Annotated in this window: 278 protein-coding genes, 15 tRNA genes and 1 pseudogene (2 of these 294 only partly in view); 147 read left to right on the top strand and 147 right to left on the bottom strand. The window is 25.9% G+C overall.

What is annotated here, in order from left to right; genetic code table 4:
- Window positions 1-428: the 5' portion of an IS30 family transposase gene (locus ACFEL5_RS06225; RefSeq protein WP_338966716.1), read on the bottom strand. The gene continues 517 nt to the left of window position 1, outside the view; only the first 428 of its 945 coding nucleotides appear in the window; it begins with the start codon at window positions 426-428; its stop codon lies off the left edge, out of view.
- Between the two features lie 68 nt (window positions 429-496).
- Here ACFEL5_RS06225 and ACFEL5_RS06220 point away from each other — a divergent pair, with 68 nt between their 5' ends.
- Complete coding sequence (locus ACFEL5_RS06220) at window positions 497-688, top strand: hypothetical protein (protein WP_375315245.1); 192 nt, start codon at window positions 497-499, stop codon at window positions 686-688.
- 178 nt (window positions 689-866) lie between these two features.
- Here ACFEL5_RS06220 and ACFEL5_RS06215 read toward each other — a convergent pair whose 3' ends face one another.
- A complete protein-coding gene (locus tag ACFEL5_RS06215) occupies window positions 867-1,235 on the bottom strand; it encodes a hypothetical protein (RefSeq protein ID WP_375315244.1) in 369 nt (122 codons plus the stop codon).
- Window positions 1,236-1,273: 38 nt separating this feature from the next.
- A complete protein-coding gene (locus ACFEL5_RS06210) occupies window positions 1,274-1,639 on the bottom strand; it encodes a hypothetical protein (RefSeq protein ID WP_375315243.1) in 366 nt (121 codons plus the stop codon).
- 394 nt (window positions 1,640-2,033) lie between these two features.
- Between ACFEL5_RS06210 and ACFEL5_RS06205 the strand changes: the two genes are divergently transcribed.
- The 3 genes from ACFEL5_RS06205 to ACFEL5_RS06195 all read left to right on the top strand — a co-directional run bounded on the left by ACFEL5_RS06205 (window position 2,034) and on the right by ACFEL5_RS06195 (window position 4,218).
- Window positions 2,034-2,228: a hypothetical protein gene (locus ACFEL5_RS06205; RefSeq protein ID WP_375315242.1), complete on the top strand. Its 195-nt coding sequence runs from the start codon at window positions 2,034-2,036 to the stop codon at window positions 2,226-2,228.
- 494 nt (window positions 2,229-2,722) lie between these two features.
- A complete protein-coding gene (locus tag ACFEL5_RS06200) occupies window positions 2,723-3,061 on the top strand; it encodes a hypothetical protein (RefSeq protein ID WP_342277703.1) in 339 nt (112 codons plus the stop codon).
- Between the two features lie 212 nt (window positions 3,062-3,273).
- On the top strand, window positions 3,274-4,218 hold the full coding sequence (locus ACFEL5_RS06195) for an IS30 family transposase (protein WP_338966716.1): 945 nt from the start codon (window positions 3,274-3,276) through the stop codon (window positions 4,216-4,218).
- Here ACFEL5_RS06195 and ACFEL5_RS06190 read toward each other — a convergent pair.
- Window positions 4,215-4,538: a hypothetical protein gene (locus tag ACFEL5_RS06190; protein ID WP_375315241.1), complete on the bottom strand. Its 324-nt coding sequence runs from the start codon at window positions 4,536-4,538 to the stop codon at window positions 4,215-4,217. The two genes, ACFEL5_RS06195 and ACFEL5_RS06190, sit on opposite strands and share 4 nt — an antisense overlap.
- 150 nt (window positions 4,539-4,688) lie before the next feature.
- Window positions 4,689-5,627, bottom strand: coding sequence for a hypothetical protein (locus tag ACFEL5_RS06185; RefSeq protein ID WP_375315240.1), 939 nt, complete (start codon window positions 5,625-5,627; stop codon window positions 4,689-4,691).
- 287 nt (window positions 5,628-5,914) lie between these two features.
- Here ACFEL5_RS06185 and ACFEL5_RS06180 point away from each other — a divergent pair, with 287 nt between their 5' ends.
- Both ACFEL5_RS06180 and ACFEL5_RS06175 read left to right on the top strand, forming a co-directional pair.
- Window positions 5,915-6,136 (top strand): hypothetical protein, encoded by a 222-nt coding sequence (locus tag ACFEL5_RS06180; RefSeq protein ID WP_375315239.1) that lies wholly within the window; start codon window positions 5,915-5,917, stop codon window positions 6,134-6,136.
- A 76-nt stretch (window positions 6,137-6,212) separates the two neighbouring features.
- Window positions 6,213-7,157 carry an IS30 family transposase gene (locus ACFEL5_RS06175; protein WP_338966716.1) on the top strand — a complete coding sequence of 315 codons (945 nt, stop codon included), beginning with the start codon at window positions 6,213-6,215 and terminating at the stop codon, window positions 7,155-7,157.
- 47 nt (window positions 7,158-7,204) lie between these two features.
- Here the strand turns inward: ACFEL5_RS06175 and ACFEL5_RS06170 are convergent, their stop codons facing one another.
- Both ACFEL5_RS06170 and ACFEL5_RS06165 read right to left on the bottom strand, forming a co-directional pair.
- Complete coding sequence (locus ACFEL5_RS06170) at window positions 7,205-8,017, bottom strand: Cof-type HAD-IIB family hydrolase (protein ID WP_342189507.1); 813 nt, start codon at window positions 8,015-8,017, stop codon at window positions 7,205-7,207.
- Between the two features lie 97 nt (window positions 8,018-8,114).
- A tRNA-Leu gene (locus ACFEL5_RS06165) sits at window positions 8,115-8,199 on the bottom strand.
- A 383-nt stretch (window positions 8,200-8,582) separates the two neighbouring features.
- On the opposite strand from ACFEL5_RS06165, the gene ACFEL5_RS06160 reads away from it, so the two are divergent.
- From ACFEL5_RS06160 to ACFEL5_RS06130, 7 genes are all read left to right on the top strand, one after another.
- Window positions 8,583-8,882 carry a hypothetical protein gene (locus tag ACFEL5_RS06160; RefSeq protein ID WP_338966992.1) on the top strand — a complete coding sequence of 100 codons (300 nt, stop codon included), beginning with the start codon at window positions 8,583-8,585 and terminating at the stop codon, window positions 8,880-8,882.
- 132 nt (window positions 8,883-9,014) lie between these two features.
- The gene (locus tag ACFEL5_RS06155) at window positions 9,015-9,857 is read left to right on the top strand and encodes a rolling circle replication-associated protein (RefSeq protein ID WP_375315238.1); all 843 of its coding nucleotides are present in this window, start codon (window positions 9,015-9,017) and stop codon (window positions 9,855-9,857) included.
- A 73-nt stretch (window positions 9,858-9,930) separates the two neighbouring features.
- Window positions 9,931-10,143: a hypothetical protein gene (locus ACFEL5_RS06150; protein WP_215826178.1), complete on the top strand. Its 213-nt coding sequence runs from the start codon at window positions 9,931-9,933 to the stop codon at window positions 10,141-10,143.
- A gap of 164 nt (window positions 10,144-10,307) precedes the next feature.
- Entirely contained in the window at window positions 10,308-10,538 is a 231-nt protein-coding gene (locus ACFEL5_RS06145; protein WP_338967749.1) for a hypothetical protein, read from the top strand.
- Between the two features lie 15 nt (window positions 10,539-10,553).
- Entirely contained in the window at window positions 10,554-10,790 is a 237-nt protein-coding gene (locus tag ACFEL5_RS06140; protein ID WP_338967750.1) for a hypothetical protein, read from the top strand.
- A gap of 73 nt (window positions 10,791-10,863) precedes the next feature.
- Window positions 10,864-11,811, top strand: a complete 948-nt coding sequence (locus ACFEL5_RS06135; protein WP_375315237.1) for a hypothetical protein — start codon at window positions 10,864-10,866, stop codon at window positions 11,809-11,811.
- Window positions 11,812-11,824: 13 nt separating this feature from the next.
- Window positions 11,825-12,151 (top strand): hypothetical protein, encoded by a 327-nt coding sequence (locus ACFEL5_RS06130; RefSeq protein WP_375315113.1) that lies wholly within the window; start codon window positions 11,825-11,827, stop codon window positions 12,149-12,151.
- A gap of 157 nt (window positions 12,152-12,308) precedes the next feature.
- Here ACFEL5_RS06130 and ACFEL5_RS06125 read toward each other — a convergent pair whose 3' ends face one another.
- The gene (locus ACFEL5_RS06125) at window positions 12,309-12,488 is read right to left on the bottom strand and encodes a hypothetical protein (RefSeq protein WP_375315236.1); all 180 of its coding nucleotides are present in this window, start codon (window positions 12,486-12,488) and stop codon (window positions 12,309-12,311) included.
- A gap of 87 nt (window positions 12,489-12,575) precedes the next feature.
- Here ACFEL5_RS06125 and ACFEL5_RS06120 point away from each other — a divergent pair, with 87 nt between their 5' ends.
- The 3 genes from ACFEL5_RS06120 to ACFEL5_RS06110 all read left to right on the top strand — a co-directional run bounded on the left by ACFEL5_RS06120 (window position 12,576) and on the right by ACFEL5_RS06110 (window position 14,320).
- Window positions 12,576-12,926, top strand: coding sequence for a hypothetical protein (locus ACFEL5_RS06120; protein ID WP_375315235.1), 351 nt, complete (start codon window positions 12,576-12,578; stop codon window positions 12,924-12,926).
- Between the two features lie 76 nt (window positions 12,927-13,002).
- A complete protein-coding gene (locus tag ACFEL5_RS06115) occupies window positions 13,003-13,947 on the top strand; it encodes an IS30 family transposase (protein WP_375315065.1) in 945 nt (314 codons plus the stop codon).
- 145 nt (window positions 13,948-14,092) lie between these two features.
- Window positions 14,093-14,320, top strand: coding sequence for a hypothetical protein (locus tag ACFEL5_RS06110; RefSeq protein WP_375315234.1), 228 nt, complete (start codon window positions 14,093-14,095; stop codon window positions 14,318-14,320).
- Window positions 14,321-14,402: 82 nt separating this feature from the next.
- Here ACFEL5_RS06110 and ACFEL5_RS06105 read toward each other — a convergent pair whose 3' ends face one another.
- The 17 genes from ACFEL5_RS06105 to ACFEL5_RS06025 form a co-directional block, all read right to left on the bottom strand.
- A complete protein-coding gene (locus tag ACFEL5_RS06105) occupies window positions 14,403-14,537 on the bottom strand; it encodes a hypothetical protein (protein ID WP_375315233.1) in 135 nt (44 codons plus the stop codon).
- Complete coding sequence (locus tag ACFEL5_RS06100; RefSeq protein ID WP_375315232.1) at window positions 14,512-14,685, bottom strand: hypothetical protein; 174 nt, start codon at window positions 14,683-14,685, stop codon at window positions 14,512-14,514. Before ACFEL5_RS06100 ends, ACFEL5_RS06105 begins: the two co-directional genes overlap by 26 nt.
- A gap of 220 nt (window positions 14,686-14,905) precedes the next feature.
- On the bottom strand, window positions 14,906-15,682 hold the full coding sequence (locus ACFEL5_RS06095; RefSeq protein WP_375315231.1) for a hypothetical protein: 777 nt from the start codon (window positions 15,680-15,682) through the stop codon (window positions 14,906-14,908).
- A 24-nt stretch (window positions 15,683-15,706) separates the two neighbouring features.
- A complete protein-coding gene (locus tag ACFEL5_RS06090) occupies window positions 15,707-15,952 on the bottom strand; it encodes a hypothetical protein (protein WP_342189776.1) in 246 nt (81 codons plus the stop codon).
- A gap of 19 nt (window positions 15,953-15,971) precedes the next feature.
- Window positions 15,972-16,106 carry a hypothetical protein gene (locus tag ACFEL5_RS06085; protein ID WP_375315230.1) on the bottom strand — a complete coding sequence of 45 codons (135 nt, stop codon included), beginning with the start codon at window positions 16,104-16,106 and terminating at the stop codon, window positions 15,972-15,974.
- An 11-nt stretch (window positions 16,107-16,117) separates the two neighbouring features.
- Entirely contained in the window at window positions 16,118-16,348 is a 231-nt protein-coding gene (locus ACFEL5_RS06080; protein ID WP_339024264.1) for a hypothetical protein, read from the bottom strand.
- A 164-nt stretch (window positions 16,349-16,512) separates the two neighbouring features.
- Entirely contained in the window at window positions 16,513-16,734 is a 222-nt protein-coding gene (locus ACFEL5_RS06075) for a hypothetical protein (RefSeq protein WP_375315229.1), read from the bottom strand.
- 2 nt (window positions 16,735-16,736) lie between these two features.
- Window positions 16,737-17,063 (bottom strand): hypothetical protein, encoded by a 327-nt coding sequence (locus ACFEL5_RS06070; protein ID WP_215826003.1) that lies wholly within the window; start codon window positions 17,061-17,063, stop codon window positions 16,737-16,739.
- A gap of 688 nt (window positions 17,064-17,751) precedes the next feature.
- Window positions 17,752-18,318: a hypothetical protein gene (locus ACFEL5_RS06065; protein WP_375315228.1), complete on the bottom strand. Its 567-nt coding sequence runs from the start codon at window positions 18,316-18,318 to the stop codon at window positions 17,752-17,754.
- 134 nt (window positions 18,319-18,452) lie between these two features.
- Complete coding sequence (locus ACFEL5_RS06060) at window positions 18,453-20,441, bottom strand: PTS transporter subunit EIIC (RefSeq protein WP_375315227.1); 1,989 nt, start codon at window positions 20,439-20,441, stop codon at window positions 18,453-18,455.
- A 166-nt stretch (window positions 20,442-20,607) separates the two neighbouring features.
- Complete coding sequence (locus ACFEL5_RS06055) at window positions 20,608-21,312, bottom strand: NTP transferase domain-containing protein (RefSeq protein WP_338967483.1); 705 nt, start codon at window positions 21,310-21,312, stop codon at window positions 20,608-20,610.
- Window positions 21,305-23,752 (bottom strand): leucine--tRNA ligase, encoded by a 2,448-nt coding sequence (leuS, locus tag ACFEL5_RS06050; RefSeq protein WP_375315226.1) that lies wholly within the window; start codon window positions 23,750-23,752, stop codon window positions 21,305-21,307. Before leuS ends, ACFEL5_RS06055 begins: the two co-directional genes overlap by 8 nt.
- 281 nt (window positions 23,753-24,033) lie before the next feature.
- Entirely contained in the window at window positions 24,034-25,758 is a 1,725-nt protein-coding gene (gene ptsP, locus ACFEL5_RS06045) for a phosphoenolpyruvate--protein phosphotransferase (protein WP_338966736.1), read from the bottom strand.
- 130 nt (window positions 25,759-25,888) lie between these two features.
- The gene (locus ACFEL5_RS06040; RefSeq protein WP_338968560.1) at window positions 25,889-26,152 is read right to left on the bottom strand and encodes an HPr family phosphocarrier protein; all 264 of its coding nucleotides are present in this window, start codon (window positions 26,150-26,152) and stop codon (window positions 25,889-25,891) included.
- 91 nt (window positions 26,153-26,243) lie between these two features.
- Window positions 26,244-28,385 (bottom strand): ATP-dependent helicase, encoded by a 2,142-nt coding sequence (locus ACFEL5_RS06035; protein WP_342189971.1) that lies wholly within the window; start codon window positions 28,383-28,385, stop codon window positions 26,244-26,246.
- 12 nt (window positions 28,386-28,397) lie between these two features.
- Window positions 28,398-29,147 (bottom strand): RDD family protein, encoded by a 750-nt coding sequence (locus tag ACFEL5_RS06030; protein ID WP_375315225.1) that lies wholly within the window; start codon window positions 29,145-29,147, stop codon window positions 28,398-28,400.
- Complete coding sequence (locus ACFEL5_RS06025) at window positions 29,147-30,094, bottom strand: glycosyltransferase family 2 protein (protein WP_375315224.1); 948 nt, start codon at window positions 30,092-30,094, stop codon at window positions 29,147-29,149. The genes ACFEL5_RS06030 and ACFEL5_RS06025 overlap by 1 nt, the downstream gene beginning before the upstream one ends.
- Before the next feature lie 405 nt (window positions 30,095-30,499).
- On the opposite strand from ACFEL5_RS06025, the gene ACFEL5_RS06020 reads away from it, so the two are divergent.
- Entirely contained in the window at window positions 30,500-31,435 is a 936-nt protein-coding gene (locus ACFEL5_RS06020; protein ID WP_375315223.1) for an alpha/beta hydrolase, read from the top strand.
- A 32-nt stretch (window positions 31,436-31,467) separates the two neighbouring features.
- On the opposite strand, the gene asnS is transcribed toward ACFEL5_RS06020, so the two are convergent.
- The 7 genes from asnS to ACFEL5_RS05985 form a co-directional block, all read right to left on the bottom strand.
- The gene (gene asnS / locus ACFEL5_RS06015) at window positions 31,468-32,823 is read right to left on the bottom strand and encodes an asparagine--tRNA ligase (protein ID WP_375315222.1); all 1,356 of its coding nucleotides are present in this window, start codon (window positions 32,821-32,823) and stop codon (window positions 31,468-31,470) included.
- A gap of 384 nt (window positions 32,824-33,207) precedes the next feature.
- A complete protein-coding gene (locus ACFEL5_RS06010; RefSeq protein WP_375315118.1) occupies window positions 33,208-34,152 on the bottom strand; it encodes an IS30 family transposase in 945 nt (314 codons plus the stop codon).
- Between the two features lie 168 nt (window positions 34,153-34,320).
- A complete protein-coding gene (locus tag ACFEL5_RS06005) occupies window positions 34,321-34,791 on the bottom strand; it encodes a hypothetical protein (protein ID WP_375315221.1) in 471 nt (156 codons plus the stop codon).
- Window positions 34,792-34,924: 133 nt separating this feature from the next.
- On the bottom strand, window positions 34,925-35,290 hold the full coding sequence (locus ACFEL5_RS06000) for a transposase family protein (protein WP_342224590.1): 366 nt from the start codon (window positions 35,288-35,290) through the stop codon (window positions 34,925-34,927).
- 59 nt (window positions 35,291-35,349) lie between these two features.
- Entirely contained in the window at window positions 35,350-35,742 is a 393-nt protein-coding gene (locus ACFEL5_RS05995; protein WP_375315019.1) for a transposase family protein, read from the bottom strand.
- A gap of 262 nt (window positions 35,743-36,004) precedes the next feature.
- Window positions 36,005-36,886: a hypothetical protein gene (locus ACFEL5_RS05990; RefSeq protein ID WP_375315220.1), complete on the bottom strand. Its 882-nt coding sequence runs from the start codon at window positions 36,884-36,886 to the stop codon at window positions 36,005-36,007.
- A gap of 23 nt (window positions 36,887-36,909) precedes the next feature.
- Window positions 36,910-37,470, bottom strand: a complete 561-nt coding sequence (locus ACFEL5_RS05985) for a hypothetical protein (protein WP_375315219.1) — start codon at window positions 37,468-37,470, stop codon at window positions 36,910-36,912.
- A 122-nt stretch (window positions 37,471-37,592) separates the two neighbouring features.
- On the opposite strand from ACFEL5_RS05985, the gene ACFEL5_RS05980 reads away from it, so the two are divergent.
- Together ACFEL5_RS05980 and ACFEL5_RS05975 are read left to right on the top strand one after the other, a co-directional pair.
- A complete protein-coding gene (locus ACFEL5_RS05980; protein WP_375315218.1) occupies window positions 37,593-38,261 on the top strand; it encodes a UPF0236 family transposase-like protein in 669 nt (222 codons plus the stop codon).
- Window positions 38,262-38,311: 50 nt separating this feature from the next.
- A complete protein-coding gene (locus ACFEL5_RS05975; RefSeq protein WP_375315217.1) occupies window positions 38,312-38,455 on the top strand; it encodes a hypothetical protein in 144 nt (47 codons plus the stop codon).
- 95 nt (window positions 38,456-38,550) lie between these two features.
- Here the strand turns inward: ACFEL5_RS05975 and ACFEL5_RS05970 are convergent, their stop codons facing one another.
- The gene (locus ACFEL5_RS05970; RefSeq protein ID WP_375315216.1) at window positions 38,551-38,703 is read right to left on the bottom strand and encodes a hypothetical protein; all 153 of its coding nucleotides are present in this window, start codon (window positions 38,701-38,703) and stop codon (window positions 38,551-38,553) included.
- 481 nt (window positions 38,704-39,184) lie between these two features.
- Here ACFEL5_RS05970 and ACFEL5_RS05965 point away from each other — a divergent pair, with 481 nt between their 5' ends.
- From ACFEL5_RS05965 to ACFEL5_RS05900, 14 genes are all read left to right on the top strand, one after another.
- Window positions 39,185-40,405, top strand: a complete 1,221-nt coding sequence (locus ACFEL5_RS05965) for an aminotransferase class V-fold PLP-dependent enzyme (protein WP_342277846.1) — start codon at window positions 39,185-39,187, stop codon at window positions 40,403-40,405.
- Window positions 40,392-40,805 carry an iron-sulfur cluster assembly scaffold protein gene (locus ACFEL5_RS05960; RefSeq protein WP_338968971.1) on the top strand — a complete coding sequence of 138 codons (414 nt, stop codon included), beginning with the start codon at window positions 40,392-40,394 and terminating at the stop codon, window positions 40,803-40,805. Before ACFEL5_RS05965 ends, ACFEL5_RS05960 begins: the two co-directional genes overlap by 14 nt.
- A gap of 22 nt (window positions 40,806-40,827) precedes the next feature.
- On the top strand, window positions 40,828-41,154 hold the full coding sequence (locus tag ACFEL5_RS05955) for a 5-formyltetrahydrofolate cyclo-ligase (RefSeq protein ID WP_375315215.1): 327 nt from the start codon (window positions 40,828-40,830) through the stop codon (window positions 41,152-41,154).
- 148 nt (window positions 41,155-41,302) lie between these two features.
- Window positions 41,303-41,536 (top strand): 5-formyltetrahydrofolate cyclo-ligase, encoded by a 234-nt coding sequence (locus ACFEL5_RS05950; protein WP_375315214.1) that lies wholly within the window; start codon window positions 41,303-41,305, stop codon window positions 41,534-41,536.
- 135 nt (window positions 41,537-41,671) lie between these two features.
- Window positions 41,672-42,076: a S1 RNA-binding domain-containing protein gene (locus ACFEL5_RS05945; RefSeq protein WP_375315213.1), complete on the top strand. Its 405-nt coding sequence runs from the start codon at window positions 41,672-41,674 to the stop codon at window positions 42,074-42,076.
- 3 nt (window positions 42,077-42,079) lie between these two features.
- Window positions 42,080-43,360 (top strand): glucose-6-phosphate isomerase, encoded by a 1,281-nt coding sequence (locus tag ACFEL5_RS05940; RefSeq protein WP_338968864.1) that lies wholly within the window; start codon window positions 42,080-42,082, stop codon window positions 43,358-43,360.
- Window positions 43,361-43,802: 442 nt separating this feature from the next.
- Window positions 43,803-43,878 (top strand) — tRNA-Val (locus ACFEL5_RS05935).
- Between the two features lie 3 nt (window positions 43,879-43,881).
- Window positions 43,882-43,957: transfer RNA gene (locus ACFEL5_RS05930), tRNA-Thr, on the top strand.
- A 10-nt stretch (window positions 43,958-43,967) separates the two neighbouring features.
- Window positions 43,968-44,051 (top strand) — tRNA-Tyr (locus tag ACFEL5_RS05925).
- A 6-nt stretch (window positions 44,052-44,057) separates the two neighbouring features.
- Window positions 44,058-44,132 (top strand) — tRNA-Gln (locus ACFEL5_RS05920).
- A 10-nt stretch (window positions 44,133-44,142) separates the two neighbouring features.
- Window positions 44,143-44,218 (top strand) — tRNA-Lys (locus tag ACFEL5_RS05915).
- A 5-nt stretch (window positions 44,219-44,223) separates the two neighbouring features.
- Window positions 44,224-44,313 (top strand) — tRNA-Leu (locus ACFEL5_RS05910).
- 183 nt (window positions 44,314-44,496) lie between these two features.
- The gene (locus tag ACFEL5_RS05905; RefSeq protein ID WP_338966716.1) at window positions 44,497-45,441 is read left to right on the top strand and encodes an IS30 family transposase; all 945 of its coding nucleotides are present in this window, start codon (window positions 44,497-44,499) and stop codon (window positions 45,439-45,441) included.
- Between the two features lie 87 nt (window positions 45,442-45,528).
- Entirely contained in the window at window positions 45,529-46,467 is a 939-nt protein-coding gene (locus ACFEL5_RS05900) for a formate/nitrite transporter family protein (RefSeq protein WP_342189454.1), read from the top strand.
- A gap of 278 nt (window positions 46,468-46,745) precedes the next feature.
- On the opposite strand, the gene ACFEL5_RS05895 is transcribed toward ACFEL5_RS05900, so the two are convergent.
- From ACFEL5_RS05895 to ACFEL5_RS05870, 6 genes are all read right to left on the bottom strand, one after another.
- Window positions 46,746-47,111 carry a transposase family protein gene (locus ACFEL5_RS05895; protein WP_342224590.1) on the bottom strand — a complete coding sequence of 122 codons (366 nt, stop codon included), beginning with the start codon at window positions 47,109-47,111 and terminating at the stop codon, window positions 46,746-46,748.
- Between the two features lie 59 nt (window positions 47,112-47,170).
- On the bottom strand, window positions 47,171-47,563 hold the full coding sequence (locus ACFEL5_RS05890; RefSeq protein WP_375315019.1) for a transposase family protein: 393 nt from the start codon (window positions 47,561-47,563) through the stop codon (window positions 47,171-47,173).
- Between the two features lie 311 nt (window positions 47,564-47,874).
- Window positions 47,875-48,819, bottom strand: coding sequence for an IS30 family transposase (locus tag ACFEL5_RS05885; protein ID WP_375315211.1), 945 nt, complete (start codon window positions 48,817-48,819; stop codon window positions 47,875-47,877).
- Window positions 48,820-48,929: 110 nt separating this feature from the next.
- Complete coding sequence (locus tag ACFEL5_RS05880; protein WP_338966716.1) at window positions 48,930-49,874, bottom strand: IS30 family transposase; 945 nt, start codon at window positions 49,872-49,874, stop codon at window positions 48,930-48,932.
- 80 nt (window positions 49,875-49,954) lie between these two features.
- The gene (locus ACFEL5_RS05875; RefSeq protein WP_375315104.1) at window positions 49,955-50,197 is read right to left on the bottom strand and encodes a helix-turn-helix domain-containing protein; all 243 of its coding nucleotides are present in this window, start codon (window positions 50,195-50,197) and stop codon (window positions 49,955-49,957) included.
- A 76-nt stretch (window positions 50,198-50,273) separates the two neighbouring features.
- Entirely contained in the window at window positions 50,274-50,753 is a 480-nt protein-coding gene (locus ACFEL5_RS05870; protein ID WP_375315212.1) for an IS30 family transposase, read from the bottom strand.
- 350 nt (window positions 50,754-51,103) lie between these two features.
- On the opposite strand from ACFEL5_RS05870, the gene cysS reads away from it, so the two are divergent.
- Together cysS and rlmB are read left to right on the top strand one after the other, a co-directional pair.
- Window positions 51,104-52,420 carry a cysteine--tRNA ligase gene (gene cysS, locus ACFEL5_RS05865; protein ID WP_342189865.1) on the top strand — a complete coding sequence of 439 codons (1,317 nt, stop codon included), beginning with the start codon at window positions 51,104-51,106 and terminating at the stop codon, window positions 52,418-52,420.
- Window positions 52,421-52,462: 42 nt separating this feature from the next.
- Window positions 52,463-53,182, top strand: a complete 720-nt coding sequence (gene rlmB, locus ACFEL5_RS05860) for a 23S rRNA (guanosine(2251)-2'-O)-methyltransferase RlmB (protein WP_338968211.1) — start codon at window positions 52,463-52,465, stop codon at window positions 53,180-53,182.
- 123 nt (window positions 53,183-53,305) lie between these two features.
- On the opposite strand, the gene ACFEL5_RS05855 is transcribed toward rlmB, so the two are convergent.
- From ACFEL5_RS05855 to ACFEL5_RS05845, 3 genes are all read right to left on the bottom strand, one after another.
- Window positions 53,306-54,250 (bottom strand): IS30 family transposase, encoded by a 945-nt coding sequence (locus ACFEL5_RS05855; RefSeq protein WP_375315211.1) that lies wholly within the window; start codon window positions 54,248-54,250, stop codon window positions 53,306-53,308.
- Window positions 54,251-54,360: 110 nt separating this feature from the next.
- Complete coding sequence (locus ACFEL5_RS05850; RefSeq protein ID WP_338966716.1) at window positions 54,361-55,305, bottom strand: IS30 family transposase; 945 nt, start codon at window positions 55,303-55,305, stop codon at window positions 54,361-54,363.
- 80 nt (window positions 55,306-55,385) lie between these two features.
- Window positions 55,386-55,628 (bottom strand): helix-turn-helix domain-containing protein, encoded by a 243-nt coding sequence (locus tag ACFEL5_RS05845; protein ID WP_375315104.1) that lies wholly within the window; start codon window positions 55,626-55,628, stop codon window positions 55,386-55,388.
- 58 nt (window positions 55,629-55,686) lie between these two features.
- Here ACFEL5_RS05845 and ACFEL5_RS05840 point away from each other — a divergent pair, with 58 nt between their 5' ends.
- The 16 genes from ACFEL5_RS05840 (at window position 55,687) to ACFEL5_RS05765 (ending at window position 66,288) form a co-directional block, all read left to right on the top strand.
- Window positions 55,687-55,917, top strand: a complete 231-nt coding sequence (locus ACFEL5_RS05840; RefSeq protein ID WP_375315210.1) for a hypothetical protein — start codon at window positions 55,687-55,689, stop codon at window positions 55,915-55,917.
- Between the two features lie 178 nt (window positions 55,918-56,095).
- The gene (locus ACFEL5_RS05835; protein WP_375315209.1) at window positions 56,096-56,350 is read left to right on the top strand and encodes a sigma factor-like helix-turn-helix DNA-binding protein; all 255 of its coding nucleotides are present in this window, start codon (window positions 56,096-56,098) and stop codon (window positions 56,348-56,350) included.
- A gap of 15 nt (window positions 56,351-56,365) precedes the next feature.
- Window positions 56,366-56,818 (top strand): methylated-DNA--[protein]-cysteine S-methyltransferase, encoded by a 453-nt coding sequence (locus tag ACFEL5_RS05830; RefSeq protein ID WP_338968204.1) that lies wholly within the window; start codon window positions 56,366-56,368, stop codon window positions 56,816-56,818.
- A gap of 115 nt (window positions 56,819-56,933) precedes the next feature.
- Window positions 56,934-57,083, top strand: a complete 150-nt coding sequence (rpmG, locus tag ACFEL5_RS05825; protein WP_215826970.1) for a 50S ribosomal protein L33 — start codon at window positions 56,934-56,936, stop codon at window positions 57,081-57,083.
- Between the two features lie 21 nt (window positions 57,084-57,104).
- Window positions 57,105-57,473 carry a hypothetical protein gene (locus tag ACFEL5_RS05820; RefSeq protein ID WP_375315208.1) on the top strand — a complete coding sequence of 123 codons (369 nt, stop codon included), beginning with the start codon at window positions 57,105-57,107 and terminating at the stop codon, window positions 57,471-57,473.
- Between the two features lie 16 nt (window positions 57,474-57,489).
- Complete coding sequence (locus ACFEL5_RS05815) at window positions 57,490-58,089, top strand: transcription termination/antitermination protein NusG (RefSeq protein WP_342189869.1); 600 nt, start codon at window positions 57,490-57,492, stop codon at window positions 58,087-58,089.
- A gap of 318 nt (window positions 58,090-58,407) precedes the next feature.
- Entirely contained in the window at window positions 58,408-59,352 is a 945-nt protein-coding gene (locus tag ACFEL5_RS05810) for an IS30 family transposase (protein ID WP_338966716.1), read from the top strand.
- Window positions 59,353-59,514: 162 nt separating this feature from the next.
- Window positions 59,515-59,847: a hypothetical protein gene (locus ACFEL5_RS05805; RefSeq protein ID WP_375315207.1), complete on the top strand. Its 333-nt coding sequence runs from the start codon at window positions 59,515-59,517 to the stop codon at window positions 59,845-59,847.
- Window positions 59,789-61,411 (top strand): hypothetical protein, encoded by a 1,623-nt coding sequence (locus tag ACFEL5_RS05800; protein WP_375315206.1) that lies wholly within the window; start codon window positions 59,789-59,791, stop codon window positions 61,409-61,411. The genes ACFEL5_RS05805 and ACFEL5_RS05800 overlap by 59 nt, the downstream gene beginning before the upstream one ends.
- A gap of 618 nt (window positions 61,412-62,029) precedes the next feature.
- Entirely contained in the window at window positions 62,030-62,464 is a 435-nt protein-coding gene (gene rplK, locus ACFEL5_RS05795; protein WP_338968191.1) for a 50S ribosomal protein L11, read from the top strand.
- Window positions 62,465-62,466: 2 nt separating this feature from the next.
- Window positions 62,467-63,168, top strand: coding sequence for a 50S ribosomal protein L1 (rplA, locus tag ACFEL5_RS05790; RefSeq protein WP_342262715.1), 702 nt, complete (start codon window positions 62,467-62,469; stop codon window positions 63,166-63,168).
- Between the two features lie 172 nt (window positions 63,169-63,340).
- Entirely contained in the window at window positions 63,341-63,466 is a 126-nt protein-coding gene (locus tag ACFEL5_RS05785) for an FAD-binding protein (protein ID WP_375315205.1), read from the top strand.
- An 80-nt stretch (window positions 63,467-63,546) separates the two neighbouring features.
- Window positions 63,547-63,789, top strand: a complete 243-nt coding sequence (locus ACFEL5_RS05780; RefSeq protein WP_375315104.1) for a helix-turn-helix domain-containing protein — start codon at window positions 63,547-63,549, stop codon at window positions 63,787-63,789.
- Between the two features lie 80 nt (window positions 63,790-63,869).
- On the top strand, window positions 63,870-64,226 hold the full coding sequence (locus ACFEL5_RS05775; RefSeq protein ID WP_342277956.1) for a helix-turn-helix domain-containing protein: 357 nt from the start codon (window positions 63,870-63,872) through the stop codon (window positions 64,224-64,226).
- Between the two features lie 80 nt (window positions 64,227-64,306).
- Complete coding sequence (locus ACFEL5_RS05770) at window positions 64,307-65,251, top strand: IS30 family transposase (RefSeq protein WP_338966716.1); 945 nt, start codon at window positions 64,307-64,309, stop codon at window positions 65,249-65,251.
- Window positions 65,252-65,829: 578 nt separating this feature from the next.
- A complete protein-coding gene (locus ACFEL5_RS05765) occupies window positions 65,830-66,288 on the top strand; it encodes a MarR family winged helix-turn-helix transcriptional regulator (RefSeq protein ID WP_338968751.1) in 459 nt (152 codons plus the stop codon).
- A 46-nt stretch (window positions 66,289-66,334) separates the two neighbouring features.
- Here the strand turns inward: ACFEL5_RS05765 and ACFEL5_RS05760 are convergent, their stop codons facing one another.
- From ACFEL5_RS05760 to ACFEL5_RS05745, 4 genes are all read right to left on the bottom strand, one after another.
- Complete coding sequence (locus ACFEL5_RS05760) at window positions 66,335-67,168, bottom strand: aldo/keto reductase (protein WP_342190041.1); 834 nt, start codon at window positions 67,166-67,168, stop codon at window positions 66,335-66,337.
- A gap of 43 nt (window positions 67,169-67,211) precedes the next feature.
- Window positions 67,212-67,301: transfer RNA gene (locus ACFEL5_RS05755), tRNA-Ser, on the bottom strand.
- A 2-nt stretch (window positions 67,302-67,303) separates the two neighbouring features.
- A tRNA-Thr gene (locus ACFEL5_RS05750) sits at window positions 67,304-67,379 on the bottom strand.
- Between the two features lie 39 nt (window positions 67,380-67,418).
- Window positions 67,419-68,096: a hypothetical protein gene (locus tag ACFEL5_RS05745; RefSeq protein ID WP_375315204.1), complete on the bottom strand. Its 678-nt coding sequence runs from the start codon at window positions 68,094-68,096 to the stop codon at window positions 67,419-67,421.
- A gap of 469 nt (window positions 68,097-68,565) precedes the next feature.
- On the opposite strand from ACFEL5_RS05745, the gene ACFEL5_RS05740 reads away from it, so the two are divergent.
- The 3 genes from ACFEL5_RS05740 to ACFEL5_RS05730 all read left to right on the top strand — a co-directional run bounded on the left by ACFEL5_RS05740 (window position 68,566) and on the right by ACFEL5_RS05730 (window position 70,541).
- Window positions 68,566-68,958 (top strand): transposase family protein, encoded by a 393-nt coding sequence (locus ACFEL5_RS05740; protein ID WP_375315019.1) that lies wholly within the window; start codon window positions 68,566-68,568, stop codon window positions 68,956-68,958.
- Window positions 68,959-68,960: 2 nt separating this feature from the next.
- Window positions 68,961-69,383: a transposase family protein gene (locus ACFEL5_RS05735; RefSeq protein WP_342224593.1), complete on the top strand. Its 423-nt coding sequence runs from the start codon at window positions 68,961-68,963 to the stop codon at window positions 69,381-69,383.
- A 213-nt stretch (window positions 69,384-69,596) separates the two neighbouring features.
- Complete coding sequence (locus tag ACFEL5_RS05730; protein ID WP_375315203.1) at window positions 69,597-70,541, top strand: IS30 family transposase; 945 nt, start codon at window positions 69,597-69,599, stop codon at window positions 70,539-70,541.
- Between the two features lie 237 nt (window positions 70,542-70,778).
- On the opposite strand, the gene ylqF is transcribed toward ACFEL5_RS05730, so the two are convergent.
- Genes ylqF through rpsP form a run of 6 tightly spaced genes read right to left on the bottom strand, consistent with a single transcriptional unit; the run spans window position 70,779 to window position 74,033 of the window.
- Window positions 70,779-71,651: a ribosome biogenesis GTPase YlqF gene (ylqF, locus tag ACFEL5_RS05725; protein WP_338967258.1), complete on the bottom strand. Its 873-nt coding sequence runs from the start codon at window positions 71,649-71,651 to the stop codon at window positions 70,779-70,781.
- A 58-nt stretch (window positions 71,652-71,709) separates the two neighbouring features.
- A complete protein-coding gene (rplS, locus tag ACFEL5_RS05720; RefSeq protein WP_342189925.1) occupies window positions 71,710-72,081 on the bottom strand; it encodes a 50S ribosomal protein L19 in 372 nt (123 codons plus the stop codon).
- Window positions 72,082-72,105: 24 nt separating this feature from the next.
- Window positions 72,106-72,840 carry a tRNA (guanosine(37)-N1)-methyltransferase TrmD gene (gene trmD, locus ACFEL5_RS05715; RefSeq protein WP_375315202.1) on the bottom strand — a complete coding sequence of 245 codons (735 nt, stop codon included), beginning with the start codon at window positions 72,838-72,840 and terminating at the stop codon, window positions 72,106-72,108.
- Between the two features lie 23 nt (window positions 72,841-72,863).
- On the bottom strand, window positions 72,864-73,370 hold the full coding sequence (rimM, locus tag ACFEL5_RS05710; RefSeq protein ID WP_342189927.1) for a ribosome maturation factor RimM: 507 nt from the start codon (window positions 73,368-73,370) through the stop codon (window positions 72,864-72,866).
- Window positions 73,370-73,618 carry a KH domain-containing protein gene (locus ACFEL5_RS05705; protein ID WP_338967265.1) on the bottom strand — a complete coding sequence of 83 codons (249 nt, stop codon included), beginning with the start codon at window positions 73,616-73,618 and terminating at the stop codon, window positions 73,370-73,372. The genes rimM and ACFEL5_RS05705 overlap by 1 nt, the downstream gene beginning before the upstream one ends.
- Window positions 73,619-73,634: 16 nt before the next feature.
- Entirely contained in the window at window positions 73,635-74,033 is a 399-nt protein-coding gene (rpsP, locus tag ACFEL5_RS05700; RefSeq protein ID WP_375315201.1) for a 30S ribosomal protein S16, read from the bottom strand.
- A gap of 429 nt (window positions 74,034-74,462) precedes the next feature.
- On the opposite strand from rpsP, the gene ACFEL5_RS05695 reads away from it, so the two are divergent.
- Both ACFEL5_RS05695 and ACFEL5_RS05690 read left to right on the top strand, forming a co-directional pair.
- Window positions 74,463-74,930: an IS30 family transposase gene (locus ACFEL5_RS05695; protein WP_375315200.1), complete on the top strand. Its 468-nt coding sequence runs from the start codon at window positions 74,463-74,465 to the stop codon at window positions 74,928-74,930.
- A 179-nt stretch (window positions 74,931-75,109) separates the two neighbouring features.
- A complete protein-coding gene (locus ACFEL5_RS05690; protein ID WP_338966716.1) occupies window positions 75,110-76,054 on the top strand; it encodes an IS30 family transposase in 945 nt (314 codons plus the stop codon).
- Here ACFEL5_RS05690 and ACFEL5_RS05685 read toward each other — a convergent pair.
- A complete protein-coding gene (locus ACFEL5_RS05685; protein ID WP_375315199.1) occupies window positions 76,038-76,700 on the bottom strand; it encodes an IS30 family transposase in 663 nt (220 codons plus the stop codon). The two genes, ACFEL5_RS05690 and ACFEL5_RS05685, sit on opposite strands and share 17 nt — an antisense overlap.
- 175 nt (window positions 76,701-76,875) lie before the next feature.
- On the opposite strand from ACFEL5_RS05685, the gene ACFEL5_RS05680 reads away from it, so the two are divergent.
- The gene (locus ACFEL5_RS05680) at window positions 76,876-77,037 is read left to right on the top strand and encodes a hypothetical protein (protein WP_375315198.1); all 162 of its coding nucleotides are present in this window, start codon (window positions 76,876-76,878) and stop codon (window positions 77,035-77,037) included.
- 262 nt (window positions 77,038-77,299) lie between these two features.
- Entirely contained in the window at window positions 77,300-78,244 is a 945-nt protein-coding gene (locus ACFEL5_RS05675) for an IS30 family transposase (RefSeq protein WP_338966716.1), read from the top strand.
- Window positions 78,245-78,325: 81 nt separating this feature from the next.
- Here ACFEL5_RS05675 and ACFEL5_RS05670 read toward each other — a convergent pair whose 3' ends face one another.
- The 16 genes from ACFEL5_RS05670 to ACFEL5_RS05595 form a co-directional block, all read right to left on the bottom strand.
- Window positions 78,326-79,123 carry a MurR/RpiR family transcriptional regulator gene (locus tag ACFEL5_RS05670; RefSeq protein WP_342278132.1) on the bottom strand — a complete coding sequence of 266 codons (798 nt, stop codon included), beginning with the start codon at window positions 79,121-79,123 and terminating at the stop codon, window positions 78,326-78,328.
- A 198-nt stretch (window positions 79,124-79,321) separates the two neighbouring features.
- Window positions 79,322-79,397 (bottom strand) — tRNA-Trp (locus tag ACFEL5_RS05665).
- A gap of 58 nt (window positions 79,398-79,455) precedes the next feature.
- Window positions 79,456-79,938 (bottom strand): Fur family transcriptional regulator, encoded by a 483-nt coding sequence (locus ACFEL5_RS05660; RefSeq protein WP_342189602.1) that lies wholly within the window; start codon window positions 79,936-79,938, stop codon window positions 79,456-79,458.
- A 16-nt stretch (window positions 79,939-79,954) separates the two neighbouring features.
- Window positions 79,955-80,191 (bottom strand): acyl carrier protein, encoded by a 237-nt coding sequence (locus ACFEL5_RS05655; protein ID WP_338967767.1) that lies wholly within the window; start codon window positions 80,189-80,191, stop codon window positions 79,955-79,957.
- 17 nt (window positions 80,192-80,208) lie between these two features.
- Window positions 80,209-81,636 carry a proline--tRNA ligase gene (gene proS, locus ACFEL5_RS05650; protein WP_375315197.1) on the bottom strand — a complete coding sequence of 476 codons (1,428 nt, stop codon included), beginning with the start codon at window positions 81,634-81,636 and terminating at the stop codon, window positions 80,209-80,211.
- Window positions 81,629-82,324, bottom strand: coding sequence for an acetyltransferase (locus tag ACFEL5_RS05645; RefSeq protein WP_375315196.1), 696 nt, complete (start codon window positions 82,322-82,324; stop codon window positions 81,629-81,631). The genes proS and ACFEL5_RS05645 overlap by 8 nt, the downstream gene beginning before the upstream one ends.
- 15 nt (window positions 82,325-82,339) lie before the next feature.
- Window positions 82,340-83,860 (bottom strand): cardiolipin synthase, encoded by a 1,521-nt coding sequence (gene cls / locus ACFEL5_RS05640; protein ID WP_375315195.1) that lies wholly within the window; start codon window positions 83,858-83,860, stop codon window positions 82,340-82,342.
- A 130-nt stretch (window positions 83,861-83,990) separates the two neighbouring features.
- Window positions 83,991-84,080: transfer RNA gene (locus ACFEL5_RS05635), tRNA-Ser, on the bottom strand.
- A gap of 68 nt (window positions 84,081-84,148) precedes the next feature.
- Window positions 84,149-84,736, bottom strand: coding sequence for a tRNA (adenosine(37)-N6)-threonylcarbamoyltransferase complex dimerization subunit type 1 TsaB (gene tsaB / locus ACFEL5_RS05630; RefSeq protein WP_338967779.1), 588 nt, complete (start codon window positions 84,734-84,736; stop codon window positions 84,149-84,151).
- Entirely contained in the window at window positions 84,736-85,485 is a 750-nt protein-coding gene (locus ACFEL5_RS05625) for a type III pantothenate kinase (RefSeq protein WP_342189606.1), read from the bottom strand. Before ACFEL5_RS05625 ends, tsaB begins: the two co-directional genes overlap by 1 nt.
- 15 nt (window positions 85,486-85,500) lie before the next feature.
- Window positions 85,501-86,076: a hypothetical protein gene (locus tag ACFEL5_RS05620; RefSeq protein ID WP_338967776.1), complete on the bottom strand. Its 576-nt coding sequence runs from the start codon at window positions 86,074-86,076 to the stop codon at window positions 85,501-85,503.
- Window positions 86,063-86,542: a tRNA (adenosine(37)-N6)-threonylcarbamoyltransferase complex ATPase subunit type 1 TsaE gene (tsaE, locus tag ACFEL5_RS05615; protein ID WP_338967775.1), complete on the bottom strand. Its 480-nt coding sequence runs from the start codon at window positions 86,540-86,542 to the stop codon at window positions 86,063-86,065. Before tsaE ends, ACFEL5_RS05620 begins: the two co-directional genes overlap by 14 nt.
- Before the next feature lie 3 nt (window positions 86,543-86,545).
- On the bottom strand, window positions 86,546-87,487 hold the full coding sequence (locus ACFEL5_RS05610) for a DHH family phosphoesterase (protein ID WP_338967773.1): 942 nt from the start codon (window positions 87,485-87,487) through the stop codon (window positions 86,546-86,548).
- A gap of 119 nt (window positions 87,488-87,606) precedes the next feature.
- Window positions 87,607-88,269 carry an IS30 family transposase gene (locus ACFEL5_RS05605; RefSeq protein ID WP_338968999.1) on the bottom strand — a complete coding sequence of 221 codons (663 nt, stop codon included), beginning with the start codon at window positions 88,267-88,269 and terminating at the stop codon, window positions 87,607-87,609.
- Between the two features lie 95 nt (window positions 88,270-88,364).
- Window positions 88,365-89,309, bottom strand: coding sequence for an IS30 family transposase (locus ACFEL5_RS05600; RefSeq protein WP_338966716.1), 945 nt, complete (start codon window positions 89,307-89,309; stop codon window positions 88,365-88,367).
- Between the two features lie 80 nt (window positions 89,310-89,389).
- Window positions 89,390-89,632, bottom strand: a complete 243-nt coding sequence (locus ACFEL5_RS05595; RefSeq protein ID WP_375315104.1) for a helix-turn-helix domain-containing protein — start codon at window positions 89,630-89,632, stop codon at window positions 89,390-89,392.
- A gap of 665 nt (window positions 89,633-90,297) precedes the next feature.
- Between ACFEL5_RS05595 and ACFEL5_RS05590 the strand changes: the two genes are divergently transcribed.
- The 9 genes from ACFEL5_RS05590 to ACFEL5_RS05550 all read left to right on the top strand — a co-directional run bounded on the left by ACFEL5_RS05590 (window position 90,298) and on the right by ACFEL5_RS05550 (window position 94,658).
- Window positions 90,298-91,242, top strand: coding sequence for an IS30 family transposase (locus ACFEL5_RS05590; RefSeq protein WP_338966716.1), 945 nt, complete (start codon window positions 90,298-90,300; stop codon window positions 91,240-91,242).
- Between the two features lie 155 nt (window positions 91,243-91,397).
- Complete coding sequence (locus ACFEL5_RS05585; RefSeq protein ID WP_375315194.1) at window positions 91,398-91,595, top strand: hypothetical protein; 198 nt, start codon at window positions 91,398-91,400, stop codon at window positions 91,593-91,595.
- Window positions 91,596-91,751: 156 nt separating this feature from the next.
- Window positions 91,752-91,973, top strand: coding sequence for a hypothetical protein (locus tag ACFEL5_RS05580; RefSeq protein ID WP_375315193.1), 222 nt, complete (start codon window positions 91,752-91,754; stop codon window positions 91,971-91,973).
- Window positions 91,973-92,134, top strand: a complete 162-nt coding sequence (locus tag ACFEL5_RS05575) for a hypothetical protein (RefSeq protein ID WP_342277701.1) — start codon at window positions 91,973-91,975, stop codon at window positions 92,132-92,134. Before ACFEL5_RS05580 ends, ACFEL5_RS05575 begins: the two co-directional genes overlap by 1 nt.
- A gap of 3 nt (window positions 92,135-92,137) precedes the next feature.
- Window positions 92,138-92,368, top strand: a complete 231-nt coding sequence (locus ACFEL5_RS05570) for a hypothetical protein (protein ID WP_375315192.1) — start codon at window positions 92,138-92,140, stop codon at window positions 92,366-92,368.
- Between the two features lie 48 nt (window positions 92,369-92,416).
- Window positions 92,417-92,653, top strand: coding sequence for a hypothetical protein (locus tag ACFEL5_RS05565; protein ID WP_338967064.1), 237 nt, complete (start codon window positions 92,417-92,419; stop codon window positions 92,651-92,653).
- A gap of 23 nt (window positions 92,654-92,676) precedes the next feature.
- Window positions 92,677-93,495, top strand: coding sequence for a hypothetical protein (locus tag ACFEL5_RS05560; RefSeq protein ID WP_375315191.1), 819 nt, complete (start codon window positions 92,677-92,679; stop codon window positions 93,493-93,495).
- A 76-nt stretch (window positions 93,496-93,571) separates the two neighbouring features.
- A complete protein-coding gene (locus ACFEL5_RS05555; RefSeq protein WP_375315190.1) occupies window positions 93,572-94,516 on the top strand; it encodes an IS30 family transposase in 945 nt (314 codons plus the stop codon).
- Between the two features lie 19 nt (window positions 94,517-94,535).
- Window positions 94,536-94,658, top strand: coding sequence for a hypothetical protein (locus ACFEL5_RS05550; protein ID WP_375315189.1), 123 nt, complete (start codon window positions 94,536-94,538; stop codon window positions 94,656-94,658).
- 265 nt (window positions 94,659-94,923) lie between these two features.
- Here the strand turns inward: ACFEL5_RS05550 and ACFEL5_RS05545 are convergent, their stop codons facing one another.
- From ACFEL5_RS05545 to rplM, 12 genes are all read right to left on the bottom strand, one after another.
- Window positions 94,924-95,202, bottom strand: coding sequence for a hypothetical protein (locus tag ACFEL5_RS05545; protein WP_375315188.1), 279 nt, complete (start codon window positions 95,200-95,202; stop codon window positions 94,924-94,926).
- Between the two features lie 59 nt (window positions 95,203-95,261).
- Window positions 95,262-95,675 (bottom strand): hypothetical protein, encoded by a 414-nt coding sequence (locus ACFEL5_RS05540; RefSeq protein WP_338968340.1) that lies wholly within the window; start codon window positions 95,673-95,675, stop codon window positions 95,262-95,264.
- Between the two features lie 103 nt (window positions 95,676-95,778).
- Complete coding sequence (locus ACFEL5_RS05535; RefSeq protein WP_375315172.1) at window positions 95,779-96,729, bottom strand: IS30 family transposase; 951 nt, start codon at window positions 96,727-96,729, stop codon at window positions 95,779-95,781.
- 190 nt (window positions 96,730-96,919) lie between these two features.
- A complete protein-coding gene (locus ACFEL5_RS05530; RefSeq protein ID WP_375315187.1) occupies window positions 96,920-97,324 on the bottom strand; it encodes a hypothetical protein in 405 nt (134 codons plus the stop codon).
- A gap of 223 nt (window positions 97,325-97,547) precedes the next feature.
- Complete coding sequence (gene hpf / locus ACFEL5_RS05525; protein WP_375315186.1) at window positions 97,548-97,910, bottom strand: ribosome hibernation-promoting factor, HPF/YfiA family; 363 nt, start codon at window positions 97,908-97,910, stop codon at window positions 97,548-97,550.
- A 244-nt stretch (window positions 97,911-98,154) separates the two neighbouring features.
- A complete protein-coding gene (locus tag ACFEL5_RS05520) occupies window positions 98,155-99,099 on the bottom strand; it encodes an IS30 family transposase (protein WP_375315185.1) in 945 nt (314 codons plus the stop codon).
- Between the two features lie 76 nt (window positions 99,100-99,175).
- The gene (locus tag ACFEL5_RS05515) at window positions 99,176-99,607 is read right to left on the bottom strand and encodes a hypothetical protein (protein ID WP_375315184.1); all 432 of its coding nucleotides are present in this window, start codon (window positions 99,605-99,607) and stop codon (window positions 99,176-99,178) included.
- 30 nt (window positions 99,608-99,637) lie between these two features.
- The gene (locus tag ACFEL5_RS05510) at window positions 99,638-100,687 is read right to left on the bottom strand and encodes a YitT family protein (protein WP_338968329.1); all 1,050 of its coding nucleotides are present in this window, start codon (window positions 100,685-100,687) and stop codon (window positions 99,638-99,640) included.
- Between the two features lie 146 nt (window positions 100,688-100,833).
- Window positions 100,834-100,909 (bottom strand) — tRNA-Ala (locus ACFEL5_RS05505).
- Between the two features lie 5 nt (window positions 100,910-100,914).
- A tRNA-Ile gene (locus ACFEL5_RS05500) sits at window positions 100,915-100,991 on the bottom strand.
- Between the two features lie 38 nt (window positions 100,992-101,029).
- Window positions 101,030-101,431: a 30S ribosomal protein S9 gene (gene rpsI, locus ACFEL5_RS05495; protein WP_338968328.1), complete on the bottom strand. Its 402-nt coding sequence runs from the start codon at window positions 101,429-101,431 to the stop codon at window positions 101,030-101,032.
- Window positions 101,432-101,439: 8 nt separating this feature from the next.
- A complete protein-coding gene (rplM, locus tag ACFEL5_RS05490) occupies window positions 101,440-101,886 on the bottom strand; it encodes a 50S ribosomal protein L13 (protein WP_338968327.1) in 447 nt (148 codons plus the stop codon).
- Between the two features lie 661 nt (window positions 101,887-102,547).
- Between rplM and ACFEL5_RS05485 the strand changes: the two genes are divergently transcribed.
- Window positions 102,548-102,796 carry a hypothetical protein gene (locus ACFEL5_RS05485; protein WP_375315109.1) on the top strand — a complete coding sequence of 83 codons (249 nt, stop codon included), beginning with the start codon at window positions 102,548-102,550 and terminating at the stop codon, window positions 102,794-102,796.
- On the opposite strand, the pseudogene ACFEL5_RS05480 reads toward ACFEL5_RS05485, so the two are convergent.
- Window positions 102,756-102,962 (bottom strand): annotated as a pseudogene (locus ACFEL5_RS05480) (transposase family protein); the annotation flags it as partial. The gene ACFEL5_RS05485 and the pseudogene ACFEL5_RS05480 overlap by 41 nt on opposite strands.
- 74 nt (window positions 102,963-103,036) lie before the next feature.
- Here ACFEL5_RS05480 and ACFEL5_RS05475 point away from each other — a divergent pair.
- The 3 genes from ACFEL5_RS05475 (at window position 103,037) to ACFEL5_RS05465 (ending at window position 104,814) form a co-directional block, all read left to right on the top strand.
- Window positions 103,037-103,432 (top strand): transposase family protein, encoded by a 396-nt coding sequence (locus tag ACFEL5_RS05475; protein ID WP_375315183.1) that lies wholly within the window; start codon window positions 103,037-103,039, stop codon window positions 103,430-103,432.
- Between the two features lie 90 nt (window positions 103,433-103,522).
- The gene (locus ACFEL5_RS05470; RefSeq protein WP_375315182.1) at window positions 103,523-104,509 is read left to right on the top strand and encodes an IS30 family transposase; all 987 of its coding nucleotides are present in this window, start codon (window positions 103,523-103,525) and stop codon (window positions 104,507-104,509) included.
- Window positions 104,510-104,631: 122 nt separating this feature from the next.
- Window positions 104,632-104,814: a hypothetical protein gene (locus tag ACFEL5_RS05465; protein WP_375315181.1), complete on the top strand. Its 183-nt coding sequence runs from the start codon at window positions 104,632-104,634 to the stop codon at window positions 104,812-104,814.
- A gap of 341 nt (window positions 104,815-105,155) precedes the next feature.
- Here the strand turns inward: ACFEL5_RS05465 and ACFEL5_RS05460 are convergent, their stop codons facing one another.
- A complete protein-coding gene (locus ACFEL5_RS05460) occupies window positions 105,156-105,965 on the bottom strand; it encodes an IS30 family transposase (RefSeq protein ID WP_375315180.1) in 810 nt (269 codons plus the stop codon).
- Window positions 105,966-106,910 (bottom strand): IS30 family transposase, encoded by a 945-nt coding sequence (locus ACFEL5_RS05455; RefSeq protein ID WP_338966716.1) that lies wholly within the window; start codon window positions 106,908-106,910, stop codon window positions 105,966-105,968. It abuts the gene before it with no gap.
- 68 nt (window positions 106,911-106,978) lie between these two features.
- Here ACFEL5_RS05455 and ACFEL5_RS05450 point away from each other — a divergent pair, with 68 nt between their 5' ends.
- The 6 genes from ACFEL5_RS05450 to ACFEL5_RS05425 all read left to right on the top strand — a co-directional run bounded on the left by ACFEL5_RS05450 (window position 106,979) and on the right by ACFEL5_RS05425 (window position 113,035).
- Window positions 106,979-107,794 (top strand): PTS transporter subunit EIIC, encoded by an 816-nt coding sequence (locus tag ACFEL5_RS05450; RefSeq protein ID WP_375315179.1) that lies wholly within the window; start codon window positions 106,979-106,981, stop codon window positions 107,792-107,794.
- 43 nt (window positions 107,795-107,837) lie between these two features.
- The gene (locus ACFEL5_RS05445) at window positions 107,838-107,966 is read left to right on the top strand and encodes a hypothetical protein (protein WP_375315178.1); all 129 of its coding nucleotides are present in this window, start codon (window positions 107,838-107,840) and stop codon (window positions 107,964-107,966) included.
- Window positions 107,967-107,982: 16 nt separating this feature from the next.
- Window positions 107,983-109,980 carry a hypothetical protein gene (locus ACFEL5_RS05440; RefSeq protein ID WP_342189485.1) on the top strand — a complete coding sequence of 666 codons (1,998 nt, stop codon included), beginning with the start codon at window positions 107,983-107,985 and terminating at the stop codon, window positions 109,978-109,980.
- A gap of 1 nt (window position 109,981) precedes the next feature.
- Window positions 109,982-111,469 carry a hypothetical protein gene (locus ACFEL5_RS05435; protein ID WP_338968872.1) on the top strand — a complete coding sequence of 496 codons (1,488 nt, stop codon included), beginning with the start codon at window positions 109,982-109,984 and terminating at the stop codon, window positions 111,467-111,469.
- 57 nt (window positions 111,470-111,526) lie between these two features.
- On the top strand, window positions 111,527-111,943 hold the full coding sequence (locus ACFEL5_RS05430; RefSeq protein ID WP_338968874.1) for an HIT family protein: 417 nt from the start codon (window positions 111,527-111,529) through the stop codon (window positions 111,941-111,943).
- 147 nt (window positions 111,944-112,090) lie between these two features.
- Window positions 112,091-113,035 carry an IS30 family transposase gene (locus tag ACFEL5_RS05425; RefSeq protein ID WP_338966716.1) on the top strand — a complete coding sequence of 315 codons (945 nt, stop codon included), beginning with the start codon at window positions 112,091-112,093 and terminating at the stop codon, window positions 113,033-113,035.
- Between the two features lie 37 nt (window positions 113,036-113,072).
- On the opposite strand, the gene ACFEL5_RS05420 is transcribed toward ACFEL5_RS05425, so the two are convergent.
- Both ACFEL5_RS05420 and ACFEL5_RS05415 read right to left on the bottom strand, forming a co-directional pair.
- Complete coding sequence (locus ACFEL5_RS05420) at window positions 113,073-114,020, bottom strand: 3'-5' exoribonuclease YhaM family protein (RefSeq protein WP_375315177.1); 948 nt, start codon at window positions 114,018-114,020, stop codon at window positions 113,073-113,075.
- Complete coding sequence (locus tag ACFEL5_RS05415; RefSeq protein ID WP_375315176.1) at window positions 114,013-115,707, bottom strand: phospho-sugar mutase; 1,695 nt, start codon at window positions 115,705-115,707, stop codon at window positions 114,013-114,015. The genes ACFEL5_RS05420 and ACFEL5_RS05415 overlap by 8 nt, the downstream gene beginning before the upstream one ends.
- Window positions 115,708-115,893: 186 nt before the next feature.
- Between ACFEL5_RS05415 and ACFEL5_RS05410 the strand changes: the two genes are divergently transcribed.
- From ACFEL5_RS05410 to ACFEL5_RS05395, 4 genes are all read left to right on the top strand, one after another.
- Window positions 115,894-116,136: a helix-turn-helix domain-containing protein gene (locus ACFEL5_RS05410; RefSeq protein ID WP_375315104.1), complete on the top strand. Its 243-nt coding sequence runs from the start codon at window positions 115,894-115,896 to the stop codon at window positions 116,134-116,136.
- A gap of 80 nt (window positions 116,137-116,216) precedes the next feature.
- Entirely contained in the window at window positions 116,217-117,203 is a 987-nt protein-coding gene (locus ACFEL5_RS05405; RefSeq protein WP_375315015.1) for an IS30 family transposase, read from the top strand.
- A gap of 209 nt (window positions 117,204-117,412) precedes the next feature.
- On the top strand, window positions 117,413-117,598 hold the full coding sequence (locus ACFEL5_RS05400; RefSeq protein ID WP_375315175.1) for a hypothetical protein: 186 nt from the start codon (window positions 117,413-117,415) through the stop codon (window positions 117,596-117,598).
- Between the two features lie 238 nt (window positions 117,599-117,836).
- A complete protein-coding gene (locus ACFEL5_RS05395) occupies window positions 117,837-119,402 on the top strand; it encodes an ETX/MTX2 family pore-forming toxin (protein WP_375315174.1) in 1,566 nt (521 codons plus the stop codon).
- Window positions 119,403-119,505: 103 nt separating this feature from the next.
- Here ACFEL5_RS05395 and ACFEL5_RS05390 read toward each other — a convergent pair whose 3' ends face one another.
- Window positions 119,506-120,426 (bottom strand): integrase core domain-containing protein, encoded by a 921-nt coding sequence (locus ACFEL5_RS05390; protein WP_375315173.1) that lies wholly within the window; start codon window positions 120,424-120,426, stop codon window positions 119,506-119,508.
- A 19-nt stretch (window positions 120,427-120,445) separates the two neighbouring features.
- Entirely contained in the window at window positions 120,446-121,396 is a 951-nt protein-coding gene (locus ACFEL5_RS05385; RefSeq protein WP_375315172.1) for an IS30 family transposase, read from the bottom strand.
- A 164-nt stretch (window positions 121,397-121,560) separates the two neighbouring features.
- On the opposite strand from ACFEL5_RS05385, the gene ACFEL5_RS05380 reads away from it, so the two are divergent.
- The 6 genes from ACFEL5_RS05380 (at window position 121,561) to ACFEL5_RS05355 (ending at window position 127,931) form a co-directional block, all read left to right on the top strand.
- A complete protein-coding gene (locus tag ACFEL5_RS05380) occupies window positions 121,561-122,373 on the top strand; it encodes an HAD family hydrolase (RefSeq protein ID WP_375315171.1) in 813 nt (270 codons plus the stop codon).
- Window positions 122,374-122,767: 394 nt separating this feature from the next.
- Window positions 122,768-123,286, top strand: a complete 519-nt coding sequence (locus ACFEL5_RS05375; protein WP_375315170.1) for a hypothetical protein — start codon at window positions 122,768-122,770, stop codon at window positions 123,284-123,286.
- Window positions 123,287-123,362: 76 nt separating this feature from the next.
- Window positions 123,363-124,307: an IS30 family transposase gene (locus ACFEL5_RS05370; RefSeq protein WP_338966716.1), complete on the top strand. Its 945-nt coding sequence runs from the start codon at window positions 123,363-123,365 to the stop codon at window positions 124,305-124,307.
- A complete protein-coding gene (locus ACFEL5_RS05365) occupies window positions 124,308-124,856 on the top strand; it encodes a hypothetical protein (RefSeq protein WP_375315169.1) in 549 nt (182 codons plus the stop codon).
- A 237-nt stretch (window positions 124,857-125,093) separates the two neighbouring features.
- Window positions 125,094-126,725 carry an ankyrin repeat domain-containing protein gene (locus ACFEL5_RS05360; protein WP_375315168.1) on the top strand — a complete coding sequence of 544 codons (1,632 nt, stop codon included), beginning with the start codon at window positions 125,094-125,096 and terminating at the stop codon, window positions 126,723-126,725.
- Window positions 126,726-126,986: 261 nt separating this feature from the next.
- Complete coding sequence (locus ACFEL5_RS05355; protein ID WP_338966716.1) at window positions 126,987-127,931, top strand: IS30 family transposase; 945 nt, start codon at window positions 126,987-126,989, stop codon at window positions 127,929-127,931.
- Window positions 127,932-128,029: 98 nt separating this feature from the next.
- Here the strand turns inward: ACFEL5_RS05355 and ACFEL5_RS05350 are convergent, their stop codons facing one another.
- From ACFEL5_RS05350 to ACFEL5_RS05310, 9 genes are all read right to left on the bottom strand, one after another.
- Window positions 128,030-129,217: a phosphoglycerate kinase gene (locus ACFEL5_RS05350; protein WP_375315167.1), complete on the bottom strand. Its 1,188-nt coding sequence runs from the start codon at window positions 129,215-129,217 to the stop codon at window positions 128,030-128,032.
- 57 nt (window positions 129,218-129,274) lie between these two features.
- The gene (gap, locus tag ACFEL5_RS05345; RefSeq protein WP_338968063.1) at window positions 129,275-130,285 is read right to left on the bottom strand and encodes a type I glyceraldehyde-3-phosphate dehydrogenase; all 1,011 of its coding nucleotides are present in this window, start codon (window positions 130,283-130,285) and stop codon (window positions 129,275-129,277) included.
- A gap of 126 nt (window positions 130,286-130,411) precedes the next feature.
- Entirely contained in the window at window positions 130,412-131,296 is an 885-nt protein-coding gene (locus ACFEL5_RS05340; RefSeq protein ID WP_342189566.1) for an ATP-binding protein, read from the bottom strand.
- 21 nt (window positions 131,297-131,317) lie between these two features.
- Window positions 131,318-132,322, bottom strand: a complete 1,005-nt coding sequence (locus ACFEL5_RS05335; RefSeq protein WP_342189567.1) for a DnaD domain protein — start codon at window positions 132,320-132,322, stop codon at window positions 131,318-131,320.
- A gap of 162 nt (window positions 132,323-132,484) precedes the next feature.
- Complete coding sequence (gene mutM / locus ACFEL5_RS05330; RefSeq protein WP_338968070.1) at window positions 132,485-133,315, bottom strand: DNA-formamidopyrimidine glycosylase; 831 nt, start codon at window positions 133,313-133,315, stop codon at window positions 132,485-132,487.
- A gap of 14 nt (window positions 133,316-133,329) precedes the next feature.
- A complete protein-coding gene (polA, locus tag ACFEL5_RS05325; RefSeq protein WP_375315166.1) occupies window positions 133,330-135,948 on the bottom strand; it encodes a DNA polymerase I in 2,619 nt (872 codons plus the stop codon).
- A gap of 101 nt (window positions 135,949-136,049) precedes the next feature.
- Complete coding sequence (locus ACFEL5_RS05320; RefSeq protein WP_338968073.1) at window positions 136,050-136,520, bottom strand: hypothetical protein; 471 nt, start codon at window positions 136,518-136,520, stop codon at window positions 136,050-136,052.
- Window position 136,521: 1 nt separating this feature from the next.
- Window positions 136,522-138,531 (bottom strand): hypothetical protein, encoded by a 2,010-nt coding sequence (locus ACFEL5_RS05315; RefSeq protein ID WP_375315165.1) that lies wholly within the window; start codon window positions 138,529-138,531, stop codon window positions 136,522-136,524.
- A 493-nt stretch (window positions 138,532-139,024) separates the two neighbouring features.
- Window positions 139,025-139,969 (bottom strand): IS30 family transposase, encoded by a 945-nt coding sequence (locus tag ACFEL5_RS05310; RefSeq protein WP_375315093.1) that lies wholly within the window; start codon window positions 139,967-139,969, stop codon window positions 139,025-139,027.
- A 428-nt stretch (window positions 139,970-140,397) separates the two neighbouring features.
- Here ACFEL5_RS05310 and ACFEL5_RS05305 point away from each other — a divergent pair, with 428 nt between their 5' ends.
- Both ACFEL5_RS05305 and ACFEL5_RS05300 read left to right on the top strand, forming a co-directional pair.
- Complete coding sequence (locus ACFEL5_RS05305; protein WP_375315094.1) at window positions 140,398-144,867, top strand: ABC transporter permease; 4,470 nt, start codon at window positions 140,398-140,400, stop codon at window positions 144,865-144,867.
- A gap of 94 nt (window positions 144,868-144,961) precedes the next feature.
- A complete protein-coding gene (locus tag ACFEL5_RS05300) occupies window positions 144,962-145,498 on the top strand; it encodes a hypothetical protein (RefSeq protein WP_375315095.1) in 537 nt (178 codons plus the stop codon).
- Here ACFEL5_RS05300 and ACFEL5_RS05295 read toward each other — a convergent pair.
- Window positions 145,482-146,426 (bottom strand): IS30 family transposase, encoded by a 945-nt coding sequence (locus ACFEL5_RS05295; RefSeq protein WP_338966716.1) that lies wholly within the window; start codon window positions 146,424-146,426, stop codon window positions 145,482-145,484. The genes ACFEL5_RS05300 and ACFEL5_RS05295 overlap by 17 nt on opposite strands.
- A 324-nt stretch (window positions 146,427-146,750) precedes the next feature.
- Here ACFEL5_RS05295 and ACFEL5_RS05290 point away from each other — a divergent pair, with 324 nt between their 5' ends.
- From ACFEL5_RS05290 to ACFEL5_RS05265, 6 genes are all read left to right on the top strand, one after another.
- Window positions 146,751-147,776, top strand: coding sequence for a hypothetical protein (locus tag ACFEL5_RS05290; protein WP_375315164.1), 1,026 nt, complete (start codon window positions 146,751-146,753; stop codon window positions 147,774-147,776).
- Between the two features lie 169 nt (window positions 147,777-147,945).
- Window positions 147,946-149,784: a hypothetical protein gene (locus ACFEL5_RS05285; protein WP_375315097.1), complete on the top strand. Its 1,839-nt coding sequence runs from the start codon at window positions 147,946-147,948 to the stop codon at window positions 149,782-149,784.
- A gap of 114 nt (window positions 149,785-149,898) precedes the next feature.
- The gene (locus ACFEL5_RS05280) at window positions 149,899-150,885 is read left to right on the top strand and encodes a hypothetical protein (RefSeq protein WP_375315098.1); all 987 of its coding nucleotides are present in this window, start codon (window positions 149,899-149,901) and stop codon (window positions 150,883-150,885) included.
- 340 nt (window positions 150,886-151,225) lie between these two features.
- On the top strand, window positions 151,226-152,005 hold the full coding sequence (locus tag ACFEL5_RS05275) for a hypothetical protein (RefSeq protein ID WP_375315163.1): 780 nt from the start codon (window positions 151,226-151,228) through the stop codon (window positions 152,003-152,005).
- Window positions 152,006-152,188: 183 nt separating this feature from the next.
- Window positions 152,189-153,133, top strand: a complete 945-nt coding sequence (locus tag ACFEL5_RS05270) for an IS30 family transposase (protein WP_338966716.1) — start codon at window positions 152,189-152,191, stop codon at window positions 153,131-153,133.
- 62 nt (window positions 153,134-153,195) lie between these two features.
- On the top strand, window positions 153,196-153,657 hold the full coding sequence (locus tag ACFEL5_RS05265; protein WP_375315162.1) for a hypothetical protein: 462 nt from the start codon (window positions 153,196-153,198) through the stop codon (window positions 153,655-153,657).
- A gap of 74 nt (window positions 153,658-153,731) precedes the next feature.
- On the opposite strand, the gene ACFEL5_RS05260 is transcribed toward ACFEL5_RS05265, so the two are convergent.
- The 9 genes from ACFEL5_RS05260 to ACFEL5_RS05220 form a co-directional block, all read right to left on the bottom strand.
- Window positions 153,732-154,814: a DDE-type integrase/transposase/recombinase gene (locus ACFEL5_RS05260; protein ID WP_375315161.1), complete on the bottom strand. Its 1,083-nt coding sequence runs from the start codon at window positions 154,812-154,814 to the stop codon at window positions 153,732-153,734.
- A gap of 76 nt (window positions 154,815-154,890) precedes the next feature.
- Entirely contained in the window at window positions 154,891-155,316 is a 426-nt protein-coding gene (locus ACFEL5_RS05255) for a hypothetical protein (RefSeq protein WP_375315160.1), read from the bottom strand.
- A gap of 240 nt (window positions 155,317-155,556) precedes the next feature.
- Entirely contained in the window at window positions 155,557-155,877 is a 321-nt protein-coding gene (locus ACFEL5_RS05250; protein WP_375315159.1) for a hypothetical protein, read from the bottom strand.
- 50 nt (window positions 155,878-155,927) lie between these two features.
- Window positions 155,928-157,439, bottom strand: a complete 1,512-nt coding sequence (locus ACFEL5_RS05245) for a hypothetical protein (protein WP_375315158.1) — start codon at window positions 157,437-157,439, stop codon at window positions 155,928-155,930.
- Between the two features lie 22 nt (window positions 157,440-157,461).
- Window positions 157,462-157,725: a hypothetical protein gene (locus tag ACFEL5_RS05240; protein ID WP_375315157.1), complete on the bottom strand. Its 264-nt coding sequence runs from the start codon at window positions 157,723-157,725 to the stop codon at window positions 157,462-157,464.
- A gap of 268 nt (window positions 157,726-157,993) precedes the next feature.
- Window positions 157,994-158,239 carry a hypothetical protein gene (locus ACFEL5_RS05235; RefSeq protein WP_375315156.1) on the bottom strand — a complete coding sequence of 82 codons (246 nt, stop codon included), beginning with the start codon at window positions 158,237-158,239 and terminating at the stop codon, window positions 157,994-157,996.
- Between the two features lie 9 nt (window positions 158,240-158,248).
- Entirely contained in the window at window positions 158,249-158,575 is a 327-nt protein-coding gene (locus tag ACFEL5_RS05230) for a hypothetical protein (RefSeq protein WP_375315155.1), read from the bottom strand.
- Window positions 158,576-158,588: 13 nt separating this feature from the next.
- Window positions 158,589-159,494, bottom strand: a complete 906-nt coding sequence (locus ACFEL5_RS05225) for a hypothetical protein (RefSeq protein WP_375315154.1) — start codon at window positions 159,492-159,494, stop codon at window positions 158,589-158,591.
- Window positions 159,495-159,754: 260 nt separating this feature from the next.
- Window positions 159,755-160,000, bottom strand: coding sequence for a hypothetical protein (locus ACFEL5_RS05220; RefSeq protein ID WP_215826180.1), 246 nt, complete (start codon window positions 159,998-160,000; stop codon window positions 159,755-159,757).
- Window positions 160,001-160,154: 154 nt separating this feature from the next.
- Between ACFEL5_RS05220 and ACFEL5_RS05215 the strand changes: the two genes are divergently transcribed.
- Window positions 160,155-161,099: an IS30 family transposase gene (locus tag ACFEL5_RS05215; RefSeq protein ID WP_375315065.1), complete on the top strand. Its 945-nt coding sequence runs from the start codon at window positions 160,155-160,157 to the stop codon at window positions 161,097-161,099.
- 131 nt (window positions 161,100-161,230) lie between these two features.
- On the opposite strand, the gene ACFEL5_RS05210 is transcribed toward ACFEL5_RS05215, so the two are convergent.
- The 4 genes from ACFEL5_RS05210 to ACFEL5_RS05195 form a co-directional block, all read right to left on the bottom strand.
- Window positions 161,231-161,572 (bottom strand): hypothetical protein, encoded by a 342-nt coding sequence (locus ACFEL5_RS05210; RefSeq protein ID WP_375315153.1) that lies wholly within the window; start codon window positions 161,570-161,572, stop codon window positions 161,231-161,233.
- Between the two features lie 73 nt (window positions 161,573-161,645).
- Complete coding sequence (locus ACFEL5_RS05205) at window positions 161,646-161,894, bottom strand: hypothetical protein (protein ID WP_375315152.1); 249 nt, start codon at window positions 161,892-161,894, stop codon at window positions 161,646-161,648.
- Window positions 161,895-161,896: 2 nt separating this feature from the next.
- Window positions 161,897-162,181, bottom strand: a complete 285-nt coding sequence (locus ACFEL5_RS05200) for a hypothetical protein (protein WP_375315151.1) — start codon at window positions 162,179-162,181, stop codon at window positions 161,897-161,899.
- 185 nt (window positions 162,182-162,366) lie between these two features.
- Window positions 162,367-163,311, bottom strand: a complete 945-nt coding sequence (locus tag ACFEL5_RS05195; protein ID WP_338966716.1) for an IS30 family transposase — start codon at window positions 163,309-163,311, stop codon at window positions 162,367-162,369.
- A 68-nt stretch (window positions 163,312-163,379) separates the two neighbouring features.
- Between ACFEL5_RS05195 and ACFEL5_RS05190 the strand changes: the two genes are divergently transcribed.
- The 13 genes from ACFEL5_RS05190 (at window position 163,380) to ACFEL5_RS05130 (ending at window position 175,704) form a co-directional block, all read left to right on the top strand.
- Window positions 163,380-164,264: an Mbov_0401 family ICE element transposase-like protein gene (locus ACFEL5_RS05190; RefSeq protein WP_375315150.1), complete on the top strand. Its 885-nt coding sequence runs from the start codon at window positions 163,380-163,382 to the stop codon at window positions 164,262-164,264.
- A 306-nt stretch (window positions 164,265-164,570) separates the two neighbouring features.
- Window positions 164,571-165,104 (top strand): DUF402 domain-containing protein, encoded by a 534-nt coding sequence (locus ACFEL5_RS05185; protein WP_338966767.1) that lies wholly within the window; start codon window positions 164,571-164,573, stop codon window positions 165,102-165,104.
- Between the two features lie 158 nt (window positions 165,105-165,262).
- Window positions 165,263-165,640 carry a helix-turn-helix transcriptional regulator gene (locus ACFEL5_RS05180; RefSeq protein ID WP_375315149.1) on the top strand — a complete coding sequence of 126 codons (378 nt, stop codon included), beginning with the start codon at window positions 165,263-165,265 and terminating at the stop codon, window positions 165,638-165,640.
- Window positions 165,641-165,716: 76 nt separating this feature from the next.
- Entirely contained in the window at window positions 165,717-166,661 is a 945-nt protein-coding gene (locus ACFEL5_RS05175) for an IS30 family transposase (protein WP_338966716.1), read from the top strand.
- Between the two features lie 221 nt (window positions 166,662-166,882).
- Window positions 166,883-168,112 (top strand): hypothetical protein, encoded by a 1,230-nt coding sequence (locus tag ACFEL5_RS05170; protein WP_375315148.1) that lies wholly within the window; start codon window positions 166,883-166,885, stop codon window positions 168,110-168,112.
- A gap of 48 nt (window positions 168,113-168,160) precedes the next feature.
- Window positions 168,161-170,272, top strand: a complete 2,112-nt coding sequence (locus ACFEL5_RS05165; RefSeq protein ID WP_375315147.1) for an ATP-binding cassette domain-containing protein — start codon at window positions 168,161-168,163, stop codon at window positions 170,270-170,272.
- The gene (locus ACFEL5_RS05160; RefSeq protein WP_375315146.1) at window positions 170,265-171,950 is read left to right on the top strand and encodes an ABC transporter permease; all 1,686 of its coding nucleotides are present in this window, start codon (window positions 170,265-170,267) and stop codon (window positions 171,948-171,950) included. Before ACFEL5_RS05165 ends, ACFEL5_RS05160 begins: the two co-directional genes overlap by 8 nt.
- Window positions 171,943-172,875 (top strand): ABC transporter permease, encoded by a 933-nt coding sequence (locus ACFEL5_RS05155; protein ID WP_338966758.1) that lies wholly within the window; start codon window positions 171,943-171,945, stop codon window positions 172,873-172,875. The genes ACFEL5_RS05160 and ACFEL5_RS05155 overlap by 8 nt, the downstream gene beginning before the upstream one ends.
- 518 nt (window positions 172,876-173,393) lie before the next feature.
- Window positions 173,394-173,720, top strand: a complete 327-nt coding sequence (locus ACFEL5_RS05150; protein WP_375315145.1) for a hypothetical protein — start codon at window positions 173,394-173,396, stop codon at window positions 173,718-173,720.
- A 2-nt stretch (window positions 173,721-173,722) separates the two neighbouring features.
- A complete protein-coding gene (locus ACFEL5_RS05145; protein ID WP_375315144.1) occupies window positions 173,723-173,944 on the top strand; it encodes a hypothetical protein in 222 nt (73 codons plus the stop codon).
- A gap of 164 nt (window positions 173,945-174,108) precedes the next feature.
- Window positions 174,109-174,339, top strand: coding sequence for a hypothetical protein (locus ACFEL5_RS05140; RefSeq protein ID WP_375315143.1), 231 nt, complete (start codon window positions 174,109-174,111; stop codon window positions 174,337-174,339).
- 165 nt (window positions 174,340-174,504) lie between these two features.
- Entirely contained in the window at window positions 174,505-174,750 is a 246-nt protein-coding gene (locus ACFEL5_RS05135) for a hypothetical protein (protein WP_375315142.1), read from the top strand.
- Window positions 174,751-174,774: 24 nt separating this feature from the next.
- Window positions 174,775-175,704 (top strand): hypothetical protein, encoded by a 930-nt coding sequence (locus ACFEL5_RS05130; RefSeq protein WP_375315141.1) that lies wholly within the window; start codon window positions 174,775-174,777, stop codon window positions 175,702-175,704.
- 239 nt (window positions 175,705-175,943) lie between these two features.
- On the opposite strand, the gene ACFEL5_RS05125 is transcribed toward ACFEL5_RS05130, so the two are convergent.
- The 3 genes from ACFEL5_RS05125 to ACFEL5_RS05115 all read right to left on the bottom strand — a co-directional run bounded on the left by ACFEL5_RS05125 (window position 175,944) and on the right by ACFEL5_RS05115 (window position 176,489).
- A tRNA-Glu gene (locus tag ACFEL5_RS05125) sits at window positions 175,944-176,019 on the bottom strand.
- Window positions 176,020-176,025: 6 nt separating this feature from the next.
- Window positions 176,026-176,101, bottom strand: a tRNA-Asn gene (locus ACFEL5_RS05120).
- A gap of 259 nt (window positions 176,102-176,360) precedes the next feature.
- Window positions 176,361-176,489 carry a hypothetical protein gene (locus tag ACFEL5_RS05115; protein WP_375315140.1) on the bottom strand — a complete coding sequence of 43 codons (129 nt, stop codon included), beginning with the start codon at window positions 176,487-176,489 and terminating at the stop codon, window positions 176,361-176,363.
- A 58-nt stretch (window positions 176,490-176,547) separates the two neighbouring features.
- Here ACFEL5_RS05115 and ACFEL5_RS05110 point away from each other — a divergent pair, with 58 nt between their 5' ends.
- Window positions 176,548-177,492: an IS30 family transposase gene (locus tag ACFEL5_RS05110; RefSeq protein WP_338966716.1), complete on the top strand. Its 945-nt coding sequence runs from the start codon at window positions 176,548-176,550 to the stop codon at window positions 177,490-177,492.
- 12 nt (window positions 177,493-177,504) lie between these two features.
- Here the strand turns inward: ACFEL5_RS05110 and ACFEL5_RS05105 are convergent, their stop codons facing one another.
- Together ACFEL5_RS05105 and ACFEL5_RS05100 are read right to left on the bottom strand one after the other, a co-directional pair.
- Window positions 177,505-177,639 (bottom strand): hypothetical protein, encoded by a 135-nt coding sequence (locus ACFEL5_RS05105; RefSeq protein ID WP_375315139.1) that lies wholly within the window; start codon window positions 177,637-177,639, stop codon window positions 177,505-177,507.
- 62 nt (window positions 177,640-177,701) lie between these two features.
- On the bottom strand, window positions 177,702-178,646 hold the full coding sequence (locus tag ACFEL5_RS05100) for an IS30 family transposase (RefSeq protein ID WP_338966716.1): 945 nt from the start codon (window positions 178,644-178,646) through the stop codon (window positions 177,702-177,704).
- Between the two features lie 58 nt (window positions 178,647-178,704).
- Here ACFEL5_RS05100 and ACFEL5_RS05095 point away from each other — a divergent pair, with 58 nt between their 5' ends.
- From ACFEL5_RS05095 to ACFEL5_RS05080, 4 genes are all read left to right on the top strand, one after another.
- Window positions 178,705-178,905, top strand: a complete 201-nt coding sequence (locus ACFEL5_RS05095; protein WP_375315138.1) for a hypothetical protein — start codon at window positions 178,705-178,707, stop codon at window positions 178,903-178,905.
- A 59-nt stretch (window positions 178,906-178,964) separates the two neighbouring features.
- Entirely contained in the window at window positions 178,965-180,347 is a 1,383-nt protein-coding gene (locus ACFEL5_RS05090) for an Mbov_0401 family ICE element transposase-like protein (RefSeq protein WP_375315137.1), read from the top strand.
- Between the two features lie 467 nt (window positions 180,348-180,814).
- Entirely contained in the window at window positions 180,815-181,069 is a 255-nt protein-coding gene (locus ACFEL5_RS05085) for a hypothetical protein (RefSeq protein ID WP_375315136.1), read from the top strand.
- An 80-nt stretch (window positions 181,070-181,149) separates the two neighbouring features.
- Entirely contained in the window at window positions 181,150-181,971 is an 822-nt protein-coding gene (locus ACFEL5_RS05080) for a ribosome-inactivating family protein (protein ID WP_375315135.1), read from the top strand.
- 6 nt (window positions 181,972-181,977) lie between these two features.
- Here the strand turns inward: ACFEL5_RS05080 and ACFEL5_RS05075 are convergent, their stop codons facing one another.
- The 5 genes from ACFEL5_RS05075 to ACFEL5_RS05055 all read right to left on the bottom strand — a co-directional run bounded on the left by ACFEL5_RS05075 (window position 181,978) and on the right by ACFEL5_RS05055 (window position 183,899).
- Window positions 181,978-182,397 (bottom strand): transposase family protein, encoded by a 420-nt coding sequence (locus tag ACFEL5_RS05075; protein WP_375315760.1) that lies wholly within the window; start codon window positions 182,395-182,397, stop codon window positions 181,978-181,980.
- 5 nt (window positions 182,398-182,402) lie between these two features.
- Window positions 182,403-182,795, bottom strand: coding sequence for a transposase family protein (locus ACFEL5_RS05070; RefSeq protein WP_375315019.1), 393 nt, complete (start codon window positions 182,793-182,795; stop codon window positions 182,403-182,405).
- Window positions 182,796-182,806: 11 nt separating this feature from the next.
- Complete coding sequence (locus ACFEL5_RS05065) at window positions 182,807-182,992, bottom strand: hypothetical protein (protein ID WP_375315134.1); 186 nt, start codon at window positions 182,990-182,992, stop codon at window positions 182,807-182,809.
- Window positions 182,968-183,108, bottom strand: coding sequence for a hypothetical protein (locus tag ACFEL5_RS05060; RefSeq protein ID WP_375315133.1), 141 nt, complete (start codon window positions 183,106-183,108; stop codon window positions 182,968-182,970). The genes ACFEL5_RS05065 and ACFEL5_RS05060 overlap by 25 nt, the downstream gene beginning before the upstream one ends.
- Window positions 183,109-183,197: 89 nt before the next feature.
- Window positions 183,198-183,899 (bottom strand): hypothetical protein, encoded by a 702-nt coding sequence (locus ACFEL5_RS05055; RefSeq protein WP_375315132.1) that lies wholly within the window; start codon window positions 183,897-183,899, stop codon window positions 183,198-183,200.
- A gap of 164 nt (window positions 183,900-184,063) precedes the next feature.
- Between ACFEL5_RS05055 and ACFEL5_RS05050 the strand changes: the two genes are divergently transcribed.
- Window positions 184,064-184,186, top strand: a complete 123-nt coding sequence (locus ACFEL5_RS05050; RefSeq protein WP_375315131.1) for a hypothetical protein — start codon at window positions 184,064-184,066, stop codon at window positions 184,184-184,186.
- Here ACFEL5_RS05050 and ACFEL5_RS05045 read toward each other — a convergent pair.
- Window positions 184,126-184,731 carry a hypothetical protein gene (locus ACFEL5_RS05045; RefSeq protein ID WP_375315130.1) on the bottom strand — a complete coding sequence of 202 codons (606 nt, stop codon included), beginning with the start codon at window positions 184,729-184,731 and terminating at the stop codon, window positions 184,126-184,128. The two genes, ACFEL5_RS05050 and ACFEL5_RS05045, sit on opposite strands and share 61 nt — an antisense overlap.
- A 197-nt stretch (window positions 184,732-184,928) precedes the next feature.
- Between ACFEL5_RS05045 and ACFEL5_RS05040 the strand changes: the two genes are divergently transcribed.
- The 4 genes from ACFEL5_RS05040 to rpoC all read left to right on the top strand — a co-directional run bounded on the left by ACFEL5_RS05040 (window position 184,929) and on the right by rpoC (window position 193,914).
- Complete coding sequence (locus ACFEL5_RS05040) at window positions 184,929-185,873, top strand: IS30 family transposase (RefSeq protein ID WP_338966716.1); 945 nt, start codon at window positions 184,929-184,931, stop codon at window positions 185,871-185,873.
- On the top strand, window positions 185,874-186,254 hold the full coding sequence (locus tag ACFEL5_RS05035) for a transposase family protein (RefSeq protein WP_375315129.1): 381 nt from the start codon (window positions 185,874-185,876) through the stop codon (window positions 186,252-186,254).
- A gap of 167 nt (window positions 186,255-186,421) precedes the next feature.
- Window positions 186,422-190,132: a DNA-directed RNA polymerase subunit beta gene (locus tag ACFEL5_RS05030; protein ID WP_375315128.1), complete on the top strand. Its 3,711-nt coding sequence runs from the start codon at window positions 186,422-186,424 to the stop codon at window positions 190,130-190,132.
- 17 nt (window positions 190,133-190,149) lie between these two features.
- On the top strand, window positions 190,150-193,914 hold the full coding sequence (rpoC, locus tag ACFEL5_RS05025; protein ID WP_375315127.1) for a DNA-directed RNA polymerase subunit beta': 3,765 nt from the start codon (window positions 190,150-190,152) through the stop codon (window positions 193,912-193,914).
- Window positions 193,915-193,985: 71 nt separating this feature from the next.
- On the opposite strand, the gene ACFEL5_RS05020 is transcribed toward rpoC, so the two are convergent.
- Together ACFEL5_RS05020 and ACFEL5_RS05015 are read right to left on the bottom strand one after the other, a co-directional pair.
- Window positions 193,986-194,162 carry a hypothetical protein gene (locus ACFEL5_RS05020; RefSeq protein ID WP_338966908.1) on the bottom strand — a complete coding sequence of 59 codons (177 nt, stop codon included), beginning with the start codon at window positions 194,160-194,162 and terminating at the stop codon, window positions 193,986-193,988.
- A 176-nt stretch (window positions 194,163-194,338) separates the two neighbouring features.
- Window positions 194,339-194,635, bottom strand: coding sequence for a nitroreductase family protein (locus tag ACFEL5_RS05015; RefSeq protein WP_375315126.1), 297 nt, complete (start codon window positions 194,633-194,635; stop codon window positions 194,339-194,341).
- 202 nt (window positions 194,636-194,837) lie between these two features.
- On the opposite strand from ACFEL5_RS05015, the gene rpiB reads away from it, so the two are divergent.
- From rpiB to ACFEL5_RS05000, 3 genes are all read left to right on the top strand, one after another.
- A complete protein-coding gene (gene rpiB, locus ACFEL5_RS05010) occupies window positions 194,838-195,290 on the top strand; it encodes a ribose 5-phosphate isomerase B (RefSeq protein WP_215826141.1) in 453 nt (150 codons plus the stop codon).
- Window positions 195,283-196,632, top strand: a complete 1,350-nt coding sequence (gene glyA, locus ACFEL5_RS05005) for a serine hydroxymethyltransferase (RefSeq protein WP_375315125.1) — start codon at window positions 195,283-195,285, stop codon at window positions 196,630-196,632. The genes rpiB and glyA overlap by 8 nt, the downstream gene beginning before the upstream one ends.
- A gap of 61 nt (window positions 196,633-196,693) precedes the next feature.
- Window positions 196,694-197,221, top strand: a complete 528-nt coding sequence (locus ACFEL5_RS05000; RefSeq protein WP_375315124.1) for a hypothetical protein — start codon at window positions 196,694-196,696, stop codon at window positions 197,219-197,221.
- A 409-nt stretch (window positions 197,222-197,630) separates the two neighbouring features.
- On the opposite strand, the gene ACFEL5_RS04995 is transcribed toward ACFEL5_RS05000, so the two are convergent.
- The 6 genes from ACFEL5_RS04995 to ACFEL5_RS04970 form a co-directional block, all read right to left on the bottom strand.
- Complete coding sequence (locus ACFEL5_RS04995; RefSeq protein WP_375315123.1) at window positions 197,631-197,795, bottom strand: hypothetical protein; 165 nt, start codon at window positions 197,793-197,795, stop codon at window positions 197,631-197,633.
- A 127-nt stretch (window positions 197,796-197,922) separates the two neighbouring features.
- The gene (locus ACFEL5_RS04990) at window positions 197,923-198,483 is read right to left on the bottom strand and encodes a UPF0236 family transposase-like protein (RefSeq protein ID WP_375315122.1); all 561 of its coding nucleotides are present in this window, start codon (window positions 198,481-198,483) and stop codon (window positions 197,923-197,925) included.
- A 195-nt stretch (window positions 198,484-198,678) separates the two neighbouring features.
- The gene (locus ACFEL5_RS04985) at window positions 198,679-199,098 is read right to left on the bottom strand and encodes a transposase family protein (RefSeq protein ID WP_375315760.1); all 420 of its coding nucleotides are present in this window, start codon (window positions 199,096-199,098) and stop codon (window positions 198,679-198,681) included.
- A gap of 5 nt (window positions 199,099-199,103) precedes the next feature.
- A complete protein-coding gene (locus tag ACFEL5_RS04980) occupies window positions 199,104-199,496 on the bottom strand; it encodes a transposase family protein (RefSeq protein WP_375315019.1) in 393 nt (130 codons plus the stop codon).
- Between the two features lie 52 nt (window positions 199,497-199,548).
- Window positions 199,549-200,067: a UPF0236 family transposase-like protein gene (locus ACFEL5_RS04975; protein ID WP_375315121.1), complete on the bottom strand. Its 519-nt coding sequence runs from the start codon at window positions 200,065-200,067 to the stop codon at window positions 199,549-199,551.
- Window positions 200,068-200,113: 46 nt separating this feature from the next.
- Entirely contained in the window at window positions 200,114-200,239 is a 126-nt protein-coding gene (locus ACFEL5_RS04970; protein WP_342278045.1) for a hypothetical protein, read from the bottom strand.
- A 58-nt stretch (window positions 200,240-200,297) separates the two neighbouring features.
- On the opposite strand from ACFEL5_RS04970, the gene ACFEL5_RS04965 reads away from it, so the two are divergent.
- The 4 genes from ACFEL5_RS04965 to ACFEL5_RS04950 all read left to right on the top strand — a co-directional run bounded on the left by ACFEL5_RS04965 (window position 200,298) and on the right by ACFEL5_RS04950 (window position 202,783).
- On the top strand, window positions 200,298-200,540 hold the full coding sequence (locus ACFEL5_RS04965; RefSeq protein ID WP_375315104.1) for a helix-turn-helix domain-containing protein: 243 nt from the start codon (window positions 200,298-200,300) through the stop codon (window positions 200,538-200,540).
- An 80-nt stretch (window positions 200,541-200,620) separates the two neighbouring features.
- Complete coding sequence (locus tag ACFEL5_RS04960) at window positions 200,621-201,424, top strand: IS30 family transposase (RefSeq protein ID WP_375315120.1); 804 nt, start codon at window positions 200,621-200,623, stop codon at window positions 201,422-201,424.
- A 138-nt stretch (window positions 201,425-201,562) separates the two neighbouring features.
- Window positions 201,563-202,324, top strand: coding sequence for an IS30 family transposase (locus ACFEL5_RS04955; protein WP_375315756.1), 762 nt, complete (start codon window positions 201,563-201,565; stop codon window positions 202,322-202,324).
- Window positions 202,325-202,474: 150 nt separating this feature from the next.
- Window positions 202,475-202,783, top strand: a complete 309-nt coding sequence (locus tag ACFEL5_RS04950) for a hypothetical protein (RefSeq protein ID WP_375315119.1) — start codon at window positions 202,475-202,477, stop codon at window positions 202,781-202,783.
- Between the two features lie 12 nt (window positions 202,784-202,795).
- Here the strand turns inward: ACFEL5_RS04950 and ACFEL5_RS04945 are convergent, their stop codons facing one another.
- The gene (locus ACFEL5_RS04945; RefSeq protein ID WP_375315118.1) at window positions 202,796-203,740 is read right to left on the bottom strand and encodes an IS30 family transposase; all 945 of its coding nucleotides are present in this window, start codon (window positions 203,738-203,740) and stop codon (window positions 202,796-202,798) included.
- A 267-nt stretch (window positions 203,741-204,007) separates the two neighbouring features.
- Between ACFEL5_RS04945 and ACFEL5_RS04940 the strand changes: the two genes are divergently transcribed.
- The 12 genes from ACFEL5_RS04940 to ACFEL5_RS04885 all read left to right on the top strand — a co-directional run bounded on the left by ACFEL5_RS04940 (window position 204,008) and on the right by ACFEL5_RS04885 (window position 212,715).
- Window positions 204,008-204,736, top strand: coding sequence for a class I SAM-dependent methyltransferase (locus ACFEL5_RS04940; protein WP_375315117.1), 729 nt, complete (start codon window positions 204,008-204,010; stop codon window positions 204,734-204,736).
- A gap of 77 nt (window positions 204,737-204,813) precedes the next feature.
- Window positions 204,814-205,440, top strand: a complete 627-nt coding sequence (upp, locus tag ACFEL5_RS04935; protein WP_338966889.1) for a uracil phosphoribosyltransferase — start codon at window positions 204,814-204,816, stop codon at window positions 205,438-205,440.
- Between the two features lie 9 nt (window positions 205,441-205,449).
- Complete coding sequence (locus ACFEL5_RS04930; protein ID WP_375315116.1) at window positions 205,450-205,863, top strand: MG406 family protein; 414 nt, start codon at window positions 205,450-205,452, stop codon at window positions 205,861-205,863.
- Window position 205,864: 1 nt separating this feature from the next.
- Window positions 205,865-206,599, top strand: a complete 735-nt coding sequence (locus tag ACFEL5_RS04925; protein ID WP_375315115.1) for a F0F1 ATP synthase subunit A — start codon at window positions 205,865-205,867, stop codon at window positions 206,597-206,599.
- 287 nt (window positions 206,600-206,886) lie between these two features.
- The gene (atpE, locus tag ACFEL5_RS04920) at window positions 206,887-207,168 is read left to right on the top strand and encodes an ATP synthase F0 subunit C (RefSeq protein WP_342277544.1); all 282 of its coding nucleotides are present in this window, start codon (window positions 206,887-206,889) and stop codon (window positions 207,166-207,168) included.
- A 13-nt stretch (window positions 207,169-207,181) separates the two neighbouring features.
- A complete protein-coding gene (atpF, locus tag ACFEL5_RS04915; protein WP_342189724.1) occupies window positions 207,182-207,718 on the top strand; it encodes a F0F1 ATP synthase subunit B in 537 nt (178 codons plus the stop codon).
- Window positions 207,719-207,729: 11 nt separating this feature from the next.
- Window positions 207,730-208,254, top strand: coding sequence for a F0F1 ATP synthase subunit delta (locus ACFEL5_RS04910; protein WP_338966879.1), 525 nt, complete (start codon window positions 207,730-207,732; stop codon window positions 208,252-208,254).
- A 14-nt stretch (window positions 208,255-208,268) separates the two neighbouring features.
- The gene (gene atpA, locus ACFEL5_RS04905; RefSeq protein WP_338966876.1) at window positions 208,269-209,879 is read left to right on the top strand and encodes a F0F1 ATP synthase subunit alpha; all 1,611 of its coding nucleotides are present in this window, start codon (window positions 208,269-208,271) and stop codon (window positions 209,877-209,879) included.
- Window positions 209,880-209,884: 5 nt separating this feature from the next.
- On the top strand, window positions 209,885-210,721 hold the full coding sequence (gene atpG / locus ACFEL5_RS04900) for an ATP synthase F1 subunit gamma (RefSeq protein WP_338966874.1): 837 nt from the start codon (window positions 209,885-209,887) through the stop codon (window positions 210,719-210,721).
- A 14-nt stretch (window positions 210,722-210,735) separates the two neighbouring features.
- Entirely contained in the window at window positions 210,736-212,154 is a 1,419-nt protein-coding gene (gene atpD, locus ACFEL5_RS04895; RefSeq protein ID WP_338966871.1) for a F0F1 ATP synthase subunit beta, read from the top strand.
- 4 nt (window positions 212,155-212,158) lie between these two features.
- Window positions 212,159-212,476, top strand: a complete 318-nt coding sequence (locus ACFEL5_RS04890) for a F0F1 ATP synthase subunit epsilon (RefSeq protein WP_338966869.1) — start codon at window positions 212,159-212,161, stop codon at window positions 212,474-212,476.
- 17 nt (window positions 212,477-212,493) lie between these two features.
- Window positions 212,494-212,715, top strand: coding sequence for a hypothetical protein (locus tag ACFEL5_RS04885; RefSeq protein WP_342189723.1), 222 nt, complete (start codon window positions 212,494-212,496; stop codon window positions 212,713-212,715).
- 56 nt (window positions 212,716-212,771) lie between these two features.
- Here ACFEL5_RS04885 and hpt read toward each other — a convergent pair whose 3' ends face one another.
- The 4 genes from hpt to ACFEL5_RS04865 all read right to left on the bottom strand — a co-directional run bounded on the left by hpt (window position 212,772) and on the right by ACFEL5_RS04865 (window position 215,026).
- A complete protein-coding gene (hpt, locus tag ACFEL5_RS04880; protein ID WP_342189722.1) occupies window positions 212,772-213,335 on the bottom strand; it encodes a hypoxanthine phosphoribosyltransferase in 564 nt (187 codons plus the stop codon).
- A 212-nt stretch (window positions 213,336-213,547) separates the two neighbouring features.
- On the bottom strand, window positions 213,548-214,420 hold the full coding sequence (locus ACFEL5_RS04875; protein WP_375315114.1) for a hypothetical protein: 873 nt from the start codon (window positions 214,418-214,420) through the stop codon (window positions 213,548-213,550).
- A gap of 24 nt (window positions 214,421-214,444) precedes the next feature.
- Complete coding sequence (locus ACFEL5_RS04870; protein ID WP_338968042.1) at window positions 214,445-214,690, bottom strand: hypothetical protein; 246 nt, start codon at window positions 214,688-214,690, stop codon at window positions 214,445-214,447.
- Window positions 214,691-214,699: 9 nt separating this feature from the next.
- Window positions 214,700-215,026: a hypothetical protein gene (locus ACFEL5_RS04865; protein ID WP_375315113.1), complete on the bottom strand. Its 327-nt coding sequence runs from the start codon at window positions 215,024-215,026 to the stop codon at window positions 214,700-214,702.
- A 157-nt stretch (window positions 215,027-215,183) separates the two neighbouring features.
- Between ACFEL5_RS04865 and ACFEL5_RS04860 the strand changes: the two genes are divergently transcribed.
- A complete protein-coding gene (locus ACFEL5_RS04860; RefSeq protein ID WP_338966716.1) occupies window positions 215,184-216,128 on the top strand; it encodes an IS30 family transposase in 945 nt (314 codons plus the stop codon).
- Here the strand turns inward: ACFEL5_RS04860 and ACFEL5_RS04855 are convergent.
- Complete coding sequence (locus ACFEL5_RS04855) at window positions 216,112-216,681, bottom strand: hypothetical protein (RefSeq protein WP_375315112.1); 570 nt, start codon at window positions 216,679-216,681, stop codon at window positions 216,112-216,114. The genes ACFEL5_RS04860 and ACFEL5_RS04855 overlap by 17 nt on opposite strands.
- Before the next feature lie 355 nt (window positions 216,682-217,036).
- On the opposite strand from ACFEL5_RS04855, the gene ACFEL5_RS04850 reads away from it, so the two are divergent.
- Window positions 217,037-217,258, top strand: coding sequence for an integrase core domain-containing protein (locus ACFEL5_RS04850; protein ID WP_375315770.1), 222 nt, complete (start codon window positions 217,037-217,039; stop codon window positions 217,256-217,258).
- A gap of 333 nt (window positions 217,259-217,591) precedes the next feature.
- On the opposite strand, the gene ACFEL5_RS04845 is transcribed toward ACFEL5_RS04850, so the two are convergent.
- From ACFEL5_RS04845 to ACFEL5_RS04825, 5 genes are all read right to left on the bottom strand, one after another.
- On the bottom strand, window positions 217,592-218,389 hold the full coding sequence (locus ACFEL5_RS04845) for a TIGR00282 family metallophosphoesterase (protein ID WP_375315111.1): 798 nt from the start codon (window positions 218,387-218,389) through the stop codon (window positions 217,592-217,594).
- 14 nt (window positions 218,390-218,403) lie between these two features.
- Window positions 218,404-218,730: a YlxM family DNA-binding protein gene (ylxM, locus tag ACFEL5_RS04840; protein ID WP_338967493.1), complete on the bottom strand. Its 327-nt coding sequence runs from the start codon at window positions 218,728-218,730 to the stop codon at window positions 218,404-218,406.
- 7 nt (window positions 218,731-218,737) lie between these two features.
- Window positions 218,738-219,709, bottom strand: coding sequence for a signal recognition particle-docking protein FtsY (ftsY, locus tag ACFEL5_RS04835; protein WP_338967491.1), 972 nt, complete (start codon window positions 219,707-219,709; stop codon window positions 218,738-218,740).
- Window positions 219,710-219,732: 23 nt separating this feature from the next.
- A complete protein-coding gene (gene mnmA / locus ACFEL5_RS04830) occupies window positions 219,733-220,872 on the bottom strand; it encodes a tRNA 2-thiouridine(34) synthase MnmA (protein WP_338967488.1) in 1,140 nt (379 codons plus the stop codon).
- 674 nt (window positions 220,873-221,546) lie between these two features.
- Complete coding sequence (locus ACFEL5_RS04825; protein WP_375315110.1) at window positions 221,547-223,055, bottom strand: hypothetical protein; 1,509 nt, start codon at window positions 223,053-223,055, stop codon at window positions 221,547-221,549.
- Window positions 223,056-223,211: 156 nt separating this feature from the next.
- Here ACFEL5_RS04825 and ACFEL5_RS04820 point away from each other — a divergent pair, with 156 nt between their 5' ends.
- The 3 genes from ACFEL5_RS04820 to ACFEL5_RS04810 all read left to right on the top strand — a co-directional run bounded on the left by ACFEL5_RS04820 (window position 223,212) and on the right by ACFEL5_RS04810 (window position 225,103).
- A complete protein-coding gene (locus ACFEL5_RS04820; protein ID WP_338966716.1) occupies window positions 223,212-224,156 on the top strand; it encodes an IS30 family transposase in 945 nt (314 codons plus the stop codon).
- A 129-nt stretch (window positions 224,157-224,285) separates the two neighbouring features.
- Window positions 224,286-224,678, top strand: coding sequence for a transposase family protein (locus tag ACFEL5_RS04815; RefSeq protein WP_375315019.1), 393 nt, complete (start codon window positions 224,286-224,288; stop codon window positions 224,676-224,678).
- A 2-nt stretch (window positions 224,679-224,680) separates the two neighbouring features.
- Window positions 224,681-225,103 (top strand): transposase family protein, encoded by a 423-nt coding sequence (locus ACFEL5_RS04810; RefSeq protein WP_342224593.1) that lies wholly within the window; start codon window positions 224,681-224,683, stop codon window positions 225,101-225,103.
- Here ACFEL5_RS04810 and ACFEL5_RS04805 read toward each other — a convergent pair.
- The 6 genes from ACFEL5_RS04805 to ACFEL5_RS04780 all read right to left on the bottom strand — a co-directional run bounded on the left by ACFEL5_RS04805 (window position 225,063) and on the right by ACFEL5_RS04780 (window position 228,249).
- On the bottom strand, window positions 225,063-225,311 hold the full coding sequence (locus ACFEL5_RS04805) for a hypothetical protein (RefSeq protein ID WP_375315109.1): 249 nt from the start codon (window positions 225,309-225,311) through the stop codon (window positions 225,063-225,065). The two genes, ACFEL5_RS04810 and ACFEL5_RS04805, sit on opposite strands and share 41 nt — an antisense overlap.
- A gap of 256 nt (window positions 225,312-225,567) precedes the next feature.
- Complete coding sequence (locus tag ACFEL5_RS04800) at window positions 225,568-226,053, bottom strand: UPF0236 family transposase-like protein (RefSeq protein WP_375315037.1); 486 nt, start codon at window positions 226,051-226,053, stop codon at window positions 225,568-225,570.
- A gap of 242 nt (window positions 226,054-226,295) precedes the next feature.
- Complete coding sequence (locus ACFEL5_RS04795) at window positions 226,296-226,661, bottom strand: transposase family protein (protein ID WP_342224590.1); 366 nt, start codon at window positions 226,659-226,661, stop codon at window positions 226,296-226,298.
- Window positions 226,662-226,720: 59 nt separating this feature from the next.
- A complete protein-coding gene (locus ACFEL5_RS04790; RefSeq protein WP_375315019.1) occupies window positions 226,721-227,113 on the bottom strand; it encodes a transposase family protein in 393 nt (130 codons plus the stop codon).
- Between the two features lie 318 nt (window positions 227,114-227,431).
- The gene (locus tag ACFEL5_RS04785; RefSeq protein WP_342224590.1) at window positions 227,432-227,797 is read right to left on the bottom strand and encodes a transposase family protein; all 366 of its coding nucleotides are present in this window, start codon (window positions 227,795-227,797) and stop codon (window positions 227,432-227,434) included.
- 59 nt (window positions 227,798-227,856) lie between these two features.
- A complete protein-coding gene (locus ACFEL5_RS04780) occupies window positions 227,857-228,249 on the bottom strand; it encodes a transposase family protein (protein WP_375315019.1) in 393 nt (130 codons plus the stop codon).
- A 68-nt stretch (window positions 228,250-228,317) separates the two neighbouring features.
- Here ACFEL5_RS04780 and ACFEL5_RS04775 point away from each other — a divergent pair, with 68 nt between their 5' ends.
- The 4 genes from ACFEL5_RS04775 to ACFEL5_RS04760 all read left to right on the top strand — a co-directional run.
- Complete coding sequence (locus tag ACFEL5_RS04775) at window positions 228,318-228,548, top strand: hypothetical protein (RefSeq protein WP_375315108.1); 231 nt, start codon at window positions 228,318-228,320, stop codon at window positions 228,546-228,548.
- A gap of 90 nt (window positions 228,549-228,638) precedes the next feature.
- Entirely contained in the window at window positions 228,639-229,583 is a 945-nt protein-coding gene (locus ACFEL5_RS04770; protein ID WP_338966716.1) for an IS30 family transposase, read from the top strand.
- A gap of 91 nt (window positions 229,584-229,674) precedes the next feature.
- Window positions 229,675-229,914: a hypothetical protein gene (locus ACFEL5_RS04765; RefSeq protein WP_338966925.1), complete on the top strand. Its 240-nt coding sequence runs from the start codon at window positions 229,675-229,677 to the stop codon at window positions 229,912-229,914.
- A gap of 31 nt (window positions 229,915-229,945) precedes the next feature.
- Window positions 229,946-230,686: the 5' portion of a hypothetical protein gene (locus ACFEL5_RS04760; protein ID WP_375315107.1), read on the top strand. It continues 255 nt past the right edge of the window; 741 of the gene's 996 nt are visible here — the first part of the coding sequence; its start codon is at window positions 229,946-229,948; its stop codon lies off the right edge, out of view.

Genomic DNA, 230,686 nt, shown 5'->3' with positions numbered 1-230,686 from the left:
CGATTTTCTTGAGATTTTCGTTTCTTACCTTTTCTTCTTAAATTTTTACTAGTAACCTTTTCAAGTAATCCAGAATAAATTCAATTGTAAATTGTTTTAAAACTAATAATTCATTCTTGATGAAAATTTTTAATTCTGCCATAAATTTGTTCAGGCGATCAACCTAATAATAATTTTTGTTGTACATATTTTACTAATTCTCTATTTTTAAATTTATGAAAATAAACATGTAATTGTTTTCTATTTTCTGCTTTATTTTGTGCAATTAATGAAAAATAATGATTATTATCTTTATTTCTATTAACTTCTCGATTAATAGTACTAATACTTCGATTAAGATTTTTAGCTATTTCACTAATTTTTACTTTAAATTTCAATTGATTCTCAATATAAATTCTTTCATCTATGCCAAGATGTTTGTATCCCATATAAAAACTCCTTAAATTTACTTTTTCTAAAATAAACTTAGCATCATGAAATTTTTATATGAAATCTTTTGCAATTTTATTTACTTGCACTTACAAGTATAATTCAGCTAAAAAATAAAATTTACAGACTTAGTTTTGAGTTTAGTGACCTTAAGAAAATTGTGGATTTACTAGTTTGAAACAAATTTTTTGAATCCGGTACAATGACTGACATTGAATTTATGAGTTCTAATCAAAAAATTAAGGATAGATATATATAATTGATACATTAAGAAATAGGTTAGTGAATAGTAAATAAAACTATTATTTCATATTTACATTGAGCAAATAATAATGGCGTGGTTATTCATTTTTATGCTTTAATACCGCTTTATTTTGTTGGAAAATAGACTATGTGATGGGAAAATAAAATATGATTTTAGATAAAGATAAATTATTTTATAGTGGGATAGTTATTTCAGGAACTATTCAAATCTTTCTTATTACTTTTTTACTGTTTATAAAATAATTTAAATTTGTATTGTATTTAATTCCACTTGTTAGTTCAGAGTTTAAGTATCTACTTACACCACCATTATGAGAGCAGGTTCCCTTGCCACTAGAACTACTATAAGTTCCATTGCGACATTGAACTTTATAACCCCAGAACTTGTATCATCCATCCGCTTTGGGAGTAAAGAATACAATAAGCAAAATCACTATGATTATTATTCCAAAAATAGTTAATATTAATTTCTTAATTATATTATTGTCATTTTGTTTTTCTAGTATTTCAGATATCAAATTTTTATTATCATTTTGTTCCATAAAAAACTTCCTTATACCTTGCAATCTTGATTTTATAGTTATTGTTCACTTTCTTTATTTAATTGTGAAATTTGCTTTTTTTCGTTCTCATTTAATTCATAATAACTTTTTACTATTTTAATTATTTCTTTTTTTCTTTTGCCTTCTAAATAAGTTTTTTTATATTTAAAGCTGGTTCTATTGTCTAAAAGTAATTTTTTTAGTTCGCTAAATAATGATGAAGCAATTTCTTCTTCAAATATATAATTTTCAGGATTATTAATTTCTAAATTTTTTAGAGAGTTTGTTATTTCTTTATAAATGTTTTCTCTTAATTTTTTTTCTCATTTTATTCAAAAAACTATTGCCAAAATTATTATTACAATAACTGCGATTATTACAATAACAGTTCAAAAAGTTTCCATAATTTTAATTTCCTTCTAATAGATTTAAGGAGACATACAAGGTCTCATTGTTAAAATTTTTATTTAATAATGTTCTTTATCATAATTCATTAGTTTTGGTTTCAATTAATTTAATAAGTGAATATGTTAATCAACAAGAAAGTCAAAAACTAATTAGTGAGGCAATAAGTGAAATCAATTTGCCATTTATTAAAATCCTTTCATTTTTATGTGTTACTAACATTTTACATTTTTAATCAAATATTTGTATATATATATATATATTCATTTTTTATTTTTGTTAATTTAATTTTATTTAGTTGTGCTAAAATAAATTTAAATAATACGAACCCTTTTATATAGTGTTCATATATGCACATTATATGTATTAAAGTTATTTTAAAGGAGTTTAGAAATGAAAAATTTAGTAAAATTACCATATATTTTAATGGTAAGTGCACCCGCAATTAGTAGTATGCTTCCCTTAACGAACAATAATTTATTAATAGTATCAAGTATATCAAGTAATCAAATTAAAAAACAAAGTTTTCAAAATTTATTCCAAAATTTTTCTTACATTAAAGGTGATGGGCGCATAAAGTTTTGTTAGGTGGGAAAAGATTTGAATAAGTATTAAGACAGTCAGCAATGATTGTCTTTTTATTTTATAAGGTGTTAAAAATTTGTTCTTTTAAAATTAAATACAAGTGAATTAATAATGTTGGTATGTATTAAAAACACGATAAATGATTGTGGGTGGTCGCCATAACCGAAAGAAGTTTACCAGTTAATAGAAAACACCCTATTAGCTATAGCAATTTGTTTCGTTTTGCAATAAAAAAATGAATGGGTGGATTTCCTAAAAATATACACGCTATTAAATTAGTTCCAAGGGTAGGATGCGGATGTTAAAGTGTAGAAATTTCTATATAGGGGATATGCTAAGTTTAAAATTATTAAAATCTTTATCTAATTAAAAAATAAAATTTAATAACAAAGCTTGTTAAACACTTAAATCTGCGATATATAAGTGTTTAAAAAACTAAGTTAACTAACAACTTAGTTAATTATAACTTAGTTTATTCATAAGAAAGGTAATTTACTATGAAAAACATTGAAAACATTTTCTTAAATACTAAAAAATATCTCTTAAAAGAAACACAAAACGCAATGCTTATTAAAGCACCAAAAATTCCATGATTTAATGAACAAATCGGCATTTGGTTTCCAAAGCGATTTGTTTATAAGGGAAAATACGAAAATTCAATTTGCATTGGAATAATAAAAGATAGTAAATATCAAGTAATTTCAATTAATCAATCAATTAATCAACAAGAACAAGAAACCAAGTTAATTAAAGGCCAAGAATTATTAAGCTTCTTCATTGCCGAAAAAGAAAACAACAAAAAAGATATGAATTATAACTATTTTAAAGGAGTTTAAAAATGAATATTGCAATTGGACTAATATTTATTATTATCAGCATAATGCTGTCAGCATATGTTGCTTATAAAATTTATGCCAAAATAAAAATTAGAATTAAATATGCTGAATTATACTTGTAAGTGCAAGTAAATAAAATTGCAAAAGATTTCATATAAAAATTTCATGATGCTAAGTTTATTTTAGAAAAAGTAAATTTAAGGAGTTTTTATATGGGATACAAACATCTTGGCATAGATGAAAGAATTTATATTGAGAATCAATTGAAATTTAAAGTAAAAATTAGTGAAATAGCTAAAAATCTTAATCGAAGTATTAGTACTATTAATCGAGAAGTTAATAGAAATAAAGATAATAATCATTATTTTTCATTAATTGCACAAAATAAAGCAGAAAATAGAAAACAATTACATGTTTATTTTCATAAATTTAAAAATAGAGAATTAGTAAAATATGTACAACAAAAATTATTATTAGGTTGATCGCCTGAACAAATTTATGGCAGAATTAAAAATTTTCATCAAGAATGAATTATTAGTTTTAAAACAATTTACAATTGAATTTATTCTGGATTACTTGAAAAGGTTACTAGTAAAAATTTAAGAAGAAAAGGTAAGAAACGAAAATCTCAAGAAAATCGGGGTAAATTTAATGGTAAATCCATTAAAGAACGAAATGTTAATAATCGCATAACTCTTGGCCATTGAGAAGGTGATACTGTAGTATCATCACGAGGTAAAAGTAAATCATGTTTAATAACTTTAGTTGAAAGAACATCAAGATTTACTTTAGCAATATTAGTTGAAAATAGAACTACTAAAGTTATTAACAAAAATATTAGTCATTATTTATCAATTCTTCCAAATAATCTTGTTAAGACTATAACATTTGATAGGGGTAAAGAATTTGCTAATTGACAACAACTTGAAAAAAATTTAAATGTGAAAATTTATTTTGCTGATGCATATTCACCTTGACAAAGAGGTACTAATGAAAATACTAATGGTTTAATTAGAGAAAAATTTCCTAAAAAATTTAATTTTTCAAACACTACTAAAAATGCAGTTCATAAATTTATATTGTCTTTAAACCAAAGACCAAGAAAAATACTAAATTATCTTTCGCCAATCGAATATTTGGTTAGAAAAATAATTTAGTTGCACTTAACTTTACAATTTGGCATACTATAAAAAATTGTTGGATACATATTATCCTTAGTATTCAAAACCGCCGTAACCAAACGATTGTTTTCTCAATTAGTAACCCCATGAAACTCCAATGGCGCACCTGTTAAAATTGAAGCCATATTATATGGTGGTAAAGTTGGTAAAATGGCACGATGCTGTTGAAAATAAATCATATTTTCTTTTGGTAATGTTTGCTTTAAACTATTAATTTTAGTTGTTAGCCCTGCAAGAACTATTAAAATAATATTTGTTCGTGGTTTAACAATCTTCTTAGTTTTTTGATAAAGCATTAAAAGTCTCCTTCCTTCTATCTAGTTGCTATTATAACGCAAAAAAATGAAAGAAAATTCAAAATTAATAATAATATCCCACACCCAAATAAAAACTGCTTCTTAATAAAAATAAGAAGCAGTTTTTAGAATTATTAAATAATAAATTACTTAAAACCGTTGGTGTTGTCTTTTAGTATCAATATTTGATAAATCAATAACTAGCGGTTGATCATCTTTTTGAAGTAATGCTTGAAATACTTGATAAACAATAGTATACATAAAAATTAAATTTATCGTTGCTCCAATATTACTAAAAAATCCACGATTTTCACGACTAAACATTTGACTTAAATAACCAATAGTATTAATTACAAGAACAATAAGCATTTTAACTAATATAAAAATAATACTAAAACCAATCATTAACTTAACAAACTGATCATTAAATGACTTTACTGGCACATTTTGTAAAGAATTACTATCTGGTAAATTAACATTTTTTAATTTACTAATTGACAATAAGCCCATCACCCCAAATAATAAGAATACCCCAGCAATACTTAAAGTAATAATAAAGGGTTGTTTTATATTAACAATTTCACTATTAAGATTTTTTGTCAATAGTAAAACAGCAGTAAAAATTATTAACATCGCACCTGATAAAGCAAAAACACTTGATTCATGTAGTGCCATTTTTCTTTTCGCTTTAATACCCGTCTCAATTCTTTTTTGATCTAATGAAAGCAACATAAATCCAGTAAAAAATGTCATATTAAAGAAACTATAAACTAAAATTAATCAACGATGTTTAATAAATTGCTCATCATTAAGTGATATTGCTCATTTAATAATTAAAGCACTATAAATTAATTGCATTGCTCCAATATAAATAATTAATGCCATAACTGGAAAATAACCCTTATTTATAATATCAGTAATTACCGTACGAAAATCATTATCATAGGCTGTTAACTCCGTAATCTCATTTCTTAATGCTGCAATTGTATAAAAAGTAATCATTGTTAACACAAAGAACGCGCCAATAAACACAAAAACATTAGCAAAAATTATAAAAAAACGGCGAAATGCAAAATTAGAATTTCTCATTATAAAAAACCTCCTTCATTTAATTATATCCTATCTTGTTTAAAAAAGAAAAACAAAATATCTAAACTAATTCTTGACATTTTTTAAAGCATCTAGTCAACTAGCAAGCAATATTATAAAATAATACCGTTCCTTGAAGATAAATAACAAAGTGAAAGATTTTTGCAGCATTAGAAAAATTAACTACCACTTCAATATTAGAATCAATTTTTTTAAATCATTAGACTTGGTACATAACCTTTAATTTTATCTACTATTTTGATAATTATTTTTTAGATGAAATACAAATGTTAGATAAATACAAAGATAAAAATGAATTTTATAGTTTAGTCGGCATAAAATGTTATAGTTATGTACCAAGTCTATTATTAATTTTTTCTGTTAAATCATCAAGATTTTTAAGATTAAAAAATATTTGGTTATCTTCAAAATATTCATCAATTAATCTTCGCTCATTTTCAATATTATATTTAATATGCTGAATTATACTTGTAAGTGCAAGTAAATAAAATTGCAAAAGATTTCATATAAAAATTTCATGATGCTAAGTTTATTTTAGAAAAAGTAAATTTAAGGAGTTTTTATATGGGATACAAACATCTTGGCATAGATGAAAGAATTTATATTGAGAATCAATTGAAATTTAAAGTAAAAATTAGTGAAATAGCTAAAAATCTTAATCGAAGTATTAGTACTATTAATCGAGAAGTTAATAGAAATAAAGATAATAATCATTATTTTTCATTAATTGCACAAAATAAAGCAGAAAATAGAAAACAATTACATGTTTATTTTCATAAATTTAAAAATAGAGAATTAGTAAAATATGTACAACAAAAATTATTATTAGGTTGATCGCCTGAACAAATTTATGGCAGAATTAAAAATTTTCATCAAGAATGAATTATTAGTTTTAAAACAATTTACAATTGAATTTATTCTGGATTACTTGAAAAGGTTACTAGTAAAAATTTAAGAAGAAAAGGTAAGAAACGAAAATCTCAAGAAAATCGGGGTAAATTTAATGGTAAATCCATTAAAGAACGAAATGTTAATAATCGCATAACTCTTGGCCATTGAGAAGGTGATACTGTAGTATCATCACGAGGTAAAAGTAAATCATGTTTAATAACTTTAGTTGAAAGAACATCAAGATTTACTTTAGCAATATTAGTTGAAAATAGAACTACTAAAGTTATTAACAAAAATATTAGTCATTATTTATCAATTCTTCCAAATAATCTTGTTAAGACTATAACATTTGATAGGGGTAAAGAATTTGCTAATTGACAACAACTTGAAAAAAATTTAAATGTGAAAATTTATTTTGCTGATGCATATTCACCTTGACAAAGAGGTACTAATGAAAATACTAATGGTTTAATTAGAGAAAAATTTCCTAAAAAATTTAATTTTTCAAACACTACTAAAAATGCAGTTCATAAATTTATATTGTCTTTAAACCAAAGACCAAGAAAAATACTAAATTATCTTTCGCCAATCGAATATTTGGTTAGAAAAATAATTTAGTTGCACTTAACTTTACAATTTGGCACATAATTAAAATAATAATATTTTTACTTCAAAATGTGTTTACGAATCATATTACCAACACCATTTTCATTATTACTTTGACAAATATAATTAGATAATTCTTTAATAATCTCAACTGAATTATCCATTGCCACTGGATGACCCACTGCTTGCATTAATCATTGATCATTATATGAATCACCAAACGCCATTGCTTCACTAGTACTAATTCCTAATAAATCACAAATATATGTAACCCCATAACCTTTACTCATTTTTGGCAATGTTATTTCATATATTCCTGGATGATATTCTTTAATATCTAAATGCGAAAATTTTTCATTAAATTCATTAATTAATTCCTGAGAAGCAACTTGACTAGTAATAGTTTTAGCAATAATAACAATCCGAGCAATATCACTATTTAAATCATCAATGTCATTCAATACTGTATATTTTGCTTGCATAACATCAGCTCAATAACTAGAATTTTCTCCAAGGCGATTAACAAAAGAACCATCTTCAGTATACAATTGACATTTAAAACCTTTATTATCAACTCAACGATAAACCGCTTTAGCAACATCATAATTAATATTTCCATTAAAAATTAATTTTTTATCTTTAAATGAATAAATATGAACACCATTATTAGCAACAACAAAACTTTTAAATTTATGAGCATTAATTTGTTTAGCAATACTAATAGCATTAGTAGTAATTCTTCCTGTATTAATAACAACAATAACACCTTGCTTTTGAGCTGTAATACACATTTCCTTATTAAATTCAGTTAGACAATGATTATCATTAAACAAAGTCCCATCAATATCAATAAAAATAATTTTTATTTTCATTAAACCCACCTTTTTCATTTTTTAAATATCTATTTATTAAAATAATACTAATTAATTAAAAAAATAATGCACTATTAAGTGCACATTTTATAGTAAATGGTGCGGGTTAAGGGACTTGAACCCCCACGTCGTAAAACGCCAGATCCTAAGTCTGGTGCGTCTGCCAATTCCGCCAAACCCGCATTACAAATTACTTTAACATTATAATACAAAATCACCACAATTATCAATAGACTAACAACTATATTTTGTAGAAACCATATACATATGACAAGATTTTGTTTTCTACAAACTTTTAGGGGGTGTTTTCTTTTGGCAGTAATATTTTGTATTGAATGCGACAGCGAAAGCTATGTCATTGGTAATAAAAATACAGTTGGAATCTGTAATTCTTGCGATGAAAAGGGTTTTTAAATTTTGAAAGGAAAGATAAATTATAAAATATGTCGCTGGTGTTTACATCTATTTAGTGATAAACGATATTTGCATGTTGCTTGTGAGAAAAAATTTATTAATCATATTAAAAAAATTTTAAAAAATAAAAGTAAAAGGAATTTAGATAATAATGTTTAAAGTTAAATTAGTTAGTATAAAAAGAAAAATATTTAAAAATAAAGATGGCTCTATGATGTCAGGTTATTCTGCCGAATTTTTGCGTTATGAAAATGACTTATTTGAGCCTACCGGCGAACAAAAGGCTTTATGAATTGATGATAACAATCTAGAACAACAAGAAATTTATAAACTGTTAAAAGAAAACGTTAAATCATTTTTTAGTTGCGAATTAACTTTTGAAAAAACCCCCAAAATAGTTAACTTGCAAAAAATTGAATTATCAAAAAATCAAAAAAACTTGTCCAGTTAATTGATAATCACTTCGGTCTGCGAAGCGGTGCGGAAGGCGTATGCCCCGCCCGCTAGCGGGTTAGTCGGCGAAGCCGACTATTACTTGATTAAATAACACAACTGGCGAAAATCTAAAACGGGAGCATAAAATATGAATTTACAACTTCAAAATCCGATTGATTTTTATATGAAAACTATTTATTACGGTCAATACATTCGTAATATTGTTATGCCTTTAGAACATATCAAAGCAAATAACCGCAATGTTAGCGGTTTAAAAAATAAGGGTAATTGCGATACAAAACTGCTTAATAGTAATATTCGTGCAAAATCTAATGTTATTCGGAAGGCATATCATAATTTTTGAGATTGTAAAAAACTTACATTTTTAACTCTTACTTATGCTGATGTTAATGAATTTGACATTAGAAAATGTAAGCGTGATTTAAATAAATTTTTAAAAAAATTAAAATATTGATTTAAAGTTAAAAATAAAAATATTAAGTATTTGTATACCTATGAATATCAGAAACGAGGCGTTATTCATTTTCATATTTTAATCACCGAAAAAATACCCCATAAAATTATTTTACAATTTTGACCTTATGGAATTAATAAAAATATTAGAGTTCGTGAAAATACTAATGAAATGGTTGTAAAATATTGCTCCAAATATATAACTAAAAATGTCCTGAACGAAAAATCATTAAACCAGTATGACTTAAATATCAAGGCTTATCAATTCTCATATAACTGTCAAAACCCTATTACTAGAAAACAAGTATTTACCGACACTTTGAATAATATTGTTAATCGAACCGTAAATTCTGAATTTGTAAAGTACTTAAAATCAACAGTTAATAATTTTAAAACTAAAATGTGCGGAGCAATCTATGAATTTAAAAATATTAATTATATAGACTTTGAAAGTGCAAATTATGCTTCATTAGAAAGTTTAAGATTTAGAAATCAACTAAGAAAAATGAAACATTAAGAGTTAAAAAATGAAAGAAAAATTGCAATTTAAAATAAGAATTAAAAATTAAAAAATTAAGGAGAAAAGAAAGATGAGTATATTTGGATTAGTATTTTTTACGATTTTAACATTATTACTAGCATACTATATTGCGGTTAATATTTATCGGTTTTTTAAAGATAAAAAGAAATATGGTAGCGAAGCAAAGCAGTTGCCAAAAGATTTTACTTATGCACAACGAATATTTATTGCAAAGTTTAAGCGAAATTTATTAGAACAAGATGAAAAAGAAATTAAAAAGTAGGTTTAGAAAATGTTTAAAAAAATAATTATTGAGTTAATTGAACTAATTTATCCAACTGCCGATTTACCACCCCAAGTTGTATTTTTGTTTTCAATTTTAATAATTGTAATGCTCTTCTCGGCAATTATTTTTCTACTCTTTTGACCTTTTAAGCGGTAATTATTATGTTTTTAGTTGCTTGAAAAGATTTAGATTGAGAAATGATAAAATCATATTTTTGAGATTTATTTATTCAAATTAAAGTTATTCCGGCGTGAGTTTCTGGTAAAGAAATTGATTTAACCAAAGAACTACTTTGACTTTTAATAGCCAATATTGCCTTTTGAATGGTATTAGTATTCATTATCTTATTTATGGTTATTTTATTTTATAAGGTTAAATCATATTTTGTTTAGAAAGGGGGTGATTATATGATTGGAACTTTCTTGGCCGATGCACCAGCAAAAATTACTGGTGAACAAGCGGTTACTAACTTATGAAAAGCATTAATTACAGCGTTCGGTAATATTTGAACTGATATTATTGGTGGCAATATGCCAAATGTCGTTAATTTTTTTGCTACATATTGAGTTTTCTTGCTTGGCGTGATTATTGGTTTATTTTTAATCGCTTTCAAAATGTTTGAAAAATTAATGCCCGGCAGATAGTAATAAAAATAAAGAAAGTGTGATTTAAGTGATGCTATTGTTTAAAAAAATAAATTTAAGACTATATGATTTTGTGGCTTTAAATCGCACTTTATTTATTATTGCGTGATTCTATGGTGCGATTTTGCATTATTATAATCCCCAAAGTTGACGAATGTTATTTGATATTATTTATTTATTAATTGCTTTGTATATTTTATATACTAAAATTTCTCATTTCTTTGCTCGTCGAAGTTTTATTAATTTCTTATTAAATTCACCTTTAAATTTAGTAATTGGTGCTTTAGGAACTGGAAAAACCGCTTTAATGGTTTTAGCTTCTTACTTATTAAGTGGTTGAAAAACGATTTCTACTTTTCCGATTACAGATAAACAAATGCTTTCATTAGGGCATATGTCACTTTTAGATTATAATTATCCAATTTTAGATGAAAAACATTTACTGTTATGAGATGAAACTAACTTATTTTTAGAAGGAACTGATTATAAAGAAAATGATAGAGTAACCCAAGGTTTACAAGAATATTTTGCTTCGGCTCGACAATTTACCCATATCGTATTAGCAAGCGGACAACGAGCTGAACATATATGAGTTAAAGTTCGCGATATTGCGAATTCAATAATTGTTGGTATTAGAAAAAAACCAGTTAGTATTTTCCGACCCTATTTACAAGTTATTTACGGCACTTTTAAATCGGTAAGCGAATACGAACAATGACGATTAACTCTGATTAATGCTAAAAATGATAAAAAAGGTCGCAAAATCAAGTACCGTAGCATTCCGGAATTAGACATTTATTTCTTTAAATTGAAAATTCCGATGTCAATTTTAAACCTTTATGATAATAAATATTTATCATTCTTGCGTGAATTAAGTAATCGTGCTTTGAATGATAATTATCAACATAAATTTTGAAATGATAATGTGATGGATATTGAAGCATTAGAATATTTAAAAATGGAAAAATTTAGTAAGATACTTACTAAGTTAAAAAATAATCTGAAAAAGAAAAACAAGTAAAGGAGTTTAAAAAATGGAAAACTTAGAAAAAATGGCTAGTTTAATTGGCGATATGTTTTATAAAGTTTTTGATTTAATTTGAACTTTAACCATTCCTGGAACAGATATTCGCATTATTATTTTTCCGCTAATTATGCTTGTGATAAATCTTGTAATTGGTGGCATTTTAGGTATTCATATCGAACGACCAAAAGTTGGTTATCGTAAAAAATATCAAAAATCAGTTGCTAATTGAGGAGCTAAGAAAAAATCATCTAGTGGTCCGATTAAGAAATTTAGTGGTAATAGTCCTAAAAACAGACCGTGAGTTAATCAACATGGGCGGCGAATAAAAAGGTAGGTATTTAAAATGTTTAAATTAATAATATTATTTATTCTTGTTGCTGTTTTTTCTATTTTTGCTTTAAATGACTTTTTAGGTTTGTGAGCCTATGTGCGTGAGGGTTTAGAATATTTTAATAAAGTTTTATCAAATAATATTAAAATTTTAGATTTGTTTAAACCAATGATAAGGTTATTTTCCCAACATCCGATTTTCCAAATTTTAGGGACGATTTGTATTTTATCAACAATATATTTAATTTTAAGAAGTTAAACATAAGACTTGGTACATAACTATAACATTTTATGCCGACTAAACTATAAAATTCATTTTTATCTTTGTATTTATCTAACATTTGTATTTCATCTAAAAAATAATTATCAAAATAGTAGATAAAATTAAAGGTTATGTACCAAGTCTATAGAAGAAAGGACAAATAAATATGTATAAATTTATGTCGTGGTTAATTATCGCTTTTATTGGTTTAGTTCCTCTAGGTGCCTTCTTTGATGCAAAACAACCACCAAAACCTAATATAGAACAATCCTTTATGAAACGAGAAAAACGAGCTACAAACCTCAGTCAATGTGGTAATAGTTGTAAATTGGAATTTGCTAGTATTCAAAATAGTTATGTTTTTAAATGGCCATCTCTTGGTTATGTTTGAAACACCGATGATAAATTAGATGATTTGCCTCAAGATGTTTCTGCTCTTACAATTCCTGAAGGCGGTAGTATGTCTGGTTATGTTTTTAATTTTTGCTGAATTATACTTGTAAGTGCAAGTAAATAAAATTGCAAAAGATTTCATATAAAAATTTCATGATGCTAAGTTTATTTTAGAAAAAGTAAATTTAAGGAGTTTTTATATGGGATACAAACATCTTGGCATAGATGAAAGAATTTATATTGAGAATCAATTGAAATTTAAAGTAAAAATTAGTGAAATAGCTAAAAATCTTAATCGAAGTATTAGTACTATTAATCGAGAAGTTAATAGAAATAAAGATAATAATCATTATTTTTCATTAATTGCACAAAATAAAGCAGAAAATAGAAAACAATTACATGTTTATTTTCATAAATTTAAAAATAGAGAATTAGTAAAATATGTACAACAAAAATTATTATTAGGTTGATCGCCTGAACAAATTTATGGCAGAATTAAAAATTTTCATCAAGAATGAATTATTAGTTTTAAAACAATTTACAATTGAATTTATTCTGGATTACTTGAAAAGGTTACTAGTAAAAATTTAAGAAGAAAAGGTAAGAAACGAAAATCTCAAGAAAATCGGGGTAAATTTAATGGTAAATCCATTGAAGAACGAAATGTTAATAATCGCATAACTCTTGGCCATTGAGAAGGTGATACTGTAGTATCATCACGAGGTAAAAGTAAATCATGTTTAATAACTTTAGTTGAAAGAACATCAAGATTTACTTTAGCAATATTAGTTGAAAATAGAACTACTAAAGTTATTAACAAAAATATTAGTCATTATTTATCAATTCTTCCAAATAATCTTGTTAAGACTATAACATTTGATAGGGGTAAAGAATTTGCTAATTGACAACAACTTGAAAAAAATTTAAATGTGAAAATTTATTTTGCTGATGCATATTCACCTTGACAAAGAGGTACTAATGAAAATACTAATGGTTTAATTAGAGAAAAATTTCCTAAAAAATTTAATTTTTCAAACACTACTAAAAATGCAGTTCATAAATTTATATTGTCTTTAAACCAAAGACCAAGAAAAATACTAAATTATCTTTCGCCAATCGAATATTTGGTTAGAAAAATAATTTAGTTGCACTTAACTTTACAATTTGGCAAATATAAAAATGCCATTAAAAATAATACTGGTAATTTTACAAAAGACGAAAAAGTAGACTTGGTACATAACCTTTAATTTTATCTACTATTTTGATAATTATTTTTTAGATGAAATACAAATGTTAGATAAATACAAAGATAAAAATGAATTTTATAGTTTAGTCGGCATAAAATGTTATAGTTATGTACCAAGTCTAATAAATAAGGCAATAAGTACACAAGTAACACCAAGAATGGTAAAAATTGGGTGTTGCGAAAATGTTCGTGCCATTGGTTTAAATAGTTCTAAAATTGTTAAATTGCTAGTAATAAATTTTTGGAAATTGGCAAGTCCTTCGCTAATATAGTTCGTTAAAGTTTCAAAATGACTACCAGCTAATAGCCCAAGAACAGTTATTAAGATAAAAATAATAATTAATTTAAACATTGTTAGTTACCTTGTTTTGTTTTTATTTGTTTTTTAGCTTCTCCTCATGCACTTAAACGACCCTTATTTTTAACAGCATATTGGCGTTGTTTTTCTAAATTAACTTGTTGACTACCAAAACCAAGAATAATTGCCATAAGAAATTCTACAGCCAGCATCCAGCATTAAGAACAAGGGAAATATTAGTTGAATTTTTGTTCCCGGCACTTCAAGACTTCAAATTAAATCAAAAACTTTATAAAGCATTTGGGCAAGAAAGTCGGCCATTTTTGCGAGATTTTCCATTTTTTATTGTTCCTTTTCTTTCATTTTTTTTAAAAATTTGCTAAATTTATCCATTTTTAAGTATTCTAAGTCTTCTAAATCAATTGCTGTGTCAGTATAGTATTTATCTTCATAGTCAGGATTTACTTTTGAATTTAAGTAATCTCTTAAAAATGCTAGGTAAAAAGAATTGTAAGTGTTAAGTATTGGTAAAGGAATTTTTAGTTTAAAAAAATAAATATTAAATATCAAGTTCAGGAATATCACGGTATTTAATGCGACGCCCTTTTTTACTATTTTTAGCATCAATTAAGGTGTTTCTTCAGCGTTCATATTCTTCAATGCTAGTAAAGGTACCATAGATGACTTTTAAGTAGGGACGAAAAATATTAACGGGTTTTTTACGAATTCCCACAATCACATTATTGGCAATATCACGAACTTTAACTCAAATATGTTTATCTCTTTGACCACTAGCGAGAACAATATGACCGAAATGGCGTGCCAGAGCGAAATATTCTTGAATACCGGTTTCTTCGTTTTTGGTATTATTTTTTTCTCAATCAGTTCCTTCTAAAAATAAGTTGGTTTCATCTCATAAAAGTAAGGTTTTGTCTGGCAATACCGGATAATCAAAATCTAATAATCCCATATGTCCTAAACTTAATTTTTGAGTTTCTAGTAATGGGAAGGTTGATGCGATGTGATATTTCTTCTTTTTTAATAATTTTGATGCGTATACTAGAAAAGCAGTTTTTCCAGTTCCTAATGAACCAATAACAATATTTAACGGTGAGTTTTTTAAGAAATTAATAACTTTGTTAATTTGTGTTAAATTGCTGATTTTAAAAAGGAAAATTAAAATACAACCTGCTAAAAATAAATAGCTCACAATGTTTTTAAAATAACCGTTGTAAATATATCAAATTGCTCCTCAATGTCATAAAATTAAAAATGAGGTGCGATTCAATTCAATAAAATGGTTATTTTTTTCTATTATTCATTTGCAAAATTTCATCTTGCACCTCACTTTATTTTTTTGTTAGCGGACCGCTCCAAGTAATTTTTCAAACATTTTAAAGCAAATAAAGAATATTGCCAAAATAAATGGAAAAATGAAGATTCAGTAGTCAGCAAAGAAGTTACCGACTTGTGGCATATTAACAGCAATAATTTCTCACATTTTAGTAAAAGCCGTTATAATTGCATTTCATAATTTAGTCATCGCGTCACTAGCTGTTATTTTTTCTACTGTTGCAGGTGCATCAGCCAAGAAAGTTCCAAACATATAATCACCCCCTTTCTTTTTAAAACATTCATCATTTATATTCAAAGTTTTTCTTAAATTTGTTAAAGCCACGATTAACCTTAACACGATTATATTTTTTCCTAATTAATTTTGAATTTCTTTGGGAATGCATCACAACGTAACTTCTTGACATTAATTTTTTCCCTATCTAAATACTGATATGGTTTTTCAAAGTAGCATGAGAATAAATCACACCATAATCGCTGTTAAGAATCAAAAAGCAATGTTTGCTATTAAAAGTCAAAGTGTTTCTTGAGTTAAATCAATTTCTTTACCGCCACTAATATGAGCCGGAATAGTTGTAATTTGAATAAATAAATCTCAGAAAGTTTGTTTGATTTGTTCTCAATTAAATTCTTTTAAATTTACCGTCATTTTTTATCTCCCAAAAATCATTTTTATTGGTAAATACATAATTGAAATTAATGCGAAAAGAAAAGTAATGATAATAATTAATCCGGCAATAAATGCAACTTGTGCAGGCATTTTTTCTATCGGAATAAACAGTTCTAAAAATTCCATAATAATTTTTCAAAACATTATTTTTTATCCGCGTTATTTTCTTTTGAATCAGGAGCTTTAACTCATTCCTCAAAGCGAGCAATAAATACTTTTTCGTCTTTCGTGAAATTACCAGTATTATTTTTAATGGCATTTTTATATTTAATTCTAATTTTTATTTTGGCATAAATTTTATAAGCAAAATATGCCAATAGCATGATGCTGATAATAATAAATATTAATCCAATCGCAATATTCATTTTTAAACTCCTTTAAAATAGTTATAATTTATATCTTTTTTGTTGTTTTCTTTTTCCGCAATGAAGAAGCTTAATAATTCTTGTCCCTTAATTAATTTGGTTTCATTTTCTTTTTGATTAATTGAAATTATTTGATATTTACTATCTTTTATTATTCCGACACAAATCGAATTTTCATATTTTCCTTTATAAACAAATCGTTTTGGAAACCAAATGCCGATTTGTTCATTAAATCACGGAATTTTTGGTGCTTTAATAAACATTGCGTTTTGTGTTTCTTTTAAGAGATATTTTTTAGTATTTAAGAAAATGTTTTCAATGTTTTTCATAAGACTTGGTACATAACCTTTAATTTTATCTACTATTTTGATAATTATTTTTTAGATGAAATACAAATGTTAGATAAATACAAAGATAAAAATGAATTTTATAGTTTAGTCGGCATAAAATGTTATAGTTATGTACCAAGTCTATAATAAATTACCTTTCTTATAAATAAACTAAGTTATATTAACTAAGTTGTTAATTAACTTAGTTTTTTAAACACTTATATATCGCAGATTTAAGTGTTTAACAAGCTTTGTTAGTAAATTTTGTTTTTTAATTAGATAAATATTTTAATAATTTTAAACTTAGCATATCCCCTATATAGAAATTTTTACACTTTAACATCCGCATCCTACCCTTGGAACTAATTTAATAGCGTGTATATTTTTAGGAAATCCACCCATTCATTTTTTTATTGCAAAATGAAACAAATTGCTATAGCTAATAGGGTGTTATCTATTAACTGGTAAACTTCTTTTGGTTATGGCGACCACCCACAATTTATCGTGTTTTAATACATACCAACATTATTAACTCACTTGTATTTAATTTTCAAAGAACAAATTTTTAACACCTTATAAAATAAAAAGACAATCATTGCTGACTGTCTTAATACTTATTCAAATATTTTCCCACCTAACAAAACTTTATGCGTCCAAGTGATATATCCCATCATCTTACCTTAATAATTTATTTTATAATATTAAATCCAACATTATAACTAAGACCTGTTGCTAAATAATGCTTCTGCATTTTATTACTTCACAAATACACATCTAAATAACTAGTTAAGGGCCGATCAACATATAAATCAAATGAACTAATTAAAACTGCTGTTAAATCCACATTACTAGCTCTTCATTTAATTTTCTTAACTTCAAGATCAACCCTTCACCGAATATCTAACTGATTATCAATAAATCTTCTAACATCATTAAGAATTTTGTAATAATAATATTTAGCATCCGTTAAAGAAAAATTATATGGTTGTTTTTGTTGTTCAGAAATATTAAAATCTTTTTTAAAAGTATTAACAGTTCAATTAAAAATCAACGATTTTGAAAAAATAAAATCTTCTAAGATAAATTTAATATTCTGTTCTCATTGTTCTTCATCAACTGTTTTATTGGTAATAAGATTTAAAGCATCAACAGATTTTTCTTCTTTACTTTTAATATTATTAATAGTACCTAAATTGCTTGTAGCTCCTATTGATAAACTCGAAATAATTAATAACTTAGTTAACTTATCATTCATCATTTAATAATCAATCCTTTCAGCTTCTTTCTCTTATTAAAACATATTAATTTTTAAATTCAACTGAAAAAAGAGTGAATTTAATTTTTTTTAAATTCACTCTTAATTAATTACTATTTACTACTAAATATTTATTACTTTTTACTATTTTCTGCGGAAGAAGAGCGATACAAAATTTCCTTAATTTTATTTTTTCAAATATCTGATTGACCACCAAAAACTACAGCCACTTGCTTCTTACCACTCTTTTTAATAGGCTTAGTACTTAAAATTTCTAATTCGCCAGCATCAACTTTATTCATATCAACGACTTGCACTCGCAATCTTGAAGCACAAGCATCAATATTTTCAATATTTTCTGCTCCGCCCAAAGCAGCTAATATTTTTTCTGCTGTAACAATTCCTTTTCCAGATTTCTTATCTTTAAGTTTTTCTTTTTCATCATTAATAATATTATCTTCTATTGGCGACATATTCTTAGATTGACTTTTTGCTGCTTGATAATCTTTTTTTGTAAATAAATGAATCTGCCCATCAACAGCTTCTCTTCCCGGAATTTTAATATTAAATCGTAAAATCAAGAAATAAAATAAGAAGAAATAAATCGCTGCATAGGCTGCACCAACAATTGGTACAACTCATCAATTAGTTGTTTGACCACTAAAACTTGGAACAATTCCATAAATAATTCAGTCTAATACTCCACCAGAGAAAATCATTCCAATTTTTACTTGTAAAACATTCATTAACATAAATGATATTCCCGCTAATGGCACATGAATCCCATAAAATAACCACGGGGCCACAAATAAGAAACTAAATTCTAACGGTTCAGTAATTCCTGTTAAGAAACTGGTTAATCCAGCAGAAGCATATACTCCTAATGCTGTATTTCGATTTTCCTTAGGTACCGTCAATGCCATTGCTGCTGCTGCTGCTGGCAATCCAAACATCATAAAGGGAAACTTACCTGCTTGGAATCGTCCTAGTCGTAATCCCCGACCTCACATATCTTGCAATGTTAATTTTCCATCAGCAATAACTGCCATAAATCCTGTTTGGTCACCAACAGCTGTTAAAGTTAATGGATTAGCTACATCCCCAGTACTAGCAAAGTCACTAATCGCTCCACCAGCACCAGATCATCACAATGGTGCATAAAACACATGATGCAATCCAAAAGGAATTAATGACCGTTCAATTAATCCAAAAAATAATGAATCTAATCCCACAGGTAATGTTCCCGATGAACGCCCAAATCAATTAAATGCTGCCCCAACTGGCGGTCATATTAAAATAAAAATAAACGCCAAGGGAATAACAGCAAAGAATACCACAATTGGGACAAATTTTACGCCACTAAAAAAACTAATGTAAGAAGGTAATTCTGTTAGATAAAAGCGATTGTAAAGAAAAGCAACTAACGCCCCAACAATAATTCCTCCAAATACTCCTGAATTTAGTGTTGGTCCAATACCTAAAATTGATGTCGTTAATTTATTATCAACTGCTAAATCACCTTTTCAAAATCATAAATTATAGTTAATCGGCGTTTCACTTGATGATATTACTTGATAAAAAGTATCATCAATTGGTTTTCCGCCCAATGTTCCTCCTAATAATTTACTAAATTCAGCAGTTAATTTTGGTATTAAATCTTTTCCCGTATATAATTCCTTTAATGAAACTACAATCTTCTGATCTTTACTCGCATCATCAACATATGCTAAAACATAGTTATAGTTTATTACCCCTTGATTCATAAAGACAGCAATTACAACAACAAAAATTAGAAAACCAATTAATGCGGTTAAACCTGCAACTCCCGCATCATTAGTAAAAGCAATTGCAACTGAAATTGCAAATAATACTGGTAAATTAGCAAATGGGACATCACCCATCATTTTTAAAAATGTACCAAAAGTTTCTCAGGCTTCTGCATCAGCATTTTTAGCAAGTGTTTCAATTGTTGCTCCAATTCCTAAAAATAATCCCGCAATTGGTAACAACGCAATCGGCAACATAAATGCTTTAGATAATTTTTGAAGAACACCTTGACTTTTTTCTTTAAAGTTACTCCAAAAACTGCCTAAAGACTGTTTAAATCCAAGCTTTGACGACATATAAACCGTTCCTTTTCTATTTAAATTTAAAAATAAATTCTAAAAATTTTTTTATTTTAAAATTCAAGCAATAACCTCCACTCTATTTTTAATAACTAAATTAAATATTATTTAGTTAATTTAAGAAATTATTACAATCTCTTTAAACTAAATATATCAATAATAACTATGAAATTTTTATCGTTTTAGCAACTGAAATTTCTAAATCTTCTGGTGTATCAATATCTCATTGGTCATCTTCACTTAATATATAAGGAGCAATAACAATTTTATTTTTTAAAGCACTAGCAATAAGAATATCCACCATTTGATATTGAGAAATCTCATTTTTAGCAAACTTAATTTGCAATTGTTCTCTAATCGCCTTTGCTCATCGTTCATCTAACAATGACCATTCACCTAATAATAGCTTATGCATATTATTACTTTTTTCATAACCAATAATATTATTGTCATTACCTATATTATACACTCAATCAATCTTTTTAGTTACTCGTTTAACGGCACACATAATTGGTTTTGCTGTTAAATTCATAAAAAAATTTCGCCCCATTACCATATCACCACTAATAATAATTGTATTATCTTGTAAGTAATCTTTAACTAAATAACCAGCATAGGCACTAGAACCATTTTCATATTGCGCATTATGAACAAGCTTAACTTGCACATACTTATCAACTAAATATAAAAAATCTTGATGACGATAACCAGTAATAACAATAATTTCATTAACTTTAGCCACTAATAAATTAGTTATTATTTTTTCAATTAAAATTTCACCATTAATATTTAATAATGATTTATGTTGATGATTTAATTTTAATCTTCTGCCAACTCCGGCCGCAAAAATAATCGCTCGCTTAATCATCGTGTTTATCCACTACTTTAGTAACAAAGTTAATAATTTTATTCATTACAAATATTGTTTGTTTAATTTCATATTGATATAAAATTTTTTGTAAATAGTCATCATTTTGAATAATTTTTAAAATTTCTTCTTGTGATAAATTCGGCACAACATTTAATTTTCCTCGTAATTTACCATTAACCTGAATAATAACAACAACTTCATCTTTCACTAAATACTTAGCATCATATTCAGGTCATTTTTGAACAGCAACACTACTTTCTTGGGCTAATATTAATCATAATTCTTCTGCTAAATGCACAGCAAATAAACTTAACATTTTGATAAATCCTAAAAAATAAGGTAAATAAATTTGCTTTGTTTTATAACAAGCATTAACAAAAACCATTAATGATGATAACGCCGTATTAAAAGCTAAATTTTCCAAATCAGTAGTTACTTTAAACACTGTTTGATGATAAATTTTATCCATTTGACCATCATTATTTTTAATAATTCAAGCAAGATGTTCAGTTACTAAACGATAAATCCGATCTAATCATCTCCTTGTACCATCAATACCTTGAATATTTCATGGCATTGATGCTGTTAATGGTCCCATAAACATCTCATAAACGCGTAAAGCATCAGCACCATGCGTCATAATGATATCATCGGGATTGACACCATTATCTTTTGATTTTGACATCTTTTCACCATCAACACCTAAAATCATTCCTTGATTAACAAGTTTCATAAAAGGTTCAGGTGTCGGAACAACTTTTAAATCATACAATATTTGATGTCAAAATCGAGCATATAGTAAATGCAACACCGCATGTTCTTGACCACCAACATACAAATCAACTGGTAATCATTGTTCCAATAATTTAAACGCGGTTTTACTATTTAAGGGAATAAAACTACCATCATCTTGTTTCAAAATATATGCTAAATAATATCAACAACTACCTGCTCATTGTGGCATTGTATTTGTATCTCTTTTGCCTTTAACACCATCATTTCTAGTAACATTAACAAAATCAACCATATTTGCCAACGGCGACTGACCATTAACTGTTGAAACAATATTATCTGTTAATGGTAACATTACCGGTAAATCTAACTCATCAACTAAACCAGTGGTACCATCATCTCAAAAAATAATTGGAAACGGTTCACCTCAATATCTTTGGCGCGAAAACAATCAATCGCGTAATTTATAAGTTGTATGTTTTTTAGCGATTGCTTTTGCTTCCAAAACATTAATAATTTTACTAATGGCTTGTTCATTATTTAGTCCATTCAAAAACTGAGAATTAATATGAATACCATCACCAGTTATTGGCATTTTCATATTATCATTTTCAATAACAATCTTTATTGGTAAATTATATTTTAATGCTAAATGATAATCTTCAGCACTATGTGCGGGAACACACATTATTGCTCCTGTTCCATAATGATATAACACATAATCAGCAACTCAAATCGGAACTAATTCATTTGTTAACGGATGCAACGCATAACTACCCGTAAATACCCCTTGTTTATCATTATTTAACTCTTGGCGTTCTAAATCAGTTTTCATTTTAACTTCTGATAAATACTCATTCATTTGTTGCTCATTATTCTTAATAGTAAGCGAAACTACTAATGGATGCTCTGGTGCTAAAATAATAGCACTAACACCAAAAATCGTATCCAACCTTGTAGTAAAAACTGAAATTTTTTCTAATGAATTTTGAATTTTAAAATCCACTAATGCCCCTAATCGTTCACCAATTCAATTTCTTTGTAATTCTTTAACGGAATTAGGTCAATCTAAATCATCTAATCCTTTTAATAGTCTTGAAGCGTAATTAGTTATTTTTAAAACTCATTGCTGCATTGGTTTTTTAATAACCGGATAATGACCTCTTTCAGAAACCATTTTTCCTTCAATAACTAAAACCTCTTCATTAGCTAAAACTGTTCCTAATTTTTCACATCAATTAACATCACTTCATTTTAATTGAACTAAACCTTTTTTATAAATTTGTGAAAATATTCATTGTGTTCATTGATAATAATTAGGGTCAGTAGTATTTATTTCTTTATTATAATCATAAGAAAAACCTAAGCGTTGCAATTGATGACGAAAATTATTAATATTTTCCAAAGTAAAACTTACAGGATTATTTTTTGTTTTTAAAGCATACTGTTCAGCTGGTAAACCAAACGCATCTCAACCAATAGGATGCAAAACAGCATAACCTTGCATCTTACGAAATCGTGCCATTACATCAGTAGCAATATAACCTTTTAAATGACCAACATGTAATCCAGCACCAGATGGATATGGAAACATATCAAGAATATAAGTTTTTTTAGTTGCCATATTACTAGGCGTCTTAAATATTTGCTGATTTTTTCAATACTCTTGTCACTTTTTTTCTAAAGCACGATGTGAATAAATCATAATGTATCCTTTCTTATCATATATGTTTTAACTAAATATTCTCAATACAGAAATTAAGGAAGCGATAAACCCAAGAGTAAACATACATCCACATAAAAAGAAAATATTTTTCTTAATAAAAAATCACAATGTATCCTTATAAACAACTTTTGAAAAATATTTTGTTACTAACAGTCAATGAATAACAAAACATAAAATTGTCAAAATAAGACAACTAACAGTTAAAGCAATACCCATATTCTTATTTATTGTTGTCGTTGCCAATATCATATTTAAAAACATTAAATTAATTTCTTTTCTTGTAAAAATTTAGTAACAAGAGTAATTACTTCATTTTCATTATGACATTTTAAAGCCTCATTCACAAGAATAACTGTCTCTTTTTTAGTTAAACTATTAATAATTTTTCTTGCTTCTAATATTGATGTTGATGACATTGAAAAGTAATCTAATCCCATTCCTAATAATAATGGTAATGCCAAAATTTCTCCTGCCATTTCGCCACACATTCCAACTCATTTCTTATTTAAATGAGCACCATCAATTGTCATTTTAATTAGTCTTAATATTCCTGGATTATAAGGTTGATATAAATATGATACCTTCGGTGACATTCGATCAACAGCAATTCCATATTGAATTAAATCATTAGTTCCAATCGAAACAAAATCAGCATATTGAGAAAAAATATCACTCATTACCGCAGCAACAGGAATTTCAACCATCATTCCAATTTGAATGTCATCACTAACAGCAATATTTTCTTGCTTTAATTCTTCTTTACATTGCAAAGTTATGGCTTTAGCTTCTTTAAACTCATTCACAGTAGCAATCATAGGAAACATAATTGCTAATTTACCATAAACCGATGCTCTTAGTAATGCTCGCAATTGCGTTTTAAAAACATCAATCTGATCTAAACACAAACGAATTGCACGATAACCTAAAAAAGGATTCATTTCCGATTCAAACTGATAATACGATAAATGCTTATCACCACCAATATCAAGTGTCCGAATAACAACCATATCATTAGGTATTTTCTCTAAGACAGCTTTATATGCTTGGAATTGTTCTTCCTCTGTTGGCCATTGATTACTATTCATATATAAAAATTCCGAACGAAATAATCCCACTCCGTTGCCACCATTATCAATAACACTATCAACATCGTGAAAAGAACCAATATTTCCTTCTAAAGTAACTTTATGCCCATCTAAAGTTATCGTTGGTTCATCCTTATATTTTTGCAATTGTTGTTGCTTAATTTTTCATTGCGTTTGCAATTCTTTTCATTCAACTTGTTGAGCACTACTAGGATTAGTTATAACAACACCAGTTTTTCCATCCATAATAATTAGTTCATCATTTTCTACTTTACTAGTAATATCTTTTAAACCTACAATCGCTGGAATTTCTAAACTACGCGCCATAATCGCCGCATGCGAAGTTCTACCACCAATATCACAAAGAAATCCTTTCACAAATTCCGGATTTAATTGTGCTGTTTGCGATGGTGTTAAATCAGAACTAACAATAATTACTTCTTCATCAATAATTGCTAAATCTTGAATTTTTATTCCCAATAAATGCTTAATTAAACGATTAGTAACATCTTCAATATCGCTTGCTCTTTCACGCATATAAGCGTCATCCATCGCTTTAAACATCGCAATATATTTATTAGCAATAACGAAACTCGCATACGAACTAGTAACTTGTTCACTAGTAATCATCTGTTTTATTTCATCAATAATAGTGGGATCACTAATAATTTGCTCATGAGCCATAAAAATTTTAGCTTTATCTTCACCAAGCTTTTTAAGAGTTTCGGTATATAATTTCCGAATTTCAGTAAGCGATATATCCAACGCTTGCTCTAAATTTCGTAATTGCTCTTCAATATTAGTAACTTGTTCTTTTTCAACTTCAATTCGTTGTTCAATTAACTTATATACTTTAGCAATGGCAATTCCGTTTGAAGCACCAATAGCTTTCAACTCCATAATATGTCCTCGTTTCTATATATGTTTACTAGTAATTATATATAAAAAAGTTCAGTTTTTCCAATAACAATTGCAATCTTAAAAAAAACAAAATAAAAATACGAAATTATTCGTATTTTTAAATTTTATATTAAACCAATTTATTATCCTTCATTGCTTTTTTAATGCCAGCAATTGCAACATCAGCATCTTTACCAATTGCTTCAATTTCTACTTCTGTTCCGGTTTTAACTCCTAAAGCCATAATATTCATAATTGACTTTAAATTTCCTTCACGACCATTAACTTTAATTTTAATAGTAGAACTATATTTTGAAGCCTCTTTAACAACAATCGCAGCCGGTCGCGCATGCATTCCAATTGGATCAGTAATTTTAGCTTTAAATGATGACATTTTTATTTCTCCTTTAATTTTTTACATCAATAAATAATAATTAATAAATGTAAGTTAATACTAACATAAACAGCAATTAAAAACTAGATATTTAATCTTCACTCAAAACCTTCTTTAATAACGGGTGATTAGATCGTAAAACTTTAATCCCACTATTAAAAGCAACTTCAACATTAGAATTTAAAATATTAGTTACAATCCCTTTACCAAAAGTAGAATGTTGAATAACATCACCAGTTTTTCATTGCGATTTTTTTGCTGGTGTTAAAGAAATATTTTTCGGTATTGTTCAACTTAATGACCGCTTAGTATCTTCTAATTGTTCATCGCTTTTAAGTTCTAATAAACTAGGATTAATTTCAATAACAAATCTTGAAGGTAAGCGGTAATTATTAGTTACATAAGAAAACCCTTCACTATAACTTAAAAATAATCCTTTTCTTGCTCTTGTAATCGCAACATATAAAACTCTTCGTTCTTCTTCAATAGCAGAAATTCCTTCTTCAATACTTAAAGTATTAGGAAAAATGCCTTCATTTAAACCAATAATAAATACAAAATCATATTCCAAACCTTTAGCATTATGAATCGTCATCAAACTAACTCTATCTTGATTAGCAGAATTTTCATCTTGATCAACATATAAACTAACTTCTTGTAAATAATGTTGTAATAATTCCATTCCTTGTAATGAATCCACATTTTGCAAATCATAATTTTCCATATGATTAAATAATTCTTTAACATTTTCTAAGCGTTCTTCCTCAAAACCATCTGCTAATTGCTGTAAGTAATTACCGTTATTTAAAAAATCTTGACTGAATAAAGTCATCTTTTCATATGATTTTAGTTTCTCTTTTCAAACTTTTAAATATGTAACTAATTCAATTATTGATGGTTTTAAACTAGCAACATTTACCATTAAATATTCTAAAAGCGATTGATGATTATTTTGTGATTGTTCAATTAAATTATTAATTGTTGTCATCCCCACACCTTTAATCAAATTCAAAACTCTTACTGTTGATAATTGATCACCATAAACTAAAGTTTTTAAGTAAGCTAAAACATCCTTAATTTCTTTTCTTTCAAAAAACTTAAAACCACCATAAATACGATAATTAATATGATTATTAATTAATGCTTCTTCTAAATCACGAGAAAGATAATTAGCACGATAAAGAATTAAAATATTATTTAATAAAATTTTTTTCTCAACTAACTTTTTAATTTCTTTTGCCACCCAGTTAGTTTCACGAATACTAGTATTGCCATGATATAATTTTGTCTTACTACCATAGTCATTCATCGTAAATAAATCTTTAGCAATTCGTGAATGATTATAACTAATAAGAATATTTGCCACATCTAAAATATTTTGTGTTGAACGATAATTTTGATTAAGAATAAAAGTCTTCCCATTAGGAAAATAATTATCAAAATCTAAAATTAATCTTGCTTTTGCCCCGCGAAAAGAATAAATTGTTTGATCTGGATCACCAACAACAGTAATATTTTGATGGATTTTTACTAAATAATTAATTAATTCAAACTGTAATTCATTAGTATCTTGAAATTCATCAACTAAAACATACGAAAATCGTTTTTGTCACTTTTGTAATACTTCTGCATGATGTGAAAATAATTCTAAAGTTAAAGTTAATAAATCATCAAAATCAACCATATTATTCTTAGGCAAATTTTGTAAATAAATCTTATAAATTTCTAATCATTGTTGCTTATGTTCATGATAAAAATCACTATTAATAATATCACTATATGATAATTGATGATTTTTTCAATAAGAAATCATACTACTAACTTTCTTAATTTCATTACTATCAAAATTATATTGCTTATTTTTAATAATATCTTTTAAAATATTAATTTTATCAACAGTATCAATAATAATAAAATCTTTTGTATATCCCAAAACCACAATATCATTTCTTAAAACTCGAACACAAAAGGCATGATATGTATGAACTCATGTATATTTAGATTGATCACCAACCAATTCATTTAATCGACTTTTCATTTCATTAGCTGCCTTATTAGTAAAAGTTACGGCTAAAATTTGATTACTACTAATGGCCAAATTATGAATCAAATGAGCAATTTTATAAATAATAACTCTTGTTTTGCCACTTCCCGCACCAGCTATAATTCTATTAGCACCTTCACTACTTAAAACTGCTAATTTTTGTTCTTCATTTAAATGGTTTATATTCATCTTCTACTCCTTTTATAACTCTTCAATTGCTTTTAATTCTTTACTATCAATAGTTCCCGGTAAAGACTCTTGTAAATGAATATGAATTTTATTATCTTGTAATTTTTCTTTTTTTTGCTTTTTCTCTTGATGATACCGAACATTAACAATATAAATGTGTAAATAGCGATCAAAGAATAATTGATTTTTAACATCAAACTTATAAAGTAACATTAATGAACCATATCATAATAAATAAAATAATCCCATTAATCTTAATGTAATTGTTACAGCTAACGGTAAAGAATGTTGTGGTTTAGTAATTACAAAAATGTTTTGATAATTAAAAATAAAAATTGGATATTTAAAAACTAAGCTAACAAATAAATTACTAATAATCAAAATTACTCACGGAATAATTGTAATAAACAATTCCCGATATAATAAATCTCAAATCCGAATCTTATTTTGACCTTCTTTGATTAATTTAAAACAAAAAATAAATTTTGCTATTGTTCTACCTTGACAAAAATATGGCATCATAACAAAATAAGACATTAATAATGAAAATGCACTAAAATGATTAATAATTGCTTTTTGTCAGTCATTAAGATATTGATTTTGATAAATTCCCCAAGTAATAATAAAAATAATCATACTGATAATTATATAATCAATCACTCTAGCAAAAATTACTTTTCAAAGTTTTACTAAAAAATATGGCGTTTTTTTTCTTATAGTGTCATTATCACTACTAATAGTTTTAATTTTCATAATATCCATTAAACAAAATTCTTTAAATATTTTTTTCAATCTTTGGCAACATCTTTATTGAACAAATCGTTTGGTACTAAATTGAGATATTGATTTTTTTCTCAGTGAGGAAATCTTTTCGTAACTTTATTTGTAACTTCTTGAATAGCTTTTTTAACTAATACTTTATTTCCTATTGGAGCAATAACTTTTAAAAATGTATAGTAATGAAAGCGAACAAATGCATATTCTAATTCTTCAATTAACTCTCTTGCTAAGTTTATTTGCTTATAATAGTTATAAATATGAACTCATTGCTTTAAAAAATCAAAACTATTAAAATTCAAGAATGGCTCAATTTCAATATCTACTAATATTTTAGTGCTCGTATATAAAGTTTCAATTCACGGTAATATTTTATAAATAAATAGTAAATCAAAACGATTAGAACGCCGAAAAGTAATTTTATGACTAGTAATAATCTTTTTTTTAAATAACTTATTAAATAGTGAATGATGAATTAAAGCAAAGACTTCCCGATTTAAAAGAGGATGATACAAATTATTATTTTTTAATCTTCGTGAAGAAATATGATGATAAACATTAGAATATTGAACCATAAATTCAATTAAATCAGGTTCATCATTATTATTAATTTCTTGGATAATATTTTCCATAAAATTATTTATTAATTTATATCCTGGTTGTAAAAATAAAACATAACTTCCTTTAGCATTACTTAATGCTAAATTTCAAGCATTAGCGGTTTCAATTTCCTTTCAGCTACTAATAACTTTAATAGTATCACTATGTTCTTGAAAAAATTTAGTAATATATTCTAGAGTATCATCTTTTGCTTTATCATCCACAATAATAATTTCATAATCTTTACCCTTTTGTTTTAAAATACTATTTAATGTTACTTCCAACTTATTATTATCATTAGAACTAGTTAAAATAAAACTGATTGTCACCATTACCACTCCCTCAATATAGTAATTATAACATTTGCCTTTATATATTACCTAATTAATTTATTATCATATAATATTAATAAAATAGACTTGGTACATAACCTTTAATTTTATCTACTATTTTGATAATTATTTTTTAGATGAAATACAAATGTTAGATAAATACAAAGATAAAAATGAATTTTATAGTTTAGTCGGCATAAAATGTTATAGTTATGTACCAAGTCTAATGATAAAATAAATATATTACTAAAACATGAGGTTAAAATTATGGAAATTACGCAAATTAAAAATCCCCTACCAAGAAAGTTTAAACGACTATCATTTTTTAGTTTAATTATCATTATTTTAACTTTCCCTATTTTAATATGATATCTATTATATATATGTTGTAAAAATTTTTATGTTATGCCTCGTTTCACCAATACATTTCATCGATTTGGTAAATATGACCCCTTATATCATGGCATTGAAAAATATAGTTTAGCTGTTTTAACTACTGATAGTATTATTAAAAACAATTCTTTAATTGCTTTCAGCACAAAAGAAAAAAATAATCTCAAATTTCAAGAACATGAAATTATTAATGGTAATACTATTCTTAGCAGTTTAATTTTAATTAATCCTAATAATAAAAATAACAAATGAATTATTGCCATGCACGGATGAACAGAAAACAAATTTTTAGCTTTAAGAATGACAAGACATTTTTATAATGAAGGATACAATATTGTATCATTTGATGCACGCAACCACGGTAAATCTAGTACTAAAACTATTGGATTTGGTTTTTTTGAAAAACATGATCTAGCAATGGTAATAAAATATTTACATAAGAACTTTATTGTCCAATCAATTGGTTTAATTGGTAATTCAATGGGTGGAAGTACTATTATTGAATTCATTAAAGAATACAGTGAAAAAATTAAAGAATTAAAAGTATCTTGAGCAATTAGTGATTGTGCTTATAGTAGTTTTATTGAACAACTACGATGGATGAGTATGACAATTTTTAAAAAACATTGATTTTGAACAATATCAGTAATGCGATTATCATTACGATTAGTTAATGAACTAAAAGTTAAAAAATTAGTTCCTAAAAATAATTTAAAAAAATGTGCTACTATCCCATTACTAATTATTCATGGTGAAAAAGATAATTTTGTTCCATTACATATGGCTTATGATATTTATCATCATAAAATTCGTGATGAAGAAAAACAAATTAGTGAACTATTAATTATAAAAGATGCTGGGCATGTACAATCAATTACAACTGATTATGACCTTTATACAAGTAAAACTTTATTATTTGCTAAAACACATGAAGAAATTACTAATTAAAAAGATAAAGTTTTAACAAACTTTATCTTTTTTTAAAATTCTAAACTATTAGGTACTCGTGGGAATGGTAAAACATCACGAATATTTGTCACTCCTGTCAAATACATAATTAATCGTTCTAATCCTAAACCAAAACCACCACTTGGAGCATACCCATACTGTCTTAAATTTAAATATCATTGAAAATCCTTAATATCTAAATTAGCCATTTGCATTTTTGATAATAATTTTTCATAATTATCTTCCCTTTGACTACCACCAATTAATTCGCCAATTCCAGGGACTAATAAATCCATTGCTTGAACAGTTTTATTATTCTCATTAGTTTTCATATAAAATGCTTTAATAATTTGTGGATAATTAATAATAAATGTTGGCTTATTAGTTAATTGTTCACATAAATATCTTTCATGTTCAGTTTGTAAATCCATTCCTCAATGAATATCTTGATTTTCAAAACGGTCTTTAACTTTAATTAATTCCATAATCGCATCATCATAAGTCATAACTACAAATTTAACAGTTACTACTGTCTTTAGTTTATCTAATAAATTATTATCAACATTATCATTTAGAAACTTTAATTCTTTTTTATTATTTTCTAAAATATAATTAATAATATATTTAATTAATTCTTCTCCTAATTTGATATTTTCTTCTAACGAACTATATGCCACCTCTGGTTCTACCATTCAAAATTCAGCTACATGCCGAGAAGTATGAGACTTCTCGGCTCGAAAAGTTGGTCCAAAAGTATAAACACGATTAAATGCTTGTGTATATGCTTCAGCATTTAACTGTCCAGAAACAGTTAAATTAGCCTTTTTAGAAAAGAAATCTTGTTGATAATTATTATCTTCACGAGTTGTCACAATAAATGCTTCACCTGCACCTTCAGCATCATTACTAGTAATAATTGGTGAATGCAAATATAAAAAGTCATTTCTTTGAAAAAAGCAATGAATCGCATAACTAACACTACTTCTAATCTTAAAAATAGCTCAAAACTTATTAGTTCGAGCTCGTAAATGAGCAATTTCTCGTAAATATTCATTAGAATGTTCTTTTTTTTGTAATGGATATTGTTCCACAGCATTATTATATATTTTTATATTTGTTGCTTTAATTTCAAACAATTCCTTACCTTTATCTGGCAAAACTAATACTCCTGTTACTGCAATTGAAGAACCTGTTCGCAAACTTTTAATTTCATTAAAAGTTTTAATTTCTTGATTATAAACAACTTGAATACTATCCAAATAACTACCATCATTTAAACTAATAAAACCTACTTTACCAGAATCACGATTAGTTCGTACTCAACCTTTTAAAGTAATTTCTTGACCAACAATGGCTTTATATGTTTCATAAAGTTTTTTAATTAACATTAATATTTTCCCTCTTTTCAAAATGAATAAGATTTTTTTAATTATAACACATATAATTTTATATAATAGACTTGGTACATAACCTTTAATTTTATCTACTATTTTGATAATTATTTTTTAGATGAAATACAAATGTTAGATAAATACAAAGATAAAAATGAATTTTATAGTTTAGTCGGCATAAAATGTTATAGTTATGTACCAAGTCTAATATATGTTGATAATTAAAACATAAAATCTACAAAGGTCGCGTTTAGTTTTCTTAGGTATTTTTTAAAAAAGAAAAAATAGTCATTTACTATAAATTATTTCAATATGCAAATTAAGTATATATTTCTTATGTATGATTTTTGTTGTAAAGCCAAATTGTAAAGTTAAGTGCAACTAAATTATTTTTCTAACCAAATATTCGATTGGCGAAAGATAATTTATTATTTTTCTTGGTCTTTGGTTTAAAGACAATATAAATTTATGAACTGCATTTTTAGTAGTGTTTGAAAAATTAAATTTTTTAGGAAATTTTTCTCTAATTAAACCATTAGTATTTTCATTAGTACCTCTTTGTCAAGGTGAATATGCATCAGCAAAATAAATTTTCACATTTAAATTTTTTTCAAGTTGTTGTCAATTAGCAAATTCTTTACCCCTATCAAATGTTATAGTCTTAACAAGATTATTTGGAAGAATTGATAAATAATGACTAATATTTTTGTTAATAACTTTAGTAGTTCTATTTTCAACTAATATTGCTAAAGTAAATCTTGATGTTCTTTCAACTAAAGTTATTAAACATGATTTACTTTTACCTCGTGATGATACTACAGTATCACCTTCTCAATGGCCAAGAGTTATGCGATTATTAACATTTCGTTCTTTAATGGATTTACCATTAAATTTACCCCGATTTTCTTGAGATTTTCGTTTCTTACCTTTTCTTCTTAAATTTTTACTAGTAACCTTTTCAAGTAATCCAGAATAAATTCAATTGTAAATTGTTTTAAAACTAATAATTCATTCTTGATGAAAATTTTTAATTCTGCCATAAATTTGTTCAGGCGATCAACCTAATAATAATTTTTGTTGTACATATTTTACTAATTCTCTATTTTTAAATTTATGAAAATAAACATGTAATTGTTTTCTATTTTCTGCTTTATTTTGTGCAATTAATGAAAAATAATGATTATTATCTTTATTTCTATTAACTTCTCGATTAATAGTACTAATACTTCGATTAAGATTTTTAGCTATTTCACTAATTTTTACTTTAAATTTCAATTGATTCTCAATATAAATTCTTTCATCTATGCCAAGATGTTTGTATCCCATATAAAAACTCCTTAAATTTACTTTTTCTAAAATAAACTTAGCATCATGAAATTTTTATATGAAATCTTTTGCAATTTTATTTACTTGCACTTACAAGTATAATTCAGCTAATTAAAAATGGAAATAATATAATTTTATATTATTTCCATAAATGTTAAAAATTACTAATTAGTATATTTGCCCTCCAACTTCAAACAAATTACTATTATGATTAATTACAATTCGTAACCCTACTCATGAATCTAGTGCGTTGTACTCGTCATTAAATCTATCAAAATTATCTCAGATTGCTTTAACAATAGCATTATTAGAGCTTGAATCTGCTCTATTATCTCTTCTAAAATTACTTATTAAATGATAAACCTGATTATTAAATTCATTTTTATTATTAATATTTGCATTATGTATATTTTTAATAGCTTGTCATGTATGTCGAGAAATAGCTACATATAATCTATCTGATTCAAAAACAAATAGCTGATAATCAATATAATTTTCATCTTTTGTTACTTGTCCAACAGGAGCTCGTTTAATAATATTATGTTTTTCTTTTGTCGGAGCCGGGGCGTTTCCGACAAGTCCTACCATTCCGCTTCCGGCTATTGTTATTGTTCCTAAAATTCCTAGTATTTTTTTCATATTAATTAAATCCCTTTCGTGAATTTTTACTAATTAATAAAATTTATTCAAAAATCAACAGCCTTTCTCCAAAAAATTAATCTATAATTTCTTTATTTTGGATTTTTATTATAGACTTGGTACATAACTATAACTAGCTTAATTCAAAATTATATATTCCTGAAATTAAGTTAAATCGTAATCCAAATCTTCTAATCTTATTGCGATAACGATAAACTAGTATTTTAAATCTTTTTAATCTAGCAAAAACATGTTCAATGGCAATTCTAACTTTACTTAAAAAGCTATTATATTCCTTTTTATCTGGATTTAAGGGATTATTTTTACTCTTTTTAATTGGCAATAATGTATTTTTATGAACATTTTGCAAACCTTGATAGCCTGAATCGGCAATTAATTCTAATTTTGGATTTATAAGTGTATTTGATTTTAAAAATAACTTATAATCATGAATACTGCCATAACAAAAATCTACTGAAATAATTTTATTGTTAAATAAATCAATAATTATTTGCGATTTTAATGAATGTTGCCTTTTCTTACCAGAAAATAATAATTTTAGTTTTTTTTAATTCTTTCAATTGGAATTTCTGTAGCATCAATTGCTAATAAATTATTATTAGTAACTTTATGTTCCAATAATATCTTTTTGCCAGGTATATGAAAGTGACTATTTTTTATTAGAGTATTTTCAACTCAAAAGATATTACGAATACAACTAACATGACTAATATTATATTTTTTTGCAATAATACGATATGTACTATATTCTTTTCAGTATTCTAAAGTCATAAGTAATCTTTGCTCTATTGATAATTTATTTGGTCTACCACCAATTTGTTTTTGTTTAGCTTTAGCTTCTTTTAAAATTTCTACCATTTTCATGAAAGTTTTATATTTTATGCCTATTAGACTATAAAATTCATTTTCGTCTTTGTATTTATCTAACATTTGTACTTCACCTAGTAAATAATATTATCAAAATAGTAGATAAAATTAAAGGTTATGTACCAAGTCTATACTCCATTTTTACTTCATTAAAGAAAATATTATTATCTTGTTGTTGACAAGGTATATTATTGAAAATTTTATTATCTTGTTGAACGCACAGTGAAATTTGATTTATGGGAACTTGAATAAAATTTATTGTCGTTACTATTGAAACTAATGATAATAATTTCAAGAAATTAATCTCCTCTACTAAAATTTAATTTTATTGAGTACAAATTGAAAAAACCGTTGGTAAATAACATTCAAAATGCAAACTTTTAGTATAGCGTTGATAATGTTCAGTAGAAATAATTTTAATATTATTATTAATATTACGATAACTAATAACATTAGATTCAAAAAATGCTTCCAAAGCGACAACAGACAATAAATCATAAAATTTTTGAGCTTCAATAATATTTTTTGCTATTAATAAATTTAAACCTCCTGTAAACTGTTCTGGATTAGATATTGTTTCTAAAGTAATTCAGCTAGTAAAACCCTCCATCTTAGCATTAATAATATTGTTAATAAAAAAACTATTAATTAAATTAATAAGATGTTCCGAGCGATTTTCACTACAAAAGTTATTTAAAAAACCTAACATTAATGAAAAATTTTCATCATTATCTTCTGAAACTTCAAAAGTATTAATATCAATAACTTTCATCAATTTTAAAAATTCAGTAACTAAAAGGACTTTATTTTCTTCTAAATTTAAACTATGTTTATAAACTCAATTATTAAAAAGTAATGACAAATATTTAACATCCTTAAAAAAGTAATAGAATAATAAAGCTTTAAATGAAGGTATATTAATTGTAACTTTTCCTGTATGTGTTATATCTAGTTCTTCATAAGTTAAATTAGATTTAATATCTAAAATATTTTGTTCTTTAACATTTGGTAATATTCAAGTGAAATTATCTTCATTAATCATAGTTGCTAATATTGGTGATATTTTATTAATTAATTGGTAAATATTATCATTGTCTCTAAGGTTTACAATTGATTGTGAATAGTTAATGTTATGAAAAACAATTCATCGATAAGTAAAGAAATTAAAAACTAACATTAAAAATAACATTGATTTTACTATTTTCATTCAAATACACACCTTTCAAAAATTTAAAGATTAATATGAATGGGAATAAGAAAAAAATACTGCATTTCTTCAAATAATAAATCTTTTTGAATTTCCCCTTTATCTTTTAATCGTAATTCCAAAAGAACAGCATTAGGTAATTTTTGTTCATTAGTAATAAAAAATTCTTCTAACCCAGAAGCATACTTATTAAACAAAGCATTATTTTCTTGCGGGTCAATATAAACTGGTCTACTAGTTATCGCCTCAAAATCAGCACCATATAAAATAATATCATTTTCATATAATACAACCCTTTCATATTGAGTAACAATTTTTTTTCAGTGATATGAAATATATCCTAAATACAGTCAATTAAACTTTTCTAATGTGATATCTGATTCATATAATTGTCTCATTCTACTAGCTTGTAAAAATTGTTTGATGCGAGGTTTCTGTCGATTATTATTTTCATCAAGCATTGCCCATTTATAAATTTGTCTTCAAATAATTGTTGATTGTTTAATTAGACTTGGTACATAACTATAACATTTTATGCCGACTAAACTATAAAATTCATTTTTATCTTTGTATTTATCTAACATTTGTATTTCATCTAAAAAATAATTATCAAAATAGTAGATAAAATTAAAGGTTATGTACCAAGTCTAATGTAAAAAACCCAGAAAATAAACATTGATTCAGTTTATTTACAACCCATAAAAATATGTACACCAACAAATGCGAACAACTAGCTAATGAATATGAAAAATTAGATGAATACTTATATAAATATCATTATCGGTTAAAACAAGGTTATAAAGTAGTTCATTTTGCATCAAGAACAATTATTACAATTTTTGGTGAAGTTGTTTTTAAACGACGCCGATATAAATATTGAAATCAAAAATCAGGTAAATTTGAATATGTATGTTTATTAGATAAAGAAATTGGTTTATTGCCAAAACAACGCATTTATTTTGATGTCCAATTTAAAGTTTTAAATCTTTTGGGCGATGGTAAACGCTATCGCGATGTTTTAGATGCTCTAAATCATTGTTATATTTCAAAAGCTAGTATTTCAAGAATTTTAAATAAATATGATATTGCCGAATATTTTCAACTAGCAGAAAAAGAAACTAAAACTAGAATTGATGTCAAAAATAAGGATTTATATATTCAACTAGATGAGACATTTTTAACGACATTAGATAAGAAAGTTAAACAAGACCAAAGAATTCGTTTAGTTACTTTTCATACCGGACATAAAGAAAAAAATTACAAAAATGCTCGTAGAGAATTAGAAAACAAACGAGGTCATTTTCTAATGTTAAAAATTGGTACGCGAATAAATACGATGGATTATCGTGATTTATTAATTAGACTTGGTACATAACCTTTAATTTTATCTACTATTTTGATAATTATTTTTTAGATGAAATACAAATGTTAGATAAATACAAAGATAAAAATGAATTTTATAGTTTAGTCGGCATAAAATGTTATAGTTATGTACCAAGTCTTATAAACTATTTTTTAAAATTTTCTGCATTATTTTATAATTTATCATCTCTTTTTTTAATTTTATAGATAAGTATTGATATTTCAATAAAACCTTGATTTTGCTAGGTTTTTAGTAAAATCGTGTTTTTACAAATCCCTATATTTAATAAGGGGTTTTTACCCTATCAATACTTATCTATAAAATTAAAATCCCTTTTTAAAAAATCTCTTGTGTTTGTCATAAGTCTGTGGTATATTACACTTGGTACATAACTATAACATTTTATGCCGACTAAACTATAAAATTCATTTTTATCTTTGTATTTATCTAACATTTGTATTTCATCTAAAAAATAATTATCAAAATAGTAGATAAAATTAAAGGTTATGTACCAAGTCTAATATGCAAATTAAGTATATATTTCTTATGTATGATTTTTGTTGTAAAAAATTATTTTAATGTTGTTTTTATAAGCATTTTACTTAGTTTTTATAACCTTTTATTAAGAATATGTTTGTTAATATTAAATATTTTGTTTTATTAATTATTTTTCAAGTAAAAAGGTAATAAATTTTTAGTTGCTTTTCTTTCAAAATTATTCAAATCTTTACCCACCTAACAAAACTTTATGCGCCCATACGGGCACTTTATGTTAAGGATAGCAATTATCGCCTAAATTAGGTAAAATATACTAGTAGTTAATTAAATAATAATTTCTTAAAGTTATTAAAAATTCTTATATCTAATATTTGTAGATAGACAATAATTAAATGAATTATTAAAATAGTTAAAGATAGAAAGGAAGAAATTAATTAATGACAGATATAAAAAATATTAAGAAAGATTTTCCCTTTTTTCAGAAAAATAAAAATATTGTTTATTTAGATAATAGTGCTACTAGTTTAAAACCACAATGTGTTATTGACAATATTATTAATTATTATTTAAAATATTCTACTAATCCTCATAATACTGATTTTTTACTAGCCTATGATTGTAATGAGAATATTCAAAAAATTCGTAAACTAGTTGCTGAATTTATTAATGGTAAGGATAGTGAGATTATCTTTATTCCTTCAACTACTTTTGGATTAAATCAATTGGCTTTAGGGTTAGAAACATTAATTTCTAAGGATGATGAGATTTTATTAACAATGGCTGAACATAGTTCTAATTTATTACCTTGGTATCGTTTAGCAAAAACTAAACAAGCAAAGATTAAATATATTGGTTTGGAAGATTTAACGATTACTATTACTAATATTAAAAAATTATTAACACCGAAAACTAAAATTGTTAGTTTTGCAAATATAAGTAATGTTTTAGGAACTGTTAATGATACTAAAGCGATTTGTCAAGCAATTAAACAATATAATCCTAACATTATTGTTATTATTGATGGTGCTCAATCAGTTGGTCATATTAAAACTGATGTTCAAGATTGAGATATTGATTTTTTAGTATTTTCTGGTCATAAGATGTTAGGACCAACGGGTATTGGTATTTTATGAGGAAAAAATATGATGTTATCTAAATTAGCACCAATGTTATTAGGCGGCGGTAATAATGGTATTATTAATGAGAATGGAACATATTCTTTACTACAAGGATATATGAGTTTTGAATCAGGAACGCAAAATATTGCTGGTATTTTTGGTTTACAAGAAGCGATTAAGTATTTACAAAATATTGGTTTAGAAACAATTCATAATCATATTACTAGTTTAAAAGATTATGCTGTTAATGAAATACGAAGGGAAAATTTAAATGTAACAATTTATAATCCTAATGCTAAAAGTGGCATTTTAGTTTTTAATGTTAATAATGTTGTTGCCCACGATGTATCAGTTAATTTAGCTAATAACCACAATATTTGTCTTCGCAGTGGTAGTCATTGTGCTAGTTTAATTGATCAAGTACTTGGTGTTAAAAGTTCATTACGAGCTAGTTTTTATATTTATAATACTAAAGAAGATGTTGATAAATTAATTATCGCATTAAAAACAGGAGGTAATTTTATTGATGATTTCTTATAATGAATGAAGAAAGATAATTATTAATCATTATCAAAATCCTCAGTATCAAGGTTTTATTAAACATAACCAAGCAATTGAGCGATTGCAACCTAATTTAAGTTGTGCTGATCAGTTAAATTTACAGTTAGTAGTTATCAATGATGTTATTGTCTCAGCTCGGTTTATGGGTTATGCTTGTGCAATTGCAACTTCTAGTGCTGACTTGATTTGTCAAACTATTACTAATAAATCAAAATATCAAGCAATAGCAATTTTAAATAATTATTCATTAATGATTAATATTAAAGATTATGATAGTGATATTTTAGAAGACTTAATTGTATTTGCTCATACTAAAAAGCAACCAAATCGTAAGCAGTGCTCATTATTAGCAAGTAGTGGATTTTTAATGATGTTATAATAAATTATAAGGAGGTGCTTAGATGTTTGATAAACATTTATTACGAAAATCAGCTTTAAAAGTAAGATTAGCAATGGTAAAAGATGATAAAGAACAATATGATCAAAAAATTATTAATTTTATTACTAATAATGACGATTTTCAAAAAGCAAAAATAATTGGTTTATTTTCACCTATTAGGGGAGAAGTTAATGTTAATCTTTTAATTAGTTTTTGTTTTAATAATGACAAGATTGTTGGGTTACCAAGAATGCAAGATGATAATTCTTTATTATTTTATCAAATTACTAGTTTTGATGATTTAGTAATTGATAATAATTACAATATTTTACAACCTAATTTGCAATAGACTTGGTACATAACTATAACATTTTATGCCGACTAAACTATAAAATTCATTTTTATCTTTGTATTTATCTAACATTTGTATTTCATCTAAAAAATAATTATCAAAATAGTAGATAAAATTAAAGGTTATGTACCAAGTCTAATGTAAAATGTTAATGACTTCGGAAATTAATATTTGTTTCTTACCGTTTTTAGCGTATGATAGTAGCGGCGCTAGGGTTGGTTATGGGAAAGGATATTATGACCGAACTTTAGTAGATTTTAAAAATCCAATTATTGGAATTGGTTATAGTTGACAAAAAACTATAGAAGAAATAACAGTTGATAAAAATCATATTTTAATGCATCAAGTAATAACGGAAATTGGAATTGAAAAATTTTAATTTTTAAAGATATTTATATTTTTTATAAAAAGTAAATTTTTTGCAAATAAAAATGAATATTTATTTTTCTCAATGTTATAATTAGGTATCATGTGAATATATGAAAATATTTACTGAAATCAAAGGAGAGATTTTATGTATAAAAAAGGTGACATTGTTGAAGCAAAGTGTACTGTTGTTTTACCATGAGGTGTATTTTATGTTATTGAAAACATCGTTGATAACGTTAATGAAGACAGTACTTCTTCACAGTCAAAGCCAGAGCGAGTAACTGGGATGTGTCATATTAGTCAGTTTTCTGATGGATATGTTAAAGATATTAATGAATTTGCAGAAGTTGAAAAAGTTTATCGCTTAGAAGTGTTAAATTTTGATGTTGATAAAAAGCAACTAAGTTTAAGTCATAAAGCACTTCATAAAGAAGAACAAAATCGTGGGTCCGTACATATTAAAGAATCAGGAGCAGGATTTGAAGATTTATCTAATAACTTATCGCAATGAATTGATAATAGTGAACAAATCAGTGAAAGTGACGAATAATAGATGATTAAAACAAATATTAGTTATACACACTTAACAGATCAAGAACTTAATAAATATCAAGATAAAATTCATTCAATTCATAAAACAATGATTACTGAAAGGAAAGGTCTTGGCAGTAATTTTTTAGGTTGAGTTGATTTGCCAAAAAATTATAATAAAACTGAATGAGAGGCGATGAAAGTCATTGCTAAACGATTAATTCCTGAAATTCAAGTTTTAATTGTTATTGGTATTGGTGGTTCTTATTTAGGCGCTAAAGCAGCTATTGATATGATTAAAGGATTATATTCCCAAGATTCATTAGAAATAATATTTGTTGGTAATACATTATCATCAACATATACTAATCAAGTTTTAGAATATGTTAAGGATAAAGAATTTGCTATTAATGTTATTTCTAAATCCGGAAGTACAACCGAACCAGCGATTGCTTTTCGTCTTTTTAGAGATTTATTAGAGCAACAAAAAGGTAAAGCAATTGCTAAAACAAGGATTATTGCTACGACTGATGCTAAAAATGGGATTTTAAAAAACTTAGCAAATCAAGAAGGTTATGAAACTTTAGTTATTCCTGATGATATTGGTGGTAGATTTTCAGTATTAACGCCTGTTGGTATTTTTGTAATGGCAATGGCCGGAATTGATATTGATAAGGTTATGCTGGGAGCTAATCAAGCATATACAGATTTAAGTAATGATACTTTAGAAAATCAAGCATATAAATATGCTGTTGTGCGAACAATATTACATCAAGAAAAGCAATATCCTGTAGAAATGTTAGTTAGTTATGAAAGTCAGATGTCTAGTTTGGCTGAATGATGAAAACAGTTATTTGGTGAATCAGAAGGAAAAGATAGTAAAGGAATTTTACCTGCTAGTGTTAATTTTTCTACTGATTTACATTCCTTAGGACAATTTATTCAAGAGGGAAGTAAAGTTTTATTTGAAACAGTTTTACAAGTTAAAAAGCCCTCTTTGGATGTTAAAATTGCTACTAATAGTGATGATGTAGATCAATTGAATTATTTAACTAATTATTCTTTACATCAAATTAATGCTTTAGCTTTAGAAGGAACAATTGATGCGCATAGTAATGAGGGGAAAGTTCCTAATATTATTTTAGAGTTAGAAACAATGGATGAAATAATGTTTGGTTACTTAGTGTACTTTTTCTTTAAAGCTTGTGCAATGAGTGCTTATTTACTAGAAGTTAATCCTTTTAATCAACCGGGTGTTGAAGTATATAAGAAAAAAATGTTTAAGTTATTAGGTAAGAGTTAATAATTAAAGGATTATTTAATTTTTAAATAATTAATACTTTAAAATTATTATTATATTTAGGATTTTTAAAGATGGGCGCATAAAGTTTTGTTAGGTGGGTAAAGATTTGAATAATTTTGAAAGAAAAGCAACTAAAAATTTATTACCTTTTTACTTGAAAAATAATTAATAAAACAAAATATTTAATATTAACAAACATATTCTTAATAAAAGGTTATAAAAACTAAGTAAAATGCTTATAAAAACAACATTAAAATAATTTTTTACAACAAAAATCATACATAAGAAATATATACTTAATTTGCATATTGAAATAATTTATAGTAAATGACTATTTTTTCTTTTTTAAAAAATACCTAAGAAAACTAAACGCGACCTTTAAAGATAAAATAATTGACAATGAGAATGTTTTTTTATATTATTATAAAGTCCTAAATTAAATGGGTTGTTAGCTCAGCTGGGAGAGCACTCGCCTTACAAGCGAGCGGTCGGCGGTTCAATCCCGTCACAACCCACCATTTGCTGGCTTAGCTCAGCAGGTAGAGCAACCGCCTTGTAAGCGGTAGGTCGTAGGTTCAATTCCTATAGCCAGCACCATAAATTATTTGGAGGGATAGTGAAGTGGCTAAACACGGTTGGCTGTAAACCAACTCCTTAGGGTTCGGGGGTTCGAATCCCTCTCCCTCCACCATAATGTTGGGGTGTAGCCAAGTGGTAAGGCAAAGGACTTTGACTCCTTGATGCGGTGGTTCAAATCCACCCTCCCCAGCCAAATTTAATATGCTCCGTTAGCTCAGTCGGTAGAGCATCTGGCTTTTAACCAGAGGGTCGCAAGTTCGAGCCTTGCACGGGGTACCATTAGTGCCTAAGTGGTGGAACTGGTAGACACGCTGGGTTTAAGCTCCAGTAAACGGTTAAAGTTTGTGTCGGTTCGAGTCCGACCTTAGGTACCATAAAGAAAATTAAAGCAGAATATTCTGCTTTTTTTATTTTGTTTTTCTTGTAATTTTTAATCTTTTATTACATAAGCTGAATTATACTTGTAAGTGCAAGTAAATAAAATTGCAAAAGATTTCATATAAAAATTTCATGATGCTAAGTTTATTTTAGAAAAAGTAAATTTAAGGAGTTTTTATATGGGATACAAACATCTTGGCATAGATGAAAGAATTTATATTGAGAATCAATTGAAATTTAAAGTAAAAATTAGTGAAATAGCTAAAAATCTTAATCGAAGTATTAGTACTATTAATCGAGAAGTTAATAGAAATAAAGATAATAATCATTATTTTTCATTAATTGCACAAAATAAAGCAGAAAATAGAAAACAATTACATGTTTATTTTCATAAATTTAAAAATAGAGAATTAGTAAAATATGTACAACAAAAATTATTATTAGGTTGATCGCCTGAACAAATTTATGGCAGAATTAAAAATTTTCATCAAGAATGAATTATTAGTTTTAAAACAATTTACAATTGAATTTATTCTGGATTACTTGAAAAGGTTACTAGTAAAAATTTAAGAAGAAAAGGTAAGAAACGAAAATCTCAAGAAAATCGGGGTAAATTTAATGGTAAATCCATTAAAGAACGAAATGTTAATAATCGCATAACTCTTGGCCATTGAGAAGGTGATACTGTAGTATCATCACGAGGTAAAAGTAAATCATGTTTAATAACTTTAGTTGAAAGAACATCAAGATTTACTTTAGCAATATTAGTTGAAAATAGAACTACTAAAGTTATTAACAAAAATATTAGTCATTATTTATCAATTCTTCCAAATAATCTTGTTAAGACTATAACATTTGATAGGGGTAAAGAATTTGCTAATTGACAACAACTTGAAAAAAATTTAAATGTGAAAATTTATTTTGCTGATGCATATTCACCTTGACAAAGAGGTACTAATGAAAATACTAATGGTTTAATTAGAGAAAAATTTCCTAAAAAATTTAATTTTTCAAACACTACTAAAAATGCAGTTCATAAATTTATATTGTCTTTAAACCAAAGACCAAGAAAAATACTAAATTATCTTTCGCCAATCGAATATTTGGTTAGAAAAATAATTTAGTTGCACTTAACTTTACAATTTGGCATAATATAAATAATTGAAAATATTTATTTATTTTTTAATATGAGCTTCAAAGGAGATTAATAAATGAGTTCAAAAGAAAAACCATTACATAGTTTTGATGATAGTAATGCTGTCCTTATTAAAGATCATATTTCACATGAAGAGACATTTGTTGAAGTATTTGAATATGCTTTTCAAAAATTACGCGATCCGTGATATAAGACATTTCTATTTGGCATTATGGCAGGTTTTTTTGTAGCAATTGCTTATGTTATTGTTATTGTTGCTTTATCAGGATTTATTATTAAAGACAGTAATGGAAATTTAAAACCTAATGGGATGCCTTCTGGTATGATTGCTTTAATTACAGGACTAACTTTTACGCCAGCAATATTAATGGTTATTTTTATTGGTGGGACATTATTTACTTCTAATTCATTGACATTATTACCAATAGTTAAAAGAGAAGCAAAACTGCGTCGCATGCTTGTAAATTTATCTTTAGTATTAGTTGGTAATTGTTTAGGAGCATTAATTGTTGCGATATCTACTTATTTAATGGGACATATGAAAGTTGATTCTGAGTTTTATAATGCTTTTAAGTATATTTATGATAAGAAAATCGGTTCTAGTCCGAGTAATCTTAATTGGACAGTTTTTTTAAAAAATTTTGTTAGTGGCATTTATTGTAATATTTTAATTGCGGGGTTGTTCTGAATGAATATGTCTGTTAAAAATTCAGCAACTAAGGTATTATTATGCTTCTTTGTAATTTTAGCATTTGGAATTTCTGGTTTTCAACATATTGTTGCTAATGCTTATGTTTGAATGACTGGTTTATTTTTAAATAATGGTATGGTTGGTCAAGATTTTGGAACATTTTCAATAATGAATATGCTACCAACATTGTTAGGTAATTTTATTGGTGGTAGTGTGGTATTACCAATGGTTTATTTATTAGTATTTAAAAAACGAATTAATGCAGAAATCGCTGCTGGAAAATTTAAAGGAACTAAATTATAGTATTAAGTACAATGAAAATGAACCACGGATTACTCCGTGGTTCATTTTATTAGTATATGATACCATCACCTGCACATTGGAAATGAGTTTGTAAAAGTTTATTTTCGTGGATTTGTATTAAGTGATGATATTGCTCCTTTAATTCTTTTAGTTCTTCGGGGCTAATTAGTTTTTCACAAATAAGACAAGTCATTATGTAGTCCTTTCAATTTCAATATTATATTTAGTAATCTTTTAATTTCCTTTATTATAACATTAGACTTGGTACATAACTATAACTAGCTTAATTCAAAATTATATATTCCTGAAATTAAGTTAAATCGTAATCCAAATCTTCTAATCTTATTGCGATAACGATAAACTAGTATTTTAAATCTTTTTAATCTAGCAAAAACATGTTCAATGGCAATTCTAACTTTACTTAAAAAGCTATTATATTCCTTTTTATCTGGATTTAAGGGATTATTTTTACTCTTTTTAATTGGCAATAATGTATTTTTATGAACATTTTGCAAACCTTGATAGCCTGAATCGGCAATTAATTCTAATTTTGGATTTATAAGTGTATTTGATTTTAAAAATAACTTATAATCATGAATACTGCCATAACAAAAATCTACTGAAATAATTTTATTGTTAAATAAATCAATAATTATTTGCGATTTTAATGAATGTTGCCTTTTCTTACCAGAAAATAATAATTTTAGTTTTTTTTAATTCTTTCAATTGGAATTTCTGTAGCATCAATTGCTAATAAATTATTATTAGTAACTTTATGTTCCAATAATATCTTTTTGCCAGGTATATGAAAGTGACTATTTTTTATTAGAGTATTTTCAACTCAAAAGATATTACGAATACAACTAACATGACTAATATTATATTTTTTTGCAATAATACGATATGTACTATATTCTTTTCAGTATTCTAAAGTCATAAGTAATCTTTGCTCTATTGATAATTTATTTGGTCTACCACCAATTTGTTTTTGTTTAGCTTTAGCTTCTTTTAAAATTTCTACCATTTTCATGAAAGTTTTATATTTTATGCCTATTAGACTATAAAATTCATTTTCGTCTTTGTATTTATCTAACATTTGTACTTCACCTAGTAAATAATATTATCAAAATAGTAGATAAAATTAAAGGTTATGTACCAAGTCTATTGAATAAATTGAATGGTTAGCAATGCTAACTAATTATTACATTATAGCCAGCTTCTTGAATTTTTTTAAGAATTAGTTGGGTATATTCTTTGTCTAATGTGTCAATCGTGAAGTCTAATTGCATTTGTTGTGATTTTAAATTAAGTTGATTAGGAGAGCGATTAAATTTTATAAATAACAGCATTATTAACTTTTAATAATTAAATATTTTTTTATTTGCCAAATTGTAAAGTTAAGTGCAACTAAATTATTTTTCTAACCAAATATTCGATTGGCGAAAGATAATTTAGTATTTTTCTTGGTCTTTGGTTTAAAGACAATATAAATTTATGAACTGCATTTTTAGTAGTGTTTGAAAAATTAAATTTTTTAGGAAATTTTTCTCTAATTAAACCATTAGTATTTTCATTAGTACCTCTTTGTCAAGGTGAATATGCATCAGCAAAATAAATTTTCACATTTAAATTTTTTTCAAGTTGTTGTCAATTAGCAAATTCTTTACCCCTATCAAATGTCATAGTCTTAACAAGATTATTTGGAAGAATTGATAAATAATGACTAATATTTTTGTTAATAACTTTAGTAGTTCTATTTTCAACTAATATTGCTAAAGTAAATCTTGATGTTCTTTCAACTAAAGTTATTAAACATGATTTACTTTTACCTCGTGATGATACTACAGTATCACCTTCTCAATGGCCAAGAGTTATGCGATTATTAACATTTCGTTCTTTAATGGATTTACCATTAAATTTACCCCGATTTTCTTGAGATTTTCGTTTCTTACCTTTTCTTCTTAAATTTTTACTAGTAACCTTTTCAAGTAATCCAGAATAAATTCAATTGTAAATTGTTTTAAAACTAATAATTCATTCTTGATGAAAATTTTTAATTCTGCCATAAATTTGTTCAGGCGATCAACCTAATAATAATTTTTGTTGTACATATTTTACTAATTCTCTATTTTTAAATTTATGAAAATAAACATGTAATTGTTTTCTATTTTCTGCTTTATTTTGTGCAATTAATGAAAAATAATGATTATTATCTTTATTTCTATTAACTTCTCGATTAATAGTACTAATACTTCGATTAAGATTTTTAGCTATTTCACTAATTTTTACTTTAAATTTCAATTGATTCTCAATATAAATTCTTTCATCTATGCCAAGATGTTTGTATCCCATATAAAAACTCCTTAAATTTACTTTTTCTAAAATAAACTTAGCATCATGAAATTTTTATATGAAATCTTTTGCAATTTTATTTACTTGCCAAATTGTAAAGTTAAGTGCAACTAAATTATTTTTCTAACCAAATATTCGATTGGCGAAAGATAATTTAGTATTTTTCTTGGTCTTTGGTTTAAAGACAATATAAATTTATGAACTGCATTTTTAGTAGTGTTTGAAAAATTAAATTTTTTAGGAAATTTTTCTCTAATTAAACCATTAGTATTTTCATTAGTACCTCTTTGTCAAGGTGAATATGCATCAGCAAAATAAATTTTCACATTTAAATTTTTTTCAAGTTGTTGTCAATTAGCAAATTCTTTACCCCTATCAAATGTTATAGTCTTAACAAGATTATTTGGAAGAATTGATAAATAATGACTAATATTTTTGTTAATAACTTTAGTAGTTCTATTTTCAACTAATATTGCTAAAGTAAATCTTGATGTTCTTTCAACTAAAGTTATTAAACATGATTTACTTTTACCTCGTGATGATACTACAGTATCACCTTCTCAATGGCCAAGAGTTATGCGATTATTAACATTTCGTTCTTTAATGGATTTACCATTAAATTTACCCCGATTTTCTTGAGATTTTCGTTTCTTACCTTTTCTTCTTAAATTTTTACTAGTAACCTTTTCAAGTAATCCAGAATAAATTCAATTGTAAATTGTTTTAAAACTAATAATTCATTCTTGATGAAAATTTTTAATTCTGCCATAAATTTGTTCAGGCGATCAACCTAATAATAATTTTTGTTGTACATATTTTACTAATTCTCTATTTTTAAATTTATGAAAATAAACATGTAATTGTTTTCTATTTTCTGCTTTATTTTGTGCAATTAATGAAAAATAATGATTATTATCTTTATTTCTATTAACTTCTCGATTAATAGTACTAATACTTCGATTAAGATTTTTAGCTATTTCACTAATTTTTACTTTAAATTTCAATTGATTCTCAATATAAATTCTTTCATCTATGCCAAGATGTTTGTATCCCATATAAAAACTCCTTAAATTTACTTTTTCTAAAATAAACTTAGCATCATGAAATTTTTATATGAAATCTTTTGCAATTTTATTTACTTGCACTTACAAGTATAATTCAGCTTATGAAAATAAACATGTAATTGTTTTCTATTTTCTGCTTTATTTTGTGCAATTAATGAAAAATAATGATTATTATCTTTATTTCTATTAACTTCTCGATTAATAGTACTAATACTTCGATTAAGATTTTTAGCTATTTCACTAATTTTTACTTTAAATTTCAATTGATTCTCAATATAAATTCTTTCATCTATGCCAAGATGTTTGTATCCCATATAAAAACTCCTTAAATTTACTTTTTCTAAAATAAACTTAGCATCATGAAATTTTTATATGAAATCTTTTGCAATTTTATTTACTTGCACTTACAAGTATAATTCAGCATTTACCATTAAATTTACCCCGATTTTCTTGAGATTTTCGTTTCTTACCTTTTCTTCTTAAATTTTTATTAGTAACTTTTTCAAGTAATCCAGAATAAATTCAATTGTAAATTGTTTTAAAACTAATAATTCATTCTTGATGAAAATTTTTAATTCTGCCATAAATTTGTTCAGGCGATCAACCTAATAATAATTTTTGTTGTACATATTTTACTAATTCTCTATTTTTAAATTTATGAAAATAAACATGTAATTGTTTTCTATTTTCTGCTTTATTTTGTGCAATTAATGAAAAATAATGATTATTATCTTTATTTCTATTAACTTCTCGATTAATAGTACTAATACTTCGATTAAGATTTTTAGCTATTTCACTAATTTTTACTTTAAATTTCAATTGATTCTCAATATAAATTCTTTCATCTATGCCAAGATGTTTGTATCCCATATAAAAACTCCTTAAATTTACTTTTTCTAAAATAAACTTAGCATCATGAAATTTTTATATGAAATCTTTTGCAATTTTATTTACTTGCACTTACAAGTATAATTCAGCTTTAAATATTAAATAGAAAATTATTTTTATTGTTAAAAGGCTAATAGCAATTAAAAAATATATGTTACTTATTTTTTGAAAATTAGTTTTTTGTCAATATAGTCATAAAAATCCCATAATTTGTGCTGTCAAACCGATAAAAGCTATCGTTATTATACTTCAAACATGTTTTTTCATATGGTAATCTTACCATAATATTTTAAGTATGTTATAATATTTTTTAGATTATATAGGTGAATTTAATGCAAATATGAGATAGTAAACAACAACAAAAAATTAAAATCAATGACTTGATAGTTACAATGTATGTTTGTGGGCCGACAGTTTATGGTGATATTCATATTGGGAATATGCGACCAATTGTTATTTTTGATATCTTGCAGCGATTATTTATGGTTACTAAACAGAAAGTTTTTTATGTGCAAAATATTACTGATATTGATGATAAAATTATTCATCAAGCTCATTTAGAAAAAATAACGGAAAAGGAATTAACAGAAAAGTATACTAAAAGTTATTTTGAGGTTTTAAAACAGTTAAATGTTTATGAACCAAATTTATTTGTCAAAGTAAGTGATAATATTGCTGATATTATTAAATTTATTGAACGGTTAGTTAAAATTGAAGCTGCTTATGTTAAGAATGGTAATGTTTATTTAGCAATAGAAAAATATTTTCAATCTTATGGACAATTATCAAAGAAAAATTTAAAGGATTTGCAAGTAGGAATTAGAGTTGCAATTGATAGTAATAAAAATTATGTTAATGATTTTGTTTTATGGAAAAAAACCGATCAGGGACAAAAATGAACTTCGCCTTGAAGTGAAGGCAGACCGGGGTGACATACTGAATGTGCGTTATTTATTAATAAATATTTTAAACACCCGATTAATATTCACGGTGGCGGTATTGATTTAATATTTCCTCATCATGAAAATGAAAGAATTCAATTGTTGGCATTAAATAAGCAAGAACCTGTTAAAATATGACTTCATAATGGCCATCTATTTTATGATGATGTCAAAATGTCAAAATCTCTTAAAAATACTATTGTTGTTAAAGAATTTTTGCACCATTATGATGCTAATGTTTTACGATATTTATTAACGCTAACCCATTATTCTAAACCATTAAATATTACTAAAAATTTTATTATGCAAGGAAAAGAAAAAGTTGCAAAAATTCATCAAATATTAAAAGAAAGTTTAGTAATCGCATTTTTAAATGGCGAGGTTAATACTAATGAAAAAAATGAACAACTTGTGATGCAAGTGGTAAATTATTTACAAGATGACCTTAACTTTGCTAATGCTTGAGTAATAATTGAACAAATTATTAAGGAAATTAATAATATTTTAAAAGGAAAATTGGGAGCAATTTTGCCATTGTTTAATACCCTGCAACAATGTTTATTTCTTTTAGGTTTACAATTTTCATTAGTTTCGTTTGATGATGATGTGAAACAATTATTATTATCTTGACAAAATGCGCGTAAACAAAAAAAATATAATTTAGCAGATAAAATTAGAGAACAATTACAAGCGAAAAATATTTTATAAAATATGTTCAAAAATAATTTTCTTTATTAAGGAGTAACAAAAATGGCAAATTATATTTATGGTAAAAATCCTTTAAAACAATTGTTAGCTGATGACCGTCAACGAATTGAAAAAGTTTTTATTTTACCACAAGAAAAAGTTATTATTGAACAATTAAAGCAGGCGAATATTTCTTATGTTATTAGTAATAAAGAACAATTATTATTATTAGTTAAACATTCAAAACATCAAGGAATTGTCTGTTTAATTAAGGAATATGTGTATTCTTCTTTAGAAGGAGTTTTACAAAAAATAAAAACTAAGAAATACCCTTTAATTTTAATTTTAGATCAAATTGAAGATCCAAGAAATTTTGGAGCAATTTTGCGAAGTTGTGATGCAGTTAATGTTGATGCGGTTATTATTTTGAAGCAAAGACAAGTAGAATTAAATGCTACGGTTGCAAAAACTTCTGTTGGTGCGATTAACTATGTGCCGGTTGTGAAAGTAACTAATCTTAGTAATACTTTAACGACATTAAAAGAAAATGGTTTTTGGATTGTTGCTAGTGCTTTAAATACCGAAATTAATTATTATAATGTTGACTATAAAAAACCGATTGCTTTAATTGTTGGTAATGAGGGCAAAGGTGTTAGTCAGAAACTTTTAAATAATTCTGATTATATTGTTAAAGTACCAATGCAAGGTCATATTAATTCTTTAAATGTTGCTGTTGCTAGTGCTTTGCTATTATATCAAGTTCGGAATAATCAAAATAATTAAGGAGTTTAAATGGAAGATAATGAATTAATATATCAATACCAAATTGCCTATCAACAACCAGCGTTTATATTTTTATGAAAAAAATATTTTAATTTAATTGCCAAATTGTAAAGTTAAGTGCAACTAAATTATTTTTCTAACCAAATATTCGATTGGCGAAAGATAATTTAGTATTTTTCTTGGTCTTTGGTTTAAAGACAATATAAATTTATGAACTGCATTTTTAGTAGTGTTTGAAAAATTAAATTTTTTAGGAAATTTTTCTCTAATTAAACCATTAGTATTTTCATTAGTACCTCTTTGTCAAGGTGAATATGCATCAGCAAAATAAATTTTCACATTTAAATTTTTTTCAAGTTGTTGTCAATTAGCAAATTCTTTACCCCTATCAAATGTCATAGTCTTAACAAGATTATTTGGAAGAATTGATAAATAATGACTAATATTTTTGTTAATAACTTTAGTAGTTCTATTTTCAACTAATATTGCTAAAGTAAATCTTGATGTTCTTTCAACTAAAGTTATTAAACATGATTTACTTTTACCTCGTGATGATACTACAGTATCACCTTCTCAATGGCCAAGAGTTATGCGATTATTAACATTTCGTTCTTTAATGGATTTACCATTAAATTTACCCCGATTTTCTTGAGATTTTCGTTTCTTACCTTTTCTTCTTAAATTTTTACTAGTAACCTTTTCAAGTAATCCAGAATAAATTCAATTGTAAATTGTTTTAAAACTAATAATTCATTCTTGATGAAAATTTTTAATTCTGCCATAAATTTGTTCAGGCGATCAACCTAATAATAATTTTTGTTGTACATATTTTACTAATTCTCTATTTTTAAATTTATGAAAATAAACATGTAATTGTTTTCTATTTTCTGCTTTATTTTGTGCAATTAATGAAAAATAATGATTATTATCTTTATTTCTATTAACTTCTCGATTAATAGTACTAATACTTCGATTAAGATTTTTAGCTATTTCACTAATTTTTACTTTAAATTTCAATTGATTCTCAATATAAATTCTTTCATCTATGCCAAGATGTTTGTATCCCATATAAAAACTCCTTAAATTTACTTTTTCTAAAATAAACTTAGCATCATGAAATTTTTATATGAAATCTTTTGCAATTTTATTTACTTGCCAAATTGTAAAGTTAAGTGCAACTAAATTATTTTTCTAACCAAATATTCGATTGGCGAAAGATAATTTAGTATTTTTCTTGGTCTTTGGTTTAAAGACAATATAAATTTATGAACTGCATTTTTAGTAGTGTTTGAAAAATTAAATTTTTTAGGAAATTTTTCTCTAATTAAACCATTAGTATTTTCATTAGTACCTCTTTGTCAAGGTGAATATGCATCAGCAAAATAAATTTTCACATTTAAATTTTTTTCAAGTTGTTGTCAATTAGCAAATTCTTTACCCCTATCAAATGTTATAGTCTTAACAAGATTATTTGGAAGAATTGATAAATAATGACTAATATTTTTGTTAATAACTTTAGTAGTTCTATTTTCAACTAATATTGCTAAAGTAAATCTTGATGTTCTTTCAACTAAAGTTATTAAACATGATTTACTTTTACCTCGTGATGATACTACAGTATCACCTTCTCAATGGCCAAGAGTTATGCGATTATTAACATTTCGTTCTTTAATGGATTTACCATTAAATTTACCCCGATTTTCTTGAGATTTTCGTTTCTTACCTTTTCTTCTTAAATTTTTACTAGTAACCTTTTCAAGTAATCCAGAATAAATTCAATTGTAAATTGTTTTAAAACTAATAATTCATTCTTGATGAAAATTTTTAATTCTGCCATAAATTTGTTCAGGCGATCAACCTAATAATAATTTTTGTTGTACATATTTTACTAATTCTCTATTTTTAAATTTATGAAAATAAACATGTAATTGTTTTCTATTTTCTGCTTTATTTTGTGCAATTAATGAAAAATAATGATTATTATCTTTATTTCTATTAACTTCTCGATTAATAGTACTAATACTTCGATTAAGATTTTTAGCTATTTCACTAATTTTTACTTTAAATTTCAATTGATTCTCAATATAAATTCTTTCATCTATGCCAAGATGTTTGTATCCCATATAAAAACTCCTTAAATTTACTTTTTCTAAAATAAACTTAGCATCATGAAATTTTTATATGAAATCTTTTGCAATTTTATTTACTTGCACTTACAAGTATAATTCAGCTTATGAAAATAAACATGTAATTGTTTTCTATTTTCTGCTTTATTTTGTGCAATTAATGAAAAATAATGATTATTATCTTTATTTCTATTAACTTCTCGATTAATAGTACTAATACTTCGATTAAGATTTTTAGCTATTTCACTAATTTTTACTTTAAATTTCAATTGATTCTCAATATAAATTCTTTCATCTATGCCAAGATGTTTGTATCCCATATAAAAACTCCTTAAATTTACTTTTTCTAAAATAAACTTAGCATCATGAAATTTTTATATGAAATCTTTTGCAATTTTATTTACTTGCACTTACAAGTATAATTCAGCAATTGAAAAAATTACTTTTATAACTTTTCGAAAATTTTCAGCAATTCCTCTAGAGTTAAGTGATTTTAGTTCTTTACAATATTTTTCATTTTATAACAGTATGAAAACTTATCGGGAGACAGCAAATAAAAGTTTTTCTAATTATATGCAACAAAGATTAAAATGAGATTTATTACAATAGACTTGGTACATAACTATAACATTTTATGCCGACTAAACTATAAAATTCATTTTTATCTTTGTATTTATCTAACATTTGTATTTCATCTAAAAAATAATTATCAAAATAGTAGATAAAATTAAAGGTTATGTACCAAGTCTAATATATTAGAAAATACATTAATAAGAAGCATGCTGTAATGAATTATGCCATTAGTTATGATACGCAATATGAGAGAACAACGGTTGAACAATCATATTTAGTAGCTGAACCTAAATGGATTAATTATGGTTTGTCATTTTTAACTAAATTAGAAAATGAAGTTATTTTATTAAAGTCACAAGATTATTCTAATGAAGAAATATCCCATAAATTAAATATTAGTTATAAAAGTGTTGATAATGCTTATCAACGAGCAAAAGTTAAATTACAAAAAAATCGTGATTGTATGTAAGGCAAGGTTAAAAATATGAAACAAGGATATTATCAAAGTCCGGTGGGATTAGTAATGGTTACTAGTCAAAATAATAAAATTACTAATATTAGTTTTATTTTAGCTTGTCCTTTGTTTTCATCATTATCAAAAGAAATAAAACAATGTTTACAAGAAATTGCTGAATATTTTATTAAACAAAGAAAAGCATTTTCGTTTGATTATATGTTAAATACAACTAAGTTTAGTCAAAAGGTATTAGAAGCAACAAAGCAAATCCCTTATGGTGAGACAAGAACTTATAGTGACATTGCTAAAATGATTAATCATCCATTAGCAGTCCGAGCAGTGGGGTCGGCATTAAAAAGAAATCCGTTAGCAATTAGTATTCCGTGTCATCGGGTTATTAATAAAAATAGTAAGCGGATTAATTATCTTTATGGGGTAGAAATTAAATTAGCATTGTTAGCATGAGAAGGTGTGATATAAGTGTTGTTTGTTTAAGAATATATCGCTAATAACTTTACACCACCCTAATATAATTGTTATTTGACAGCATATTTTTGTTATTATATAATGTATATGGATAAAAGGGAGAAAGATAATGCAACAAAAAATTATTTTAGTTTGCGATCAATGTCTGTCAAGAAACTATAATACTTTTACTAATAGTTCTAATCAAACTGTTAGATTATCTTTAAAAAAGTTTTGTAAGCACTGTAATCAACATACAATTCATAAGGAAACAAGATAATATTTAGAGAGGAAATAAATATTGATGGCTAAAGAAAAGCACAAAGTAAAAAAGGTAAAATCGGAACATAAGGCATTAAAAGTTAAAAAAACTAAACCGATTTTAGGACAAAGAAAAGTTAGTTCACAAACTAAAGAGGCGATTATTAAAAAAAGTATTTTAGATTCAAAAATAAATGGAAATCGTGGTCGGAGATTTAAAAAATCTTTACTGGATTTACCATTATTAATGACTAGAGAAATGCGTCGTGTTCGTTGAGCAAAAAGTTTGCAGTTAAATAAAAAATTTTGATTAACTGTTGGATTTATTACTTTCTTTGCAATTTTCTTTGCAATTGTTCAAACATTATTACAATTAATTTTAGAAGTTAGTAAAATTTTAGTTATTTAATAAGGAGTAGAAAAAGATGATAAAAGAAGATATTAAACAAGAAAAGGATTCTAGTGATTTATTAGGTAAGTGATATACAATTAATTGCTATAGTGGTCATGAAGAAAAAGTTAAAGAAGATTTATTACAACGAGTTGAAACTTTAAATATGAAAGACTTTATTTTTGATGTGCGGATTGTGAAACAGCAAGAAATGTCAAAAAAAACAAAATCAATGATTGGCAAAAATCCATATCCGGGTTATTTGTTTGTTAATATGATTATGAATGATGATGCTTGATTTATTGTTAGAAATACTCCTGGTGTTACTGGGTTTATTGGGTCTAGTGGAAATTGATCCAAACCGTTTCCATTATCGCGTACTGAAGCTAGAGATATGTTAAGACGCAGTGAAGAAAAAAGTAATATTAGTAGTAAAAAAGTTCAACAAGTATTTGTTGCTGATTTTAAAGAAGGAGACCTAGTTAAAATATTATCAGGAGCTTTTGAGAATAAAGAAGGTGAAGTTATTGGTATGGATTATAGTAAAGGCGTAGCAACAATTAATATTGAAGTTTTTGGGGGAAGATATGTTCCTGTGGAAGCTGAATTTAGTTATTGTGAGAAAGTTAATTAGTTTTGTAAGTAAGTAGTTAGTATTTTAAATACTAACTACTTTTTTTATTTTAAATTTAAAAAATTATAGTGTTTCTTGGCAAATATTTGATACAATGTAATTAATCAAAGGTATTACTAAATACTATACTTATTTATTAAAAAATAGAGAAAAAATTTATTAGTAATTTAATTAACTTAGATTTAAAATAATTAAATAATTTTTTGTAATGCTGAATTATACTTGTAAGTGCAAGTAAATAAAATTGCAAAAGATTTCATATAAAAATTTCATGATGCTAAGTTTATTTTAGAAAAAGTAAATTTAAGGAGTTTTTATATGGGATACAAACATCTTGGCATAGATGAAAGAATTTATATTGAGAATCAATTGAAATTTAAAGTAAAAATTAGTGAAATAGCTAAAAATCTTAATCGAAGTATTAGTACTATTAATCGAGAAGTTAATAGAAATAAAGATAATAATCATTATTTTTCATTAATTGCACAAAATAAAGCAGAAAATAGAAAACAATTACATGTTTATTTTCATAAATTTAAAAATAGAGAATTAGTAAAATATGTACAACAAAAATTATTATTAGGCTGATCGCCTGAACAAATTTATGGCAGAATTAAAAATTTTCATCAAGAATGAATTATTAGTTTTAAAACAATTTACAATTGAATTTATTCTGGATTACTTGAAAAGGTTACTAGTAAAAATTTAAGAAGAAAAGGTAAGAAACGAAAATCTCAAGAAAATCGGGGTAAATTTAATGGTAAATCCATTAAAGAACGAAATGTTAATAATCGCATAACTCTTGGCCATTGAGAAGGTGATACTGTAGTATCATCACGAGGTAAAAGTAAATCATGTTTAATAACTTTAGTTGAAAGAACATCAAGATTTACTTTAGCAATATTAGTTGAAAATAGAACTACTAAAGTTATTAACAAAAATATTAGTCATTATTTATCAATTCTTCCAAATAATCTTGTTAAGACTATAACATTTGATAGGGGTAAAGAATTTGCTAATTGACAACAACTTGAAAAAAATTTAAATGTGAAAATTTATTTTGCTGATGCATATTCACCTTGACAAAGAGGTACTAATGAAAATACTAATGGTTTAATTAGAGAAAAATTTCCTAAAAAATTTAATTTTTCAAACACTACTAAAAATGCAGTTCATAAATTTATATTGTCTTTAAACCAAAGACCAAGAAAAATACTAAATTATCTTTCGCCAATCGAATATTTGGTTAGAAAAATAATTTAGTTGCACTTAACTTTACAATTTGGCAATATTGTTAATTTAATAGTCATTGGATAAATGATAAATCCTATATAGGAGGTGATTGATATAATAATTTGTGTATTTATTTCCCAATTTTTTATATTTAAAATTAGTTTTAATAAAATTTTAGGAGGCATTAAGTAAATGGCAAAAGATAATAATAAAAAGGGACAAGAAGCTCTTATAAAAGAACAATTAGAAGCTTTAACACGATTACAAAATAATTTACAACAAATTTTTACATCAGATGTACTTACTATGAATGAAGAACCTGCAAATCCAACTTTAGAACAGTTAAAAGCCGACTTGCTTGCAAAACAACAAGAAATGATGGCATTAAATAACCAAATTAATAGTTTAGAGGCTGATAATGATGGTGGTAAGAATGATGCTACTATTGCTGCATTGCGAGTACAAGTTGCTACTAAACAAAGAAATAAATGATTTAAATGACAAAATTGCTGCCTTAGAAGGTAAAGAACCGACTTTAGAACAATTAAAGGTGCAATTAGAAGAAAAAAATCAGGAAATTATTGCGTTGCAAGCAAAAATTAAGGAATTAGAAGGCAATGTGGGAACTGATTGTCAAGAATTTAAAGATGAAATTGTGAAGTTGCAAGCAAGAATTAAAGAGTTAGAAGATGGTAATATTGGTACTGATTGTAAAAAATTTGAGGATGAGATTATTGTATTGAAGGCAAGAATTAAAGAGTTAGAAGGTAATGTGGGCGGTGATTGTACAAAGTTAGAGGAAGAGGTAAAAGCTTTGAAAACACAATTAGAAGATAAAAGTAAAGAAATTCTTGGATTGCAAGCGAGAATTAAAGAATTAGAAACTGGTAATGATGTTGATTGTCAAGAATTTAAAGATAAAATCGTTGAATTAGAAGCTAAAATCAAAGAGTTAGAAGAAGACAATGATGATATTGACTGTAAAAATTTAGAAAAAGAAATTTTAATTAATCAAGAAATTTTAAATAAATTGCAAAAAGAATTAATTGGTAAAGATAATCTTGAAGTGATAGCAGAAATTGAAGAATTAGAAAATGATATCATTTTATTAGAACAAGAAAATTGTCAATTATTTAAAAAAATTCGTGAATTAAAATGTGAACCTAAAAAAAATGAAAGCGAAATAGCTATTCTTACAGATACTATTCGGAGCAACGAAAGTAAAATTATGATGCAAAAGAAAAGAATTGAATTATTAAAAAGAAAAGATAAAACAATAAGTAATCTTTATGAAAATTTAAAAGATAAATTATGTGATTTAGGTAATGAAATTCAAATTAATAATGAATTAATTTGTAAATCTCGGGAAGATAATTTTGATAGTAAGCGTTGCATTATTAAGTTATTAGAAGAAATAATGGCTAAAGATAATTATAATAATTGTAACTTAAAAGGAATTTTAGGTAGTTTAAGTAATAAAATTGAAACAAATAATTGCTTAATTGATAAAATAGGCGATGATAGTGAATGTTTGAGGGAGTTAATTGATAAAATGGGACACGATTTAAATAGAAAATTGGAAAGACATAGTTGTTTAGTTGAAAAGCAAGATGCTTGTTTGAAAAAAGTTTTACAAGAAATGATGATGAAGAGAAATGATTATTTTCAAGTAAAAGAATCGTTATGTCATTTAAATAAAAATTTGGAAGTTAATAATGATTTAATTAACAAAATATGCTGTGATTCAAGAGTAAATAGAAGACATAATCAAAATTTTAATCATTTACGAGATGAAAATTTAATTATTGAGCAACCTAATTTTTGTAAAGATAAGGTGGTAACTTGTGATTCAAGATATAAGCAATTAATATGCAATTGTAAATTTAATAAAAAAGAAGAATGTAGAAATGAATGTCTTATAACTTCTAAACAAATAGAATGCGATTGTTTTTATATTAAAAAGAATAAAGAAGTAATAAATAAGTGTAAAATCATTAAAAAAGATTGTTATGAAGACCGCTATCATCCTTGTGAAGTAGTTTGTAAAGAACGCGAATGTGAAAGAAATAATAACTGTTCTAACTGTTAGTAAATAGAAGAAAGTATTAAATAATGTTAATTAAAATAATAGTTGTTTGATTACGAACAACTATTATTTTTTTAAATCAATAACTTACTGTTAATATTAATATGGAAATAAACTAATTTAGTGGTGAGGAGATTATTTAATTGCTGGATAATTATAACTGAATAAATTTGTTTATTTTCTAATAGGGGCGCATAAAGTTTTGTTAGGTGGGTAAAGATTTGAATAATTTTGAAAGAAAAGCAACTAAAAATTTATTACCTTTTTACTTGAAAAATAATTAATAAAACAAAATATTTAATATTAACAAACATATTCTTAATAAAAGGTTATAAAAACTAAGTAAAATGCTTATAAAAACAACATTAAAATAATTTTTTACAACAAAAATCATACATAAGAAATATATACTTAATTTGCATATTGAAATAATTTATAGTAAATGACTATTTTTTCTTTTTTAAAAAATACCTAAGAAAACTAAACGCGACCTTCTAATAGTAGTTATGTTGAATTGTGACAGTAATAATGTTATTATATATAAGCCTGAAAAAAATAGGTTAATGTGGGAGAGATATCGTTGACCACAGCGAGAACAATTATGTATAGGAGGTGTTGCTCGTGGCTAAAAAAATTAAAAGAATTGCTAAATTACAGTTTAATGCGGCACAAGCTAAGCCAGGTCCGGAATTGGCTTCATTAGGGATTAATATGCCACAATTTTGTATTGCTTTTAATGATGCAACAAAAACAAGAATGGGTGATGTTGTCCCTGTTGTTATTACTGCTTATGATGATAAGTCATTTGATTTTGTTTTAAAAACAACGCCAGCAGCTGTTTTATTAAAAAGAGCAGCTAATATTGAAAAAGGTTCAAGTAGTAGTAAAAAAGAAAAAGTAGCAACGATTACTGAAGATAAAATCAGAGAAATTGCTGAATATAAAATGGTTGATTTAAATGCTAATGATATTGAAAAGGCAATGAAAATTATTGAAGGAACAGCAAGAAATATGGGAATTGTTGTTGAAAAGCTATCAAAAGGGGAACAAAAATAGTTATGGTAATTGTTAAAAAGAGTCGTTATTCTAAAAATTATCAAAAAGTATCCCAAATGTTTGATAAAACTAAAATATATTCAATTGATGAAGCTGTTTCATTAGTTAAAAAAACTTCAATAACAAAATTTGATGCTACGGTTGAGTTAGTTTTTCTTTTAAATGTTGATCCAAGACATGCTGATCAACAACTTCGTGGAGCGTTAGTATTACCGGCAGGAACTGGTAAAAAACAAAGAATTTTAGTATTAACTAATAGTATGAATCAAGTGGCGATTGATAATAAAGCTGATTTTGTTGGTGGTAAGGATTTAATTGAAAAAATTCAAAAAGAAAATTGATTTGATTTTGATGTTATTATTGCAACACCAGATATTATGGCTGAATTAGGAAAGATTGGTAAAATATTAGGACCTAAGGGTTTAATGCCAAATCCAAAAACAGGAACGGTAACTACTGATGTGCAAAAAGCAATTGCAGAAATTCGTAAGGGTAAGATTGAATATCGTGTTGATAAACAAGGTAATGTTCATGTAATTATTGGTAAGGTTTCTTTTAGTGAAGAGCAGTTAAAGGAAAATTATCAAGCGATTTATGAAACGCTTAGAAAAGTTCGTCCCGCAGCCGTTAAAGGTGCTTATGTAAAAAATATTAGTATTAGCACTACTATGGGACCAGCGATTAAAGTTGCTATTGAGCATTAATGATATAATATAATGTTTTAAAGTGGTAGAGAAGATTTTTCTCTACTATTTTTTTATATATTATTCTTATAATCTTTGCGATTAGTTAGTAGTATTGCTAATAACTGGTAATTTTGATATAACTATAATAAGTAATTATTTTAAGGTAATGCTATTGAGGTGTACATTCGTAATGAAAAATAATCAAACGAAGTATGATGTTATTATTATTGGAGCTGGATTTTCTGGTTTAGCGGCAGCATTACGCTTAAAACCTTATAAGTTAAAAGTGCTGAATTATACTTGTAAGTGCAAGTAAATAAAATTGCAAAAGATTTCATATAAAAATTTCATGATGCTAAGTTTATTTTAGAAAAAGTAAATTTAAGGAGTTTTTATATGGGATACAAACATCTTGGCATAGATGAAAGAATTTATATTGAGAATCAATTGAAATTTAAAGTAAAAATTAGTGAAATAGCTAAAAATCTTAATCGAAGTATTAGTACTATTAATCGAGAAGTTAATAGAAATAAAGATAATAATCATTATTTTTCATTAATTGCACAAAATAAAGCAGAAAATAGAAAACAATTACATGTTTATTTTCATAAGCTGAATTATACTTGTAAGTGCAAGTAAATAAAATTGCAAAAGATTTCATATAAAAATTTCATGATGCTAAGTTTATTTTAGAAAAAGTAAATTTAAGGAGTTTTTATATGGGATACAAACATCTTGGCATAGATGAAAGAATTTATATTGAGAATCAATTGAAATTTAAAGTAAAAATTAGTGAAATAGCTAAAAATCTTAATCGAAGTATTAGTACTATTAATCGAGAAGTTAATAGAAATAAAGATAATAATCATTATTTTTCATTAATTGCACAAAATAAAGCAGAAAATAGAAAACAATTACATGTTTATTTTCATAAATTTAAAAATAGAGAATTAGTAAAATATGTACAACAAAAATTATTATTAGGTTGATCGCCTGAACAAATTTATGGCAGAATTAAAAATTTTCATCAAGAATGAATTATTAGTTTGCTGAATTATACTTGTAAGTGCAAGTAAATAAAATTGCAAAAGATTTCATATAAAAATTTCATGATGCTAAGTTTATTTTAGAAAAAGTAAATTTAAGGAGTTTTTATATGGGATACAAACATCTTGGCATAGATGAAAGAATTTATATTGAGAATCAATTGAAATTTAAAGTAAAAATTAGTGAAATAGCTAAAAATCTTAATCGAAGTATTAGTACTATTAATCGAGAAGTTAATAGAAATAAAGATAATAATCATTATTTTTCATTAATTGCACAAAATAAAGCAGAAAATAGAAAACAATTACATGTTTATTTTCATAAATTTAAAAATAGAGAATTAGTAAAATATGTACAACAAAAATTATTATTAGGTTGATCGCCTGAACAAATTTATGGCAGAATTAAAAATTTTCATCAAGAATGAATTATTAGTTTTAAAACAATTTACAATTGAATTTATTCTGGATTACTTGAAAAGGTTACTAGTAAAAATTTAAGAAGAAAAGGTAAGAAACGAAAATCTCAAGAAAATCGGGGTAAATTTAATGGTAAATCCATTAAAGAACGAAATGTTAATAATCGCATAACTCTTGGCCATTGAGAAGGTGATACTGTAGTATCATCACGAGGTAAAAGTAAATCATGTTTAATAACTTTAGTTGAAAGAACATCAAGATTTACTTTAGCAATATTAGTTGAAAATAGAACTACTAAAGTTATTAACAAAAATATTAGTCATTATTTATCAATTCTTCCAAATAATCTTGTTAAGACTATAACATTTGATAGGGGTAAAGAATTTGCTAATTGACAACAACTTGAAAAAAATTTAAATGTGAAAATTTATTTTGCTGATGCATATTCACCTTGACAAAGAGGTACTAATGAAAATACTAATGGTTTAATTAGAGAAAAATTTCCTAAAAAATTTAATTTTTCAAACACTACTAAAAATGCAGTTCATAAATTTATATTGTCTTTAAACCAAAGACCAAGAAAAATACTAAATTATCTTTCGCCAATCGAATATTTGGTTAGAAAAATAATTTAGTTGCACTTAACTTTACAATTTGGCATTTACTTAAATTAATTAATAATTTAAAAAATATATCCCTAATATTAAGTAGACAAGCAACCCTAAATTATGTGATACAATTAAGAGACATTACTCGAAAGGAGAAATAATGACTGATAATTGTAGATTACGCTGTGTTGCCTGCCAATGTACTTGTCGTACACCGGGAGCAGAACATCAAAGTAATAATATAAATAACTGTAGTGACTGTCCGACTTGTAAACCAGAAGACAATCATGAAAGAAAGCCACCCCGTAAATTTTAAAAAATGAACCTAATGCAGGTTCATTTTTTCATTAGACTATTTTTAGACTATTTAAGATATAATAGACTTGGTACATAACCTTTAATTTTATCTACTATTTTGATAATTATTTTTTAGATGAAATACAAATGTTAGATAAATACAAAGATAAAAATGAATTTTATAGTTTAGTCGGCATAAAATGTTATAGTTATGTACCAAGTCTAATATAAAATATATTTGAATTATTTTGATAATTTATTATATAATTATGTTATGAAGAGAAAACAACAAAAAGGTGGTCTAATGAATGACAATGATAAATCATCTAGCTCTATTATATAAAATCTCGCAACTTAAAGAAAAGTTATACATTGACTTATTAAGAAAATTAGAAATTAAAAATCTAATGCCTGTACATATAAATATTTTATTAGTAATTGAAAAGATCAAAGATAAACCCATTATTGTTAATGTTGCAAAAGAACTTTGCAAATCCAAAGCTGACACATCAGCCGTGATATCAACATTAGTTAAAAAGGGATATATTACTTGTAAAGTTCTTGCTAGTGACCGTCGTTCAAAACTATTAACTTTAACTCCTAAAGCACAAGAAATCATTAAAAAAGCGGCATTAATCAAAGAACAAATTGATAGCATTTTGTTAAATAAATTAAATAGTATTGAAAAAAATATGCTTCATTCTTATTTATTAACCGCAGGAAACAATTTAGAAGTAGCTTTAAAATCTGACTCTTCATTAGTTTAAAGTTAACAATATAGAAAAAAACCTTGTAAAATTACAAGGTTTTTTTCTAATTTCCAAAATCAAAATTATTAGGGTCAGGACCTTTTCTTGATTGTGGTAAACTATCAATTCACTTCATATGTTCATCACTAATTTTAAAATCATCAATCGCACTATTTTCAATAATTCGCGTCTTATGCATTGACTTGGGAATTATTAAACTTTGATGTTGATAAGCCCATCGTAAAAATAATTGTTGAATGGTTTTATTATATTCACGAGCAATCTGCTCACAAGTTTCTGGTAAAGAGTCATGATATTTCATTGTTCCTCAACCAATAGTTATAATATTATTTTTTTGATGATATGCTCTTAATTCTGTTTGATTTAATCCCGGATGAAACTCAATTTGATTAGCAACTGGTAACTCTTTAGCATCTTGTTTTAATTGTTCTAACTGCTCAATATTAAAATTACTAACACCAATCGCACGAGCTTTTTTAGCACGATATATTTCCTCTAATACTTCTCAAGCAATTTTACGATTATTTCACGGTCAATGCATTAAAAATAAATCAACAAATTCCAAACCTAATTTTTCTAACGAGCTATCAATCTCTTGTAAATACTGTTCTTTTGTTAATTCATTACCTCAAAGTTTAGTCGTAACAAAAATTTCACTGCGAGAAATCTTACTTTCTTTAATTGCTTGCCCAACGATTTCTTCATTCCCATAAATTTTAGCCGTATCAATATGACGATAACCCTGATTTAAAGCTTCTAAAATCGCTTCCTTACCTAATTCATTATTTTCAATTTTATATGTTCCAAAACCCATAACTGGCATCATAATACCATTATGTAATTTAACTTTTTCATCTAAAATAGTCCTTTTTTTCATAAAAAACCCCTTTATAAATATTTATTTACTATATTTCATTTTATGGCGGAGAGTACGGGATTCGAACCCGTGGAATCCTTTGGGATTCATCACCTTTCCAAGATGACTGTTTAAACCACTCACACAACTCTCCAATGGTGCTGGTTAAGAGAATTGAACTCTTGACCTCACCCTTACCATGGGTGTGCTCTACCGACTGAGCTAAACCAGCAATTGATATTTCCTTCTCCATTATAACTTGTTTGCGACATTAAATAAATGATAATAAAATCTCATCTAAATTTTCTCACTCATCTTGATAACAAAAAAGAAAATTATTTTTAATATTTAGTTTCTTTTTTACTATTAGTTTATTAATCGCATTTTGAAAATATTCATAAGCTACTTGATTTTGCTTTATTCGCAAATCAACGCCTTCAATTAGTCCTAATCCCATAATAAAAATTTCTCCATAATATTCTTGTTTTGTAATTTTAGTAATTGTTTGTCGCCATAGTGGATATTCATTAGTATTTTGGCAAATAACTATTTGTGAATTTTTATGAAAAGAACTAGCCCCCATACCAACACCTAAATAATTTTGTAAAGTTCAATAACTATATTGATGTTGTGATTTAATGCCTTTATTAGTAATAAAATTATTTTTCTCATAAGGTAAATAACCATTTTCTTTTAAAATATTTTTTAATCATTGATATGTAATTACAACACAATTATTATCGGCTTCATAATAACTAATATGACCAACAGGTAATTTTCTTAAAATCTTTAAATCATTTTCAATAACAGCTTTAGAATATCCTTTTAAATTATAAAATAAATCAATTGCTTGATTTTTAAAACCACTAACTAATGCTTTATTAATTTGCTTAACATAATTGACATTATCACAATAATTATTTTGTAATAATACCGCCTGACTAAACAAAATTACTTTTCATATTAACCGATTAACACCATAACTATTTCATAACAAAAATAATTCATCAGTATTATTACAATGTAATTCTAAATTATATTCAATAATATTCCTTGCTAATGGTTGTAATATATTTAAAATTCGCTGTCATTGTTCAAAATCAAGGTCACGAGAACAATTAACAGCAATATATATTGTTTGTAACTGCTGTAAATTTTCTCGCTCAGAAATTATTTCTTGTTCAATATTATCAATAATAACATTAAAATCTTGTTTAACAATTAATTTTTGATTAATGGTCGCGTTTAGTTTTCTTAGGTATTGCTTTGAAGAAGTAAAACAATCAGCTAATTATATTATTTAATTACTAAACTAACCATACCTTTCTTGTTATTGTCATTTTTATTCATTAGACTTGGTACATAACCTTTAATTTTATCTACTATTTTGATAATATTATTTACTAGGTGAAGTACAAATGTTAGATAAATACAAAGACGAAAATGAATTTTATAGTCTAATAGGCATAAAATATAAAACTTTCATGAAGATGGTAGAAATTTTAAAAGAAGCCAAAGCTAAACAAAAACAAATTGGTGGTAGACCAAATAAATTATCAATAGAGCAAAGATTACTTATGACTTTAGAATACTGAAAAGAATATAGTACATATCGTATTATTGCAAAAAAATATAATATTAGTCATGTTAGTTGTATTCGTAATATCTTTTGAGTTGAAAATACTCTAATAAAAAATAGTCACTTTCATATACCTGGCAAAAAGATATTATTGGAACATAAAGTTACTAATAATAATTTATTAGCAATTGATGCTACAGAAATTCCAATTGAAAGAATTAAAAAAAACTAAAATTATTATTTTCTGGTAAGAAAAGGCAACATTCATTAAAATCACAAATAATTATTGATTTATTTAACAATAAAATTATTTCAGTAGATTTTTGTTATGGCAGTATTCATGATTATAAGTTATTTTTAAAATCAAATACACTTATAAATCCAAAATTAGAATTAATTGCCGATTCAGGCTATCAAGGTTTGCAAAATGTTCATAAAAATACATTATTGCCAATTAAAAAGAGTAAAAATAATCCCTTAAATCCAGATAAAAAGGAATATAATAGCTTTTTAAGTAAAGTTAGAATTGCCATTGAACATGTTTTTGCTAGATTAAAAAGATTTAAAATACTAGTTTATCGTTATCGCAATAAGATTAGAAGATTTGGATTACGATTTAACTTAATTTCAGGAATATATAATTTTGAATTAAGCTAGTTATAGTTATGTACCAAGTCTATTACTATTTTATCATATTATTGAATTTTTACACAATGAAAAATTATTAATTTTATTAAATTTTAATTAATATTTTTACTTACTGCTGAATTATACTTGTAAGTGCAAGTAAATAAAATTGCAAAAGATTTCATATAAAAATTTCATGATGCTAAGTTTATTTTAGAAAAAGTAAATTTAAGGAGTTTTTATATGGGATACAAACATCTTGGCATAGATGAAAGAATTTATATTGAGAATCAATTGAAATTTAAAGTAAAAATTAGTGAAATAGCTAAAAATCTTAATCGAAGTATTAGTACTATTAATCGAGAAGTTAATAGAAATAAAGATAATAATCATTATTTTTCATTAATTGCACAAAATAAAGCAGAAAATAGAAAACAATTACATGTTTATTTTCATAAATTTAAAAATAGAGAATTAGTAAAATATGTACAACAAAAATTATTATTAGGTTGATCGCCTGAACAAATTTATGGCAGAATTAAAAATTTTCATCAAGAATGAATTATTAGTTTTAAAACAATTTACAATTGAATTTATTCTGGATTACTTGAAAAGGTTACTAGTAAAAATTTAAGAAGAAAAGGTAAGAAACGAAAATCTCAAGAAAATCGGGGTAAATTTAATGGTAAATCCATTAAAGAACGAAATGTTAATAATCGCATAACTCTTGGCCATTGAGAAGGTGATACTGTAGTATCATCACGAGGTAAAAGTAAATCATGTTTAATAACTTTAGTTGAAAGAACATCAAGATTTACTTTAGCAATATTAGTTGAAAATAGAACTACTAAAGTTATTAACAAAAATATTAGTCATTATTTATCAATTCTTCCAAATAATCTTGTTAAGACTATAAAATTTGATAGGGGTAAAGAATTTGCTAATTGACAACAACTTGAAAAAAATTTAAATGTGAAAATTTATTTTGCTGATGCATATTCACCTTGACAAAGAGGTACTAATGAAAATACTAATGGTTTAATTAGAGAAAAATTTCCTAAAAAATTTAATTTTTCAAACACTACTAAAAATGCAGTTCATAAATTTATATTGTCTTTAAACCAAAGACCAAGAAAAATACTAAATTATCTTTCGCCAATCGAATATTTGGTTAGAAAAATAATTTAGTTGCACTTAACTTTACAATTTGGCTAATAAATGAACATCGCTATTAAATTTTTCTTTTCATTTAGTTTCTGTTTCATCTCTAAAAATTAAAATATCAAAAATAGCTACTTCTATAATTTAAATAAAAAATACTAGCGGCACAATACTGTGTTATATATTTAATATTCTTACTTACATATTTGCAAAAATCCAAAAACAAAATTATAATATCAATATTTATTTAATACGCCCCCATTATTATTTCGGTCTTTCTCAGGAAATATTTTTAATTGTTCCTTTTGTAAAAGCATAATAAAAATTTGTCATCATTTGAATAATTTGTTGTTCAGAAGAACCTAATACATTATTTGCTTTCGCCATTTGCAAAAAATAATAATCCATTTCTTTAGTTTGCATATCTTGTTTTCACTGAATAATAAGCGCATAATGTTCCTTTAAAATATGAGGATAATGCTTTGCTAAAAAATTAAACGCATAATAACTAATATCAATAAATGGTAATAATTGCTCTTTAATAGCTCCAATTAATGACAAATGCATTGCCACTAGTGGATCATCAAGTTTAGGTCATAAAATTCCCGGCGTGTCTAGTAAATGAATATTTTGCGCTAACTTGACTCATTGAATCCCTCTCGTAACTCCTGGTTGATTAGCAACATTACTTACTTTTCTTTTAACTAAATTATTAATTAACCGTGATTTGCCGACATTAGGAATCCCAATAATCATCACCTTAATTTGTCAATTTGGAATGCCACGAGATTTTTGATGATTAATTTTATCTTTCAATAATTGATTAATTAATAAAATAATTTCATTTTTGGGTTGATCAACTAATAAATTAGTTAATACTACTTTAACTAACGGGTCTTTTTTTAAAAATGCCATTCATTCTTGATTTACTTTCATATCACTTAAATCTTTTTTATTCAAAATAATAATTCGTGGTTTATTTTTAAATAATTCTTGAATAATTGGATTAATACTAGAGTTAATGGCTCGCGCATCGCGAAGTTCAATTACTAAATCAACTAATGCTAATTTTTCTTTCATCAAGCGAATAGCTTTTGCCATATGACCTGGAAATCAATTAATATTTAACTTTTCCATTAATATGTCTCCTTAATTGAAAAATAAAGGCAAATTCTACCTTTACCTTTATTAATTATTATCCCTTATTTCTCTTATTAGAACTAACTACTTCTTTAATTCTTGCAGCTTTACCAATAAGATCACGCATATAGTATAACTTCGCTCTTCTAACACGACCAATTTTTAAAACTTCAATTTTATTTATTAGCGGTGAATGTAAAGGGAAAGTTCTTTCAACACTAGTACTACCAGTAAGTTTTCTTACAGTAAAACTAGAACTAATACCTGACCCTTGACGCTTTAAAACTAAACCAGTAAAAACTTGTGTTCGTTTTTTGTTACCTTCATTAATTTCAACAGCAACACTTACTGTATCGCCAGATTTAAATTTTGGAATATCAGTACGAAGTTGTTGTTCAGTAATTTGTCGATCTAATTGCATATTCATAACAATTGCTCCTTCCATTATTATTTATTTTTTATCTTTTTCTAATTCAGCAATTCAAATTTGCTCTTGTGGTGTTAATTGATTTAAGTCAATCAAATCTGGTCGCTTTTTATATGTATTATAAAACGCTTGTTCTTTTCTTCAAATATCAATATTTTTATGATGACCTGATAATAAGACATCAGGAACTTGCTGATTATTAAAAACTAATGGTTTAGTAAATACAGGATAATCTAAATACTTATTAGTAAATGAATCATTTTGATGTGATGCTTCTTGAATAACACCTGGTAATAAGCGAATAACAGCATCACTTATAACCATACTGGCAATTTCACCAGCACTAAGAACATAATCACCAATAGATATTTCCATATCAACAAAATCTCTAATTCTTTCATCAAAACCTTCGTAATGACCACAAACTAAAATTAATGAATTATTACTACTAGCCATTGCACTAGCAATATCCTGTTTAAATGTTTTTCCTTGTGGCGATAATAAAATCACTTGACTATTAGGGATTTGCTCACGAGCATAATTTATCGCTGCAACTACAATCGGTGCCATTAATACCATCCCATTACCACCACCATATTGATAAGCATCAACAAGTTGATGATTATCAATAGCAAAATCACGAAGATTAATGATATTAAACTTTACTTTTTCTTTCTTAACAGCATTCTTAATAATTGATGTATTAATAAAACTAACAAAGAGTTCGGGAAATAAAGTGATAATTTGAATTGTTGTCATTAATTTCTTGCCTCCTTTATAATTTATCAATTATTAATTAACTTAACATAAACAGTATTTTGTTCTCAAAGAATATTCATAATAAACTGTGAAACATCGGCCAACATTTTTTGTTCACCAATAACTGTTTGAATAACAAAAACACCGTGCGCTTTAGTAATAAAGTAATCAATCACTTCACCAATAAGTGAATTATCATCAACATTGATAACTTGTAATCCAATATAGTTTTCAACTTCGTCATCATTTACTAAATGAGGATTATTACTAAGTTGAAATAAATCTTGAGTCTTTAAAAATAAAATGTCATTAATATAATCATAATTTTTAAATTTAACTAAAAGATCACCTTTATGACTTCTAGAACTAACAACCGTTAATATTTCATAAGTATAATTATTAGAATCATAAAAATATATATCATGATTAGCATCAAAGAATCGCTCATATTTAGGCATTAAACATCTAATCTTTACTTCGCCCTTTAAAGCATGAGTATTAATAACCTTACCAATTTTAACAAACTTCATTATTCGTTAAAAGCCTCTAAAGATACTTTAATTCTTTTTTGCTCTCTTGATGCCTTAACATTAACTAAACGACGAATCGAATCAATAATTAATCCTTTTTTACCGATTAATCTTGCCAAATCACTATCACTAGTCATAATAAGAATTTCTAATTCATTGTCATTTTCATTTAACATTCTAATTTGAATATTATTAATATCTTTAACAATTGGACTAATTAATATTTTAACAGTATTAATGTAATTCATCATTAGCTAACTCCATTTATTCTCTCGAATTTTTTTCATCAATAACCTTTGCTTCTTTTGAAACTTTAACTGTTGATTTAGAATTACTACTTTTATCATCATTTACTTTGTTTTTAACTTCCTTAGCTAAAACTTCTTTTTTAATCACTTTTTTCTCTGCTGTTGATTTCTTTGCTTTATTTTTTTGTCGTAATTCATGAAATGCCTGCATAATTTTTTCTTTTGCAAATAAACTACGAACTGTTTCAGTTGGTTGAGCACCAACGGTTAATCACTTTAAAGCTAATTCTTTATTAATTTTTAACGAATCATTTAAAGAATCATATGTTCCAATTAATTCAATATATTCACCGTCTCTTTTAATACGAGAATCAATAGCAACAATACGATAAAAAGGTTGTTTAGTTTTTCCCATCCTTTTCAGTCTTAATTTAACCATAAAATATAAGTACTCCTCTCACTATTATTGGTTTAGTTATCTTTTTAAACCATAATTAATAATATCGTTAATCGATATATATGTCAAGTAAGTTTACTTAACAGGTCGCGTTTAGTTTTCTTAGGTATTGCTTTGAAGAAGTAAAACAATCAGCTAATTATATTATTTAATTACTAAACTAACCATACCTTTCTTGTTATTGTCATTTTTATTCATTACTATTTTATCATATTATTGAATTTTTACACAATGAAAAATTATTAATTGGTCGCGTTTAGTTTTCTTAGGTATTTTTTAGCTGAATTATACTTGTAAGTGCAAGTAAATAAAATTGCAAAAGATTTCATATAAAAATTTCATGATGCTAAGTTTATTTTAGAAAAAGTAAATTTAAGGAGTTTTTATATGGGATACAAACATCTTGGCATAGATGAAAGAATTTATATTGAGAATCAATTGAAATTTAAAGTAAAAATTAGTGAAATAGCTAAAAATCTTAATCGAAGTATTAGTACTATTAATCGAGAAGTTAATAGAAATAAAGATAATAATCATTATTTTTCATTAATTGCACAAAATAAAGCAGAAAATAGAAAACAATTACATGTTTATTTTCATAAATTTAAAAATAGAGAATTAGTAAAATATGTACAACAAAAATTATTATTAGGTTGATCGCCTGAACAAATTTATGGCAGAATTAAAAATTTTCATCAAGAATGAATTATTAGTTTTAAAACAATTTACAATTGAATTTATTCTGGATTACTTGAAAAGGTTACTAGTAAAAATTTAAGAAGAAAAGGTAAGAAACGAAAATCTCAAGAAAATCGGGGTAAATTTAATGGTAAATCCATTAGACTTGGTACATAACCTTTAATTTTATCTACTATTTTGATAATTATTTTTTAGATGAAATACAAATGTTAGATAAATACAAAGATGCTGAATTATACTTGTAAGTGCAAGTAAATAAAATTGCAAAAGATTTCATATAAAAATTTCATGATGCTAAGTTTATTTTAGAAAAAGTAAATTTAAGGAGTTTTTATATGGGATACAAACATCTTGGCATAGATGAAAGAATTTATATTGAGAATCAATTGAAATTTAAAGTAAAAATTAGTGAAATAGCTAAAAATCTTAATCGAAGTATTAGTACTATTAATCGAGAAGTTAATAGAAATAAAGATAATAATCATTATTTTTCATTAATTGCACAAAATAAAGCAGAAAATAGAAAACAATTACATGTTTATTTTCATAAATTTAAAAATAGAGAATTAGTAAAATATGTACAACAAAAATTATTATTAGGTTGATCGCCTGAACAAATTTATGGCAGAATTAAAAATTTTCATCAAGAATGAATTATTAGTTTTAAAACAATTTACAATTGAATTTATTCTGGATTACTTGAAAAGGTTACTAGTAAAAATTTAAGAAGAAAAGGTAAGAAACGAAAATCTCAAGAAAATCGGGGTAAATTTAATGGTAAATCCATTAAAGAACGAAATGTTAATAATCGCATAACTCTTGGCCATTGAGAAGGTGATACTGTAGTATCATCACGAGGTAAAAGTAAATCATGTTTAATAACTTTAGTTGAAAGAACATCAAGATTTACTTTAGCAATATTAGTTGAAAATAGAACTACTAAAGTTATTAACAAAAATATTAGTCATTATTTATCAATTCTTCCAAATAATCTTGTTAAGACTATAACATTTGATAGGGGTAAAGAATTTGCTAATTGACAACAACTTGAAAAAAATTTAAATGTGAAAATTTATTTTGCTGATGCATATTCACCTTGACAAAGAGGTACTAATGAAAATACTAATGGTTTAATTAGAGAAAAATTTCCTAAAAAATTTAATTTTTCAAACACTACTAAAAATGCAGTTCATAAATTTATATTGTCTTTAAACCAAAGACCAAGAAAAATACTAAATTATCTTTCGCCAATCGAATATTTGGTTAGAAAAATAATTTAGTTGCACTTAACTTTACAATTTGGCTTTTGTTAATAACTTTAGTAGTTCTATTTTCAACTAATATTGCTAAAGTAAATCTTGATGTTCTTTCAACTAAAGTTATTAAACATGATTTACTTTTACCTCGTGATGATACTACAGTATCACCTTCTCAATGGCCAAGAGTTATGCGATTATTAACATTTCGTTCTTTAATGGATTTACCATTAAATTTACCCCGATTTTCTTGAGATTTTCGTTTCTTACCTTTTCTTCTTAAATTTTTACTAGTAACCTTTTCAAGTAATCCAGAATAAATTCAATTGTAAATTGTTTTAAAACTAATAATTCATTCTTGATGAAAATTTTTAATTCTGCCATAAATTTGTTCAGGCGATCAACCTAATAATAATTTTTGTTGTACATATTTTACTAATTCTCTATTTTTAAATTTATGAAAATAAACATGTAATTGTTTTCTATTTTCTGCTTTATTTTGTGCAATTAATGAAAAATAATGATTATTATCTTTATTTCTATTAACTTCTCGATTAATAGTACTAATACTTCGATTAAGATTTTTAGCTATTTCACTAATTTTTACTTTAAATTTCAATTGATTCTCAATATAAATTCTTTCATCTATGCCAAGATGTTTGTATCCCATATAAAAACTCCTTAAATTTACTTTTTCTAAAATAAACTTAGCATCATGAAATTTTTATATGAAATCTTTTGCAATTTTATTTACTTGCACTTACAAGTATAATTCAGCAATTTAATAACCATTCTTGAAAATCGTATTTTTGTAATACGATTTTCTTAATTTAAGGAGTTTTAAAATGAAATATATTATTTCTCAAGCAGATTTAGCAGATTTAAAAGCAAAAATCCAAAGTTGACTAAGTGCTAATTGCCGCAATCCTTATTACTATAAAACTAAAAAACGCCTTACTGCCTATTTAAACTTATGTACTTATTTCTATATTAGACTTGGTACATAACTATAACATTTTATGCCGACTAAACTATAAAATTCATTTTTATCTTTGTATTTATCTAACATTTGTATTTCATCTAAAAAATAATTATCAAAATAGTAGATAAAATTAAAGGTTATGTACCAAGTCTATTGAAGAAACTACTTTAACAAAACTTGCTGAATTATACTTGTAAGTGCAAGTAAATAAAATTGCAAAAGATTTCATATAAAAATTTCATGATGCTAAGTTTATTTTAGAAAAAGTAAATTTAAGGAGTTTTTATATGGGATACAAACATCTTGGCATAGATGAAAGAATTTATATTGAGAATCAATTGAAATTTAAAGTAAAAATTAGTGAAATAGCTAAAAATCTTAATCGAAGTATTAGTACTATTAATCGAGAAGTTAATAGAAATAAAGATAATAATCATTATTTTTCATTAATTGCACAAAATAAAGCAGAAAATAGAAAACAATTACATGTTTATTTTCATAAATTTAAAAATAGAGAATTAGTAAAATATGTACAACAAAAATTATTATTAGGTTGATCGCCTGAACAAATTTATGGCAGAATTAAAAATTTTCATCAAGAATGAATTATTAGTTTTAAAACAATTTACAATTGAATTTATTCTGGATTACTTGAAAAGGTTACTAGTAAAAATTTAAGAAGAAAAGGTAAGAAACGAAAATCTCAAGAAAATCGGGGTAAATTTAATGGTAAATCCATTAAAGAACGAAATGTTAATAATCGCATAACTCTTGGCCATTGAGAAGGTGATACTGTAGTATCATCACGAGGTAAAAGTAAATCATGTTTAATAACTTTAGTTGAAAGAACATCAAGATTTACTTTAGCAATATTAGTTGAAAATAGAACTACTAAAGTTATTAACAAAAATATTAGTCATTATTTATCAATTCTTCCAAATAATCTTGTTAAGACTATAACATTTGATAGGGGTAAAGAATTTGCTAATTGACAACAACTTGAAAAAAATTTAAATGTGAAAATTTATTTTGCTGATGCATATTCACCTTGACAAAGAGGTACTAATGAAAATACTAATGGTTTAATTAGAGAAAAATTTCCTAAAAAATTTAATTTTTCAAACACTACTAAAAATGCAGTTCATAAATTTATATTGTCTTTAAACCAAAGACCAAGAAAAATACTAAATTATCTTTCGCCAATCGAATATTTGGTTAGAAAAATAATTTAGTTGCACTTAACTTTACAATTTGGCAAATTACTAAAAATATGTTTAAATTCCATTTAAATTTAGTCCTACCTTTATTTTAACTTATAACTTAAAATTAATTATTTTTGCATACAAGAAATCTAATAATTGCATTAATAATTGCAATCTAATTGAAAAAACACTTCATAATTGTTCTTCTTCAGATTTAATTACAAAATAGGATTTAAAACTTTTAGCTAATTTTGTTTCTTTGCTAAAAATACCAATTGAGTAAGCTTTATCTTTTAATTCTTCAATTATTTCACCAATTAAATTATTTGTACCACTTAATGATAGGCAAATAACAACATCATCAGCAGTAACTAATGGCAAGTACGAATAAATAACATTAATATCATTCTCACAAATAACATTTTTATTTACTCATCTTAATCTTTGTGCGAAAGAAATAGCAGGATAATATGAAATTCCAAAACCAAAAATAAAGATTGTTTTTGCATCAATAATTTTTTTAACAATTAAATCATTATCTTTATTAATAAAATCTAAATATAATCGATTATTATCCTCATCTCTTATTTTCACATATTCATTAAAAAAATAGGTAATATTACTTTTCAATTGCAAATTAGTATTAACTTGTCGTCCTGAATTTTTAATTCTTTGATTAACAACTTTTAATTGATACTTCAATTCCGTTCAACCACTTAGATTTAATTTTTGACAAAAGCGAATTATTGAACTAGAAGAAGTAAAACAAGCATCAGCAACACTTGTTGATGTTCATTCATCAATTTGTTCTAAGTTATTTAAAATAAATGTAGCAATACTGGCGTTAATAACATTGTCTTCATTAAATTTTATATGCTTTAATTTCTTAATAAAATCAAAATCTTCCAAAATGGCCTCCTTATTTCATTTATATTATCTTCCTGATAATTTTGAATTATATCGCAAAAACATTTCATCAGATAAATTTAGGTAAACTTTCCAAAAAATGAAATATTCTTCATTAAAAATATAAAAATAACCAGTTTGTAAGATAATACCAATAATGGTTATTTTTATATTGCTATCATCCTTAATAACTAATTTTATTGGCAGGGGTAGCAGGATTTGAACCCACAAGCGCGCGGTTTTGAAGACCGCCGTTCTACCATTGAACTATACCCCTACAATAAATATATTCTATCAAAGTTATTAAAAATGACAAAGTAAATTATAAAGAAATTTTAAAGATTATTTATTACCTTCTTGTTTTTTTCCTGACAAGATATACAAATTCCATGTGCTTCTAATTTATAATGTACAGGTTTAAAATCAGCATTTTGTAATTTTTCTTCTAATTTTTTCAAATTATCTTGAAAATCTTGATCACTTAAATGCATATCTTCACTAAGATGAATAACCTTATGACAAGTTTCACAAACTAAATGAACTAAGACAGGATTTGATAATTCAAAAACAATATCTCGGCCATTAAAAACATTAAGATAAATCAATTCTTCTTGCAAAAACAAATCTAAAGTATTATAAACTGACATGACATTAATATTCTTATGTTCATCATTTTCTTTTTTCAGTTCTCTAATAATGCCATTAATATTTAGATGTTGCTTCTTTAATAATAATTTTAATATTGCTAATCTAATATTAGTTAAACGATGTCCTTTATTTTTTAATACTTGCGTTAATTTTTCATAATCTCATTTCACAATTTTAACGCCCTTTTTAACTATTACTATTTACTACTTCTTCAATAATAATTATTAAATCCTGAACAGTATTAATATCACTTAACTTATTATCAGGAATCCGAAATTTATATTCTTCTTCTGCTAAAATAATTAAATCCATTAATTCTAAAGAGTCCAAACCTAAATTACGGAAATTAGTTTCTAATGATATTTTTACTTTGATACCCTTTTTTTCTTTCAATAATTTAGCAATTTCAGCTAATCAATTCATTAAATTCTTCCTCCTATTTAATATGCCCGCGCAAAATAAAAATGACCTTTTGCTCTTTGATTACATTTAAAACATTTAGAATTTTCTTCAACCTGCTTTTCTAAATCTTGACAACGACTAACAGTACTAGTTAACTGCTTAATTTCTGCTTCACACTCAATACGATTACAAAATCAAGCACCAAAAAATCCCGTTTTTGTTTTTAATTGTTGTTCATATTCATTAAAACTATTAACAACAAATACTTGCGCTTCTAATCGTTCTAACGACCTTGCATATAAATCATTTTGCATTTGTTCCATATTAGTTTTTAAATATGATTCCACATCATTAATCTTAACCATTAATTTTGTTTTTGTGTCTCTGCGCACAATTAATACTTTATCAGTTTCTAATTCCCGAATCCCAATTTCAATGCGAAAACAAACTCCTTGAATTTCACTATTACTTAACTTATAACCCAATGACTTTAAAGAATTATCAATGACAACACGATATTTAGTTTTTAATTGTTGATAAATCCTATTAACTTGTTTTCTTACTTGCTCATCATCTTGAATCGGAATTATTCCTACTTGAATTGGTGCTACCATTGGGGGTAATACTAATCCCCTATTATCACTATGAGACATAATTAAAGCTCCAATAACTCTTGTTGACATCCCTCACGAAGTTTGATAACCATATTCTTCTTTATTGTTAGCATTAGTAAACTTAATATCAAAATTTTTAGAAAAATTTTGGGCAAAATAATGACTAGTTGCTGATTGTAATGCTTGTCCATCTAACATTAATGCTTCTAAACTATATGTATCAACAGCACCAGCAAACTTTTCATGAAGACTTTTTTTACCATTAAGAACAGCAATGGCTAAAACTTCTTTAAAAAATTTAACATATAAATTCATCATTTCTACCGTTCAATTTTGGGCTTCTTCCATATTATTATGAACACTATGACCTTCTTGCCACAAAAATTCTGTTGTTCTTAAAAAAGGTCTTGTTGTTTTTTCTCAACGAATAACATTCGCTCATTGATTATATTTTAATGGTAAGTCCTTATAACTAGAAATATTTTTTGAAAAATATGTCCCAAACAAAACTTCAGAAGTTGGTCTAATAACCAACGGTTCATCTAAATTTTTATCACCAACTTTGGTAACAATAGCACATTCAGGGGCAAAACCTTGAATATGTTCTTTCTCTTGATTTAATAAACTCTCAGGAATTAATAAAGGCATATAAACATCTTGAATTTCAACTTCTAAAAATCTGATTTCTAAGTTTTTCACAATATTTTTTCAAATTGCATAACCATGCGGTTTTAAAATTGGTGCTCCTTTAACTACTCCATAATCTATTAGATTACCATTTACAATCAAATCAGTATATCATTGACTAAAATTTTCCTCCAACGATGTAATTTTATTAAGATTTTTATTCATTAACTTTTAACTCCTTTCCTTTAATTTCTTCAATAATGCCTTTATCACCATAAAATATTTTAATATCAATTTGTTGATGAGAAACATATTGTTGTAATCTTTTGTATATTTCTATATCTTTAATTAAAATTGCTCTAATAGCATTAACACTAATTGGTTCATTAATGATAACTCGTTGCAAATTATTATTAAACTCTCAATCTTTTTTAGTATTTTCATATAATTTCACTAAATCAATATAAAAAATTGCCACCGTAGTTAAATCAATCTTATTTTCTAAGCATCAACTTCAAAATTGATGACGACTACTAGTAGATAATTCTAATTCAAGATGATCATCTTTTTCTAAATATGTTCAAACAATATACTTTTCATTTTCTTTAAGTTTCTTAGATTTTACCGGTTTAATTCCTTGCTCCAAAATATAAAAAATATTAACAATGGAACTATAAAAATAAAAATGATCAACTTTTTGTAATAATAATTGCTTAATAATTCTTTTAGTAGCATTTCGTGTTCATCCAAAATGAATATCAACTTTATTAATTGTTTGAACGCTTTTTGAAAATAAATGTTTAAAAAAACCTCGTCTTTCTTTAACTTCCGGTTTTTTTTCTAAACTTACGGGAGAATCTTGTTTTTCTAACTGCTTAGCAATTTTTTTATTAATTTTTTTCGTTTTGTGCATTATTATTTTCCTTTCCTAAAATAAGGGGTCAAAAATTTTAACAATTGGCAAAATCATTATCCGATAAAATCAATTTTTTTTCTTTAGCGGTGATGTTGTTAAAAGAATACTTCTTTCAATATCTCATAAATAATTCTTTTCTAGTTGCTTATTAGCATCACCATAAAGAATAACAATAGTTTGATGATCGTGATAAAGACTACGAAAATCTAAATTAGTTGATCCAATAATGACTAAATTATCATCAATTAATGCTGTTTTTGAATGATTAAAAATCTTACTCATTTCATAAATTTTTATCCCCGAATTAAATAATTCATCATAATATGAACGACTAATATCAAGAATAAAAAATTTATCAGTTTTTCCTGGCATTAATAATCGTACATCAACACCTGACTTAGCAGCATTTTTTAATGCCGTTACAATATCATCAGTTGGGATAAAATACGGCGTTGATAACCAAATACGACTTTTAGCACTAGAAATAACTTTAACATAAATATCCTTTTGAATCGTTTCATAAGTATTGGGACCATCATCAATAACCTGAACAATATTACTAGTTTTACCATCATATGGTTCATTTTTTAACAATTTCTTATCAAACACTAACGACTCGCCAGTTGTAAAATATCAATCCTGTAAAAATATTAATTCTAAACTACGAACAGCACTACCTTGCAAACGAACTTGACTATCGCGTCAAAAGCCATATTTAGAACTTAAATGACAATAAGCATCACCAACATTAATGCCTCCCGTATAACCAATCTTGCCATCAATAATAACATCTTTACGATGATTACGATAATTATTACGACCACTAATAAAAGGTAAATTTATCGGTGAAAATCTTTTTAAATGAACACCAGCTCGCTTCAATTTCTGAATTGTATCATGATAAACCGTAAAAAAACTTCCAGCATGATCATAAATTAAGCGAATATTAACACCTTGATAAGTTTTTTTAATTAATAACTGTGTCAAATATTTTAAAACTTCACCATCATCTAAAATAAAATAATTAATATGAATATAATTTTCAGCACTTTCTAAGTCTTTAAATAACAACGAAAACTTTTCAATTCCATTAGTTATTAAATCAACTTTCGTATGATTATATAGTGGTCTTTGTGATATATTAGTAGTCAAATGTAAAATACTTCGTTCTTCTTTAATTTGATTTTTTAAAAAGTTATTCGTATAATTAAAATCCTCTTTAGCATAAAAATCTTGATATTTTTTTAAATAAAACTTTTGTGCTTTAGTATAACGATAAGTTTGGCCAAAAATAATAAAGATTATAATACCCACAATTGGTAACGCATACACAGCAATAATTCAAGAAATTTTTGTTCGTGCTGGTCGGTTGGAAACAAAAATAATTAATGCTGTTAAAGTTCCAAATGAAATTGTTACGACACCAATAATTCATAATCAATCAATATATTTAGCAATAATAAAAATACAAGTCACCAATAAAAGTACTAAAAGAACAAAAGTAATTGCTAAACGCATTTTTTTATTTAACATTAATTTAATTCCACCTTATAAATAAAATATTGTTTTTTAAATATGTATTAATTTTATCTTAATATCACAAAAAAACAACTTTACAATAAGTAAAGTTGTTAACAACAAATATCAAATTATTTAAAATTAATGGCGGAGCAGACGAGATTCGAACTCGTGCGCCAATTGCTTGACCTAACTCCTTAGCAGGGAGCCCTCTTAACCACTTGAGTACTGCTCCATAGTGATTATCACACATAAGTAATTGTATCTAAAAATTTTAAAAAATAACATCCAAAATTTTTATTTTTATTCATAATGCTTTTTAAGTTGTAATTCCTTTAAATATAATGGTTCTAAATCATCAACATTAGTTACTTTTTTACATAAATGTTTAATTTGTAAAAAATTTTCTACTACATCAATCCGATGATAATCTTCAATTAACTTAAATTTTTTTCATTCTTTTTTCAATAATAATAAATTATTTCTTGTAACCACTTGTTCCAAAACCATCGGATGAAAATTATCATAAACCGCAACAAAAAATTGATCAGTTTTAGCATTAATAACACTAATCGCCTGCTTGTTACCAACTTGCAATAATAAACTATTCGTAACAAAAACTTGCAAGGTCTCATTAACAGCTTTCATTGTTTTCGCAATTGTAATTCCCACCCGAATTCCAGTATAACTTCCCGGACCAACAGTTAAATATAAACTATCAATATCAAATCAACTTAATTTATGATTAGTTAACATTTCATCTATTAAAACTGTTGCCTTCTCAGTGTGTTTTTGATGATTTCAAATTTGTAAACTATCTAATAAACCACGGTCATCTTGTAAAATAATTACTAAATATCCATTTGTTGTATCTAAAAATAATGTTTTCATTATTCTTCACCTTCATTTAATGTTCCTAAAATATTTAAACCAGTAAAAATTAAATCATTAATAAATTGATAATCTTGCAAAATATTTTTAACAAAAAAATAATTACCACCTAATATTATTACTACTGAATCTTTTAATTGTTTTTGATAAGTTTCCACAATACCTTTAATTGCCATCGCATGACCATAAATAATACCAACGCTTAAACAATCTTTAGTATTCTTAGCAATCATTTCTGGTGGCAAAAATCAAGGATCTTTTTTCAATAAAGCTGCTTTTTCAATTAAAGCTTCACCACTTGTTAGTAATCCTGGCAATATTGCACCACCAATAAACGAATTATCTTTAATACACGAAATCGTTGTTGCTGTCCCCATATCAATAATAATTATATTACGATTTGGATAAATACTAACAGCCCCTACCGCTGCTGCTATTAAATCAGCACCCAAAGTAATAGCATCATCTAAAACAAATTTTAAATTTGTTTTTAACACACTATCAACAAGTAAATAATTCCAACAATATTTTTCAACTAATAATTCAATTACCGAATTAAATTGCGGTTTAACACTACTAACAATACATCGTTGAATTTTTAATAAAAATGGTTCAAGAACTTCTTCCATGCAAGATAATAATTTATCAACATTAATATTACTAGATAATTGCTCATAAAATACTTTTTGATTTTCTTGATAAACACCTAAATGAATTAAACTATTACCAATATCAACTAATAACTTCATAAATATCCTCCTTTGCTAACCTATTTTATTAATAACCTTAACAATTGGTAAAATAATTAAAGTTGTAATCATAAGTTCTGGTAAATAATTTGTTGCTAATGCTAATCAACTAATATATTGCAACACATTAAGGTCAGGAAAAAATGCATCTCCTAAAAAATAAATCATTGCTAAAGTTGTAAAAGAATTAGTACTAATAACAAAAAATGATCAAATGATAATTGTTAATCAATAACGAAATTTAGAACGCAATACTAGAAATTGTAATATAATTCCTGAAACAATACCAACTAATAATCTTGGTACAATACTAAATAATGGATTTTGAAAAACTACTGCCAACGGTCCACCCATCACAAATGATGCTAAAAAAGAACTTAATCCTAATAACAATCCTGAGATAACACCAACAATAAATGGGTTCCACTTTAAAATTTTAATTCAAATAATACTAATAATCATTACCACACAAGGAACTAAAGTAATACTAATAACACTAATTTGAATATAACCTAAAAATGGCGTAAAAGTAAATAATAGTAGTAAGGCTACACTAAGAGCTAAATAACTAATTGCCTTAACATTTAACATTTAAATCATTGTCCTGTAAAAATTTAATTACTTGCGTTGCAAGAAGACCCTTACCACTCAAATTAATTACTCTGGTAGTATCATCAATTATCTTCCATTGTAAGATTAACGCATTATTAAAATCAATAATTTGTAAAACATTTTCATATCATTCAATAATATTTAAATTATTATTAAATGCTTCTTCATACATTTCTAAATCTTCATCATTATTTAAACGATAAGCATCCATATGAATTAATTTAAATGATTGTTTTGGAATTACATACTCATTCATAATAACAAATGTTGGCGAATTAACTACCGCTGAAATTTGCAAGGCATTTGCTAAATATCTTGTAAATGTTGTTTTCCCAGCCGCCAATGCTCCTTGCAACAAAATAAAACCCGGCTTAGCATATTTAGCAATAATAGCTCCCAATGCTTCTGTTTGTGCCTCATTATGAGTTATAAACTGCAAATTCACCACTTATTTTGGTTCTCCTCTACTAATCACTTCATCTAAATCACTAATAATATTTTTAACATCATTAAAATCATTAATTCGTGCTCCCGCAGCAAAATTATGACCACCACCATTATATTTGCTAGCAACAGTATTAACAAAAAATTTATTTGATCGTAGTTCAACACGAATATTATGATTTTCATCCTCACAAAAAAATACTCAAATTGGTTTATTTTTAACATTAGCTAATAGATTGACCTTACTAGCAACAGTATTATGATTAATGCCTAATTTCTTTAATGTTTTGTTATCAAATACTAAATATAAAACTCCTTTCGTTGAAGTTTGATAATTTTCATAAACAAAACTCATAAATTTTAAATCTTCTTCACTAACTTGATACATTTCACGATATAATTGATCTAAATCAAACCCTTTTATTAATAAAAAACTAGCAAGACTAAATGTTCTGGCATTAGTTCGTGAATAAAGAAAACGACCACTATCTGTTACCATTCCATGATAAATAATTCTTGCCGCTAATGATGATACCTTTAAATTACATTCCTTAACTCATAAAGCAATCATTTCACTAGCTGAACCAAATTGTTCATCAACTCAAATAATATCACCATAAGGTTCAACATTGGGATGATGGTCAATCTTAATAATAGTTTTTGCTAATTTATATCGGTCATCATCAACTCGTGCTAAATTACCACAATCACCAATAATAACTAAACTATCTTTAAAATCATCATCATGCACTGTATCCATAGTCCCAATAAAGTTTAAATAATCACTATTCGTTCCCGCTGCTAGGACAATCTTATTAGGTCAATTAGTTTTAATTATTTCTTTTAAACCTAACTGCACACCATAAGCATCACCATCAGGAATAATATGACGAAGCAATATAATTCGGTTATGTTCCTTAATTAACTGCAAAATCTTATCTTTCATATTTTTACCTTTCTAAAATTCCTTATTAAGGTAATTTTATAACAAATTCTCTTAATTTTAAAATAATAAATAATTTTACTAAATTTATTATTTTTGCCAAATTGTAAAGTTAAGTGCAACTAAATTATTTTTCTAACCAAATATTCGATTGGCGAAAGATAATTTAGTATTTTTCTTGGTCTTTGGTTTAAAGACAATATAAATTTATGAACTGCATTTTTAGTAGTGTTTGAAAAATTAAATTTTTTAGGAAATTTTTCTCTAATTAAACCATTAGTATTTTCATTAGTACCTCTTTGTCAAGGTGAATATGCATCAGCAAAATAAATTTTCACATTTAAATTTTTTTCAAGTTGTTGTCAATTAGCAAATTCTTTACCCCTATCAAATGTTATAGTCTTAACAAGATTATTTGGAAGAATTGATAAATAATGACTAATATTTTTGTTAATAACTTTAGTAGTTCTATTTTCAACTAATATTGCTAAAGTAAATCTTGATGTTCTTTCAACTAAAGTTATTAAACATGATTTACTTTTACCTCGTGATGATACTACAGTATCACCTTCTCAATGGCCAAGAGTTATGCGATTATTAACATTTCGTTCTTTAATGGATTTACCATTAAATTTACCCCGATTTTCTTGAGATTTTCGTTTCTTACCTTTTCTTCTTAAATTTTTACTAGTAACCTTTTCAAGTAATCCAGAATAAATTCAATTGTAAATTGTTTTAAAACTAATAATTCATTCTTGATGAAAATTTTTAATTCTGCCATAAATTTGTTCAGGCGATCAACCTAATAATAATTTTTGTTGTACATATTTTACTAATTCTCTATTTTTAAATTTATGCCAAATTGTAAAGTTAAGTGCAACTAAATTATTTTTCTAACCAAATATTCGATTGGCGAAAGATAATTTAGTATTTTTCTTGGTCTTTGGTTTAAAGACAATATAAATTTATGAACTGCATTTTTAGTAGTGTTTGAAAAATTAAATTTTTTAGGAAATTTTTCTCTAATTAAACCATTAGTATTTTCATTAGTACCTCTTTGTCAAGGTGAATATGCATCAGCAAAATAAATTTTCACATTTAAATTTTTTTCAAGTTGTTGTCAATTAGCAAATTCTTTACCCCTATCAAATGTTATAGTCTTAACAAGATTATTTGGAAGAATTGATAAATAATGACTAATATTTTTGTTAATAACTTTAGTAGTTCTATTTTCAACTAATATTGCTAAAGTAAATCTTGATGTTCTTTCAACTAAAGTTATTAAACATGATTTACTTTTACCTCGTGATGATACTACAGTATCACCTTCTCAATGGCCAAGAGTTATGCGATTATTAACATTTCGTTCTTTAATGGATTTACCATTAAATTTACCCCGATTTTCTTGAGATTTTCGTTTCTTACCTTTTCTTCTTAAATTTTTACTAGTAACCTTTTCAAGTAATCCAGAATAAATTCAATTGTAAATTGTTTTAAAACTAATAATTCATTCTTGATGAAAATTTTTAATTCTGCCATAAATTTGTTCAGGCGATCAGCCTAATAATAATTTTTGTTGTACATATTTTACTAATTCTCTATTTTTAAATTTATGAAAATAAACATGTAATTGTTTTCTATTTTCTGCTTTATTTTGTGCAATTAATGAAAAATAATGATTATTATCTTTATTTCTATTAACTTCTCGATTAATAGTACTAATACTTCGATTAAGATTTTTAGCTATTTCACTAATTTTTACTTTAAATTTCAATTGATTCTCAATATAAATTCTTTCATCTATGCCAAGATGTTTGTATCCCATATAAAAACTCCTTAAATTTACTTTTTCTAAAATAAACTTAGCATCATGAAATTTTTATATGAAATCTTTTGCAATTTTATTTACTTGCACTTACAAGTATAATTCAGCTTATGAAAATAAACATGTAATTGTTTTCTATTTTCTGCTTTATTTTGTGCAATTAATGAAAAATAATGATTATTATCTTTATTTCTATTAACTTCTCGATTAATAGTACTAATACTTCGATTAAGATTTTTAGCTATTTCACTAATTTTTACTTTAAATTTCAATTGATTCTCAATATAAATTCTTTCATCTATGCCAAGATGTTTGTATCCCATATAAAAACTCCTTAAATTTACTTTTTCTAAAATAAACTTAGCATCATGAAATTTTTATATGAAATCTTTTGCAATTTTATTTACTTGCACTTACAAGTATAATTCAGCTTTTAATAAATAATTTTAACATATTTTAATAAAATTAATTTAAGAATGATTTTATTAGGTCGCGTTGGACGCATAAAGTTTTGTTAGGTAGGAAAATATTTGAATAAGTATTAAGGCAGTCAGCAATGATTGTCTTTTTATTTTATAAGGTGTTAAAAATTTGTTCTTTGAAAATTAAATACAAGTGAGTTAATAATGTTGGTATGTATTAAAAGCACGATAAATTGTGGGTGGTCGCCATAACCAAAAGAAGTTTACCAGTTAATAGATAACACCCTATTAGCTATAGCAATTTGTTTTGTTTTGCAATAAAAAAATGAATGGGTGGATTTCCTAAAAATATACACGCTATTAAATTAGTTCCAAGGGTAGGATGCGGATATTAAAGTGTAGAAATTTCTATATAGGGATATACTAAGTTTAAAATTATTAAAATCTTTATTTAATTAGCTGAATTATACTTGTAAGTGCAAGTAAATAAAATTGCAAAAGATTTCATATAAAAATTTCATGATGCTAAGTTTATTTTAGAAAAAGTAAATTTAAGGAGTTTTTATATGGGATACAAACATCTTGGCATAGATGAAAGAATTTATATTGAGAATCAATTGAAATTTAAAGTAAAAATTAGTGAAATAGCTAAAAATCTTAATCGAAGTATTAGTACTATTAATCGAGAAGTTAATAGAAATAAAGATAATAATCATTATTTTTCATTAATTGCACAAAATAAAGCAGAAAATAGAAAACAATTACATGTTTATTTTCATAAATTTAAAAATAGAGAATTAGTAAAATATGTACAACAAAAATTATTATTAGGTTGATCGCCTGAACAAATTTATGGCAGAATTAAAAATTTTCATCAAGAATGAATTATTAGTTTTAAAACAATTTACAATTGAATTTATTCTGGATTACTTGAAAAGGTTACTAGTAAAAATTTAAGAAGAAAAGGTAAGAAACGAAAATCTCAAGAAAATCGGGGTAAATTTAATGGTAAATCCATTAAAGAACGAAATGTTAATAATCGCATAACTCTTGGCCATTGAGAAGGTGATACTGTAGTATCATCACGAGGTAAAAGTAAATCATGTTTAATAACTTTAGTTGAAAGAACATCAAGATTTACTTTAGCAATATTAGTTGAAAATAGAACTACTAAAGTTATTAACAAAAATATTAGTCATTATTTATCAATTCTTCCAAATAATCTTGTTAAGACTATAACATTTGATAGGGGTAAAGAATTTGCTAATTGACAACAACTTGAAAAAAATTTAAATGTGAAAATTTATTTTGCTGATGCATATTCACCTTGACAAAGAGGTACTAATGAAAATACTAATGGTTTAATTAGAGAAAAATTTCCTAAAAAATTTAATTTTTCAAACACTACTAAAAATGCAGTTCATAAATTTATATTGTCTTTAAACCAAAGACCAAGAAAAATACTAAATTATCTTTCGCCAATCGAATATTTGGTTAGAAAAATAATTTAGTTGCACTTAACTTTACAATTTGGCATTAAAAAATAAAATTTAATAACAAAGCTTGTTAAACACTTAAATCTGCGATATATAAGTGTTTAAAAAACTAAGTTAACTAACAACTTAGTTAATATAACTTAGTTTATTCACAAGAAAGGTAATTTACTATGAAAAACATTGAAAACATTTTCTTAAATACTAAAAAATATCTCTTAAAAGAAACACAAAACGCAATGCTTATTAAAGCACCAAAAATTCCATGATTTAATGAACAAATCGGTATTTGGTTTCCAAAGCGATTTGTTTATAAAGGAAAATACGAAAATTCAATTTGCATTGGAATAATAAAAGATAGTAAATATTAAATATCAAGTAATTTCAATTAATCAATCAATTAATCAACAAGAACAAGAACAAGAAACCAAGTTAATTAAAGGCCAAGAATTATTAAGTTTCTTCATTGCCGAAAAAGAAAACAACAAAAAAGATATGAATTATAACTATTTTAAAGGAGTTTAAAAATGAATATTGCAATTGGACTAATATTTATTATTATCAGCATAATGCTGTCAGCATATGTTGCTTATAAAATTTATGCCAAAATAAAAATTAGAATTAAATATAAAAATGCCATTAAAAATAATACTGGTAATTTCACAAAAGACGAGAAAGTATTTATTGCTCGCTTTGAAGAATGAGTTAAAGCGCCTAATTCAAAAGAAAATAATGAGGATAAAAAATAATGTTTTGAGAAATTATTATGGAATTTTTAAAACTGTTTGTTCCGATAGAAAAAATGCCTGCACAAGTTGCATTTATTGCCGGATTAATTATTATCATTACTTTTATTTTCGCCTTAATTTCAATTATGTATTTACCAATAAAAATGATTTTTGGGAAATAAAAAATGACAATAAACTTAAAAGAATTTAATTGAGAACAAATTAAACAAACTTTCTGAGATTTATTTATTCAAATCACAACTATTCCGGCTCATATTAGTGGTGGTGAAGAAATTGATTTAACCAAAGAAACACTTTGACTTTTAATAGCAAACATTGCTTTTTGATTCTTAACAGCAATTATGGTGTGATTTATTCTAATGCTACTTTGGAAAACCATATCAGTATTTAGATAGAAACAAAATTAATGTCAAGAAGTTACATTAAAGAAAGGGGGTGATTATATGATTGGAACTTTCTTGGCCGATGCACCAGCAAAAATAACAGCTAGCGATGCGATGACTAAATTGTGAAATGCAATTATAACAGCGTTTACTAAAATGTGAGAAATTATTGCCGTTAATATGCCGCAAGTTGGTAACTTCTTTGCCGACTACTGAATCTTCATTTTTCCATTTATTTTGGCAATATTCTTTATTTGCTTTAAAATGTTTGAAAAATTACTTGGCGCAGTGCGCTAACAAAAAATAAAATGAGGTGCAAGATGAAATTTTGCAAATGAATAATAGAAAAAAATAACCATTTTATTGAATTGAATCGCACCTCATTTTTAATTTTATGACATTGAGGAGCAATTTGATACATTTACAACGGTTATTTCAAAAACATTGTGAGCTATTTATTTTTAGCCGGTTGTATTTTAATTTTCCTTTTTAAAATCGGTAATTTAACACAAATTAACAAAGTTATTAATTTCTTAAAAAATTCACCATTAAATATTGTGATTGGTTCATTAGGGACTGGAAAAACTGCTTTTCTAGTATACGCAGCAAAATTACTAAAAAAGAAGAAATATCACATCGCCGCAACCTTTCCATTACTAGAAACCCAAAAATTAAGTTTAGGCCATATGGGATTGTTAGACTTTGATTATCCGGTATTGCCAGACAAAACCTTACTGTTATGAGATGAAACCAACTTATTTTTAGAAGGAACTGATTGAGAAAAAAATAATACCAAAAACGAAGAAGCCGGTATTCAAGAATATTTCGCTTTGGCACGCCATTTCGGTCATATTGTGCTTGCTAGCGGTCAAAGAGATAAACATATTTGAGTTAAAGTTCGTGATATTGCCAATAATGTGATTGTGGGAATTCGCAAAAAACCCGTTAATATTTTTCGTCCCTACTTAAAAGTCATCTATGGCACCTTTACGAGCATTGAAGAATATGAACGCTGACGAAACACCTTAATTGATGCGAAAAATAGTAAAAAAGGGCGTCGCATTAAATATCGTGATATTCCTGAACTTGATATTTATTTTTTTAAACGCTGAATTATACTTGTAAGTGCAAGTAAATAAAATTGCAAAAGATTTCATATAAAAATTTCATGATGCTAAGTTTATTTTAGAAAAAGTAAATTTAAGGAGTTTTTATATGGGATACAAACATCTTGGCATAGATGAAAGAATTTATATTGAGAATCAATTGAAATTTAAAGTAAAAATTAGTGAAATAGCTAAAAATCTTAATCGAAGTATTAGTACTATTAATCGAGAAGTTAATAGAAATAAAGATAATAATCATTATTTTTCATTAATTGCACAAAATAAAGCAGAAAATAGAAAACAATTACATGTTTATTTTCATAAATTTAAAAATAGAGAATTAGTAAAATATGTACAACAAAAATTATTATTAGGTTGATCGCCTGAACAAATTTATGGCAGAATTAAAAATTTTCATCAAGAATGAATTATTAGTTTTAAAACAATTTACAATTGAATTTATTCTGGATTACTTGAAAAGGTTACTAGTAAAAATTTAAGAAGAAAAGGTAAGAAACGAAAATCTCAAGAAAATCGGGGTAAATTTAATGGTAAATCCATTAAAGAACGAAATGTTAATAATCGCATAACTCTTGGCCATTGAGAAGGTGATACTGTAGTATCATCACGAGGTAAAAGTAAATCATGTTTAATAACTTTAGTTGAAAGAACATCAAGATTTACTTTAGCAATATTAGTTGAAAATAGAACTACTAAAGTTATTAACAAAAATATTAGTCATTATTTATCAATTCTTCCAAATAATCTTGTTAAGACTATAACATTTGATAGGGGTAAAGAATTTGCTAATTGACAACAACTTGAAAAAAATTTAAATGTGAAAATTTATTTTGCTGATGCATATTCACCTTGACAAAGAGGTACTAATGAAAATACTAATGGTTTAATTAGAGAAAAATTTCCTAAAAAATTAAATTTTTCAAACACTACTAAAAATGCAGTTCATAAATTTATATTGTCTTTAAACCAAAGACCAAGAAAAATACTAAATTATCTTTCGCCAATCGAATATTTGGTTAGAAAAATAATTTAGTTGCACTTAACTTTACAATTTGGCATTTTCAAACACTACTAAAAATGCAGTTCATAAATTTATATTGTCTTTAAACCAAAGACCAAGAAAAATACTAAATTATCTTTCGCCAATCGAATATTTGGTTAGAAAAATAATTTAGTTGCACTTAACTTTACAATTTGGCATAATAATAAAAATGATGATAGTTGAATTAATTATAAAGGTAATGCTGTAACAAATAAATATAATAGATTTAAGTAAGTAAAAATATAAAATTAATATATATTAGTGAAAATTTAATAATATTAATAATTTTTAGTGTGTAAAAATTCAATAATATGGTAAAATAATCATGAATAAAAATGACAATAACAAGGAAAGGCAGGGTTAGTTTAGTAATTAAATAATATAATTAGCTGATTGTTTTACTTCTTCAAAGCAATACCTAAGAAAACTAAACGCGACCCAATCGCTTCATCAATTTGCAATCCTATCTTAATCAGTATATCATATACAATTAGACCGGTTAAGTCATGCGAAACCCACCATTTCTCATCAACATCTTTTATTTCCACAGTATCTGGTAACGCATTAATACGAGCATCAATACTTTTTAAACTACAAGATACGGTCGGCATTACTGTCATCAATGTCATGGGGGTTAATGTTAAGGTTGCTAAAAATGATATAAAACTTTTTTTCATATTTAATTCTCCTTTGCATGTATTGTTATATAAGTTATATTACTGGGAAATCACTAATTTTACAAGATATTAGTTAAAAAGAGTTGCTTATCTGCTTTCATTGTAAAAATATATTTAACTTCTTTTTTTGCTTTCCCTTTATTTGGCATTGCTCGCACAGTAATCGTTAACTCCACAACATTATGGGATGTATCAAACGGAGAACTTTCATCAAAGTTTAAATTAGCTCTCGCTTCATTTAAATCCATTCCAAGTTTTTCTATCAAATCCATAACAGCATATAATTGCAAACCAAAAGAATTTCACTTGGCCGGAGAAATATCTTTTATTTCCACAGTATCAGATAAACTACTAATCCGACTATCTAAACTTCCTGACTGTTTCATCTCAGTATTGCTACAACTTACTAATGGCATCACAATAATTAGTGGTGTTAATGTCAAACTTGCTAAAAACGGTATAAGTCACTTCATAAATAATTAATCCCTCTTTCCAAGTTTTGTTATATAAACATTTTACTAACAAATATTAGTTTTTCAAGGAATTTAATTAGCCAAATTGTAAAGTTAAGTGCAACTAAATTATTTTTCTAACCAAATATTCGATTGGCGAAAGATAATTTAGTATTTTTCTTGGTCTTTGGTTTAAAGACAATATAAATTTATGAACTGCATTTTTAGTAGTGTTTGAAAAATTAAATTTTTTAGGAAATTTTTCTCTAATTAAACCATTAGTATTTTCATTAGTACCTCTTTGTCAAGGTGAATATGCATCAGCAAAATAAATTTTCACATTTAAATTTTTTTCAAGTTGTTGTCAATTAGCAAATTCTTTACCCCTATCAAATGTTATAGTCTTAACAAGATTATTTGGAAGAATTGATAAATAATGACTAATATTTTTGTTAATAACTTTAGTAGTTCTATTTTCAACTAATATTGCTAAAGTAAATCTTGATGTTCATGTTCTTTCAACTAAAGTTATTAAACATGATTTACTTTTACCTCGTGATGATACTACAGTATCACCTTCTCAATGGCCAAGAGTTATGCGATTATTAACATTTCGTTCTTTAATGGATTTACCATTAAATTTACCCCGATTTTCTTGAGATTTTCGTTTCTTACCTTTTCTTCTTAAATTTTTACTAGTAACCTTTTCAAGTAATCCAGAATAAATTCAATTGTAAATTGTTTTAAAACTAATAATTCATTCTTGATGAAAATTTTTAATTCTGCCATAAATTTGTTCAGGCGATCAACCTAATAATAATTTTTGTTGTACATATTTTACTAATTCTCTATTTTTAAATTTATGAAAATAAACATGTAATTGTTTTCTATTTTCTGCTTTATTTTGTGCAATTAATGAAAAATAATGATTATTATCTTTATTTCTATTAACTTCTCGATTAATAGTACTAATACTTCGATTAAGATTTTTAGCTATTTCACTAATTTTTACTTTAAATTTCAATTGATTCTCAATATAAATTCTTTCATCTATGCCAAGATGTTTGTATCCCATATAAAAACTCCTTAAATTTACTTTTTCTAAAATAAACTTAGCATCATGAAATTTTTATATGAAATCTTTTGCAATTTTATTTACTTGCACTTACAAGTATAATTCAGCATTAATAAATAATTTTTATAAAAAAAATACACTTACAACTGTAAGTGTATTTTCTTAACACTTTTTCTAAATTACGATATTACTATCCTGTTTGAGTAACTTTAATTGTAAATTCTTTTGAAAATGTTCCATCAGCAGCATCTTTTGCTTTTACACTAAATTTAACTTCAGAACTTTTAGTTGTTGGTCCGGGAGCTGCTGGAAGTGCTCCAACTAATGCTGCCTCAGCCGCTTTAGCGCTCTCATCCGCAGCTTTAACTTTCGTATCAACTTTTGCCTGAATCGCTGCAAGAATAGCATCATCTTTTCATCCTGCTGCGCCAGCAACTGCAAAAGCATCAGCTTCTTCAAACGTAATCTTATCAATTGCTTTATCAGTAACTGTAGTTGCTGCGGCTTTTTTTGTGCCACAACCAATAATTGGTAATGCTACGATAGCAGGAAGTCCTGCTAAAGCTGTTATTAATCTTAATCCTGATAATTTCATATTTAATTCTCCCTTTTCATTTATTTTACTATATATGTTATTTTACTTTGAAATTTTATTTTTACAATAACTTCTTTGGTTATTTTATACAAAATAAACATTTAATTTCCAAATACTAATTTATTAAATTAACCCATCACCTCCACTAAGAGTTAAATCTATGGGTTAATTATAGCAATAAATTTTTAAAATAAAAGATATTTTATCTAATTTAATAATGGCATTAGATATCCTCATCTAATGTTAAATCAACCGGAAATTCTACTTTCGTAAATTTTTCTTTACCCCGTGGAATTCAACGGTCCTTCATTCTTCGTAATTGTTCTTCTAACTTATGACGCACCTCATCAATAGCAACATATAAATCAATATGCTGACCTTCAGCGTGTAAATGATTACTCTTTCCTTTTAAATCAAGAACAACACGAACTCGACTTAAATTTTCTTTATAAGTTCTTACTTCAACATGAATAGTATCATCAAGATTAATAATTTTATATTTACTAATTTTTTCTAAACTATTAATAATGCGTTCACGAATCGCCTCAATTACTTCAATATTTTTACCACGAATAACGAATTGCATTTATAAACCTCCTTATTTATATTATATTATTTTTTTATTAAAAAATATCTAAATCTTATTTTTTATTGCGTTTAATAAAAAAATAATATAAGTATAGACCAAAACTAACAAAATAGAGAATATAACCTAAAAATGGTAAAAAATACACACTTTGTAAATTAATACGATGGAAAATATAAACATAATTTCAACCACTAATTTCACGATTTTTTTGAACAATGCCAAATTGTAAAGTTAAGTGCAACTAAATTATTTTTCTAACCAAATATTCGATTGGCGAAAGATAATTTAGTATTTTTCTTGGTCTTTGGTTTAAAGACAATATAAATTTATGAACTGCATTTTTAGTAGTGTTTGAAAAATTAAATTTTTTAGGAAATTTTTCTCTAATTAAACCATTAGTATTTTCATTAGTACCTCTTTGTCAAGGTGAATATGCATCAGCAAAATAAATTTTCACATTTAAATTTTTTTCAAGTTGTTGTCAATTAGCAAATTCTTTACCCCTATCAAATGTTATAGTCTTAACAAGATTATTTGGAAGAATTAATAAATAATGACTAATATTTTTGTTAATAACTTTAGTAGTTCTATTTTCAACTAATATTGCTAAAGTAAATCTTGATGTTCTTTCAACTAAAGTTATTAAACATGATTTACTTTTACCTCGTGATGATACTACAGTATCACCTTCTCAATGGCCAAGAGTTATGCGATTATTAACATTTCGTTCTTTAATGGATTTACCATTAAATTTACCCCGATTTTCTTGAGATTTTCGTTTCTTACCTTTTCTTCTTAAATTTTTACTAGTAACCTTTTCAAGTAATCCAGAATAAATTCAATTGTAAATTGTTTTAAAACTAATAATTCATTCTTGATGAAAATTTTTAATTCTGCCATAAATTTGTTCAGGCGATCAACCTAATAATAATTTTTGTTGTACATATTTTACTAATTCTCTATTTTTAAATTTATGAAAATAAACATGTAATTGTTTTCTATTTTCTGCTTTATTTTGTGCAATTAATGAAAAATAATGATTATTATCTTTATTTCTATTAACTTCTCGATTAATAGTACTAATACTTCGATTAAGATTTTTAGCTATTTCACTAATTTTTACTTTAAATTTCAATTGATTCTCAATATAAATTCTTTCATCTATGCCAAGATGTTTGTATCCCATATAAAAACTCCTTAAATTTACTTTTTCTAAAATAAACTTAGTATCATGAAATTTTTATATGAAATCTTTTGCAATTTTATTTACTTGCACTTACAAGTATAATTCAGCAATAAATAAAATTAACAAAATAAAACCAATTAAAACCATAATTGTTAAAAAAGATTGTAGAAATAATACGCTTTTTTTTGGAAATTCCTTTCATCATATAAAAAATCCCAGCTAAACTATAAACAATAATATTAATTATTAGCACAATTAAAGCTAAAAACTCTGGTGATGTCATTAATCTTTGAAAAAAAAGACTATTACCAGAAGTAAAAAATACCATTGCTAATAACGATGTTAAATTATTTCTTAAAACAAATTCTGGTTTACCATTATGAATAATAGTTTCCTTTTCCGTTAAAATAACAATTGGTAATGAAAAAATTATTAAAATAATCGCAATTGCCATCGTAATAAATTTCCAATCAACTATTTTTAAAAATCTTAGAAAACCTTGCTTCATTGGTCAACTCCTTGGTTAGCATTTTGAATATTAATTAAACCTTTGAATATTAAAGGTACCATAAACCATCGTCACGGGAATAACAACAATAAACGCTTTATTATCAATTCTTGTTACATTATATTTAACTTTTTTATATTCTATTAAAGAAATTGTCGCAAAAATTGTTCCCGAAACCTTACCACTCTTAATATCACTAGAACTAATTAAAGTAGTATCATGAGGATATTCATGAGTTTTAAAATATTCACAAACATCTAATGGTAATTTTGTAAAAATCATCACATTAACTAATTTAAATTTTGGATAAATAAAATTAGTAACAACAGTACTAATCGTTGCAAAAATAATTGATACATATAAAGTAAAATTTTTAAAAAAAGCATAAATTAAATTATCTTCATTTTTTTGCACAAAGTATTTAATTAAAATTGCTAAAACAATAATTGCATAATTCATATATTTTTGAAATTTACCAACACCTTGTTTTTTTCACACTGCTAAATAAGCAGCTAAAAAATCTGAACCACCAGAACTACCACCAGCAATAAAAGCAATTGCGATAGCAAAACCTCAAATAATTGAACCAATAAAAGCATAAATAAAAGCCGCTAAAGTCATCACTGCTTTTCCCGTATCAGTATCCTTAGGTAAAATTAATTCTTCCATAATTTTTAATTGATCTAAAATCGGAATTGCTCGTAAAATAAAGTTTCATGCTGTTTGCATTAACATAAAAAATAAAGTATAAACAGTAAAATATCGGCCAACTTTAAAATATCCAAAAATTACAAAAGGAATATTTAACATTAAAACAACAATGTAAAACCACATCGCTTGCTCTTTAGGTGATGAAAAAATTGAATAAACAATAATTTGCGATATCCCACTAAAACCACCATTGTAAAAACCTACGGGATTAATAAAATAATTAAAAGTTAAAGTTAATAGTAATGCTGCTAATGTTAGCAATAACAAACTTCTCATAATGCGAGTAAATTTAGTATTATGAATTTTTTGAAAAAATAATTTCACTTGCTTGGAAAAACTAGGCTTTTTAAACTTTACTCTTTTTTTCATTACAACAAGTCTCCCAAATACATTACATCTAGTAATAAAACAATTTTAACAATAAATAAATTGTTGTAAATGATTTTAACAAAAAACTTAATTTTATTGTTTGAATAATAAATAAAATTAAGTTTAAGTCATTAATGAAATTAAAATGGTGGACCCGAACGGGATTGAACCGCCGACCCCCTGCGTGCAAGGCAGGTGCTCTCCCAGCTGAGCTACGGGCCCATCAATGGTGGGACTAAGTGGACTTGAACCACCGACCTCACGCTTATCAAGCGTGCGCTCTAACCAACTGAGCTATAGTCCCATTAAAGCATATATTTGAGATATATGCTAAAATATAAATTATCTTTTTGAAAATTGCTTTCCTGCTCGGGGACCTTTTAATCCATACTTATCTCTTTCTTTAATTCGTGAATCACAAGTTATTAAACCTTTTTGCCTTAACTTCATCCGATAATCTGGTGAATATGCTAATAATGCTCTTGCAATACCTAATCTCGTAGCTCCAGCTTGACCGCTAAAACCACCACCATTAACTTTAACATTAATATCAAAGCTTTCTTTCATATCCGTTACCAATAATGGTTGTTCTAACTCTTGGATTAATGTTGCATAAGGAAAAAAAATAAGTGCCGGTTTATTATTAATAGTAATATTCCCTTTTCCTGAAGTTAATACTACTTGCGCTACTGATTTTTTTCTTCTACCCGTACCACGATAAATAATTTCTTTTTTTATTTTCATTAAATCGATTAACTCCCTTCTTCTTGTAATACTAATAGTTTTGGCATTTGAGCACTATGCGGGTGCTTTTCACTATCATAAACAAATAAATTTTTACCTTGTTTTCTTCCCAAACTAGTATGCGGTAACATTCCTTTAATAGTTCTTTCAACCATCTCAATTGGATACTTATCTTGCATTACCTTAGCTGTTCGCACTCTCATACCCCCAACAAAACCAGAGTGATTATAATATTTTTTATTATTCAGCTTATTACCACTTAATATTACTTTATGAGCATTAATAATGATAATATTATCACCACAATCAACATGGCTGGTAAATGTTGCTTTATGTTTACCTCTTAAAATACTTGCTACTTTTGTTGCTAAGCGTCCTAAAATTAAACCGCTGGCATCAATAATGTATCATGTTTTTTTCACATCTTGTGAATTAATAATTGTCGTTTGTCGCATTTATATCTCTCCCTTTGCATTTTGCTCTTGTACCGAAGCTATAATGCATAAAAGCAATAAAATTATATAACAAATGTTTCGCTAATGCAATGAAAATAATAATTTGGTCGCGTTTAGTTTTCTTAGGTATTGCTTTGAAGAAGTAAAACAATCAGCTAATTATATTATTTAATTACTAAACTAACCCTGCCTTTCTTGTTGTTGTCATTTTTATTCATTACCATTTTATCATATTATTGAATTTTTACACAATGAAAAATTATTAATTTTATTAAATTTTAACTAATATTTTTGCTTACTTAAATCTATTATATTTATTTGTTATAACATTACCTTTATAATTAATTCAACTATCATCATTTTTATTATTATATTTATTTCATAATGACTTTTTATATATTTCTTTTCTGATTTCTATTTCTGAATTAATATTTTCATTAATATAATGTAATACATTTAATTTGTTTAAATTTGCCATTTTTAAATGTAATAAGTTATTTAAATTCTTATGATTATATATTTTTGCTCCATATCCTAATTGTTGTTTTATTAAATGCGATACATCACTTTCAATGCTACAACCGATATTTCATTAGACTTGGTACATAACCTTTAATTTTATCTACTATTTTGATAATATTATTTACTAGGTGAAGTACAAATGTTAGATAAATACAAAGACGAAAATGAATTTTATAGTCTAATAGGCATAAAATATAAAACTTTCATGAAAATGGTAGAAATTTTAAAAGAAGCTAAAGCTAAACAAAAACAAATTGGTGGTAGACCAAATAAATTATCAATAGAGCAAAGATTACTTATGACTTTAGAATACTGAAAAGAATATAAGACTTGGTACATAACTATAACTAGCTTAATTCAAAATTATATATTCCTGAAATTAAGTTAAATCGTAATCCAAATCTTCTAATCTTATTGCGATAACGATAAACTAGTATTTTAAATCTTTTTAATCTAGCAAAAACATGTTCAATGGCAATTCTAACTTTACTTAAAAAGCTATTATATTCCTTTTTATCTGGATTTAAGGGATTATTTTTACTCTTTTTAATTGGCAATAATAGACTTGGTACATAACCTTTAATTTTATCTACTATTTTGATAATATTATTTACTAGGTGAAGTACAAATGTTAGATAAATACAAAGACGAAAATGAATTTTATAGTCTAATAGGCATAAAATATAAAACTTTCATGAAAATGGTAGAAATTTTAAAAGAAGCTAAAGCTAAACAAAAACAAATTGGTGGTAGACCAAATAAATTATCAATAGAGCAAAGATTACTTATGACTTTAGAATACTGAAAAGAATATAGTACATATCGTATTATTGCAAAAAAATATAATATTAGTCATGTTAGTTGTATTCGTAATATCTTTTGAGTTGAAAATACTCTAATAAAAAATAGTCACTTTCATATACCTGGCAAAAAGATATTATTGGAACATAAAGTTACTAATAATAATTTATTAGCAATTGATGCTACAGAAATTCCAATTGAAAGAGCTGAATTATACTTGTAAGTGCAAGTAAATAAAATTGCAAAAGATTTCATATAAAAATTTCATGATGCTAAGTTTATTTTAGAAAAAGTAAATTTAAGGAGTTTTTATATGGGATACAAACATCTTGGCATAGATGAAAGAATTTATATTGAGAATCAATTGAAATTTAAAGTAAAAATTAGTGAAATAGCTAAAAATCTTAATCGAAGTATTAGTACTATTAATCGAGAAGTTAATAGAAATAAAGATAATAATCATTATTTTTCATTAATTGCACAAAATAAAGCAGAAAATAGAAAACAATTACATGTTTATTTTCATAAATTTAAAAATAGAGAATTAGTAAAATATGTACAACAAAAATTATTATTAGGTTGATCGCCTGAACAAATTTATGGCAGAATTAAAAATTTTCATCAAGAATGAATTATTAGTTTTAAAACAATTTACAATTGAATTTATTCTGGATTACTTGAAAAGGTTACTAGTAAAAATTTAAGAAGAAAAGGTAAGAAACGAAAATCTCAAGAAAATCGGGGTAAATTTAATGGTAAATCCATTAAAGAACGAAATGTTAATAATCGCATAACTCTTGGCCATTGAGAAGGTGATACTGTAGTATCATCACGAGGTAAAAGTAAATCATGTTTAATAACTTTAGTTGAAAGAACATCAAGATTTACTTTAGCAATATTAGTTGAAAATAGAACTACTAAAGTTATTAACAAAAATATTAGTCATTATTTATCAATTCTTCCAAATAATCTTGTTAAGACTATAACATTTGATAGGGGTAAAGAATTTGCTAATTGACAACAACTTGAAAAAAATTTAAATGTGAAAATTTATTTTGCTGATGCATATTCACCTTGACAAAGAGGTACTAATGAAAATACTAATGGTTTAATTAGAGAAAAATTTCCTAAAAAATTAAATTTTTCAAACACTACTAAAAATGCAGTTCATAAATTTATATTAGACTTGGTACATAACTATAACATTTTATGCCGACTAAACTATAAAATTCATTTTTATCTTTGTATTTATCTAACATTTGTATTTCATCTAAAAAATAATTATCAAAATAGTAGATAAAATTAAAGGTTATGTACCAAGTCTATTGTCTTTAAACCAAAGACCAAGAAAAATACTAAATTATCTTTCGCCAATCGAATATTTGGTTAGAAAAATAATTTAGTTGCACTTAACTTTACAATTTGGCGTTTTGAACTGAAAAATTTTGTTCTTTAAATCCACAAGTTTTAAAAATTACTGGAGATATAAAATTAATAAAAATTATAAATGAAAATACTGAAAATGATAATCTAGAAGAAGCATACATATATGTTTTAACAACCGAAAGTTTATATTTAATTTATAATAATAGACTTGGTACATAACTATAACATTTTATGCCGACTAAACTATAAAATTCATTTTTATCTTTGTATTTATCTAACATTTGTATTTCATCTAAAAAATAATTATCAAAATAGTAGATAAAATTAAAGGTTATGTACCAAGTCTAATTTATAAACTTCATTATTATAAATTAAATATAAACTTTCGGTTGTTAAAACATATATGTATGCTTCTTCTAGATTATCATTTTCAATTATCATTTTCAGTATTTTCATTTATAATTTTTATTAATTTTATATCTCCAGTAATTTTTAAAACTTGTGGATTTAAAGAACAAAATTTTTCAGTTCAAAACGCCAAATTGTAAAGTTAAGTGCAACTAAATTATTTTTCTAACCAAATATTCGATTGGCGAAAGATAATTTAGTATTTTTCTTGGTCTTTGGTTTAAAGACAATATAAATTTATGAACTGCATTTTTAGTAGTGTTTGAAAAATTAAATTTTTTAGGAAATTTTTCTCTAATTAAACCATTAGTATTTTCATTAGTACCTCTTTGTCAAGGTGAATATGCATCAGCAAAATAAATTTTCACATTTAAATTTTTTTCAAGTTGTTGTCAATTAGCAAATTCTTTACCCCTATCAAATGTTATAGTCTTAACAAGATTATTTGGAAGAATTGATAAATAATGACTAATATTTTTGTTAATAACTTTAGTAGTTCTATTTTCAACTAATATTGCTAAAGTAAATCTTGATGTTCTTTCAACTAAAGTTATTAAACATGATTTACTTTTACCTCGTGATGATACTACAGTATCACCTTCTCAATGGCCAAGAGTTATGCGATTATTAACATTTCGTTCTTTAATGGATTTACCATTAAATTTACCCCGATTTTCTTGAGATTTTCGTTTCTTACCTTTTCTTCTTAAATTTTTACTAGTAACCTTTTCAAGTAATCCAGAATAAATTCAATTGTAAATTGTTTTAAAACTAATAATTCATTCTTGATGAAAATTTTTAATTCTGCCATAAATTTGTTCAGGCGATCAACCTAATAATAATTTTTGTTGTACATATTTTACTAATTCTCTATTTTTAAATTTATGAAAATAAACATGTAATTGTTTTCTATTTTCTGCTTTATTTTGTGCAATAATGCCAAATTGTAAAGTTAAGTGCAACTAAATTATTTTTCTAACCAAATATTCGATTGGCGAAAGATAATTTAGTATTTTTCTTGGTCTTTGGTTTAAAGACAATATAAATTTATGAACTGCATTTTTAGTAGTGTTTGAAAAATTAAATTTTTTAGGAAATTTTTCTCTAATTAAACCATTAGTATTTTCATTAGTACCTCTTTGTCAAGGTGAATATGCATCAGCAAAATAAATTTTCACATTTAAATTTTTTTCAAGTTGTTGTCAATTAGCAAATTCTTTACCCCTATCAAATGTTATAGTCTTAACAAGATTATTTGGAAGAATTGATAAATAATGACTAATATTTTTGTTAATAACTTTAGTAGTTCTATTTTCAACTAATATTGCTAAAGTAAATCTTGATGTTCTTTCAACTAAAGTTATTAAACATGATTTACTTTTACCTCGTGATGATACTACAGTATCACCTTCTCAATGGCCAAGAGTTATGCGATTATTAACATTTCGTTCTTTAATGGATTTACCATTAAATTTACCCCGATTTTCTTGAGATTTTCGTTTCTTACCTTTTCTTCTTAAATTTTTACTAGTAACCTTTTCAAGTAATCCAGAATAAATTCAATTGTAAATTGTTTTAAAACTAATAATTCATTCTTGATGAAAATTTTTAATTCTGCCATAAATTTGTTCAGGCGATCAACCTAATAATAATTTTTGTTGTACATATTTTACTAATTCTCTATTTTTAAATTTATGAAAATAAACATGTAATTGTTTTCTATTTTCTGCTTTATTTTGTGCAATTAATGAAAAATAATGATTATTATCTTTATTTCTATTAACTTCTCGATTAATAGTACTAATACTTCGATTAAGATTTTTAGCTATTTCACTAATTTTTACTTTAAATTTCAATTGATTCTCAATATAAATTCTTTCATCTATGCCAAGATGTTTGTATCCCATATAAAAACTCCTTAAATTTACTTTTTCTAAAATAAACTTAGCATCATGAAATTTTTATATGAAATCTTTTGCAATTTTATTTACTTGCACTTACAAGTATAATTCAGCATTTTAAAAAACTTAAACTGCTATCAAGTAATTTTCAACCAAGAAATACTTTAAAGCATTTTCGCAATAAAACAAGTTCAGGATTACAAAAACTTGCTAAATCATTAATGTTTCCGATTGCTATTTTACCTATCGCGGCAATATTAAGTCGTGTGGGCGGATTAATGATGGCTAAAGATTTTGGAATTACTGAGAACAGTGTTATTTGATATATTGGTTCAGTATTGCAACTTATTGGTGGCACTGCTTTTGATAATCTTTCTGTTCTTTTTGCTATTGGCATAGCTTTTGGTTTTGCTAAAGATAATCGTGGTGAAGCAGCTCTTATTGGTTTTTTTGCTTATACAATATTAATTGGCCTAATGACGATATTACCAAAAATTGTTTATTCAACAATTTTATTAGATGTTAACTTAGAAAATAAATCAAAACTTTTATATCAACTTAAAGGCAATGAAGTTATTTATTCTATTGATATGGGAGTTCTGAGTGGCATCATTGCTGGTATATTAGCAGCTACTTGTTATAATCGTTTTCAATCCATTAAGTTGCCAACTGCTTTGTCATTTTTTTCGGGAAGAAGATTTGTGCCATTAGTTGTTATTTTAGTTTCTTTACCAGTTGCTATTTTAGTGGCAATAATTTGACCTTGACTTCAGTTAGGACTTTTAACTTTTGGACAAGCTATTATTCCTGAAAAAGTTGACAATTCAACCCGTCATATTCAATGAGGGGTTGCTAGCGTTTATACAATAGACTTGGTACATAACCTTTAATTTTATCTACTATTTTGATAATTATTTTTTAGATGAAATACAAATGTTAGATAAATACAAAGATAAAAATGAATTTTATAGTTTAGTCGGCATAAAATGTTATAGTTATGTACCAAGTCTAGTGTATAATATGTATTGTAAAATTAAATATTTTATGAAAACTAATATTTAAGGAGTGATTGAGATTAATGAAGAAAAAGATAGTTTTACCATTTGCTTTGGTGTTATCAATAAGTCCAATAATGACATCAGCAGCTTGCTCCAATAAATGAGAATTTATTGGTGATGATGGTTCGCAAGTACTTCTTGACCTTCCAACATTAAAATTTAAAGAATTAGATGATTTTTCAGGAAAATTAGATCGAATTACAATTGATCAACTTTTCAATAATTTCATTAACAATAATGAAATTAAAAAAGAACAATTTGTTGAGTTTACTAAACGCTTACAACTATCTGTTCTTAAAAGCAAAAAAAATGATCCGATATTTAAAAAAAGTTACGATAATATGATGACTAATTTAAATACTTATATTGAAGGAACTTTACATAAACAATGAGGAAATAATAAAACCAAAGAAGAAGCTAAAGAATATAAAAAATGAGGCGGTGCAGAAGGATTTAAAGATCATTTATTATTAGATAATTCTACTCCCAATAATGTTTATGAAACTTTTCGAAAAAAATTTATTAATGACTTTCAAATTGATTATGATCGCTATAGTATGGAGCAAATTAAAAGAATTGCCAATGATTTAATAAAGAAAATCAACAGCGATGGTGATAATTTTAACATTGATTTATGATATGGTAGTAAAACCGAAACCGAAACTCGGAACCGAGCATTAAGAAAAGCATATGAACTTAATGATAATAATGAATTAAAAGAAAAAATTAAAAGTCTTTTCAATACTTTTGCTATCAAGCCAGAAAATCTTGTTAAATTTGATGAGAGCAATAAGGTAATGATGAACCCTGATGCTCAACAATCAAATAAATTAAGTAAAGAGCAAAAATTTATTGCCGAACAATGATACTTTAATTTAAAACCGTTATTAGTTTCTCAAATTAATTTTAAATATGATGGTAAAGACAAAAATGGTTTAGAAGATGGCATTGAAGCAAAAGATTTTGATGAAAATAAGAATTTAAAAAACATTAATGATTTTTTAAGTGATGCTAAAAGTAAATCTTTTGAACAATTGGCTGGTTTGTATAGCGATGATAACAAAACAACCTTTGGTCAATTACCTAATTTATTAACTTTAGATAGTTCTAATGATAAATTTAGTCCAATATTTAAAGCAGCAACTTATGATTTAGCATACGATGGTACTGATGGCGGAAGTATCCCAACTGATTTTAATGCCCTTTTAAAGGATTTAAATGACGAACGAAAAGATAGCAACAAAAATATTATTTTTAAAAAAATTAAAATTGGTACTGATAAAGTTGTTTTTATTGCTGATACGAATGAAGTGCGTTTTATTAAAATTAATGGTTATGACAAGTTACGAAAAGGTTATGATGCTGATGGTGATATTGGCGAAAATCAAGAAAGTGACGGCAAATATCCGGCAATAACTTCAGATGAAAATATGCGTCTTGCTAAAACTCCCTATTTACAATATTTATTTGATGAATTTAAAAAACGCGTTGATGATAATCCTCAAAGTGAAAGTTCTGGTTTTAATCCTTTGAATGAAATTAAAACTTATACTGATTTTTCCCAAAATAATATTGACAATAATGAAAACTGATGATTTTGATTTTGAGATATGATGGCGTGATTAGAACGAGATGATGATAAACCAAATAATGAATGATATAAAGAATATATTGAATTTGACCAAGATAAATGAAGTGCTATTTTAGGTAAAATATTTAAAACTTCTCGTTCATCACTTTTAGGAACTAAAATTAATATTTTAAGTAAAAATCTAAATGATGAAAATGATGCCATTAATAAGATTCCTAATAAAAATCAAACTATTGGAGCGTTAATTGATGTTAATACAGTTATTAATGATAACTTTATGAATAATAAAGATAACTTATGAACTATTAAAGCGATTACTCCCCCAACTCCTATTAAACCTAAAAACAATCATTCTTCAAAAGGGAACCTTTATTCATCAACAGAAATTAGTAACTACTGATTAGCATTAGAAAAGGAGAAACATTAAGATGCAAATACTAAAGAAATTAGTCAGTTTCACGAGTACAATTTTAATATCTTCATCTCCTATTGTAACTGTTATTGCTTGTAGTAAATCTAAAGACCGCATTGATAGTAATATATCTGAAAAAACTCAAGAAGAACAATTTATTAAATTATTAGAAATAACCGATAAAAATAATATTACTGGAAAAGCATTATTTGATAAATTTAAAGGTAAGATTAGTGAATATGGTTTTAATGCTATTAAAGAGATTATTGCTCGTAATGAATTTGTTACGATATATGCGAAAATGCGAGGCAAAAAAATTGAAAACTTATCTGAGACAGAAATTACCAATTATTTGCAACAATTTGATAACCTTTGAAACCAAATAGCAGGTGATAAATTATATCAAGAATACTTAAAAGCAAGATTAAATAATAGTTTCTTAGAAGCAACAGTTACTAAACAAGGATACGACATTAAGCAATCAGCGGAATGGCATATTTTAGGAACTTGAGATGAAGAAAAAGATGAGGCCTATACTGATACAATTCAACCAAGCATTAATGATTTAATGACAGCCGAAATCACAAGCACCAACAATGAAACCATAAATTATAAAGTTAAAGTTCGTGAACGATTTGCTGATTACTATAATGCACAAATTAAACCTACTATTCTTGATAATTTAATGACAATGACTTGATTACAAGATCGGATTTTTGAATTAAAAAAAGATGGTAATTATTCATTGCCAATAAGTTGAACTGTTCCTAAAAATGTACAAACATTTGATTCAGGTAATGTTTGAGATAGTAAAATAAAAATGGTTTGAGAAGTAAAAGTTAAAAAGGAAAATGAAGCAAATTTACCTAACGATGATGTTGTGTTAATTCCTGATAATGATACTTTCAAAAATAAATTTAAACCTGATAATAATGAAATCAAAACAATTTTTGATCCAATATTTAATATGGCCGGTTTTCGTGGTTTTGTTGCTTATGGTAATGATAATAATCCTTATGGTGATAACACAATGGAAGATTTTTATAAAGAACAAGTGAAAGAGAGACAAATTGTTGGCTTTGCTAGCAGTAAAGCTCCTAACGATTCTGAAATAAATAAATTTTATACTGAAGACCGTCGTTATGTATCTAAAATTTATGTTCTCCCAATTTTTGTCACTGATTTGTTTAAAGGTTATAAAATTGATGATGATAAAGAAATTCAAATTGATAATGGGATAGAATTTGAGTGAAAAAATAATACTAATAAAACGGGAACTAAAAAAAATAGCGCCCGCAATAATACGGGAATGCAAAATCTTCCTAATAATCAAAAAACATCATTAATTAATGAATTATTATTTACAATTTCCAAAGATGATAATTTAAAAAAGAATGCTAGTCAATATTTATATACAAAATACATTGTAACTAAGAAAAATATTTACGATAAAAAGATATGAGAAGATTTATCTACTTATTTCCAAGATGAAGAAGATGATTAATTTACAAAAAAAGAGAACAGTTAACTGTTCTCTTTTTTAAACAAGGAGGATTATTAAATGAATGAACAATCTTGTTTATTTTGCAAAATAATTTTGCACGAAATTCCTAGTCATATAATTTATGAAGATGAACATACAATTGCCTTTTTAGACATTATGCCTCTTGACAAAGGACACACCCTAGTTATCCCTAAAATTCATAGTACAAATTTTATTAATACTAATGATGACATCATTTCTTTTGTTAATATTACTGCTAAAAAAGTCGCTCAGCAAATTGAAATGCAACTTAATACTTCAGCATTTAATTTTATTTCTAATAATGGTATTCTTGCTGGACAAACTATTGAACATTATCATTTACATATTATCCCTAAATATTCTTCCCACAGTGGTTTACAATTACCAAAAAGTCAAATCGTTGTTGACAGTAAAAAACTAACAGCATTAGAAAAAAAACTTAAATTTAATTAAAAAAGAATTCCTAGATTTGTTAGGAATTCTTTTTTAATAGCTGAATTATACTTGTAAGTGCAAGTAAATAAAATTGCAAAAGATTTCATATAAAAATTTCATGATGCTAAGTTTATTTTAGAAAAAGTAAATTTAAGGAGTTTTTATATGGGATACAAACATCTTGGCATAGATGAAAGAATTTATATTGAGAATCAATTGAAATTTAAAGTAAAAATTAGTGAAATAGCTAAAAATCTTAATCGAAGTATTAGTACTATTAATCGAGAAGTTAATAGAAATAAAGATAATAATCATTATTTTTCATTAATTGCACAAAATAAAGCAGAAAATAGAAAACAATTACATGTTTATTTTCATAAATTTAAAAATAGAGAATTAGTAAAATATGTACAACAAAAATTATTATTAGGTTGATCGCCTGAACAAATTTATGGCAGAATTAAAAATTTTCATCAAGAATGAATTATTAGTTTTAAAACAATTTACAATTGAATTTATTCTGGATTACTTGAAAAGGTTACTAGTAAAAATTTAAGAAGAAAAGGTAAGAAACGAAAATCTCAAGAAAATCGGGGTAAATTTAATGGTAAATCCATTAAAGAACGAAATGTTAATAATCGCATAACTCTTGGCCATTGAGAAGGTGATACTGTAGTATCATCACGAGGTAAAAGTAAATCATGTTTAATAACTTTAGTTGAAAGAACATCAAGATTTACTTTAGCAATATTAGTTGAAAATAGAACTACTAAAGTTATTAACAAAAATATTAGTCATTATTTATCAATTCTTCCAAATAATCTTGTTAAGACTATAACATTTGATAGGGGTAAAGAATTTGCTAATTGACAACAACTTGAAAAAAATTTAAATGTGAAAATTTATTTTGCTGATGCATATTCACCTTGACAAAGAGGTACTAATGAAAATACTAATGGTTTAATTAGAGAAAAATTTCCTAAAAAATTTAATTTTTCAAACACTACTAAAAATGCAGTTCATAAATTTATATTGTCTTTAAACCAAAGACCAAGAAAAATACTAAATTATCTTTCGCCAATCGAATATTTGGTTAGAAAAATAATTTAGTTGCACTTAACTTTACAATTTGGCAATAATTAATTATTTAATTTTCACTGTTAAAATAATTGTGACGATAAAAACTACGATTTTCTAGTCCGCCAATGCGTTGTGAAAAAGCTTCATTTTCAATTTGTTCTAAACCACTATCAATCGCATAAATTCTCGCATCTAAATTATCAATATGATGCAAAATTTCTGCTTCCATAATTTGTGGTAAAACTGGCGAACCATATTCATTTTTACCATGACTTGCTAAAATCATATGTTGTAATAAAACTACTTGTTGCATATCTAATTGTAATTTCTCGCCAATGGTAGCAATTTCACCAGCCATAATTGAAATATGTCCTATTAATTTACCTTGCACACTATATTCAACTGTTAAATCACCTTGTAATTCTTTAGTTTTTCCCATATCATGTAAAATAATTCCCGCATATAATAAACTTTTATTAATTTTACGATCATTATAAATTTCACAAATCGCTTTTGCTGTTTGTAACATAGTTAGTGTATGTCACATTAATCCCGAATGAATATTATGATGATGTCTAACCGCTGCTGGAGAAATTTTAAAACGATCTTGTTGCGTCTTTAAAATTTCTTCAACAATTTGTTTTCAAACATTATTTTTAATCTCCCCAATAAACTCATTAATTTGTTCTCACATTAAACTTTCACTAACTGGAGCACTTTTAACAAACAAATTAAGATCTGCTTCTTGTAAAGGAATAATTTCATAATTATTAATTTTAACTTGTAAACTTCTTTGATATTCTGAAACTAAACCATTAATTTCAACAATTACTCCTGCTTGTAATCTAATTGCATCTTCGCGTTGTGAATTTCATAAGCGGGCTTCAATAAGTCCTGTTTTATCTTTTAAAGCTACTGTTAAATATGTTGCTCCATTACTTGCTGTTCCTTGATTAACTTTTTCAACTAAGAATTTATCAAGAACATTACTATTTGCTTTTAAATCTTTAATCATCTAATTTCCCTTTCTTTAAATGTAAATAATTTTTTTCTAAATCGGAAAACATTAATTCCATTTTTATTTTTGCTGCTTTCACTGATTTATCAACACAAACAAAATAAAATTTAATTTTTGGTTCGGTACCACTAGCTCTTATTGCCAACCACGAACCATCATTAAAATAAAATTTTAATAAATCTTGGGGAGGCATATTATATAAACCTTGCAAATAATCTTCTTTTTTTGCTAATTTAATATTATTTAAACTAACAATTGAATCTTTTCTTAACTTTGCTAAAATCGTCTTAATCGCTTTTTGCCCACTAGTACCTTTTAAAACAACATTAACCGTATTAAAGTAAAAATATCCATATTTTTGATAAATATCTTCTAAAACATCTACCAATGACTTATTTTGTTGGCGATAATAATTGCAAGCCTCAGCAACAACCATTGCTGCGGCAATACCATCTTTATCACGAGTTAAATCTTTAACAACATAACCATATGCTTCTTCAAAACCAAAAACAAAATTTATATTCCGTGTCTTTTCTTTTGCCATTTCATTACCAATTCATTTAAAACCAGTTAATGTTTTAATAACTTCACAACCATAAGATTTTGCTACCAAATCACTTAAATGACCAGTAACAAAAGTATTATACATTACTGGATTAGATGGCATAATTTTTTGCTGTTGATAATGACTTAATAAGTATTCTAACAAAATTGGTGCTGTTTCATTACCATTTAATAAAATATACTCATTATGATGTAAAACTGCAATGCCAATTCTGTCACTATCAGGGTCATTAATAATAATTAAGTCAGCATTATTTTTCTTAGCATATTTAATAGCTAATGTAAAAGATTCAGCAACTTCGGGATTAGGTGATGGTGTATTACTAAAATTAGGATCAAAATCTCATTGTTCTTTAACAGGAATAACTTGATAATTACTACTTTGTAAAACATTCATTACTCAATCACGACTAGTACCGTGCTGATTAGAAAAAACTATCTTAATATCCTTTTGTTCATTAGGATAAAATTGTAATGCTTTAACATCTTTAATATATTCTTCTTCAACAATAATCGGAACAGTTTTTATTAATTGTTTTTGAATTGGTTTTAGTAACTTAAAGACATCCTCAATAGCAATATTTTCCATATTATTACCAACTTCATCAGTAACAACTGGTAAAAATTGACAACCATTTTCATCATAAATTTTAAAACCATTATATTCAGGCGGATTATGGCTAGCAGTAATTACAGCACCAGCTAAAGCATTTAATTTTCTCACACTATATGATAATAATGGTGTTGGTCGTAAATCATTATTAGTAAATAAGTATACAGGAATACTATAACTAGTAAAAATATTAGCTACTTCTTGACTAAATTCTAATGAATAATGACGATTATCATGAGCAATAACAATTCCTTTTTGTAATTCATCCATTTCATAATGTTTTTGTAAATATTGGATAAAAGCAATTGTTGCCTTCCTAATATTATAAATATTCATTCTGGCAATTCCAGGTCCCATAATCCCACGAATTCCTGCTGTACCAAAACTTAATGAATTACTAAAAGCATCAATAATTTCTTTTTCATTCATTGCAATTAACTGCTCTCTTAATTGTGGTTCTAAATCATTATTATTTAATCATTTTTGGTATTCTTTTTGATACGCCATATTTTCCTCCTATTAATTGTTAATCCTTATTAATTTTACTATAAATTTAAAGTAATATCTTATTTTTAATTTATAAATGCTGAATTATACTTGTAAGTGCAAGTAAATAAAATTGCAAAAGATTTCATATAAAAATTTCATGATGCTAAGTTTATTTTAGAAAAAGTAAATTTAAGGAGTTTTTATATGGGATACAAACATCTTGGCATAGATGAAAGAATTTATATTGAGAATCAATTGAAATTTAAAGTAAAAATTAGTGAAATAGCTAAAAATCTTAATCGAAGTATTAGTACTATTAATCGAGAAGTTAATAGAAATAAAGATAATAATCATTATTTTTCATTAATTGCACAAAATAAAGCAGAAAATAGAAAACAATTACATGTTTATTTTCATAAGCTGAATTATACTTGTAAGTGCAAGTAAATAAAATTGCAAAAGATTTCATATAAAAATTTCATGATGCTAAGTTTATTTTAGAAAAAGTAAATTTAAGGAGTTTTTATATGGGATACAAACATCTTGGCATAGATGAAAGAATTTATATTGAGAATCAATTGAAATTTAAAGTAAAAATTAGTGAAATAGCTAAAAATCTTAATCGAAGTATTAGTACTATTAATCGAGAAGTTAATAGAAATAAAGATAATAATCATTATTTTTCATTAATTGCACAAAATAAAGCAGAAAATAGAAAACAATTACATGTTTATTTTCATAAATTTAAAAATAGAGAATTAGTAAAATATGTACAACAAAAATTATTATTAGGTTGATCGCCTGAACAAATTTATGGCAGAATTAAAAATTTTCATCAAGAATGAATTATTAGTTTTAAAACAATTTACAATTGAATTTATTCTGGATTACTTGAAAAGGTTACTAGTAAAAATTTAAGAAGAAAAGGTAAGAAACGAAAATCTCAAGAAAATCGGGGTAAATTTAATGGTAAATCCATTAAAGAACGAAATGTTAATAATCGCATAACTCTTGGCCATTGAGAAGGTGATACTGTAGTATCATCACGAGGTAAAAGTAAATCATGTTTAATAACTTTAGTTGAAAGAACATCAAGATTTACTTTAGCAATATTAGTTGAAAATAGAACTACTAAAGTTATTAACAAAAATATTAGTCATTATTTATCAATTCTTCCAAATAATCTTGTTAAGACTATAACATTTGATAGGGGTAAAGAATTTGCTAATTGACAACAACTTGAAAAAAATTTAAATGTGAAAATTTATTTTGCTGATGCATATTCACCTTGACAAAGAGGTACTAATGAAAATACTAATGGTTTAATTAGAGAAAAATTTCCTAAAAAATTTAATTTTTCAAACACTACTAAAAATGCAGTTCATAAATTTATATTAGACTTGGTACATAACTATAACATTTTATGCCGACTAAACTATAAAATTCATTTTTATCTTTGTATTTATCTAACATTTGTATTTCATCTAAAAAATAATTATCAAAATAGTAGATAAAATTAAAGGTTATGTACCAAGTCTTTTGTATTTATCTAACATTTGTATTTCATCTAAAAAATAATTATCAAAATAGTAGATAAAATTAAAGGTTATGTACCAAGTCTATTGTGTAAAAATTCAATAATATGATAAAATAGTAATGAATAAAAATGACAATAACAAGAAAGGTATGGTTAGTTTAGTAATTAAATAATATAATTAGCTGATTGTTTTACTTCTTCAAAGCAATACCTAAGAAAACTAAACGCGACCGTTGGAAAGCAATTATTTTAGTATTTTCTAATTTAATATTAGGGATGGTAATTTATGTTCCCTTTATATTAATTGCTAATAGTATAGCTAAGAAAAATGGTAATGCTGTTAATTTAGGATATTTAGGTGCGATTCATTAGACTTGGTACATAACTATAACATTTTATGCCGACTAAACTATAAAATTCATTTTTATCTTTGTATTTATCTAACATTTGTATTTCATCTAAAAAATAATTATCAAAATAGTAGATAAAATTAAAGGTTATGTACCAAGTCTATTGTCTTTAAACCAAAGACCAAGAAAAATACTAAATTATCTTTCGCCAATCGAATATTTGGTTAGAAAAATAATTTAGTTGCACTTAACTTTACAATTTGGCAAATAAATATTTAAATAAACAAATTATAAACGAAGCACTTTTAAATACAAATTTAAGTGAAATTTATGAAAGTAAAGAAACTAATATTTTAGATGCTATTAAAATAAAAAATCCTAATATAGATATTTCTCATTTATCTGTATCTGATATAACTAATAAATCTGCAAAAATTACAGTAAATTTAACCGGGAAATATAGCCCGGGTTCATGAGTAGTTGTTTATTTTGTGATTCCTGATTTATTTAATGACTTTAAAAAATGTTTAAATCCTGTTGATAATATTAATGATGAAACAATTTTAGCGGCCGCTAAACAAGCTAACCCTGATTTAGACATTACACAAATATATGTTAAAGAAAAAGTTCCAAATGGTAAATTAACAATCGCAGTAAAAGCTGACTCAAATAAATATAGTATTGATAGTTATGTTTTTTGTAGTAATTTTAAAGTTAGACAAGATTTAAATGAAATTATTACAAATACTGATTTAAATATTATTAATAATAACAACAATGCCATTTTAAACGAATTAAATTATTTAAACCTAAATTTAGATATTTCACAATTAGAAGTAGTTGAAAAAACTAATATTTCTGTTACGATACAAGCAAGAAAAGATAGTGATAAATATTTTGGTGAAAAGAAAATTTGATACATAATAAATAATCAAGAAAATAAAATTATTAATTTAAACGAACTAATTAAAAAGGGGATATTTTTAAGTTATCGAGATAAAAATCAAGGAATTACTATAAAAGAAATTAAAAATATTAATTCAGGTAATTTGATATATTCAAATGTAACAGCAACAAAAAGTATTGAACCAATATATAATCAAAATAGTAAAAACATCTGTTTTGGGACAACCACATTATTTCATAATTTACCTGAAAAACAAAAAATGAAAACGCCAAATTGTAAATATACAAAAGAAACAACCGTAAGTTCTCAAATTACAACAGGTTTAAGCAAAACTGAAGGTGAAGAGAAAAGTTCAGAACAAAGTTCAAGTTCAGATATGAAACATAATTGAAATTTTGAACTTGGTATAAGTACGACGGCTGAAGCTAATGTTTGACCTTTTGCAGGTGTATCAGCAACTATTGATAAAAAATTAGGTATCGGGGGAGAATATGGTTCTTCAAATACAAATACATCATCAGAAACAAAAACCTTAAGTAATACATTTGATTTTTCAAGTAATAAAACAAATGAATATAAAGAAGTTTCAGAAGTGGAATTACCGTCACAAGAAATTGAAGTTAACCCAAATCAAAAGATTAAGGTTACTGCTTCATTAGATGAAGTTTTAGGGCAAATAACATTAAAATTAACACAAAATATTTATGGTAACATTACTTCACAAATAACAAATACAAGCAATGAAGAAAAATCATTTGAAATTTTAATTAAAGAAATTATGCAAAAATTAAAAGAATATAATCTTTTGCCACAAGAAATTACCATAAATAATGATGATAGTATAACTTTTAATGGGAGTGCGCATAGGTCATTAAAACAAGGATTTGATGGTAATATTGAGTTTCATGAAGTAAAATAAAAATCATAAAATATTAAGTTTTTTAGGAACAATCGCTTCATAACCATAACGAGACTAATAAATTAAATATTTTGTAAAAAATAATTATTTAAACTTCTAGAAATTATTTTATTAAAAGTTTTTGTAATGTTTGAAATGGAGTTTTATTGTTTAAAGATGAATGGCGTCGTTCAAAATTATAAAAGTAATAATATTTGTTTAAATAATGTTGAAGTTCATTTTGATTTAGTTTTTTATCCTTAGAATAAAATAATTTGGTATAATGTTGATGAAATCGTTCAATCTTTCCATTGCTCTGAGGAGAACGGATTGGCGTGGTTTCGTGGACAATTACGTTCCTCGAAAGAAAGGTTGTAAAAGGCCTTTCTTTTACTTTGTATGATTTTTTATTACTTCAGTTAGTAGTAGTAAATTCTGGAGCGTTGTCAGTACGAAGGCGTTTAATGATTATGCCAAGTTCGCCGAAATCTTTCATCGCTCTTCGTGTCGCATTAATGGCATTGTTAGTTCCCAAACTATCATAAACATAACCAAATACTATGCGCGTCATTTCGTCAATAAAATCATAAATGTAATATTTTTTATCAACCGGAAAATTTGATGGGGTAATGATTTTAGCATCCATTTGTAAGAGACCAATATCAGAAACTTCATAACGCTTAAAATGGCGTTTTGTTTGTTTGATTTGCTGTTTTAATTCTTTTCAACGAGGGTCGGATTTAATTCAACGATAAAAAGTTTTGATATTTTTCGGAACTTCTGAATTTTTAACAGCGTGAAAACCGATTTTTAAATTGTTAAATAAAGACCACATTCCGCCAGCTTGAAGATTTTTGTAATCAAAATATAAATCACATACTTTTTCGCGAGAATTTAAACTATATTGATAATTAATATTTTGTGGTTTTGTAGTTTTAAACAATAACAAATCTAGATTGTCAGAATAATAAGCAGTCATAATTTTTTGTGCCCAACGATAAAAAGTTTTCGTTGCATTCTTAAAATATTTTTTAATAAGTGCCAAATTGTAAAGTTAAGTGCAACTAAATTATTTTTCTAACCAAATATTCGATTGGCGAAAGATAATTTAGTATTTTTCTTGGTCTTTGGTTTAAAGACAATATAAATTTATGAACTGCATTTTTAGTAGTGTTTGAAAAATTAAATTTTTTAGGAAATTTTTCTCTAATTAAACCATTAGTATTTTCATTAGTACCTCTTTGTCAAGGTGAATATGCATCAGCAAAATAAATTTTCACATTTAAATTTTTTTCAAGTTGTTGTCAATTAGCAAATTCTTTACCCCTATCAAATGTTATAGTCTTAACAAGATTATTTGGAAGAATTGATAAATAATGACTAATATTTTTGTTAATAACTTTAGTAGTTCTATTTTCAACTAATATTGCTAAAGTAAATCTTGATGTTCATGTTCTTTCAACTAAAGTTATTAAACATGATTTACTTTTACCTCGTGATGATACTACAGTATCACCTTCTCAATGGCCAAGAGTTATGCGATTATTAACATTTCGTTCTTTAATGGATTTACCATTAAATTTACCCCGATTTTCTTGAGATTTTCGTTTCTTACCTTTTCTTCTTAAATTTTTACTAGTAACCTTTTCAAGTAATCCAGAATAAATTCAATTGTAAATTGTTTTAAAACTAATAATTCATTCTTGATGAAAATTTTTAATTCTGCCATAAATTTGTTCAGGCGATCAACCTAATAATAATTTTTGTTGTACATATTTTACTAATTCTCTATTTTTAAATTTATGAAAATAAACATGTAATTGTTTTCTATTTTCTGCTTTATTTTGTGCAATTAATGAAAAATAATGATTATTATCTTTATTTCTATTAACTTCTCGATTAATAGTACTAATACTTCGATTAAGATTTTTAGCTATTTCACTAATTTTTACTTTAAATTTCAATTGATTCTCAATATAAATTCTTTCATCTATGCCAAGATGTTTGTATCCCATATAAAAACTCCTTAAATTTACTTTTTCTAAAATAAACTTAGCATCATGAAATTTTTATATGAAATCTTTTGCAATTTTATTTACTTGCACTTACAAGTATAATTCAGCATATGTTATAATTATTTGTGAAAAATATAAAATTAGAAAAGATAAATGGTGTTATGATGAAAATTAAGTTAGTTGCTTTAGATTTAGATAAAACATTATTGAAAAATCATTTTGAGTTACATCCAGAAAATATTGTTGCTGTGAAGCAAGCTCAAGAACTTGGTGTTAAAGTAATTATTGCTACAGGACGATCACCGCAATCTAGTTATAAATTTGCTCGTGAATTAGGTTTATATGAAACTAGTGAACATATGGTATGTTTTAATGGCGCCTATGTTATTAATTTAAGAACTGGTGAGTTATTAGTTGATAAAGAAATAGCGTCAAGTACTATTAAACAAGTTATTAATTTAGCTAAAAATTATAAAGTTGCTTTTTGAGGTTATAGTGTTGATGGTAATATTGGTTATATTTTAAAGAAAACTTTTAAAATTTGGTTAATTCAAAAGTTAAATCGTCGTAAAATTGTTAAAGTTAATGAAAATTCTGATGTTAGAATGTATAAAATTTTATTATTAGGTAAGAGTAAAAGAATTAATAGTTTAGCATTAGAATTAGAAAAGTTACAAATTGCTGAAATTGCGGTTTCTGACAAGGGAAAATCTCGGATGATTGAGGTTAATGAATTAAATATTAGTAAAGCAAGTGGTATTAAGCATTTAGCTAAGATGTGAAATATTAATCGTGAAGAAGTTATGGCCATTGGTGATGGGATGAACGACTATAAAATGATTGAATGAGCTGGTTATGGAATTGCAATGAAAGATAGTGAAAAACCATTATTAGCAATTGCTAATGATATTACTGATACTTATAATAATGGTGGCGTTAGTAAAGCAATTCATAAATATATATTAGATGTTAACTAAGATGTTATAAAAACTCTTAGTTTTTTTAATAAAATAGTTGTACACTTTTTTTATTTTGCTAAACTTAATTTAAGTATTAAGAGTAATGAAAAATAAACTATATTTTGAGGTGAGTAAAATGAGTGGTTGTTTTGCGAAAATTTTTTTAGCATTTCTCCTATGTTCAACAGGTATTGTTACTAGTATTAATAGTTTGGCACTAACTGATATTAATGAAGAAATTGTGTTAAATCCAAATACAGTAGACTTGGTACATAACCTTTAATTTTATCTACTATTTTGATAATTATTTTTTAGATGAAATACAAATGTTAGATAAATACAAAGATAAAAATGAATTTTATAGTTTAGTCGGCATAAAATGTTATAGTTATGTACCAAGTCTAGTGAATATATGGAATTTAATAAGTTAGTTCATTCAGATTTTAAAGTTAATTTACATTCTTATATTAGTGAGTTTTTAAATCAAGTGAATAAAAATTTAGCACAATTAAATGCTAAAATTATCGCGATAAAAAATAATCGTATTGATTCTGAAACCGATTTTAAGAAAATGATTTTACTTCATAAGGAGTTTAAAGAATATCGTGATGATATTGAATATTTAAGAAGAGATGATTTTCAATTAGAGTTACCTGTTAAGTTTATGGAATTAGATGCCTATTTATTTAAAACTAATACTTTATTAGGCGATTTAGAAGTGAGATTAGAACAATCTTTTGTTAGTCATTTTACAAAGTGAAAGGAAACCTTTATTCAACAAAAAGATAAGATAACTGAACTTGGAGTTTGAGAAAAAATTGTTAAATTAAATAAAATGTTTCAAGACTCATATGAACATCTTAAAACAGTAGAAAAAGATTGTGGTAATTTTAATGTTAGCTGAATTATACTTGTAAGTGCAAGTAAATAAAATTGCAAAAGATTTCATATAAAAATTTCATGATGCTAAGTTTATTTTAGAAAAAGTAAATTTAAGGAGTTTTTATATGGGATACAAACATCTTGGCATAGATGAAAGAATTTATATTGAGAATCAATTGAAATTTAAAGTAAAAATTAGTGAAATAGCTAAAAATCTTAATCGAAGTATTAGTACTATTAATCGAGAAGTTAATAGAAATAAAGATAATAATCATTATTTTTCATTAATTGCACAAAATAAAGCAGAAAATAGAAAACAATTACATGTTTATTTTCATAAATTTAAAAATAGAGAATTAGTAAAATATGTACAACAAAAATTATTATTAGGTTGATCGCCTGAACAAATTTATGGCAGAATTAAAAATTTTCATCAAGAATGAATTATTAGTTTTAAAACAATTTACAATTGAATTTATTCTGGATTACTTGAAAAGGTTACTAGTAAAAATTTAAGAAGAAAAGGTAAGAAACGAAAATCTCAAGAAAATCGGGGTAAATTTAATGGTAAATCCATTAAAGAACGAAATGTTAATAATCGCATAACTCTTGGCCATTGAGAAGGTGATACTGTAGTATCATCACGAGGTAAAAGTAAATCATGTTTAATAACTTTAGTTGAAAGAACATCAAGATTTACTTTAGCAATATTAGTTGAAAATAGAACTACTAAAGTTATTAACAAAAATATTAGTCATTATTTATCAATTCTTCCAAATAATCTTGTTAAGACTATAACATTTGATAGGGGTAAAGAATTTGCTAATTGACAACAACTTGAAAAAAATTTAAATGTGAAAATTTATTTTGCTGATGCATATTCACCTTGACAAAGAGGTACTAATGAAAATACTAATGGTTTAATTAGAGAAAAATTTCCTAAAAAATTTAATTTTTCAAACACTACTAAAAATGCAGTTCATAAATTTATATTGTCTTTAAACCAAAGACCAAGAAAAATACTAAATTATCTTTCGCCAATCGAATATTTGGTTAGAAAAATAATTTAGTTGCACTTAACTTTACAATTTGGCGTTAATTTTAAAAATGTTAATAATTTAGTACAAAGTGTCCGCGATGTTATTAAAACGATTGAGTATAAAGGTGTGAATGCGATTAATGTTGCTGATTCTAATAATTCTCATATGATAACGCATTATATGGCTGATGATATGTATGCAGCAATGCGGAGTAAACAAGTTATAAAAACTGTTGTGATTGATATTGTTGTTGGTGTGCCAATATCGGTTTATACCGGAACGAAAGTTGGGGCTAAGGTTGCTAAATTGCTTATTAAAAATGGCAAAGTAGTTAGGTGGTTAGCAACAGGCGTTTCATCAACTTTAGTTGGTGGTATTGCTGGTGCAGTGGTATCAATATTAGTAGATATTGTTTTTGGTGATCTTTTGGATGCATTAATAAATACCGACTGAATTTCTCACGGAGCGGGAATTAGTTATACAATTAATAAAAATTTTGAGTGATTAGGAATATATAAAGCAATCGCAATGAAAAATACTTTAAAGGCACAAACAATGAAATATTTAGATAAGTTTTAAGTGTTAAAAATATTTAAATTAACCTTGTTATTTTAATATTAGCCAAATTGTAAAGTTAAGTGCAACTAAATTATTTTTCTAACCAAATATTCGATTGGCGAAAGATAATTTAGTATTTTTCTTGGTCTTTGGTTTAAAGACAATATAAATTTATGAACTGCATTTTTAGTAGTGTTTGAAAAATGATTAATAACGCCAATGGCGTTATTTTTAAATTAATTTAAAAGGAGAAGCTAAATGTTGCCACAAGAGTTTCAAGAGCAATTATTAACAATAAAGAAAGAATTTGAGAATTATTTCAAGTATTCAATTGATGAATTAACAAGACTAAAAGTAAAAATTCTTGAATTACAACAAGGTTTAGATATTAGTGATGAAAAAGAACAATTAAATAATTATATGCATCGCATAGATTATCGGATGAAAGCATTAACAATTAATTATCAGGCAGAAGTGCAAAAAGAAATTTTTAATCGTTTAGAACAATTAATTAATCGTGGTGATATTTTAGCAATTGAACAATTTTTGCAAAATACGCCAATAGATTTAAATATTAATGCTTCAATGTTTATTAATAAGAAAATTGAAAATTGATTTCAAAAAATTGATTTTCATAAAACATTGGCAGTATTAGAAATACTAATTAATTATGGTTTTAATGTTAATGTTTGAAATAACGATGGTGAAACGCCACTTCATATTGCTGTAAGAAAAGAATGATTAGCATTAATCCAATTGTTGTTGGATAATGGTGCTAATGTTAATGCTGGTACTGTCTATGTTGATGATAGTGATTTAGAAAGTGAAACTGATGATGCTAATCTTAATGTTGGTGATATTAATATTGATGACAGTTATTTAGAAGATGAGCATAATACAGCCCTGCATTATGCAGTCAAAAGCAAAAATATTGCTGTTATTGAGTTGTTGCTTGCTAGCAGTGCGGATGCTAATCTGCAAAATAGTGGCGGTACAACACCATTTTCTTATGCAATTGAGGAACAAGAAATTGCAATCATTAAATTATTACTTGCTAGTGGTGCTAATGTAAATTTACAGCGTGAGTTAGGTAATCCGCCCCTTCATTATGCAGTAAGCAAAGAAAATCTTGAAATTATGCAACTGCTCTTTGATAGTGGTGCGGATGTTGATATTAAAAATAGTCTTGGTGAGTCGCCTATTTATTGAGCCTTAGGAAGTAAAAATATTGCTGTTATTCAGTTGTTGCTTGCTAGTGGTGCGGATGTTAATATGAAAAGTAGGATGTTTGGTTCGCCGATTTTTGAAGCAATAAAAAGGGGAAATATTGCTGTAATTAAATTGTTACTTGATAATGGTGCCGATGTTAATAATATTCTTAAACATTCTGAATTTAATGCTTTTTTTGTAGCCGTTCGCGAAAGTAGTTTAGAAATTGTACAATTGTTAATTGATAATGGTGCTAATGTGAATGCAACTGATAGTGGTGGTTTTACAGCAATGATGTTAGCAGTTAGAGTATCGCATTTAGAAATGGTACGATTGTTGATTAAAAATGGTGCGGATGTTAATATTAAAAATCCTTATAATGAGAATTGCCTTTTTCCAGCTGTGGCATCAAAAAATGTTGAAATGGTGCGATTATTAATTGATAGTGGTGCGGATGTTAATATTAAAAATGATTGTGGCAAGACGCTGATCCAATTAGCAAATGAATGTAAAATTAAATATGAGGATACTTATGGTGCTCGTATCGGATGGAAATTATCAGGCGAATGTGAGGAAGACCGTATTCATCGCGAAATTGTTGCTTTATTAACAACTAATGCTTCGTTATTAGCAGAAGATGTACTGAGTAATTCACAATTTAAACGCAGAAAAATCGAGTAGGAAATAATTTTATTAAGTTAAAAACTTATCACAGTTTAGGAATGGGTTCTGTTGAAAAATGATTAATAACGCCGATGGCGTTATTTTTAAATTAATTGAAAAAGGAAAGATAAATGTTACCAGAATTATTAGAAAAAAAATTATTAAAAAATAGCTGAATTATACTTGTAAGTGCAAGTAAATAAAATTGCAAAAGATTTCATATAAAAATTTCATGATGCTAAGTTTATTTTAGAAAAAGTAAATTTAAGGAGTTTTTATATGGGATACAAACATCTTGGCATAGATGAAAGAATTTATATTGAGAATCAATTGAAATTTAAAGTAAAAATTAGTGAAATAGCTAAAAATCTTAATCGAAGTATTAGTACTATTAATCGAGAAGTTAATAGAAATAAAGATAATAATCATTATTTTTCATTAATTGCACAAAATAAAGCAGAAAATAGAAAACAATTACATGTTTATTTTCATAAATTTAAAAATAGAGAATTAGTAAAATATGTACAACAAAAATTATTATTAGGTTGATCGCCTGAACAAATTTATGGCAGAATTAAAAATTTTCATCAAGAATGAATTATTAGTTTTAAAACAATTTACAATTGAATTTATTCTGGATTACTTGAAAAGGTTACTAGTAAAAATTTAAGAAGAAAAGGTAAGAAACGAAAATCTCAAGAAAATCGGGGTAAATTTAATGGTAAATCCATTAAAGAACGAAATGTTAATAATCGCATAACTCTTGGCCATTGAGAAGGTGATACTGTAGTATCATCACGAGGTAAAAGTAAATCATGTTTAATAACTTTAGTTGAAAGAACATCAAGATTTACTTTAGCAATATTAGTTGAAAATAGAACTACTAAAGTTATTAACAAAAATATTAGTCATTATTTATCAATTCTTCCAAATAATCTTGTTAAGACTATAACATTTGATAGGGGTAAAGAATTTGCTAATTGACAACAACTTGAAAAAAATTTAAATGTGAAAATTTATTTTGCTGATGCATATTCACCTTGACAAAGAGGTACTAATGAAAATACTAATGGTTTAATTAGAGAAAAATTTCCTAAAAAATTTAATTTTTCAAACACTACTAAAAATGCAGTTCATAAATTTATATTGTCTTTAAACCAAAGACCAAGAAAAATACTAAATTATCTTTCGCCAATCGAATATTTGGTTAGAAAAATAATTTAGTTGCACTTAACTTTACAATTTGGCATATATTACAATTTTTATATTTTAACAATAAAAATGTATCGTTTATTTAAACGATACATCATTAATAACATTAACTATTTATCTTGAATAACTTCAATAGCGGGTAACGGTTTACCTTCTAATAATTCCAAACTAGCACCACCACCAGTTGAAATATAACTAAACTTATCTTTAAAACCTAACTGAATGGCTGCTGCTGCTGAATCACCACCACCAACAATACTAAAAACATTATTTAAATGAGCAATTGTTTCACAAATTGCTAGCGTTCCTTTACTAAAATTTTTCATCTCAAAAACGCCAACTGGACCATTTCAAATAATAGTTTTAGCTTCTTTAATATAGTTATTAAATAATGTTATTGTTTTTTCACCAATATCCATTCCCATATAATCATCAGCAATATTAGCATCAGTACTATTAATTCCAGACTGATCAACAAACTCTTTACTCATCAAATGATCAATCGGTAAAATAATTTTACCATTTGCTTTTTGTAAATACTGTTTAGCTAATTGTATTTTATCTTCTTCAATTAAAGACTTGCCAATATTAAATTGTTGCGCTTTTAAAAAAGTATAACTCATTGCTCCACCAATAATTATTTTATCAGCTACCTTTAAAAGATGATCAATAACACCAATCTTATCAGATACTTTTGCCCCTCCTAAAATCACAACAACAGGTCGCTCAGGATTAATAATCGCTTTATTTAACATTGCTAACTCTTTTTCCACTAACAAGCCAATACACGATTCATTAATATTAGTTGCGATACCAACATTAGAAGCATGCTCACGATGGGCTGTGCCAAAAGCATCATTAACAAAAACATCACCTAAACTTGCTCAATATTTACCTAAACTAGCATCATTATTAGATTCCCTTTTATTTTCTAAATCAGCAAAACGCGTATTTTCCATTAATAAAACTTGTTTATTTTCTAAACTATTAATTGCTGTTTGCAATGTTACCCCACTAATTTCATCAACAAAGTTTACTTCAATACCTAATAACTCTGCTAACCGCTTTGCTACTGGTTTTAATGAATATTTTTTTAAATCTTCTGACCGTTTTATTCTTCCCAAATGTGATAATAAAATAACTTTAGCATCGTGGTCTAATAAATATTGAATTGTTGGGATGGCACTAATAATACGATTATCATCACTAATAACACCATCAACTAATGGCACATTAAAATCTACTCGGACTAATACTTTTTTATCTTTAAAATTAATATCTGCCAATGTTTTTTTCATATGAATTTAATTTTCCTTTCCAATAATAAAAACTAAGGTATCCACCTTAGCCATTATTTATTCCATTAAGTTTGCAATATGATTAACTGTTCGGCATAGTTGATTAACATATGACATTTCATTATCATATCAAGCAAAAACTTGGATTAATTGATCGTCTCCTAAAGTCATTACTTTAGTTTGCGTAGCATCAAATAATGAACCATAACTAATACCAATAACATCACTAGAAACAATCGGATCTTCAGTATAACCAAAAGATTCATTAGCAGCATTTTTCATTGCTTCATTAATATCAGCAACTGTTACCTTTTTATTTAAAAGGACAGTTAACTCAGTAATTGAACCAGTAACTACTGGTACTCTTTGAGCTGCACCATCTAATTTTCCTTTTAAATTTGGTAATACTAACCCAATCGCTTTAGCAGCTCCCGTAGTATTTGGAATAATATTAACTGCCGCTGCTCTTGCTCTTCTAAAATCACCTTTACGATGTGGCCCATCCAAAATATTTTGATCATTAGTATAAGCATGAATTGTTGTCATCACCCCAGTTTTAATACCAAATTTTTCATCTAATACTTGTGCCATTGGTGCTAAACAATTAGTTGTACAAGATGCCGCGGAGATAATAGTATCACTAGCAATAATTTCATGATGATTAACATTAAACACAACGGTTTTTAAATCAGCTCCCGCAGGTGCTGAAATGATAACTTTTTTAGCTCCCGCAGCTATATGAGCTGCTGCACTTTCCTTAGTAACAAATAACCCTGTTGATTCAACAACAGCATCAATATTTAACTCTTTTCACGGTAAATTTTTAGGATCCTTTTCAGATACAATTTTAATTTCATGACCATCAATAACTAAACTTGATTCCTTAGTAGTAACTTCCTTATCAAATCGCTTTTGTGCTGAATCATATTTTAATAAATGACCTAACATCTTAACATCACCTAAATCATTAATTGCTACAACCTCAATATTTTCATAATTCATTAATATTCTTAAAGTTAAACGACCAATGCGTCCAAACCCATTAATTGCAATTCTTTTCTTTGTCATTCTGTTTTCCTCCTATATGCACTGCAATAATTATACAAATAACTCCTTTATTTTACAATTAAATTAGTAATTTTCTTCTAAAACACTATCTAGAAATTACCAAAGACATTGCAAATCATTGCCAATTTATTGGGCATATTTCCGAAGCACATCGCCCCCTAATAATACTGGTTTTGCCAAGTATCTAATTCTTTCTACTAACCGAATTGATTTCACAATATCAATATTTTTATATTTAGCATTACGACTATAATATTCTTGTAAGTTACCCATATCATAATTAGAAGTAAAAAATGTTGATAAATTATGTTGCATCCGATAATTTAAAATACTAAATAAAATCTCATCACGAGTTCACTCCGATACGGGTTCACCAGCTAAATCATCTAAAAATAACACATCACAAGTTTGGAGCTTATAAATATCACTAGCTAATGAATTAGTTGCTTTTGAAATCGCTTGTTTTAATTGACTCATTAATTGGGGAACAAAAACAAAACATACTTTATAATCATTCCGAACTAAACTATTAGCTAATAAAATAGAAATATAAGTTTTACCAATACCAGGAGCACCATAAATATATAATCCTGTTGTTTGCTCTTTTTTAAGGAAATTAATAAAATATTCTTTTAATTTTATGCGAATAAAATCATTTTCTGGTAAATGAAAATCACTTTCTAATGATAAATTAATCATTGATAAAGGAAAATGACAAATTAAATAATTATTACGAATTTTATCATTAGCTCGTAAATATTGACGATGTAAACAATCTTGCATTTCTAAATAAATCCGTTGATTTTCATAAACTAATTCTAACCGATATCCAGGAATTAATTGTTGACATTCATTTCAATTCAAACCATCCAAACATTCAACAAAATTATTTAAATATTTTTCTAAAATATCACTATTTCGTAATAAATCTTTTTTTAATAATTGATGTTCAGCAATAAATTTTTGCAAAGCAATAATCTTAGTTTTTTGAATCCGATGATAAATATCCATAACAATCACTTCCTTCCATAATTATGTTTGATAAAGGGGGTCTTCTTGTAACCATTTTGGAATAATACCTGTATTTCATTTAATTTCATAATCAAATTTTGATTTTTTTACAATTTTATTAAATTTTACTTTTCCCTTATTAAAACTTTGAACATAAGCAGTTCTTAAATATATCATTGCTTGTTCAACAGTAGTAATCTGCTTTTGTTGTAATGTGCTCGCAATTTTTTCTAAATAACCCATAACCAAAAGTTTATTATTTTTATATCACACATATTCAATTAAGCAATTAGTAACTTCTGGTGACAAAGTATAAGTAACTAATAACTTAGCCAATAACTGTAAATCTTTCGCTTGTAAAGGAAAATTTTGTAATAATGTTAAATATTTATATGGTGATATTGTTTGCATCTCATAAATTTTTTTTTGTAAAGGATTTTTCATATCTTCATTAGCAACTTCTAATGATTGGTTATTAGTTTCTGGCAAATGATTGGTTTGGAAAATAAAATCAGCACTAGAAGCATCTGCTTTTACTATTGATAAAGAAAATATTTCATTAAAGCATTTCGTAATTTTTTTATAACTTGACAGATCTTCTTGATATTGCATAAATAAAAACTTTGTTCGTTCATAATCATTAAGAGAAAGATTATTAATTAGCAATTGATTAAATTGCTGATGATTAAAAAAGTCTTGTGGTGCCATCGGAGCAAATAATTCATAGTAATAAGTAACACCAATATTAGTATTATTACGATAAACATCAAGTAAATTTATTGCTTCTAACCGATTTCTCGCAACTTCAATTTCCAGTAATGATAATTGTAATAAATTTTGCAAGCGTAAATGCGAATTATCTAAATTTAAAACTTTCATTGATAATTGTTCATTTAATAAAGCAAAATATAGCGAAACAGCATTAACACCAATAATTGGTTGATATAAATGTTGAACTATCTTTTGCGTTTCACTACAAATATGAGAATTAATAATTATTTGAAATTTTTCTTCTGATTGTAACATTTTTATCTCCACCTTATTGTCTTATTTATTCTATGACAGAATAATAACGATGTAAATAATAAACAATAAAAAAATAATTACCCACTAAGTTATCCACAACTTAGTCCTAAAAATATCTTATAAATAAGATGCTTTAATTTACTTATCCACATAATTCACAACTTATAATTTATTCTGACATTGACAGCAAAAATATGTACCACGACCATTAAGCTTAATTTTTTCAATTATTGAAGAACAAACATAACACGCTAATGCTTCTCTTGTATGCACTTTCAATAATTGCTGATATGTCCCTTTAACACCAACATTAGAAGTATAACTAGCAATTGTTGTTCCTTTTAAGTTAATCGCTTGTGTTAAAATTTGTTTCGCATTATTTAAAATTGCTTTTAAATGCTCGGTTTGTAATTTATTACACCTAGTAACCGGATGAATTTTACTAGCAAATAATACCTCATCAACATAAATATTTCCTAAACCACTAATAATACTTTGATCTAACAGCATTGTTTTAATAGCTCGGTTCTTATTTTTAAATTTCTTTTGTAAATAATCAACAGTAGCCCTTGATTCAAAAGGTTCTGGTCCCACTTTGATTAATGGTGCTAATTGTTCATATTCATCCTTTTTTTGCAAATGAAAAGTACCAAATCTTCTTGTATCATGATATCTTAATTCACAACCATTACTTAATTCTAAAACTAATAAAACATGTTTTCATTCAATATCATCATTAAGATTTTGATAATAATATTTGCCTTCCATTCGTAAATGACTAATTAACACAAAATCTTCTAATTCAAAAATTAAATGTTTTGCTTTTCTTTTTAAATCAAGAATTTTTTGACCAACAATCAATTTTCGAAATGATACTAAGTCGGGTTGTTTAATTACCGAACTTCAATAAATTCTAATTCCTGTAATAACTTGATTGCAAACGAAAGGTTGTAAACTAGCACGAACAGTTTCTACTTCTGGTAATTCTGGCATTAACTTAATCTCCTTTATACTTCATATCAATTATTTCCTATATTAATATCAACCGTTAAGGGCACCTGCAATTTTGTTGCTAAATTCATTGCTGAATTAACAATTTTTTTAACAATTTCTAATTCATTTTCATATACTTCAACAATCAACTCATCATGAACTTGAGCAACAAGATACGATTTTAAATTATTTTGTTCTAATTGCTGATCAATTTTAATTAGAGCTAATTTAATTATATCAGCTGCTGTTCCTTGAATCGGAGCATTAATTGCAACGCGTTCTGCTGCTTGTTTAGCTACTCAATTCCGATCATTAATTGTTGGAATGTATCGAATCCGATTGAATAAAGTTTTAACAAATTTATGTTCTTGACAAAATTTAATTGTATTATCCATATAATGACGAATTTCAGGAAAAACAGCAAAATATCGTTCAATAAATTTTTTTGCTTCGCTAATAGAAATCATTAATTGTTTACTTAAACCAAAATCAGAAATACCATACACAATCCCAAAATTAACAGTTTTTGCAACTCTTCGTTGCTGTTCACTAACTTCAGTTTGATTAATAGAAAATATTTTACTAGCAGTCAATGAATGAATATCTTCATTATTTTTAAATGCTTTAATTAATTCTTTAACATTAGCCATATGTGCTAAAACTTTTAATTCAATTTGCGAGTAATCACTAGATAATACTACTTGTGTGCCAGAATCATTAGGAACAAACACTTTACGAACTAATTTTTGATGAACATCATGAATACTAATATTTTGCATATTAGGTTCTTGTGAAGATAACCTTCCTGTTGTTGTATTAGTTTGATTATAAATCGTATGCACCTTACCATCTGCGAAAATATATTTTTCCAAACCTTTTAAATAAGTTGAATAAGTTTTTTGATATTTACGATATTCCAAAATTTTATCAATAATTGGATGCAATTGTTGCATTTGTAATTGCATTAATACTTCTTGTGCCGTACTACCTTTTTGTAAATCAGGTAATTTTAACACATCAAATAATAATTCTTTTAATTGTTTAGGAGAATTAGGATTAACATCTTGTTGTGCTAAACTATTAATTTCTTCATTTAATTGGGTGACAATTTTTAATACTTCTTTTGTTAACTGTTCTAATTGTTCCATATCAACACGAATACCGTGAAACTCCATTTTTGCCAATACAAAAGCACAAGGAAACTCAATATTTTTATACAACTCTAATTGTTGTTGTTGTTCTAATTTCTTACTAAGAAGCGGTTTTAAATGTAAAATTCATCAAGCTTTTCTAGTAATAAAACCAGCAACTTCTTGTAATTCTCGTACAACTTTTTTTTGATTTTTACCATAAAACATTTCATCATTCATAAAAGTTTGTTCAGCAAAATAATTAATAACATTATCAATCGTTACTTTCATATTCGCATTTAAAATATAACCTGCTAATTGTAAATCAAAAGCAATACCTTTAACTTCAATATGATGTCATTTACAACCATTAATAACTTTCTTCAAATCAAAAACATCTTTTAAACATTTTTCATCTTTTAAAAATGCTAAAAATAATTCATCAGTACTAGCAACAAGATAATCTAAATAAAATGCTCCTTTATCGTTAACAACGCCAAACCCAATAATGTCTGAAGTATAATAATTATCACCATTCATTTCAACAAATAACGCATTTTCAACACAATTATAATTAGCATCTCACTTATTTAAAATTTTACCTTGATCTTTATTATTATTATCTTGTGAAGGATTATTTGTCTCTAAACGATTAACTAATGATTTCAAATTATATTTTAAATAAAATTCTTTTAAGCGATTTAAATCTGTATTAATTGTTAACGAAGATAAATCCTTAGGAAAAGGAACATCATATCTTAAAGACGCCATTTCTTTACATAATAAACCAATATTAGCATTATTCACAATTTTTTCTTTAACCGCTGTTTTTAATTCCTCTTGATGCGTAATAATATTTTCTAATGTTCCAAATTGATGTAACAATGATAAAGCAGTTTTTTCACCAATGCCTTTAATACCTGGAAGATTATCACTAGCATCACCTTTTAATCCTTTTAAATCAGGTATTTGGTTTGGGGATATATCTCATCTTGCTTTTAATGAATCAACATTAATAATTTCTACTTGTGATAATCCCTGCTTCGGTTTAACAATTACCGTATTAGCAGATAATAACTGTTCTAAATCACCATCCGATGACAAAATTTCAATTTCTCAATTTAAATCAATTGCCTTTTTATTAATCGTAGCAATAATATCATCAGCTTCAAAATCAGGATGTTCATATCATTGAATTCCATAGGCATCTAAAAACTCACGAACTAATGGTAATTGCTGTAATAATTCTTGTGGGGTTTTAACGCGTTTTTCTTTATAACTAGGTAATATTCCATAACGAAAATTTTTAGGTCCAGCATCAAAAGCAACCAAAACTAAATCATAATTTTGTTTTAAAATCTTTTCTAACATTGTAATAAAACCTAACAAAGCATTAGTTGGTGTCCCATCATTTGCTCGTAAAGTTATGGAATTACTATATGCAGTTGCGTAATATGCTCGAAAAACTAAACCATTACCATCAACTAATAATATTTTCTTCATTAAAAAATTTTCACCTAATTCTATTTCATTTCTTAAATTATTATAACAAATAAACTTGTCAAAAATAAAAACAGCAAGGATTTTGCTGTTTTTATTTTTAACTATGCAGGACTGGCAGACTTATTTTTCTCTCAAAATTTTCAATTATTAGCAACAATCTCTTTATTTTTCATTCGATAGGCAACTAGTAATAAAAATCCCGCCCCAATCATTAATAGTAAAGAAATAACTAATCCAATTGCCATTCTCTCGCCATTATCAGTATTATCAATAATTGTAAAGATAAATGTTAAAAAACCAATAATTATATAAATACTACCAATTATTCAAAAGAAAATCCTTCTTTTTAAACCTCAAATATTTGTAATAACAAATGTAAAAAAAGCAATAATAATTAATATATTCCATAATGTTTGAGCAAAATTACTAGTTCAAAAATTTAGTTTTAAAACAACAGTATCATAAATAACAAATTTAGACTTAACTAGCTCCACAAAACCATAAACAATCATTAAAAAAAATGCTAACGAAATTACTATTCGTCCAATTAATGCCCATTTTGTATTTTTCATTTTATTTAATCTCCTTATTCCTAAATGCTACAATTTTAAAATTATTGCTAGCAAGACTATTGTAATAGTTTTTTGTTTTTCATTTAATTGAATAAATATTATTCATCTTACCTTGGGAAAAACTAATATCATATGATACTTCTAATGAATTATCAATATCATTATACTGCATTTTCGTATTAGTAATTCTTCAATAATTACTATCTTGATAAAATCTCCGATATTTCATATTAATAGTGCCATTATTATCATTAACAATGCGATCTAAAATTCCGTTTTCGCTTGTTAACATTGTTAACAATTTAGCAACCTCGGTTATACAATTGGAATCATCTTCTTCTTTACAAGAGCTAATAGTCGTAATAAGAGTATCCAATACTCCATTCGGTATTAATTCACCTTTCTGACCATTATATCCAAGGATTTCTAATAATGCCACTTTTGCATGCTCGTTGTCAATTTCAATGGCAGCAAGAATCTTGTTAATCTTTGCTTCTGTTAACACCTCATCTTGAATTACACCGACTAACTTATTAATTGCGGTTAAAACATCATTTAAATTAATATTTGTATCATTAGGAAGAAAATTTAAATATTTTTTAACAGTTCCAAAAATGGAATCTAATATATCTTTAATTTTAGGAAATGCTAATGGGAAAAAATCAGTATTTTTACAAAAAAAACTATTAAATCCCACACAACCACCACCAGCTGAAACCACATCAATTAATGGATAATCAAAAGACTTTAAGAAAGCTATAATATTTATGTTAATTTTCTTAACTAATTCATTTAATTGTGGGGTTAATCTCATAATTAATAATAACTTTCGTAAACTTAATCCGCCATCATTTAAAGAAAATACTTTTGTTAACTTATTTTTTAAATTACTAATTACTGATTGATCGAAACCAACATATGTCGTACTCAATTGCTCATTAATAGCTTGTTGAATTTCTTTAGGAATTTTACTAACTTCGTACCAAATCTTATTGGGATCATCAAAAGGAATACTAACATACATTTTCATTACATAAGAAATAACTGGTAAAATTGGTACTAACAATGAAATAATATTTTTTAGATCTTTAAATCCATTTTGAAAATTTTCTAATATATATTTATTAGTTATTATTGAAACATGATTATCATTATTATCTACTTCAATACCAAATGTTGCCATCATTGTATCATAAGCAGCTTCTACTTCGGTATCATCTTTACTATCATATCCTTTACAAGAACTTTCAGCTTTTTCTTTTTCTATCTTTTCTTTCTCTTCATCATTTTCTTTTTTTTCATAATTTTCTTTCTTACAACCAATTTGAACAATTATTTTTTTAATTCTTTTTTGTGACCACTGTAGTGCTTGAGCATATGTTGCTTTGCCAACAAAATTATCATTATGTTCAGTAAGATTATTTCGTAATTCAGTAATAATATCAGCATAACCACCAGCATTATAATCATTTCAAAAACTTTCAATATTACTTTTAGTTAAAAAATTCATAATGGGATCTAAAACAGACCCACTATTAAAAATTTCTTTTAATGTATCAACAGTTAAAGTGTTAAAAATTGAACCATATGTTCGAATTTTACCTAAAATATTATTTTGACTAATTAAATCAGCATAGGGTTTTACATATTTATCATTAGAGTTAATAACTTTATTAGCTAAATCTTGCGAAGCAAAAAACTCTTGATGACGAGGGAATCAATTATTATCATTGGTTTGTCCAAAATACGAATAAGAAATATTTTTAAAAATTAAATTATCAACTTTATTTTCTAAAATATCATTAATAACTTGCGAAGCATCTCATTTTTTTTCTCTACTTAATATTATTGCTTTAGTAATTTCGCCAGTAATTGCCGAAAAATCATTTAATTTAGCAGCGATGCCTTCATCAATCTTAGTTTGATAACGAAAAGTACAAGCAGCTAAGGTTAAAATTTGAGAAACTGATAATAATAACACTACTCAATATTTCATTATTTTTCTTTTCATAAATTAAACCTCAACTTTTATAAAACAATGCAAGACAATTTTAAACTTTTTAGAAAAATAAAGCAAATTCAAATTATGAAAAAAAGAACAATAAACGGCAATTTTTTTTAAATTTTATTTTCATAGTCTTACTTCTATAGACTTGGTACATAACCTTTAATTTTATCTACTATTTTGATAATTATTTTTTAGATGAAATACAAATGTTAGATAAATACAAAGATAAAAATGAATTTTATAGTTTAGTCGGCATAAAATGTTATAGTTATGTACCAAGTCTTATTAAGAATACTATTTAGATTTAACTTTGTCTATCTAAATCAATATCCAAATATTTATTTAAAAAATAAAACCAATCTTGCTACTAATATTCTGGGCGCATAAAGTTTTGTTAGGTGGGTAAAGATTTGAATAATTTTGAAAGAAAAGCAACTAAAAATTTATTACCTTTTTACTTGAAAAATAATTAGCCAAATTGTAAAGTTAAGTGCAACTAAATTATTTTTCTAACCAAATATTCGATTGGCGAAAGATAATTTAGTATTTTTCTTGGTCTTTGGTTTAAAGACAATATAAATTTATGAACTGCATTTTTAGTAGTGTTTGAAAAATTAAATTTTTTAGGAAATTTTTCTCTAATTAAACCATTAGTATTTTCATTAGTACCTCTTTGTCAAGGTGAATATGCATCAGCAAAATAAATTTTCACATTTAAATTTTTTTCAAGTTGTTGTCAATTAGCAAATTCTTTACCCCTATCAAATGTTATAGTCTTAACAAGATTATTTGGAAGAATTGATAAATAATGACTAATATTTTTGTTAATAACTTTAGTAGTTCTATTTTCAACTAATATTGCTAAAGTAAATCTTGATGTTCTTTCAACTAAAGTTATTAAACATGATTTACTTTTACCTCGTGATGATACTACAGTATCACCTTCTCAATGGCCAAGAGTTATGCGATTATTAACATTTCGTTCTTTAATGGATTTACCATTAAATTTACCCCGATTTTCTTGAGATTTTCGTTTCTTACCTTGTCTTCTTAAATTTTTACTAGTAACCTTTTCAAGTAATCCAGAATAAATTCAATTGTAAATTGTTTTAAAACTAATAATTCATTCTTGATGAAAATTTTTAATTCTGCCATAAATTTGTTCAGGCGATCAACCTAATAATAATTTTTGTTGTACATATTTTACTAATTCTCTATTTTTAAATTTATGAAAATAAACATGTAATTGTTTTCTATTTTCTGCTTTATTTTGTGCAATTAATGAAAAATAATGATTATTATCTTTATTTCTATTAACTTCTCGATTAATAGTACTAATACTTCGATTAAGATTTTTAGCTATTTCACTAATTTTTACTTTAAATTTCAATTGATTCTCAATATAAATTCTTTCATCTATGCCAAGATGTTTGTATCCCATATAAAAACTCCTTAAATTTACTTTTTCTAAAATAAACTTAGCATCATGAAATTTTTATATGAAATCTTTTGCAATTTTATTTACTTGCACTTACAAGTATAATTCAGCATTAATAAAACAAAATATTTAATATTAACAAACATATTCTTAATAAAAGGTTATAAAAACTAAGTAAAATGCTTATAAAAACAACATTAAAATAATTTTTTACAACAAAAATCATACATAAGAAATATATACTTAATTTGCATATTGAAATAATTTATAGTAAATGACTATTTTTTCTTTTTTAAAAAATACCTAAGAAAACTAAACGTGACCAATATTCTTACAAGGTTGCCGTTCATAAATAAGTTGATATAATTATTTATGTTAAAAAATATTTATCTTTTTTATAATAATTTATTAAGTTGAGGTTAGATACATTTATGAAACATTGAAAATGAAACAAATTATTTAAGCAAGCCTTTTGAGGAGCATTTAAACATAAAATCCAAATTATTTCATTAATTTTATTAACTATTATCTTATCAACGACAATTACCTTAACTTGAATTACGACAAGATGACTCTTAGATGGTGAAACAGCAATGAATAGTGCTACAACACCATTTAATTATAGTTATCGCTTTAACAGTAAAAATAGTCCTAGTATTCAAAGCATATCACCAACATTTAATATTTGTACTGCTTTTAGTAAAAGTTCATTAGCAGAATCTAATACTAGTAAAAGTATAAAAGATAACAGTACACCAATACTTACCATTGCGAAAGATAAAAATGACCCTACGGGGTGTTTATTACCATTAATATCAGAAAGTTTAGATATTACGGAAAAAATAGCAAGTGATAATAATATCACAATTGAAAATATTTCCTTTAAAAATTTACTAAAATGAGAAAAAATTAATACAAATAGTTTAGCCTTTAAAAATTCACTCTTTGGTCAAATTTTACATAAAAAATATCATGACATTCCTAATAACGAATTTAAAATATTATATGAACAATATACAACTTTGGTTGAACAATACATTAACCCAATTTTTGCCTTTTATTTATTTAATCTTTATAAAGCTAATAGTGATAAACTTAAATATCCAAAAAAAACAACTGATGCTGATTATTTTGACAAAGTTAAAGCATTTAAAGAAATATTTTTAAGAGACTTTGTTAATGCTCGTAATGGCGACAGTTGAATAAGAGATATAAATAATGAAACTGATTTATCTAGTGATAATGTTCCAATTTTTGGTGGCGGAATTAATATTTTTCAACAATTAACAAAAGAAGATTATGAAAAAAGGTTTCCTCAGGCAACAAATTTTAATAACAAAGCTTTTTTTAAACAAGGTTTTAAAGGCGATTTAGGAAATATTTTAATGAATATTAGCAAAGATAATAATGAAATTATTTTTCAACTAACAAACGACCACATAAATGATAATAAGGATAGTAGTTATCTCGATGTTGCCAAATATCTAACACTTCCGATTGGTGGAACATCTTTAAGAAATAATTGAGATATTTCGCAAGCAATATGAAATCACCATAATAAATTAGTTGGCTTATTAAGTAACTTTAATGTCAATTTACGCCAAGAGTATTTATTTTCTGATTTTGCTACTAATATCCGTTATCGTGTAATTAGTATTAATCCTAATAATGACGCTAAAAAAAATAATATTAAAATCATTAGTGGCACCTATCCTACTGGTGCTAATCAAATTGTAATTAATCCTCAGTTTGCTGAAAAATATAATTATAAAATTGGTGATACTCTTAAAATTGGTAGCTATAAATTAATAATTACTGGCATTGGTGGCGATAACTTTACATCGTTACCTGTTGTTCATCCAATAAATTTTCTTCCTAATCCAGCAAAAGAAGCCGTCTTATTCGTTAACCACCAATTATTTATTCGTGATGAATTCATTCGTTATAGTGATATTGAAGATATATCTAATGTCTATTTAACATACACAGGAAATCATATTGCCAATGATTTCGAATTATTTCGACTTTTTCTTAATGATAATTTTAAAAAAAATAATAACAGCATTGAAACTGTTTATCAAAAAATGTTAGCTTACAATAACAACCCCCAAGACATTCAAAAAATTACTGAAGATTTAAAAATAACTTCAACGATTGAAAATAGTGACAGCAACAATTATATTAATCGTGGCTTTAATTCGTTACCAACAATTACTAGAACATATACTTGATTTAGTATTATTATTGTTATTTTTATGACAATGTTAACAGTTTTTGCAACAGTATTAATTATTAGAAAAACCGTTGAACGCAACGCAACACAAATTGGTGTTTTGAAAGCATTAGGCTATGAAAATAAAACAATTATTGGTTCATATTGATCTTATGCCTTAATAACAACAATTCTTGCTGTACCCATTGGTTGAATTGTTGGTAGTATTTTACAAATAGCCGTAATGAAAATTTTTGAAAATTTCTTTACAATCCCAAATAATATTTTTTATTTTGATATTATTCCTTTTCTAATTGCTTTGGCAATTAATATCATTGTAATTTTAATTACCGTAACAATTACTGCTTATAAACAAGTAGCAAAAAATACAATTACCCTATTACGACCTAACAGTGATAATAAACCTTCAAAAGCAATTTCTGGCATCCACAAAAGATGATTTGCATTTGGAAGCTTTAAAACTCGGTTTCGTTTGGCATTGGCATCAGTTTCATATAAGAAAATTATTATTATGTTTGTAACAATTCTTATTGCTTCATTCACTATCGCTATTGCCTTAATGATCCCTGCTGCTGTTCGCAGTCTTGATGATTCTTATTATGGACTTTTAAAATATCAAACTAATGCTGAATTTCAACAACCGATTAGTAATATCCCAACAACTCGTTATAATTTATACCCTTGAAAAGGGATTGATGCTCAAAATCAAAGTCTTGATTACCCAATTACTGAAATTCGTCCAGTAGCTGATTACTATAAAGATGCTCCTGCTAATTCTTGAAAAAAACTTAGTGATAATACCCAAAACATTAATTTAGATAATATTTTAAAACAAATTGCTTATAACTATTATTGAACAGGTGGCAGAGGAATTTCTTTAGGTTGATTAGAACAAATTTCTAAGGATTTTAATAATAATCCCAAACTTTCAGGATTATTATCCACAATTATTTGTCCAATGGTAAACACTATTTTAACAACTAATGCCGAAATAAATACTAGTGATAACTGAAGAACCTGTACAATGAATGCAATTGAAACAGCTGTTCCTTCTTATATTAAAGACTTTCTTAATATTTCTGGAAGAAAACAACGCTTAACAATTACTCATAATACTTTACCTTATAATGCTAAAGAAGATGAATTATATACATATTATGATGCTAACTTAAATAATGTCGCTTTTAAAACCCTAGGAGTAAAACCAAATAGTGATATGATTGCATTAAAAGAAAGTTCAAAATATATCCAAGAAAAAAAATGACTTGATAAGATTCCAGCAGTTATTAATCGGGCAATGCAAATAAAACATAATTTAAAAGTTGATAGTATTTTTGAAAGTGAAGTTCAACAAAAACAATTACAATATATGAGTGCTAATAATAAATGATATCCTGCTCACACTTCATTTTGAATTTATCGTGATGAAAATAACTCTGAAAATATCTATAATATGCCTCTAGATAAATGAAGTATTAATGATAATAACTCGCCTTATGGTTGAACTAACCATTATGGTTATAAAGAAAACGATATTGGTGATGATGACATTGCTAAAAGTTATCGTAACTTAAATGAAATAATTTTACGATTACCCAAAGAAGAAATCACAATTGATAATATCAAATACCCAGCAATTAAAGATGAATTTTTAAAAGAAATTATTAATGCAAAAATACCAACAAATAATAATAAATTTGTTATTGAACAATCATCCGACAATAAATGATGACATATTAGAGCCTTTGTGCCATTTGCTACTAAAAATAAATTTGTTGATGAAAACTTTATGACATCAGCACTAAATCTCTTAAATCAATCATATGACAATCCATTATGAAATATTTTTATTGCCATACTAGACGGTAAAACTATTGGTAATAAAGAAATACCTAAAATTCTAAAAATTGATAATACCCCGATACCGCAAAAAGTTAAATATCAAGTTAAAGCAATTCATGAATCTTATGGTGAATTAAAAGTTTATATTAATCAACGAGTTGCTAATCAAATTCTTGGTTTTAATGCCACAACAAGTAGTGAAATTTATAAAAAAGATCCTTTTAATAATGAACCATTATGATTTAATGGTCGGTTATCATCTAATCCTGAATTAACTGATGTTACTAGTAGATATTCAACAACTTCAACTCTTGGTGATTATTCAATTGCTAGTTTAAATGATAATGTTGCTAATACTGTTACTAACAGTGAACTATTAACAGTAAAACGAGAATTAATTAAAAACTTAACAACAGTGGCTTCTAGTATTGCTGCCATCTTTATTTTAGGTTCAATTAGTCTATCCGTAATTATTGTTATAATGATTTCTAATCTTCTTGTCCATCAGTTTGCTAAACTAATGGCGATTATGAAAATTCAAGGGTATAAATATCGTGAAATTAATAGTTTAACTTTATCAATGTTTATTCCGGCCGCTATTATGGGATTTATCGTTGGATTTATCAGTGCTTGATTTATTTGTCAAGGTATCTTATGAACTATTGGAATTTTTACTGGATTCATTATTCTCCTATATTTCCAATGATGACTTTTACCAATAACATTAGCAACAATTACAATTATTTACACACTGACTTATATAATTTCAACTGAAACATTAAAACGAATGAATGTACTTGAATTAGTAAAAAGTAGTGACGAATAAGTTATTTAAAGCAGAAAGGCTACAAAAACTAATGAAAAAAATATTTCCAACTTATAAACAAGCATTTTTTTCAATGTTTAAAGTAAAAGTTCAAATGATTTTACTAATTTTGCTAACAATAATTCTCACTGCTAGTATTAGTCTCGCCATGTCAACAATTAATAATTTAAAGCAAAGTAATAATTTTATGGGGCAAGAAGTAAAATATGATTATTATTATAAATTTAATTTTTCTAACACTGATTTTACAGAAAGCAATAAATTAACAGTTAGTGACTTTAGTATTAGTAATAATCCTAATGATGATAGTCTAATAACATTAAAAACTAAAAATGTGCAACTAATAACTAAAAAAGTTAACGAGCAATATACTATTGATAATATTAAACTAGTTAATTATTTAAAATGAGAACAAATTAATCATCAAAGTTCTTATTTTCAAAAATCAATTATTGGAAAAATTCTTAAAGAAAAATATCATTATGTCATTAACAACATTGAATTTAAACAACTTTTTAATAAATTTATTAATGTAATTGATATATATTTTTCTTCTTTACTTAATAAAATGTTATGAAATTATTATATTAGCCAAATTGTAAAGTTAAGTGCAACTAAATTATTTTTCTAACCAAATATTCGATTGGCGAAAGATAATTTAGTATTTTTCTTGGTCTTTGGTTTAAAGACAATATAAATTTATGAACTGCATTTTTAGTAGTGTTTGAAAAATTAAATTTTTTAGGAAATTTTTCTCTAATTAAACCATTAGTATTTTCATTAGTACCTCTTTGTCAAGGTGAATATGCATCAGCAAAATAAATTTTCACATTTAAATTTTTTTCAAGTTGTTGTCAATTAGCAAATTCTTTACCCCTATCAAATGTTATAGTCTTAACAAGATTATTTGGAAGAATTGATAAATAATGACTAATATTTTTGTTAATAACTTTAGTAGTTCTATTTTCAACTAATATTGCTAAAGTAAATCTTGATGTTCTTTCAACTAAAGTTATTAAACATGATTTACTTTTACCTCGTGATGATACTACAGTATCACCTTCTCAATGGCCAAGAGTTATGCGATTATTAACATTTCGTTCTTTAATGGATTTACCATTAAATTTACCCCGATTTTCTTGAGATTTTCGTTTCTTACCTTTTCTTCTTAAATTTTTACTAGTAACCTTTTCAAGTAATCCAGAATAAATTCAATTGTAAATTGTTTTAAAACTAATAATTCATTCTTGATGAAAATTTTTAATTCTGCCATAAATTTGTTCAGGCGATCAACCTAATAATAATTTTTGTTGTACATATTTTACTAATTCTCTATTTTTAAATTTATGAAAATAAACATGTAATTGTTTTCTATTTTCTGCTTTATTTTGTGCAATTAATGAAAAATAATGATTATTATCTTTATTTCTATTAACTTCTCGATTAATAGTACTAATACTTCGATTAAGATTTTTAGCTATTTCACTAATTTTTACTTTAAATTTCAATTGATTCTCAATATAAATTCTTTCATCTATGCCAAGATGTTTGTATCCCATATAAAAACTCCTTAAATTTACTTTTTCTAAAATAAACTTAGCATCATGAAATTTTTATATGAAATCTTTTGCAATTTTATTTACTTGCACTTACAAGTATAATTCAGCAAAAAAGAAAAAATAGTCATTTACTATAAATTATTTCAATATGCAAATTAAGTATATATTTCTTATGTATGATTTTTGTTGTAAAAAATTATTTTAATGTTGTTTTTATAAGCATTTTACTTAGTTTTTATAACCTTTTATTAAGAATATGTTTGTTAATATTAAATATTTTGTTTTATTAATTATTTTTCAAGTAAAAAGGTAATAAATTTTTAGTTGCTTTTCTTTCAAAATTATTCAAATCTTTACCCACCTAACAAAACTTTATGCGCCCATGCAAGAGCATTATTAGATCAAAGATGACAAGAAAATCAAGCAAGACAAGAAGAAGCAAAAGAAAACGCAAAAAGAGAAGTAGAACAAAGATTAGCAGATATTGATGAAATAATGCAGCAAGAAGAAGCGGAACAAAGAAAACAGCAAGCAGAAGAACAAAAAAGAAGAGAAGCAGAGGAAAAGCTGTTAGAAAATAGTCGTAAACTTGAAGCAGAGACGGCCAAAGTAGCAGAGCAAATGCTAGCACAACAAGCGAAGGAAAAACAAGCAAGAGAAAAAAGACAACAAGAAGATCAAGCAAGACAGGAAGAAGAGTTAACAGAAGGATTAAAAAAATTAAATATTAGTGATAAACCGACAAGAAAAACCAAAGGAAATGAAGACGAAAGAAATTTAGAAAAAGAAATAGAAAATGCAAGAGAAGTTGCTAAACGATTAGATGAAGAAGAAGAACAACGAAAATTAAGCAAAACAAGTGTTAAAGAGTATGAAAAGCAACAAGAAGAACGACTAAGAGAAGCAGAACAATTAAAAAAAGAAAACGAAGAATTAGAACGATTACAAGCAGATAGAGACCGAGGAATTAGAACTAAAGCAAGAGAAAGACAAGAAGAAGTACGACAGAAAGGTAAAATAGCCCATTATGAAAAGCAACAAGAAGAACAAAGAAAACAGCAAGCAGAAGAACAAAGAAAACAGCAAGCAGAAGAACAAAGAAAACAGCAAGCAGAAAAACAAAGCAGAAGAGAAGCAGAAGAAAAGCTGTTAGAAAATAGTCGTAAACTTGAAGCAGAGACGGCCAAAGTAGCAAAGCAAATGCTAGAAAGGCAAAAGAGAGAAAGAGAAGAAAGACAACAAGCAAGAGAAGCAAAAAAAAGAAAATTAGAAGAAAGACAACAAGCTAAAGAAGCAGAAGAACAAAAAAGAAAAAAAAGTCAACGCGAAAAACCTTTATTATCTAGTTAAAGTTATAAAATTGGAAAATCATGCTGATATTAATTATTAGAACATTTGAATGATTAATTGTTGTTGGAAAACCACAAAATATATGAAGAAACTAATAATTAACTAGAAAAAAATTGATTAGATTCATTTTAATAGCATCTTCTAGTAGAAATTTAAGAGGAGAATAATAATGAAAAGAACCCAAAAACTATCAGAAAATCTATTTGAAGTTGAAAAATGAGAAGAACAACTAAGAGCAGATATAAAAAACGAGCAAGAACAAATGATTCAAAGTATTTCATCACTAGAAACCAATGCTGTAAATTATAAACAAATGATAAAAATAAAACCAACTAAATCACCTTGAGAATTAGCATGTTTATTAGCAACAATTTTACAAATAAACTGAGGTAATAGCAGTTCATCATTAGGAAATAGACATCGAACTAGTAGAACTTCTAGGTTGTCAGGACTAAGTCATAATGATGAAGTAATGGGTTACTTATTAAGAAAATCACATAGTGTTATTGAAAAAGATGACTCACAGAGTAATCCTCATAATTTTAGAAGGAATTATGCTGACAATCAGCAATTATTTCTAGATGACACAGTTAATAAGCCCTCTAATATTTTTGACAACGCTCATAGTGAAATAGATTATTATTCAGAAGCAGTAATAGATAAAATCATCAGAGATAAGTTAAAAGAAATTAGAAACTTTAACAGCGAACTAGGAATAAAAAGAGATCAAATGATTAGGGATAAGTTAAGAAAACTTAGCAAATATAATAATCCATCCGAATTCAAGAAAATTCAAGCAATTGAAGAAAGATTGGAAGATCTTAGAAAATTTAATAGTTCATTAATATTAAAAAATAATCAAATAATTGAAGAAAGATTGGAAGCACTTAGAGAACATAATAGTTTATCATTAACTAATGATTATGTAGATAGTAATATTGTTGATTACTCTAATATCACAACTAACCAAGAATTGTTAGATTGATTAGCAAAACATAACGAGGATGGAGATTCACCATTAGTTAATTATGTAGAAAGTGATATTGTTGATTACTCTAATAATATTATTGAGCAACAATTATTCGAGCAATTAACAAAAATTGAAGGAGATGCAAGTTCATCAGGGGAAATTGATAATGCTAACAAAGTGTGAACTGAGGAAGCAATCTTAGAAACTATGGAAAACCTTAATATTAAGCGCGTTTCATCAATGGTATCACTAACATCATTAACAATAGATGAAAATCAAAAACAGTTAGAAAATATCATCAGACTTGAAGCAGAGACTGCCAAAGGAGCAGAGCAAATGTTGAAACAGCAACAAATTCAAGACGAAAGTTTTAAAGTTGTATGAACTGAACAAGAGCTTATCGATAAAATGAGCAGTCTTGAACCAAATAAACATTTATCTAACGAAGAATTGTTAGCTCGCTTAGCAGAACTTAAGAGGGATGGAGATTCACCATTAGTAGCTAGTGATATTGTTGATTATTCTGATGGTGCCGTTCATCAAGAACTTTCAGATCGCTTAGCAAAGCTTAAAGGAGATGGCACTTCATCAGTGGAAATTGATAATAATCAAAAACAGTTAGACAATATCTTGAATCTTGAAGCAGAAACTGCCAAAGTAGCAGAGCAAATGTTAACACAACAAGCGAAGGAAAAACAAGCAAGAGAAAAAAAACAACAAGAAAAAGCAGAGCAAGCAAAAGAAAGAAACCAACAAGAAAAAGCAGAACAAACATTAGGAAAAAGCGAAGAGAAATTAACAGATATTGATGAAATAATAAGCGAAGTAATAAAATCAGAAGAACAACAAGATTATTTTAATTTAACTGCACCACAAGCAGGAACTAGTTTTGATCGCAATACAATTTTTAAACTTGAAGCAGAAACTGCCAAAGTAGCAGAGCAAATGCTGGCACAACAAACGAAGGAAAAACAAGCAAGAGAAAAAAGACAACAAGAAAAAGAACAGCAAGCAAGAGAAAGCTCTTATGAATACTAAATAATGTAGATTAATGAATCTTAATAAATATGGAAGGAAAAACAATAATAGACTTGGTACATAACCTTTAATTTTATCTACTATTTTGATAATTATTTTTTAGATGAAATACAAATGTTAGATAAATACAAAGATAAAAATGAATTTTATAGTTTAGTCGGCATAAAATGTTATAGTTATGTACCAAGTCTAATGAATAATAGTAATAGTAATCAAAACGATACTTTTAGGCAAGAAGTATTAGCTATATTAGATGATCGCGCGAGACTCATTGGGGCACTACAAAATGCTGTCGGATCTGTGTCCACACAAATGAAAGTACTTAAAGAAGATGCTCAAATAATGAAACAACAATTATCATGAAAAATATCAGAAAAAACCGATAGTGATTTAATATTAGAAAATGATAACCTTGATGATGACAGTGTTGAAGGTTCTATCCCTCCAACACCTTGCTCAGAATTATTTACTGGAGATGATGGAGTTAATGATTCTAAAATTGATATTATAGCAGATAGCGAATTAGAATTACGATTAGCATTGTTAAAAGAGATACCGATTGCAGATTTTATGTCAAATGAATATTTTGAGAATTTATTACCAAAAATGAAAATAGCACATACATTTTGATTACAAAATAATTTTAAGCTTAACATTGATAGTAATGAATATTTTTTATGAATGGCGCATATTAAAAAGTCAGACATATTGGAAAATCAAACCTTACTAAAAACTCAATCAAAAAAACTAATGGAGTGAGAATTAATAAAATTTAAAAATAATGAATTAATTGAGGAATTTAAAAACAAATTGTTGAATGGCGAAGTTTTACCAATTCTTAAAAAATATTTAAGTCTTGATAATATTTATATGGTACAACAAAAAATGAATCATAAATATAGTAAAAATGAAAAGAATTTTTCCAACTATACACCAATTGATTTTAATGACAAAGATTTCATTTTAACTGAAGATAAATTAATTTGAAATATTATTTGTATTAAAGAAAATAATATAAAAGGTTATTGGCACCTTAAAGAACAAAGTTTAAAAGAACAAAAAATATCTTCTGATGATATTAAGAAATTAAAAGAACAATAGACTTGGTACATAACCTTTAATTTTATCTACTATTTTGATAATTATTTTTTAGATGAAATACAAATGTTAGATAAATACAAAGATAAAAATGAATTTTATAGTTTAGTCGGCATAAAATGTTATAGTTATGTACCAAGTCTAATGGGAAAATAGTTTATGTAGTAATTTTAATGATGAGATTTATAAAATATTTACTACAAAAAATAATAAGAAAACTAATTCAAAACAAGTAGAAATAGCTCAAGCAGAGCAAAAATTTTTTCAATTTTTAGAGCAAAATTTTAATAGGTTAAAATTTAATGCTAATGAAGAAGAAAATTTAACTATATGAAATGCAATGATGACTAATCCAGTTGTTAAAAACCTCATTAATAATAAGATTTTTAAAAATATTGATAAAGAATTTTTAAAAGTTAAATTTTTAGGTTTTTGTAATACTGAACTTAATAAGCATAAAAATTTTAAATTAACTTTAGAACAACAAGTTAATGCCATTAACAATTTTTTATTAGAAGGTGCAGTAAATAAATTTATTCAAGAAAATAATGAAAATATTACTAAATTGTTATTAGATACTGTTGAAGAAAGTGAAATTGAATTATTAATTAATTCATTTAAAGATGAAATTCTAAGTGCTGATTTAAAAATTGCTGAAATAGTAGGAACTGACGGTACTGGTGTTCACTTTAATAGTATAGAATTTATTTTTAATAATTTGAGCTCTAATTTTAATGTTTTTTTAAAAGAGATTAGAACTAAATATGAAACAAAAACCAAAGTTATTTTGAATAAAAATTTTCAAATCAATGATACCAATGATAAATCTTTTATTAGAAACAAAATTACAGAAATTCTTTTTTCAATTGGTAAAAAAGAATTAAATAATACTACTTCTAAAATTATTGATTATTATGTCCATAATGTTTTAGCAACAAATAATGAATCAAAATATGTCAATTTAGTTATGAATGGTCTTAAACTATGCTCAAAATATCCAGTTTATACTAATTCACAAATTAATTGTAATATACCACAGACTTATGACAAGTACAAGCGGTTTTTTAAAAAAGGGACGAAAAATTATAAAATAATGCGAGAAATTTTCAAAAATAGTTTATAATTAAATTCCAAGGCAAAGAGACTAGAGACTGTAGATTAATTTTTGGAGAAAGGAAAAAGTGTTATTAATTTTATTGCTGAATTATACTTGTAAGTGCAAGTAAATAAAATTGCAAAAGATTTCATATAAAAATTTCATGATGCTAAGTTTATTTTAGAAAAAGTAAATTTAAGGAGTTTTTATATGGGATACAAACATCTTGGCATAGATGAAAGAATTTATATTGAGAATCAATTGAAATTTAAAGTAAAAATTAGTGAAATAGCTAAAAATCTTAATCGAAGTATTAGTACTATTAATCGAGAAGTTAATAGAAATAAAGATAATAATCATTATTTTTCATTAATTGCACAAAATAAAGCAGAAAATAGAAAACAATTACATGTTTATTTTCATAAATTTAAAAATAGAGAATTAGTAAAATATGTACAACAAAAATTATTATTAGGTTGATCGCCTGAACAAATTTATGGCAGAATTAAAAATTTTCATCAAGAATGAATTATTAGTTTTAAAACAATTTACAATTGAATTTATTCTGGATTACTTGAAAAGGTTACTAGTAAAAATTTAAGAAGAAAAGGTAAGAAACGAAAATCTCAAGAAAATCGGGGTAAATTTAATGGTAAATCCATTAAAGAACGAAATGTTAATAATCGCATAACTCTTGGCCATTGAGAAGGTGATACTGTAGTATCATCACGAGGTAAAAGTAAATCATGTTTAATAACTTTAGTTGAAAGAACATCAAGATTTACTTTAGCAATATTAGTTGAAAATAGAACTACTAAAGTTATTAACAAAAATATTAGTCATTATTTATCAATTCTTCCAAATAATCTTGTTAAGACTATAACATTTGATAGGGGTAAAGAATTTGCTAATTGACAACAACTTGAAAAAAATTTAAATGTGAAAATTTATTTTGCTGATGCATATTCACCTTGACAAAGAGGTACTAATGAAAATACTAATGGTTTAATTAGAGAAAAATTTCCTAAAAAATTTAATTTTTCAAACACTACTAAAAATGCAGTTCATAAATTTATATTGTCTTTAAACCAAAGACCAAGAAAAATACTAAATTATCTTTCGCCAATCGAATATTTGGTTAGAAAAATAATTTAGTTGCACTTAACTTTACAATTTGGCATTAATTAGTAAAAATTCATGAAAGGGATTTGATTAATATGAAAAAATTTCTAGGAATTTTAGGAACAATAACAATAGCAGGGGGTGGAATGTCAGGTATTATTGCCAACAAACCATTTTCATCACAAATTGAAAATAATAATTTAGAAAATTTAAAACGAGATAAAAGGTGTGGGCAAAATAAAGGTTATGTAAAAAATGTAGAAGGCATTGATTATCAATGAGGAGCTACACATTATAAAACATTACTTTTTATAAAAATTAAAAAAGAATCGTGAGCTACTATATATGATAAATATGATAATTTAAGTTCGAAAAAATTTAATGAATATTTAAAAAATTTTGTTTCCATGATGCATAGAGATGACAGAGTCAATGGGAATGATTATAATAATAAAATTGAAAATATTAATAATTGTTATAATTCTCTTCCTAGTAATGTTGGTTTAGATATAGTTATGAGAAGTAGCGGAGAATTTAACTATGTTACAAGACAATAAAAATATTTAACATACTATAGCAACAAATAGTTTAATAAAACACAACACTACCAGCTTGTTTAAAAGTTTACAAATTATTTTATTAAAAGTTTTTGTAATGTTTGAAATGGAGTTTTAGTGTTTAATGATGAATGATGGCGTTCAAAGTTGTAAAAGTAATAATATTTGTTTAAATAATGTTGGAGTTCGTTTTGATTCAATCTTTTATCCTTAGCATAAAATAATTTGGTATAATGTTGATGGAATCGTTCAATTTTGCCATTTGATTGTGGTGAACGAATTGGCGTTGTCTCGTGAACAATTCCGTTTTTTGAAAGAAAGGTTGTAAAAGGCCTTTTTTTTACTTTGTATGCTTTTTTATTACTTCAATTGGTAGTAGTAAATTCTGGAGCATTATCAGTACGAAGGCGTTTAATTGTTATGCCAAGTTCACTAAAATCTTTCATTGCTCTTTGCACGGCATTAATTGCGTTATTGGTTCCTAAACTATCATAAACATAACCAAATACTATCCGTGTCATTTCGTCAATGAAATCATAAATGTAATATTTTTTATCAACCGGAAAATTTGATGTGGTAATAATTTTGGCATCCATTTGTAAAAGACCAATCTCGGAGACTTCATACCGCTTAAAATGGCGTTTTGTTTGTTTGATTTGTTGTTTTAATTCTTTTCAACGAGGGTCAGATTTAATTCAACGATAAAAAGTTTTGATATTTTTAGGAACTTCTGAATTTTTAGCATCGTGAAAACCGATTTTTAAATTGTTAAATAAAGACCACATTCCACCGGCTTTGATATTTTTGTAATCAAAATATAAATCACATACCTTTTCACGAGAATTTAAACTATATTGATAATTAAGATTTTGTGGTTTTGTAGTTTTAAACAATAACAAATCTAAATTATCAGAATAATAAGCGGTCATAATTTTTTGTGCCCAACGATAAAAGCTTTTCGTTGCATTCTTAAAATATTTTTTAATAAGTTTTGTTAAAGAAGTTTCTGCAATATAGAAATAAGTACATAAATTTAAATAGGCAGTAATGCGTTTTTTAGTTTTATAGTAATAAGGATTACGACAATTAGCACTTAATCAACTTTGTACTTTTGCTTTTAAATCTGCTAAATCAGTTTGGGAAATAATATATTTCATTTTTTTAAACTCCTTAAGATTAAGAAAACCGTATTAAAAAAATACGATTTTCAAGAATGGTTATTAAATTACTAAATTAATGAGGCATTTCCGCTGAGAATGAAGTTAAATAAAATCCGTCTTCTAATTTATGAATAGAAATTTTAACATCAACCAAAGTATCTATTACATAAAAATCCTTAGAAAATGCAGATTTACGAGCACTATTATTAAGGTAAAAATCACCAAGTTGGTTATAAACATTACTTCGTACATCAACTAATAAATAAAAAGCAAATCCAATGACACTATTTTGTTCGGTATTTCTTATCGTAAATTTACCATTATGCGATACTTGTTCATTGAGATAATTAGGAATATTTAAATCATTGGCATCAATTTCTAAATATTGAGGTCTATACAAAAAATTACTACTAATTCAAGCACTTTTACCAATTTTAGAAAATTGTAATTTATATGTTTTTAAATCATTACTATTTTTACTACATCCCGAGACAAACATTATACATAAGACTTGGTACATAACCTTTAATTTTATCTACTATTTTGATAATTATTTTTTAGATGAAATACAAATGTTAGATAAATACAAAGATAAAAATGAATTTTATAGTTTAGTCGGCATAAAATGTTATAGTTATGTACCAAGTCTATACTAAATTTAAAGCTGATAAAAATTTTCACATAAATAAAAATCCTCCTTTCAAAGGAATTATATTTTATATAAAAATATTGGAAACATTTAAGAAAACTTTTTTAATATCATTAGCAAAATTGCTAAGGGCACTACAAATTCAAATAACATCTGAAATGCCGGAATAACTTCAAACACCGGGAAAGCAGTTTTCGTAAAATTAATCGTTGTTTTGGCAATATCCGCAAGCGGGCGAATTAAAAGATTAATCCCAGAAAGACCAAGTAATCAATTTAACACACTAACAGAAGCGTGCTGAATGCCACAAGATATGGCACTAAATAAACCTCAATAAGAACAGTTGGGCGTAGGAATTAAGTCATCCATATTACCACTTATTCCCCCACCAATAAAAGCTGTTGAATTCAAAATGTTAAAATCGTATAAAGAATAATGATATTCAGTACTTTCGTTTTTCTTTATAGTGGAAAAGTTAGCGTAAAAATATTAATTCCATACATCACATCAACTTTGGCATTGTAAAAATACAATTTATTACTAGTAGTGTTTCATAATTGGTTATCATATGCTTTTAACACATTAAAATCTACTTGATAAGAACTTTTGCCAGTGTTAAAACCATTGACAATTTGTTTATCTTTAACAAAGAAATAAGAACGAAAAATCATATTTTTACTATTTTCGATTGTTGAACCAAAGTTAATTAAATACTGTTTGGGATAAAAAGTAATTAAGGAACGATAGAAAAAACCCATTTGTAAAACATTTTTAGGGATTTGTTGCATCCCTTTGTAATCTAATTCTACATAAGTAGAGGCATCTGTATCAAAGCTCGCATAAAAGAATTGTACAAAAAACTCACCTAAAACTTTATAAATTTTATTAAATAAACCATTAATAAAATCAACAGTTAAATCTTTTTGGTAATAAAGCATAAAATCTTTAAAATCAGTTTTTAATTTATCATCATAGCGTAAAAAATGGAAGGTATTACCATAATAATTAACTTGTCCAAAAAAGGTATTAATAAAATCTCTTCCAAAACTTGTTCGCGAGCCAGATTTTCAAAGTGATTTACCATTTTCTAAAAACTCATTAGCACCCACAATACTACCATGCTCAGTTTTTACAGTAATAACATCACCAAAACTAGAAAAGGAAAGTTCCCTAAAAATAACTTTTTCAATAAAACCGGATGGATATGAATTTTTGCGACTTAAACTAAATTTACTATTTTGTTTAAAACCATTTAATTTAATTGATATTTCACTCATATATTTAAAATTCTCATCAAAGAAATTAAAAATTGGAACTCAATATAAATAACTATAATTAAATTTATCAAAATCTCGGCGTTGTATCATTAAATAATCAAGTTTATCTTGAAACTGATTATATTGATATTCACCATCATTTTTAGTTATTTCCGTAGGCAATGGTTGTTCGTTATCTTTTTCTGGTAAAGGGGGCATTTCCGCTGAGAATGAAGTTAAATAAAATCCGTCTTCTAATTTATGAATAGAAATTTTAACATCAACCAAAGTATCTATTACATAAAAATCCTTAGAAAATGCAGATTTACGAGTACCATTATTACGGTAAAAATCACCAAGTTGGTTATAAACATTACTTCGTACATCAACTAATAAATAAAAAGCAAATCCAATGACACTATTTTGTTCGGTATTTCTTATTGTAAATTTACCATTATGTGATACTTGTTCATTGAGATAATTAGGAATATTTAAATCATTGGCATCAATTTCTAAATATTGAGGTCTATACAAAAAATTACTACTAATTCAAGCACTTTTACCAATTTTAGAAAATTGTACTTCACAAACATTATCACAAGTATTAGAGTTTACAGTTCGTTTTTCTCGTTTCATAAAGGAGGATTGTTCCATATTGGGTTTTGGTGGTTGTTTTGTATCAAAGAAAGCCCCTAATGGCACCAAACCAATAAACATTATAATAAATCAAGAAATAATCTTATGCATTTCATCACGCCTTAAAACTCTTTTTTATCGCTTCAAAAGCATCAGAAAATTTATAATGTTGATGTTGTGGACATTCACAATTAGCAACTTGCATTTGATGCTTTCTAAAAACTTTATTAAAGTAATAACCCCTAATAATTAACTTAATACCAGTTATTAAGAAATAAATAATTAATAATAGACTTGGTACATAACTATAACATTTTATGCCGACTAAACTATAAAATTCATTTTTATCTTTGTATTTATCTAACATTTGTATTTCATCTAAAAAATAATTATCAAAATAGTAGATAAAATTAAAGGTTATGTACCAAGTCTAATCAAATATAAACATTAAAAAATACACTTTGAAAATTTAATGGTATAAAATCTTTAAAAAATTTATCCCCTTTAATTTGAAGGACCGTTAAAAATATTCAAATTATAATAACAACACTATGAAATATAATAAAAAAATGCATAAAACCTAAAACGCTTTTAAATCATTTAATACTTAATATTTTCTTTAATTTTTTCATTTTTTAATTCCTTAAAATTAAATATATTGTTGATAAAATACAAATCGTTCCTAAAATTTGGAAAATCGGATGTTGAGAAAATAACCTTATCATTGGTTTAAACAAATCTAAAATTTTAATATTATTTGATAGAACTTTATTAAAATATTCTAAACCTTCACGCACATAGGCTCATAAACCTAAAAAGTCATTTAAAGCAAAAATAGAAAAAACAGCAACAAGAATAAATAAAATTATTAATTTAAACATTTTAAAAACCTACCTTTTTATTCGCCGTCCGTGTTGGTTAACTCATGGTCTATTTTTAGGACTATTACCACTAAATTTCTTAATTGGACCACTAGATGAATTTTTCTTAGTTCCTCAATTAGCAACTGATTTTCGATATTTTTTACGAAAACCAACTTTTGGTCGTTCAATATGAATACCTAAAATGCCACCAATTACAAGATTTATCACAAGCATAATTAGCGGAAAAATAATAATGCGAATATCTGTTCCAGGAATGGTTAAAGTTCAAATTAAATCAAAAACTTTATAAAACATATCGCCAATCAAGCTGGCCATTTTTTCTAAGTTTTCCATTTTTTAAACTCCTTTACTTGTTTTTCTTCTTCAGATTATTTTTTAACTTAGTAAGTATCTTGCTGAATTTTTCCATTTTTAAATATTCTAATGCTTCAATATCCATTACATTATCATTTCAAAATTTATGTTGATATTTATCATTCAAAGCACGATTACTTAATTCACGCAAGAATGATAAATATTTATTATCGTAAAGATTTAAAATTGACATCGGAATTTTCAATTTAAAGAAATAAATGTCTAATTCCGGAATGCTACGATACTTGATTTTGCGACCTTTTTTATCATTTTTAGCATTAATCAGAGTTAAACGTCATTGTTCGTATTCGCTTACCGATTTAAAAGTACCATAAATAACTTGTAAATAAGGACGAAAGATACTAACTGGTTTTTTTCTAATGCCAACAATTATTGAATTCGCAATATCACGAACTTTAACTCATATATGTTCGGCTCGTTGTCCGCTTGCTAATACGATATGAGTAAATTGCCGTGCTGAAGCGAAATATTCTTGTAAACCTTGAGTTACCCTATCATTTTCTTTATAGTCAGTTCCTTCTAAAAATAAGTTAGTTTCATCTCATAACAGCAAATGCTTTTCTTCTAATATCGGATAATTATAATCTAATAAAGACATATGCCCTAATGAAAGCATTTGTTTATCCGTAATCGGAAAAGTAGAAATCGTTTTTCAACCACTTAATAAGTAAGAAGCCAAAACCATTAAAGCAGTTTTTCCAGTTCCTAAGGCACCAATTACTAAATTTAAGGGTGAATTTAATAAGAAATTAATAAAACTACGACGAGCAAAGAAATGAGAAATTTTAGTATATAAAATATACAAAGCAATTAGTAAATAAATAATATCAAATAACATTCGTCAACTTTGGGGATTATAATAATAGACTTGGTACATAACTATAACATTTTATGCCGACTAAACTATAAAATTCATTTTTATCTTTGTATTTATCTAACATTTGTATTTCATCTAAAAAATAATTATCAAAATAGTAGATAAAATTAAAGGTTATGTACCAAGTCTAATGTAAAATGGCACCATAAAATCACGCAATAATAAATAAAGTGCGATTTAAAGCGACAAAATCATATAATCTTAAATTTATTTTTTTGAATAATGGCACCACTTAAATCACACTTTCTTTATTTTTATTACTATCTGCCAGGCATTAATTTTTCAAACATTTTGAAAGCGATTAAAAATAAACCAATAATCACGCCAAGCAAGAAAACTCAATATGTAGCAAAAAAATTAACGACATTTGGCATATTACCACCAATAATATCAGTTCAAATATTACCAAATGCTTTAATTAATGCTTTTCATAAGTTAGTAACCGCTTGTTCACCAGTAATTGCTACTGGTGGTGTTGTTGCTCCATCAAGAAAAATTCTAAACATATAATCACCCCCTTTCTAAACAAAATATGATTTAACCTTATAAAATGCTGAATTATACTTGTAAGTGCAAGTAAATAAAATTGCAAAAGATTTCATATAAAAATTTCATGATGCTAAGTTTATTTTAGAAAAAGTAAATTTAAGGAGTTTTTATATGGGATACAAACATCTTGGCATAGATGAAAGAATTTATATTGAGAATCAATTGAAATTTAAAGTAAAAATTAGTGAAATAGCTAAAAATCTTAATCGAAGTATTAGTACTATTAATCGAGAAGTTAATAGAAATAAAGATAATAATCATTATTTTTCATTAATTGCACAAAATAAAGCAGAAAATAGAAAACAATTACATGTTTATTTTCATAAATTTAAAAATAGAGAATTAGTAAAATATGTACAACAAAAATTATTATTAGGTTGATCGCCTGAACAAATTTATGGCAGAATTAAAAATTTTCATCAAGAATGAATTATTAGTTTTAAAACAATTTACAATTGAATTTATTCTGGATTACTTGAAAAGGTTACTAGTAAAAATTTAAGAAGAAAAGGTAAGAAACGAAAATCTCAAGAAAATCGGGGTAAATTTAATGGTAAATCCATTGAAGAACGAAATGTTAATAATCGCATAACTCTTGGCCATTGAGAAGGTGATACTGTAGTATCATCACGAGGTAAAAGTAAATCATGTTTAATAACTTTAGTTGAAAGAACATCAAGATTTACTTTAGCAATATTAGTTGAAAATAGAACTACTAAAGTTATTAACAAAAATATTAGTCATTATTTATCAATTCTTCCAAATAATCTTGTTAAGACTATAACATTTGATAGGGGTAAAGAATTTGCTAATTGACAACAACTTGAAAAAAATTTAAATGTGAAAATTTATTTTGCTGATGCATATTCACCTTGACAAAGAGGTACTAATGAAAATACTAATGGTTTAATTAGAGAAAAATTTCCTAAAAAATTTAATTTTTCAAACACTACTAAAAATGCAGTTCATAAATTTATATTGTCTTTAAACCAAAGACCAAGAAAAATACTAAATTATCTTTCGCCAATCGAATATTTGGTTAGAAAAATAATTTAGTTGCACTTAACTTTACAATTTGGCTAATATAAAACGAATTAAACAGTTTAATATTTCTGTTATGGTTACTCATACTAAGGAATAACCTATAATCATTAACTTATCAATTGCTCCAATATCTTTTTAAAAAATTAATGAGTTTGTTTAGTTTCATTTTTTAAGGCTCTTTTTGCTTTAATTTTCTGAATAATAAAGCGGATTAATTTTTCAAATTTAATTGCAAAGTATATTGCTCCGCCTCATCAAAAAACAAATATTCCCGCTAGCATAATGCCGCTATTGAACTTGCCAAAGAAATCAACCATCTGTTTATTCATAAAATTATTAAATTCATCGCTTGTTCCGGTTATTCATTTAGTATCGATTGCTGTTAATGCACAAATTAATAAGCTTATAAAGATGAAAATGATACTTAATACTATTTTTAACCACTGGTTTTTAAAAGAATTTTGAATTTTTAATTTTAATGGCATTTTTTCTTTTGAATTATCTTTTTTAAATAATTTTCCTAAAAGTTTTTTAATTTTAACTCTCCTTTCATATTTTTTATCGTCCTTTAATCACAATAAATAAAGCAACAAGTACACAAGTGACGCTAAGAATAGTAAAAATTGGGTGTTGCGAAAATGTCCGAGCCATTGGTTTAAATAGCTCTAAAATTGTTAAATTGCTAGTAATAAATTTTTGGAAATTAGCAAGACCTTCGCTAATATAGTTCGTTAAGGTTTCAAAATGACTACCTGCTAATAACTCAAGAACAGTTATTAAGATAAAAATAATAATTAGTTTAAACATTGTTAGTTACCTTGTTTTGTTTTTATTGGTTTTATTTGTTTTTTAACTTTTCCTCACGCGCTTAACCGCCCTTTATTTTTAACCGCATATTGGCGTTGTTTTTCTAAATTAACTTGTTTACTACCAAAACCAAGAATAATTGCCATAAGAAATTCTACAGCCAGTGTTAAGAATAAAGGAAATATTAGTTGAATATTTGTTCCTGGTACTTCTAAACTTCAAATTAAGTCAAAAACTTTATAAAGCATTTGAGCCAGAAAGTCGGCCATTTTTGCGAGATTTTCCATTTTTTATTGTTCCTTTTCTTTCATTTTTCTTAAAAATTTGCTGAATTTATCCATTTTTAAGTATTCCAAGTCTTCTAAATCAATTGCGGTGTCAGTATAGTATTTATCTTCATAGTCAGGATTTACTTTTGAATTTAAATAATCTCTTAAAAACGCTAGGTGCCAAATTGTAAAGTTAAGTGCAACTAAATTATTTTTCTAACCAAATATTCGATTGGCGAAAGATAATTTAGTATTTTTCTTGGTCTTTGGTTTAAAGACAATATAAATTTATGAACTGCATTTTTAGTAGTGTTTGAAAAATTAAATTTTTTAGGAAATTTTTCTCTAATTAAACCATTAGTATTTTCATTAGTACCTCTTTGTCAAGGTGAATATGCATCAGCAAAATAAATTTTCACATTTAAATTTTTTTCAAGTTGTTGTCAATTAGCAAATTCTTTACCCCTATCAAATGTTATAGTCTTAACAAGATTATTTGGAAGAATTGATAAATAATGACTAATATTTTTGTTAATAACTTTAGTAGTTCTATTTTCAACTAATATTGCTAAAGTAAATCTTGATGTTCTTTCAACTAAAGTTATTAAACATGATTTACTTTTACCTCGTGATGATACTACAGTATCACCTTCTCAATGGCCAAGAGTTATGCGATTATTAACATTTCGTTCTTTAATGGATTTACCATTAAATTTACCCCGATTTTCTTGAGATTTTCGTTTCTTACCTTTTCTTCTTAAATTTTTACTAGTAACCTTTTCAAGTAATCCAGAATAAATTCAATTGTAAATTGTTTTAAAACTAATAATTCATTCTTGATGAAAATTTTTAATTCTGCCATAAATTTGTTCAGGCGATCAACCTAATAATAATTTTTGTTGTACATATTTTACTAATTCTCTATTTTTAAATTTATGAAAATAAACATGTAATTGTTTTCTATTTTCTGCTTTATTTTGTGCAATTAATGAAAAATAATGATTATTATCTTTATTTCTATTAACTTCTCGATTAATAGTACTAATACTTCGATTAAGATTTTTAGCTATTTCACTAATTTTTACTTTAAATTTCAATTGATTCTCAATATAAATTCTTTCATCTATGCCAAGATGTTTGTATCCCATATAAAAACTCCTTAAATTTACTTTTTCTAAAATAAACTTAGCATCATGAAATTTTTATATGAAATCTTTTGCAATTTTATTTACTTGCACTTACAAGTATAATTCAGCTATTAAATTGTAAAAATAAATCTTATGAAAAGATTAAAGTAGATAAATATTTATATGCTTGAATTGATGAAACATTTATTAAATTAAGAAATAATGGTCGTAAATCAACTAAGTATCGGTTTCGTTTAGTTACTTTTCATACGGGAAAGCGATTAATTAATTTAACAAGTACTAGAAATGAACTTATTAATAAAAGAGCATTTTGTCTTATTGTTCCTGAAAAAGAAGAAATTAATACCGAAACATTTGCTAAGCAAGTTTATAATATGGCTGATATGTTTTATGAAAATATTAAGCAAGCAAAAATTATTATTGGTGGTGATGGGGCTAAATGAATTGAAGATATTTCTAAGAGTTTAGACAATAGTGAATATGTTTTAGATTTATTTCATGGTACAAGACAATTGTATTGAAATTTAAAAAAGAAGCAGAATGTTTTATATAGTAGTATCTATAACCATGCAGCAAATTTATTACGAAAAGGTAGTTATTTGGAATTAATAAACTTTTTAAAAGTTAGTTCAACTTTTATGAGAACACAAGAACAAAAGCAAAAGTTGAAAGCTCTGGTAAAATATTTTAAAATAAAAAAACAAGGTATTATTAATCAAGGAGCAAGTTGAAATGTTGGGGTTAATGCTGAAGGGCAAGTATCGCACATTATTAAATGATTATTAAGTTATGGTGCTAAATCTTTTAATGTTAAAACTTTTTCTAATATGCTTAATTCGCATCTGGCAAAAATAAATAATATTGATATTATGCAAACATTACGAAATAAGAAAGAGTATGAATTAGTTCAAAAATATCAATATTTACGCTATAGTAATTGAATTTCTAATTAATTAATTAATCATTATTTTAGTTATTGTTAGAAAATTAATTTTAATTATGAATTATAAGTTGTGAAAATATTTTCACTTTATCGAAAAATAAAACATTTTAGTTTGAAAAAAATATTTTTATGTTATAATTTAAACCAGTTAAGAAATAAGATAGTATATATTGTATTAGTATTTATAACCCCTAAAAATTTTAATCGTATTGAGTTAATCTCATTAATGACCTTGTATTAATTAGGTTATTTTTTTATGTTATAATTACTTTGTACTTTTGTATTAATTATAAGAACGACTTTGGAGGTGTAATAGATGAAAAACACACTTATAAAAGGTCAAAAAGTTTTAATTCATGCTTATAAACATAATGGTGAAATATATCGTTCTTGGGATCACGCTATTGTTTTAGAAGAAACTAAAAATTATTTAATTTTAGTAAATGAAGCCGTTATTGTTACTGAAGTTAATGGGCGTAAGTGGAAAACTCATGAACCAGCTATTTGGTTTTTTTCTAAGAACAGATGATATAATATTATTTCAATGTTAAAAGATAATGGGATTCATTATTATTGTAATATTGCTAGTCCTTTTACTTATGATGGTAAGGCAATAAAGTTTATTGATTATGATATTGATATTAAAGTATTTCCTGATGGATATACAAAAATATTAGATTTAAAAGAGTTTAGTCGTAACAAGATAAATTGAAATTATCCTGAAAATTTGCAAAATATTATTTGGAATGAAATTGAAAGATTAAAAGTCCAAATTAAAGATAAAGATGATTTATTTCATGAAAAAATAGTATTAAATCATTGAAACAATTATCAAATTAATTTTAAATAATTATTAAACTTAATTTTTTGTAGCAGCTAATAATCTAGCTGTTTTTTTTGATTTTTTAAAATATGTCAAGGGTATATGCAATAAAAGAATAGATTTTCATATTTAGAAAGTTATGACATTATAATGTTGCTTAAAAGAAGGGAGATAATAATAAATTAATGGAAACTTTAATTAAAAAAATGCGTTTAAGAAATGGTTTAACACAAACCCAATTGGCAAAAATGGTTGGGGTAAAACAGCCAACTATTAGTAGACTAGAGGCTGATGCTAGTCATATATCATGAGGTCTTATTTCTAAAGTTTTAATATATTTTAGTATTAAAAATGATGAAATTACTAGTCATTTAAAAATTAGTGAGGGTGATAATATGGAATCATTTGTTAAATTAATTTATCGCAATCCTAAATTAAGAACAATGATTAATTATGATCCAGTAAAAACTGCTAATGATTTAATTAAAATTGTTAATCGGGTTGATAGTTATGATTTAACTAATTTTATTTGCTGAATTATACTTGTAAGTGCAAGTAAATAAAATTGCAAAAGATTTCATATAAAAATTTCATGATGCTAAGTTTATTTTAGAAAAAGTAAATTTAAGGAGTTTTTATATGGGATACAAACATCTTGGCATAGATGAAAGAATTTATATTGAGAATCAATTGAAATTTAAAGTAAAAATTAGTGAAATAGCTAAAAATCTTAATCGAAGTATTAGTACTATTAATCGAGAAGTTAATAGAAATAAAGATAATAATCATTATTTTTCATTAATTGCACAAAATAAAGCAGAAAATAGAAAACAATTACATGTTTATTTTCATAAATTTAAAAATAGAGAATTAGTAAAATATGTACAACAAAAATTATTATTAGGTTGATCGCCTGAACAAATTTATGGCAGAATTAAAAATTTTCATCAAGAATGAATTATTAGTTTTAAAACAATTTACAATTGAATTTATTCTGGATTACTTGAAAAGGTTACTAGTAAAAATTTAAGAAGAAAAGGTAAGAAACGAAAATCTCAAGAAAATCGGGGTAAATTTAATGGTAAATCCATTAAAGAACGAAATGTTAATAATCGCATAACTCTTGGCCATTGAGAAGGTGATACTGTAGTATCATCACGAGGTAAAAGTAAATCATGTTTAATAACTTTAGTTGAAAGAACATCAAGATTTACTTTAGCAATATTAGTTGAAAATAGAACTACTAAAGTTATTAACAAAAATATTAGTCATTATTTATCAATTCTTCCAAATAATCTTGTTAAGACTATAACATTTGATAGGGGTAAAGAATTTGCTAATTGACAACAACTTGAAAAAAATTTAAATGTGAAAATTTATTTTGCTGATGCATATTCACCTTGACAAAGAGGTACTAATGAAAATACTAATGGTTTAATTAGAGAAAAATTTCCTAAAAAATTTAATTTTTCAAACACTACTAAAAATGCAGTTCATAAATTTATATTGTCTTTAAACCAAAGACCAAGAAAAATACTAAATTATCTTTCGCCAATCGAATATTTGGTTAGAAAAATAATTTAGTTGCACTTAACTTTACAATTTGGCATTTGAAATAATTAATAAGTTTTTTATTATTAAGTTGAATTAATTTTCAATAATTTAAATAAATCTTGCTAAATTTTTATAAAGAAAGTAAAATGAAAAAAGGAGTTTAAGATAAGAAATATAGAAATGAGAGGAAAAAACAAGTGATAAATAATTTAGGAAGGATTAAAGGACTGCGTTGATTATTGACAATGGTTTTGCCAGTTGTCTTTATTACTAGTTGTAGTAGTCGTTATAGTATGTCATCCTTTAAAATGATTGCTAATAATCCTTTAAAGGCTCAAGATGGTGGTTTTAATCAAGCGGCTTGAGAAGGAATGTTAAAAGTAGATTCTAATTTAAATGAAGCATTAGATGTCTTATACCCTGATACACAAGATGATCCTAATATGATTACGCCTGCAATTACAAAAACTATTGATGATGGTTATCTAGCTGTCGTGCTTCCGGGGTTTACATATGTTAAAACTGTTCTTCAACCTAATTTTTTTGATGTATACAATAACACATATTTTCTAACGGTTGATCTTACTGTTTATGAAATGATTAAATCATTAAATACTAAAGCGGTTGATAAATATTATGAAATTTCAGTTGATGAATCAAAACCAGGGTTTGCGGCGGCAATTGATGTAGCGGGACAAATTTTACAGCGGTTTAAAGTTGATAAAGATAATATGGGATTACCCGTTATTAAAAATGGTGATAATATTACTGTGAAAATGACTGGTATTGGAGGATTAAATATTCCAGCGATTAAAAACTATATGATTGGTTTTAATAAAGGTTTACGATGGTTTAGTGATAATATTTTGGCTAATGATATTGATGCTAAGGGTGACAAGTTACGATTTGAGTGATTTGCTGGAACTTTTAATGGTGGTTTTGGAACAAATGATGCGATTAAGGCTGCTCAAACTAACACTAATAATGCTATTAACAATAATGTTGGTGTTATTTTTAATATTTCTGTTCCTGAAGGAAATACAATTTTAAAACAAATAGCAGCGGCTAATGCTAATACTTGATTTGTTGGTGTTGATGTTGACCAAGCGAATGATAAGAATTTGGCAGGATATAAACATTTAATTAAGTCATCAGCTTTAAAAGATGTGTCTTTTGCTGTTAAAACTGTATTGGATGCGATTAATTATCGTATTAAAAATAATAATGCTATTGATGATAAAAATGAGTATTCCACTCCGGGAACTAAATCATTTATTTGAGAAGAAACTAAGCAGGTTTCTTTAGTACCAATGAATGGTAAAGATTTTGACAATTTTTATGGTGAAAGAGTTGGCAATGATAAATTAGTTGCTTTAAAAAAAGCATTGGCCATTAGTATTGAAGATTTAAGGAAATGTAATGGAACAAATATGCTAGGAGATATTGCTAATGAAAGTGTTTGTGAAGAAACAAAGTGATAAGGTAGGATATATTAAATGATGCATAGTGAAATAAAGAGCAAAAAAGCTGTGGAATTAATTAAAGTTTCAAAGATTTATTCTAATGGTATTGTTGCTAACAAAAATATCAATTTAGATCTTAAGTATGGTGAAATTCATGCGATTTTAGGTGAAAATGGTGCTGGTAAGTCTACTTTGATGAAAACACTTTTTGGGTTGCATCAACCAACTTCTGGAGTTATTAAAATTGATGGTGAAGTAATGCAAATTACTTCCCCTAATATTGCTACTGATTTAGGTATTGGGATGGTACATCAACATTTTCAATTAATTAATAATTTTTCGGTTTTAGATAATATTATTCTTGGTTATGAGTTAAAAGATAAAGCAAAAATTAATCAATTAAATTATTTCTTTTCCATTTATATAAGTTATATTGATAAAATTGAATTAGCAAAAATTGCAAAAATTAAAGGTGATTTTTTTAATTATAAGAAACATAAATGTGAAGCAAAAATTTTCCATAAAGCTAAAAAAATAGATTTTAAAGTTGCAAAAAAAATAAAAAAAATTAATGATTGACATCATAAAGAACAAAATAAGAAACTTAATGCTCAGCAAGTTAAAGATTTAGAACATAAATATCAAGAACTTCTTGAAAAATTTAATTTATTTAATAAAACGATGGCTTATAAATTAGAAAAATTGGAATATAAATTAACTGATATTATTATTGCTTTAAAAAATAAATATAATAATCGTGTTGAAAATAATGCTGATACAGAAACAATTATCTGTAGTAAAATTAATCAACTTAAAAAAAGAATGAATTTTTATCGTAGCTTTTTACATCGGATGAAAAGAAAATGACAAACAAGATTTTGATTAAATTCTCGTGAAGCTAATAAAAGAATTGAACAAATTTGTGAGAAAATGAATTTTAAAATTAATTTAAAAGAAAAAATTAATAATATTTCTATTTATGACCAACAAAAAGTAGAAATTTTAAAAGTGTTATATCGTGATGCCAAAATATTAATTTTAGATGAACCGACAGCAGTTTTAACACCTCAGGAAATAGATGATTTGATGAAAATGCTTTTAGAATTTAAATCGCAAGGTAAAGCGATTCTTATTATTACTCATAAATTAAATGAAATTAAAGCAATTGCTGATCGTTGTACAATAATTAGACAAGGTGAGTATATTGATACGGTTAATGTTAAAAAAACATCAGTTGATAAATTAGCTGAGAAAATGGTCGGAAGAAAAATAAGTTTTTCTTTAAAGAAAAAACCTCTTAAATTAGGCGAAAAGTTATTAGTTCTTAAAAATATTAATACTTTAAGTAAAGCTAAGGTTAATATATTAAAAAATTTTAGTTTAACAATTAATCGTGGTGAAATTTTGGGTATTGCTGGGATTGAAGGCAATGGTCAAGAAGATATTGTTAATATTATTTGTCGTCATTTAAATCCGGTTAGTGGTGAAGTAATGTTATTTGATGAATTAGATGTTGTTAATAAGGTTACTAATAAGTTAAAACAAATTAAAGAAAAAGAAGCAATATTAAAAGATAGTAATATTAAAGTTGGTCAGAAAATACCATGAGAGTATAATTTATTACGATTAGATACTAAAGATACATATAATTTAGGAATTCATCATATTCCTGCTGATCGTCAAAAGCAAGGTTTAGTTTTAGATATGAGTTTATGAGAAAATATTTCGTTGCGTGATCAATTTAATCGTAAATATACTAATTATGGATTATTAAATCTTGCTAAAATTAAAGAGAAAACGCAAGAAATAATTAATAACTTTGATGTTCGTGGCGCTAAAAGTGTTCAAAATACGGCTAAAGAGTTATCTGGTGGTAATCAACAAAAAGTAATTATTGGGCGAGAACTATCAGAAAGTCCGAAGTTAATTATTGCTGAACAACCAACACGAGGATTAGATGTGGGTGCTATTGAATATATTTATGAATCGTTATTAAAACAAAGAGATCAAGGTAATGCTGTGCTTTTAATTTCATATGAATTAGATGAAGTAATAAATTTATCTGATCGGATTATTACTATTAATAATGGTAAAAATATGGGTGAAGTTAAAGCGAATAATGTTACTAAAGAGAAATTAGGTTTAATGATGGCGGGGGTGAATTTTAAAGATGAGTAAATATAAAAAAATATTTTTTCCCATATTATCAATTGTAGTAGCTTTTATTATTGGATTATTTCTTTTATTAATTAGTAATGATCCATTAGCAAAATATAAAATTGGTGATTTACTATGAGGTAATTTTCGTAGTAAAAATGCATTTTTAGATTTTTTAGGATATTTTTCTGTTTATGGCTTAGTAGGAATTGCTGTTGCAATTGGATTTAGAGGTGGAATATTTAATATTGGTGTTTCAGGACAAATGATGTTTGCTGGGGTGATGTCTTATATTGCTTTGAGTTGAGGGAATGCTGATGCTTTAAATCCTTTCTTTGTCTTTATAATTTGTATATTATCAGCAATGGCACTAGGATTACTTACGGCAGTATTAAAAGTTTATGCTAATATTCATGAAGTTGTTGCAACGATAATGCTAAATTGAGCGGCCTTATATTTTTATCAATTTGTTTTAGAAAGTGGGCCTGCTCTTGAAACTAATGGTGCATCAATTGGTTTTCCTAATCATTTATTAATAAATTTAAATTTAAAGGAAATTGTTACTTCGCCTTTTAATATAGGGATTTTTATTACAATAATTTTAATTGCTGGTTTTTGATTTATTTTTAAATTTACTAGTTTAGGATATAAAATTAAAATTAGTGGTAGTAATCCTTTGGCTACAAAGTATGCTGGCGTTAAATATAATAAAATTGTAATTTATACAATGTTAATTTCTTCGTGTGTTGCTGGAATTGCTGGTTTTGTTTATTATTATGGGATGGTACGGTTTTTACCGGTACAATCTATTCCATTAAATATTGGTTTTGATGGTATTACTGTGGCATTATTAGCAAATAATAGTTTTATTGGTATTATTTTCTCAGCATTATTTGTTAGTGCTGTGTATGCTCAAAAAGTTATTATGTCAGGTAATAAAGAAATTGTTGAGACGATTATTGCTATTGCCTTATTATCAATTGCTTTAGGAACATATTTTTTAGTTAAACCAAAATCAAAAATAACAAAGTGATATTTACAATTAATGGCTACAAGACAACTGAGATTGCCGTATAGTTATCATGGAATTAATAGGTGGTATTTAAAGTTTTTACGATTTAAAGATTTTATTCAACTTAAAATTTATTATCTTTTAAATAAAATTGATATTTATTATGAATATTTTGAAGCTCATACTAGAAATTGATTAAAACTTATTTTTATGAGAAATCATGCATTATATTTATCGCAAAAGTTATTAATTAATGTTAATAAAGAAATGAATATTATTGAATATTGAAAAGAATATGAAGAAATATCAGAACAAAAAATTAATTTTGCAAAGCAATTTTTTAAAGAAGACAAAATAAAAATTAAAAAGTTGAATAGTAAAGAAAATAAAATTATCGGTTTAACAAAAAAAATTATTTTAATTAAACAAAAACTAATTTTAAAATTGCATAATAATAATATGACATTAGTAATTGATGAATATGAAAACAGTTATGAAGCAAAAGAAAAAAAGATCTTAGACTTAAATAAAATAATTAATGATTCTAATCTTTCATTGTTTCAAAGATGATATTATAAATTACAATTGCAAAAACTGACAAAATCACAATTAAGAAATGCATCGCAATTTATTAGTAAGAAGACTTTAATTGAAGAAATAACGAAGGAGGTAAAGAAAGATGCTTAATTCAGTTTTTGGAACTTCTTTAATAAGTGGACTACCTTTAATTAGTATTTTTATGATTACTGCTATTGCTGCTTTAATTTCTGAGCGAGCAGGTGTAATTAATATTGGTTTGGAAGGACAGATGGTATTTGCTGGTTTTGGTTATTCATTAGTTACTTATCGTCATTATGATGTTAATAATTTAAATAATCATCATTTAGCAGTAATAGCAATTATTGTTGGCATTCTTTTTGGAATGATAATATCGTTGCTTCATTCACTAATGGTATTAAAATTTAAAATTAATCATATTATTTCTGGGACAGTTGTTAATGTTGCTGGCTCTGCCATTGCCGCGATGGGAGCAACATTATTAAATAATCGTGCTAATATTTCAAGTAATATTCAATATATTCCTTGAAAAATAGATAGTTTAATTTTTTATCCGTTTATTATTTTAATTATTGTAATTGCTATTATTTGTTTATTAGTTTTTAGTAAGTTTGGGTTGCGTTTAAAATCAGTTGGCGAAAATCCTTGAGCTAGTGAATCTGTTGGGATTAATGTTATTCGTTATAAATTTGTTGCGATTACAATTTCGGGAGCTTTAGCTGGATTAAGTGGTTCATTATATGTGATAACCCAAAATATTTTTATGCCAACAGCAGGGGGCTATGGTTTTATTGCTATTGCGATTATGATTCTGGCCCGCTGAAATGGATGGTTTATTATATTAAGTTCATTTATTTTAGGATATGTAATTCAGTTAACATATGAGGCTGCTGCTGTTCCTGATATTACTAAACATATTAATCCCCAATTGTTAAAATCATTAATTTACTTGTCACCATTAGTATCATTATTAATTTTTCGGTTTATTTATAATAAAAAAATTACGGGTGCACCAAGTGCTTTGGGAATAAATTATTCAGTGGATAGTTGTTAGTCTTGGACGCATAAAGTTTTGTTAGGTAGGTAAAGGTTTGAATAAATATTAAGGCAGTCAGTAATGATTGTCTTTTTATTTTATAAGGTGTTAAAATTTTGTTCTTTGAAAATTAAATACAAGTGAATTAATAATGTTGGTATGTATTAAAGCACGATAAATTGTGGGTGGTCGCCATAACCAAAAGAAGTTTACCAGTTAATAGATAACATCCTATTAGCTATAGCAATTTGTTTCGTTTTGCAATAAAAAAATGAATTGGTGGATTTCCTAAAAATATACACGCTATTAAATTAGTTCCAAGGGTAGGATGCGGACATTAAAGTGTAGAAATTTCTGTATAAGGGTATACTATGTTTAAAATTATTCAAATCTTTATCTAAATCTAATTAAAAAACAAAATTCAATAACAAAGCTTGTTAAACACTTAAATCTGCGATATATAAGTGTTTAAAAAACTAAGTTAACTAACTTAGTTAATATATAACTTAGTTTATCTATAAGAAAGGGAATTTACTATGAAAAATATTGAAAACATTTTCTTAAATACTAAAAAATATCTCTTAAAAGAAACGCAAAACGCAATGCTTATTAAAGCCCCAAAAATTCCATGATTTAATGAACAAATCGGTATTTGGTTTTCAAAACGATTTGTTTATAAAGGAAAATATGAAAATTCAATTTGCATCGGAATAATAAAAGATAGTAAATATCAAGTAATTTCAATTAATCAAAAAGAAAAAGAAACCAAATTAATTAAAGGACAAGAATTATTAGGTTTTTTCATTGCCGAAAAAGAAAACAACAAAAAAGATATAAATTATAATTATTTTAAAGGAGCTTAAAAATGAATATTGCAATTGGACTAATATTTATTATTATCAGCATAATGCTATCGGCATATTTTGCTTATAAAATTTATGCCAAAATAAAAATTAGAATTAAATATAAAAATGCCATTAAAAATAATACTGGTAATTTTACAAAAGACGAAAAAGTATTTATTGCTCGCTTTGAAGAATGAGTTAAAGCTCCTAATTCAAAAGAAAATAACGCGGATAAAAAATAATGTTTTGAGAAATTATTATGGAATTCTTAAAACTGTTTGTTCCGATAGAAAAAATGCCTGCACAAATTGCGTTTATTGCCGGATTAATTATTATCATTACTTTTCTTTTCGCATTAATTTCAATTATATATTTACCAATAAAAATGATTTTTGGGAGATAAAAAATGACAATAAACTTAAAAGGATTTGATTGAGAACAAATTAAACAAACTTTCTGAGATTTATTTATTCAAATTACAACCATTCCCGCTCATATTACTGGTGATAAAGAAATTAAATTAACCGAAGCACCACTTTGACTTTTAATAGCAAACATTGCCTTTTGATTCTTAACAGCAATTATGGTGTGATTTATTTTAATGCTACTTTGAAAAACCATATCAGTATTTAGATAGAAACAACAGTAATGTCGCGAAGTTACATTGTGATGCGTTTACAAAGAAATTCAAAATTAATTAGGAAAAAATACAATCGTGTTAAAGTTAATCGTGGTTTTAACAAATTTAAGAAAAACTTTGAATATAAATGATGAATGCTTTAAAAAGAAAGGGGGTGATTATATGTTTGTAACTTTCTTAGCCGATGCACCAGCAACAGTAGAAAAAATAACAGCTAGTGATGCAATGACTAAATTATGAAATGCGATTATAACAGCGTTTACTAAAATGTGAGAAATTATTGCTGTTAATATGCCACAAGTCGGTAACTTCTTTGCTGATTACTGAATATTCATTTTTCCATTTATTTTGGCAATATTCTTTATTTGCTTTAAAATGTTTGAAAAATTACTTGGAGCAGTACGCTAACAAAAAAATAAAGTGAGGTGCAAGATGAAATTTTGCAAATGAGTAATAGAAAAAAATAACAATTTTATTGAATTAAATCGCACCTCATTTTTAATTTTATGACATTGAGGAGCAATTTGGTACATTTACAACGGTTATTTTAAAAACATTGTGAGCTATTTATTTTTAGCAGGTTGTATTTTAATTTTCCTTTTCAAAATTGGTAATTTAACACAAATTAACAAAGTTATTAATTTTTTAAAAAACTCACCATTAAATATTGTTATTGGTTCATTAGGAACTGGAAAAACCGCCTTTCTAGTATACGCATCAAAATTACTAAAAAAGAAGAAATATCACATCGCATCAACATTTCCATTACTAGAAACTCAAAAATTAAGTTTAGGACATATGGGATTATTAGACTTTGATTATCCGGTATTGCCAGACAAAACCTTACTTTTGTGAGATGAAACCAACTTATTTTTAGAAGGAACTGATTGAGAAAAAAATAATACCAAAAACGAAGAAAGCGGTATCCAAGAATATTTCGCTCTGGCACGGCATTTTGGTCATATTGTGCTGGCTAGTGGTCAAAGAGATAAACATATTTGAGTTAAAGTTCGTGATATTGCTAATAATGTAATTGTGGGGATTCGCAAAAAACCAGTTAATATCTTTCGTCCCTACTTAAAAGTCATCTATGGTACCTTTACGAGCATTGAAGAATATGAACGCTGACGAAACACCTTAATTGATGCTAAAAATAGTAAAAAAGGGCGTCGCATTAAATATCGTGATATTCCTGAACTTGATATTTATTTTTTTAAACTAAAAATTCCTCTACCAATATTAAACACTTACAATTCTTTTTACTTAGCGTTTTTAAGAGATTACTTAAATTCAAAAGTAAATCCTGATTATGAAGACAAATACTATACTGACACCGCAATTGATTTAGAAGATTTAGAATAGACTTGGTACATAACCTTTAATTTTATCTACTATTTTGATAATTATTTTTTAGATGAAATACAAATGTTAGATAAATACAAAGATAAAAATGAATTTTATAGTTTAGTCGGCATAAAATGTTATAGTTATGTACCAAGTCTATTATATAATAATTACTATAAAATAACACCACCAATAAATTATCATAAAAACAAAAAAATCCAACTTTATTGTAAAGTTAGATTATTTATATCACTTAATGGTGACCCGTACGGGATTTGAACCCGTGAATGCACGCGTGAAAGGCGTGTGTGTTAACCGCTTCACCAACGGGCCCTAAAATGGCGCCTAGTGTAGGGCTTGAACCTACGACCTACCGGTTAACAGCCGGTTGCTCTACCAACTGAGCTAACTAGGCAATTGTTTAATTCAATCATTTTAAATTATATCTACTTTTAATTTTTTTGCAACTAAAAATGCCATAGTGGTCGCGTTTAGTTTTCTTAGGTATTGCTTTGAAGAAGTAAAACAATCAGCTAATTATATTATTTAATTACTAAACTAACCCTGCCTTTCTTGTTGTTGTCATTTTTATTCATTACCATTTTATCATATTTATTGAATTTTTACACAATGAAAAATTATTAATTTTATTAAATTTTAACTAATATTTTTGCTTACTTAAATCTATTATATTTATTTGTTATAGCATTACCTTTATAATTAATTCAACTATCATCATTTTTATTATTATATGCTGAATTATACTTGTAAGTGCAAGTAAATAAAATTGCAAAAGATTTCATATAAAAATTTCATGATGCTAAGTTTATTTTAGAAAAAGTAAATTTAAGGAGTTTTTATATGGGATACAAACATCTTGGCATAGATGAAAGAATTTATATTGAGAATCAATTGAAATTTAAAGTAAAAATTAGTGAAATAGCTAAAAATCTTAATCGAAGTATTAGTACTATTAATCGAGAAGTTAATAGAAATAAAGATAATAATCATTATTTTTCATTAATTGCACAAAATAAAGCAGAAAATAGAAAACAATTACATGTTTATTTTCATAAATTTAAAAATAGAGAATTAGTAAAATATGTACAACAAAAATTATTATTAGGTTGATCGCCTGAACAAATTTATGGCAGAATTAAAAATTTTCATCAAGAATGAATTATTAGTTTTAAAACAATTTACAATTGAATTTATTCTGGATTACTTGAAAAGGTTACTAGTAAAAATTTAAGAAGAAAAGGTAAGAAACGAAAATCTCAAGAAAATCGGGGTAAATTTAATGGTAAATCCATTAAAGAACGAAATGTTAATAATCGCATAACTCTTGGCCATTGAGAAGGTGATACTGTAGTATCATCACGAGGTAAAAGTAAATCATGTTTAATAACTTTAGTTGAAAGAACATCAAGATTTACTTTAGCAATATTAGTTGAAAATAGAACTACTAAAGTTATTAACAAAAATATTAGTCATTATTTATCAATTCTTCCAAATAATCTTGTTAAGACTATAACATTTGATAGGGGTAAAGAATTTGCTAATTGACAACAACTTGAAAAAAATTTAAATGTGAAAATTTATTTTGCTGATGCATATTCACCTTGACAAAGAGGTACTAATGAAAATACTAATGGTTTAATTAGAGAAAAATTTCCTAAAAAATTTAATTTTTCAAACACTACTAAAAATGCAGTTCATAAATTTATATTGTCTTTAAACCAAAGACCAAGAAAAATACTAAATTATCTTTCGCCAATCGAATATTTGGTTAGAAAAATAATTTAGTTGCACTTAACTTTACAATTTGGCATAATTAATTTCTTTATTTATTATTTTATTTTCTGGTATTTCTGCTGAGGCATTAGCTAAGATTATTGGCGTTATGCTCGATAAACTCGTAATTGTTGTTAGCATAGCTAGTAATTTTTTCATATTAATTAAATCCTTTTCGTAAATTTTTAATAATTAATGCTAAATTGTAAAGTTAAGTGCAACTAAATTATTTTTCTAACCAAATATTCGATTGGCGAAAGATAATTTAGTATTTTTCTTGGTCTTTGGTTTAAAGACAATATAAATTTATGAACTGCATTTTTAGTAGTGTTTGAAAAATTAAATTTTTTAGGAAATTTTTCTCTAATTAAACCATTAGTATTTTCATTAGTACCTCTTTGTCAAGGTGAATATGCATCAGCAAAATAAATTTTCACATTTAAATTTTTTTCAAGTTGTTGTCAATTAGCAAATTCTTTACCCCTATCAAATGTTATAGTCTTAACAAGATTATTTGGAAGAATTGATAAATAATGACTAATATTTTTGTTAATAACTTTAGTAGTTCTATTTTCAACTAATATTGCTAAAGTAAATCTTGATGTTCTTTCAACTAAAGTTATTAAACATGATTTACTTTTACCTCGTGATGATACTACAGTATCACCTTCTCAATGGCCAAGAGTTATGCGATTATTAACATTTCGTTCTTTAATGGATTTACCATTAAATTTACCCCGATTTTCTTGAGATTTTCGTTTCTTACCTTTTCTTCTTAAATTTTTACTAGTAACCTTTTCAAGTAATCCAGAATAAATTCAATTGTAAATTGTTTTAAAACTAATAATTCATTCTTGATGAAAATTTTTAATTCTGCCATAAATTTGTTCAGGCGATCAACCTAATAATAATTTTTGTTGTACATATTTTACTAATTCTCTATTTTTAAATTTATGAAAATAAACATGTAATTGTTTTCTATTTTCTGCTTTATTTTGTGCAATTAATGAAAAATAATGATTATTATCTTTATTTCTATTAACTTCTCGATTAATAGTACTAATACTTCGATTAAGATTTTTAGCTATTTCACTAATTTTTACTTTAAATTTCAATTGATTCTCAATATAAATTCTTTCATCTATGCCAAGATGTTTGTATCCCATATAAAAACTCCTTAAATTTACTTTTTCTAAAATAAACTTAGCATCATGAAATTTTTATATGAAATCTTTTGCAATTTTATTTACTTGCACTTACAAGTATAATTCAGCTAATAAAATTAATAACACCTTTCCTTTTCTCCAAAAATTAATCTACAGTCTCTTTGCTTTGGAATTTAATTATATATCATCAAATAATAATTTCTATCATTTTTTCATATTCATATTATTTAATACTACTTCTAGAAAAAATTATCATTAAAGCAGAAAAATAAACTAACTAAACTTTATTAAAATTACTATCAAGAAAGGTAATTTATTATGTTAAAAATTAATAATAATGTAAAAACCTTAGAAAATAAACATTGATTTAGTTTATTTACAACCCATAAAAACATGTACACCAACAAATGTGAACAATTAGCTAATGAATACGAAAAATTAGATGAATACTTATATAAATATCATTATCGCTTAAAACAAGGTTATAAAGTAGTTCATTTTGCATCAAGAACAATTATTACAATTTTTGGTGATGTTACTTTTAAACGACGCCGATATAAATATTGAAATCAAAAATCAGGTAAATTTGAATATGTATGTTTGTTAGATAAAGAAATTGGTATATTACCCAAACAACGCATTTATTTTGATGTCAAATTTAAAGTTTTAAGTCTTCTAGGTGATGGCAAACGCTATCGTGATGTTTTAGATGCTCTAAATCATTGTTATATTTCAAAAGGTAGTATTTCAAATATTTTAAATAAATACGATATTGCCGAATATTTTCAACTAGCAGAAAAAGAAACTAAAACTAGCATTGATGTCAAAAATAAGGATTTATATATTCAAATAGATGAGACATTTTTAGCGACATTAGATCATAAAGTTAAACAAGACCAAAGAATTCGTTTAGTTACTTTTCATACCGGACATAAAGAAAAAAAATACAAAAATGCTCGTAGAGAATTAGAAAACAAACGAGGTCATTTTCTAATGTTAAAAGTTGGTAAACGAATAAATACAATGGATTATCGTGATTTATTAATTAGAGAATTACAAAAACATTATGTAAATATTAATTACGACAGAATAATTGTTTGTGGTGATGGTGCTACTTGAATTAGAGAAATTGCGAATAGTTTTGGTAATGTTAGATATATTTTAGATGGGTATCACCCTATTAAAAAATTCAAACAAACGGCATTTAATATTATTTTTGAAAATCGCAAAGTAACACTAAATAGTTGAATTGAATTATATAAAAATGGAAATCATCAAGAATTGATAAAAAACATTCGTAATGTCGCTAAAAATGAATTAAATAAAGATATTAAAACAAATTTAAGAAAGGCGAGTAATTATTTCAGTAATAATAAGCAAGGTATTCATAATCAAAATTTAGAATGAAATATCGGTTGTAGCATTGAAAGTGATGTATCACATTTGGTGAAACAACAATTAGGCTATGGAGCAAAAATATATAATCATAAGAATTTAAATAACTTATTACATTTAAGAATGGCAAATTTAAACAAATTAAATGTATTGCATTATATTAATGAAAATATTAATTCAGAAATAGAAATCAGAAAAGAAATATATAAAAATTCATTATGAAATAAATATAATAATAAAAATGATGATAGTTGAATTAGTAAAGGTAACATTGTATATACAAATAAATATATTACATTTAAGTAAGTAAAAATATTAGTTAAAATTTAATAAAATTAATAATTTTTTATTGTGTAAAAATTCAATAATATGATAAAATGAAAATGAATAAAAATGACAATAACAAGAAAGGCAGGGTTAGTTTAATAATTAAATAATATAATTAGCTGATTGTTTTACTTCTTCAAAGCAATACCTAAGAAAACTAAACGCGACCGTAAATATTTTATAGAAAAATAGATTTTTTAGTAAAATGTAATATGCCACAGACTTATGACAAGTACAAGAGGGTTTTTAAAAAAGGGATGGATTTAATTTTTATTTAAAATTTTTATAAATAACGACAAATTCTAAGAAAATTTTTAAAAACAAGTTTATAATTGAATTCCAAGACAACAAGATTGTAGATTATTTTTTTAATAGAGAGGTTGTTGATTATTGAATAAATTTTATTATTAATTACTAAAAAATTCATGAAAAGGAAATTAATTAATATGAAAAAAATACTCAGTTTATTGACCTTACTAACAATTAGTGGTACCACAATGCCAATGGTCGTGGCCGCAGCCCCTCATCAACAAACAAATAATTTAGAAACTTTAAAAAGAAATAAAAGACAAAGTAATAATATATTTACAACAGGAACATTAAATTTTGATTTTGATGTTAAAGAATATTTTAAAAATTTATGTAAAGTTATAAAAGATTTATTAGAAAAAAAATTATTCTGAATGTTTCAGATTCTTTAAGTGGAAACGAAACTGTTTGTAATTCAAATTATTTTTCTGTAAATTCAAATCCAAATTATACATATTTTATTATACCCATTTTGTTAGAGGGTAGAGACATTCAGTTAGTTTTTAGATCAAGTGATTTTTACTTAGAAGGGGTTTCGGTTGTCACCAATAATGAAGTTCCTTTAAGCTGATATTATCATTTTTCTGACTCAACTATAACAGAATTAAGTGGATATGTTTCTAGAAGTTTTGGATTTTCTGGTAATTATAATAATCTTATGCCTATGCCCGATTCAAGAGAAGTAATGGTTAGATGAGACAATAATATAACTCAAGCATTTTGAGATATTATTAACTATGGAGATAATCCCAGCTCTTCAGGTAATGTTTCAGTAATTCGAGGTGCATTAGCTCGTGTTATTTTAGCCACATCTGAAAGTATTAGATTTAGAGTAGTAAGAAATTCAATTATTAATTATAATCCAATTAACGCCACTTGAGGATTTTATCATAATCACATAACAAATTGAGATGATTTAACTAATCAATCTATTGATTACGTGGACCAACACGGAACTTTAAATGGGTTTTTAGCGGCTGCTACTATTTTAATGTTTTCACGCAGAATGGATGCTCATTTACATAGTTGTAATAGAAGACAAGCAAAAGATTTAAATAGTAATAAATATTGTTTTAATATGCCAGAAAAAATTGTATATTTTAGAGGTGACCACGGTGTTTCAGAACATTATGCTGAATATTCTTATTCATCAAGGGAAGATATATTTTATGATTATTCTGAAGTTGAGGTAGGAGATATTGATCCATTAAATTATAATAAAATCGAATTTTTCGGTGAGCAATTAACTAAAGTTAGTTGAGGGAACGATGCATACTATAGACTTGGTACATAACTATAACTAGCTTAATTCAAAATTATATATTCCTGAAATTAAGTTAAATCGTAATCCAAATCTTCTAATCTTATTGCGATAACGATAAACTAGTATTTTAAATCTTTTTAATCTAGCAAAAACATGTTCAATGGCAATTCTAACTTTACTTAAAAAGCTATTATATTCCTTTTTATCTGGATTTAAGGGATTATTTTTACTCTTTTTAATTGGCAATAATGTATTTTTATGAACATTTTGCAAACCTTGATAGCCTGAATCGGCAATTAATTCTAATTTTGGATTTATAAGTGTATTTGATTTTAAAAATAACTTATAATCATGAATACTGCCATAACAAAAATCTACTGAAATAATTTTATTGTTAAATAAATCAATAATTATTTGTGATTTTAATGAATGTTGCCTTTTCTTACCAGAAAATAATAATTTTAGTTTTTTTTAATTCTTTCAATTGGAATTTCTGTAGCATCAATTGCTAATAAATTATTATTAGTAACTTTATGTTCCAATAATATCTTTTTGCCAGGTATATGAAAGTGACTATTTTTTATTAGAGTATTTTCAACTCAAAAGATATTACGAATACAACTAACATGACTAATATTATATTTTTTTGCAATAATACGATATGTACTATATTCTTTTCAGTATTCTAAAGTCATAAGTAATCTTTGCTCTATTGATAATTTATTTGGTCTACCACCAATTTGTTTTTGTTTAGCTTTAGCTTCTTTTAAAATTTCTACCATTTTCATGAAAGTTTTATATTTTATGCCTATTAGACTATAAAATTCATTTTCGTCTTTGTATTTATCTAACATTTGTACTTCACCTAGTAAATAATATTATCAAAATAGTAGATAAAATTAAAGGTTATGTACCAAGTCTTATAAATAAAAGCACTCTGTTTAATACGAGCAAACTCTAAATCATATTTTTTTAAATCATTGCTATTTTTAATACATCCCGAAATAAACATTATACATACTAAATTTAAAACTGATAAAAATTTTCACATAACAAAAACCCTCCTTTCTTTAAGAAGAAATTATACATTAGACTTGGTACATAACTATAACATTTTATGCCGACTAAACTATAAAATTCATTTTTATCTTTGTATTTATCTAACATTTGTATTTCATCTAAAAAATAATTATCAAAATAGTAGATAAAATTAAAGGTTATGTACCAAGTCTATTTAATAAAGTAATCTACCAAATTTAAGAAAACCTTTTAATTATCATTAACAAAATTGCTAAGGGTACTACAAATTCAAATAACATCTGAAACGCCGGAATAACTTCAAATACCGGAAAGGCAGTTTTGGTAAAATTAATCGTTGTTTTAGCAATATCGGCAATGGGGCGAATTAAAAGATTAATCCCTGAAAGACCAAGTAATCAATTCAACATACTAACAGAAGCGTGCTGAATACCGCAAGATATGGCACTAAATAAACCTCAATAAGAACAGCTGGGTGTAGGAATTAAGTCATCCATATTGCCACTTATTCCGCCACCAATAAAAGCTGTTGAATTCAAAATGTTAAAATCGTATAAAGAATAATGATATTCAGTACTTTCATTTTTCTTTTTATATAGTGGAAAAGTTAGCGTAAAAATATTAATCCCATACATCACATCAACTTTAGCATTATAAAAATACAGTTTATTACTAGTGGCGTTTCATAATTGATTATCATATGCTTTTAACACATTAAAATCTATTTGATAAGAACTTTTACCAGTATTAAAACCATTGGCAATTTGTTTATCTTTAACAAAGAAATAAGAACGAAAAATCATATTCTTACTATTTTCTATTGTGGAACCAAAGTTAATTAAATACTGTTTGGGATAAAAAGTAATTAAGGAACGATAGAAAAAACCCATTTGTAAAACATTTTTAGGAATTTGTTGCATCCCTTTGTAATCTAATTCTACATAAGTAGAGGCATCTGTATCAAAACTCGCATAAAAGAATTGTACAAAAAACTCACCTAAAATTTTATAAATTTTATTAGACTTGGTACATAACCTTTAATTTTATCTACTATTTTGATAATTATTTTTTAGATGAAATACAAATGTTAGATAAATACAAAGATAAAAATGAATTTTATAGTTTAGTCGGCATAAAATGTTATAGTTATGTACCAAGTCTATTAAATAAATCATTAATAAAATCAACAGTTAAATGTTTTTGATAATGGAGCATAAAATCTTTAAAATCAGTCTTTAATTTGTCATCATAGCGTAAAAAATGGAAAGTATTACCATAATAATTAATTTGTCCAAAAAAAGTATTAATAAAATCTTCTCCAAAACTTGTTCGTGAGCCAAATTTTAAAATTGATTTACCATTCTCTAAAAACTCAATATCACCCATAGAGTCAACACCATTAGTTTTTATAGTAATAACATCACCAAAACTAGAAAAGGAAAGTTCTGTAAAAATAATAGCTTGTGCTATATAATCATCATACAAAGTCTTTCGACTTAAACTAAATTTACTATTTTGTTTAAAACCATTTAATTTAATTGAAATTTCACTCATATATTTAAAATTATCGTCAAAGAAATTAAAAATGGGTACTCAATATAAATAGCTATAATTAAATTTATCAAAATCTCGGCGTTGTATCATTAAATAATCTAATTTATCTTGAAACTGATTATATTGATATTCACCATCATTTTTAGTTATTGCGGTCGGCAATGGTTGCTCATTATCTTTTTCTGGTAAAGGAGGCATTTCGGCAGAAAATGAATTTAAATAAAATATACCTTCTGATTCATAAATAGAAATTTTAAATTTGCTGAATTATACTTGTAAGTGCAAGTGCTGAATTATACTTGTAAGTGCAAGTAAATAAAATTGCAAAAGATTTCATATAAAAATTTCATGATGCTAAGTTTATTTTAGAAAAAGTAAATTTAAGGAGTTTTTATATGGGATACAAACATCTTGGCATAGATGAAAGAATTTATATTGAGAATCAATTGAAATTTAAAGTAAAAATTAGTGAAATAGCTAAAAATCTTAATCGAAGTATTAGTACTATTAATCGAGAAGTTAATAGAAATAAAGATAATAATCATTATTTTTCATTAATTGCACAAAATAAAGCAGAAAATAGAAAACAATTACATGTTTATTTTCATAAATTTAAAAATAGAGAATTAGTAAAATATGTACAACAAAAATTATTATTAGGTTGATCGCCTGAACAAATTTATGGCAGAATTAAAAATTTTCATCAAGAATGAATTATTAGTTTTAAAACAATTTACAATTGAATTTATTCTGGATTACTTGAAAAGGTTACTAGTAAAAATTTAAGAAGAAAAGGTAAGAAACGAAAATCTCAAGAAAATCGGGGTAAATTTAATGGTAAATCCATTAAAGAACGAAATGTTAATAATCGCATAACTCTTGGCCATTGAGAAGGTGATACTGTAGTATCATCACGAGGTAAAAGTAAATCATGTTTAATAACTTTAGTTGAAAGAACATCAAGATTTACTTTAGCAATATTAGTTGAAAATAGAACTACTAAAGTTATTAACAAAAATATTAGTCATTATTTATCAATTCTTCCAAATAATCTTGTTAAGACTATAACATTTGATAGGGGTAAAGAATTTGCTAATTGACAACAACTTGAAAAAAATTTAAATGTGAAAATTTATTTTGCTGATGCATATTCACCTTGACAAAGAGGTACTAATGAAAATACTAATGGTTTAATTAGAGAAAAATTTCCTAAAAAATTTAATTTTTCAAACACTACTAAAAATGCAGTTCATAAATTTATATTGTCTTTAAACCAAAGACCAAGAAAAATACTAAATTATCTTTCGCCAATCGAATATTTGGTTAGAAAAATAATTTAGTTGCACTTAACTTTACAATTTGGCCAAAAAATTATTTCAGTAGATTTTTGTTATGGCAGTATTCATGATTATAAGTTATTTTTAAAATCAAATACACTTATAAATCCAAAATTAGAATTAATTCCCGATTCAGGCTATCAAGGTTTGCAAAATGTTCATAAAAATACATTATTGCCAATTAAAAAGAGTAAAAATAATCCCTTAAATCCAGATAAAAAGGAATATAATAGCTTTTTAAGTAAAGTTAGAATTGCCATTGAACATGTTTTTGCTAGATTAAAAAGATTTAAAATACTAGTTTATCGTTATCGCAATAAGATTAGAAGATTTGGATTACGATTTAACTTAATTTCAGGAATATATAATTTTGAATTAAGCTAGTTATAGTTATGTACCAAGTCTATTAATTAAAAGCAAGTTTGTAGAAACCAAAATCTTGTCATATGTATATGGTTTCTACATCATTATCAAAAGTATGTATTGATTTAAGAGTATAATTAGTATAAAATTATATAGTTTTAGTTATGAAAAACAAGGGGGATTTGTTAATGGCATTTAAGATGAAACATTTTGGAGATTATGTTCAAAGAAGAGATTATTCCAAAGTTTCAGGGAAATTAGAATTACCCAATTTGATTGAAGTACAAACTGATAATTATCAATGATTTATGAAAGATGGCATTCAGGAGGTTTTTGATGAAATATTTCCAATAACTGACCCTGAAGGTAAGACAATATTATCATTGTTAAGTTGAGAAGTAAAAAAACCACGACGCAACTTAAAACAAGCACAAGAAGAATCAAAGATTTATGAAGTACCAATTTATGCTAAATTGCAATTAACTGTTATTAAAGATGATGAAAGAATTAATAGTCAAATTACTAAAACGCCAGATCAAGCAATGTTATTATGAGTAAGAGAAGAATTTGGTTTTAAAAATCCAGTATTATCAAAACAAGATGATAATGTTTTTTATTTTGAAGATATTAATGCTGATGATAAAATTGCTATTGAAATTATTATTAAAAAGCAAGATGAAGAAGAAATGTTAGTTGATTATACCCTTTGAAGAGCCGGTGAAGTTTTTTTAGGTGATTTTCCGTTGATGACCGATAAAGGAACTTTTATTATTAATGGTAGTGAAAAGGTTGTTGTTTCGCAATTAGTAAGATCGCCAGGAAGTTATTACAAAAAGAATATTGATCTGAAAACAGGAAAAATTATTTATTTTAATGATATTATCCCTTCACGGGGAACATGATTAGAGTTTGAAAGTCATATTAAAAAGGTTAAAAATAAACAAAATAATTTATATAAACATATTTTTCAAGTAAAAATTGATAAGTCACGAAAAACTAATGCTACTGTTTTGTTTACAGCATTAGGTTTAAAAAAAGATGATTTATTAGCATTGTATAATGATGATCAGTTATTAATTGACACTTATGAAAGTGATTATATTAGTGGTTTAGAAAAAGATAGTTGAGAATTTGCGGTTCAAGAAATTTATAAAAAAATTCGATCAGGGGAAACAGCAACTGTTGATGGTGCTAGTAAGTTTCTTTTTGGATTATTATTTGATAAAAGAAAATATGATTTAACTAAAGCCGGCCGATTTAAATTGATTCAAAAGTTATCAATTGTTGATCGGTTATTAAATCGGATTTTGGCTGAAGATATTAAAGATGTTAAAGGTAATGTTGTTTTTAAAAAGGGATATTTAATTACTAAAAAAGATTTAGAATTGTTGCATACGATTTTAAATGCTGGGGTAATGTTGCAAGAAATTAATTTTCATCCAGATATTAAAAGTCATAATAAAATTCAAAGAGTTTTAGTTTATGCTAATAATGAAATGATTAATCCTGATGATAGTATTGCAATTTTAGGTGTTGATCCAAGTAATAAAATGGAACATATTACGATTCCAGATATTATTGCTTCTTTTTCATATTTATTAAATATAACTAAAGATTTGGGAAATATTGATGATATTGATCATTTAGGTAATCGTCGTGTGCGAACAGTTGGTGAGTTATTACAAAATCAATTTCGGATTGGGATGGCAAGAATTGAAAAAAATGTTAAAGAAAAGATGTCAACTGCTGATAGTTCTGTTATTAAGCCATCAAATATTATTAATAATAAACCGTTAACAGCTGTTATTGGTGAGTTTTTTAACTTATCACAGTTATCACAGTTTATGGATCAAACTAATCCGTTATCAGAGTTAACTAATAAAAGAAGAATTACTGCGTTAGGTCCGGGGGGATTATCTCGTGAACGAGCTGGTATAGAAGTTCGTGATGTGCACTACTCGCATTATGGCAGAATTTGTCCGATTGAAACTCCTGAAGGACCAAATATTGGTTTAATTAATAATTTATCAACTTACGCTCATATTAATAAATATGGTTTTATTGAAACGCCATATCGGAAAGTAAATAATGGTATTGTATTTGAAGTTAATCATTATTTAACGGCAGATCAAGAAAAAAATTATGTTATTAGTCAAGCAAATATTGCAATTGATGATCAAGGAAAGATTATTGAAAAGCAAGTTGCTGCTCGTTTTAGTGGTGAAAATATTATTGCGCCTAACAATGAAGTTGATTATATTGATGTTTCACCACGACAAATTGTTTCCATTGCGACATCTTGTATTCCTTTTTTAGAAAATGATGATGCTAACCGTGCTTTAATGGGCGCTAATATGCAACGTCAAGCAATCCCTTTAATTAAACCACAATCACCGTTAGTAGGTACGGGTGTGGAGCATGCTGCTGCTAGAGATTCAGGATTAGCAATTATTTCTTTAGATGATGGAATTGTTGATTATGTTGATAGTAAAAAAATTACTATTAAGCATAAGGAACGAGTTAAAGTTTATGAATTAAATAGTTTTGATCGTAGTAATAGTGGTACGGCTTTAATTCATTCACCATTGGTAAAACCAGGTGATACTGTTAGCAAAGGTCAAATTTTAGCTGATGGTGCTTCAATGGAAAAAGGTGAATTAGCGTTAGGTCAAAATGTTATGGTGGCATTTACAACTTGAAATGGTTATAACTATGAAGATGCGATTATTATTAGTGAACGCTTAGTATATGATGATGTCTTTACATCAATTCATATTGAAGAATATACTATTGAACGTCGCCAAACAAAACAAGGTGAAGAAGAAATAACTCGTGAAATTCCTAATATTCCAGATAGTATGCGTCGTTATTTAGATGCTGATGGGATTGTAATGGTTGGTGCGGAAGTTAAAGAAGGCGATATTCTTGTTGGGAAAGTAACACCTAAAGGACAAACCCAACTGTCAGCAGAAGATAAATTATTACAAGCTATTTTTGGTGAAAAGTCTCGTAATGTTAAAGATAATTCTTTAATTGTTCCAAATGGTGGTGCGGGAATTATTCAAGCTGTGAAAAGATTTTCTCGTAAAGATGGACATGATTTACCAGTTTCGGTATTAGAAATTGTTAAAATCTATGTTGTTCAAAAACGAAAAATTCAAGAAGGTGATAAAATGGCGGGAAGACACGGTAATAAGGGTGTTATTTCTAAAGTTTTACCGATTGAAGATATGCCCCATCTTATTGATGGTACACCTGTAGATATTATGTTAAATCCTTTAGGAGTTCCTTCGCGAATGAATATTGGTCAAGTACTAGAATTACATTTGGGAATGGCTGCTAAAAAGTTAGGGTTAAAAGTAGCTACCCCAGTTTTTGAAGGCGTAAGTAATGAAGAATTAATTGCCATTATGACAGAAGCCAAGATGGATAATTTTGGAAAAGAAACTTTAATTGATGGTCAAACAGGTGAAACATTTGGTAATAAAATATCTGTTGGTGTAATGTATATGTTAAAACTATCACATATGGTGGAAGATAAAATTCATGCTCGTAATGTTGGGCCATATTCTTTAATCACTCAACAACCATTAGGTGGAAAAGCACAAAATGGTGGCCAAAGATTTGGAGAAATGGAAGTATGAGCTTTGGAAGCTTATGGGGCGGCTCATACTTTAAGAGAAATATTAACAATTAAATCTGATGATATTATTGGAAGAACGAAGTTATATACTAAAATTGCTAAGGGTGAAAAATTGCCATTGTCAGGAATTCCTGAGTCATTTAATGTTTTAATTAAAGAATTACAAGGTTTATCAATCAATGTTGTTTTAAAAACTAAAGATGGTAAAGAACATAAGATGTTAAATTATGAAGAAGATGAAGAAAGTAAATTCTAGAGAGGAAGAAATGATAAATGTTTAATGATCACAAAAACTTTAAAGAAATTAAAATTAGTTTAGCTTCTCCAGAAGATATTCGTTCTTGATCGTATGGTGAAGTAACAAAACCAGAAACTATTAATTATAAATCATTAAAACCAGAAAAAGATGGTCTTTTTGATCAACGAATTTTTGGGCCGATTAAAAATTATGAATGTGAATGTGGAAAATATAAAAAAGAAAATAATCGTGGTAAAATCTGTGAACGATGTGGGGTGCAATTAACAGAATCAATTGTTAGAAGAAAAAGAATGGGACATATTGAATTAGAAGATCCCGTATCACACATTTGAATGTTAAAAGCATCACCTTCCCAAATTGCTTTGGCATTAAATATGCGTACTAAGGATTTAGAGGAAGTGATTTATTTTGTTTCTTATATTGTTTTAGATGCTGGTGATGCTAAAAATTTAAGAGATAAAATGGTTTTAGATTTAGGTAATGCTAAAACTTCACAAGAAACTCGTGAACGATTAATTAAAACTTTAGAAAATATTAAAAAAGATTTAACTGTGGAATCAATTGCTTTTGAAAGAGCACAAGGAATGATTGAAGATTTAAAAACTACTAATATTCCTTTTTCAATGGATGAATGTGCTCAATTTATTAATAAATATACTAATGCTAAATTTGGTATTGGTGCTGAAGCAATTGAACATTTACTTAAAAATTTAGATTTGAAAGAAGAAATTAAGAAAATTAAAAGAAAAATTCAAGGTAAAAAATCGCAAACGGATAAATTAAAATTAATGCGTTCTTTAAAAACCTTAAATGATTTTTTGCGTTCAGGAAATAAACCTGAGTGAATGATTTTACATGCTATTCCGGTGTTACCACCAGATATTAGACCAATTATTCAATTAGATGGAGGTAGATTTACAGCATCAGAATTAAATGATTTATATCGTAAGATTATTATAAGAAATGAACGATTAAAACGCGTTAAACAAATGGGAGCCCCTTCAATTATCATTAATAATGAAAAAAGGATGTTACAAGAAGCAGTTGATGCTTTAATTGATAATGATCGCAAAGCGCGTCCTGTAACCGGAAGAGATAAGCGACCTTTAAAATCATTAACAGCAATTTTAAAAGGAAAACAAGGCCGTTTTCGTCAAAACTTGTTAGGAAAACGAGTTGATTATTCTGGAAGAAGTGTTATTGCTGTTGGTCCAGAATTAAAAATGTATCAGTGTGGTTTACCACGCGATATGGCAATTGTTCTTTTTAAACCATTTATTATTGCTGAATTATTAAGAGATGCTAAAGAAAATAATAGTAATTTAACTTATAAGATGGCAGAAAAGATGATTGATCAACGCGATGAACGCGTGTGAGATTTTTTAGAAGTAGTTATTAAAGAGCGTCCAGTATTATTAAATCGGGCACCAACACTGCATCGTTTAGGAATTCAAGCTTTTGAACCGAAATTAGTAAAAGGGAAAGCAATTCGCTTGCATCCATTAGTAACACCAGCATTTAATGCTGATTTTGATGGTGACCAAATGGCAGTTCATGTGCCGATAACAGCAGAAGCTGTTGCTGAAGCGCGATATTTAATGTTAGGTTCAAAAAATATTTTAGGACCGAAAGATGGAAAACCAATTGTAACGCCAACTCAGGATATGGTTTTAGGAAATTACTATTTAACTTTTGAAAGTAAAGGTAAAATTGGTGAAGGAAATATTTATCGGAATTTTGATGATGCTGTTTTAGCTTATGATAATAAACAATTACATTTACATGCGATAATTGCTATTCCTGTTGATGCTATGGATGGTAAGATTAAAGTTAATGATAGTAAAAATAAGGTATTAATAACAACGGTTGGAAAATTAATTTTTAATAAAATTTTTCCTGTTGATTTCCCTTATTTTAATGAACCAACAGCAGAAAATCTTGATTATTTAGATGACCGTCATATTATTTTAATTACTGAGGATATCCGAAAATTTATTGCATCACGAGAAGCAATTTCTCCATTTAAGAAAAGTAGTTTATCAAATATTATTACTAAGTTTTTTAAGCAATATGGAACGCAAAAAACTGCTGAAATGTTAGATAATATGAAAAATTTAGGATTTAAATTTTCAACAATTTCTGGTATTACGATTTCGTCACAAGATATGCAAGCATATGATGATAAAAAAGAAAACTTTATTGAAGCTGATAAATATATTGCTGAAGTTCAAGAATTTTATCGTTTAGGAATGATAACTGAACGCGAAAAACATAAATTAATTATTGAAAAATGATCGGATGTTAAAGATTTAATTCAAAAGAAATTAGAAGTAGTGTTAAAGCAAGATATTAATAATCCGATTACGATTATGACTGATTCCGGTGCGCGGAGTAATCTTTCTAACTTTACACAGTTAGTAGGGATGCGAGGATTAATGAATAATCCTAAGGGAGAAGTTATTGAATTACCGATTCTTTCTTCTTTTATACAAGGATTAACGGTTCTTGAATTCTATATTTCTACGCATGGGGCGAGAAAAGGAATGGTTGATATGGCTTTAAAAACAGCTGATTCTGGTTATTTTACAAGAAGATTAGTAGATGTTGCCCAAGAAATTATTATTGTGAGGGAAGATTGCCAATCAGAAAAAGGATTCTTAATTAAAGATATTGTTGATACTAAAAATTATATTATTATTGTGCCCTTACAAGATCGTGCTTTTGGACGATTTACAAAGTCAGCGATAATTAACAAAAATGGTAAGGAAATTGTTCCTGCTAATACTTTAATTACTGAAGATATTAATAATAAAATTGCCAAAAATAATATTACGGAATTTGAAATTCGTTCTGTTTTAACTTGTGATGCTTCTAAAGGGGTATGTAAAAAATGTTATGGACTTAATTTAGCAACGGGTGCAATTGTTGATATTGGTGAAACTGTTGGGATTATAGCAGCCCAATCAATTGGTGAACCAGGGACACAATTAACAATGCGTACTTTCCATACAGGTGGGGTTGCTGGTGGTTTAGATATTACTCAGGGGTTACCAAGAATTAAAGAATTATTAGATAATACAATTCCTAAGGGAGCAGTTGCCATTATTTCTGAAATTGATGGTACTGTTCAAGAAATAAGTGAAGAAAATGGTATTAATGTTATTACTGTTGTTTCTGAACATAATGAAAGAAAATATAAAACTCCTTATAACTCTAATATTCGTGTTAAAGTTGGTTCGCTAGTTAAAGCTGGTCAAAAATTAACTGAAGGAGCAATTAATGTTAAACATTTATTAGAAATTGCTGGGATTAAAGAAGTTCAAGAATATATTTTAAAAGAAGTTCAAAAAGTGTATCGTTTGCAAGGAATTCAAATTTCTGATAAATATATTGAAATTATTATTAAACAAATGTTAAATAAAATTCAAATTATTGATAATGGTGATAGTGACTTATTAGTTGGGGAAACAGTTACGATTAAAGAATTTAAAGATATTGTTGGTAAGTTATTATCAGAGGATCGTCGTCCGCCTTATGGATTTCCAATTATGTTTGGTATTAAAAAAGCACCATTGGAATCTAATTCTTTCTTATCGGCAGCATCATTTCAAGATACTACACGAGTATTAACAAAAGCAATTATTAAAGGTAAAGTTGATAATTTAGAAGGATTAAAAGAAAATGTTATTTTAGGTAATTTAATTCCTGCGGGGACAGGATTATTAGATTCCGAAGATATCATTGCTAGAGGAAAAATTGCTTATGAAGAGGAATATTAAAATTTAAATTATTAGATATTTTTTAAACATAAAAGAAACGCCATTATTGTAAAGATAATGGCGTTTTTGTTTTATTCAATTTTAGTAACTAATTGTTCATAAGTTAAGGATTGTGGTTTTCTTGGTAATTCTTTATTTTTAGGTAAATATCCGGCAGCAAGAACAACGGCAACATTGTATTCATTAGGAGCGATATGGTTATTTGTTTCTAAATAATTAATGATGTCAGCACCATCAAACCCTTCCATTGGACTAGTACCAATGCCTTTAGCAAAAGCACAAAGAATAATGTTTTCTAATAAAATATATGCTTGTCGTTTAGCTCATTCTTCTGGGTCATTAATATATTTTTTTAAATAATTTATTAAGTTATTTTGTAATTGTTCAAATTTTTCATCAGAATTCTGATAACGCGTTTGATATCTTAAACGAAGAAAGGCACTATTTTTTGTAAAGGCATTTTTTTATTAGTTAAAATTAAAAATAGATGTGAAGCGTTAAGGACTTGTTTTTGTTTTCATATTAAAGGATGTAATTCTTGTTTTACTTTGTTATTACTAACAACAATAAGATGTCATGGTTCTGATCCAAATGCTGATGGTGAATGACGGGCTACTTCTAAGATTTCATTAATATCTTGTTCATTAATTTTTTGGGAATCATATTCTCGTCAAGAATGACGCGCTAAGAGGATTTCTTTTAGGATATCAAATTTATTCATAAGTTTACCTACTTTCTTGTAGTTATAATTATAAAACATTTTTTTACGAAGAGATAAATAAAGTTAAAAATTTAACTAATAATAAAATTAATGAAGGGGTTGTTACTTTTAAAATAAATTAATATTTGTTCAAAATAATTAATTTCTTTCTTTCATACTATATAATTAAATAAAAGGATATTGGAAGGAGGGAATTATAAATATGAAAGATAAAATTGCTATTGGATGTGATCACGCTGGATATGTATTAAAAACTGCTCTTATTGAATATTTAAAAAATAATGAATATGAGGTTATTGATTTAGGAACTAATAGTGAAGAAGAACAAGTGGATTATCCTGATTATGCCAAATTGGTTGGTAAAGAAGTAGGAAATGGTAATGCTAAGTATGGAATTTTAATTTGTGGCACAGGTATTGGAATAAGTATTAGTGCTAATCGCATGCCGAAAATTAGAGCGGCATTATGTTATGAAACAAAGTTAGCGGCCTTAGCTCGCGAACATAATGATGCTAATATTTTAGTTTTAGGAGGAAGAATTATTGCGCCTCAAAAAGCGATTTGAATTTTAGAAGAATTTTTAAATACTAAATTTTCAAACCGTCATCAACAACGAGTTGAAAAAATTGAATTAGGAGATATTAAAGATGTTTAAAGATGATACGCAAATAAATGATATTAGTTTAGAAGGAAAGGATATTGATTCATTAATAACTGATATCGATTCAGAAATACAAAATATTAATCGCAAAACAAATGATATTGATCCCGAACTAAAAGCAGTTGTTAAAGAAGAACTTATTAGACAACAACGCCATGTGGAATTAATTGCTTCGGAAAATTATGTTTCGCTTCCTGTATTAAGATTAGCAGGTTCAATATTAACTAATAAATATGCTGAAGGATATCCAGGAAGAAGATATTATGGTGGTTGTGAATTTGTTGATAAAAGTGAAAATTTAGCGATTGAAAGATTAAAGACTTTATTTAATGCTGAGCATGCTAATGTGCAACCGCATTCTGGTAGTCAAGCTAATGCTGCTGCATATCAAGCGATTTTAAAGCCGAATGATATTGTTTTGGCAATGAGTTTAGATGCAGGGGGTCATTTAACCCATGGACATAAATTGAATTTCTCAGGAATTGTTTATCAATTTCATGGTTATGGTGTTGATGAAAAGACTCAACAATTAGATTATGAAGCAATTAGACAACAAGCATTAGAACTTAAACCAAAATTAATTGTTGCGGGAGCCAGTGCATATTCAAGAACAATTGATTTTACTAAGTTTCGTGAAATTGCTGATGAAGTTGGAGCATTATTAATGGTTGATATGGCTCATATTGCTGGTTTAATTGCTGCTGGATTACATCCAAATCCTGTATTAGTAGCAGATATTGTAACAACAACAACACATAAAACATTACGCGGTCCAAGAAGCGGTGCAATTTTATGTAAAAAAGAATTAGCAAAAGCGATTGATCGGGCAGTATTCCCAGGTCAACAAGGAGGTCCTTTAGAACATATTATTGCTGCTAAAGCACAAGCATTTTATGAAGCGGCAACACCAGAATTTAAAGCATATCAACAGCAAATTATGGCTAATTGTAAAGTTTTAGAAAATATTTTTAGAAAACATGATGTTAAATTGATTAGTGGTGGTACTGATAATCATTTAATGATTATTGATGTTAAAACATCATTTAATCGTACGGGGCAGGAATGTGAAAATATTTTGCATCAAGTTGATGTTATTTGTAATAAAAATATGATTCCATTTGATAAAGAAAAACCAATGACTACTAGTGGCATTCGAATTGGAACAGCAGCGATGACCACTAGAGGTTGAAAAGAAAAGGAATTTGAACAATTAGCAAATATAATTATTAGTGTTCTTAAAGAAAATGGTAATACTGAAGAGAATATTGCTAAGCATAAACACCAAATTGGTATTTTATTAAAAGATTTTCCAATATATGAAAATTACCAATTATAAGTTTAATTTATAATATTTAGTAATTTAAGAGGTGGTATGTATTTTTAGGGAATTTTTACTATTGTATTCAACAACTCTGTTAAGTGTTTCTAGTGTTGCTAGCATTACGATGTTAAACCAATCTTTGCAAGCAATTAATACTGATTTTAGTTGACGAGTTACTAATCGGAGTAAAAGTAATAATGGCTATTTACAAATTGAAGAAAGTTTTGTATTGCAAAATTGGCATAATTATGCACAATCACTACTTGAATTTAGTAATGATTACCCGCTAATTTCGTTTGGTAAAAGTTCATATATTAAGTTATGAACTTTTAATAATCAAAAAACTGTTCCGGCAATAGATTTACAGTGGCCAACTTCATTATGAGTTAAAACAACAAAAAATGAACCTAATAAAGTACATAATGAATATATTGGTTCTTATGATGACATTAATAAATCAAAACAGTCCGTTGATTTATCATTTTGAGCGTGAGAAGAAGATTATATTTTAGGAATGAGTGTTAAAATTACTTGTGCTTCTTTTCATAATACGAGTTTTTTAGGATATTCAATATTTTTAAATGGATTAAGATTTTCGGTTTAATTTTAGCCAAATTGTAAAGTTAAGTGCAACTAAATTATTTTTCTAACCAAATATTCGATTGGCGAAAGATAATTGGTCGCGTTTAGTTTTCTTAGGTATTGCTTTGAAGAAGTAAAACAATCAGCTAATTATATTATTTAATTACTAAACTAACCCTGCCTTTCTTGTTGTTGTCATTTTTATTCATTACCATTTTATCATATTATTGAATTTTTACACAATAGACTTGGTACATAACTATAACATTTTATGCCGACTAAACTATAAAATTCATTTTTATCTTTGTATTTATCTAACATTTGTATTTCATCTAAAAAATAATTATCAAAATAGTAGATAAAATTAAAGGTTATGTACCAAGTCTAATGAAAAATTATTAATTTTATTAAATTTTAACTAATATTTTTGCTTACTTAAATCTATTATATTTATTTGTTATAGCATTACCTTTATAATTAATTCAACTATCATCATTTTTATTATTATATTTATTTCATAATGACTTTTTATATATTTCTTTTCTGATTTCTATTTCTGAATTAATATTTTCATTAATATAATAGACTTGGTACATAACCTTTAATTTTATCTACTATTTTGATAATTATTTTTTAGATGAAATACAAATGTTAGATAAATACAAAGATAAAAATGAATTTTATAGTTTAGTCGGCATAAAATGTTATAGTTATGTACCAAGTCTAATGTAATACATTTAATTTGTTTAAATTTGCCATTTTTAAATGTAATAAGTTATTTAAATTCTTATGATTATATATTTTTGCTCCATATCCTAATTGTTGTTTTATTAAATGCGATACATCGCTTTCAATGCTACAACCGATATTTCATTCTAAATTTTGGTTATGAATACCTTGCTTATTATTACTGAAATAATTACTCGCTTTTCTTAAATTTGTTTTAATATCTTTATTTAATTCATTTTTAGCGACATTACGAATGTTTTTAATTAATTCTTGATGATTTCCATCCTTATATAATTTAATTCAACTATTTAGTGTTACTTTACGATTTTCAAAAATAATATTAAATGCCGTTTGTTTTAATTTTTTAATAGCGTGATAACCATCTAAAATATATCTAACATTACCAAAACTATTAGCAATTTCTCTAATTCAAGCATCACCATCGCCACAAACAATTATTTTGTCATAATTAATATTAACATAATGTTTTTGCAATTCTTTAATTAATAAATCACGATAATCCATCGTATTTATTCGTTTACCAATTTTTAACATTAGAAAATGACCTCGTTTATTTTCTAATTCTCTACGAGCATTTTTGTAATTTTTTTCTTTATGTCCGGTATGAAAAGTAACTAAACGAATTCTTTGGTCTTGTTTAACTTTATGGTCTAATGTTGCTAAAAATGTCTCATCTAGTTGAATATATAAATCCTTATTTTTGACATTAGACTTGGTACATAACTATAACTAGCTTAATTCAAAATTATATATTCCTGAAATTAAGTTAAATCGTAATCCAAATCTTCTAATCTTATTGCGATAACGATAAACTAGTATTTTAAATCTTTTTAATCTAGCAAAAACATGTTCAATGGCAATTCTAACTTTACTTAAAAAGCTATTATATTCCTTTTTATCTGGATTTAAGGGATTATTTTTACTCTTTTTAATTGGCAATAATGTATTTTTATGAACATTTTGCAAACCTTGATAGCCTGAATCGGCAATTAATTCTAATTTTGGATTTATAAGTGTATTTGATTTTAAAAATAACTTATAATCATGAATACTGCCATAACAAAAATCTACTGAAATAATTTTATTGTTAAATAAATCAATAATTATTTGCGATTTTAATGAATGTTGCCTTTTCTTACCAGAAAATAATAATTTTAGTTTTTTTTAATTCTTTCAATTGGAATTTCTGTAGCATCAATTGCTAATAAATTATTATTAGTAACTTTATGTTCCAATAATATCTTTTTGCCAGGTATATGAAAGTGACTATTTTTTATTAGAGTATTTTCAACTCAAAAGATATTACGAATACAACTAACATGACTAATATTATATTTTTTTGCAATAATACGATATGTACTATATTCTTTTCAGTATTCTAAAGTCATAAGTAATCTTTGCTCTATTGATAATTTATTTGGTCTACCACCAATTTGTTTTTGTTTAGCTTTAGCTTCTTTTAAAATTTCTACCATTTTCATGAAAGTTTTATATTTTATGCCTATTAGACTATAAAATTCATTTTCGTCTTTGTATTTATCTAACATTTGTACTTCACCTAGTAAATAATATTATCAAAATAGTAGATAAAATTAAAGGTTATGTACCAAGTCTATTAATTCTAGTTTTAATTTCTTTTTCTGCTAATTGAAAATATTCAGCAATATTATATTTATTTAAAATACTAGAAATACTAGCTTTTGAAATATAACAATGATTTAGAGCATCTAAAACATCGTGATAGCGTTTACCGTCACCTAAAAGACTTAAAACTTTAAATTGGACATCAAAATAAATGCGTTGTTTGGGTAATAAACCAATTTCTTTATCTAACAAACATACATATTCAAATTTCCCTGATTTTTGATTTCAATATTTATATCGGCGTCGTTTAAAAGTAACATCACCAAAAATTGTAATAATTGTTCTTGATGCAAAATGAACTACTTTATAACCTTGTTTTAAGCGATAATGATATTTATATAAATATTCATCTAATTTCTCGTATTCATTAGCTAGTTGTTCGCATTTGTTGATGTACATATTTTTATGAGTTGCAAATAAACTGAATCAATTTTTATTTTCTGGGGTTTTTAAATTATTATTAATTTTTAACATAATAAATTACCTTTCTTGATAGTAATTTTAATAAAGTTTAGTTAACTTATTTTTCTACTTTAATGAAAAATGTTTTTTTAGAACTAGTATTCAATATCCTGAAAAAATGATGGAAATTATTAGCTGAATTATACTTGTAAGTGCAAGTAAATAAAATTGCAAAAGATTTCATATAAAAATTTCATGATGCTAAGTTTATTTTAGAAAAAGTAAATTTAAGGAGTTTTTATATGGGATACAAACATCTTGGCATAGATGAAAGAATTTATATTGAGAATCAATTGAAATTTAAAGTAAAAATTAGTGAAATAGCTAAAAATCTTAATCGAAGTATTAGTACTATTAATCGAGAAGTTAATAGAAATAAAGATAATAATCATTATTTTTCATTAATTGCACAAAATAAAGCAGAAAATAGAAAACAATTACATGTTTATTTTCATAAGCTGAATTATACTTGTAAGTGCAAGTAAATAAAATTGCAAAAGATTTCATATAAAAATTTCATGATGCTAAGTTTATTTTAGAAAAAGTAAATTTAAGGAGTTTTTATATGGGATACAAACATCTTGGCATAGATGAAAGAATTTATATTGAGAATCAATTGAAATTTAAAGTAAAAATTAGTGAAATAGCTAAAAATCTTAATCGAAGTATTAGTACTATTAATCGAGAAGTTAATAGAAATAAAGATAATAATCATTATTTTTCATTAATTGCACAAAATAAAGCAGAAAATAGAAAACAATTACATGTTTATTTTCATAAATTTAAAAATAGAGAATTAGTAAAATATGTACAACAAAAATTATTATTAGGTTGATCGCCTGAACAAATTTATGGCAGAATTAAAAATTTTCATCAAGAATGAATTATTAGTTTTAAAACAATTTACAATTGAATTTATTCTGGATTACTTGAAAAGGTTACTAGTAAAAATTTAAGAAGAAAAGGTAAGAAACGAAAATCTCAAGAAAATCGGGGTAAATTTAATGGTAAATCCATTAAAGAACGAAATGTTAATAATCGCATAACTCTTGGCCATTGAGAAGGTGATACTGTAGTATCATCACGAGGTAAAAGTAAATCATGTTTAATAACTTTAGTTGAAAGAACATCAAGATTTACTTTAGCAATATTAGTTGAAAATAGAACTACTAAAGTTATTAACAAAAATATTAGTCATTATTTATCAATTCTTCCAAATAATCTTGTTAAGACTATAACATTTGATAGGGGTAAAGAATTTGCTAATTGACAACAACTTGAAAAAAATTTAAATGTGAAAATTTATTTTGCTGATGCATATTCACCTTGACAAAGAGGTACTAATGAAAATACTAATGGTTTAATATAGAGAAAAATTTCCTAAAAAATTTAATTTTTCAAACACTACTAAAAATGCAGTTCATAAATTTATATTGTCTTTAAACCAAAGACCAAGAAAAATACTAAATTATCTTTCGCCAATCGAATATTTGGTTAGAAAAATAATTTAGTTGCACTTAACTTTACAATTTGGCATAAATTTAAAAATAGAGAATTAGTAAAATATGTACAACAAAAATTATTATTAGGTTGATCGCCTGAACAAATTTATGGCAGAATTAAAAATTTTCATCAAGAATGAATTATTAGTTTTAAAACAATTTACAATTGAATTTATTCTGGATTACTTGAAAAGGTTACTAGTAAAAATTTAAGAAGAAAAGGTAAGAAACGAAAATCTCAAGAAAATCGGGGTAAATTTAATGGTAAATCCATTAAAGAACGAAATGTTAATAATCGCATAACTCTTGGCCATTGAGAAGGTGATACTGTAGTATCATCACGAGGTAAAAGTAAATCATGTTTAATAACTTTAGTTGAAAGAACATCAAGATTTACTTTAGCAATATTAGTTGAAAATAGAACTACTAAAGTTATTAACAAAAATATTAGTCATTATTTATCAATTCTTCCAAATAATCTTGTTAAGACTATAACATTTGATAGGGGTAAAGAATTTGCTAATTGACAACAACTTGAAAAAAATTTAAATGTGAAAATTTATTTTGCTGATGCATATTCACCTTGACAAAGAGGTACTAATGAAAATACTAATGGTTTAATTAGAGAAAAATTTCCTAAAAAATTTAATTTTTCAAACACTACTAAAAATGCAGTTCATAAATTTATATTGTCTTTAAACCAAAGACCAAGAAAAATACTAAATTATCTTTCGCCAATCGAATATTTGGTTAGAAAAATAATTTAGTTGCACTTAACTTTACAATTTGGCATTTATTTAATAGATATATAATTAAATACCAATGCAAAGAGATTGTAGATTAATATTTTGGAGAAAGGAAAAGGTATTGTAAATTTTATATAATTAGTAAAAATTCATAAAAAGGATTTGATGAACATGAAAAAATTACTCGCTATGCTAACAACAATTACGAGCTTATCGAGCACAACACCAATAATTTTGGCGAATGCCCCAGTAAAAATACAAGAAAAATTAAATAGTAATATTAATTTACAAGAAAATAATTTAGAAAATTTAAGTAGAGTTAAAAGAGGAAATAATAATTTTATTGAAAGTCACTATTGTTTTTTATGTCATAACCGCTTATATGTAAAAATAAGCCATAGAAATTGAGAAAAAATAAGGTCTGAGTATAATAAAAGAACAAGAACCTCTCTTTATAATTTTGTATATGCCAAATTGTAAAGTTAAGTGCAACTAAATTATTTTTCTAACCAAATATTCGATTGGCGAAAGATAATTTATTATTTTTCTTGGTCTTTGGTTTAAAGACAATATAAATTTATGAACTGCATTTTTAGTAGTGTTTGAAAAATTAAATTTTTTAGGAAATTTTTCTCTAATTAAACCATTAGTATTTTCATTAGTACCTCTTTGTCAAGGTGAATATGCATCAGCAAAATAAATTTTCACATTTAAATTTTTTTCAAGTTGTTGTCAATTAGCAAATTCTTTACCCCTATCAAATGTTATAGTCTTAACAAGATTATTTGGAAGAATTGATAAATAATGACTAATATTTTTGTTAATAACTTTAGTAGTTCTATTTTCAACTAATATTGCTAAAGTAAATCTTGATGTTCTTTCAACTAAAGTTATTAAACATGATTTACTTTTACCTCGTGATGATACTACAGTATCACCTTCTCAATGGCCAAGAGTTATGCGATTATTAACATTTCGTTCTTTAATGGATTTACCATTAAATTTACCCCGATTTTCTTGAGATTTTCGTTTCTTACCTTTTCTTCTTAAATTTTTACTAGTAACCTTTTCAAGTAATCCAGAATAAATTCAATTGTAAATTGTTTTAAAACTAATAATTCATTCTTGATGAAAATTTTTAATTCTGCCATAAATTTGTTCAGGCGATCAACCTAATAATAATTTTTGTTGTACATATTTTACTAATTCTCTATTTTTAAATTTATGAAAATAAACATGTAATTGTTTTCTATTTTCTGCTTTATTTTGTGCAATTAATGAAAAATAATGATTATTATCTTTATTTCTATTAACTTCTCGATTAATAGTACTAATACTTCGATTAAGATTTTTAGCTATTTCACTAATTTTTACTTTAAATTTCAATTGATTCTCAATATAAATTCTTTCATCTATGCCAAGATGTTTGTATCCCATATAAAAACTCCTTAAATTTACTTTTTCTAAAATAAACTTAGCATCATGAAATTTTTATATGAAATCTTTTGCAATTTTATTTACTTGCACTTACAAGTATAATTCAGCTTTAAAAAACCTAAGGTAATTTACTTTAGGTTTTTTAATTTGAAGATTTTTTTGTTATTGGAAAAAAATGATTGAGTACTAAAATAAGTTTATATAATTATTAATGATATAATATATTGATATAATATATTGAAAAATTGACTTAGGAGTAGAAAAGTAATGAAACAAAATAAATATGATGATCCAATTTTTTTTGATAAATATAAACAAATGGCAAGAAGTGTTGATGGTTTGAAAGCAGCTGGGGAGTGACATATATTTCAAAAGTTGTTACCGAGTTTAAATAATAAAAGGGTTTTAGATTTAGGATGTGGATTTGGTTGGCATTGTCAATATGCTGTTGAGCAAGGGGCATCATCAGTAGTAGGAATTGATATCTCAGAAAAAATGCTAAATGTAGCAAGAGAAATGACGCCAATTGAAATTCAATATTTGCAAATGCCAATTGAAGATATTAATTTTCTTGCAAATTCATTTGATGTTGTTATTAGTTCGTTAGCATTTCATTATATTGCGTCTTTTAGTAATATTTGTGCTAAAGTTTATGAATGTTTAGCAATTGGTGGTGCTTTTGTTTTTTCAGTTGAGCATCCGATATTTACTGCTAATTCCAATCAACAATGATGTGTTGATAATAACGATAAGCGGTTACATTGACCAATTGATAATTATTTTGATGAGGATATCCGAAAAACCAATTTCTTGGAAGTGGAAGTTTTGAAATATCATCGGACACTTACTACTTATATTAATACTTTAATTGAATGTGGTTTTAAAATAATAAGTGTTATTGAACCACAACCTGATAATGAGTTATTAAAAACAGATCTTTTAATGCAAGATGAATTGCGAAGACCTATGATGTTAATAATCTCTGTTAGCAAGTAATTTTTTTGCAATCATTATTATTTTTTATTACTAAAAATATAAGAAAGTAGTATAATTCTTAATAGGAGTGAAACAATATGGCACTATTTATTATTAAACATCCTTTAATTGATGATAAGTTAACAAGGTTACGAAAAAAAGATACGAATAGTAAGATTTTTAAAGAAAATGTTAATGAAATTACTAGGTTAATGGCTTATGAAGTTTTTCAGGATTTAAAGTTACAAGAAATTTCAATTGAAACGCCAATAGTTGCGACTACTGGTAAAAAAATTGCCCAAGATATTATTCTTGTTCCAGTTTTAAGAGCGGGTTTAGGAATGGTTGATGGAATGTTGGGATTGGTTCCTAATGCTAAAATTGGTCATATTGGTATTTATCGTGATGAAAAATCTTTGCAACCTAAGAAGTATTTAGAAAAAAAACCTAATAATGTGGAAAATAGTTATACAGTAATTTTGGATCCAATGTTAGCAACGGGTGGCACGGCAATAGCTGCAATTGATATTATTAAACAATGAAAAGTATCACATAATATTAAGTTTATTTGTTTATTAGCTGCCCCAGAAGGAATTGCAAAACTGGAAAAAGCGCATCCTGATATTAACATTTATACAGCTGCAGTTGATGAAAAGCTTAATGAAAACGGTTATATTGTTCCGGGTCTTGGTGATGCGGGAGATCGTTATTTTGATACACAGTAGATAGTTATAATGAAAAATATTAATTGGAAATATGAAAAACAAATAATGATTGTTTTTGGGTTGTTAATTTTTATTGGACTATTAGTAACAACAATTTTTACTATAATTAATTATTTATCTTGAAATTTGATTACTGGTTTTGTTACAACAAGTATTTTTAGTTTGTTGAATTATTTGTTGTTAACTTTTTTAACTTCGTATGTTATCCAAACAGGTCAATCAATTAATAAATTAGGAATAGGACTACTTTTTTTATTGCGAGTATTATTATATTTAATTCCTGTTCTGATTATTATGCTATTTAATGAATATTTTAATATTTTTAGTAGTATTTTTGGTTTAATACTTGCTTTTATTGCAACTTTAATTGTTAATATGTATAATGCTTTGATAGAAAAGAGGAACTTGAAGGATGAATCTTAAAATGTATGCAAGTTTTGAATTGTGAGATCCGTGAAAACTTGTTCCGCAAATAACAACGATTATTTTAACAACTTTAATTATTATTATTATCACTTTAATATACTTTTTTAAAGTAAAAAAACTTGATCCTAAAGCTGAACCGCGAGGGTTAGTATTAATTGTGGAACTTTGTGTTAAAGGTGTTGAAAATTTAGTTATTAGTATTTTAGGACCGAGTTTTAAATGATTAACATTATATTTCTTATATTTGTTGTCATACATTATTGTTGGTAATTTGTTAGCAATTGTTGGGTTTGAATCGCAGATGACATCGTATACAACAACATTTGCGATGGGATTAGTAACATTTATCGGGATTTATATTTTTGGCATTAAATTTCAAAGATTAGCTTTTTTTAAACGATATTTAAATCCATTAGAATTGTTAACGCAATTTGTGCCATTGGTTTCCATTTCATTTCGACTTTTTGGAAATATTTTAGGTGGCAGTATTATTATGGCGTTATTGTATCAATTTAGTGATTTAATTTCCCGACAAGTTCCAATTATTGGTCAAGTGAATTTTTTAGCAGGATTTTTAGCACCATTTTTTGATTTTTACTTTGATATCTTTTTTGGTGTTATTCAAGCGGTTATTTTTTCAATTTTAACATTAGTTTATTGAAAATTAGAAATTGGTGATGAAAAATCCGGTAGTAAAGAAGGTGCTATTAATAGGCGTGAAGCTGATGGATAATTGTTGCATTTAGTTCACAAAATATTTAATATAATAGACTTGGTACATAACCTTTAATTTTATCTACTATTTTGATAATTATTTTTTAGATGAAATACAAATGTTAGATAAATACAAAAGACTTGGTACATAACCTTTAATTTTATCTACTATTTTGATAATTATTTTTTAGATGAAATACAAATGTTAGATAAATACAAAGATAAAAATGAATTTTATAGTTTAGTCGGCATAAAATGTTATAGTTATGTACCAAGTCTAATGTCTAAAAGGAGGATAAATAGATGATGAGTGTGGAAATAATAAATAGTATTAATACTGTAGGAGCGATTTTGGCTAGTGGTGATGTTTCATGAGGCAAATTTATTGGAGCAGGGATTGCTGTTTTAGGTTGTTTTGGTGCGGGGATTGGTCAAGGTTATGCTGCTGGTAAAGCTGCTGAGGCGGTAGGAAGAAATCCAGAAGCTAATGGTAAGATTAGAACAATGTTAATTATTGGTTGTGCCATTGCAGAAACTGGCGCTATTTATAGTCTTGTTATTGCTTTAATTTTGATATTTGTTGCGTAAGGAATAAGATTAGATGTTGTTAAGTTATTTAGCAATTTTTTATAAAATTGAACAAGAAAATATTATTAATCAATTATTTCCTAATGTGTGGGTATTCATTGCTCATATTTTAGCAACTGTTGTTTTATTAGTTGTTTTAGGTTTTTTTCTTTATAAACCTTTTAAACAATTAATGCGAAAGCGAAGAAGTATTATTAAAGATTTAATTGATGATGCGATTAGGAAACAAACACAAGCAACAAAGTATGAAACAGAAGCTAATTCGTTATTAAAGGATTCTAAAATGCAATCACAACAAATTATTGATGATGCTAAAGTGGAAGCTTTAACGCAAAGACAAGAAATTATTAATCAAGCGAGCATTGAGGCGAAGTTAATTGATGAACAGTCGCAAAGAGATATTTTAAAAGAGCGGATTAAAGCGGAAGAAAACATTCGTCAAGAGATTATTGATGTTGCTTTTAATATGGCACAAAATATTTTGGAAAAAGAGATTGATCGTGAACAAAATGAAGTTTTGATTGATGATTTTATTAAACAATTAGATTAGGAGTTAGTTTAATGATTCAAAATTGAGCATGAGCACTACTAAAGCTAGGCGAAGAAGAAAAACAACTTGACATTATGTTAAGGCAATCAATTCATTTAATTAAATTATTTTTTGAATATCCACGAATTATTGATATTTTGTCAACACATAATTTAGAAAAACAAAAACAAAAAAAGATTATTGATAAAATTTTTCAAGATAAAGCTAATGATATTTTTGTTAATTTTTTTAAATTATTAATTGATCGCAATAATTTTCGGCAAGTAAGATTAATTCTTAAAGTGTTTCGTAATCTGTGCAATGAAAGAGCAAATGTTTTTTATGGGATTGTTTTTTCAACGATAAAATTGCAAGAAGAAGTTATTGATAAAATTGAGAAGAAAATTGGAAAAATTTTACAACAAAAAGTGGAATTAATTAATAAAATTGATCTTAGTTTAATTGCGGGTATAAAAGTAAAAGTTCAAGATCAAATTTTTGATGGTTCAATAAAAGGACGATTATTAGCAATGAAACGAAATATTGAAAATAAGTAAGGCAGGTGATATTGATGTCATTTAAGGTAAATGAAATTGCTGATGTAATTAAAAGTCAAATTAAACATTATGGTAAAAAGATGGAATTAAGTGAAGAAGGGAGTGTTATTAGCGTCGGTGATGGAATTGCTGTGCTTCATGGTTTAGATAAAGCGATGCTGGGTGAATTATTACTTTTTGATAATGATGTTTATGGAATGGTTTTAAACTTAGAAGAAGATGCTGTCGGTGTTGTTTTAATGGGTGATGATACTTATATTAAGGAAGGCGATGCTGTTAAACGCACGAAACAAGTTGTTGAAACTGTTGTTGGTGATGAGTTACTAGGAAGAGTTGTTAATGCCTTAGGACAACCGATTGATGGTAAAGGTGCGATTAAAAGTAAAAAGAAACGCCCTGTTGAAAGAATTGCTCCGGGGGTTATGACGCGACAATCAGTTGATGAATCATTACAAACAGGTATTTTAGCAATTGATGCGATGATTCCTATTGGTAAAGGACAACGAGAATTAATTATTGGTGATCGCCAAACTGGTAAAACCGCCATTGCGATTGATACGATTTTGAATCAAAAAGGGAAAGATGTTAATTGTGTTTATGTTGCCATTGGTCAAAAATCTTCTACTGTTGCCCAAATTGTGGAACGATTAAAACAAACGGGAGCAATGAGTTATACGACGATTGTTGCTGCTGGAGCCAGTGAATTAGCACCATTACAATATTTAGCACCATATACGGGTATTACTATTGCTGAGGAATGAATGGAACAAGGGAAAGATGTTTTAATTGTTTATGATGATTTAAGTAAGCATGCGGTTGCATATCGGACAATGGCCTTGTTGTTACGAAGACCACCAGGGCGAGAAGCATATCCCGGTGATGTTTTTTACTTGCATTCACGATTGTTAGAACGAGCAGCAAGATTAAATAAAGATAATGGTAATGGTTCAATTACAGCGTTACCAATTATTGAAACGCAAGCTGGTGATATTTCAGCTTATATTCCGACAAATGTTATTTCTATTACGGATGGTCAAATTTTTTTAACTAGTCAATTATTTAATGCGGGGATTCGTCCCGCTGTTGATCTTGGACTTTCAGTTTCGCGAGTTGGTAGTGCTGCGCAAATTAAGGCCATTAAGCAGGTTGCGGGAACATTAAAGTTAGAATTAGCACAATATAATGAATTGCAAGCTTTTGCCCAATTTGGTTCGGACTTAGATGAGATGACAAAAAGAGTTTTAGAACATGGACAACGAGCGATTGATATTTTAAAACAAACGCAATATAATCCATTATCACAAACTAATCAAGCAATTTTATTATTAGCAATTAATTTACGAAGAATTCAATGAATTCCTTTAGATAAGATTTTATTGTTTAAAGAAAATATTATTACTTATTTTAAAAATAATAAAGAAGCTCATAAGATATATCAGGAATTAAAAAAAGTTAAAACCTTTTCTAAAGAGTTAAAAAGTAAAGTTGATACGGAAATTATTAAAGTAGTTTATCATTTAGTTAGTAAAATTGATAAATATGAAATTACGAGTTATGGGACAAAAGAACAATGAGAATTGTTATTGATTCAAGGTAAAATTAAAGTTAAAAAAGGTCGTCATTAATAGTTATGCCACAAGATTTTCGGATTAAAAATCGTATTCAAACAATTAATACGATTGGTAAAATTTCTCGTGCTTTACAATTAGTATCAACAGCAAAATTGAAAAAAGCTAGTAAAAGAATTCAAGAGATTAGACCTTATAGTGAAGAAATGTATGATGTTTTTCATCATATTATTAGCAATACTAATGATTCTATATATTTACAAAAAGATGCTGGTTCCCATTTTCGAACAGTATGAATTATTATTAATTCTAATATTGGTCTTTGTGCTGGTTATAACTATAATATTCATAAATTAGTCATCCCAGAAATTAAAAAAAGTGATTTATTAATTGTAATTGGTGCGAAAGGGATTAGTTATTATCAAAATCGTGATTATAATGTCATTAGTAGTTATTCTAATTTAGATTTAAATTTTGAATATCATCAAGCACAAGAAATTGGCTTTCAAGTTTTAAGTATGTTTAATAATAAAGAAATTGAACGGATTAAATTAGTTTATACAAAATTTATTAATAGTATTTCGTTTCAACCAACAGTATTGCAGTTGTTACCAATTGCTAAAATTAATACTCAGCAAAATTCATTGTTTGAGTTTGAACCGGATGCGCAAACGGTATTAGAAACAACAATTTTATTATATTTAAATACTATTATTTATAGTGCCATTAGTGAATCGCAAGTATCGGAACAAGCATCAAGAAGGTTAGCAATGGAAAATGCTACTAATAATGCTAATGAGTTGAAAGATAATTTAACATTGCAATATAATCGTTCTCGTCAAGCTAAAATAACGCAAGAGATTGCGGAAATTATTGCAGCGGCTGATAGTACAAATTAGGAAAGGAGATAATTATGAAAAAAGTTGAAAAACAAAAGCATAATGAAGGTAAAGTTATTCAAATTTTAGGACCAGTTATTGATATTCGTTTTTCGCATAACAATTTACCTAATTTGTATAATGCTGTGGAAATTGATAATAATGGTGAAAAGTTAGTTGTTGAAGTAATGCAAGCATTAGGCGATGATATTGTGAGAACAATTTCAATGGGACCAACAGAAGGATTAACTAGAGGTTTAAAAGCGATTGATACTGGAAAAGCAATTATGGTTCCCGTAGGAAAAGAAACTTTAGGAAAAATTTTTAATGTTTTAGGTGAACCGTTAGATGGTTCAATAATTCCCAAAGGAACCCGAAGAATGCCAATTCATCGTGTTGCTCCGAGTTATGAAGAACAAAGCACAACAGCGGAAATTTTAGAGACGGGAATAAAAGTAATTGATTTGTTAGTTCCATATGCTCGTGGTGGTAAGATTGGTCTTTTTGGTGGAGCTGGTGTTGGTAAAACGGTTTTGGTGCAAGAATTAATTAATAACATTGCTAAAGAACATGGTGGAATTTCTGTTTTTGCTGGTGTTGGTGAACGAACTCGTGAAGGGAATGATTTATATTATGAAATGATTGAAGCTAATGTTATTAATAAAACGGCATTAGTTTTTGGACAAATGAATGAACCTCCGGGTGCTAGAATGCGCGTGGCATTAACAGGATTAACAATGGCTGAGTATTTTCGTGATGAGCAAAATCAAGATGTGTTATTGTTTATTGATAATATTTTTCGTTTTACGCAAGCTGGAAGTGAAGTTTCGGCTTTATTAGGAAGAATGCCTTCAGCAGTAGGTTATCAGCCAACTTTAGCAACAGAAATGGGAGCTTTACAAGAAAGAATTACTTCAACAAAGAAAGGTTCAATTACATCGGTACAAGCAATTTATGTTCCCGCTGATGATTTAACCGATCCGGCGCCAGCAACTACTTTTAGTCATTTAGATGCTAGAACGGTATTAGATCGTAGTATTGCGGCTTTAGGGATTTATCCAGCGATTGACCCTTTAAGTTCTTCTTCGCGATTATTAGATCCAGAAGTTGTTGGTCAAGAACATTATCAAGTTGCTAGAAAAGTGCAACAAATTTTACAAAGATTTAAAGAATTACAAGATATTATTGCAATTTTGGGAATGGAAGAATTATCAGATGAAGATAAATTGCTTGTTAATCGTGCTAGAAAGATTCGAAATTTTTTATCCCAGTCATTTTCGGTTGCTGAAAAATTTACGGGAATGAAAGGTAGTTATGTTCCGATAGCAAAAACGATTCAAGGTTTTAAAGAAATATTAGCTGGTAAACATGATAAATTACCAGAACAAGCGTTTTTGTTTGTTGGTAGCATTGAAGAAGCGATTGCTAAGGCTAAAGAATTAGCAGAGGGTTAAAGTAATGGCGATAAAACTAAAAATTATAACACCATTAGGAATTTTCTTTGATGATGTTGTTGAAATTGTAACTGTTAAAACTACTGAAGGTTATATCGGAATTTTAGAACAACATATTCCTATTGTTGCTAATTTAGAAATAGCACAAATGTTTGTTAAACAACATAAAAAAACTTATAAGTTACTTATTTCTTCGGGAATATTATATTCAACAAAGAAAGAAGTTAAAATTTTAACTGATTATATTGAATATGATGATAAAGCGAAAGATCATTTATTACAGTTAGCAAAAGATCGGCATACTAAGATGACTAATTTTTAGTAGAAGGGAGTTTATTTGTGGATACGGCGTTATCAATTCATTTAATTAAAATTGCGATTTATTTAATTGCTTTTTTGTTTTCTAGTTTGGGAACTAGTGCTGTATTATGAAATAGCATTTTGAATCCTAAAAAACCTCGTGAGGCGTTGCTATTTTATTTTCTTGTTACCTTGGCGTTAACATATTTGGTGGGTAGTTTGTTTATTGCTTTTCTAGGGATTGAATTGTGAATAAAGTAATAATTTAATTAAAATACCTAACATTGTATAATGTTAGGTATTTTTGTTTAGAGAAATTATTGTTTTTCTAGGAGGGCTATTTTTTCCATATCAGCAATGGCAACATAAGGTAAGTTACGGAGTTTTTCTTGATAATCAAGACCATAACCAATAAGAAATTCTTGGGGGGCTTTAAAACCGGTTCAATCAGCGTTAAGTTCTACCTTTCTTCCTTTAGTTTTGTCTAATAATGTTACCATTTTTACGGTTTTAGCTCCTTTTAGAAATAAATATTCTTTGATGGTTAGTAAACTGGCACCACTTTCAATGATATCTTCAATAATTAAAATATCACGATTAGTAATATCTTGGTTAATGTCCATAATAATTTGCGGTGTGCTACTAGCTTCGGTTCCACCGTGGAAAGAAGCAATCGCCATAAAGTCAATTTCACATTCAATTGTTAAGTGACTAATAAATTCAGCTAAAAACGGAATACATCCTTTAAGAATTCCTAAAATAATAATTGTTGAGTCGTTAGCTTGATAGTATTTACTAATTTCTAATGCTAACGCTTTAGTTCGTTCAATTATTTGTTGATGGGTAAATAAAATTTCTTTAACCGCAGGATGTTTTTCCATTAATAAGCTCCTTATTTTTTTAGATATGTTAATATTTTACCGTTTTTTTGTTTATTTTAGTAGTTTTTTTAATCATTTTTTAATTTTCTTTTTTGAATAATTGTTTGCTTAGCAAATTTTGTATTATTAGGTAATAGGTGCTGTCAAGTATTTTTATTACTAGTAAAAGTAATCATAATTACTTCACTAGACTTGGTACATAACCTTTAATTTTATCTACTATTTTGATAATTATTTTTTAGATGAAATACAAATGTTAGATAAATACAAAGATAAAAATGAATTTTATAGTTTAGTCGGCATAAAATGTTATAGTTATGTACCAAGTCTAATGAGTTTTCAGGTTCAAAACTACGAATTAAAGTAAATTTACTATTTTGTTTAAAACCATTTAATTCAATTGACATTTCACTCATATATTTAAAATTATCATCAAAGAAATTAAAAATGGGAACTCAATATAAATAACTATAATTAAATTTATCAAAATCTCGCCGTTGTATCATTAAATAATCTAACTTATCTTGAAACTGAGTATATTGATATTCACCATCATTTTTAGTTATTTTCGTAGGCAGCGGTTGTTCGTTATCTTTTTCTGGCAAAGGGGGCATTTCGGCAGAAAATAAAACTATACGATAAAGACTTGAAACTTTTTCAAATGAAATTTTAACATTAACAATTTCTTCGAGTCAATAACTATCAACATCATAAGTAAAATTATAAATACGATAACCATTTATTTTTTTATAAACACCATTTTTGTTATAAAGATTAGTAAATTCTGAACTAGCTAAATAAAATTGTTTTTGTGGTAATAGAAAATTAGGTAATAAAATATCACTTTTAGTAAAATCAATCATAACACTTTTTACATTAGGGATTATAATTAAACCACTATTCTTAATACTGGAAAACTCTAATTCACAACTATCTTCACATTGACTAGGATTTGTTGCTCGTTTTTCTCGTTTCATAAAAAATTGTTCCATATTAGGTTTTTGTGGTTGTTTTCTATCAAAGAAGGCACCCAGAGGGACTAAACCAATAAAAGCGATAACTAACCACGATATAAATTTATACATATTTATTTATCCTTTCTTCTGTGTTTAACTTCTTAAAATAAAGTATATTGTTGATAAAATGCAAATCGTTCCTAAAATTTGGAAAATCGGATGTTGGGAAAATAACCTTATCATTGGTTTAAACAAATCTAAAATTTTAATATTATTTGATAAAACTTTATTAAAATATTCTAAACCCTCACGCACATAGGCTCACAAACCTAAAAAGTCATTTAAAGCAAAAATAGAAAAAACAGCAACAAGAATAAATAATATTATTAATTTAAACATTTTAAATACCTACCTTTTTATTCGCCGCCCATGTTGATTAACTCACGGTCTGTTTTTAGGACTATTACCACTAAATTTCTTAATCGGACCACTAGATGATTTTTTCTTAGCTCCTCAATTAGCAACTGATTTTTGATATTTTTTACGATAACCAACTTTTGGTCGTTCGATATGAATACCTAAAATGCCACCAATTACAAGATTTATCACAAGCATAATTAGCGGAAAAATAATAATGCGAATATCTGTTCCAGGAATGGTTAAAGTTCAAATTAAATCAAAAACTTTATAAAACATATCGCCAATTAAACTAGCCATTTTTTCTAAGTTTTCCATTTTTTAAACTCCTTTACTTGTTTTTCTTCTTCAGATTATTTTTTAACTTGCTGAATTATACTTGTAAGTGCAAGTAAATAAAATTGCAAAAGATTTCATATAAAAATTTCATGATGCTAAGTTTATTTTAGAAAAAGTAAATTTAAGGAGTTTTTATATGGGATACAAACATCTTGGCATAGATGAAAGAATTTATATTGAGAATCAATTGAAATTTAAAGTAAAAATTAGTGAAATAGCTAAAAATCTTAATCGAAGTATTAGTACTATTAATCGAGAAGTTAATAGAAATAAAGATAATAATCATTATTTTTCATTAATTGCACAAAATAAAGCAGAAAATAGAAAACAATTACATGTTTATTTTCATAAATTTAAAAATAGAGAATTAGTAAAATATGTACAACAAAAATTATTATTAGGTTGATCGCCTGAACAAATTTATGGCAGAATTAAAAATTTTCATCAAGAATGAATTATTAGTTTTAAAACAATTTACAATTGAATTTATTCTGGATTACTTGAAAAGGTTACTAGTAAAAATTTAAGAAGAAAAGGTAAGAAACGAAAATCTCAAGAAAATCGGGGTAAATTTAATGGTAAATCCATTAAAGAACGAAATGTTAATAATCGCATAACTCTTGGCCATTGAGAAGGTGATACTGTAGTATCATCACGAGGTAAAAGTAAATCATGTTTAATAACTTTAGTTGAAAGAACATCAAGATTTACTTTAGCAATATTAGTTGAAAATAGAACTACTAAAGTTATTAACAAAAATATTAGTCATTATTTATCAATTCTTCCAAATAATCTTGTTAAGACTATAACATTTGATAGGGGTAAAGAATTTGCTAATTGACAACAACTTGAAAAAAATTTAAATGTGAAAATTTATTTTGCTGATGCATATTCACCTTGACAAAGAGGTACTAATGAAAATACTAATGGTTTAATTAGAGAAAAATTTCCTAAAAAATTTAATTTTTCAAACACTACTAAAAATGCAGTTCATAAATTTATATTGTCTTTAAACCAAAGACCAAGAAAAATACTAAATTATCTTTCGCCAATCGAATATTTGGTTAGAAAAATAATTTAGTTGCACTTAACTTTACAATTTGGCACTTAGTAAGTATCTTACTAAATTTTTCCATTTTTAAATATTCTAATGCTTCAATATCCATCACATTATCATTTCAAAATTTATGTTGATAATTATCATTCAAAGCACGATTACTTAATTCACGCAAGAATGATAAATATTTATTATCATAAAGGTTTAAAATTGACATCGGAATTTTCAATTTAAAGAAATAAATGTCTAATTCCGGAATGCTACGGTACTTGATTTTGCGACCTTTTTTATCATTTTTAGCATTAATCAGAGTTAATCGTCATTGTTCGTATTCGCTTACCGATTTAAAAGTGCCGTAAATAACTTGTAAATAGGGTCGGAAAATACTAACTGGTTTTTTTCTAATACCAACAATTATTGAATTCGCAATATCGCGAACTTTAACTCATATATGTTCAGCTCGTTGTCCGCTTGCTAATACGATATGGGTAAATTGTCGAGCCGAAGCAAAATATTCTTGGGCGCATAAAGTTTTGTTAGGTGGGTAAAGATTTGAATAATTTTGAAAGAAAAGCAACTAAAAATTTATTACCTTTTTACTTGAAAAATAATTAATAAAACAAAATATTTAATATTAACAAACATATTCTTAATAAAAGGTTATAAAAACTAAGTAAAATGCTTATAAAAACAACATTAAAATAATTTTTTACAACAAAAATCATACATAAGAAATATATACTTAATTTGCATATTGAAATAATTTATAGTAAATGACTATTTTTTCTTTTTTAAAAAATACCTAAGAAAACTAAACGCGACCCCTTCGTACTGATAATGCTCCAGAATTTACGACTACTAATTGAAGTAATAAAAAAGCATACAAAGTAAAAGAAAGACCTTTTACGGCCTTTCTTTCAAGGAATGGGGTTATCCATGAAACCACTCCAATTCGTTCGCCACAAAGTAACGGTAAAATTGAGCGGTTTCATCAACATTATACTAAATTATTTTATGTTAAGGATAAAAAACTAAATCAAAACGAACTACAACATTTCTTAAATCAATATTATTACTATTACAACTTCCAACGCTGTCATTCAGCATTACAAAATAAATCACCATTTCAAAAATTACAAGAATTAATAAATTAATTTCTCCTTTTTTAATATTTTTCTTGATTGTACTAAACATCTGTGGTATATTACAAAACTTAAAATCAGCTTTACTATTGAAAAAGTCATGAACAAAAATAATTAATTTGTTTTTATTAATATCAACTTGATAATTAGCCGACAAGGAAAAGCAATCACTCATTATTAATGAATGCTTTCTAATTTCGGGTTTTTGAATTGATAAAACTTCGCTAACACTAATTCTTAATAAATTATAAATTCGACGGAAAATAAAATATAAAACAAAAACAACGATAAATGCTAGTAAAAATCACATTCAATAATTTCGTAAAAAATTAATAAAAATCATAATTATTTAATAACCTTAGGATATTCTTTGTGTGGATTAATATTAATATTTTCAATTTTTATAACTTTATTAGTAATATCATCAATAAATAAAACAATACCATTAATTTGCCCCTCACCAATTGCTGGTTTAAATTTAATTGGCAAATTATTTTTCTGACGATAAATAACTTCCGTTGGATTAGCACCAATAATTGAATAATAAGCTCCCGTCATTCCAATATCAGTAATAAATCCTGTTCCTTTTGGCAAAATTCTCGCATCATTAGTTTGTACATGCGTATGCGTTCCTCATAATGCTGTAATCTTACCATCATAATTTCAAGCTAAAGCAATTTTTTCAGCACTTGCTTCAGCATGACAATCAACTAAGTGAATATCACTGTCATCTTCTTTTAAGAGCGTATCCATTTCAAAATATGCATTTTGTGATGAACCCATAAAAGCATTACCAATTAAATTGGTAACGCGAATTTTCTTATCTTTAACAGTAAATATTGAAGAACCTTTACCAGAATGGTAAGGATTACTATTTAATGGTCGTAAAATATCATCATTATCAATGATTAAATCTAACATATCCGGCTTATCAAATGTATGATTACCACCCGTAATCACATCAACCTTAATTCGCTTTAAAAAATTATAATGCTCTTTAATCATTGATTTTCCATGACTAATATTTTCTCCATTAACAATGACAAAATCAATTTGATAATCTTTTCTTAATGATGCTAAATATTCTTCTAAAATACTACGACCAACTTGACCATAAATATCACCAATAACTAAAATATTCATATTTTTCCTTCTTTCTAATCAATTTTTCTTAACTCAGCAATTAACATTTCCACATTTGCTTCCGTTTCATTTTCATAATATGCATATAATGTTTTTCGACGAATATCTTTTGCTAATAACTGCATCTTTTCTTCATAAGTATTTAGGATATTAATTATCTTACTAATCGCATCGTGAACAGCACTACGCGAAACATTTAATTCATTAGCAATCTCTTGTAATGAAAAATTTTCCATTAAATAAAGCGAAAAGTATTTTTGCTGTTTCGGTGTTAATAACTTACTATATAAATCATATAATAAATTTAATTCATTAGTCTTACTAATATCTCACATTTTCATCCTTATCCTATCTACTAGTAACTTCTTTTGTTGTTAATCCTTGAATATATTGTTCTAAATCAAATTCTTCCAAGTCATCAAGTTTTTCACCAAGACCAATATATTTTACAGGAATATTTAAACTTTCTTTAATCGCTAAAATAATTCCTCCCTTAGAAGAACCATCCATCTTGGTTAAAATAATTCCCGTAACTGGGGCTACCTCGGTAAAATTTTGTGCTTGGGAAATGCCATTTTGTCCCGTTGTGGCATCAACTACTAATAATGTTTCATGGGGGGCATCAATGATTACCTTTTGAATAACTTTATATATTTTATTTAATTCATTCATTAAATTAGTTTTAGTTTGTAACCTGCCCGCACTATCACAAAGAACAACATCAACTTCTAATTCTTGACCTTTTTTAATACCCGTATAAATAACACTAGCAGGATCTTGTTGTTCTTTACTAGGCACCACAATTGGCACTTGCAAGCGTTTTGCTCATTGCGATAATTGTTCAACAGCACCAGCTCTAAAAGTATCCCCTGCTACTAATAAAACTTTTTTATTTTGTTGTAATAGCAAATAAGCTAATTTAGCAATTGATGTTGTTTTACCAGCACCATTAACACCAACAACCAAAATAACATTTAATTGATTATCCAAAACATTTAAAGTCGTTGTAATAAACGAATTACTAGCATAAATAGCAAACATCTTATCAATAATAAGTTCATTAATTATTTCAGGATCCTTAATATTATTAATTCTAACTTCATTTTTAATTTCATTAACAATTTGCAATGCCATTTTAACGCCAACATCAGCTAAAATTAATGTATTTTCTAATTCTTCAAAATATGTTTCATCAATAACACGATGCTTAGTAACTAAAATCTGTAATTTTTGTAAAAAGGATTTTCGGGATTTATTCAACCCTTTTTCATATTTTAAAGAGCTTTTAGATAAAATTTTATCTTTTAATTTTTTTAACATTAATTCCTCCTAATATGCATAACTTATAAATAATTTAATAATTTATCATCATTAAATACTTGATCAATTACTCCACTACCTAAACAAACATCACCTTGATAAAATACTGCAACTTGCCCTGGAGTAAGAGCTCTTACCTTATTTGCAATAACAACATTAACACAATTATTATCTAATAATAATAATTTGACATCATAAGAAATTTGTTGATAACGAAACTTTGCTGTAATCGGTAAATTTAATAATGGTAAAGAATTATTAATTCAGTTAACATCAGTAACTAAACAACCATTAGCTCATAATCATTCCTTATCACTGCCACTAGCAACAAAAAGAATTTTTTGATGATAATCTTTACCAACAACAAAATAACGATTATTCATTCCTGATAAATCAATGCCCTTTCTTTGACCAATCGTATAATACATAATCCCTTGATGCGTCCCAATAACTTTATTACTTTTAATATCAACAATATTACCAACTTGGGCAGGAATATAATTTTGTAAAAATTGTTTAAAATTCCTTTTACCAATAAAACAAATTCCTGTTGAATCTTTTTTATTAGCTGTTACTAAATTTAATTTCTTAGCTAATTGCCTAACTTCCACTTTTTTAATATCGCCTAAAGGAAAAATAGTTTTTGCTAACTGTTCTTGATTTAATTGTGATAAAAAATAAGTTTGATCTTTTGTTTCATCCTTGGCTTTTAATAATTCATATTTTTTTGTTTCATCATTATATTTAACTTTAGCATAATGTCCCATAGCAATATAATCAGCATTTAACTTTTCCAATGCATAATTTAAAAAAGCAGAAAATTTAATATATTTATTACATAAAATATCAGGATTAGGGGTGCGTCCTTTTTTATATTCTTCTAAAAAATAAGTAAACACATATTGTCAATATTCCTCAACAAAATTAATACGATATAAATCAATATTTAATTGTTCAGCAACTTTTTTAGCATCTAAATAATCAACTTGCATTGGACAAATAGCATCGTTAATCGATTTATTTCCTAAAATATCATTATTTACTAATGAATCTCAATTACGCATAAATAATCCAATAACATCATATCCTTGTTGTTTTAATAAATATGCCGCAATGGAAGAATCCACTCCCCCACTCATACCAATAACAACTCGTCCTTTCATCAATTTCACCTTCTCAAATTTATTAACTTTCCCTATTAATTTTACAACAAATAGCAATAAATTACATCTTTTTATAATTTAGGAGTATTTTTAAGAAAAAATAATTAAAAATCCTAATAATAATGGATAATAATAATTTCTTATTATCACTATTATTATTAGGAACAAGGAAAATGATATCCTGTAATTTTATTGGTTTGTTTCTATTTTACCTTTTTCAGAATTTATTTTTAAAACTTAATTATTTTTCTAATGCTAACTATGAAATCAATATATTTTCTAAAATTTTATTCTAATTGCAATTTTTGTTATTTTAACATTGCATTACTTAATGGTTATTATATTGCAAAAACTATTGATGAAATTGTCTAATATTTGTTTGTAACTGTGCTTGATAATCTTTTTGTTTATATATCAGAACAATATTATATTTATTGATTTTTAAGCAAAAAAAATTAAAATCACAATAATAATTAAAGAAAGTGAAATTCCCAATACAGCGATTAAAGTCTTATTATTTAATTTTTTTGGCAACAAACAACTTGAAGTTAACTTTATTTTTTTGTTTCTTTTTGAAGTTTGTTTTTGTTTAGGATTTAAGTTTAACTGCTTTTTTTGTTGAAACAATTTCCGCATTCTTAAAAATTGCTCATTAGGTTTTTTTTGGAATTTCTTTATACGATGCGTTGGTTTTTGTCAAATAATATCTGATTCTGAACCTGAATCATCAAGTAATCCCCGATATTCTTCTTTCGCTTGTGGCTTTTCACTTTCTTGTCTTTTTGCAACAAGATCCTTTTTCTTCTTAGTCATATTATTCGTTCCCTTCTTAATTCCTCTTTTAAATAACAAAATCTATTATTTTTAACTAAACAAAGCGGTTTTTTGTCTTTTTTCTTCTTCTGTTTTCTGTTTTTGTTCTGTTTCTTCTTTACTGTTTTTTCTCTTGCTTGCTTTTCTTTTTCTTGTTGTCTTTTTTCTCTTGCTTGTTTTTCCTTCGCTTGTTGTGCTAACATTTGCTCTGCTACTTTGGCAGTTTCTGCTTCAAGGTTAAAAATTATACTCCGATCAAAACTAGTTCCTGCTTGTGGTTCATTAGATAATAATTCCTTTTGTGGAAATAGTTTTGGGGTGTCATTAAATTTATTTTTCGGTTTAGCACCTGTCGCATCTCATTGTGTTTCCAACCAAGTTGTCGTTGCTACTGAATCTACTTGCTCTGCGGATGGGTTTCAGACTGGTAAATCTTTTGCAATTTGTTGGTTATCATTATTTACTTGATGCAAAAAATTTGCATTTTTTTCATTATAATCATCGATTTGTGCAAATAATATGGCAATTTCACTTCGCGTTAAGGTTGGTTTGTTTTCTTTATCTCATCAACCTTTATTATGTTCTTTTTCAATCGTAATAATATTTTTAAAATAAAAATATGTCGTTTTATCCTCAATAAAATTTAAAGTAAAACAAGGCAACCCTTTGATTTCTCTCGTTGTACCAACTAAAACTAATTCTTTGCCATTATCAATTGTTTTTCCTAAACTAATCGCTGGCCGACCATATTTGTGGTCTCATAATTCACCACGATTAACATTAATAATCATTGCTAATTCTGCATCTTGGTTTTCTTTTCCTAATTGTAAAATAGTTAATTGTTCTAAATTTAATTTTCTTTCTTTAATATCAAGACTAGCAATTTTTTCTTTAATTTCTTTTGCTAATTTATCAATGTTGTTTTCATCAAAATTAATGATTTTTTCATATCATCATTTTGATTCTGCTTGAAATTCTTGTATATTTAAACTAATAAAACTTTCTTGTAAATTTTCAAATTCTTTTGGAATATTAGCTGCAGCAATTTTCCCTTTTAATTGTATAACTTCTTTAGAATCAATGCTTTGCTTTGCAAATCATTTTTCTGTTTTTTTAATCGCATCAATATTATGTTGCAGAGACGAATGAAGATGATGATGACTAAATGAATTTGATTTTTCTTCCTTGTTAGTAGGTTCTTTACAATGTAAATCTTTACTATGAGGTTTTAATTTCAATTTATGAGAATTTTTATCATTAGAATTTTTTTCTTTTGGGCGTTGATATTTTGGAATTTTCCGCTCTTTTTTTAAAAAACTTCTTTTTTCTTCGGTTTGTGATAAACTAAATTGTTGTAACGGCGCTTGCACATTACTAGCGGTTTTTTGTAAATTTATTTTTTCTTTTTTATTATATATGCTGAATTATACTTGTAAGTGCAAGTAAATAAAATTGCAAAAGATTTCATATAAAAATTTCATGATGCTAAGTTTATTTTAGAAAAAGTAAATTTAAGGAGTTTTTATATGGGATACAAACATCTTGGCATAGATGAAAGAATTTATATTGAGAATCAATTGAAATTTAAAGTAAAAATTAGTGAAATAGCTAAAAATCTTAATCGAAGTATTAGTACTATTAATCGAGAAGTTAATAGAAATAAAGATAATAATCATTATTTTTCATTAATTGCACAAAATAAAGCAGAAAATAGAAAACAATTACATGTTTATTTTCATAAATTTAAAAATAGAGAATTAGTAAAATATGTACAACAAAAATTATTATTAGGTTGATCGCCTGAACAAATTTATGGCAGAATTAAAAATTTTCATCAAGAATGAATTATTAGTTTTAAAACAATTTACAATTGAATTTATTCTGGATTACTTGAAAAGGTTACTAGTAAAAATTTAAGAAGAAAAGGTAAGAAACGAAAATCTCAAGAAAATCGGGGTAAATTTAATGGTAAATCCATTAAAGAACGAAATGTTAATAATCGCATAACTCTTGGCCATTGAGAAGGTGATACTGTAGTATCATCACGAGGTAAAAGTAAATCATGTTTAATAACTTTAGTTGAAAGAACATCAAGATTTACTTTAGCAATATTAGTTGAAAATAGAACTACTAAAGTTATTAACAAAAATATTAGTCATTATTTATCAATTCTTCCAAATAATCTTGTTAAGACTATAACATTTGATAGGGGTAAAGAATTTGCTAATTGACAACAACTTGAAAAAAATTTAAATGTGAAAATTTATTTTGCTGATGCATATTCACCTTGACAAAGAGGTACTAATGAAAATACTAATGGTTTAATTAGAGAAAAATTTCCTAAAAAATTTAATTTTTCAAACACTACTAAAAATGCAGTTCATAAATTTATATTGTCTTTAAACCAAAGACCAAGAAAAATACTAAATTATCTTTCGCCAATCGAATATTTGGTTAGAAAAATAATTTAGTTGCACTTAACTTTACAATTTGGCATTTATTATATTTATTTCATAATGAATTTTTATATATTAGACTTGGTACATAACCTTTAATTTTATCTACTATTTTGATAATATTATTTACTAGGTGAAGTACAAATGTTAGATAAATACAAAGACGAAAATGAATTTTATAGTCTAATAGGCATAAAATATAAAACTTTCATGAAAATGGTAGAAATTTTAAAAGAAGCTAAAGCTAAACAAAAACAAATTGGTGGTAGACCAAATAAATTATCAATAGAGCAAAGATTACTTATGACTTTAGAATACTGAAAAGAATATAGTACATATCGTATTATTGCAAAAAAATATAATATTAGTCATGTTAGTTGTATTCGTAATATCTTTTGAGTTGAAAATACTCTAATAAAAAATAGTCACTTTCATATACCTGGCAAAAAGATATTATTGGAACATAAAGTTACTAATAATAATTTATTAGCAATTGATGCTACAGAAATTCCAATTGAAAGAATTAAAAAAAACTAAAATTATTATTTTCTGGTAAGAAAAGGCAACATTCATTAAAATCGCAAATAATTATTGATTTATTTAACAATAAAATTATTTCAGTAGATTTTTGTTATGGCAGTATTCATGATTATAAGTTATTTTTAAAATCAAATACACTTATAAATCCAAAATTAGAATTAATTGCCGATTCAGGCTATCAAGGTTTGCAAAATGTTCATAAAAATACATTATTGCCAATTAAAAAGAGTAAAAATAATCCCTTAAATCCAGATAAAAAGGAATATAATAGCTTTTTAAGTAAAGTTAGAATTGCCATTGAACATGTTTTTGCTAGATTAAAAAGATTTAAAATACTAGTTTATCGTTATCGCAATAAGATTAGAAGATTTGGATTACGATTTAACTTAATTTCAGGAATATATAATTTTGAATTAAGCTAGTTATAGTTATGTACCAAGTCTTATATTCTTTTCAGTATTCTAAAGTCATAAGTAATCTTTGCTCTATTGATAATTTATTTGGTCTACCACCAATTTGTTTTTGTTTAGCTTTAGCTTCTTTTAAAATTTCTACCATTTTCATGAAAGTTTTATATTTTATGCCTATTAGACTATAAAATTCATTTTCGTCTTTGTATTTATCTAACATTTGTACTTCACCTAGTAAATAATATTATCAAAATAGTAGATAAAATTAAAGGTTATGTACCAAGTCTATTTCTTTTCTGATTTCTATTTCTGAATTAATATTTTCATTAATATAATAGACTTGGTACATAACTATAACATTTTATGCCGACTAAACTATAAAATTCATTTTTATCTTTGTATTTATCTAACATTTGTATTTCATCTAAAAAATAATTATCAAAATAGTAGATAAAATTAAAGGTTATGTACCAAGTCTAATGTAATACATTTAATTTGTTTAAATTTGCCATTCTTAACTGTAATAAGTTATTTAAATTCTTATGATTATATATTTTTGCTCCATATCCTAATTGTTGTTTTACTAAATGTGATACATCACTCTCGATGCTACAACCGATATTTCATTCTAAATTTTGATTATGAATGCCGTGCTTATTATTACTGAAATAATTACTCGCCCTCCTTAAATTTGTTTTAATATCTTTATTTAATTCATTTTTAGCGACATTACGAATGTTTTTTATCAATTCTTGATGATTTCCATTTTTATATAATTCAATTCAACTATTTAGTGTTAATTTGCGATTTTCAAAAATAATATTAAATGCCGTTTGTTTTAATTTTTTAATAGTGTGATAACCATCTAAAATATATCTAACATTACCAAAACTATTGGCAATTTCTCTAATTCAAGTAGCACCATCGCCACAAACAATTATTTTGTCATAATTAATATTCACATAATGTTTTTGTAATTCTCTAATAGACTTGGTACATAACCTTTAATTTTATCTACTATTTTGATAATTATTTTTTAGATGAAATACAAATGTTAGATAAATACAAAGATAAAAATGAATTTTATAGTTTAGTCGGCATAAAATGTTATAGTTATGTACCAAGTCTAATTAATAAATCACGATAATCCATCGTATTTATTCGTTTACCAATTTTTAACATTAGACTTGGTACATAACTATAACTAGCTTAATTCAAAATTATATATTCCTGAAATTAAGTTAAATCGTAATCCAAATCTTCTAATCTTATTGCGATAACGATAAACTAGTATTTTAAATCTTTTTAATCTAGCAAAAACATGTTCAATGGCAATTCTAACTTTACTTAAAAAGCTATTATATTCCTTTTTATCTGGATTTAAGGGATTATTTTTACTCTTTTTAATTGGCAATAATGTATTTTTATGAACATTTTGCAAACCTTGATAGCCTGAATCGGCAATTAATTCTAATTTTGGATTTATAAGTGTATTTGATTTTAAAAATAACTTATAATCATGAATACTGCCATAACAAAAATCTACTGAAATAATTTTATTGTTAAATAAATCAATAATTATTTGTGATTTTAATGAATGTTGCCTTTTCTTACCAGAAAATAATAATTTTAGTTTTTTTTAATTCTTTCAATTGGAATTTCTGTAGCATCAATTGCTAATAAATTATTATTAGTAACTTTATGTTCCAATAATATCTTTTTGCCAGGTATATGAAAGTGACTATTTTTTATTAGAGTATTTTCAACTCAAAAGATATTACGAATACAACTAACATGACTAATATTATATTTTTTTGCAATAATACGATATGTACTATATTCTTTTCAGTATTCTAAAGTCATAAGTAATCTTTGCTCTATTGATAATTTATTTGGTCTACCACCAATTTGTTTTTGTTTAGCTTTAGCTTCTTTTAAAATTTCTACCATTTTCATGAAAGTTTTATATTTTATGCCTATTAGACTATAAAATTCATTTTCGTCTTTGTATTTATCTAACATTTGTACTTCACCTAGTAAATAATATTATCAAAATAGTAGATAAAATTAAAGGTTATGTACCAAGTCTATTGTTAAATTATCTTATTTAACTGAAAAAAATGAAAAACAAAATCAAGAAATCCAAACGAAAGGATAAAGCAATGTTAAAAGATGTAATTATTAAATTAATTGAATTAATTTATCCAACTGCCGATTTACCGCCCCAAGTAGTATTTTTGTTCTCAATTCTTGTAATCATTGTGTTATTTGCCAGTTTCATTGGGATTCTCTTTCTTCCGATTAAGTGTTTATTTCAATAGACTTGGTACATAACTATAACTAGCTTAATTCAAAATTATATATTCCTGAAATTAAGTTAAATCGTAATCCAAATCTTCTAATCTTATTGCGATAACGATAAACTAGTATTTTAAATCTTTTTAATCTAGCAAAAACATGTTCAATGGCAATTCTAACTTTACTTAAAAAGCTATTATATTCCTTTTTATCTGGATTTAAGGGATTATTTTTACTCTTTTTAATTGGCAATAATGTATTTTTATGAACATTTTGCAAACCTTGATAGCCTGAATCGGCAATTAATTCTAATTTTGGATTTATAAGTGTATTTGATTTTAAAAATAACTTATAATCATGAATACTGCCATAACAAAAATCTACTGAAATAATTTTATTGTTAAATAAATCAATAATTATTTGCGATTTTAATGAATGTTGCCTTTTCTTACCAGAAAATAATAATTTTAGTTTTTTTTAATTCTTTCAATTGGAATTTCTGTAGCATCAATTGCTAATAAATTATTATTAGTAACTTTATGTTCCAATAATATCTTTTTGCCAGGTATATGAAAGTGACTATTTTTTATTAGAGTATTTTCAACTCAAAAGATATTACGAATACAACTAACATGACTAATATTATATTTTTTTGCAATAATACGATATGTACTATATTCTTTTCAGTATTCTAAAGTCATAAGTAATCTTTGCTCTATTGATAATTTATTTGGTCTACCACCAATTTGTTTTTGTTTAGCTTTAGCTTCTTTTAAAATTTCTACCATTTTCATGAAAGTTTTATATTTTATGCCTATTAGACTATAAAATTCATTTTCGTCTTTGTATTTATCTAACATTTGTACTTCACCTAGTAAATAATATTATCAAAATAGTAGATAAAATTAAAGGTTATGTACCAAGTCTAATGTTTCTAGTTGTTTGAAAAGATTTAAATTGAGAACAAATTAAACAAACTTTCTGAGATTTGTTTATCCAAATTACAACTATTCCAGCTCATATTACTGGTGGTAAAGAAATTAATTTAACTGAAGAACCGCTTTGACTTTTAACAACCAACATCGCTTTTTGATTACTAACAACAGTTATTATCTTATTTATGTTGATTTTATTTTATAAAGCTGAATTATACTTGTAAGTGCAAGTAAATAAAATTGCAAAAGATTTCATATAAAAATTTCATGATGCTAAGTTTATTTTAGAAAAAGTAAATTTAAGGAGTTTTTATATGGGATACAAACATCTTGGCATAGATGAAAGAATTTATATTGAGAATCAATTGAAATTTAAAGTAAAAATTAGTGAAATAGCTAAAAATCTTAATCGAAGTATTAGTACTATTAATCGAGAAGTTAATAGAAATAAAGATAATAATCATTATTTTTCATTAATTGCACAAAATAAAGCAGAAAATAGAAAACAATTACATGTTTATTTTCATAAATTTAAAAATAGAGAATTAGTAAAATATGTACAACAAAAATTATTATTAGGTTGATCGCCTGAACAAATTTATGGCAGAATTAAAAATTTTCATCAAGAATGAATTATTAGTTTTAAAACAATTTACAATTGAATTTATTCTGGATTACTTGAAAAGGTTACTAGTAAAAATTTAAGAAGAAAAGGTAAGAAACGAAAATCTCAAGAAAATCGGGGTAAATTTAATGGTAAATCCATTAAAGAACGAAATGTTAATAATCGCATAACTCTTGGCCATTGAGAAGGTGATACTGTAGTATCATCACGAGGTAAAAGTAAATCATGTTTAATAACTTTAGTTGAAAGAACATCAAGATTTACTTTAGCAATATTAGTTGAAAATAGAACTACTAAAGTTATTAACAAAAATATTAGTCATTATTTATCAATTCTTCCAAATAATCTTGTTAAGACTATAACATTTGATAGGGGTAAAGAATTTGCTAATTGACAACAACTTGAAAAAAATTTAAATGTGAAAATTTATTTTGCTGATGCATATTCACCTTGACAAAGAGGTACTAATGAAAATACTAATGGTTTAATTAGAGAAAAATTTCCTAAAAAATTTAATTTTTCAAACACTACTAAAAATGCAGTTCATAAATTTATATTGTCTTTAAACCAAAGACCAAGAAAAATACTAAATTATCTTTCGCCAATCGAATATTTGGTTAGAAAAATAATTTAGTTGCACTTAACTTTACAATTTGGCTAAAGTTAAATCTTATTTTTGTTAATAAATATAGGATAAATATTTTGAAAAGAAAGGGGGTGATTATATGTTTACAACTTTCTTAGCTGATGCACCAGTAGCAATTACTGGAAAACAAGCCATTAGTAATTTGTGAGATAGTATGGTAGGACTTTTTGGAAAAATCTGAAGCGACATTATCAGTGGGCAAATGCCATTAGTAGTAGATTTCTTTGCTACTTATTGAATTTTTTTATTTCCGGCAATTGTTGGATTATTCTTATTTGCTTTTGGAATGTTTGAAAAACTACTATTAAGAGTTCGTTAATAGTAATTAAAAAAAATAAAGGGGTGCGATAATGTTTAAATTTCTAAAAAATATCTGTGAAAAAATTAATGACTTTGTTAGCTTAAATCGCACTTTCTTTATTATTTCTTGATATTATTATGCTTTTCTTGTTGTTATTAATCCACAATATTGAGTTTCATTTTTCCATATCATTGGTATTATTTTAAATTGTTTAATTTTAATTACTAAATTTATGCAATGGGTTAATCGTAAATCCTTTATTAACTTTTTATTCAAGTCGCCATTAAATATTGTGATTGGTTCATTGGGAACTGGTAAAACCGCTTTATTAGTTTTTGCTTCAAAACTTTTAGGTAAGAAAAAATGAAAGACGGCTTCAACTTTTCCAATTTTAGACCAACAAATGTTATCTTTAGGGCATATGTCGTTATTGGATAGTGAATATCCGATATTAGAAGAAAAACATTTATTGTTATGAGATGAAACGAACTTGTTTTTAGAAGGAACGGATTATAAAGAAAATGATAAATCAACTCAAGGTTTACAAGAATATTTTGCTCTAGTTAGACATTTTGGTCATATTGTTTTAGCGAGTGGACAACGACCTGAACATATTTGGGTTAAAGTCAGAGATATTGCTAATTCGGTTATTGTTGGTATTACTAAGAAATCAGTTAATATTTTTCGCCCCTACTTAAAAGTTATCTATGGCACTTTTAAATCTGTAGAAGAATACGAACGCTGACGCACGAGTTTAATTGATGCTAAAAATAATAAAAAAGGTCGTAAA

It is taken from the genome of Spiroplasma endosymbiont of Tipula paludosa, assembly GCF_964264785.1.
Taxonomy (GTDB): domain Bacteria; phylum Bacillota_I; class Bacilli_A; order Mycoplasmatales; family Nriv7; genus Nriv7.
Note: the sequence above shows the minus strand (reverse complement) of the source record. Positions and strands in the feature narration are given on the sequence as shown.